At 42.1% G+C, this 172,353-nt stretch carries 133 protein-coding genes and 3 tRNA genes (1 of these 136 only partly in view); 74 read left to right on the forward strand and 62 right to left on the reverse strand.

Annotated elements, in window-relative coordinates:
• A protein-coding gene (locus H6541_08255; protein MCB9015771.1) for a thioredoxin domain-containing protein crosses the window boundary here: on the reverse strand, nt 1–1,194 show its 5' portion. It extends 813 nt beyond the left edge of the window; the window shows 1,194 of its 2,007 coding nt (coding positions 1–1,194); the start codon lies at nt 1,192–1,194; its stop codon lies beyond the left edge, outside the window.
• Nucleotides 1,195–1,398: 204 nt separating this feature from the next.
• The gene (locus H6541_08260; protein MCB9015772.1) at nt 1,399–1,971 is read right to left on the reverse strand and encodes an aminodeoxychorismate/anthranilate synthase component II; all 573 of its coding nucleotides are present in this window, start codon (nt 1,969–1,971) and stop codon (nt 1,399–1,401) included.
• Between the two features lie 152 nt (nt 1,972–2,123).
• Here H6541_08260 and H6541_08265 point away from each other — a divergent pair, with 152 nt between their 5' ends.
• The 9 genes from H6541_08265 (at nt 2,124) to H6541_08305 (ending at nt 10,000) form a co-directional block, all read left to right on the forward strand.
• The gene (locus tag H6541_08265; protein ID MCB9015773.1) at nt 2,124–3,101 is read left to right on the forward strand and encodes an aminodeoxychorismate synthase component I; all 978 of its coding nucleotides are present in this window, start codon (nt 2,124–2,126) and stop codon (nt 3,099–3,101) included.
• The gene (locus H6541_08270; GenBank protein ID MCB9015774.1) at nt 3,094–3,684 is read left to right on the forward strand and encodes an aminotransferase class IV; all 591 of its coding nucleotides are present in this window, start codon (nt 3,094–3,096) and stop codon (nt 3,682–3,684) included. Before H6541_08265 ends, H6541_08270 begins: the two co-directional genes overlap by 8 nt.
• 423 nt (nt 3,685–4,107) lie before the next feature.
• Nucleotides 4,108–4,317, forward strand: coding sequence for an acylphosphatase (locus H6541_08275; GenBank protein ID MCB9015775.1), 210 nt, complete (start codon nt 4,108–4,110; stop codon nt 4,315–4,317).
• A 275-nt stretch (nt 4,318–4,592) separates the two neighbouring features.
• The gene (locus H6541_08280) at nt 4,593–5,006 is read left to right on the forward strand and encodes a 6-carboxytetrahydropterin synthase (protein MCB9015776.1); all 414 of its coding nucleotides are present in this window, start codon (nt 4,593–4,595) and stop codon (nt 5,004–5,006) included.
• 57 nt (nt 5,007–5,063) lie between these two features.
• Nucleotides 5,064–5,681, forward strand: coding sequence for a GTP cyclohydrolase I FolE (folE, locus tag H6541_08285; protein MCB9015777.1), 618 nt, complete (start codon nt 5,064–5,066; stop codon nt 5,679–5,681).
• A gap of 123 nt (nt 5,682–5,804) precedes the next feature.
• Nucleotides 5,805–6,659, forward strand: coding sequence for a GNAT family N-acetyltransferase (locus H6541_08290; protein ID MCB9015778.1), 855 nt, complete (start codon nt 5,805–5,807; stop codon nt 6,657–6,659).
• 68 nt (nt 6,660–6,727) lie between these two features.
• Nucleotides 6,728–7,381 (forward strand): HD domain-containing protein, encoded by a 654-nt coding sequence (locus H6541_08295; GenBank protein ID MCB9015779.1) that lies wholly within the window; start codon nt 6,728–6,730, stop codon nt 7,379–7,381.
• A 161-nt stretch (nt 7,382–7,542) separates the two neighbouring features.
• The gene (nadE, locus tag H6541_08300) at nt 7,543–8,523 is read left to right on the forward strand and encodes an NAD(+) synthase (GenBank protein MCB9015780.1); all 981 of its coding nucleotides are present in this window, start codon (nt 7,543–7,545) and stop codon (nt 8,521–8,523) included.
• Nucleotides 8,524–8,536: 13 nt separating this feature from the next.
• Nucleotides 8,537–10,000 carry an AMP-binding protein gene (locus H6541_08305; protein MCB9015781.1) on the forward strand — a complete coding sequence of 488 codons (1,464 nt, stop codon included), beginning with the start codon at nt 8,537–8,539 and terminating at the stop codon, nt 9,998–10,000.
• A gap of 14 nt (nt 10,001–10,014) precedes the next feature.
• Here the strand turns inward: H6541_08305 and H6541_08310 are convergent, their stop codons facing one another.
• Together H6541_08310 and H6541_08315 are read right to left on the reverse strand one after the other, a co-directional pair.
• Nucleotides 10,015–10,950, reverse strand: a complete 936-nt coding sequence (locus tag H6541_08310; GenBank protein MCB9015782.1) for a hypothetical protein — start codon at nt 10,948–10,950, stop codon at nt 10,015–10,017.
• Nucleotides 10,951–10,963: 13 nt separating this feature from the next.
• Nucleotides 10,964–12,403: an MBOAT family protein gene (locus H6541_08315; protein ID MCB9015783.1), complete on the reverse strand. Its 1,440-nt coding sequence runs from the start codon at nt 12,401–12,403 to the stop codon at nt 10,964–10,966.
• Nucleotides 12,404–12,542: 139 nt separating this feature from the next.
• Between H6541_08315 and H6541_08320 the strand changes: the two genes are divergently transcribed.
• The 4 genes from H6541_08320 to fabD all read left to right on the forward strand — a co-directional run bounded on the left by H6541_08320 (nt 12,543) and on the right by fabD (nt 16,579).
• Nucleotides 12,543–13,325: a hypothetical protein gene (locus tag H6541_08320; protein MCB9015784.1), complete on the forward strand. Its 783-nt coding sequence runs from the start codon at nt 12,543–12,545 to the stop codon at nt 13,323–13,325.
• A 38-nt stretch (nt 13,326–13,363) separates the two neighbouring features.
• Nucleotides 13,364–13,615 carry an acyl carrier protein gene (locus H6541_08325; GenBank protein MCB9015785.1) on the forward strand — a complete coding sequence of 84 codons (252 nt, stop codon included), beginning with the start codon at nt 13,364–13,366 and terminating at the stop codon, nt 13,613–13,615.
• 13 nt (nt 13,616–13,628) lie between these two features.
• On the forward strand, nt 13,629–15,605 hold the full coding sequence (asnB, locus tag H6541_08330; protein ID MCB9015786.1) for an asparagine synthase (glutamine-hydrolyzing): 1,977 nt from the start codon (nt 13,629–13,631) through the stop codon (nt 15,603–15,605).
• 98 nt (nt 15,606–15,703) lie between these two features.
• Nucleotides 15,704–16,579, forward strand: coding sequence for an ACP S-malonyltransferase (gene fabD, locus H6541_08335; GenBank protein ID MCB9015787.1), 876 nt, complete (start codon nt 15,704–15,706; stop codon nt 16,577–16,579).
• A gap of 58 nt (nt 16,580–16,637) precedes the next feature.
• On the opposite strand, the gene H6541_08340 is transcribed toward fabD, so the two are convergent.
• From H6541_08340 to H6541_08350, 3 genes are all read right to left on the reverse strand, one after another.
• Entirely contained in the window at nt 16,638–16,847 is a 210-nt protein-coding gene (locus H6541_08340) for a TOBE domain-containing protein (GenBank protein MCB9015788.1), read from the reverse strand.
• A 146-nt stretch (nt 16,848–16,993) separates the two neighbouring features.
• Nucleotides 16,994–17,611, reverse strand: coding sequence for a response regulator transcription factor (locus tag H6541_08345; protein ID MCB9015789.1), 618 nt, complete (start codon nt 17,609–17,611; stop codon nt 16,994–16,996).
• Nucleotides 17,612–17,620: 9 nt separating this feature from the next.
• Entirely contained in the window at nt 17,621–19,519 is a 1,899-nt protein-coding gene (locus H6541_08350) for a sensor histidine kinase (protein ID MCB9015790.1), read from the reverse strand.
• 189 nt (nt 19,520–19,708) lie between these two features.
• Between H6541_08350 and H6541_08355 the strand changes: the two genes are divergently transcribed.
• Nucleotides 19,709–21,154 carry a DUF5018 domain-containing protein gene (locus tag H6541_08355; GenBank protein MCB9015791.1) on the forward strand — a complete coding sequence of 482 codons (1,446 nt, stop codon included), beginning with the start codon at nt 19,709–19,711 and terminating at the stop codon, nt 21,152–21,154.
• 368 nt (nt 21,155–21,522) lie between these two features.
• On the opposite strand, the gene rfbB is transcribed toward H6541_08355, so the two are convergent.
• The 4 genes from rfbB to H6541_08375 form a co-directional block, all read right to left on the reverse strand.
• On the reverse strand, nt 21,523–22,578 hold the full coding sequence (gene rfbB, locus H6541_08360; GenBank protein MCB9015792.1) for a dTDP-glucose 4,6-dehydratase: 1,056 nt from the start codon (nt 22,576–22,578) through the stop codon (nt 21,523–21,525).
• 33 nt (nt 22,579–22,611) lie between these two features.
• The gene (gene galE / locus H6541_08365) at nt 22,612–23,628 is read right to left on the reverse strand and encodes a UDP-glucose 4-epimerase GalE (GenBank protein ID MCB9015793.1); all 1,017 of its coding nucleotides are present in this window, start codon (nt 23,626–23,628) and stop codon (nt 22,612–22,614) included.
• 18 nt (nt 23,629–23,646) lie between these two features.
• A complete protein-coding gene (locus H6541_08370; GenBank protein ID MCB9015794.1) occupies nt 23,647–24,228 on the reverse strand; it encodes an N-acetyltransferase in 582 nt (193 codons plus the stop codon).
• A gap of 175 nt (nt 24,229–24,403) precedes the next feature.
• Nucleotides 24,404–25,534 carry a DegT/DnrJ/EryC1/StrS family aminotransferase gene (locus tag H6541_08375; protein MCB9015795.1) on the reverse strand — a complete coding sequence of 377 codons (1,131 nt, stop codon included), beginning with the start codon at nt 25,532–25,534 and terminating at the stop codon, nt 24,404–24,406.
• Nucleotides 25,535–25,842: 308 nt separating this feature from the next.
• On the opposite strand from H6541_08375, the gene H6541_08380 reads away from it, so the two are divergent.
• Both H6541_08380 and H6541_08385 read left to right on the forward strand, forming a co-directional pair.
• Nucleotides 25,843–26,601 carry a hypothetical protein gene (locus tag H6541_08380; protein ID MCB9015796.1) on the forward strand — a complete coding sequence of 253 codons (759 nt, stop codon included), beginning with the start codon at nt 25,843–25,845 and terminating at the stop codon, nt 26,599–26,601.
• A 47-nt stretch (nt 26,602–26,648) separates the two neighbouring features.
• Nucleotides 26,649–27,923 (forward strand): 3-deoxy-D-manno-octulosonic acid transferase, encoded by a 1,275-nt coding sequence (locus H6541_08385; GenBank protein MCB9015797.1) that lies wholly within the window; start codon nt 26,649–26,651, stop codon nt 27,921–27,923.
• A gap of 31 nt (nt 27,924–27,954) precedes the next feature.
• On the opposite strand, the gene H6541_08390 is transcribed toward H6541_08385, so the two are convergent.
• Together H6541_08390 and H6541_08395 are read right to left on the reverse strand one after the other, a co-directional pair.
• Nucleotides 27,955–28,830, reverse strand: coding sequence for a hypothetical protein (locus H6541_08390; GenBank protein ID MCB9015798.1), 876 nt, complete (start codon nt 28,828–28,830; stop codon nt 27,955–27,957).
• Between the two features lie 24 nt (nt 28,831–28,854).
• Nucleotides 28,855–29,694: a hypothetical protein gene (locus tag H6541_08395; protein MCB9015799.1), complete on the reverse strand. Its 840-nt coding sequence runs from the start codon at nt 29,692–29,694 to the stop codon at nt 28,855–28,857.
• 94 nt (nt 29,695–29,788) lie between these two features.
• Here H6541_08395 and pdxA point away from each other — a divergent pair, with 94 nt between their 5' ends.
• The 4 genes from pdxA to H6541_08415 all read left to right on the forward strand — a co-directional run bounded on the left by pdxA (nt 29,789) and on the right by H6541_08415 (nt 36,019).
• Complete coding sequence (pdxA, locus tag H6541_08400) at nt 29,789–30,859, forward strand: 4-hydroxythreonine-4-phosphate dehydrogenase PdxA (GenBank protein ID MCB9015800.1); 1,071 nt, start codon at nt 29,789–29,791, stop codon at nt 30,857–30,859.
• A 15-nt stretch (nt 30,860–30,874) separates the two neighbouring features.
• Nucleotides 30,875–33,358, forward strand: coding sequence for a bifunctional UDP-N-acetylmuramoyl-tripeptide:D-alanyl-D-alanine ligase/alanine racemase (locus H6541_08405; protein MCB9015801.1), 2,484 nt, complete (start codon nt 30,875–30,877; stop codon nt 33,356–33,358).
• Between the two features lie 91 nt (nt 33,359–33,449).
• Nucleotides 33,450–34,199 carry a glycosyltransferase family 2 protein gene (locus tag H6541_08410; GenBank protein MCB9015802.1) on the forward strand — a complete coding sequence of 250 codons (750 nt, stop codon included), beginning with the start codon at nt 33,450–33,452 and terminating at the stop codon, nt 34,197–34,199.
• A gap of 14 nt (nt 34,200–34,213) precedes the next feature.
• Nucleotides 34,214–36,019, forward strand: a complete 1,806-nt coding sequence (locus tag H6541_08415; GenBank protein ID MCB9015803.1) for a hypothetical protein — start codon at nt 34,214–34,216, stop codon at nt 36,017–36,019.
• A gap of 172 nt (nt 36,020–36,191) precedes the next feature.
• Here H6541_08415 and H6541_08420 read toward each other — a convergent pair whose 3' ends face one another.
• From H6541_08420 to H6541_08485, 14 genes are all read right to left on the reverse strand, one after another.
• Complete coding sequence (locus tag H6541_08420; protein MCB9015804.1) at nt 36,192–37,625, reverse strand: glycosyltransferase; 1,434 nt, start codon at nt 37,623–37,625, stop codon at nt 36,192–36,194.
• A 4-nt stretch (nt 37,626–37,629) separates the two neighbouring features.
• Entirely contained in the window at nt 37,630–39,729 is a 2,100-nt protein-coding gene (locus tag H6541_08425; protein MCB9015805.1) for a hypothetical protein, read from the reverse strand.
• A 136-nt stretch (nt 39,730–39,865) separates the two neighbouring features.
• Complete coding sequence (mgrA, locus tag H6541_08430; protein ID MCB9015806.1) at nt 39,866–40,858, reverse strand: L-glyceraldehyde 3-phosphate reductase; 993 nt, start codon at nt 40,856–40,858, stop codon at nt 39,866–39,868.
• Nucleotides 40,859–40,974: 116 nt separating this feature from the next.
• The gene (locus H6541_08435; protein MCB9015807.1) at nt 40,975–41,952 is read right to left on the reverse strand and encodes an NAD-dependent epimerase/dehydratase family protein; all 978 of its coding nucleotides are present in this window, start codon (nt 41,950–41,952) and stop codon (nt 40,975–40,977) included.
• The gene (locus tag H6541_08440) at nt 41,945–42,889 is read right to left on the reverse strand and encodes a flippase-like domain-containing protein (GenBank protein MCB9015808.1); all 945 of its coding nucleotides are present in this window, start codon (nt 42,887–42,889) and stop codon (nt 41,945–41,947) included. The genes H6541_08435 and H6541_08440 overlap by 8 nt, the downstream gene beginning before the upstream one ends.
• 8 nt (nt 42,890–42,897) lie before the next feature.
• Nucleotides 42,898–44,187, reverse strand: coding sequence for a Coenzyme F420 hydrogenase/dehydrogenase, beta subunit C-terminal domain (locus H6541_08445; GenBank protein ID MCB9015809.1), 1,290 nt, complete (start codon nt 44,185–44,187; stop codon nt 42,898–42,900).
• A gap of 16 nt (nt 44,188–44,203) precedes the next feature.
• On the reverse strand, nt 44,204–44,929 hold the full coding sequence (locus tag H6541_08450; protein ID MCB9015810.1) for a class I SAM-dependent methyltransferase: 726 nt from the start codon (nt 44,927–44,929) through the stop codon (nt 44,204–44,206).
• Between the two features lie 2 nt (nt 44,930–44,931).
• Entirely contained in the window at nt 44,932–45,801 is an 870-nt protein-coding gene (locus H6541_08455; protein MCB9015811.1) for a glycosyltransferase family 2 protein, read from the reverse strand.
• 168 nt (nt 45,802–45,969) lie between these two features.
• A complete protein-coding gene (locus H6541_08460; GenBank protein MCB9015812.1) occupies nt 45,970–46,362 on the reverse strand; it encodes an HIT family protein in 393 nt (130 codons plus the stop codon).
• A gap of 17 nt (nt 46,363–46,379) precedes the next feature.
• Nucleotides 46,380–46,841 carry a transcription elongation factor GreA gene (greA, locus tag H6541_08465; GenBank protein ID MCB9015813.1) on the reverse strand — a complete coding sequence of 154 codons (462 nt, stop codon included), beginning with the start codon at nt 46,839–46,841 and terminating at the stop codon, nt 46,380–46,382.
• Nucleotides 46,842–46,954: 113 nt separating this feature from the next.
• Entirely contained in the window at nt 46,955–48,013 is a 1,059-nt protein-coding gene (locus H6541_08470; protein ID MCB9015814.1) for a PorV/PorQ family protein, read from the reverse strand.
• A gap of 49 nt (nt 48,014–48,062) precedes the next feature.
• Nucleotides 48,063–52,343 carry a T9SS type A sorting domain-containing protein gene (locus H6541_08475; protein MCB9015815.1) on the reverse strand — a complete coding sequence of 1,427 codons (4,281 nt, stop codon included), beginning with the start codon at nt 52,341–52,343 and terminating at the stop codon, nt 48,063–48,065.
• A 62-nt stretch (nt 52,344–52,405) separates the two neighbouring features.
• On the reverse strand, nt 52,406–56,116 hold the full coding sequence (locus tag H6541_08480; GenBank protein ID MCB9015816.1) for a carboxypeptidase-like regulatory domain-containing protein: 3,711 nt from the start codon (nt 56,114–56,116) through the stop codon (nt 52,406–52,408).
• A gap of 128 nt (nt 56,117–56,244) precedes the next feature.
• Nucleotides 56,245–56,736: a hypothetical protein gene (locus H6541_08485; GenBank protein MCB9015817.1), complete on the reverse strand. Its 492-nt coding sequence runs from the start codon at nt 56,734–56,736 to the stop codon at nt 56,245–56,247.
• A 287-nt stretch (nt 56,737–57,023) separates the two neighbouring features.
• Here H6541_08485 and H6541_08490 point away from each other — a divergent pair, with 287 nt between their 5' ends.
• A complete protein-coding gene (locus H6541_08490; protein MCB9015818.1) occupies nt 57,024–57,449 on the forward strand; it encodes a hypothetical protein in 426 nt (141 codons plus the stop codon).
• An 80-nt stretch (nt 57,450–57,529) separates the two neighbouring features.
• Here the strand turns inward: H6541_08490 and H6541_08495 are convergent, their stop codons facing one another.
• Entirely contained in the window at nt 57,530–58,951 is a 1,422-nt protein-coding gene (locus tag H6541_08495) for an adenosylhomocysteinase (protein MCB9015819.1), read from the reverse strand.
• A gap of 177 nt (nt 58,952–59,128) precedes the next feature.
• Between H6541_08495 and H6541_08500 the strand changes: the two genes are divergently transcribed.
• Together H6541_08500 and H6541_08505 are read left to right on the forward strand one after the other, a co-directional pair.
• Nucleotides 59,129–59,863: a geranylgeranylglyceryl/heptaprenylglyceryl phosphate synthase gene (locus H6541_08500; protein MCB9015820.1), complete on the forward strand. Its 735-nt coding sequence runs from the start codon at nt 59,129–59,131 to the stop codon at nt 59,861–59,863.
• 26 nt (nt 59,864–59,889) lie between these two features.
• Nucleotides 59,890–62,028, forward strand: coding sequence for a S9 family peptidase (locus H6541_08505; protein MCB9015821.1), 2,139 nt, complete (start codon nt 59,890–59,892; stop codon nt 62,026–62,028).
• Between the two features lie 90 nt (nt 62,029–62,118).
• On the opposite strand, the gene meaB is transcribed toward H6541_08505, so the two are convergent.
• Nucleotides 62,119–63,222: a methylmalonyl Co-A mutase-associated GTPase MeaB gene (gene meaB / locus H6541_08510; GenBank protein MCB9015822.1), complete on the reverse strand. Its 1,104-nt coding sequence runs from the start codon at nt 63,220–63,222 to the stop codon at nt 62,119–62,121.
• A gap of 311 nt (nt 63,223–63,533) precedes the next feature.
• On the opposite strand from meaB, the gene H6541_08515 reads away from it, so the two are divergent.
• The 6 genes from H6541_08515 to H6541_08540 all read left to right on the forward strand — a co-directional run bounded on the left by H6541_08515 (nt 63,534) and on the right by H6541_08540 (nt 67,109).
• Nucleotides 63,534–64,661 carry a Re/Si-specific NAD(P)(+) transhydrogenase subunit alpha gene (locus H6541_08515; protein ID MCB9015823.1) on the forward strand — a complete coding sequence of 376 codons (1,128 nt, stop codon included), beginning with the start codon at nt 63,534–63,536 and terminating at the stop codon, nt 64,659–64,661.
• Nucleotides 64,662–64,673: 12 nt separating this feature from the next.
• Nucleotides 64,674–64,979: an NAD(P) transhydrogenase subunit alpha gene (locus H6541_08520; protein MCB9015824.1), complete on the forward strand. Its 306-nt coding sequence runs from the start codon at nt 64,674–64,676 to the stop codon at nt 64,977–64,979.
• A 12-nt stretch (nt 64,980–64,991) separates the two neighbouring features.
• The gene (locus tag H6541_08525) at nt 64,992–66,467 is read left to right on the forward strand and encodes an NAD(P)(+) transhydrogenase (Re/Si-specific) subunit beta (GenBank protein MCB9015825.1); all 1,476 of its coding nucleotides are present in this window, start codon (nt 64,992–64,994) and stop codon (nt 66,465–66,467) included.
• 326 nt (nt 66,468–66,793) lie between these two features.
• Nucleotides 66,794–66,869: transfer RNA gene (locus H6541_08530), tRNA-Lys, on the forward strand.
• 48 nt (nt 66,870–66,917) lie between these two features.
• A tRNA-Pro gene (locus H6541_08535) sits at nt 66,918–66,991 on the forward strand.
• Nucleotides 66,992–67,036: 45 nt separating this feature from the next.
• Nucleotides 67,037–67,109: transfer RNA gene (locus tag H6541_08540), tRNA-Thr, on the forward strand.
• A gap of 60 nt (nt 67,110–67,169) precedes the next feature.
• Here H6541_08540 and H6541_08545 read toward each other — a convergent pair.
• Nucleotides 67,170–68,225: a TerC/Alx family metal homeostasis membrane protein gene (locus H6541_08545; GenBank protein MCB9015826.1), complete on the reverse strand. Its 1,056-nt coding sequence runs from the start codon at nt 68,223–68,225 to the stop codon at nt 67,170–67,172.
• A 214-nt stretch (nt 68,226–68,439) separates the two neighbouring features.
• Between H6541_08545 and H6541_08550 the strand changes: the two genes are divergently transcribed.
• Nucleotides 68,440–69,942: a glutamine synthetase gene (locus H6541_08550; protein ID MCB9015827.1), complete on the forward strand. Its 1,503-nt coding sequence runs from the start codon at nt 68,440–68,442 to the stop codon at nt 69,940–69,942.
• A gap of 74 nt (nt 69,943–70,016) precedes the next feature.
• Here the strand turns inward: H6541_08550 and H6541_08555 are convergent, their stop codons facing one another.
• A complete protein-coding gene (locus H6541_08555) occupies nt 70,017–71,126 on the reverse strand; it encodes a flippase-like domain-containing protein (GenBank protein ID MCB9015828.1) in 1,110 nt (369 codons plus the stop codon).
• 273 nt (nt 71,127–71,399) lie between these two features.
• On the opposite strand from H6541_08555, the gene H6541_08560 reads away from it, so the two are divergent.
• Nucleotides 71,400–71,807, forward strand: a complete 408-nt coding sequence (locus H6541_08560; GenBank protein ID MCB9015829.1) for an Hsp20/alpha crystallin family protein — start codon at nt 71,400–71,402, stop codon at nt 71,805–71,807.
• 104 nt (nt 71,808–71,911) lie between these two features.
• A complete protein-coding gene (locus H6541_08565) occupies nt 71,912–72,835 on the forward strand; it encodes a DMT family transporter (protein ID MCB9015830.1) in 924 nt (307 codons plus the stop codon).
• Here the strand turns inward: H6541_08565 and H6541_08570 are convergent.
• The 5 genes from H6541_08570 to H6541_08590 form a co-directional block, all read right to left on the reverse strand.
• Nucleotides 72,794–73,870, reverse strand: coding sequence for a phosphatidylserine/phosphatidylglycerophosphate/cardiolipin synthase family protein (locus H6541_08570; GenBank protein MCB9015831.1), 1,077 nt, complete (start codon nt 73,868–73,870; stop codon nt 72,794–72,796). The genes H6541_08565 and H6541_08570 overlap by 42 nt on opposite strands.
• 235 nt (nt 73,871–74,105) lie before the next feature.
• Complete coding sequence (locus tag H6541_08575; GenBank protein MCB9015832.1) at nt 74,106–74,402, reverse strand: hypothetical protein; 297 nt, start codon at nt 74,400–74,402, stop codon at nt 74,106–74,108.
• A gap of 24 nt (nt 74,403–74,426) precedes the next feature.
• Nucleotides 74,427–74,672 carry a hypothetical protein gene (locus H6541_08580; GenBank protein ID MCB9015833.1) on the reverse strand — a complete coding sequence of 82 codons (246 nt, stop codon included), beginning with the start codon at nt 74,670–74,672 and terminating at the stop codon, nt 74,427–74,429.
• A gap of 171 nt (nt 74,673–74,843) precedes the next feature.
• Nucleotides 74,844–75,164, reverse strand: a complete 321-nt coding sequence (locus H6541_08585) for a hypothetical protein (protein MCB9015834.1) — start codon at nt 75,162–75,164, stop codon at nt 74,844–74,846.
• Nucleotides 75,165–75,433: 269 nt separating this feature from the next.
• Nucleotides 75,434–76,183, reverse strand: a complete 750-nt coding sequence (locus tag H6541_08590) for a response regulator transcription factor (GenBank protein ID MCB9015835.1) — start codon at nt 76,181–76,183, stop codon at nt 75,434–75,436.
• Nucleotides 76,184–76,530: 347 nt separating this feature from the next.
• Between H6541_08590 and H6541_08595 the strand changes: the two genes are divergently transcribed.
• Genes H6541_08595 through H6541_08610 form a run of 4 tightly spaced genes read left to right on the forward strand, consistent with a single transcriptional unit; the run spans nt 76,531 to nt 79,644 of the window.
• Nucleotides 76,531–77,403: a YicC family protein gene (locus H6541_08595; GenBank protein MCB9015836.1), complete on the forward strand. Its 873-nt coding sequence runs from the start codon at nt 76,531–76,533 to the stop codon at nt 77,401–77,403.
• Between the two features lie 6 nt (nt 77,404–77,409).
• The gene (gmk, locus tag H6541_08600; protein MCB9015837.1) at nt 77,410–77,988 is read left to right on the forward strand and encodes a guanylate kinase; all 579 of its coding nucleotides are present in this window, start codon (nt 77,410–77,412) and stop codon (nt 77,986–77,988) included.
• Nucleotides 77,989–78,002: 14 nt separating this feature from the next.
• Entirely contained in the window at nt 78,003–79,070 is a 1,068-nt protein-coding gene (locus tag H6541_08605; GenBank protein MCB9015838.1) for an adenylate/guanylate cyclase domain-containing protein, read from the forward strand.
• Nucleotides 79,039–79,644 (forward strand): nicotinate-nucleotide adenylyltransferase, encoded by a 606-nt coding sequence (locus H6541_08610; protein ID MCB9015839.1) that lies wholly within the window; start codon nt 79,039–79,041, stop codon nt 79,642–79,644. The genes H6541_08605 and H6541_08610 overlap by 32 nt, the downstream gene beginning before the upstream one ends.
• Before the next feature lie 84 nt (nt 79,645–79,728).
• Here H6541_08610 and H6541_08615 read toward each other — a convergent pair whose 3' ends face one another.
• The 3 genes from H6541_08615 to H6541_08625 form a co-directional block, all read right to left on the reverse strand.
• On the reverse strand, nt 79,729–80,526 hold the full coding sequence (locus H6541_08615) for an alpha/beta hydrolase (protein ID MCB9015840.1): 798 nt from the start codon (nt 80,524–80,526) through the stop codon (nt 79,729–79,731).
• 98 nt (nt 80,527–80,624) lie between these two features.
• Nucleotides 80,625–82,040 carry an aminopeptidase P family protein gene (locus H6541_08620; protein ID MCB9015841.1) on the reverse strand — a complete coding sequence of 472 codons (1,416 nt, stop codon included), beginning with the start codon at nt 82,038–82,040 and terminating at the stop codon, nt 80,625–80,627.
• Nucleotides 82,041–82,149: 109 nt separating this feature from the next.
• On the reverse strand, nt 82,150–83,439 hold the full coding sequence (locus tag H6541_08625) for an aminopeptidase P N-terminal domain-containing protein (GenBank protein ID MCB9015842.1): 1,290 nt from the start codon (nt 83,437–83,439) through the stop codon (nt 82,150–82,152).
• Nucleotides 83,440–83,616: 177 nt separating this feature from the next.
• Between H6541_08625 and H6541_08630 the strand changes: the two genes are divergently transcribed.
• The 9 genes from H6541_08630 to H6541_08670 all read left to right on the forward strand — a co-directional run bounded on the left by H6541_08630 (nt 83,617) and on the right by H6541_08670 (nt 98,324).
• Nucleotides 83,617–84,282: a succinate dehydrogenase cytochrome b subunit gene (locus H6541_08630; protein ID MCB9015843.1), complete on the forward strand. Its 666-nt coding sequence runs from the start codon at nt 83,617–83,619 to the stop codon at nt 84,280–84,282.
• 28 nt (nt 84,283–84,310) lie between these two features.
• The gene (locus H6541_08635) at nt 84,311–86,251 is read left to right on the forward strand and encodes a fumarate reductase/succinate dehydrogenase flavoprotein subunit (GenBank protein MCB9015844.1); all 1,941 of its coding nucleotides are present in this window, start codon (nt 84,311–84,313) and stop codon (nt 86,249–86,251) included.
• A gap of 13 nt (nt 86,252–86,264) precedes the next feature.
• Nucleotides 86,265–87,041, forward strand: coding sequence for a succinate dehydrogenase/fumarate reductase iron-sulfur subunit (locus H6541_08640; GenBank protein ID MCB9015845.1), 777 nt, complete (start codon nt 86,265–86,267; stop codon nt 87,039–87,041).
• A gap of 52 nt (nt 87,042–87,093) precedes the next feature.
• Nucleotides 87,094–91,122: a T9SS type A sorting domain-containing protein gene (locus H6541_08645; protein MCB9015846.1), complete on the forward strand. Its 4,029-nt coding sequence runs from the start codon at nt 87,094–87,096 to the stop codon at nt 91,120–91,122.
• A 53-nt stretch (nt 91,123–91,175) separates the two neighbouring features.
• On the forward strand, nt 91,176–92,309 hold the full coding sequence (locus tag H6541_08650) for a DNA polymerase III subunit delta (GenBank protein ID MCB9015847.1): 1,134 nt from the start codon (nt 91,176–91,178) through the stop codon (nt 92,307–92,309).
• A gap of 329 nt (nt 92,310–92,638) precedes the next feature.
• Entirely contained in the window at nt 92,639–93,634 is a 996-nt protein-coding gene (locus H6541_08655; GenBank protein ID MCB9015848.1) for a hypothetical protein, read from the forward strand.
• Nucleotides 93,635–93,756: 122 nt separating this feature from the next.
• On the forward strand, nt 93,757–94,257 hold the full coding sequence (locus tag H6541_08660; GenBank protein MCB9015849.1) for a gliding motility lipoprotein GldH: 501 nt from the start codon (nt 93,757–93,759) through the stop codon (nt 94,255–94,257).
• Between the two features lie 60 nt (nt 94,258–94,317).
• Complete coding sequence (locus H6541_08665; protein MCB9015850.1) at nt 94,318–96,672, forward strand: transglycosylase domain-containing protein; 2,355 nt, start codon at nt 94,318–94,320, stop codon at nt 96,670–96,672.
• Nucleotides 96,673–96,677: 5 nt separating this feature from the next.
• Nucleotides 96,678–98,324 (forward strand): hypothetical protein, encoded by a 1,647-nt coding sequence (locus tag H6541_08670; GenBank protein MCB9015851.1) that lies wholly within the window; start codon nt 96,678–96,680, stop codon nt 98,322–98,324.
• A gap of 66 nt (nt 98,325–98,390) precedes the next feature.
• Here the strand turns inward: H6541_08670 and H6541_08675 are convergent, their stop codons facing one another.
• Entirely contained in the window at nt 98,391–100,217 is a 1,827-nt protein-coding gene (locus H6541_08675; GenBank protein ID MCB9015852.1) for a hypothetical protein, read from the reverse strand.
• Between the two features lie 161 nt (nt 100,218–100,378).
• Here H6541_08675 and H6541_08680 point away from each other — a divergent pair, with 161 nt between their 5' ends.
• On the forward strand, nt 100,379–101,797 hold the full coding sequence (locus H6541_08680; GenBank protein ID MCB9015853.1) for an MBOAT family protein: 1,419 nt from the start codon (nt 100,379–100,381) through the stop codon (nt 101,795–101,797).
• A gap of 144 nt (nt 101,798–101,941) precedes the next feature.
• A complete protein-coding gene (locus H6541_08685; GenBank protein MCB9015854.1) occupies nt 101,942–103,039 on the forward strand; it encodes an alanine racemase in 1,098 nt (365 codons plus the stop codon).
• A 45-nt stretch (nt 103,040–103,084) separates the two neighbouring features.
• On the opposite strand, the gene H6541_08690 is transcribed toward H6541_08685, so the two are convergent.
• On the reverse strand, nt 103,085–104,986 hold the full coding sequence (locus H6541_08690; protein MCB9015855.1) for an amidophosphoribosyltransferase: 1,902 nt from the start codon (nt 104,984–104,986) through the stop codon (nt 103,085–103,087).
• Nucleotides 104,987–105,178: 192 nt separating this feature from the next.
• Here H6541_08690 and H6541_08695 point away from each other — a divergent pair, with 192 nt between their 5' ends.
• The 6 genes from H6541_08695 to H6541_08720 all read left to right on the forward strand — a co-directional run bounded on the left by H6541_08695 (nt 105,179) and on the right by H6541_08720 (nt 111,132).
• Nucleotides 105,179–105,628 carry a GNAT family N-acetyltransferase gene (locus H6541_08695; protein ID MCB9015856.1) on the forward strand — a complete coding sequence of 150 codons (450 nt, stop codon included), beginning with the start codon at nt 105,179–105,181 and terminating at the stop codon, nt 105,626–105,628.
• A 120-nt stretch (nt 105,629–105,748) separates the two neighbouring features.
• A complete protein-coding gene (locus H6541_08700) occupies nt 105,749–106,831 on the forward strand; it encodes a DUF4476 domain-containing protein (GenBank protein ID MCB9015857.1) in 1,083 nt (360 codons plus the stop codon).
• A 284-nt stretch (nt 106,832–107,115) separates the two neighbouring features.
• Nucleotides 107,116–108,291, forward strand: coding sequence for a metallophosphoesterase (locus tag H6541_08705; protein MCB9015858.1), 1,176 nt, complete (start codon nt 107,116–107,118; stop codon nt 108,289–108,291).
• A gap of 334 nt (nt 108,292–108,625) precedes the next feature.
• The gene (locus H6541_08710) at nt 108,626–110,227 is read left to right on the forward strand and encodes a YfcC family protein (GenBank protein ID MCB9015859.1); all 1,602 of its coding nucleotides are present in this window, start codon (nt 108,626–108,628) and stop codon (nt 110,225–110,227) included.
• Nucleotides 110,217–110,708, forward strand: coding sequence for a methylated-DNA--[protein]-cysteine S-methyltransferase (locus tag H6541_08715; protein ID MCB9015860.1), 492 nt, complete (start codon nt 110,217–110,219; stop codon nt 110,706–110,708). The genes H6541_08710 and H6541_08715 overlap by 11 nt, the downstream gene beginning before the upstream one ends.
• Nucleotides 110,709–110,865: 157 nt before the next feature.
• Nucleotides 110,866–111,132: a hypothetical protein gene (locus H6541_08720; GenBank protein MCB9015861.1), complete on the forward strand. Its 267-nt coding sequence runs from the start codon at nt 110,866–110,868 to the stop codon at nt 111,130–111,132.
• A gap of 10 nt (nt 111,133–111,142) precedes the next feature.
• Here the strand turns inward: H6541_08720 and H6541_08725 are convergent, their stop codons facing one another.
• Nucleotides 111,143–113,377 (reverse strand): tetratricopeptide repeat protein, encoded by a 2,235-nt coding sequence (locus tag H6541_08725; GenBank protein ID MCB9015862.1) that lies wholly within the window; start codon nt 113,375–113,377, stop codon nt 111,143–111,145.
• A gap of 162 nt (nt 113,378–113,539) precedes the next feature.
• On the opposite strand from H6541_08725, the gene H6541_08730 reads away from it, so the two are divergent.
• Nucleotides 113,540–116,020, forward strand: coding sequence for an ABC transporter permease (locus tag H6541_08730; GenBank protein ID MCB9015863.1), 2,481 nt, complete (start codon nt 113,540–113,542; stop codon nt 116,018–116,020).
• A gap of 72 nt (nt 116,021–116,092) precedes the next feature.
• Nucleotides 116,093–118,513 (forward strand): ABC transporter permease, encoded by a 2,421-nt coding sequence (locus tag H6541_08735; protein MCB9015864.1) that lies wholly within the window; start codon nt 116,093–116,095, stop codon nt 118,511–118,513.
• A gap of 118 nt (nt 118,514–118,631) precedes the next feature.
• Here the strand turns inward: H6541_08735 and H6541_08740 are convergent, their stop codons facing one another.
• The 3 genes from H6541_08740 to H6541_08750 all read right to left on the reverse strand — a co-directional run bounded on the left by H6541_08740 (nt 118,632) and on the right by H6541_08750 (nt 121,984).
• Nucleotides 118,632–119,645 carry a tRNA-dihydrouridine synthase gene (locus tag H6541_08740; protein MCB9015865.1) on the reverse strand — a complete coding sequence of 338 codons (1,014 nt, stop codon included), beginning with the start codon at nt 119,643–119,645 and terminating at the stop codon, nt 118,632–118,634.
• A gap of 76 nt (nt 119,646–119,721) precedes the next feature.
• Nucleotides 119,722–120,339 carry a hypothetical protein gene (locus tag H6541_08745; protein MCB9015866.1) on the reverse strand — a complete coding sequence of 206 codons (618 nt, stop codon included), beginning with the start codon at nt 120,337–120,339 and terminating at the stop codon, nt 119,722–119,724.
• Nucleotides 120,340–120,421: 82 nt separating this feature from the next.
• Entirely contained in the window at nt 120,422–121,984 is a 1,563-nt protein-coding gene (locus tag H6541_08750) for a T9SS type A sorting domain-containing protein (GenBank protein MCB9015867.1), read from the reverse strand.
• Between the two features lie 215 nt (nt 121,985–122,199).
• Between H6541_08750 and H6541_08755 the strand changes: the two genes are divergently transcribed.
• Nucleotides 122,200–123,423, forward strand: a complete 1,224-nt coding sequence (locus tag H6541_08755) for a dicarboxylate/amino acid:cation symporter (GenBank protein ID MCB9015868.1) — start codon at nt 122,200–122,202, stop codon at nt 123,421–123,423.
• A 4-nt stretch (nt 123,424–123,427) separates the two neighbouring features.
• On the opposite strand, the gene H6541_08760 is transcribed toward H6541_08755, so the two are convergent.
• Nucleotides 123,428–126,409, reverse strand: coding sequence for a histidine kinase (locus tag H6541_08760; GenBank protein ID MCB9015869.1), 2,982 nt, complete (start codon nt 126,407–126,409; stop codon nt 123,428–123,430).
• Between the two features lie 263 nt (nt 126,410–126,672).
• Between H6541_08760 and H6541_08765 the strand changes: the two genes are divergently transcribed.
• Nucleotides 126,673–127,716 (forward strand): 6-phosphofructokinase, encoded by a 1,044-nt coding sequence (locus H6541_08765; GenBank protein ID MCB9015870.1) that lies wholly within the window; start codon nt 126,673–126,675, stop codon nt 127,714–127,716.
• Nucleotides 127,717–127,756: 40 nt separating this feature from the next.
• Here H6541_08765 and H6541_08770 read toward each other — a convergent pair whose 3' ends face one another.
• On the reverse strand, nt 127,757–130,240 hold the full coding sequence (locus tag H6541_08770) for a TonB-dependent receptor (GenBank protein ID MCB9015871.1): 2,484 nt from the start codon (nt 130,238–130,240) through the stop codon (nt 127,757–127,759).
• 219 nt (nt 130,241–130,459) lie between these two features.
• Here H6541_08770 and H6541_08775 point away from each other — a divergent pair, with 219 nt between their 5' ends.
• From H6541_08775 to H6541_08795, 5 genes are all read left to right on the forward strand, one after another.
• Nucleotides 130,460–132,247 carry a M14 family metallopeptidase gene (locus tag H6541_08775; GenBank protein MCB9015872.1) on the forward strand — a complete coding sequence of 596 codons (1,788 nt, stop codon included), beginning with the start codon at nt 130,460–130,462 and terminating at the stop codon, nt 132,245–132,247.
• A 530-nt stretch (nt 132,248–132,777) separates the two neighbouring features.
• Nucleotides 132,778–134,115, forward strand: a complete 1,338-nt coding sequence (locus tag H6541_08780) for a sugar MFS transporter (protein ID MCB9015873.1) — start codon at nt 132,778–132,780, stop codon at nt 134,113–134,115.
• Between the two features lie 41 nt (nt 134,116–134,156).
• Nucleotides 134,157–136,577 carry a T9SS type A sorting domain-containing protein gene (locus H6541_08785; GenBank protein ID MCB9015874.1) on the forward strand — a complete coding sequence of 807 codons (2,421 nt, stop codon included), beginning with the start codon at nt 134,157–134,159 and terminating at the stop codon, nt 136,575–136,577.
• Between the two features lie 109 nt (nt 136,578–136,686).
• Nucleotides 136,687–139,716: a TonB-dependent receptor gene (locus H6541_08790; protein MCB9015875.1), complete on the forward strand. Its 3,030-nt coding sequence runs from the start codon at nt 136,687–136,689 to the stop codon at nt 139,714–139,716.
• Nucleotides 139,717–139,734: 18 nt separating this feature from the next.
• Nucleotides 139,735–141,177 (forward strand): RagB/SusD family nutrient uptake outer membrane protein, encoded by a 1,443-nt coding sequence (locus tag H6541_08795; protein ID MCB9015876.1) that lies wholly within the window; start codon nt 139,735–139,737, stop codon nt 141,175–141,177.
• A gap of 152 nt (nt 141,178–141,329) precedes the next feature.
• Here H6541_08795 and H6541_08800 read toward each other — a convergent pair whose 3' ends face one another.
• Nucleotides 141,330–142,115 carry a hypothetical protein gene (locus H6541_08800; GenBank protein MCB9015877.1) on the reverse strand — a complete coding sequence of 262 codons (786 nt, stop codon included), beginning with the start codon at nt 142,113–142,115 and terminating at the stop codon, nt 141,330–141,332.
• A gap of 316 nt (nt 142,116–142,431) precedes the next feature.
• On the opposite strand from H6541_08800, the gene H6541_08805 reads away from it, so the two are divergent.
• Nucleotides 142,432–144,021, forward strand: coding sequence for a T9SS type A sorting domain-containing protein (locus tag H6541_08805; protein MCB9015878.1), 1,590 nt, complete (start codon nt 142,432–142,434; stop codon nt 144,019–144,021).
• Between the two features lie 142 nt (nt 144,022–144,163).
• Entirely contained in the window at nt 144,164–145,138 is a 975-nt protein-coding gene (locus H6541_08810; GenBank protein MCB9015879.1) for a deoxyhypusine synthase family protein, read from the forward strand.
• Nucleotides 145,139–145,250: 112 nt separating this feature from the next.
• Here the strand turns inward: H6541_08810 and H6541_08815 are convergent, their stop codons facing one another.
• From H6541_08815 to H6541_08830, 4 genes are all read right to left on the reverse strand, one after another.
• On the reverse strand, nt 145,251–146,642 hold the full coding sequence (locus H6541_08815; protein ID MCB9015880.1) for an arginine decarboxylase: 1,392 nt from the start codon (nt 146,640–146,642) through the stop codon (nt 145,251–145,253).
• A gap of 685 nt (nt 146,643–147,327) precedes the next feature.
• Nucleotides 147,328–149,742 (reverse strand): ABC transporter permease, encoded by a 2,415-nt coding sequence (locus tag H6541_08820; GenBank protein MCB9015881.1) that lies wholly within the window; start codon nt 149,740–149,742, stop codon nt 147,328–147,330.
• 52 nt (nt 149,743–149,794) lie between these two features.
• Complete coding sequence (locus tag H6541_08825) at nt 149,795–150,490, reverse strand: ABC transporter ATP-binding protein (GenBank protein ID MCB9015882.1); 696 nt, start codon at nt 150,488–150,490, stop codon at nt 149,795–149,797.
• Between the two features lie 32 nt (nt 150,491–150,522).
• Nucleotides 150,523–151,776: an HlyD family efflux transporter periplasmic adaptor subunit gene (locus H6541_08830; GenBank protein ID MCB9015883.1), complete on the reverse strand. Its 1,254-nt coding sequence runs from the start codon at nt 151,774–151,776 to the stop codon at nt 150,523–150,525.
• 216 nt (nt 151,777–151,992) lie between these two features.
• Between H6541_08830 and H6541_08835 the strand changes: the two genes are divergently transcribed.
• The 4 genes from H6541_08835 to H6541_08850 are packed head-to-tail and all read left to right on the forward strand — an operon-like array spanning nt 151,993 to nt 156,401.
• Nucleotides 151,993–153,372: a sigma-54-dependent Fis family transcriptional regulator gene (locus H6541_08835; protein MCB9015884.1), complete on the forward strand. Its 1,380-nt coding sequence runs from the start codon at nt 151,993–151,995 to the stop codon at nt 153,370–153,372.
• On the forward strand, nt 153,362–154,717 hold the full coding sequence (locus H6541_08840; protein MCB9015885.1) for an ATP-binding protein: 1,356 nt from the start codon (nt 153,362–153,364) through the stop codon (nt 154,715–154,717). The genes H6541_08835 and H6541_08840 overlap by 11 nt, the downstream gene beginning before the upstream one ends.
• A 57-nt stretch (nt 154,718–154,774) precedes the next feature.
• Complete coding sequence (locus H6541_08845) at nt 154,775–155,380, forward strand: nitroreductase family protein (GenBank protein ID MCB9015886.1); 606 nt, start codon at nt 154,775–154,777, stop codon at nt 155,378–155,380.
• Between the two features lie 37 nt (nt 155,381–155,417).
• Nucleotides 155,418–156,401 (forward strand): M28 family peptidase, encoded by a 984-nt coding sequence (locus tag H6541_08850; protein MCB9015887.1) that lies wholly within the window; start codon nt 155,418–155,420, stop codon nt 156,399–156,401.
• A 70-nt stretch (nt 156,402–156,471) separates the two neighbouring features.
• Here H6541_08850 and H6541_08855 read toward each other — a convergent pair whose 3' ends face one another.
• From H6541_08855 to ssb (H6541_08875), 5 genes are all read right to left on the reverse strand, one after another.
• The gene (locus H6541_08855) at nt 156,472–157,896 is read right to left on the reverse strand and encodes a PhoH family protein (GenBank protein MCB9015888.1); all 1,425 of its coding nucleotides are present in this window, start codon (nt 157,894–157,896) and stop codon (nt 156,472–156,474) included.
• 330 nt (nt 157,897–158,226) lie between these two features.
• Entirely contained in the window at nt 158,227–158,751 is a 525-nt protein-coding gene (locus H6541_08860) for a lipocalin family protein (protein MCB9015889.1), read from the reverse strand.
• A gap of 298 nt (nt 158,752–159,049) precedes the next feature.
• Complete coding sequence (locus H6541_08865) at nt 159,050–159,394, reverse strand: single-stranded DNA-binding protein (protein ID MCB9015890.1); 345 nt, start codon at nt 159,392–159,394, stop codon at nt 159,050–159,052.
• Nucleotides 159,395–159,525: 131 nt separating this feature from the next.
• Nucleotides 159,526–159,876, reverse strand: coding sequence for a single-stranded DNA-binding protein (gene ssb, locus H6541_08870; protein ID MCB9015891.1), 351 nt, complete (start codon nt 159,874–159,876; stop codon nt 159,526–159,528).
• Between the two features lie 51 nt (nt 159,877–159,927).
• A complete protein-coding gene (ssb, locus tag H6541_08875; GenBank protein ID MCB9015892.1) occupies nt 159,928–160,272 on the reverse strand; it encodes a single-stranded DNA-binding protein in 345 nt (114 codons plus the stop codon).
• A gap of 756 nt (nt 160,273–161,028) precedes the next feature.
• Between ssb (H6541_08875) and H6541_08880 the strand changes: the two genes are divergently transcribed.
• From H6541_08880 to H6541_08905, 6 genes are all read left to right on the forward strand, one after another.
• Nucleotides 161,029–161,385 (forward strand): hypothetical protein, encoded by a 357-nt coding sequence (locus tag H6541_08880; protein MCB9015893.1) that lies wholly within the window; start codon nt 161,029–161,031, stop codon nt 161,383–161,385.
• A gap of 431 nt (nt 161,386–161,816) precedes the next feature.
• Nucleotides 161,817–162,221 (forward strand): acylphosphatase, encoded by a 405-nt coding sequence (locus tag H6541_08885; GenBank protein ID MCB9015894.1) that lies wholly within the window; start codon nt 161,817–161,819, stop codon nt 162,219–162,221.
• 614 nt (nt 162,222–162,835) lie between these two features.
• Entirely contained in the window at nt 162,836–163,213 is a 378-nt protein-coding gene (locus H6541_08890) for a RidA family protein (protein MCB9015895.1), read from the forward strand.
• Between the two features lie 74 nt (nt 163,214–163,287).
• On the forward strand, nt 163,288–165,450 hold the full coding sequence (locus H6541_08895; GenBank protein MCB9015896.1) for a S46 family peptidase: 2,163 nt from the start codon (nt 163,288–163,290) through the stop codon (nt 165,448–165,450).
• 87 nt (nt 165,451–165,537) lie between these two features.
• Complete coding sequence (locus H6541_08900) at nt 165,538–167,289, forward strand: T9SS type A sorting domain-containing protein (protein MCB9015897.1); 1,752 nt, start codon at nt 165,538–165,540, stop codon at nt 167,287–167,289.
• A gap of 314 nt (nt 167,290–167,603) precedes the next feature.
• The gene (locus H6541_08905; GenBank protein MCB9015898.1) at nt 167,604–169,904 is read left to right on the forward strand and encodes a cache domain-containing protein; all 2,301 of its coding nucleotides are present in this window, start codon (nt 167,604–167,606) and stop codon (nt 169,902–169,904) included.
• A 5-nt stretch (nt 169,905–169,909) separates the two neighbouring features.
• Here the strand turns inward: H6541_08905 and H6541_08910 are convergent, their stop codons facing one another.
• The 5 genes from H6541_08910 to H6541_08930 all read right to left on the reverse strand — a co-directional run.
• On the reverse strand, nt 169,910–170,101 hold the full coding sequence (locus tag H6541_08910; protein MCB9015899.1) for a hypothetical protein: 192 nt from the start codon (nt 170,099–170,101) through the stop codon (nt 169,910–169,912).
• Nucleotides 170,079–170,597, reverse strand: a complete 519-nt coding sequence (locus H6541_08915) for a hypothetical protein (protein ID MCB9015900.1) — start codon at nt 170,595–170,597, stop codon at nt 170,079–170,081. Before H6541_08915 ends, H6541_08910 begins: the two co-directional genes overlap by 23 nt.
• Nucleotides 170,598–170,915: 318 nt before the next feature.
• The gene (locus tag H6541_08920) at nt 170,916–171,410 is read right to left on the reverse strand and encodes a hypothetical protein (protein MCB9015901.1); all 495 of its coding nucleotides are present in this window, start codon (nt 171,408–171,410) and stop codon (nt 170,916–170,918) included.
• 138 nt (nt 171,411–171,548) lie between these two features.
• On the reverse strand, nt 171,549–171,953 hold the full coding sequence (locus H6541_08925; protein ID MCB9015902.1) for a hypothetical protein: 405 nt from the start codon (nt 171,951–171,953) through the stop codon (nt 171,549–171,551).
• A gap of 96 nt (nt 171,954–172,049) precedes the next feature.
• The coding region (locus H6541_08930) for a hypothetical protein (protein MCB9015903.1) at nt 172,050–172,353 on the reverse strand (304 nt) is incomplete at its 5' end.

Below are 172,353 nucleotides of genomic sequence, written 5' to 3' on the forward strand. Positions count from 1 at the left end.
TTGGTTACGCACTTTGAGCAAAGCAGATGACGACATAAGCACCAGTTGCCGGAGCTCTTCTTCTGAGAGGTGCTGCCTTGAAGCGAAAACAGCATCAGACAAAGGCCTGAGTGGTATACTCATCCCGTTCTCCCATTTACCTTCATTATCAATTCCCCAGTAATCAGCAATGAGCCCGGCATATTCAGGCAACACTTCTTCCATCTGCTTCCGGTTCCACAGATAAAACAAACCTTCCACGCCTTCACTATCGGCATCAACAGATGCATAAAACGCGCCCTGTTCAGCAGTAAGCTCGCGCAGAACAAAGTGAATGATACGTCCTGCAATATCCAGAAAAGACTTATCACCGGTAGCTTTGTAAGCATTGGCATACAGGCTGGTTAACTGTGCATTGTCATAGAGCATTTTTTCAAAATGAGGCACTTTCCATAAGGCATCGGTGCTATATCGGGCAAAGCCGCCTCCAATCTGATCAAAAATACCCCCCATAGCCATACGCAAAAGTGTGGTTTTTACCTGATGAATCGCTTCAGGTAAATGGCTGAGCCTGTGATAGTGCAATACAAACTGCCACACAACAGGCATGGGAAATTTGGGTGCACCAACCATTCCTCCCGTCTCAGTATCAAAACTAACAGAGAGCCTGTCATAAACTGATTTTAACAAGTCAGGTGAAAAAGGGCTTGTTTCCTGCGGCATTTCAACCAGACCTGCACCTGCAATTCCACGACAGAGGCGCTGAGCCTGACTCTCCAAATCAGCAAAACTATTTTGAAAAAAGCCATGAATTTGCTCAAGTAAATCAGACCATTGCTGAGGCCTGAAATATGTTCCGCCCCAAAATGGCCGTCCATCGGGAAGCGCAAAACAATTCAGCGGCCAGCCCCCGTTCCCATGCAACAGTTGCACTGCCGCCATGTACATCTGATCCACATCAGGACGTTCTTCACGGTCAACCTTAACACACACAAAATACCGGTTCATCAAATCAGCAATGGAGGGATTGCTGAAACTCTCATGTTCCATTACATGACACCAGTGACAAGCAGAATAGCCAATACTGATGAGCAAAGGCTTATTACCGGAGCGGGCAACCGCAAATGCTTCCTCGCCATAAGGAAACCAGTCAACCGGATTGTTGGCATGCTGAAGCAAATAAGGGCTTGATTCATTTATAAGTCGGTTAGGCATAGCTATCTGAAAAAGTTACGTTATCATAAACTGAAATACATCGGGAACAGGAACCAAAAGCTGACATTGCGCATGAATATTACCTATCAGCCTTTTCGTCCTCACCTACACTTCATGCTTGAAGTTGAAAACAAGTAAACAACACAAAAGGCTTTGTGTTTAAACAAAACAACAAGACTGGTTACAAAATTTAAAATCAGGCAATTACACTTTATCCAACCAATTACTCAGCATTTGGGCACCCCCAGGAGTCATAACCGATTCAGGATGAAACTGTACACCACAAATATCAAATTCGCGATGACGCAGGGCCATGATAACTCCCCGTCTATCGAAAGCAGTGGGCTGCAGACAGGCAGGCAGTGAGTTTGCATCAACAGCCCAGCTATGATAAAGACCTGCCTTAAAACCATGCTCCAAACCCTGAAACAAAACATCAATTGGTTCAGCAGGTTTAACATCAACAGCTTCGCCGTGCAGAATATCGCCCGGCTGATATAAGAAACCTCCAAAAGCCTCAGCAATAGCCTGCATACCAAGACAAACCCCGAGTATCCTTTTTTTGCCGGCATAATGCTTTATCAGCTTACTGGTTATGCCTGCTTCGGCAGGTAAACCCGGACCGGGCGAAATTACAAAAGCATCATATTCAGCGGCTTCATCCACCCCAATCCTGTCGTTCTGAATAACTGTCAAATGCTGGCTTCCGGCTTCATACAGCAATTGCCTGAGGTTGAAGGTAAACGAATCATAATTATCAAGAAGCAGTATTTTCATACAAAACAGGTTGATGAACCGATCAAGAATTGGGTTAAACGGCAATGTCAGATTCCGGACGTCGAAAAAAGAGCATACCGGCATGATGTAACGGGCTGCAAAGATAGCGTTCCTGTTTTTTGTAATTTCGCAGTTCAGTAAAAAACAGAAAAATGCAGTCAGCTTCTTCGGTATATGAAACAATGAACCACTACGGCGCCAAAGGAACTCCATTTCTGTTTATCATTGATTTTGACGAAATTTCCCCGATATTGCTTCCACTTTCGGAAGCCGGGAAAGCGGGCATTTTTTACAATATCAGAGGGATAAGCAACTCAACAAAAGAGATTAAAAGGCCTTTGCCCCCTGTTGAGTTTGAAAAATATCCGGTAAACTTCAGCACTTACTTAAAAGCTTTTAACCAGGCAATGGCCGGATTACAGTTCGGAAACTCTTACCTGCTTAACCTTACTTTTCAAACCCCCATCCGCATCAACCGCGGCCTCACCGACATTTATCATGAGAGCCATGCACCTTATAAACTTCTTTTCAGAGATGAATTTACCGTATTCTCACCTGAAAGTTTTGTACGCATGGAGGGAAACACCATCAGCAGTTTTCCGATGAAGGGCACAATAGATGCTTCGTTACCCGAGGCAGCCCGCCAATTGCTGTCAGATGCCAAAGAAATGGCAGAACACCACACAATTGTAGACCTGATTCGCAACGATTTGAGCATGATATCCCGGGAAGTAAGAGTCAGGCGTTTCAGATACCTGGAAGAAATACAAACCAACCAAAAACGACTTTTACAGGCAAGTTCTGAAATTTACGGGAAATTACCGCACAACTGGCAATCTGATATTGGCAGCCTCATGCAAGCCCTGCTGCCCGCTGGTTCCATTTCAGGAGCCCCCAAAAAGAAAACCGTTGAAATAATACATCAGGCCGAGACCGGCCATCGCGGATATTACACAGGAGTATTCGGTATATTTGACGGCAGCTGCCTCGATTCAGGCGTCATGATTCGCTATATTGAACAGCAAAATGGGCAAATTTACTTTCGCAGCGGCGGAGGTATTACCATAAACAGCAAAGCCGAAAGTGAATATCAGGAAATGATTGACAAAGTATATGTCCCTTTTGTTTGAAACAATTAGCATTCGCAACGGAGTTGCTGAAAATCTTGACTGGCATCAGCAAAGACTGGAAGCCTCATGGCAAAAACTAAGCGGGAAAAGAAGCTGCATTCTCCTGGCCAACGAGCTTTCCATCCCTGCCCATGCCATGACAGGACATTTCCGATGCAGGGTTGACTACAGTGAAAAAATCACGAAAACAGAGTTCAGCCCTTACCGGGTAAAGGAAATTAATCACCTGAAGCTGATTGATGACAATCAGATAGATTATTCGCTCAAATTCTCTGACAGAACCCGGTTAAATCATCTGTTCTCACTACGCCAAGGAGCCGACGACATTCTCATTGTCAAACATGGCAAAATTACCGAAACATCCTTTGCCAACATAATTTTCTGGGACGGAAAAGCATGGTTTACCCCGTCAACACCCTTGCTTGCCGGCACCTGCAGGGCACGAATGCTTGATCAGGGGTTGATCTCTGAAGCCGATATATCACCTGCCGATTTATCTCAGTTCACAGCCTTCAAACTAATCAATGCCCTTCGGTGTGCAGACGAAATCGCTGCAAGCAAAACAGAAAATATCAGCAAATAAAAAGCATTTATCAGGCCCTGGCCTCTTTACACCTTCACCCCTATTGCACGCACCCAAAAAAACACATACAATTTTTTACATAATATCACTTTGGATATAAATTAATTATTCCATTTTATTTTAATTTAAATTCAAAACACATCCGACAATTTAATACTTTTACCAGCCATAACAACATCTGGCAATATGCCAAAACCAATAATCATCATGACTAAAAACCATGAAAGCACAGTTTGCAGAAGGAATATAGCCAGTAAACAAACAACCTAAAGATTTAAACTACAACCATTGCATTCATATTATTTCGAATAACTTCAGATTAGCCTTACAAAATAAACTATCATTATAAAAATTATGGCAATAAAAGCAGTAGAGATTCAGCTATGAGGGCATCTGCACAGAACCGGTTTCAGGTTTTTTACAATGCAAAAAGCATCAGAAGTCAAGGTAAGAGGATTTGTAAAATACAATTCCGATCACAGCATCATGATACATGCTGAAGGAGAAGAGCCCAATTTGAACACTTTTTTAGAATGGTGCAGAAAAGGACTTCCCTCATGCAAAGTAACATCTATGAGCATATCAGAAGCATCAACCGGGAATTACCAAAAGTTTGACATCCTGGAAAATTAACCTGAGTGCCAGTACAATTGAAATGCCCATCCTGAATCAGCATAGATTGCCGGCTCAGGCAACTGTGATTTGCTCCGTTATCAGCAAAACCCGCACCTCTCTATTTAAAATATTTATCAAAATGCGCCATTATTTTATAAAAAGATGACATTACGGGAACAATTGCCCCCGAACGATGTTTAATATTTAAATGCAAATGTTAAACAAATAAAAAAAACTCAACCCGGCTTTTCCAAACAGAATAAAGTTTAACTTTGATCAAGAATATCAGTTATATGATTTATATTACCCGAAAGGAACACTTTAATGCAGCTCACCGGCTGTACAGGTCAGACTTCAGCGACGAAAAGAACCTTGAAGTATTTGGCAAATGCTCAAACCCAAACTGGCACGGTCATAACTATGAATTGTTTGTTACTGTTAAGGGAAACGTTGACCCTGAAACCGGCTTCTTAATCAATTTAAAGGAATTGAGCAGAATAATCAACGAGTTGGTTGTCAATAAGCTTGACCATAAAAATGTAAATCTGGAAGTTGACTTTATGGCAGGCAAACTGGCCTCATCAGAAAATCTGGCCATTGCCATCTGGGAACAGCTGGAAGCGCCGGTTGCAGCTGCAGGAGCCTTGCTTCATTGCGTAAAGCTCTTCGAAACTGAACGAAACTTTGTGGAGTACTACGGAAACTAACAAAAGAACAACGACATGAGTAGTGAAATTGTAAAAGACATGATCATCGAAAACATGATGGATGATTATCAGATAAAAGACGGATACCAAAAGCGGGATTTATATAATGTGAAAACCATTAAAAAACTGGCGACACATTATCATGAAATTCTGAAGCTTATTGGCGAAGATCCTAACCGTGAAGGCTTGGAAAAAACACCTGAGCGTGTGGCCAAAGCCATGCAGTTTCTTACACACGGTTATGATTTAAAACCGGAAGAAATACTAAAATCGGCCATGTTTAAAGAAGACTACCGTCAAATGGTATTGGTGAAAGACATTGAAGTATACTCGATGTGCGAGCACCACATGATACCTTTTTTTGGAAGAGCCCATGTAGCTTATATTCCGAATGGCCATATTGTGGGACTGAGCAAGATTCCACGGGTTGTTGACGCCTTTGCACGAAGGCTTCAGGTACAGGAACGGCTGACAACCCAGATTAAAGAATGCATTCAGAACACCTTAAAACCTCTTGGTGTAGCAGTGGTTATTGAAGCACAGCACATGTGCATGAGCATGCGTGGCATTCAAAAGCAAAATTCGGTAACCACTACCTCTGATTTTACAGGGGCGTTTCTGGTTGACAAAACCCGGGCTGAGTTCATTCACCTGATTGGCTCAAAGCTTCACTGAAAACAGCCATGAGCTTTAAAAACAGCAGGATGTCGCTTCACATTCTGCTGTTTTTTATTTAAAATGAAACTGCTATTTTTGAGGTGCAATTGAAAGCAAACCACTTACTCAAAACAACAGCTCATGGAAATAAAAAATCTGGCAAATTTACCCACAGACATCATTTACGGCGCATTCAGCAAGGCATTTTTCGACTACAGCGCCATCTCACTCAACTTTGCATCATTCACTCAACTGATTGAGCGCAGAGGGTTCTGTCCTGAATTATCCTTTGGGGCATTTGCCGACGGAGAATTGGTAAGCTTTACCCTGAACGGAACCGGACTTTACCAGGGCGTAAAAACAGCCTACGACACCGGAACCGGCACTGTTCCTGACTTCAGAGGGCAAGGTCTTGCCCGCCGCATTTTCCTGGAATCAAAACCTGCCCTGAAAGCAGCAGGCATCAACCAATATCTGCTTGAGGTATTACAAGATAATTTCAAGGCGGTTCCCTTATACCGCAGCATGGGCTTTGAAACCATCAGAGAATTCCAATATTTCAGCACAAAAGCCGATTCGGTAAAACCCAATCCAGGCCCCAAAGCTCAATCTTTTATACTCAAAAGCAGCTTAATACCCGACCCTGACACATTGACTCCTTTCCATGACTTTCACCCTTCATGGCAAAACAGTTTTGAATCAATCAGCAGAAGACCGCAGGATTTCAGGTTCATCGGAGCATACCATCACGAACAGCTTGCAGGCTATGGAATATCAGACCCTTCAACCGGCGACATTACACAACTTGCCGTTGACAAAAACTTTCGCCGCCAGGGCATTGCAACCGCCATTCTGAAAGAGCTTCTGCTGATCAACAACTTTGAAACCATAAAAATTATCAACACTGTAAAAGATTGCACATCCATCAACGGATTTCTGCAACACCTGGGACTCAGTCCGGCCGGAAGCCAGTTTGAAATGATTTGTAAACTCTGAATATCAGAATACCCCCTTTTAACAACACACCATTTAACTGATTAAGCACCAATCAACTAAAGCCCATAATGAACAAGGCAGCCATCATTCAGCAAACTTCCGATTTTGTACAACAAACGCTTCATGGAGCCGAGGGCGGTCATGACTGGTGGCATATTTACAGGGTATGGAAAACAGCCCGGCAAATCGCTGCTTCAGAAAACGTCGACACATTGACTGTTGAACTTGGCGCACTCTTGCATGATATTGCTGATTCAAAATTTCACAATGGCGATGAAACTATAGGACCGCGCATGGCCGGAAACTTCCTGACCTCCATAGGCATTCCGGCCGAAACGATTATTCACGTACAAAAAATGATTGAAAACATTTCATTTAAGGGAGGTAAAGAGCAACAACATTTTAAATCGGCCGAACTTGACGTAGTGCAGGACGCCGACCGCCTTGATGCGCTGGGAGCCATTGGCATTGCCCGCACATTCAACTATGGTGGCCATAAAAACCGGGAGATTTATAACCCTGAAATAAAACCCGACATGAACATGAGTAAGGAAGCATACAAAAACAGTACAGCTCCTTCCATTAATCATTTTTACGAAAAGCTGTTGCTGCTAAAAGACCTGATGAACACAGAAACAGGCAAAAAGATGGCGCAACAAAGGCATGATTTTATGATACTTTACCTCGACACTTTTTACAAAGAATGGGAAGGTCAGCAATAACTTCCGTCATCATATATTAAGCTGCATCACACTAATTATCCATCCGGATTCAGGCTGAAATAAAAAACAAACCACCTGTTAAACTTCAGGACTGGTTTTGTAGCTATTTGCAACACAATTTATTATATTTGTTATAACACAAATATTTTCTTATATATCGCATGGAAAAAATGCCATTTTCGAAAGATATACTTCAAATCAACGACATTGAAGCAACCATCAGCCACTTGTGTGCATTGATGAGAGAGGAAATATATTACAACAATAAGCGAAGAGGCGCTGTATTGGGGCTTAGCGGAGGCATTGACTCATCGGTAACACTGGCATTGGCCGTAAGAGCCATTAGTCCGGAACATGTTTTGGGCATTATGATGCCCGAAAAAGACTCGAATCCTGAAAGCTGCATTCTTGCCGAAAAACTTGCCGGGCAATTGGGCGTTGAAACCGCAACCGAAGAAATAACGGCCGCACTGGAAGGCTTTCACTGCTACCAGAGACGAGATGAGGCCATAAAAAAAATATTTCCTGAGTTTAATCCGGCAACCGATAAATCCAAAATTGGCATCAACCAATCAGGGCTTAATCAAAACCTGCCCCCTGTTTTTTCCCTTACTGTAATAAAAAAATCAGGGGAACAGCAGCATAAAATCATTCCGCTTAATGAATACCTTCAGATTGTAGCCGCATCAAATTTCAAGCAGCGGAGCAGAATGGCGATGTTGTATTACTACGCCGAAAAAATGCACTACAGCGTGCTGGGGACAGCCAATAAACATGAAATTGCACAGGGCTTTTTTGTAAAATATGGCGATGGCGCTGCTGACATGTATCCACTGGCGGCTCTTTATAAAACGCAGGTATACCAACTTGCCCGCCAGCTTGGAATTCCCCGGGAAATTATCGACCGCACTCCCACCACCGACACTTACAGCGCCGAACAAACGCAGGAAGAATTTTTTTACCAGCTTCCTTTTGAAGAAATGGATTTACTGTGGTATGGTTTTGAAAACGACTATTCACCAACAGAAGTAGGATTAATTCTTGAAAAAACGCCTGAAGAAGTCGCATCGGTTTACAAAAACTTTGCCCGAAAGAAACGAACAACCGGATACCTGAGGGCTTACCCGGCCTATTTCTCATAAAAATAACACACCAATGAATGCCTTTGATTATTTTTTCGAATTATCGGGGAATTCAAACCATGATGCAGTGGTTGGCAAAGAGCGTGTTTCATACAAAACATTAAGATACAACGCATTAACAACCGCCCTGCAACTAAACCACATGCATGGAGAAAACAACTATATTCTCCTCATAAGCGACAACTCCGTTTTTTTCATCACCATCTACCTGGCTATTCTAAAATCAGGCAACATTTGCGTTCCACTAAACCCGGCCATTGAACCTGAAAATTTCAGGAAAGTTCAAATCAAAACAGGCGCTTCCATAGCCTTTGTCAGCCAACGATATGCATCAAAATTCTCAGGTTTGGACCTGATTATTTACAACAACCCAATACCCGAAATAAGATCGGAAAGGCAAAAACATAAAACCAGCGATGACACAAAACATATTTTTGACGAAAACCGCACAGCAGAAATAATCTTTACATCCGGCTCAACGGGCGAACAAAAGGGAGTAATCATCACACATAAAAACATTATAGCCAACACTCACTCCATACTCGAATACCTCAAACTTGACAAAACCGACACAATAGAAGTGGTCATGCCATTTTTTTATTGCTACGGACTTTCGTTGATGCACACTCATTTGCGGGTTGGAGGCTCGATGCACCTGAACAACCATTTTATTTTCCTGGGAGGTGTAATTGATGATTTAAACAAATACAATTGCACAGGTTTTGCAGGCGTGCCCAGCCATTTTCAGATACTTTTGCGCAAAACAAAAGAATTTAAGAAAACTGCATTTCCTTCGCTCAGATATGTAACCCAGGCTGGCGGGAAACTGCATACAGCTTTTATTAAGGAGTTTACAACAGCCTTTCCTGATATTAATTTCTACGTAATGTATGGCCAGACTGAAGCTACGGCAAGGTTATCATATCTTCCGCCAGGTGAAATTCAACGTAAATCAGGCTCCATAGGGCGTGGCATTCCGGGAGTAGAGCTCAAAGTGGTGAACGAAAACGGCATAGCAGTAACCCCCGGTGAAACAGGAGAGATAATGGCCAAAGGCGACAATATCATGATTGGCTACTTAAATGACAATGAAGCAACTAAAGCCACCTTAAGAGACGGATGGCTGCATACCGGCGACCTGGCCACTGTCGACGAGGATGGGTATATCTATTTACAATCAAGAACCCGCGAAATTATCAAAGTCAGAGGCATCAGGGTTAGCCCCAAAGAAATAGAAGCCGTCATTGTAAACTACCCTGGCGTGATAGATTGCACCGTGTATGCCGACAGCAGCGAAACCGAAGGGGAATCCATCTCGGCCATTGTTTATGTAAACGACTCCGAAATAAACCAGTTCAGTGCAGACAAAATCAGGCAACATTGCGCCCAAAGCCTCGCATCATATAAAGTGCCGCAAAAAATCACCTTTACAGCACAACTCATGTTTAATTCATCCGGCAAAAAATCGAAATACTGAAAACACGGCCCAGCTTACTGCAAAACACAATTGCTCCACACTTCAATAGTAAGTGAATCCATCACGGCTTTTTTAGGATGGAAATAGTCGAAAAAATTCAACCGTGAATTTTTCAGCGGGGATTCACTATCAAGATCAATGGTATGGCCCAACGCCTTGATGTCGCTTTTAAACTGCGCTCTTTCCTCGTCGAGTCCAACTTTTTCCAGATAATTATCCACCTCAACGTACACGGGAAGTATAATAAAATTAAGCTCTATTCCCTGTTTATCACAGTATTGACTTACTTTCCGAAATTCTTCAACAAAATTATCAGGATAGGAATAAGAATCAAAAAAGAGATGAAGTCTGGAGCGGGACAACTCCTCCATTTTATTTTCAGGCAGAAACTCGTATGATTTCGAAATCAACTGAGGATTGCGTGTAACAGCCCAGGCAACATTATAAAATGCATCCACATAAATTTCTTTTGTCGTAAAATAAAGGTAAGGGTATTTCATGAATTTGTCGGCCGCACAGAATAAATTATAGGAACGCTGTGTGTTAAAATTCATAAAAGATACCTGAAACCACGCTTTTTTCAAATCAGTTTGCGCAGCCGCAAACCAGAACAGATCAAACATGGTATTGTAACTCGCCCCGGGAACACACAAATTGCTGTAAGTTTCGCCAGTAATATCAGCGATTAAATCAGTCCGGATATCTTTTCCCTGTGAATCGCCAATAATAATACAGGGCAGAGGCTGCCGTTTGTAGCAGATCATTTTCCATAGCAAATTTCCTCTCGGGCTGCTTTCATCGCAACGTTGAATTACCTTGTACTTATCGCTATCATTCACCACATGAAAGGCGTTTACAAAATTATATGGGTCGATAAGCAAAACAAGCAATGGAAAAACCATAACCGGCAATCCGAACAGCACGATTTTCAGCAAATAGTTTTTCATCATTTCAACTTAGAGCTTAAAATTTCAGATAAATAAATGTATCGCCGGCCGAACTATAAAAGAAAATAAAAGCTAACATGATATAATAGCCAGCCCATCTTACCAAACGGGGCATCCGTTGAAAAAGCCAGCCGGTGTCTGCCCCGTTTTCCTGATACAATTCAAACACAAACAGGATTAAATAAAAACACACCGCCATATAAACCCGCGCAGGCAGCTCTATCAATACCGTGCTTAATTGAGAAAGGTCAGGCAAGACAAACAAGTGACTGATAAAATACCATGCATCACTCATATTGCGGGCGTTAAAGAACACCAATGTAAAGCAAAAAAACAGGAAAGTATAAATCCGGCTCAGCAACACAACCAGTTGCGGGTTAAATTTTTGAGCAAACATAACTCGTTTACGTTTGGAGGCAAACTCAGCACTGATGGCCACACCCTGCAACAACCCGAGCACCACAAATGTCCAGTTGGCGCCATGCCATACACCAATAATAAAAAAGGTGAGAAAAATTCCTGCAACATTGGCCACATTCCCCAACCGGCGGTACTGAATAATAAAAGGCAGAAATACAAAATCGTTACACCATGAAGAGAGGGAGATGTGCCAGCGGCGCCAGAACTCTGAAACACTGCACGCAAGAAACGGCCTGTTGAAATTATCAGTCAGTTTGATTCCAAAAATCCGCGCCATGCCGAGCGCCATATCGGTATATCCCGAAAAATCGCAATACAAATGAATCGCCTGAATTATAAAAACAAACACAAACGCGCCTTGCGGAAATGTGTTAATATGATCATAAGCAGCCACTACCGGGCCAGCCAGATTGTTTGCAATCACAACTTTTTTAAACATCCCCAGGAGAAACAACCGCAAACCTTTTGAAATTTCATCGGGAACAAACGTAGTTTTTTTGTTAAGTTGAGGAAAAAATCGCTGGGACCGTTCAATAGGGCCTGAGATAAACTTTGGAAAAAAAATCAGATAATTGGCAAAATGTATAAAATTGTGCTCAGCAAGACCAGCCGCCCTGTTGATTCTTACAAGGTAACCAATCACCTGAAATGTGTAATATGAAATGCCGACAGGAAGCAGCACATTCAGATGAGGAAAGCTCAGTCCGGCATTAAATCCGCCAAAAAGTGAATTTAAATTATCGGCCAAAAATCCATAATATTTAAAAAAAACGAGCAGCCCGGCATTGGCCATGACCGAAAGCCTGAAGATTAAAAGCCGGTAAGGCGAATGCAACTTTTTTTCCAGAAATATGCCAAGAATATAATTCAGGATAGTGAAAATCAGCGTAAAAATCACTAACTTTGAGGATATGGCAGCAATAAAAACTACGCTGAATAAAAATATCACTAGTTGTTTATAGCGCTCTGCCACACTATAAAAAGCTACAGAAGAGGCTGTAAGAAAAACCAGAAAATGAAATGAGTTAAATAACACAGGTTCAATTTAAGAATTAAACACAATTATTTCAAACTTTATTTCAACTGTTTTGTCAACCAGAACAAATATAGCTTTATTATTTGCTATTGCACTCATTTCAATGGCATTTTTATCGCCGGGATGTAAAAATCAGGGCATTTCGCCCGCTGTATCTGACACCTGCAAGATTATATTTCTGCATCACAGCACAGGCAACATCATCTGGAAAGGCAGGCAAACCATCATGACAAAATTCAAACATCTGTTTGGCTTTGACGATGCCGTTCCTCAATGGTTTCATGAATATAACAAAGCCCACAACACCCTTTACCAGATATCAGCGCAAAATTTCCCCAAAGCATCGCCTTACGGATGGAATAATTACCCCTATGACTATTACAACATTTGGGTTAAGCATGCCGGCAATAAAGATTTTAAGAATGAACCCACACTTGAAACACTCGCCAGCAAATACAATCTCATCATATTTAAACACTGCTTTCCGGTTGGAAACATCGCAGCAGGCCCCGATACTGCTGATATCGAATCGCCTATAAAAACACTGGCCAATTACAAAGCGCAATATCTGGCATTGAGGAAAAAAATGCTCGAATTTCCGGAAACAAAATTTCTTTTATGGACGCCTCCCGCACTGGTTGAGGCACAAACAACATCAGATGAAGCCCGCCGAACACGCGAATTTACAAACTGGATAATCAATGAATGGGATCTCGAAAACGACAACATCTACCTATGGGATTTTTACACCCTTGAAACAGAAGGCGGACTTTATCTGAAACCGGCATATGCAACAGGCATCAACGATTCACATCCGGGCAGTGCATTTGCAGAAACGGCATCTGCTCTCTTTTGCAAAAGGATTGTTGACATTATAGAAACCAACGGCCGGCATACCAGTCTGACCGGCCAAACCCCATAACGCCAGGCTCTTATTGTAACATCAAATCACAAAGAAACATGATAACCCTTGCTGAAGTAAAAGAAAGCCTGAGGACCTTTATTGCTGAAACATCACTTTACCCTCCCGAAAAGGTTAAATACGAAACCCTCATTTTTGAGGAAGGTATTTTTGATTCACTGGGATTCCTGGCTCTGATAAACTTCATTGAAGAGCGATTTAAAATTAAAGCATCTGATGCTGAATTGCTTGAATCGAACTTTGAATCTATTGATGCTATGGCAGGATTTATCAGCAGTAAACTTAACTAAACCAAGCCATTCCATGTGCGGCATCGCAGGTATTTTCAATAATGAATCGGGAGAGCACACGCCTGCCGAGCAGCAACTCATCTCAATGCTGGCTGCCATTCGCCACAGGGGGCCGGATGAAAGCGGAATTTATCTGAATCAAAAAATCGGACTGGGCCATGTACGCCTGAGCATCATTGACATATTTTCAGGGCAACAGCCCATGGCCGCAAATAACGGTCAATACAGGATAGTATATAACGGGGAACTTTTCAACTTCCCCGAAATCAGACATAAACTCGAAAAACTCGGAATTCAGTTTACAACACAATCTGACACCGAAGTTGTTTTGAAAGCCTATATCCAGTGGGGGCCCTCTTGCTTACAGCAATTTAACGGCCAGTTTTCTATCGCCATTTGGGACAACAAAAAATCTGAACTTTTTCTGGCACGCGACAGGCTTGGAATCAGACCTTTGTTTTACACTCAAACAAGCAGTAACTTCATTTTTTGCTCTGAGATAAAAGGCATTTTTCAGCTGCCTTATGTAGACAGGAAAATCAATCACAAGGCTTTAGCTCAGATTTTTACCTTCTGGACCACCATTACGCCTTATACTCCTTTTGAGCAGATTTTTGAATTACCACCCGGCCATTTTATGACAATTAACAACAAGGGCACTTCCCAGCACAGGTACTGGAATCTGCCTTTTACGCAAAAGAAATCCGACAGCTCAATACCTTTTGAAACAGCCAGCGAAGAGCTTCTCAGACTTTTAAAAGATTCGGTCAAAATCAGGCTCAGAGCCGATGTGGAAGTTGCCGCATATTTGAGTGGCGGACTTGATTCAAGCATAACCACAGCACTTATTCACGAACTAAGTCCGGCCATGTTGCACACTTTCTCCATAGGTTTTAAAGAGGCTGAGTTCGATGAAACCAATTATCAACAGGAAGTTGCCTCATTTTTCAACACTCAGCACACTTTAAACACCTGCACTTCAGCTGAAATTGGCGAAAACTTTCCTCACACCATCAGGCATGCTGAATTTCCAATTTTGCGAACAGGACCCACCCCATTGTATCTTCTGTCAAAAAGCGTCAGGCAACATAACATCAAAGTGGTTATTACCGGTGAAGGCGCTGACGAGATACTGGCCGGATATAACATCTTTAAAGAAGATAAAATCAGACGTTTTTGGGCACGGAACCCTCAATCTGACATCAGGCCATTATTACTGGGAAGGCTTTATCATTATTTACCCGCACTAAAAGAAGCCCGACCGGCCTTTCTTAAAATGTTTTTCGGCTTCAGGCTGAATGAAACTGATAACCCATACTACTCCCATTTAATCCGGTGGCACAATACCTCAAGAATACAGCACTATTTTGCTTCACACATCGTCAACCAACTTGAAAAGTATGAGCCTGTTGACGAAATAGCACAGAACATGGCGGAAAACTTCACCCATCTGAGTGATTTGGGCAAATCACAATATCTTGAATCCTCCATTTTCATGTCGGGTTACCTGCTTTCGTCGCAGGGAGATCGCATGTCAATGGCCAATTCAGTAGAAGGCCGTTATCCTTTTCTTGACCACCGGCTGATTGAATATGCAGCCACACTCCCCGACAATTACAAGCTTAACTGTTTAACCGAAAAATTTATCCTTAAAAAGATGATGAAGCAAAAAATCCCTGATTCGGTGCTCAATCGCCGCAAACAGGCATACCGGGCTCCGGTTTCACCATGTTTTACCTCCCGGCCCACACCGGAATACATCAGTGAAATGTTGAATTCAACATCAATCAACAATTTCGGGTATTTCGACCCGGCCAAAACCTCGCAGCTCATCAATAAAATATGCAAATGTAAAAACGCGACAGAAGTTGAAAATATGGCATTATCCGGCATCATCTCCACCCAGCTGTTACATCATTTCTTTATTACAAACAACATACTGGTTTCGCCCGACGTCCGCCCGGCTAATCTGACGGTTACCATCGAATAAATCACCAAACCACTGTATTGCAGCCCATTAAGCCCATGCAAAAGCATTAAATGTATTTTGTACCTTTGCCGCTTCATCATAAACGAAAACTAAAAAGCATGAAAGCATACGTATTCCCCGGACAGGGCGCCCAGTTTGTGGGTATGGGAAAAGACCTATATGACAGCAATGCATTAGCAAAAGAACTATTTGAAAAAGCTAATGATATTCTAGGTTTCCGGATTACCGATTTGATGTTTGCAGGCACCGACGAAGATCTTCGCCAGACAAGGGTTACTCAACCTGCTATTTTTCTGCACTCAGTAATACTGGCCAAAACCCTGGGAGAAGATTTCAAACCTGACATGACAGCCGGCCACTCACTTGGTGAATTTTCAGCACTTGTTGCTGCAGGCGCCCTTTCTTTTGAAGACGGGCTTAAACTGGTGTATGCCAGAGCCATGGCTATGCAAAAAGCCTGTGAGGCCGAACCTTCAACCATGGCAGCTATTCTGGGACTTGACGATGCAAAAGTTGAAGAAGTACTTGCCGGTATTGACGATGTAGTAGTACCTGCAAATTACAACAGCCCCGGCCAATTGGTAATAAGCGGTTCGATGAAAGGTATTGAAACTGCCTGCGAATTGCTGAAAGCAGCCGGTGCCAAAAGAGCACTTCCCTTAAAAGTGGGCGGCGCTTTTCACTCTCCCTTAATGGAGCCCGCAAGAGTTGAACTTGCTGCAGCCATCAATGCCACTAACTTTAGCGCGCCAATATGCCCTGTTTACCAAAATGTTACCGGAAAACCTGTAACTGACCCTGCTCAAATTCGCGAGAATCTTGTAGCCCAGCTCACAGCGCCTGTACGCTGGACACAAAGCGTTCAAAACATGGTAGCTGACGGTGGAAACTTATTTGTTGAAGTTGGCCCCGGAACAGTACTTCAGGGCCTGGTTAAAAAAATTGCCCCGGGCACTGAAGCTATCAGCGCCTGATTTACAAGCTCATAAAACAAAAAAAGCCGGTACATTTACCGGCTTTTTTTGTCTAATTCTATTGCTTTCCAATCATCACTTCGGTAGACTTGATAATGGCAAAAACTTCATCGCCCACCTTTAAATTAAGGTCTTCGATGCTATCCATTGTAATTACCGAGCTCAATAAATTATCATTTCCTATATCGAGGGTAAGCTTGGCTGTAACAATACCCGGCTTAATTTCGCGGATAATGCCTTTAATCTGATTGCGTGCACTAATTTTCATGATTATTTCTTTTATCAACGAAAATTTAACACCTAAGAAATCAGAAAGTTCATTCATGCATGAGAAGTTGCTGATTCACTATTTTGCCAACAAATAAATGCTGATGTGGAGATAAAACAACGATTACTTTTGCCATGATAACCGGCTTATACCAACATTCTTTCCATGGCTATTTTAACCAGCATGGCTGTATTGCGGGCGCCCAGCTTGCAGAGCAGATTTTTACGATAGCTGTTCACAGTTTCCACGCCCAGAAACATACGTTCAGCAATTTCGGGATTGGTGTAACCATCTACAATAAGCCTGAGTAATTCGGTTTCGCGATTGGTAAGCCAAACCTGTGATTCTCCACGCCGGTTCATCATTATATCAATCTCTTCGCACAGAAACACCTGATTTTTATATACGGTTTCAATACTCATCAATATTTCATCGGGCATGGCATTTTTAATTACATAACCCGAAGCTCCATTGGCCATCATACGTTTCACCACAGAATAATCAGTATAACTGGTAAGCGCAACAATTTTCAATTCAGGAAACAGGGCTTTTATCTCTTTGCACAGGTCTAACCCGTTGGCATCAGGCAGGTTAATATCGAGAAGCAAAACATCGGGTGAGCAGCGGCCAATGACAGCAAATACATCGCGGCCAGTATAGGCTACATCACAAACAATAGCTACCTGCGACTCATCAATGAGTTTGCGCAAGCCCTCTACAACCATTTTGTGGTCGTCAACTATAACAACTTTAATTTGCTTCATAATGCCATCTTATACCATAAAACTCACACTTACTTCAGTTCCCTTACCCGGCGCAGATACAATGTCCACGGTTCCTCTGAACATTTCGGCCCGGTTTCGGATATTAGTCAGCCCGTTTCCCGTTCCTGCAATTTCAGGATTAAAACCTTTGCCATTATCCTGAACTGTTAGGGTTACAGAATCACGCTGCTGCACCAACTGTACATTAATCACATCAGCTGACGAGTGTTTCAGGGCATTGTTTACCAATTCATGAATGGTGCGGTAAATCATGACTTCAAGCCGGGGTTCCAGCCTGCTTTCCTCGCCAAAGAAATGAAATTTCAGATGGGGAACATGGCTACAAAAATCATTAAGGGCAACCTTAAGCCCGTATCGCGACAGCGATTCCGGCATCATGTTATGAGCAACACGCCTGAGCTCCTGCATTGATTCATCCAGCAAACTTACCACCCTGTTAAATTTAAGCACATCATCTCCATCAAGCATCACCCCGTTTTTTACATCAAACAGATTAAGTTTTACAGCCGATAACATTCCCCCCAGCCCATCGTGCAAATCGCGGGCCAGTCGGCTCCGCTCAGCCGTTTCGCCATCAAGCACCGATTGTGTGGCAATAGTTAGCTTTTCCTGCTCAAGATGTTTCACCTTCTGCTCAGCCAGTAAACGGCGTTGCTTTATACTTTTTTGCCGTAGCATCAGCAACAAAATTACAATCAGAAAAACCAAACTGCCTGACAAAATAGCAATCCATTGCAATTTCTGCCTGTTTTTCAGATTGTTGATAAGGAGTTCTTTCTTTTCACTCTCATATTTAACTTCCATTTCCGATATTTTATCCCTGAACTCCACCTCCTGTGCTTCATTTTTTAGCTTTACATAGGCTGCATAAAACTTTAGCGCATTCTTTTTGTCGCCGGCATGAATGCTTAAGGTAGTAAGCAAATCGTAATGATAAATCATGTCTGATTTATTTGAAGTATCTGCAAGTGCATATGCTTCATAAGCCACTTCACGGGCTTTTGCGAAGTTACTGTGCTTCATATAATAATCAGCAAGTAAGCGCAGGGCTTCCGCTTTAAGGTAGTCGTTACTGGTTTGGATGCTTATTTCATAAGCTTCCTGAGCATATTTCAATGCTACAGCATCATCGTTCATTCCCAGGGCAGCACTTCCGGCACGCACCAGGCAAGCTCCGGTAAAAAACGGGTCTTTCAATTGCCTGAAAACATCAACAGCCTCTTTGCCATAAATAAAAGCATCGCCATATTGCTTGCGCGACGAAAAGCTCAGGCAAAGGTTGATGAGACTGATTCCTCTCGACCGGTCAACCGGAAGCCGGTACTGAATTTCAAGCGCCTTTTTCATGTATTCATCATGCTTGTTGTTATTGCCCATTTCATTATAAATGGCACCCATATTGGCCAGCGTCTGTGCAATCCTGAAATCATCCTTTCGCTCCGTATAATAATCAAGCACTTTCTGGAGCTTTGCCAAAGCCTCCTCAAACCTGAAGGTGAGCCTGCAGGCCGTACTTATATTACATAACTGATTCATGGTGGCATCTGTATTCCCTGCTTCTGTGTATTTTTTATAAGACTCGGTAAAATAATAACCGGCACTATCAGCCATCCCTCTTGACAAATACAAAGAGCCAAGATTTGCATATGCACCACCTTCCCAGTTTTTGTTTTTTGATTTTTTGCCAAAGTCGAGCTGTTGCATGGCTACTTTATATGCTTTCTGCTGATCATTACTTTCATAATAATCATACAGGTTATTATACACCTTGAACTTAGCTTCTCCTCTTTTCAGTTTAATCTCCTTCTGCAGAGAATCTGCATAATTGTCTGAAAAAACATTAACCGGGAATAAAAGAAAAAAGCAAATCCCAAACAGTCCAGTCATCCACCTGACACTTATCATAAGGTACAAAAATTAATTAAACCCAAACTTTTATCATGTGAGCTTTTCAACAAATAGATTTCATGCAAATGTATTAATCAATTGATTCAATCAAAAACCCCCAAAAGGGGGTATTTTACCTTAGCAGGCTGCTTTAGTTTTGCCGCAGTTTCAACTCAAAAAAAACAAACCATGAAAAAATTATCTGCAATCATCGCCATGTTCATTACAGTGATCATGTTTACAACTTCCTGCACGAAAGAAGACGACAAACCTACCCTGAGCAGCGAAAAACAAATCTCAGGCATTGTATTCAATCAATTTACTCCAGCGGTGGTAGCAAGTATAGACCAGAATAACAAAACCGCCACTGCAAGCATTCCTGCAAACAGCAATATTACAGCTCTTGTTCCTACCATTACAGTTTCAAACGGCGCAACCATCAACCCGGCTTCAGGCACAGTGGTAGATTTTACATTGCCGGTAATATTTACCGTAACAGCTGAGGATGGCAGCACCACCGCATATACGGTTAGTGTTACCCTTGAAGGAGGAGGAATGGGCTCGGAAACCCTTAGCGGCGGAATGTCGGCAAACCGCACGCTTGTCAACCGAAACGATGGAATTGACTATATTATTGACGGATATTTTTACATAGAAGGCAATGCTCTGCTAACAATAGAGCCAGGCGTTAAAATAGCATTTACCAGTGTAAACAGCGGCATTAGTGTTGGTGAAAATGCCGGACTCAAAATGGCGGGAACAGCTCAAAATCCCATCGTACTCACCGGCCCTGTTAACAATCAGAACAAAGGTTCATGGGACGGGGTAAGTATATATTCAGCCCGCAGCGATAATCAATTTGAATATGTGCAGTTCATCAATGGCGGCAGCAACAGTGATTGGGCTGTAGTGGTTCTTTATTACAATGCAAAACTTAAAATGAACCATTGCATGATGGATGGTTCCCTGGGCAGTGGAGTCATGACCACAGACTTATCGCAAAAAATCACCAGTTTTGACAACAACACTATCAAAAATTGTGACAAATATCCGCTGGTAATCTCAGACCTGGCTCAATGCAGTGTTTTGAATGAAACAACCCAACTCACCCTTAATTCCAAACCTGTGGTTTGGGTAAACGGCCTGAACATGACAGAAGATTTCACATTGAATAAAACCACGGTACCCTATGCCTTTGAGAATAGTTTTTACCTGGAAAATAACCTGACCATTGGCAAAGGGGTGCAATTGCTATTCAGTGCCGACTGCTGGATAAATGTAATAAATTCAGGCAGAATTCAGGTGAATGGAACCGCTGCAGAGCCAGTGCTTTTCTCAAAACTAAACGCCAGTGCCTCTAACTGGGAAGGGCTATACATCTCCAACGATAAAGACAACACCCTTAATTATTGTACCATTGAATATGCTGGCTCAAACAGTTCATTTAAATGCAATATCGTACTTGAATATAGCTCCAAACTAATCATGAGCAATGTAACAATTGACAATTCGAGATATTACGGAATAGGGCTTCACGACGACAGCATGATAACACATACCAATGTTACTTTCTCGGGCAACCCTTCAGGTAACGTTTACAATTTTGACACAGACGAAGTAAGCAGTGGGTTATAGTGTGTGGTTTCCTTATCCGTGAAGGAACAGTTACACGGAAACTAACCGGACAACGGCTTTACAGCCTGTTTCCGGTTTTTTTATTAGCCAATATTCACCTTAGTTCACACAGATGAAACCCGATTTTTACCGATATACAAGGCAGCCTGTAGTTTAACACCTTTGAAAACACAACAATCCACTGAAGAACAATTTAAACCAAGGGTTCATCTGATAAAAAAGGCACTGAAATGCTGAAAAAAAAGATCATGACTCAATTCTGAAAAACAGAAACAACCATTGAAACCTGCATAAACAAATAAGGCAGGGTTTTGAGCCCTCCCTTATTTGTTTACAATAATTGATAATGAGAAAGATAAAAGCAGGCATTAACTCCTGTTCTCATACTGATCCTCATAATATTTCTGGTAGTCGCCTGATGTAATATTGTTCATCCATGATTCATTGGCCAGATACCAATCAACAGTAGCTTCAAAACCTTCAGTAAATTTAATGGAGGGCTCCCACCCCAGTTCATTTTTAATCTTGGTGGCATCAATGGCATAACGCAGGTCGTGACCGGCGCGGTCCTTTACGTAAGTAATCAGTTTGGCCGATTCTCCTTCGGCCCGGCCCAGTTTGCGATCCATAATTTCACAAAGCTTCTGAATGAGTTTAATATTCTGCCACTCATTATTTCCGCCAATGTTATAGGTTTCACCTTCAACTCCCTGATGAAAAATCAGATCAATTGCTTTGGCATGATCCTCCACGTAAAGCCAGTCGCGTACATTTTCGCCCTTACCATAAACCGGAAGAGGTTTATTATTTCGGATATTGTTAATAAACAGCGGCACCAGCTTTTCGGGAAACTGGAAAGGCCCGTAATTATTTGAGCAATTAGACAGCACTACCGGCAGGTGATAAGTATGAAAATAGGCTCTTACCAGATGATCGCTGCTTGCTTTGCTGGCCGAGTAGGGACTCCTGGGATCGTAAGGTGTGGTCTCCTGAAACTTGCCTTCATCACCCAATGAGCCATACACTTCATCGGTTGAAATATGATAAAAGCGCTTATCCGCCAGGCTGTCTTTCCATATTGCCCGGGCTGCATTCAGCAGGTTAACCGTACCCACAATATTCGTCATAATAAACTCCATCGGATTGGAGATTGACCTGTCGACATGCGATTCAGCTGCCAGATGAATCACACCTTCAAAGCGATATTTTTCAAACAATTGCATAATCCAGCCACCATCGGTAATATCACCTTTTTCGAAAGTATAATTAGGCGATTTTTCGATATCAGTCAGGTTTGCCAGATTACCGGCATAGGTCAACTTATCAAGATTCACAATTTTGTAATCAGGATATTTATGGACAAATAATCTTACGACATGCGAGCCAATAAAGCCTGCGCCACCGGTTATCAGGATGGTTTTCATAGGGTTAGCTTCTGATGATGAATATATTGATTGTTATTTACTTGCGAGTTTTTGCTCCCATTTCCAGGCAGAGCTCATCATTTCGTCGAGGCTTTTAAGTGCTTTCCAGCCAAGTTCGGCATTGGCAAAAGAGGTGTCGGCCCACACCTGTTCCACATCACCCGGCCTGCGACCGACTATTTTATAATTCAGCTTCACACCACTTACTTTTTCGAATGAATGAATCACTTCAAGTACGCTGAATCCGTTACCTGTTCCCAGATTAAAAATTTCAAAATCCGATTTACCTTTCAGGCTAATCATCCGGTTGACTGCCACCACATGAGCTTTAGCCAAATCAACCACATGAATATAATCGCGAACAGCGGTGCCATCAGGTGTATTATAATCAGAACCAAAAACACTAAGCGACTGCCGCAATCCAATTGCTGTTTGCGTAATAAACGGAACCAGGTTATTGGGAACGCCAAGCGGCAGTTCACCAATCAGGGCCGACTCATGGGCCCCTATCGGGTTGAAATAACGTAAAGCAATGGTTTTCAAGTCATATGCATCGATCGCAAAACGAATTATCTGCTCCGACATTTGTTTGGTATTGCCATAAGGCGACCAGGCCTCCTTCACGGGTGATGTTTCCTTTACAGGAAGTTCATCTGGCTGACCATAAACCGTGCAGGAAGAAGAAAAAACCAGATTTTTCAATCCGTTATCTTTCATGCCCTGCAAAATATTTATGAGAGAGTCGATATTATTGCGATAATATTTGAGCGGCTCAGCCATTGATTCTCCGACCGCTTTATAGGCTGCAAAATGAATAATCCCATCCAAATCAGTATGAGATTTAAAAAATGCGGCAGTTTGTTCGCGATCAACCAGGTCGAACTGATGAAACTCAGGTTTAACACCTGTAATTTCGGCAATCCGGTCAACCACATCGGCCTGTGAATTTGACAAATTATCGATAATCACAACTTCAAAACCCTGGTTCTGCAGTTCAACAACTGTATGAGAGCCAATGTATCCTGTACCTCCGGTAACTAAAATCTTCATAAAAAAAAGAGTTTACGCTTATAATAAAACTTTTCTGACACTGCCTCCTGAAAGGCTGTATCTCTGATGACTTTCCGGGCAAACAGCAATTCCCGACTCATCGAAATTCAGGCGGTGACCATATTCGCTCATCCAGCCAACCTGTCGGGCCGGATTTCCCAGCACAAGCGCATAGGCAGGTACTGTACGGGTTACCACGGCTCCTGCCCCGATAAAAGCAAATTCACCTATATCGTGTCCACAAACAATGGTAGCATTCGCGCCAATTGAAGCACCACGCCTGACAATTGTCTGAGCATATTGTCCTCGGCGCACTACGGCGCTCCTCGGATTTGTAACATTGGTAAAGACCATGGATGGTCCTAAAAAAACGTCATCTTCACAAATAACGCCGGTGTAGATGGAAACATTGTTCTGAACTTTAACATTATTGCCCAAAACAACACCCGGCGACACTACCACATTTTGCCCCAAATTACAGTTTTCACCTATTTTACAATTATTCATAATATGAGAAAAATGCCAGATTTTTGTGCCATTGCCTATTTCGCAACCCTCATCAATAAAGGCAGTTTCGTGCCTGAAAAAATTATTTTCCATGTTAAATATTTAATACGGGAGAACTTAGCTATTTTGAAAAACTACAAACCAGTGCCAAGGAAAACAGCCTGAAGCCCGGTTTATTAATGGTCAAATATAGCATTATGTCACCTGCCAGCAATAAAAAAGAGGCCGAAAATGATTCCGGCCTCTTAAAAATATGACAATCATTAAACTATGCGTTTACAAACTCAAGTACAGAAGAAGTGATATGAGCCAGTTGTTCTTCATCGAGTTCGGTATGCATCGGCAATGAAATAACAGTGCGGCATAAATGTTCAGTTACAGGAAAATCGCCTTCCCTGTACCTTGGATCGAGATAAGCTTTCTGCATATGCAAAGGAACCGGATAATAAATCATAGCCGGAACATCTTTTTTTGAAAGGAATTCCTGCAGGGCATTGCGGTCAATTCCTTCGGTTACCAGTGTGTACTGGTGAAAAACATGAGTTGACTTAGCAAATCTTTCAGGGGTTTTCAGTTTGGGATTATTGGCAAAAGCCTTATCGTAAAAAGCAGCAGCACGGTTGCGGGCTTCGGCATATTCGTCGAGACGAGCCAGCTTAACTTTAAGAATAGCAGCCTGAATGCTGTCGAGGCGGCTGTTTACACCAATATAATCATGGTAATACCTTACTGTCATTCCATGATTTACCACAACACGCAACTGTTTTGCCAACTCATCATCATTGGTAAAAATAGCGCCACCATCACCATAGCAGCCCAGGTTCTTACTCGGGAAAAACGAAGTGCATCCCACATGACCAATGGTACCGGCTTTTTTGCGCGTGCCATCGGCAAAAATATAGTCAGCTCCGATAGCCTGACAAGTATCTTCAATCACAAACAGATTAAACTCTCTGGCAATTTCAAGCATCGCATCCATATCGGCACACTGGCCAAAAAGATGAACAGGAACAATGGCTTTGGTTTTGGGTGTAATGGCCTTGCGAACCGATTCAGGATCAATATTAAAGGTTCCGGGATCAACATCCACTACCACAGGGGTAAAACCCAAAAGAGCAATGACTTCGGCAGTTGCAATAAAAGTAAAATTGGTTGTAATCACCTCGTCTCCAGGCTTAATACCTAAAGCCATCATAGCCACCTGAAGTGCATCAGTACCGTTGGCACATGGAATCACATGTTTTACACCAAGGTATGCTTCCAGGTCTTCCTGAAATGATTTTACAGCCGGGCCGTTGATAAAAGCGGTCGAATTGATAACATCGCTGATTGCCTGATCAATTTCAGGCTTGATTTTTTCATATTGACCCTTTAGGTCAACCATTGCAATTTTGTTCATTTACAACAATTTTTAATGCAACTAATTGATTTATTGTATATTTACAGAATCTCTTGTTTTTTAATTAACAATAGAAATTCAGGTGCGCAAAGATACAATTAATCGTTTGGGATGTATAACTTATTGTTTGCAACAAAAAAAATATCTGGCTCTGGCCGGCTTCATTCTTAAAAATTCAGAAAATGAGTGACTGTTCGTCAGTGATTATTCTTCATTCCATAATATATTTATCTTTGCTGTAATAAAAAGGAAGCCCAATTCACTACTTCCCTTTTAGTATTACACCCGGCTTCCCGAAACTACATCCTATGAAAATCAGAATCAGCTTTCTCATTTTACTACTGCTTCCTTTTACTGCACTTAAAGCCCAAAAGAGCTTAAAAGACTCTGTAATTTTCACTAACCTGATATCGGCCAACTATGCCCTGCAATTTCCCGGAAACGATTTGGCCGACCGCTACGGAATGAACTCACAGGTTGGCCTTGGTTACATGATAAAAACGCGCCATAACTGGCTTTTGGGAGTAGAAACCGGGTTTATGTTTGGCAACCAGATTAACGATAAGGAAAACATTCTGAAAAACATTGAAACAGAAGACGGCAATATCATTGATATGGAGGGCATTTATGCTGATTACCGTTTCAATGAGCGTGGATTTGCTGCCTTGCTAAAACTGGGAAAAGTAATACCAGCCTGGGGGCCCAACAAAAACAGCGGCATTATGCTTACGCTGGGCGGAGGATATCTGCAACACAAAATTTACATTGAGCATAAGGAAAAAACAGCGCCTCAAATCACCGGCGACTACCTGAAAGGGTATGATGAACTAAAACGCGGATTTGCAACCAATCTTTTTCTGGGCTATCTTTACTTAGGCAACAGACAAAAAGTAAACTTTTTTGCCGGGTTAGATATTACATTGGCGTTTACATCACATGTAAGACCTTACTCTTTTGCTGAAATGAAATATAATTCAGGCAATTTTACCGATTTGCTGACTGGTATAAAAGTTGGATGGATAATACCTGTATACAAACGGGCACCTAAGGAATTTTACTATTATTAATATGCTGAATTTAGTATTTTGGTTTATACACAATCAAAATTAAGAGTATGAGGCTTATTTACAGCTCCGGCATTCTTTTTTATTATCTATTTCTGAGAATTGCCGGAATCTTCAGTGCCAAAGCCAGGGCATGGCATTATGGCCGTAAAGAGATGTTTGACAAACTTGAACATACATTTCTAACACATTATGCCTCTGAAAGTCCATCCCCGGTTGTGTGGTTTCACTGTGCTTCTCTTGGCGAATTTGAGCAGGGACGCCCTGTAATGGAAGCTTTTCGCCATCAATTTCCGGGTTACACCATTTTACTTACTTTTTTTTCGCCGTCGGGATACAACTATCGCAAAAATTACAACGGAGCCGACCACGTTTTTTACCTCCCTATCGATACAATTTTTAACGCCAGACGTTTTGTAAGTATTACCAGACCCTGTTTTGCCGTTTTCGTAAAATATGAATTCTGGTTCAATTACCTGAACGAGCTTTTTAAAAACAAGATTCCAGTATATACTATTTCAGCTATTTTCAGGCCCAATCAACATTTTTTCAAATGGTACGGCGGATGGTTCAGAACCCATTTACGCAAAATCAACAGAATATTTGTTCAGGATGTTGAATCAGCTGAACTACTTGAAATGATTGATGTCAGTAACATAAGCATAAGCGGAGACACCCGTTTCGATCAGGTTATTTCGGTGAAAGCTCAGCAACGGCCCTTCCCGCTTATCGATAAATTTGCCTGTGACAAACATGTTATTGTAGCCGGCAGCACCTGGCCGCCCGATGAAGAGCTCATTTTATCGCTGTATGCAAAAACCGGTAATAAAGTAAAGTTTATCATTGCTCCCCACGAAATTAATCCACATCATTTAGGTGAACTTCTTAAAAAGCTGGGCGATAAAGCCATTCTTTACAGTCAGGCTCCCGGAACCGATTTAAGTAAAATAAATTTTCTTATCATTGATTCTATTGGCATGCTTTCGCAACTTTACAGATATGCAAGCATTGCCTATATCGGAGGGGGCTTTGGCGCTGGAATTCACAACACACTTGAAGCTGCAGCCTATGGCGTGCCGGTTTTCTTTGGCCCCAACTATCATCGTTTCAGAGAAGCACGCGAGATGATTGAGACAGGAGTTGCCTTTAGTGTGGAGGATTCGGCCCGGTTTACGCCAGAAGTCATCTCACTATTATCTGACAATGAGCGACTTAAAAGCCTCGCCAGTCAGGCAGGACAATATGTTGCCAAAAGAACCGGAGCAACCCGAATTATTATGGAAGTCATTGAGCACCATATTGCAACCGGTGTCATCCAGGAATAGCCATCTTCTACTCTTTTAACGGCTTTTTTTATCACACATCCTGAATGGGCAGCAAAATCCTTTGAGCCCCGGAGGGATCATCGAGTCTGAAAACAACTAAAGCAAGCTCAGGCCCATCGTGTGCAGCCGAGTATGAATGCGTTCGCCCCGTTTGCTCCTGCCACGAACCAGTAAGCCTGGCCGATTCATGCACATGACCATGCATGGTTATGTAAGGTTGCTTTTCCGCAATAAAACGCTGAATGGCAATGCTTCCTATGTGCACATCAAGCGGAACATGCTCAAATTTCTGATTGTCAAGTGACGCCCTGTCCATACAGGATTTATACGGAGGCGAGTGAAACAGAAAAACAGCTTTTTCCATAGAAATATTTTCAGTCAGATGTTTAAGATCTAACTGAATGGTAGCATATTCCGGATCATAATCAGGTTCAATGGTTCTGAATCCTTCTGTTGGCGGAACACATCCGGGGTCTACATAACGCGAAACATCATATTTTTCCCAGTCTTTCAGTAAAAAAGGCGTAGGAGGCACAAACGGATAGCCAAAAATAAAATAAGGACCAAACTTAAACACCTTATTATTCAAGCATTTCCACAACTCTTTCTCTTCTCCAACCGCAAATTTCTGTTCTTCACTCCTGTGATCATCGTTACCCAAAATCAGAAACACTTCGGGATAATTGCACCCCAACTGTTTGCGCAAACGCGAAAATCCGGGAATAAGATAATCTTCAACGAAATCGCCTTTCAATTGACCTTTTTGCCAGTCAGATTTACGGATGTGAGGAAGTAAATCACCTCCCAAAAACACAAACGAAGGTTTTTTTTGCAATATCTCTCTCAGTAATACTTCATACCGGCCGGTTTTTCCATGAAGGTCGGAAACAAAAAAACTGGTTGTCATAGGCTAGTTGAATTGCACATATATTTATCGCAACAATCGGGCTGCGTCAGTCACAGCGCCAATCATGACGGCAAAGCTGGTTTTGTCAGAAATATCCTGATCGGTTATCAGGTGAAGATCTATCAGCCCGTCGGTTTGATATCCTGTTCGCTGGCTGTTTTCCTCTGCCAAACAAAGGCTCCACCCTTCCATCCATGATTTGAGGCAGCACAACTGCTGTTCATCGGCATGGTGATGCACAAGCAAATCAATATCGCTCGAAGGCCCTGCACAGGCATTTTTTGTACTGCCAATCAGGTAAATAGCTTTAATTCCAAACCTGTTGAAATCGATAAGATGGCTGATGCGTTCGGCCATCCGGAATCTCCACTTCCAATGTTGATCAGAGTCTGACTGAGACAAAACCTGGCCGTTACCATCCTTGCTTTGATATTCCAAACCAGTATCAAGCATATGAAGGGAATTCCTCAGCCGCTGATGAAAAATGTAATTACCCACTCTTTCTGCAATGGTATTGAGCAGCTTTTGTTCTTCAGGCAGAAACTGACTTTCGTTGAATTCATGAATCAGCTGCAAATAAACAACTCTTATTTCGCCACAGATATTATTATCAATAACAATATCAGCACATTGCATCCAGCTTGTTTCGCGAAAATCATCACTTTGCCAGCTACGGCCTTCGAATTTTACTTCAATTTCGCAAATAGTTGAGTGTTGCCATCCGGAGGGCATCAGTTCAATCAGGCGGCTAAAAAGCTCGTCAGTAGACAGATGCAGGCCCTGTAGCAGTTCTTCAAGCCTGTAAAGTGTATTAAGCTCTTTTTCCCGCTCTTTAAGCCGCTGAAGTACGATATGATCAATCATAGGACGATATTATTCAATGCAGGGTTGAAATAAGCAGAAGAACTGCATGGCTAAATTAGCAAAATCTTATCTTTGCCAATAAATAAATGTAAGAATGAATAAACCAGCCGAAAATGAAAGCCGCCCGATTGTGGGTATTACACAGGGTGATATCAACAGCATCAGTTACGAAATCATTATCAAAGCCTTTGCCGATAACCGTATTTTCGAGATGTTAACTCCGATAATTTACGGCTCGTCAAAAATTGCCTCATACCATCGCAAAACATTAAATATCAGCGACTTTAACTTCAATCTAATAAAAAAAGCCGACTCTGCTAACCCTAAACGGGCGAACATCATCAACATCAACGAGCAGGAAGTAAAAATCGATCTTGGCAAATCGACCAGCACTGCAGGCGAACTTTCATTACAAGCGCTAGAAGCAGCTACTGATGATTTGAAGAAAGGACTGATTGATGTGCTTGTTACTGCGCCAATCAACAAAAAAAACATTCAGTCGAAAGACTTTCACTTTCCTGGCCATACCGAATACCTGGCCAATAAGTTTGGCAACCCTGATTATCTGATGCTCATGGTCAGCCACAATCTGCGTATTGGCGTGGTCACCGGTCACCTTCCCCTTCGCGATGTTCCGGCACAGATTACGGAAGATTTGCTGATAAGGAAAATGAAAATCTTAAACACATCGCTGATTCAGGACTTTGGCATACGCAGCCCGCGAATTGCCATTCTGGGCCTGAACCCTCATGCAGGTGACGATGGATTACTGGGTAAAGAAGAAACAGAAACCATCAAACCAGCTATCAGCAAAGCCAATGAAATGGGGATGAAAGTTTTTGGGCCCTTCCCGGCCGATGGATTTTTCGGGTCTTCCACATTTGCTCAGTTTGACGGGGTTTTGGCCATGTATCATGATCAGGGGATGTTACCGTTTAAATCGCTGGCCTTTGAGTCTGGTGTAAATTTCACTGCCGGACTGCCTATAATCAGAACTTCACCTGCTCACGGCACTGCTTACGAAATTGCCGGAAAAGATCTCGCTTCACCCGATTCGATGAGAGCAGCTCTTTACCTGGCCTGCGACATTTACTACAACAGAAAAGCTTATGAAGAAATGACAGCCAATCCGTTAAGACTCAGCAAGCAGGAAACAGAAAAATAACTTAATAAAATTCAGATGTTTGCTCAAGGATACTCCCCTGCTGAAATTGCCGAAATGGCCAATGGCAAACTTGTGGGAAATCCCGGCCAGCTTAAAATCAGCGTTTTGCTGACCGATAGCCGTAAGCTGGCTTCGCCGATTCAAACGCTGTTTTTTGCCATTAAAACATCAAGAGGCGACGGGCATAATTACATACCCGAATTGTATAATAAGGGTGTTAGGTATTTTTGTGTCAGCCAACTGCCTCAAACACAGCCTGCCGAGGCCTGCTTTATTCTTGTTAAAAACACCCTTGAATCGCTTCAGCAACTGGCAGCTGCCCACCGGGAGCATTTCTCCTGTCCGGTAATCGGCATCACGGGAAGCAATGGCAAAACCATTATTAAAGAATGGCTGTGGCAACTTTTGTCGCCTGAAAAAACAATTGTCAGAAGCCCCAAAAGCTATAATTCGCAAATAGGCGTTCCGCTTTCAGTGTGGCAGATGAACCCGCTGCACAATCTGGCAGTTTTTGAAGCCGGGATTTCGCAAACCGGAGAGATGGAGCAGTTGAAGAACATCATCAAGCCTGATATCGGAATTTTCACCAATATCGGGCAAGCCCACGACCAGTTCTTTCATTCGCAGGAACAAAAAACCAACGAAAAGCTCAAACTGTTTGAGAATGTCAAACATCTGATTTATTGTATTGACGATCAGCTTATTCATAAAAGCATCATATCTTCAGGATTTACAGCCGACCGGCTTTTTTCCTGGGGCAGGAATGAGCAGGCTAGCCTTCGGATTATCAGCACTTTCACAGGTAAAACAAGTAGCAAAATCACTTCTCTTTACCAAGGACACGAAAGCACCATAACTATCCCCTTTACGGATGAGGCTTCAATTGAAAATGCCTGCCATTGCTGGGCCACCATGCTCTTGATGGGTTACGGGCCCGACGTAACTGCAAGCCGCATGTTACGATTACAGGCGGTTGCCATGCGCCTTGAAATGAAAGAAGGAATAAACGGATGCGCCGTTATCAATGACACCTACAGCTCCGACCCTGAATCACTGGCCATTGCCCTTGACTTCCTGGTTCAGCAAAGCCAGTATGCCAAACGCACGGTTATCCTGAGCGATCTGCTACAGGGCAAAACCGGCCACGAAGCTACACTGTATCAATCCATTGCCCGTCTGCTACATGACAAAGGCATTACCCGGCTTATTGCCATAGGAAGCACCATGAAGCAATATCAGACATTTTTTACAATACCCACTGAGTTTCATCCGGATACCGAACATTTTCTTGAGCAATTCAGGTCAGAACAATTCCAAAACGAAAGCATACTGCTGAAAGGCGCGCGCATTTTCGGATTTGAAAGAATCAATGAGGTATTACAACAAAAATCTCACGAAACAGTCCTTGAAGTAAATCTCAACGCACTGGTCCACAACCTGAACTATTACCGGTCGCTGCTGAATCCCGGAACAAAACTAATGGCAATGGTCAAGGCTTTTTCATATGGCAGCGGAGGTTATGAAATAGCCAACACGTTAGAATTTCACCGCGCTGATTATCTTGCAGTGGCCTATGCCGATGAAGGAGTAGAGCTACGCAAAGCCGGAATCAGCCTTCCGGTTATGGTGATGAACCCTGAAGACAGCGGCATGGAAGCCATTCTCCGGCACAGCCTTGAACCCGAGATTTATAATTTCAGAACGCTTCACATGCTTGAAAAAGCCATACATTCTTATAATTTTTCCAGCAATCAGCCTGTTTTTATACATCTGAAACTCGACACAGGCATGCATCGCCTGGGCTTTGAAGCCAAAGATATTGACACCCTGATTCACAAAATAAAAGCCATACCACAGATTGCCATCCGTTCGGTATTTTCGCATCTGGTAGGGAGCGACGATCCTTTGTCAGACCAATTTACCAGATTTCAGATTGAAACTTTCAGCCAAATGGCTGATAAACTTAAAACAGCGTACCCTGAAGGTTTTTTAAGACACATTCTTAACTCAGCCGGAATAAGCCGTTTCCCTGAGGCTCAGTTTGAAATGGTAAGACTTGGAATTTCCCTTTATGGCATTGCGGCCAATCAGGATGAGCAGCAGCAACTTGAAACCGTTACAAGTCTGAAAACAAGCATTTCACAAATAAAAACTATCCGGACCGGCGATTCAGTCGGATACAACCGGGCCTGGATTGCGCAAAAAGAAACCACCATAGCCACCATTCCCATTGGCTATGCCGATGGCCTGAGCCGAAGACTAAGCAACGGTCGCGGCCGGATGATGGTAAACGGCAAACTGGTATCTGTAGTAGGCAACATTTGTATGGACATGACCATGCTCGACATAAGCGGGGTGCAAGCCTCAGAGGGTGACGAAGTCATCGTATTCGGCAACGAATATCCGATTTCGCACATGGCTGCGGCCATGGAAACTATTCCTTATGAAATACTTACCGGAATATCAAGAAGAGTAAAAAGGGTTTATTTTCAGGAATAACAAACCGGATAATAATATATAATTGCCCCCAATATTTTTATATTCTCACAGAAACCCTAAATTTGTCGAATAATTTGATCATCAACCTGCTATGCCAAAGTTATCTATTGTCATTCCTGCCTACAACGAAGCAGCCACCATTCACCTGATACTCAACAAAATAATTGACGTTCGCTTTAACTACGAAATAAATTACGAGATTATTGTTGTTAACGATTGCTCGAAAGACGGAACAGCCGAAGCTCTGGAAAATTATCGCAAGGCACATCCCGGCCTGGAAATGCTGATTCACAACCAGCCGGTTAATCAAGGAAAAGGAGCGGCCATTCATAAAGGTATCGATTTGGCAACCGGCGATTTCATTATTGTGCAGGATGCTGATCTGGAGTACGATCCGGCCGATTATAACACCCTGCTAAAGCCAATGATGGACGGTGTAGCCGATGTAGTTTACGGCTCACGGTTTATGGGCATGGGCCCCCACAGAATCCTGTTCTTTTGGCACTCTATTGGCAACCAGTTCCTTACATTTCTTTCCAATATGTTTACCAACCTGAATCTTACGGACATGGAAACATGTTATAAAATGTTCAGGGCTGAAGTCATTAAAAGTCTGCGACTTACAGAACCCCGGTTCGGTTTTGAACCAGAAGTCACAGCCCGTATATCGCGCATTCCCCGCATCCGTATTTATGAAGTAGGCATTTCATACTACGGACGCACCTATGAAGATGGCAAAAAAATCGGTGCAAAAGATGGATTCAGAGCCATTTACTGCATCATCAAATACAATATTTTCGACAGAAAAGTATATAAAAAGCCTTGCCTGAATAAACCATAAAGTTTCAGAGCCATATGCCAGGAAAAGCCCGTTTGTCACTCACTGCTTTGCTTATTCTTGCTGCAGCCATTGTTATCGTACGTGCAACAGAAATGCCCTACAGGGCATTATCATGGGATGTTTTTGGCTATTACCTTTACCTGCCGGCAAACTTCATTTATCACGACCCCGGACTGACCAAGGCAGAGTGGCTTGATGGCATCATGAAAACCTATGAACCTTCATCAACCTTGTATCAATTGGTGCCCGGCATGGATGGAAGCAGGGTCATAAAATACACTTCAGGTCTGGCGCTGGTTTATGCCCCTTTTTTCTTTGTTGCCCATTGGCTGGCACCATTACTGGGTTATCCGGCTGACGGCTTTTCGCTGCCATACCAGCTGATATTGAGCCTGGGAGGTATAATTTGGGCGATACTGGGACTTTTCATTCTCAGAAAATTGCTTTTACGACTATTTGATGACAAAACCACCGCTATCACCCTGTTGCTTATTGCAGCGGGGACCAACTATTTTCAACTTACGGCCCTTGACGGCACATTGCTTTCACACAATTTCCTGTTTACGCTGTATGCCTTGCTGTTTCTCTACACCATAAGCTGGCACGAAAGGCCATCCTACATTAAGGCTTTCATGCTGGGGCTTACCTGTGGCTTAATTACTCTTATCCGCCCTTCCGAAATTATTTGTGTATTGATACCTTTATTTTGGAAAGCCGGTTCATGGCAACAATTTGTTTTCAGGTTCAAGATAATAAAAATCAACCTGTTCTATGTACTGGTTTATCTGGTTCCGGCAATATTGATTGGGTTTATTCAACTTTATTATTGGAAAAACGTTAGCGGGAGTTGGTTCTTTTATTCCTACAATAATCCAGGCGAAGGATTTCGGTTCTTCCCTCCGTATATTGTTGAATTCCTGTTTAGTTTTCGCAAAGGCTGGTTTATTTATACACCTCTTATACTTTTCGCTTTTGCAGGTTTTTATTATCTGTTTAAGCGCCACAAAGCCTGGTTTCCGGCCATCTTTATTTTTGTACTGCTCGATTTATGGATTGTTTCATCATGGAGTTGCTGGTGGTATGCCGGCGGAAGCTTTAGTGCACGGGCCATGCTTCCAGCCTACGTTTTGCTGGCTGTACCCCTTGCCTCTTTGGTTGAAGTAACAATGGAACGAAGCTGGAAATGGATTGCAGCTGCCATTGCAGTATTCACTGTTATACTTAACCTGTTTCAAACCTGGCAATTTGAAACAGGTATCATTGACAAAGAACGGATGACCCGGGATTACTATTGGGCAGTCTTTGGGAAAACTGCTATTGACCACGAAAAGCTTGATCCGCTTTTATTGGTTGAGCGGAGCACTGAAACCAGAGAGGCTCCTGCTGATATTAGCCGGTACCACATGCGCCGAATCTTTTCAACGCCTTCACAATCAGCCAATGACACCGCAAAGGCCATGCAGCTGTGTGGCAACAATTCTTTTTTAAGCGGCCCTGACTTGGCTTACCACCTGATTACTACCCAGGATCATGCATGGATTCACGCTCAGACAGAGTATTTTATTCCCGATACATTTGATGGAGACGCCCCCTTGCTGGTTGCCAGTTTCCATCATCAAAAACAGGCATATAAGTACCGGGGCGAAGCCCTGAAGGTGGATACCGCCTCACGTGGCCAATGGAACTCCTTTGATTTTTGGTACCTGACGCCTGAGGTACGAACCCTGGAGGATAACCTTAAAGTATATATCTGGAACCGCACACCATCCACTATTTACATCAAAAATTTTTCGGTGGAAGTATGGGAAATTAAAAAATAAGACCATGCCAATTTATATATGCCCAAATGACAGGTTTAGCATAAGCATGAGTAATTTCTCAAGCCACATTTAGTTCAGGACAGTCGGCTGTTTTGGCAGTTCACCCTGGAATGGATGTTTAAGAACCAATGGTGGAATGATTTGCATTATTTTATCATTCAGAGTTCCTCTTTTACTTCACAAACTTTATCTTATTCATGGCGTACACCACCATTTTCAGCAACAGCCAACCATGTTTAAAACGGGAAATATTGGTATCGCCATACTTTCGGGCACGATAACGGATAGGCACTTCCACCAGCTTGAGGTTGAGTTTCGACGAGCCAAAGATCAGATCAAAGTCACCGAATGGGTCAAAATTACCAAAGTAAGCCCGGTTGGCCGCAAGTTTCCTGTAATTTTCGGCACTCAACACCTTGGTACCACAAAGCGTATCCTTAATCCTTTGACCCAGCAACCACGAAAACATCACCGAAAAAAACTTGTTCCCCATAATATTAAGGGCACGCATAGCTTCATCCTCCATGGGGTAAACCAGTCGGGTACCGTTGATGTATTCACCCTTTCCTGTGGCAATGGCATCGTAAAACTTGGGCAAATCTTCAGGTGGCACGGTAAGGTCGGCATCCAGTATCATCAGAATATCGCCCGAAGCATGATCATAGCCCTTGCGAACCGCATCGCCCTTCCCTTTCCCGTCCTGCACCAGATACTTTAAATCCCGTTTGTTCTTATACACTTCGCACACCCGTTTTATTTCTTCCAGGGTATCATCAGTGGAATTACCTTCCACAAAAATAATCTCGGTGTGTTTGCCCATTTCAGGAACCCGCAATACGGCATCCTCAATGTTGCCTTTTTCATTCCTTGCCGGGATAATTACGCTTACGCTGAAGTCCTTGTTGTTGTGTTCACGCACCTGCGGCAGCCGTGCAATAATAAAACCGGTAAGACAAAGATTGTTAAAAAGAGGAAGGTAGGCGATGTATTTATTAAAAAACCATGAAACCACCGGAATATTCAATGGAAGCAGGAACCTTCTTCCTGACTTAACAACGTCAAATCCTTCCAGATCAAGTAAATTTATCAAATCACCACGGCCAAGCCAATTTAAACGGCGGTGCGGCATCTTTAATCCGGCTTTTTGAGCAAGCCACAGAAATGGCTCCCACAAAAAGCTATGATAGGAAATGATTATTCGCGTTCCGGGATGCACCACTTTTTTCAGTTCACTAAAAGCAGTCTGAATATCTTCAAGATAACCAAGTGTATCGGAAATAATAATGTAATCAAACGTTTCACTGAGGTTCATTTGCTCAGCATCCATCACTTGAAAACTGAGGTGAGGATATTTTTCACGGGCAACACGAATCATGCCGGGTGCAAAATCAATACCCATACCGTATGACGGTTTAACAGCATTGAGCAAATATCCGGTGCCACACCCCAATTCCAGTACTTTTGAGCCTTCAGGTATGCTAAAGCTGAAAAAATTAACCAGGTTTTTATAATAATATTTACTTCTGCGAATATAGCGTTCCCGCTTTTCAGCGATTCGCTCCATGGATTCAATCACCCTGGTTTTGTTTTCCGATAACGGCCTCATCCAATCAATTTAAAGTTAAAGGACCACAATAAACTGCCATTCTGAAATCATCAAAATAAGCTGTTTCATGTCCATTATTATAAGAATACACTTTAATTTCTTTTCCATCCATTTCCAGGGGAACTTCAAAATTCAGCCTTAACAGGCTCCAACCATCGGCCAGAGATTTTACAGGCTTACCTGAGGTTTCATAAAATTGCGCTGAACTTTGCCCGGAAGCAATTATTCTGGCAATGTCACTGTTTCCTGAAACTTTTACACTTATATCGATCTTATCACCCACATGAAAAACAGAGGGCTTTACAGCAAAGGCATAAGGATTGGTTTCGTCAGTTTTTATACTCCATTTTCCTGAAAAAGCCTTTTCAGAAGTTTTTTCCCCAATAACAGCCATTTCCTGACAAGGATTTGATTTAAGAAGGCTCTCCGGCACATCCTCCGCATTACAAAACAAAAGTTTATACCGGCCGGCTTCACCGTTAGCATTTATCTCAACCGGAGCCCAGAGTTCATTATAGCCATCACTAAAAAATGGCCGGAACTCCCAACCCGGAATAGTCAGCTTTAAAAACTCCTTATTGAATACGGCGCTTCCAGCCATACCTGAATAGATAATTTTGCCCTGATATTTCATGAACAAAGAGTCTATCATCACAGGGCCATTTCCCCAATGTGAAATACCTCCTTCAAAACTACTCACCACATAACAATCAGGATACAGACGCTGCAAATCTGTTACATAGCGCCTGATACTGTATGCATTTCCAAAATAAAGTCCTACAATGGGCGAAGCTCCGGGATTGGCAAAAATTACAGCTGTGGAGTCAGCTGAACCCACAGCCATTTGATATGCATTTTCCCAAAGCTGGTTTCTTTGGGTTGTATAAATTGCTTTCTTTCGTGCAATTCCATAAGGAATTACAGCCACTACCAAAACCAAAGTAACAAAACCAGTTGCCAAAAATTTAAACGTTTTCTGATGCAAAAACGACATGATTAAATACAAAATAATCACAACATTAACGGCAACAATACTTTCATAAGGAAGCAAATAAGACTCTTTAGGCTGCTTGGCAACGAGCAGATACCCAATGGCCTGAGCAATTATAACAGCGGCCAGCAACCTGGCTGCTCTGGCATCAGGACAACTCTTTTTTACAAGCCGTATTACCGGGAAGGTCAACAAAACCAGGATACTGACACCAAAGATGGCTGCCAGCACAGGACTTACTTTAAACAGATTGAATAACGCATCAGGATATCTGGACCAATCAATAACGCCTGTACTACCTGCTCCATACTGACCAGTGTGAATAAAAAGCTTGTATATCCAGTATAACATATTGGGATACAACCTGACAATAGGCAAAGTAAAAACAACAAATGCGATGCAACTGACCAGAATATACCATAACTTGCCTTTAAGGGTATTCAATAAGACAAAAGGAATAATCAAAAGAGGAGCGAATAATATTTTGGAAGCCATGCCAAATCCGCTGATAACCCCAAAAAGGATAATAAACTTTTTAGGATGCTTTTCGCCTTGCTGAAAATACCAAATTAATGACACTGAAGCTAAAGCAAAAGCAGCGATCATCTGCATCACTTCCTGCGTAACACGCGTAAATCCATTAAAAAGCACAAAGCCTGAAATAAACGGTGTAAGCTGCAAAATGAATGCGAACCCAATATTTTTTGTTCGTCGGTAAAGAAAAAAAGCCAACAAAAAAAGAGCAAATGAACCAATAACTGATGTTGCTACATTTAATATCCTTAAATAATGCTCAGGCTCAGCCATCACTGCATTGGTAAGATTTTCGCCACGTGGGTCAAACATCCAGGCCACCTTCAACACTATACCACCAGTAATCTGCATGGTAGTTCCGGGATGATCGATATGTCCGATTTGCCTGAATTCTACAACATTCAATGCATTGAACAAGTAAGCATATTCAGGATCATATCCTCCGCCATACCATGTTTTGTCACGCGATTTGATAGTATCGAGCGAGGTTAAAAAGAGAATTAGCGGAATAACAAGCAGAGAAGCAAAAACAGTAAGATTCAGAAAATACTTTCCAGTTGTTCCGGATGATTTAAGCATACCCGTGTCACGTTTGAATGAGCCAAAGATACAAATAAGTCGGTCTTGACCGTAAAGGAAATTTTCTCCGGCATTGATAAAGTCTATTGTCCACCTGAATTTTCAGAGCAATAGATGTATGTCAAACATGAAGAGGCTATGCAGTGAGTATATCTTCAATCTGTTTCAATTCATCAGCTGTAAAGGAAATATTTTTAAGTGCAGCCAAACTATCGTCAATTTGAGGAATACTGCTGGCGCCCACCAGGACCGAAGTAATCCTGTTATCTTTCAGCAACCAGGCCAATGCCATCTGGGCAAGTTTCTGACCGCGGGTCAATGCAAGTTCATTGAGCTTTTTGATTTTCGATATTTTTTCAGGCGTAATCTGACTTGTTTGAAGAAAACCATGTTCTTTAGCAGCGCGGGAATTTTCAGGAATTCCATTCAGGTAACGGTCGGTTAACAAACCCTGGGCAAGCGGAGAATAAGGAATACAGCCCATCCCTTCGTCTTCCAGTACGTCGAGCAAACCATCTTCCACCCAACGATCGAGCATGGAATACCGGGGTTGGTGAATCAGACACCGCACCCCCATACTTTTGAGAATTTCAACAGCCTGGCGTGTTTGCAATGCAGAATAATTTGAAAGCCCCACATAAAGTGCTTTCCCCTGTCTCACTATCTGTTCCAGTGCGCCCATGGTTTCATCGAGCGGAGTTTCGGGGTCGGGGCGGTGTGAGTAAAAAATATCTACATAATCCAGCCCCAGCCTTCTCAGGCTTTGATCGCAACTTGCAATAAGGTGTTTTCGCGAGCCCATTTCGCCATAGGGGCCCGGCCACATATTATATCCGGCCTTGGTTGATATAACAAGCTCATCGCGATACCGGCCCAAATCAGTATGCAACACCTGACGCAGCGTTTCTTCGGCTGAGCCCGGAGGAGGGCCATAATTATTGGCTAAATCAAAATGGGTAATTCCCTTGTCGAATGCATGAAGCAACATGCTGCGGCTTATCTGAAAAATGTCTACACCTCCGAAATTGTGCCACAATCCCAATGAAATTGCCGGCAATTTCAATCCGCTGTTTCCGCAACGATTGTATTGCATTGTAGCATATCGGTTTTCTGCTGCTGAGCCTGTCATAATTTAACTTTTAGGAATGATAAAATTACGAAATACAACAGGCAAGAATCAAGCAAATTTCAGATTAATCAGATGGTAAAGAAGATATATCTGTGCGTTCAGCTATAAAAGCTGCATTAATCAACTTTAATGACCGATTCCCCACGCGGAGCCAGATAGAAATTCCAGTTGGTCTGAATGACATCCAATGATTCATCCAGCGCTTTAACCAAAGGCGTGGGTTGATAATTCAGGTCGCTCACCAACATTGAAGTATCTAATCTTGAGTTCTGTAAAATACCTTTTACATGCTCCGCTGTAAAGAGCGGCACTTTCTGCACTTTTGAAAAAAACCATCCGAGCATTGATGCCACAAAAGCCGGAACAAAAATAAAAACCCTCCTTTTCCCATAATGCTTCAATATTAAACGAATAAAATCGCGGAAAGGCAAAACCGTATCCCCGGCAATCTGGTAAACTTTTCTACGGGATTTGTCAGATTGAACCGACGCAACAATGGCGCGGGCAAAATCCTTTACATAAACTGGATGTTGCGTTTCTTTTCCGTTTCCAATGAGCGGAACAAAAAACGGAAATCTGAACACATTTTTCAGCACGCGGTTCAGCCCGAGACTTTCGGGGCCCATAATCATGGCTGGTATAAAAACAGTGTAGTCAAGTTCAGATTCAACAAGCAATTCCTGTCCTTTTAATTTGGTAACTCCATAAGGGCCCTTTATCTCCTTCATCACCACCACACTGCTGATTTGCACAAATCGTTTAATTTGATGCAGGCGGGCAAAATCCATCATATGCTGAACGCCATGGGCGTTAACCCTCAGATTGGCGTCATAATCAGCGCTTCCGAGCAATGCTGCAACATTTACAACCGCCAAAATTTGCTTTCCTTTCACAAGCTTCTCTAACTGGCTGTTTTCAGTCACAGGTAATGAAATGTCGGTTTCGACATACATTACATCAGGATGTTCAACTACCACAGAGGCATAGTGCTTAAAACGGCAGGCTATTACCCCAATACCCTGACGTAAAAATTCGCGAACCACATAAGAGCCCAAATATCCGTTGGCTCCGGTAACAACAACAAAATCAGTCATATGAATACTTTTTAGTTTTCAGCAACAGAACCTGACCAGCAACCAGAGCTAACAGTCCGCCGCCAATCTGCGCCACAAGCAACATTAAAAATGAGAAAGTGAGAATGATATTTTGGGTGGCAATGGATTTAAAAACATAAAGAAAAACCAGTTCTCTGGTCCCCAGCCCCATGATGGTAACAGGCAGCATATTTAACAGCCCTGAAACGGCTACGGCGCCAGTAACCCAGATAAAACCAGCATCAACACCTGCCGATTTACTTAAAAAATAGCATGAAACAAAATAGCTGACATTGGAAGCAAAACTCAATAAAATAATAAGAAAGGTGGTATTTCTGTGGTATGCAATTCCACGGGCAGTGAGGTCATCCCATTTTCCGGGAAGCTTTTTGAGTAAAGCAAGCATCAATCCAATAGCTTTTGAAGAGGTAAGAATAAGCATTGAAATCAGGACTACAGCTGTTCCCCCAATAGTAATCAGCCAGCCATAAGCCGGAGAAACCTCCAGATAATAACCGGCAAGTACAGATAGTCCGGCCAATGCAACAAAAATGCCTATATCAATTCCCCTTTCAGCCAGCACTCTGATTCCGGCATTAAAAACATTCTGCTTTCCGGTTTCATGGCCAGCTTTTATCACTTCCCCCATCCTGGCAGGTGTCACAATACCAATGGCATAGCTTTCAAAAAAGCGGCCAAAGCTAAGCGCTTTGTATTTCCATTCCGGCCTTCCATTGTTCATTAAATGCCATCTGATAGCTTTAAACAACAACACCAGTATTTGAAAAATCACTCCAATCAGCAGGAAATTCAGATTGGCATTCAGGATAGATTTAGAAATTTCCTTTAAATCAACACGAAGCAATATAATCACGAAAAGTGCTATGCCTAAAAACCGGACAAACTGAAAAATCCACTTTTTTTTAAATTTGCTCATGAGGGCGTTTACTGAAGATCCTGTCTTTTAATCTTATGCGTTGACTTTTTCCAGATTTTGCGGCTATGTTCAAACAATTTACCAATAAAGGAGGGTGAAAACTGCTCAACCAGCCAGCGTGCCGGCGCTGTACCGAGTGTCAGAAATAATGCATCAATCATTATCTCCATAAAATAGCGGGTAAATGTAAAATCGCTGAGCGTGTATCCATAATCAGGCACAGGCAAACCCAGCATCTTCCGGAATCTGATACGAATAAAAGTGCCGCGCTTTTTCAAATCGTATCCATGAGAGTGCATGGTAATTGCTTCATCTATACTAATCGGGGTCAAGGCTATAAGACCTTCCTTTTCCATCTGAAGCAGGATTTCCTTGCCTGTATCATTCCTTGAAATGACCATTGAAAAACCTTTTCCACGCTCTTCGTAAACAGGAGCCCAGGCATCACCACCAGAAATGTCGGTAAACTCGTTGCTGAGGTCGGTACACAAAAGGCTGTTTTTCAGAATATGAAACGGTATCAGATAATTGGCATGAAACTTTGGCAGCTCAACAGCACGGCCATCAGTCATCTCTACCCGCATATTACCCGGCCATTCACCATAACGGAAATACAATTTGCTGATATTAGTGTAATCCTTAATCTTGTATGATTTCAGAAAACTCCTTACTGATGAAAAGTGGAGGGTATTTCCATAAAACGGGCCAAAAATATATTTGATATTCGCCACAGCGCTGTCGCCGGCAAATTGAAGTTTTCGAATGCTCTGAATTTGCCCGGGCAACCCGACATAAGCAAGCTTTCCTTTGAATGCAGCTATTTCAGGTAATATCTCATTTACCGAAGTGATGATATACTTGCTTTGAGCAGCTTCCAGAATTTCGTCAGGCGTAGTTGCTATAAAGGATTGTGCCAGCCAGGGCTTTTCTTTGGACATGCCGGTTACAACGGCACCATCTATCCAGCCCCGGTTCAGCATCCAGATGAGAATTGCTGAGATCATACCCCCGCTAGCCCCGGTTTTCCGAATAGTTTCATCAGTTGAATGCGCAATAAAAATCCCGTTGTAAGGTCCCGTGTAAGTATGAAAAGAGGGCGTTTCAGGATAAAATTGCTTCCTGTATTCAGGAAAGTTAAACACTTTACCGGCGCAGGCATTTAATAAGCGTGCTGACATCTCCTCGTCAGGCTCCTGTTTAACCACAGGCCTGAAATCACCTTCCCTGTCGATAAAGACAATTTTACCTTCTGATAATCCCACACAACTGCCGCAACGGTTGCACAGGTCAGACTTCATTATACTTTTTAGTATATCAATACTTCGTGCAGACATAGAATTGTCGTATTCCAAATTCAGAAATAAATGTCCCCTGCAGCTTTTCCATCAGCTTCTCAGCGGCATTTCGCAACACTTTCGGGCCAACCGGGAGTAGCACTGTTCCTTTGTGCAAAATCAACTTCCATCCGGTTTCTTTGAACAGGGCCTTTACCTCACGCGAAGGTAAAAAACGATGAGGGCCTTCGCCATGCCCTCCAAATAAAAAGGTAAAAACCTGATAAGGTATTTCGCTGGTTGCAGGCGGACAACTAAGCACCAATCGCGCATCAGGCGTGGATACGCGATAAAGTTCATTAAGAAAAGCAACGGGGTCTGCCACATGTTCAAGTGTTTCGAGGCAAATAATCCTCGTAAACTGGTTTGAATAAAAAGGCAGATTGCTATATGTACTCAATTTAACCTGTTGAATATCTGGCTGTAACTTACTTGCAACATCCATCAAGCCTGAAGATATTTCGGCATTCACAATACTTACGCCGGGCTGGTGTTTTAAAACATGGGCATTCGCCTCGCCATCGCGCGAAGTAATGTTGAGTATGGTTGAATCGGGTTGAAGATCAAGATGAAGCACCGTTTCGTAGAAGCGCTGATCATGCGTGTCTTTTACTTTATTGTTTTCCTGAACATAAATATTTGCTACACGATCCCAATGCGCTTCCACATCACTGTCGCTCCAGCTATTTTTCTTCAGTTTTTTCATGATTAGCCTTTTTTCCTGTTGAGAATGGCAATCTGATCGGCCAATAAGCCAAAAAAGAACATAAACATCCCCAATGTAATCAGAATCATGCCTGTATTCGGAAACCTTCCAAAGAAAAAATATCCGTTAACGCCCCAAACTAAACCACCAAAAGTAAAAAGCAAACTGGCGGGGAAAAAGACTTTTAAAGGATTAAACAACATAATAATTCTGAAAAGCAAAAGGAATGTTTTAGATCCATCTTTGATAAACCTTACATTGCTGCTTCGGCCTACCCGTTCAACAACATTAATGGGAAATGTCCCAATGCTGTATCCCTCTTTCAGAAATGAAAGCGTAGAGGTGGTTGAGAAAGAAAAACCATTAGGCATCAGGTGTAAAAGATTAAGAATTAAATCCCGTTGAAATCCTCTCATGCCTGAGTTGTAATCGGGCAATTTCTGGTCAACCAGCATTTCACCTGTTTTCCTGATAATCCACTTCCCGCTTTTACGGCTGCTCACCTGATGCGATGTGCTATCACGTTCACCAATCACCATGTCATAATCGGCAAGCATATTGTAAACGATATCAATATAAGACGGGTCGTGCTGCCCGTCGGAATCGAGCATAATTACTTTATTACAGAGGGCTTTACGAATACCGGTTTTTAGTGCAGCTCCATAACCTTTATTGGTTCCGTGCAGAATGAGTCGAACCGGATATTGTTTAACTATTTCAGCAGTGCGATCATTAGAACCATCATCAACCACGATGATTTCATATTTTTGATGAAGATTGTTTGAAATCATTTTCTGCAATAACGGACCAATGCCGGTTTCTTCGTTGTAAGCAGGAATAATGATGGTGGCAAGCTGTTGCGAATTCTCCATTGATTCAATTAATAAGGGCAGGCGTTAATTATTACAACTTTGGGCAAAAGTAGCATTTTTCGGGCTATTATAAGGTCTAAATTGCACCAAATGGCTTCTTACAGCTTCATTTAAATAAAAAGCCGGAAGATAATTCAATATCTTCCGGCTTCATCCTATTAACCCATATTATATTTTTTCAGCGATAGCATCAGCAATCTTCTGAAGTCTTTCAGGACTTAGCTTGAGTTTTTCCCTGCTAAAATCAATATCATAAATCGTATTGATTGGAATAAGGTGAATATGGGCATGAGCGACTTCAAGCCCTATAACAGCAATACCCACTTTTGAGCAGGGAATAACAGCTTTAATCGCGTGCGCTACTTTTTTTGCAAAAACGAAGAAGGCTTCATACAGTGGGTCTTCGATGTCGAAAATATAATCAATTTCCTTTTTAGGAATAACCAGAGTATGCCCTTCAGCCAGCGGGCTGATATCGAGAAAAGCTAAAAAGTTATCATCTTCAGCAATCTTATAAGCAGGAATTTCACCACTTACAATCCTTGAAAATATACTTGCCATAGCAATGATTTTAAAATTTAACGCAATATTTCTACTATTTCAAACGTCATTTTTCCAGCAGGCACCTGAATATCAACACTATCGCCAACGGTTTTACCCAGAAGACCTTTTGCAATAGGTGAATTTACAGAAATTTTACCACTTTTCAAATCGGCTTCATTTTCAGGAACCAGAGAATAAGTCATTGTGGCATTATTCTTTGTATTTTTTATTTTTACAGTTGACAGAATAAGCACCTTGCTGCTATCAAGCTTTGACTCGTCAATAATCCGTGCATTACGGATAGTTTCCTGAAGTTTTGAAATTTTCAGTTCAAGCATTCCTTGTGCATTTTTTGCAGCATCATACTCCGCATTTTCCGACAAATCACCTTTGTCGCGCGCTTCAGCAATTTGCTGTGAAATTGAGGGGCGCTCCACACTAATCAACTGCTCGAGTTCAGCTTTTAATTTATTAAGCCCTTCTGTTGTGTAATACATAATACATAAACTTTAAGTGTTCGCTTATAGATAATAAGAAGAAAAGACCCTTTGAACAAGGGTCCTTTCAAAAAATAATTCAGGGCTGATTAACCTGCCAGCAAAAAAGAAAACTAGAGGTTAATGCGTGCTCCTATACTGTGTGTTCCGTTAAATGGATCAGTTGCTCTGTAAGAATAATCAATAGCAATTGAAGAACCTTTTTCCTTGTCAATAGGCACGGCTACTGTAAAACCTGCACTTGGGCCAGTAAAGGCAGTAGTACGTTCAGTTTTACTTGTAATTCCTTCTTCATAGCTATAACCACCTCTGAGCATCAGATAAGATTTGAGTTCATATTCGGCACCAAAAACAAACTGGTCCTTGGTAAATGAATTTGAAACAAAACTGCCGGCCAGCGTTAAGCGATGCATCTCAGAAATTTTGAAATCATACGAAGCACCCATAGCTAATTGTGTTGGCAACTCAAAGTCAGCTGAACGCTGTTCAAGTGTAAAATAGCTCTCCTGTCCTGGTAACAGACTACGGATAGATAAACCATCTCCGCTGAATCTCATGGTTGGGCCCACATTGCGTAGGGTGATACCAAACCTCACATTATCACGAGGACCGGTTACGTACTGAATACCAGCATCCAGTGCAATTCCCTGAGCGCTTACATCAGAGATAACCTCAGAAACTATCTTGATATTAATACCTCCGTAAATGCTGCTCGAAAACGCTTTGGCATAAGAAATATTAATATTCATGTAGTTGGGAGAAAAATTTCCGATACCACCATCAGGTAAATCCTCAGTAGTAATAGGAATATCACCGAATTTCATCGACATAATACCCAAACCAATCACTCCGGTTTCGCCAACTTTTTGTGTAAGTCCGAAAGTATTGAGACTAATCTCACTTCCTTCCAGCCAGCGGGTATGCGAAAAAATCATTTCTGTTCCTTTAGTATGCGCTGTTCCGGCAACATTCCCAAACAGTCCTTCGAGTCCTTTAACAGCAGCAATGTTTACGCCACCCCATCCTGAGCTGCGTGCCCAGGGATTGATAAGTAACTCTGATGCACCTGCCTGACCTGTTCTGTCCTTGTTACCGGCAGTCAGATGATTGAAAGGAACAAACAAAACTCCGGTCAATAATAAGGCAGCGAAGTATTTAAAGATCTTGTTCATAAGCAATATTTTGAATGTTTTAATTTTTTCAGATTCTTTACTTCAGGCATCAAAAAGCATTAAGGTCAATCGGACGTAATGAGCCGAACCATTTAACAATTTTTTCGCCAACGCCATCTGCTTTAACATGAATCAGGTAAACACCACCTGCAATAGGAATTCCGGCATAATTCTTCAAATCCCATTCAATGGATGTTCCCACTTCATCTTTAGTAAACTGACGGATTACAGAGCCATTGGTAGAATAAATGGTTACCGTACATTTCTGAGGAAGGTTGGTAATTTTAACCCTGTTATCCAACTGATTGGTTTCATAAGTTGAATATGCATAGTAAGGATTAGGAACTACTGTAATCAAATCTAACTCAGTTTTAGCTTTTTCGATATTATTATTCGTTGTAGCCACATTTTTGGTAGAAAATGCATACATCGGGTAGTTTCTGTTCTCATTGTCATTAGCCATCATAGTGCTATCGTGCGTTGAGCTATAGAAGCGTTTGTATGGTTTAGAGATACGAATACTTACTTTAGCGTCATTAGATAACCACTCCTGACCAGCAACCTTTATAGGAATACTTACCCACATGGCACTTGAATATACAAGCGCACGTTGTGTTCCACCTCCAAGGCTAACAGGGATACTATTGCGCAATGTTTTACCAGCATCATATGCAGGAATATTGGCAATTGCAATGGATTTTCCTTCGGTATGAGCAAATACATATACGTAATGCATACCTCCGAGAACCAAATCTGACGGTGTGTTGAAAGTACTGCTCGGGTTGAAAATCATATCGCGGCCATTTTCGCCAACCAGCCATGAATTTTCACCAAATACCATATTCAAACGTTCACCTGTTTCGAGATTGATAGCATATCCGGGGAACCAACCCATACCAGTTTCGGCAATATAGTTAGGATCCTCAGGGTTGGTACTTACACCACTACCCACAGGGGCTGGATTACCATCTTTATCAACCGATTGCCCGGCTCTGATGTTAAATCTGTCAACTCCACCCTCAGCCAGGGTTCTGTCGGCGCACATTTCAATTACAGGACAACGGGTCCACTTGCTCTTATCAGCAGTATACACCACATCCACACTGGCAACATCGGTAAAGCTCGAAGCCACTTTTGAAATATTTCTGAAAGCAGGTCCATAAGCTGCATCCTGTTCAGAAGAAGCTGTCATAATATAAGGCGCCCATGTAGCAGAAACCACTTTTTCGTAGTTACTGTTCGGGTCAAACGGTTTAGCTGGCATACTGTAGTCATTGTTTGCCGGGTTGGCAATATCAGTTACTACACCTGACCTAATCCAGTTTAATGAAGGTACCCCGTCAATATCAGGAACATTGGTTATCCAGATTCTTGAACTGTCAGCAAATGTAAAATCAGAAGTCAGTACACCATTGTTTTCAGTAATGATTTCATAAATGGCAGCATCATCAGCATTAATACCTACTTTATAAGGACCTGGATCTAAAGGCTGTCCAATGGTGATAGCCAAACCAAGCTCGGTAAGCAGTTGCTCATTTTTATAAGAGATGGTAGTATCAGATTTATAAACCACGTTATTGGTCTGATCAATCAGTCTCCAGTGAGCTTTATAGTTGATGGTACTATCAGCACCAATTAGCTGATAATAAGGCACCAGTGAATCAAAAGCGATAACATACTCAGCATCTTTCACACTTAAAGGATCAATAATACGGATATCTATAGGTCCTTTTCCCTGTTTGTATTTAGGATGATAAGCAATAGGATAATCTGCACTACCAAGCTGGTTCAATGAATCAACCGGGCTTTTTGACATAATTTCATTGACGGTTTCGTCAGAAAGTTCCAATACATTTCCACCATTACCCTGGCCCTGGAGGCGAGTAATTTCAACGCCATCACCAAAATCAGCATTAGCAGCAGTAGTACCCACAACTTTATGAGGAATACCAGGATATACTTTGATATTCTTGCGACCAGCAAGGTAAACCTTCTTCTGTCCGCCAAGACCAATAATACCTTCTTCCTGAGAACCCGGGTCAGCGCTGTATTTCATATACTCGTTCTGACCATAGGCAATAGCCAGGTAGTAATATTGTTTGTGGTTAATAAGACTTTGTCCGGTAAATGCATCTTCTGTCAAACGGAATGTATGCGAAACACCTAAATCAGCACCGTTTACTTCCTCAACAGGAACGTTTGCATTCAAGGCCTGATCAAAGTTGTGATTTACCAATTGTTTTACGCCGTTTTTAACGTCGCACTGATAAACCAGGCGGGCCAGTTTCTGATCATGTATGTCAGCCACAGAAACGCTGGCATCTTTCAGCTGGAACACCTGATAACCTTCAAAACGGTAATATGGGTCAAAGTCATATCCGGTGCTATTGGCAACAGCCAGAATAGCTGGATCTAACTCTTTATAACTTTCGTTAAAGTTATTTCCGGCATCGTTGGTCTTTTTGTTTTTAATAAAGAAAATAATTTCTTTATCAAGTTCTCTTAACACGAGGTCAGGAGCGTTAGGACCACTAACTACAGCAAAGCAGTTGTCGAAAAGTAACTGACATTTATCATCAACCACCTGCAAAAGTTTAACTGAAGCCCATGGGCCACCTGATGCAGCACGTGCCCAGGGAATACCAACCGTAATATAGTTAACAGCTCCTGGTTCAAGAACGAAAGGACCAGCTGACTGCATAAAACGGCGGTCACCTTCTTTGTTCAGTGCAGCTTCTTCTGTCCAGTATTTCTGACCAGCAGGAGGAAGCCCACCAGTACCCCAATCGCAAACATCAGTATCGCCCGGGAACATGAAATCACATTCAGGACCATAAGCACCGGTAGAAACGTGACCGTTACCACCATAAAGCATTTTGGTATTATCAAGCCAGATACCTTTCAGGTAATTGTAATACTGAGGAGCATATTTGGGGTCCTGCATATATGGGCCGGGAGCATCAGAATTATTGTGATATACAAAACGACGCATACCAAAACGTTCATCATCCACAATACCGTTACCGAAGTTTACACCATTTATCGCTTCGGAGCGAACGATAAAGTTTCCACTCTGGATATTTCCTTCATTACCATACTCCATGTTCATGGTTGATCCATTCAGACCAACAATGCTACAATCGCCGTTAAAGCTGGGGCCTAATAAACCATCTCCTTTAAAAGAAGGATTATCTGAACCATCGGGATCCATATAAGGTCCCTGGAAGAAGTCAACACCAATTGCAGGGGGCTGATCGCCATATGCCCAGAACTGACCATCACCATCCTTAGGTTTTCCGTTGTATGAATATCCTAATCCACGGTCAACATCACAACCTACATAGTCATCAGTCGCAAAGCCAAGGTCAGTATCAACCCACTGGCTGAAGTAAGTACCTGTTAAACGATAAGTAGAACGGTTGATAATTTCATAACTGTAAAAAGTCATGTTGTTGATTTCATCATTGGTAGCAAAACCAAATGCCTGAGCGCGGATTTCGAGTCCGATAGGAGTACCCTGGGTTTCAGTATGGATATTTCCTTTATCATTAAACACCCACCATAATGTAGCATCACCCTTAATAACCTGGTCGGCCAATAAACCACCTTTAACAATTCCTTCTTCACCTTCTTTGGTTTGAACACTTGAATGGCAAAGTTCGTTAGAGATGTCATAATAAGGATAATCACCTAGTTCAGGATCATAATCACCATTACCATCGCGGTCAAAGAAAGGAGCCAGATAATAACTTTGTTTCTTGGTTATATCACCATGAGCTGGCCATTCAAGAATTGACTGCGGAATCTGATAACCCGGATAAGCTGCTTTATTGTCCCACCATGCAAGGTATTGATCAATTTCAGTTCTGGTAATCGGGAACAGTTTATCATATTCAGCACAGGTTTCTTCACCAATAGCTGCAGTACCATCAATAGTGATAGGGCCTGGCCAGAAATCATTTCCCGAACCGGGGCTACCTGCATTTGGACCCTGACGGAATTTCAATGCTGCAAGTTTCAGCTGATCATTAACGTCAATTCCTCCAATCCAGAGAGCAGCTGAAAACATAGATGTCTTGCGCGATCCTTTAGGAATTTCATACTGGGCAACTTCAAAGTCCCACCACATATCACCACCAGTGTTGATACGGGTACGAACATTGTTTACTTCAAGATATTTAAAGCCAGCACCTGGCAAACAGCCAGCTGCAGTAGCTTTTATCGTTGCTTCAGATTTATTGACTGCTCCCTTATAGTAATCGGCATAGCCGGGGATAGACAGTAAAATACCGAGCAAAACGACCAATGGTATGCGGAGTATATTTTTCATAGTTTAATTGTTTTCTTTGGTATCGTTTCAGTAACGTGAACTCAATCAGGACAAGGTTAGAATTAGAAATTAAGAACTACACCAAGTCTTATCTGCCGCGGCGAACTATAGTTGCCCGGGCTGTTTACACGAATGCTGTATAAATCACGGAAAGCCTGAGGATCGAGCTGAGTATTAATCAGGTTCTGATATTCAGCAGCTGCCAGATATCCGTCATCGTCAGCGTTACCTGTTGCACTATAAACACTCAGGATGTTTTGAGCATCAAAAATGTTGAGCACCTGTACATAAATATTCAGGTAAGAAGAGCGTTTTTCACTCCACTGAATGTTGATGTCTTTATCAATACGGCCATCAACCCTGAATTGCCATGGCAAACGCGAACCATTGATAGATCCTTCAATAATGCCTGATTGTCCGATAGGAACAATTTTACTTGAACGTGTATACGGAGTTCCTGAACCACCAAAGATGGTAAAGTTAACACCGGTGTTTTTCAACAGCTGGGTAGTTTTAATAACTTCAGCACCAGCAGCATCTGTTTTCTTACGTCTGATAACCGGTCCATTGTATTCCTTACCTTCTGCAAAACGGTAGTCCAACATAATATTGAGTGCATGACGACGGTCGAAACTCAATGGGAAAAGGGTACGTAAATTCGGCTGACCAGTCTGGATAAGTCCTTTGGCAAACTCAGGATTTGATCCGGTACCGTTAGCAAACTGCAAAGTGTAACTGGCTCTCACCCTGGCATTGCTTGTACGACGCAGGTCATAAGTTACAGTTAAACCTTTTACAGTTGAAAAGTCGATGTTATTATATGAATAATAAGTCTTAGGATAAGCAGCTGTATAACGGAAAGCCTGAATCTGATCCCTGATTTCGCGATAGTAAGCTGATAATGTAAGGGACGAGCTACCTGAAAGTCTCTGCTGGAAACCAAGCTCATAGTCGATGGTTTTCTCAGGTTTCAGATTTGGATTGCTGATATCGGGGCTTCCTGTTAATGGGAGGAAGTAATAATCAAGCGGGTTCATACGAAGTGCGTAGGTTGGTCTTTGAGTCAAAACATCGTAATGAGCAAAGAACAAGGCCTCATCAGAAATCGGGAATGAGAAAGAAATACGCGGCATTACAGAAACCTGAGGTTCGTAATCGCTGAAGGCTTTTGAAGTAACAGTTACATTGTTTCTGTCCTGAAGATAAGGAATAACACCATTACCAGCGTCAAGTGCAATTGAAGGGTCGGTTACAACCAATCCATCGGCATTGTACCAGGTATCACCATTGCGATAACCCATAATGGTAGTTGGTGTGCGCAGATTGTCAACATAAACTGTATAGTCGCTACCCATATTTTGGGGGTGGCTTCCCAGGTCATTCACTTCACCCACTGTTTTGGCAGGATAAAGTGTATAAGGATCGGTTAAAACCTGCTGGTTGGCATCAAAACGGTCAACCCTGACCCCAACGTTAAAGATAAGATCATCAAAAGCAAATTTATCCTGAATATAACCAGCCATATATATAGGTGTAAACGGCGCAATTTCGCGGGTGTACATACCATTCTCGTCGCGTTTTGTAAAGAAATCATCAAAACTTGGGCTGTCTTTTGATTTAATTCTCTCGCCTGTATAGGTATATCCACTATATGTAGCCAGGTAATTACCATTGTCAAACAGTTCGTCCGGGCTAAACATATCAATTGACAAAGCATCGCTTAAAGCTACATTGTGAAGTTTACCTTCAGCATCATAATAATTCATGGTGTAGCTATTGATGTCGTATGAATCCACATCAATCCAGTCGGTACCATCAACAGGTAAGCCCATTTTTTGGCGGAGACTGATATCAAAATAGCGCTGAGATAAAGCATCATACTTACGATCGTAATAAATCGTATCAAGAAATACGCCATCCAGTTCTACAAATTTAGGATTCATCACGTCCAGCTGCTCAATATGAGCATTGGTTAAACCACGCATCAGACTCCATAAACCACTTGGAGCGTATCCATAATAACGGTCAACACGCTGTTCATAAATAGCACCAAACTGCAGGGCATGGTTTCCAATGTCGGCAGAAGCATTAATATTAATTGAATACTGCTCATTATCTGTCACTCTATAAGCAATTCCATCAATACTTTGATTAGCTCCGGGGCTTCCCATGTAACCATAAACAGAATTGGCACTCATTCCATTAAGCAAACCACCTCCTGATATAATATTGTTGAGGTTATTGTGGTAAAATGATTGCGGATACAATTCATAATACTGACGGGTATAATTAGCTGTAATTTCATTAACAGTACCCTGGGTAAAAGCTACAAGCGTATCCTGGAAACCATTGTGAATAAAAGCAGTTCTACCCGACACAGTGTCAAGTCCATACTCGTATGACTTAATTTTTGAAGTTTCAAATTTACCAAGGTAACCATAGTTAAACAGATTATCCTTATGGTTCGGATCCTGAATAGTCTGATTAAATTTGGTATAGTCGGCCTGGATGGAATAATATACATTTTTAACCAACGACTTGCTGTCTTTAGCTGTTGGAAAACGCTGAGTAAATCTGGCAAAAATCCTCCAGGTATTTTCCTTTAACTGGTAATTTTTATCATAATTGAACATAGAATTGGCAAAATTAAATCGATTGCCATCACTGTAATTAATAGAACCACCAACAGAGAGGTTGATACTTGGCCCGGTTTTGATGTCAATTTTACCGGAAGCATTAATATCAAGGCTATTTGTATTTGGGGTAGCTTTTACGTATTCCAGATCACTTTTACGAATAAAGTTGCTGTTATAATAGGTACCAAATCCTGTACCGGATAAACGCAAAGGATTTTTCTCCAGTTCTCTGAGCACATCATCTTTTACTTTATAAATTCCGGTAGCAGTTGGTCTGCTATCCTGGTTATAAGTTACTTCACCAGCAACAAAATAGCCAAGAATTGAATTTACTTTTTCATGGTTTTCATTTCTGCTCCAGAGCAGCGGGCCCTGCATATTGAGGCCGGCTCTGTTATAGCCAAAAGCGTCAAGATACTGAGAAGTTTGCAATTCAATTCCGGCACCAAATTCGCGGCTTGGGCCCTTGGTTGTAACGTTGATAATACCACCGGTAGCATCGCCATACTGAGCAGGTACCCCTGAAAGGATAACTGAAACCTGTTCAATAGCTGATTCAGGCAAGGATGAAGAACCGCGAACCCTGATACCGTCAATATACATAACGGTTCCGTCAGAACGCTGACCACGGACACTACCACGCTCACCATCGGCCGAGAACACACCTCCCACAGTGGTTGCAATAGCGTTGGCCGAGCGGTTAGGCATTTTGGCAATTTCCTCAGAGGTCATAGTAGCACCTACTGAAGTTTTATCCTTGTCAATCAAGGGGACTTTATAATCGACAACCTCAAAGGTTTCAATTTCGATCATAGTCGATTCCATTTCAACATTTGAGAATGAAATCTGGTCCGATTTAATAACTACACCTCTGATCAATACCGGTTTGTAACCGACATATGATGCTTTAAGGTCATACTTTCCAGGAACGATCGGTTTGATGGTGTAGTTTCCGTCGAAGTCCGAAGTAGTACCGCCGGCTTGCGTACCTCCCAGTTCCACGATAATATTCACAAATGGAACGGGTTCCTTTGTGGTTTTATCGATCACCTTACCCTTGAGGGTTCCTGACTGAGAAAATACCGACAGGCTTGCTGTTAGCACCAACCCAATAGTTAGCAGTAGATTTCTGATCATACCATTCAAATTTTATGTTAGATGTTATTTGTGTGTCGTGTACCCAGTAAAAAGTGGGTAAAGGTACTAATAAAATAATTTAAGCTCCAAAACTTTTTAGAGCTTGACTGAACAAAAATAAAAAAACCTCAGATATACCGTGGATTAAGGATCTCAGCGTAAATAACCGCTTTCCTGATATCGAAATCTTCAATTAAATCATGTCTGCTTTCTTCCTCAACTGCCAGCAATTGATTTTGGCTAACACGCTCGGCAAGCTCGCCCAAATCACGGCTGGCATACTTATTCTCAAAATAGGAAGGAGATACTTCGTCCACAATTTCATCCAGTGATTCATAAGCTGCTTGCGAACTATAAGCTTCATAAGAAGGCGCATATTCAGGTTCTGAAATCTCACTTTTTATATCTTCATAAGAGGGAGAAGGCTGCTGTGTGGCAGGCATTTGCATCTCTCCCATTAGTATTTCTTCAAGTATTGTGCGTGCATGAGGCTTTTCTGCCTGAGGCTCCCCCGACGGGGATTCACGCATTGCCCGCTTTTTATCCTGCTTCTGCTTATTGGAATAAAGCGAATAGGCAACCCAGATAATACCTATAATAATGTATAAAAAATCATCCATAGCCCGGCAATTATTAATTCAGTTTGTAAAGATATAAAATATTGCCTTCACTAAACAAATTTGAAAAAGTAATGCACAACTTGCTGCCTATCGCCGCCAATCAGTTTCCGACAGGTTTTTGCAAAAATGACACCTTATTAATACAGGTTTATCTGAAAGCAAAATTTTTATTTGAAACTCCCTTATCTTTGCATGAGGCTGAAATGTTTTTTATTCAGCTCTTGAATCCGGCGCTTCGAAAAATATTATTTCGTGTTTTTCGTTTAGCTCTATGTAATCAGATAACGATGAAAAAAAAATCAATTGGCGGGCTGTTTGCCCTCATTATATTCTCAGTTTTTTTAAATGCCTGCGATAAAGAAGATGAGCAAACGCAAATTCCCTACGTTTATGTAAATTTTGCTGTTTACCCAAATACATTGGACTTTATCCCTGATGGTGGCTGGTCATATTTTTCAGGCGGTTATAAAGGGTTGATTATTTATCGCCCCCTGCATGATGAATTTCTGGCTTTTGAACGGGCCTGCCCATACGATCCTTTAAACGACAGTGCCCTTATTGTGGTTGAGTCTTCTGGAATTATCGCTTCTGATGCTCATTGCGGCTCCCGCTTTTTACTTACCGATGGCTCTCCGTTTGAAGGGCCTGCTTCCGTTGGTTTAAAACAATACCGTACCCGATATGACGGTTATACTTTAACCGTATCTAACTGATCATACATTTAACAAACAAAAAAACCCCGGGAACACACCCGGGGTTAAAGTTAGATTTCCAGCTTATTTAAGCTGACAGATTAATATCTGTAATGTTCTGGTTTAAATGGCCCTTCTTTTGACACCCCCAGATAAGCAGCCTGCTCATCGGTTAGTGTTGTTAGTTTTACACCGATTTGTTCAAGATGTAATCTGGCTACTTCTTCATCGAGGTATTTTGGCAATCTGTACACTCCGACTTCGTAGTTATTTTTCCACAAATCGAGTTGAGCAAGTGTTTGATTTGAAAACGAATTGCTCATAACAAATGAAGGATGCCCGGTTGCACAACCCAGGTTCACCAAGCGTCCTTCGGCAAGAAGGAAAATGGCATTTCCTGAATCAAAAACATATTTATCAACCTGAGGTTTAATGTTAATACGGGTAATGCCGGCAGTTGTGTTAAGTTTATCGACCTGTATTTCATTGTCGAAATGCCCGATATTGCAAACAATACTCTGATCCTTCATCCGCATCATATGCTCAAGGGTAATTACATCGCGGTTGCCGGTAGTCGTCACATAAATATTACCTTCCTTCAGCGCTTCTTCAATGGTAGTAACTTCAAAGCCTTCCATGGCAGCCTGTAAAGCACAAATGGGGTCAATTTCGGTAACGATAACCCTGGCGCCGTATGAACGCATGGAACGCGCACTGCCTTTTCCAACATCACCAAACCCTAAAACAACCACTACTTTACCGGCAATCATTACATCAGTAGCTCTTTTAATACCATCGGCCAACGATTCATGGCAACCATACAGGTTGTCAAATTTTGACTTAGTAACTGAGTCATTAACATTGATCGCAGGAATCAACAACTGACCTGATTCCATCATCTGGTAAAGTCTGTGAACGCCTGTAGTGGTTTCTTCTGAAACGCCCTTTAGTTCGCTAATCACCCTGTGCCAACGGGTATTGTCTTCAATATATGTGTCGCGAAGGGTTTTAAAAATAACTTCCTCTTCGGCATTTGAGCCTTTTGTTTCAAGCAGTTTAGGATTATTTTCTGCAGCATACCCCTTATGAACCAACAAGGTAGCATCTCCTCCATCGTCAACTATAAGGTTTGGGCCTTTCCCGCCCGGAAATGATAATGCCTGCAATGTGCACCACCAGTATTCTTCAAGAGTTTCACCTTTCCAGGCAAAAACAGGAATACCACTTTCGGCAATAGCAGCCGCTGCATGATCCTGTGTTGAGAAGATGTTGCAACTGGCCCAGCGAACATCTGCGCCAAGCTCGGCCAGTGTCTCAATCAAAACAGCTGTTTGAATGGTCATATGCAACGAACCCGTAATTCTGGCACCTTTCAGAGGCTTTTCATGGCTGTATTTTTTGCGGATGGACATCAGTCCGGGCATTTCCTTTTCAGCAATTTCAATTTCTTTTCTGCCAAAAGCGGCAAGGCTTATATCTTTTACTTTATAAGGAAGCACCTCAGTTATTGCATCTTTCATCATAAATTTTTCATTTTTTTCGGGCTGCAAAGGTACACATAGTTTTTATTCAATCATATTAAAGCACACATTCTTATTTTATGTTGTTGAATGAATGCCCTTTAGAAAAGTACCCTGACAGATGTAGCTACCAAAACAGATTATATGTATCATTGCAAAGCAATTTCCAATAAAAAGAAGATGGATGTTTATAAATTGATTCAGGACAAAAAAGCACAAGGCAAAAAACAGCTTGCCGTACTGATTGACCCTGATAAAACTAACGATAAAACAATTGCAAGAATTGCCGAATTGTCAGCAGAAAGTGGTGTTGATTATTTTTTTGTAGGAGGAAGCCTGCTGATTAACAATCAACTGGAAGAATGTATCAAGGTGTTGAAGCAATCGGGCGACATTCCGGTTATTCTTTTCCCGGGCAACACTCTTCAAATGAGCTGGAAAGCCGATGCTATCCTGTTTCTCTCCCTCATCTCGGGCCGTAATGCTGAAATGCTGATTGGCAGGCATGTTATATCAGCTCCATATTTAAAACTAAGCCCGCTGGAAGTTATTTCAACCGGATATATGCTCATTGAAAGTGGCAAACCTACTGCTGTTTCGTATATGAGCAACTCCAGCCCTATTCCTCACGACAAGGATGATATCGCTATCTGCACTGCAATGGCTGGAGAAATGCTCGGCATGAAACTCATTTTTATGGATGCCGGAAGTGGTGCTGTTAACCCGGTTTCGGTTGAAATGATAAGCCATGTCAAAAGCAGTATTGACATCCCTCTTATTATTGGCGGTGGCATCAGAACTCCACAACAGGCTTCCGATGCAGCAAAGGCAGGAGCTGACGTGCTGGTAATAGGAAACCTGATTGAAAAATCACCCGAACTTATCCCCGAATTGGTAAAAGCAATTCAACAATAAACTGCATATTTCTCAATCTTTATCATATGAACTCTTTCAAAAAAACGAGCCTGTTTCTGCTCTTACTGCTTATTTCAGGCATATCGTTCGGACAACAAAATATGTTGGTGCCCGAAGATATCATGTCAAACCGGAAGTTATACCCATCAGGGCTTCAAAACATTCAATGGCGCGATAACACCGGATTTTACACCTGGCAAACCAGCAACTGCATCCTTCAGGGGAGCACTGGCACAACGCTTACAGACACTTTGCTGAAGCTTTCTGACCTGAATCAAAAGATGAAAGAATTGCTGCAACCAGAGCTCAAACGTATGCCATATATTTCTTGGAATAGCAGCGAAACTTTTTCCTTTTCAACCGGCAGTGCATGGTTTGACTATCATTTTTCAAACCAGACACTCAACCTTTTCAATAAAACAGACGAAGAGGCCGAAAATGCTGACATGGCGCCGCAAACACGATTTATTGCCTATACCATAAAAAACAACCTGTTTGTTTCAGACGGCAAATCGCAGTTTGCTGTTACCACAGACCAAAACCCGGGTATCGTAAACGGACAATCGGTGCACCGCAACGAATTTGGCATCAGCAAAGGCACTTTCTGGTCGCCCCGCGGAAATCTCCTGGCGTTTTATCGCATGGACGAAACGATGGTGACCGATTATCCACTGGTTGATGTTACCGAACGCGTGGCTAAAGTCAATCATATCAAATACCCGATGGCAGGAATGACCAGCCATCAGGTTACTGTTGGGATTTTCAATCCGGCAAACAAACAAACTGTTTTTGTAAAAACTGGAACACCTGCTGAACAATATCTGACAAATATTGCCTGGAGCCCCGACGAAAAAAGCCTGTTTATAGCCGTACTCAATCGCGACCAGAACCATATGTGGCTTAACGAATACGATGTAAATTCCGGCAATTTCTTACGCACCTTGTTTGAAGAACAAAACGATCGTTATGTAGAACCGCTTCATCCCATGGTTTTTGTTCCCGGAAACGACAACCAGTTTATTTGGCAGAGCCAGCGCGACGGTTATAATCATTTGTACCTGTACAACAAAAACGGCCAGCTTATCAAACAACTTACCACAGGCCTATGGGTTGTAACTGATTTTGCCGGATTCGATGAAGAGGCAAAGGGAATTTTTTATACATCAACTGCTACAAGCCCTTTAGAAAACCAACTTTATTATTTAAACCTGAAGTCCGGAAAAACCAGCCGGCTCACCACTCAAAAGGGCGTACACTTCCCCGTCATCAGGAAAGACGGTAAATTTTTCATCAGCAGATTCAGCAACCCCGAAACAGCTTCCCGCACAATTCTGGCTTCACTCAACGGCAAAACAAACAAAACAATTCACGAAGATGTAAATCCGCTAACAGATTACAAACTTGGCGAGACAACTGTATTTACAATCAAATCAGACGATAACACAGACCTTTACTGCAGGCTGATAAAACCTGCTGATTTTGACCCGGCCAAAAAATACCCTGTGATAGTTTATGTATACGGAGGGCCTCATGCCCAGCTGGTTACCGGCGATTGGCTTAACGGCGCCAATCTATACATGCACTACCTTGCCGAAAAAGGATACATTGTGTTCACGCTCGACAACCGGGGCTCATCTAACCGGGGTTTTGAATTTGAAAGTGTAATTCACCGGAATCTTGGCGTTGCCGAAATGGCCGACCAGATGAAAGGAGTGGAATACCTGAAATCGCTTCCTTATGTTGACGCTTCACGGATGGCCGTTGACGGATGGAGCTACGGTGGCTTTATGGCCATTACCTTAAAGCTTAATCACCCTGAAATTTTTAAAGTTGCAACAGCAGGCGGACCCGTTATTGACTGGAAATATTATGAAGTCATGTATGGTGAAAGATACATGGATACCCCGGAACAAAATCCGGAAGGATATGAACATGCTTCATTGCTCAACCAGGTTGACAAACTGCAAGGCAAACTGCTGATTATTCACGGTGCCCAGGACAATACCGTAGTGTGGCAAAACAGTCAGCAATTTCTTATCAGGTGTATTGAAAAACAAAAGCAGGTCGATTATTTTGTTTATCCCACTCATGAGCACAATGTCAGGGGCATTGACCGTGCACACTTATTCAGAAAATTATCAGAATACTACGATTTAAATTTATAAAACACTAATTTTCAAAACAAAAGCATTCGAATCTTAAAAAAAAGGGCACTTGAATGTGTCCTTTTTTTTATGACTGATAATGCAATATTCCTATCTCTTAAAATACAAATCAAGCAGTTGTCCTGCGGCCTGATAGGGACTGATTTCGCCCTTTAGCAGCTGAGCTTCCTTTTCCAGTAAAACCGGCTTTATAAGAGTTGCATTATAAAAGTTATCGTGCAACTGCCTGTCGATAAATTCAATCATGATCTGACGCGCCTGCATTTGCCTTTTATGTTCAAAAAAATGATTGGCATTGGTAAAAGAAAGATAAGCCTCAATGGTTTCCCAAACTTCTGAGATACCTTCGCCTGTAACGGCTGAACAGGTTAAAGCCGGGGGAGACCAGCCCGACTCAGGAAGCGGAAAGAGATGGAGTGCATTTTTTATTTGCGTGCAGGCGATGGCTGCCTTAGTTTTATTATCACCATCTGCCTTGTTAATCGCGATAGCATCAGCCATTTCCATAATCCCCCTTTTAATACCCTGCAATTCATCACCGGCACCTGAAATCATCAGCAGTAAAAAGAAATCAACCATAGAATGCACGGCAGTTTCTGACTGACCCACGCCCACAGTTTCGACAAAAATAACATCAAAACCAGCGGCTTCACAAAGAATAATGGTTTCACGTGTTTTCCGGGCCACGCCACCCAAAGAGCCCGCCGATGGAGAAGGCCTGATAAAGGCATTGGGGTCAGTTGACAAATCCTCCATACGTGTTTTATCGCCAAGTATACTACCCTTCGATCGGCTGCTGCTCGGATCAATGGCCAGCACGGCCAGCTTATGCCCTCCGGCAGTAAGATGCTTGCCTAAAGATTCAATAAAAGTACTCTTACCTGCGCCAGGTACGCCTGTAATACCCAATCGGACTGATTTTCCGGCATAAGGCAAACATTTGAGAATAAGCTCCTGCGCAATTGCCTGATGTTCAGGCAAAGAGCTCTCAATTAGAGTAATAGCCTTACTAAAAACAGTGCGGTTAAACTGTAAAATACCTTCCAGATATTCATCAACTGTGAGAAGCCTCTTATGACTTTTTCGAAAATTCGACATCGCCTGTTCATTGAGCGACGATGGCTGCTCCACCCCTTCCTGAACCCTTAAGGCTGAGGGCTTTAAATCCTGACTTTCCTTATCCTTTAAATTCATTTCGGTAACTTTGTGCAAAATTATCAATAATTTCCGGCCGAAAATATATAATCTCATCAAACAAGCGTTGAAAAGCATTGTTTATGGATTAGTCAACCAAAAACGGCCAAAGGCTTTCTCTGTTTTGAATTACCTGAATTTGCTTTTCAGAACCACCATCCACTCCGATAAAAAACCCGGGATCATTGCTTTGTATGCCTTTTACAAGGTCAATAACAACCTTTGTTACAAAGCAACAAAACACTCCATCATAAATCTGCCTGAAAAAGTTTTATATTTACACAAATCTAAATCCCCAAAAACCTACTGTTATGACAATAGGAATTCTTAAAGAAATGCCTGGTGAAAACCGGGTTGTCATGCTCCCTGAAAGTGTAGCCACTCTGGTAAAAATGAATGTTACCGTATTGGTTGAATCGGGGGCTGGTATTTCGGCTTTTGCATCCGACAAAGAATATGAAGATGCCGGAGCGCGCATTGAAACAAAAGCCAAAGTTATTAACGAAGCCCAGCTGATTCTGAAAATCCAGCCACCTTCAGCAGTTGAAACAGGCATGATGAAAGAAGGACAGGTTGTTATGGCTGCCCTGAATCCTTATTTCAACGGCGATTTGCTGCACGAACTGGCTTCAAAAAAAATTACCAGTTTTAGCATGGATGTGGTACCGCGTACTACCCGGGCACAGGCCATGGATATTCTGTCGTCGATGGCAACAGTGGCAGGTTATAAGGCTGTACTTACAGCTGCCAATACCCTGCCAAAATTCTTTCCGATGTTTATGACCGCAGCAGGAACCATCAAGCCGGCCAATATGCTGATTTTGGGCGCAGGAGTCGCTGGTTTGCAAGCAATTGCCACCTCACGAAAACTAGGAGCAGTTGTCTATGTTTTTGATGTCAGAGCCGCTGTTAAGGAAGAAGTTGTTGGACTGGGCGGCAAGTTTGTTGATGTTGAAGGTGCTACTGATGACAAATCAGCCGGGGGCTATGCAGTTGAACAAACCGACGAATTCAAACAACGGCAGGCAAAAGCCATTCACGATCAAGCGGTTAAATCAGATGTAATCATTTGCACTGCTCAAATTCCTGGCCGGCAAGCACCTCTGCTGATAAAAAAAGAAACCGTGGAAGCCATGAAACCAGGTTCTGTAATCATAGATTTAGCAGCTTCAACCGGTGGCAACTGCGAGTTGACCAAAAATGATGAAACAATTGTACACAATGGCATCAAAATTATTGGAAACTCACAACTTCCTACCGATATGCCAACAGATGCCAGCCGAATGTATGGCAAGAACATGATCAATTTCCTTAAGCTTATTATTACCAAAGAAGGAGACATGAACCTTAACTGGGAAGATGACATTGTAAAAGGCACTGCAGTTACCCACAATGGCGAAATTGTTCATGAGCGAATCAAATCAGTTATCACTAAATAAATCAATATACAGATGGAAGAAGTTCTGAAATTTTTTCTGGAATACAAGGATCTGATTTTTATCATCACCCTCTCGGTATTCCTTGGAATAGAAGTAATATCCCATGTTCCTGCTGTGCTTCATACACCGCTGATGTCGGGGAGTAATGCCATTCATGGTGTTGTAATCATTGGTGCCATTATCGTAATGGGACATGCCGAAAACACCCTTTCCCTCATCCTGGGCTTTTTGGCAGTTGTGCTTGGCACTCTCAATGTTGTGGGAGGATTTGTAGTGACAGACAGGATGCTGGAAATGTTTAAGAAAAAGAAAAAATAAGGAGGCTGAACGATGGAAACTATTTCAAAAATAATTGAATTCAGCTACGAAATTTCGGTTCTCGAAATCTCTTACCTTGTTGCTTCGGTTTTATTTATTCTTGGACTTAAAAAACTAAGTCACCCTCTTACTGCCCGAAGCGGAAACCTGTGGGCTGCAGCCGGAATGGCTGCCGCAATTCTGTTTACCATTCTTTTTCACAAAACCACCATTACTCATCCCGACGGAACAACTGTGGTAAAAAGCATTGGCAATATCCCCTGGATTCTGGCAGCACTCGCCATTGGCTCATTTATTGGCTGGTATGCATCTGTAAAAGTCAAAATGACCGCCATGCCCCAAATGGTTTCCATCTTTAACGGTATGGGAGGTGCTTGTGCTGCGCTTATTTCCATGATGGAATTTCCGGGAATGCAAAACGAACTTGCAGCAGCTGGCGATGCACACATGTTTACCGGCGAAGCCATTGCAATTCTGCTTGGATTGATGATAGGAAGTGTTTCTTTTGCAGGAAGTATGATAGCATTTCTTAAACTTGATGGTCGTCTGGGCGATATTAAAAATCCGGTTCTGCGCATCGTAAATCTGACTTTTCTTGCCCTCCTGCTTATTGCACTGGTAGTTATTATGCTTATGCAACCTGTTGCAGGCAACAACTGGCCTATTTATCTGTTTGCAGTTGCCGCTCTTATTTACGGGGTTACATTTGTCATGCCGATTGGCGGAGCCGATATGCCGGTGGTTATCTCATTGCTCAACTCTTTTACAGGTGTTGCAGCAGCTATGGGAGGATTTCTTTATGGCAATACAGCCATGCTCACCGGAGGTATTCTGGTTGGTTCGTCTGGTACAATCCTCACCATTCTCATGTGTAATGCCATGAACCGCTCTTTGCTCAATGTCATCATTGGTGCCTTTGGAGTGAGTGCAGCAGGTGGCCCCGACGACGGAGACAAAACGGTAAAGGAGGTTTCGCTCAGCGATGCCGCTGTTCTGTTGAGTTACTCACAAAAAGTTTACATCGTTCCCGGTTATGGTCTGGCAGTGGCTCAGGCCCAGCATTTGTGCCACGAACTCGACACTTTGCTGGCAGGCAAAGGAGTGGAAGTTAAATATGCCATTCATCCGGTAGCCGGCCGTATGCCAGGCCATATGAATGTACTGCTGGCTGAAGCAGATGTGCCTTATGAAAAACTGGTTGAAATGGAAGACGCCAACAACGAAATGGCCAATACGGACGTTGTTATCGTCATCGGTGCCAACGATGTTGTAAACCCGGCTGCCGAAGACGACCCTTCAAGCCCCATTTACGGCATGCCTATTATTAAGGCACAGGAAGCCAGAAATATTATTGTGATGAAACGTAGTATGGCTGCAGGTTATGCGGCCATCCCCAACAACCTCTTTTATCACCCGAAAAACAGAATGCTTTTTGGTGACGCAAAAGCTACATTGCAAAAGCTTATTGCAGAGATTAAAAGCCTCTGAGGCTTCGTTTAAAACCAACCATCAAAGCCGGCGGATGAATGTTATCGCCGGCTTTTTTTGCAGGCATATATTCCCATTAAAATAACAAATACCAGCAAATCATCCATCAGGGCCGCCTATTCAAAGCTACTGAACCACAAAAAAAAACAGAATACAAATGACGTTTTTGCAAAAAACAGGACAGCAAAGCCACAGCTTTGTCATTCAGGCAATTATCTGACAAAGAAAATCTCATGCTCAAAAGTTTTTTTCAGGAAATCAAAATACTGGGTTAAATCTTTTTCAAATAAAAAAAGAATAGTACATTTGCAGCCCTGTAACAAAATCTCTCCGTAGCTCAGTTGGTAGAGCAAATGACTCTTAATCATTGGGTCCCAGGTTCGAATCCTGGCGGGGAGACCAAGCGGTTGTTTCGTTCCGCAACCGGCTTAAAATGAAAATTGAAAAACTCGGGATGTAGCGCAGCCCGGTAGCGCGCTTCGTTCGGGACGAAGAGGCCGGAGGTTCGAATCCTCTCATCCCGACTTCAATTAAAAAGCCTGCTTGTTTCATTCCAGGCAGGCTTTTTTGCCACTTTAGCTCAGTTGGTAGAGCAGCGCATTCGTAATGCGCGGGTCGGGGGTTCGAGTCCCCTGAGTGGCTCAGATGCCGGCATTGGCCGGCTTTTTTTTGCCCCCAAAACTCAAAACCCTGAAATAACTGTCAGACTCCCCTCTTTTCAGGAATCAAAAGTGAAGCCACTATACTTACTCCCAGAACAAATAAAATAAAATAAAGCGAATGCGCTGTGGTAAATCCAATTTCTTTGAGCCAATGCGCAATAAGCATCTTTACCCCAATAAATGCAAGTAAAAAGGCCAAACCAATTTTAAGATAACGGAAAAAGTCAATCACATTTGCCAGAATAAAAAACAATGCCCTGAGGCCCAGAATAGCAAAAATATTGGAGAAAAAGACAATATACGGGTCTCTGGTAACTGAAAAAATTGCCGGAATAGAGTCAACAGCAAAAATCAAATCACTGAATTCAATTACCATCAACACTATAAGTAAAGGAGTTAAATACCGCTTCCCGTCTTTAACAATAAAAAAATGATGCCGCACAAAAGTGGGGTAAACCGGAAAGTGCCTGGACGCAAATTTCACCACCGGGTGATGAGCAACGTCAATTTTTTCATCCTCATTGCGGGTAATAAACATCTTTACTCCTGTATATATCAACAAAATACCAAAAAGATACAACACCCATTCAAAACGGATAATAATAGCAGAAGCTGAAAATATAAATGCAAACCGGAGCACAATCGCAGCCAAAATTCCCCAAAAAAGAACACGGCGGTAATAACGTGGCTCTACACCAAAGGCATAAAATACCATGATCATCACAAAAATATTGTCAACCGATAAAGCCTTTTCGATAAGATAGCCAGTCAGGAATTCGAGTGCAAGATTATGATTGTAAACCCTTACCGCCTGGTCGTAGTCAAGACCTTCAATATTTACCGGATGTCCATAAGTGGTAATAAGCCCCTGTATATCCCTCAGTGAAGCATCGCCACCCAAATGAATCCACACACCATGAAATAGCAGCAAAACATAAAATCCCAGCGAAACACCAACCCAAATAAATGTGTAAAGCAGAGCCTCTTTAAAAGGAACCACATGGTTACGCCTGTCAAACACCCCAAGATCAAGCATTAATATCCCTGCTATTATCACAATAAACAAGGAAAAGAAGAGCAATTCGTTGGCGTTCATTTCATCTGAGAGTCTAAAACATCACAAAAGTAATCAAAGCGGGCCGATTGATAACTTCGATGCAGCAGTATAATTGCAGTAAAATCTTAAGATTTTGAATACTATGCACTATCAATGAAAATCTTTCTAATTTTGAGCACTTTTTAGACACTCAACCGACATTAAACCATAAATGCCCGTTTTGAAAATTACAGGCAAAAAAAATGACATTACAATGACTAACTTTACCGAAATGAACCCCAACCCGCTGGTTCAATACCTGAACAAACCGGCAGCAGAATTTACCAAATCCGACATTGTTAAATATATCGAAGACCATAACATTGAGATGGTTAATTTCAGGTACACCGGAGGTGACGGACGGCTGAAAACGCTCAATTTTGTTATCAGTTCAAGAGAACATCTTAACAGTGTGCTTACCACAGGCGAAAGGGTTGACGGCTCAAGCCTCTTCCCATTTATACAGGCAGGGTCAAGCGATCTTTATGTTGTGCCCCGCTACCGCACAGCCTTTGTAAATCCCTTTGCCGAAGTCCCTTCGTTAGACTTCCTTTGCTCCTATTATAACAAAGATGGCGAACCACTTGAAAGTTCACCTGAATACATCTTGCGAAAAGCACATAAAGCCTTAAAAGACCAAACCGGCCTTACTTTCCATGTAATGGGCGAACTCGAATACTACATCATCAGTGAAGAAGAAGATTTATTCAGGGCTGTTGACCAGAAGGGATATCATGAATCGATGCCTTTTGCCAAATGGGAACAACTGCGCATTGAGGCGATGTCCGCCATGGCCAAAGCCGGATGCCTGATCAAATATGGCCATTCAGAAGTGGGCAATTTTATACAGGATGGAAAACTTTATGAGCAGAACGAAATTGAGTTTATGCCCACCAACCTGGAAGAAGCCGCCGACCAGCTGGTGATTGCCAAATGGATATTGCGGTCACTCGCCTACAAATATGGCGTACTGGTAACCTTTGCCCCGAAAATCACCGTTGGCAAAGCCGGAAGTGGCTTGCACATTCATACAAAACTGGTAAAAGACGGCAAAAACCAAATGATTGATAAGGGCAAACTTAGTGAAACGGCCCGCAAAGCCATAGCCGGTTACCTCGAACTGGCACCCTCACTTACAGCATTTGGCAATACAAATCCAACCTCTTATTTCAGGCTTGTTCCGCATCAGGAAGCACCCACCAATATTTGCTGGGGCGATCGCAACAGAAGTGTACTTGTAAGAGTACCTTTGGGATGGACCGGTGAAAACAAGATGATATACCATGCCAATCCACTTGAAAAACCTGAAAATGAAGACTTCTCGCAGCTTCAGACAGTAGAATTCCGTTGCCCGGATGGATCTGCCGATATTTATCTGCTACTTGCCGGACTTACAGTAGCTGCCCGCTATGGCCTTGAACTTGAAAATGCACTTGAAATCGCAGATAAAACCTACGTTGATGTGAATATATTTGACGAAAATCACAAAGATCGGTTAAATGAACTGAATAAATTACCGGTATCATGTTGGGAATCGGCTGATATGCTTGAAAAACAAGCCGAAATCTACAAACAGTATGGCGTTTTCTCCCAGGCAGTTATTGATGGAATTGCACGCAAACTGCGCAGCTTTCAAGATGAAAACCTTCGTCAGGAGGTGCATTGCAACAAGGAAAAAATAATTGGCCTTGTCAATGACCACTTCCACTGCGGATAATTAGTCCGAGAAATTCAGAATCCTTCATAGCCTGTTGAAACAAAGTGAATTGACACCACTTGATGCAAACATCCCTATGAAGGATTTTTCTTTGTCTTTCCTTTGAAACGAATCAGTTTTCTGCCAAGAAAAACCCTTCTGAGCCAGAAAGGCAAAACCAGTGCGCCTATTATCAGATAAGGATAATATGTGATAAGACGCCACGAAAAAGCAACCAGTGTGGTAAGATCTCCAGCCGGCCCTGCAATGTATTCGCGAAGAAAAACGGGGAAGAAATATTCTGCGATACCACTTCCTCCCGGTGTGGGACTTACCAGCATAATTACCCACATCATAAGCTGGCGTGCATAAATCAACAAATTCTCTGAAACGCCCATCACACCAGTAAACCCCATTATCAGGAAATTAACCACCCAAAACCTGGCCGTCCAGGAGAAAAAAGTTGAGCCAAAAGCTTTCAGCCAAAACATGACAGACTTCCCCTTTAACTCAGAAGACGCCGCAATTAACTGATTACCTGTTTCTTCAGCCGCATTTTGGAAACGATGCAGCACCTTTAGGGTGGTAGCTTTTATCAATAACCATTTTACACCCGAAGGATGAAAAAATACGCCATAACTCAGAAGCAATGTTAAAAAAGCAATAATGATGTAGCCCGCTAAAAAAACGCCCATCGGCCCAACCTCGAAACCCAACAGATGAAAGGATGAACCAACCACAGACAACCTTTCAAAGCCTGCAATAGCAAAAACCAACGGCACCATCAGAATGTAAAACAGTTCATCAAGCAGGGCAGTAACCATAACAATGGCTGCTGAGCGCCCCGTGCCCAACTTTTCTTTGCTTAAAATAAAAATAGCTATGGCTGACCCGCCCACTACCGAAGGCGTAACACTGGACGCAAATTCCCATAAAAAAATCACATCAAAAGACTTTCGCCAGCTTAAAGCTTTATCTGTCAGCAATCTGATGCGATACATATACGCCAAATCCCTGACAGTCACCAGCAAAAGAGCTGTAACAAAATAAGAAACAGAATACCAGGTAATCTGAATAGAGTTGAGGGCACTGTGCGAAACATCATTGTATATCATGTAGCCAATAACGGCCAATCCGATAATCACCGGAATGATTACCCGGTGAAAAGCAAAAATATTAAGAATCTTTCGCTGATGACTTGCCATATTTTCTATCAGAAACCAAATGCCACTTTCCAGTCAATGAACAGTTCTACCGAACCTAAGTTTCAAACAAACCGTCACATTTTTACTTAAGCTAAAGTAGTATTATTAACCCACAATTTAAGACTTGCGCCATATTGTCATTATAAAAATAGCCATAATGCCATTTTGTCCGCTTTTCAACCCTGAAATAACAAATTTTTGCATTGGCATTAAACTTGAAAAGAGGAGAACAATAAAATTAAAACAAAAACTAAAAAAAAGGAGAACCATATTATGACACTCGTTCGTTTTAACCAACAACCTGCATTAGCAGATGTAATTGACCAGATATTCTATAACCAGAACCGTCAGACATCAGGCTGTGGCACACCAGTTAACATTTACAAAACAGACGATTCCTTTGTAATCGAACTGGCTGTTCCCGGATATTCCAAGGAAGAAATCTCTATCAACCTGGAGCAGCAGACACTGAAAATATCAGCCGAAGCCAAACAGCGCGACATTAAGGACGACAAATTTTTACGCCGTGAATTTGGTTTTAATGGCATTAACCGCAGTTTTGTTTTGCCAAAAACCATTGACACTGAAACCATTAGTGCTGACTTCCGCGACGGAATTCTTAAAATAAACCTGCTCATAAAACAGGAAACCCTGATTAAGAAAGAGATTAGCATCTCTTAATCAACGAATTAAACAATAAAGAATGCCGCAGAAAACCTTTTCTGCGGCTTTCTTATTTTATGCTGAAAATTCATGACATTTGCGCCGGATTATTCACATTTTTCATGATCAAAGAAACCACTCTGGCACATTTGGGCCTTTTCACCTCGGGCCTGCTATTTGGCGCGAGCTATTGGATTGCCAAAGGGCTCATGCCTGATTTTATGCAACCCATGCAAATTATTTTCTGCAGAGGACTTGTAGCTCTGGCACTTTTCTGGCTGGTTTCACTTTTTCAAAAACCCACAATTATTCAGCCTAAAGACCACGCAATGCTTGCCATATGCGGACTTTTGGGCATTACCATCAATCAGGCCTTCTTTTTTTGGGGCTTAAGCTACACAAGCCCGGTTGACACCTCACTGATTCATTCGGCAAGCCCCGCCATGGTTATGCTTTTTTCCGCCATCATTGCCAAAGAGCGGCCCGGCATCTCAGGCATCGGAGGGATAGCGCTAGGTGCATTAGGCTCCGTAATTTTGATTTATCAGGGCAAAAATGCTACCGGCGGAAACAACCACCTGCTTGGCAACTCCCTGATATTTATCAACATTATGGCTTACAGCCTGTATCTTGTATTGGTAAAGCCATTGATGACAAGGTATAATGCTGTAGCGGTAATGAAATGGTCATTTGCCTATGGATTTCTGTTTATGCTCCCTTTTTGCTATAAATCTGCATACACCATACAATGGGCACAATTAACGGCAAATGCCTGGTTTGCCATTACCTACATTGTAATTGGCACCACTTTTATCGCTTATTTGCTAACCACTTTTTCTTTAAAATCGCTCAGTGCAGGAGTAGCCGGATACTATATTTACATGCAACCGGTTATTGCAGCGGCAATGGGCATACTCATTTACGGTGAAACCATTTCGGCGAGCAAAATTCTGGCAGCAATTCTGGTTTTTGCCGGCATTTTTATGATAAACAAACGGCTGTCATTAAAACAGATGCCTGAAAGGAATAAGCAGCCATCCAAATAACTTTTGAATTAAAGGCCTGCGCAACCATGACTCCATATTAAATCCTTCGCAATTGAGCATGGTTTCGTCCAAATGTGCTTTTATCAGATGCTGAATTCTTGGGTCGGTTCCAACCAGCACAATCTCATGCTGATACCTGAAACTTCTGTAATCGAAATTTGCCGAACCAATAGCAAAAACCTGATTATCAATAAGCAAGCATTTTGCGTGCAGATTACCCGGGGTATAAAAGTGCAGCTTGATTCCATTTTTGTAGTAAAAACCCATATACTTATCCCTTAAGAAATCAACCAACCTCACATCCGAGTGTAATGGCATAATCACCTTAACATTTACCCCCCGGCGGGCAGCGAGCATCATTTGTCTCCTCAATTTAAAACCCGGGAGAAAGTAAGGAGTTTCAATAATAACCTCATGTTTGGCTTTTTGAATCAGGCTTTCGTAGCGCCTTTTCACCTGCTGCCTGTATATTGAAGGCAAATCCTGAAGAATTTCAAACCCTTTAAAATGTATGGCCCTGCGGTACGAAAACTTATTGAAAATATACTTTCTGTAAAGCTTAAAACTGTTCAGAAATGACTTTCTGAATAAGGACGAAATAGTTCCTTCAAGCCTTAACATGGATTCGCGCCATTTCAATGAATAACCTGTTATATTGGCTGAGCCCAGATAAGTAATTCTATCATCTACAATCAATAATTTGCGATGATTCCGCCGGTGATTGCGTGTAAAAAAATCGACAAAAAATTTTATCTTGGCAAAATAACGAACCTCTCCTCCATTGCTGGTTACAGGCAAGAAAAACGTATTTGAAGGAGGCGTACCCCATGAATCGAGCAACACTTTTACCTGAACGCCCTGCCGGCATTTTTCAGCAAGCAAATCCCTGAACTTCTCTCCGTTTTTATCATAAGCAAACTTATATGTTTCCAGATAAACAAACTTTTCAGCTGAAGCTATATCCTCAAGCATTGCTTTGTAAATTAAAGCAGGATCCGTAAAAAGCCGGGCTTTCTCAACAGCGTCGTAATTCATAAAAATGGAGTCAAACCTAATTAATGACAAAAATATTAAATCCCTTCACCTCTTTTACTTCTCATCACAAGAAATATCAAGCCAGCAAAACTCCGGCTTTGCGCGCATTTGTCATGAACAGTAAAAACAACAGGAGAAAAACCAGACAGAGAGTAACCAACTTTCATCTATTGGCACAACTATCAGGCTAAATGTAAAGAATCAATAGTCAAAAAAATCTGCTGAAAACAAGAAATCAGCCCAAAACGAGCTGCTTGATTTTGTCGGCATTCTTCATAGAAAGACCTTTGCAAAATATCTGACTTCGCGAATAGGATTTGATAAAAACAGATGCCCCGACTCCAATCTTCTTCACTTCAACATTTACAACATTCCTGAGTGGAATAGAGATATACCTTATGGGCGAAAACGGATTTTTCTTTTGCTTAATCGTTATATAAGTATCGTCAATCTCGATAATATCGGAACTCAGCAACGAGCCGCCATGAATAAAATCAGCACTAAATTTATAGAATCTTGAAGGTGACATCATCTTATTAAAACATAAAATTAACAATTAGTTATACAAACCCTGAACAGAAGTTTCCATTACATCCACCTGAATTCTCCTGCAAAAACATTTCTCATGCATTTCAACGATCTTAGTCAATTCTTCGACATTGTATGCCTTCAAAATATTATATGACTCTCTTAAACTCAGGCACGAAGCATTCAGCCTGAAAGGACAAGTAGCATTTCTCTTGCCTGCCGGACATTGCCTGACCAGGCCAAGCGCTTTAACAACTAAATAATTTCTTTCCATAACAGCTGAATCTTTTCACAGGCAGACATCTTAAACCATCAACACCCCAAAAACAACCATATTTACCTGATGTATCACATTTCAGTTCATAACTATCTGCCTGCGTGCATTTATATTTTGCAATAAGCATTTTGACATTTTTTTAACCTTTTTTCAAACCGGCCGAAAACATTAAACCAGGGTAATTCCCTGATAAATCATAATACCTCCTTTTAGCGGGAGATGTAAAGATGTTAGCAAACTGATACTCCCCTGAAAATTATAAAGAACGCCCGCATTAAACCCTGACATTGGTTTGTTTTTAAAAGTAAGTGCACCGTATTGCGTTGTCAGTTCTGCCTTGTTATAAACGACAGTACCAGCAGCAAAGCTCCACTTGGTATTCTTATAGAATTCAGCATATGCTCTTTGCCCCTGAGAAAATGACATTTTCAGGAGACAAATGCTGAACAACAGGCTCAGCAATGCAATTTTTAAAGAAACCCTTATCATGTGAGGTAATTCATATTTGAATGCCCTTCATAACTATGTTAACCAATAACAGACACATTTTTTCAGCCGTATACTGTGGGAAAGCCCCCCAAGAAGCATTGCTTCTCTCAATACTTTTTGCTTTCCTATATTTCCTGCCTATTAATTATTTCTGAACACTGCAATATTATACAAATAAAAAGCATAAAAGGGGGAAGATTATCCAGCGTACCCACTTTTTTATCCAGCGTATATAAAATTGCCAAAAAACGTAGGAAAAATGAAAATTCCTATAAGCTTTTTAGCAGCTTCATCAACTCTTCGCGCCGGCGATGCGAAACCGGAATTTCACTGCCATCGCTTAGAATACAGACAGAGTCTTCCTTCTTAAATTTCCTTAAAAATTTTAGATTTATTATATGAGAGTGATGAAGCCGGAAAAAATTACGCTCTTCCAGAAAATCCACAAATTCTTTAATAGACTTTGAGATCATAATTTTCTCATTGTCTTCCATATAAAACGCTGTATAATTCCTGTCCGATTCACATCTTACAATTTTCTCTACATCAACAACATGAATGGTATCAGCTGTTTTCAGGACAATTTTTCCAATTTCAGGCTGCACTGGCCGCATATAGTCTTCCAGAAGCTTTTTCAGCCTAACGTTAAGATTTTCATTGTCAATTGTTTTCGAAGCTTTTTCTATTGACTCTTTAAGCTCAGTCGGATCTATAGGTTTGGTCAAATAATCTATTGCATTGTATTTAAATGCTTTAATTGCATATTCTTCGTAAGCGGTAATAAATATAAGGTGAAATGAAACAGGCATAGTTTTGCGCAACAAATCAAAACCTGTACCATCAGGCATTTTTATATCGAGCAGCACCAAATCAGGTTCAAATTCCTGAATGGCTGCAATACCGGAATTCACGCTGTCGCCTTCGGCCACAACCTCTACCCCCGAACAGTACAATTTTAAAATTTCGCGAATCATTTCGCGCGATTTCGATTCATCGTCTATAACTACCACTCTTATCATATCCGTATTTTAATTTTTTAGTTAACAAATTTATGAAAATACAATCAAATAATAAATATATCAGCAAAATAATAAAAAGTAATAAACAACAAAACAAAGCCGGATTTTTGTTTAACTGTTAATTTACCGGCCTCTTTCACAGGTCAAAAACAGTCATCGGAATTGCATTTTTTGTAAAAAATCATTAAATTGCAATAAAAATCTGACACCTGCTTGATGAACTGTCAACAGAAATAAACTTTCAGCAATCCGGCCTTTCAGGATATTTTGGATGGCTGCTATCATTAGTAAAAAGCATATGGGGCTGATTACGTTAATAAATGTACATTTGTTAAAAATTTCAGAATATGCTTAAATCAATGACAGGCTTTGGCAAAGGCACAGCCGAAATAGAGGGAAAAACCATCAATATTGAGATTAGAACACTCAATAGCAAGCAGTTTGATCTTAATCTCAGAATCCCTGCACTTCTCCGTGAGCGCGAATCAGAAATCAGAACACTACTGGCCAGATCGATTGAAAGAGGTAAAGTTGAGGTAAACGCAGGCATAGACTATACCGGAAGCGAGTTGCCGGCTTCTATCAATAAACCACTGGCCAAAGCATACTACAACGAGCTAAAAGCATTGGCCCACGAGTTGGATGCGCCTGCCACTGACATTTTTTCAATTGTAATGAAACTACCGGATGTTACGCGGCAACTGCAGGAACAAACCTCTGATGAAGACTGGAAAAAAATAATTTCAGCCTTTGAAAATGCCTTGCATCAACTTGATGAATTCAGAGCGCACGAAGGCAACCTGCTTGAAAAAGACTTCGCTGCCAGAATAAATACCATTATGCAGCTATTGTCGCAGATTGAACCATTTGAAGCTGCACGAAACGCGCAATTGCGTGAAAAACTCAGAAACGGATTTGCTGAATTTGCAGACAACAACACTTTTGACAACAACCGTTTTGAGCAGGAAATGATTTATTACCTCGAGAAACTTGATATTACTGAAGAAAAAGTAAGACTTACCAAGCACTGTCATTATTTTACCGATACCCTGAAAGAAAAAGAAGCCAATGGGCGGAAACTTAATTTTGTTTCTCAGGAAATTGGCAGAGAGATTAACACCATCGGTTCAAAAGCAAATGATGCCGGAATTCAAAAAATTGTGGTACAGATGAAAGACGAGCTTGAAAAAATTAAAGAACAACTTGCCAATATTCTATAACACCTGATGAACAAAGAAACTGACAAAAAACTCATCATTGTATCTGCCCCTTCAGGTGCAGGCAAAACTACCATTGTCAAACATCTTTTAACCTGCATACCTGAGCTGGGATTCTCAGTATCGGCCACCAGCCGGGCAATAAGAGCCGGAGAAACTCATGGCATTGATTACTTTTTTATATCAGCACGGGAGTTCAGGCAACGCATTGATGAAGGCGACTTACTTGAATGGGAAGAAGTATACCCGGGAAGTTTTTACGGCACCCTGAAATCAGAAGTATTCAGACTGATGAAAGAAGGAAAACATGTCATTTTTGACGTTGACGTAGTTGGCGGCCTCAACATTAAGAAGGCATTTGGCAATGATGCTCTTTCGGTTTTCGTAAGCCCTCCTTCGGTTGCCGAACTTGAAAACCGCCTGAAAAACAGGAATACCGACTCTCCTGAAACAATCAGCAAAAGAATTGCCAAAGCAAGATGGGAACTTGAATTTGCACCCAAATTCGATTACATATTAATTAACAACGACTTAGAAACAGCAAAAGCCGAAATACTGGAGAAAGTCCTGAATTTTATCAACAATTAAACCGAGCAGCAAAAGTGAACAAATCAGAGGTAGCATTGATGTTTTCCGATATCCGCGGATATTCACGACTACTCGAGCTTGACGAGGAGGAAGCGCTTGAATTGCTGGCTATTCACGACAGAATCTCGCATGAAGTCATTCACGAATACAATGGCCATCTTGTTAAAAGAATAGACGATTCTGTGCTTGCATCATTTGTTTCGGCCAACGACGCTTACCTGTGTGCCATTGATTTCCTGGAAAGGCTGAAGCAACAGAATGAGAACAAGGACAAACCCCGCCGATTACTGGTAAGCATAGGCCTGCACAAAGGCGAAGTTGAAATTCGCAACAATGCCATTCTGGGCGAACAGGTAAACATTGTGGCGCGCCTGCAAGCAATGGCTGAACCCGGAAGCATTTGCCTTTCCGACACCATCTATGAATCTATCAGCCGGTTTATTGACATCAAGGCCGTTGAATACCGCGATATTGAAATTGAAAATCTTCCCGGTAGCCATAACGTCTACAAAACACTATCGATTTACCGCGACGAGTTTAAAACCGAACCACCGGTTGCGCCCCAGGTATCCGATTTCAGATACCGCATCCTTGAAATTGAACAGCTAAGCGGAAACGGAAATTCGTTTATCTCAACAGCGCTTTCAGCACTGACAATTCTTTCAATTATGCTGCTGTTTATTGCCGCTGTGCAAGCCAATCAAACCGGCAGTAGCTTTCACCATCTTATACGCTCATGGTTTTTATCGCCGGTTACCTATACCGCAATTATTCCCGCTTCATTTTTTATTGCCCTGCTGTACGCCCGCCGGAAAACACGTGCCGTTTTTGACGATATACGTGATGTGGATCGCATTTTATCCTACATCATGTCGCAAATTGGTTACCGGCACCCTGTCCATTCCAAAGGCTTTATGCTTTTCAGACCTCAGGCCGGCAATTATTTTATACTGGGCATGCGTAAGTTCAGAGCCAGGGTTGATGGCAATACCATTATTTTGCAAGGGCCTTATCTTTATATGTCGCGGCTTATCAAGATGCTGAAATACTATGAACAAACCGGAAAAACAGACAAATTCTAAACGCACCGGACTCTTTTTTGGTTCATTCAACCCTATTCACAACGGGCATCTTTGTATTGCCGAATACATGATTGAATATGGAGGATTGAAAGAGGTTTGGTTTGTTTTGTCGCCGCACAATCCTTTGAAAGATAAAACTTCCCTGTTGTCAGATTATGCCAGGCTGGAAATGGTACAAGCCGCCATTTCTGACGACAGCAGATTCAGAGTCAGCGATATTGAATTTCACATGCCCCGGCCCAGCTACACCATTGATACGCTGACCCGTCTTACCGAGAAATACCCCGACAAGGAATTTGTGTTAATAGCCGGCACAGATGTTCTTCCTACTTTTCACAAATGGAAAAACTATGAACAGCTGCTCGGGTTATACAGTTTTATGATTTATCCTCGCGAAACCGGTATGGACCATGCATTACTTAATCATCCTGCGATTACCTTGGTGAATGCGCCTAAAATTGACATTTCATCAAGCTTTATCCGGAAAACGCTTTTGGCAGGAAAACAGGCCCGTTACTTTATGCCCGACAGTGTGTACAGGCTTATAGATAAGTACGGATACTATCTGAGATAAGAAAGAAATGCTGAATATATGGGCAACATCAGCCAATCGTTGCTGAAACTCTATAATTACTGCACCGGTGGCAGTCAGCTTATATCAAAGTAAATTTCGCCTGAAAAAATCACGGATTACAGGCAAAGCCACCTCCGGAGCTTCAAGAAATCCCATGTGGCCTACCTTATCAAGCAAAAGAATTTCAGCATGTGAGGGCAACATAGCCTGCGCCAGAATTTTATTATAGGGCATACGACTATCCTGCTTGCCCACTACAAACAGAAAGGGTATAGCTGAAGACATCAGCAAATCGAGGCCACCTTTACGCTCGCGCATACCTTCAAGTGCTGCCACAATACCTTTTGCCGAGATTGAGCCGGCACGATTTTGCAAAACCCCGATAGCTTCCGACAATTTTTCACGGTTTTCTTCAGCAAACAAATCGGGAATAAAATGATAGATAAAATTTGACCTGTTAAGGTTCACAATATCAATGGTTCTGCGCCGGTTTTCTTTGGTTTTATCATCATCAGGAGCGGCATGGGAATGAAACAGCACCAGACCTTTGACTCTTTCCGGGTACCGGGAAGCCAATTCGAGCGAAACATATCCACCCATTGAATGACCGGCTATAGCAAATTCCACTATTCCCAGATGATCGGCCACTGCCATTATGCTTTCAGCCATCATTTCCATAGTATGTACATCACCAGCCACACCACTGCGGCCATGCCCAGGCAGGTCAATCACCAGCACGCTGAAATCTTTTTCAAGCATTGTAGCGAAATCGTCCCAGATTTCAGAAGATTCAAGAAAACCATGCACCAATATAACCCATGGTCCTTTACCAGCAGTGCGGTAATATACAGGTGTATTTTTGTAAGAAATGGATGTTGTCATAAAACCTGAAAATAAACACTTAAACCATGATATAAAAAAGGCAGGAGGTTTATAAATGATAGTTTTTAAAAACCTCCCAACCTGTATATACCGAGGAATTAAAGACCAACAAAGTCTTCAGTTTCTCTGGACATTAAAAGCTCGATATCCTCCACAGTTTTGGGAATAGGCTTGCCCAATACCCTGAAACCTTTTTCGGTGACCAGAACATCATCTTCAATGCGAATACCGCCAAAGTCTTTATAGGATTCTACCTTTTCGTAATTGATAAATTCAGTAAATTTTCCTTCAGCCTTCCATTGGTCGATCAAAGCCGGAATAAAATAAATGCCCGGCTCAACAGTAAGCACAAACCCGGGCTGCAGGCGACGGCCAAACCGGAGAAAAGCGGTTCCAAACTGGTCTGAACGTTTAACTTCATCATCGTATCCCACAAAATTTTCGCCAACGCCCTCAAGGTCGTGCACGTCCATTCCCAGCATATGTCCAAGTCCGTGAGGGAAAAACATGGCATGCGCTCCCTGCTTTACGGCTTCATCCACATCGCCTTTCATCAGACCGGCATCTTTGAGGCCCTGTGCAATAACACGGGCTGCCAACAAATGAATTTCGCGATATGTTACTCCGGGTTTGATGGCTGCAATGGCATCGGTATTGGCTTTAAGCACAATTTCATATATCTCTTTCTGCCGGGGGCTGAACTTCCCTCCTACCGGCACAGTACGGGTAATATCGCTGCAATAGAGGGTTTCCTCTGATTCACAACCTGAATCAACCACCATCATGCGGCCTGCCTGCAGGGTATTGCCATGGTTGTGATTGTGCAGGGTCTGGCCATCCATACTTAATATCACCGGAAACGAAACCGGCCCGGCATTGGCAAGCGCAATACCTTCAATCGTTCCTGCAATTTGCTGTTCAACCACACCGGGATGAGCCATTTTCATGGCAGTTGTATGCATCAGATAAGCTACATCCACCATTTTTTCAATTTCTTTTACTTCTTCGTCTGATTTTATGCAACGTAGCTTAACCACCCCTTTAATCAACTCTTCTGAAGCGGCAGCTTTCAGTCCGGCAGGAGCGATTCCGAGCAGGTCGGCAAGTAAGATTTTGGTTTCGCCGCGATAAGGAGGCAAAAAATGCACTTTACGTCCCTGAGCAACGGCTTCCTTTACAAAAACAGCAAGTTGTGCAAAAGGAGCAGTATGATTGATTCCGGCCAGTTTACCCCGGTCGGCCATTGATGGCTGAGGTCCCATCCAGATAATATCATCCATATCAACATCGTTGCCAAAAAGGATGTCTTTTCCGTTCTCCAGATCAATGATTCCGGCGAGGTCAGGCTGATTTATGCCGAAAAAATAGCTGAATGCGCTGTCCTGTCTGAAGTGATAGGTATTGGCAGGATAATTGAAAGCTGCTTCAGTATTTCCGGGAAACAGAATGATTCCGCTTTTGACTTCAGCGCGCAACGCATTGCGGCGGCCGGTATAGGTTTCAGGTTTGAACATATAATTTGATTTTGAGATTTTACAAAAAGTATCAGATTGCAGAAAAACGACATGATGTGTATCTGCAAAATTAACAATTCAGACAAACAGGCGATCTTTAAACAACAGTTTATCTGTTACTCATCAGTGCTTCAATTTCATCTGCTTCAACAGGAATATGAGCCATCAGATCAACCGGCTCATCATCAACGAGAATATCATTTTCAAGTCTTATACCAAAGCCTTCTTCAGGAATATAAATAGCAGGTTCACAGCTAAGCACCATACCTTTGGCCAGTATATGCTGGCGCGAACCCACATCATGCACATCAAGCCCCATAAAATGAGATGTACCATGCATATAATATTTGAAAAACAGCGGATTTGCAGGGTCTTGACTTTCAACATCTTCTAGCGTAAATAACCCAAGACCAATCAGCTCCTTTTCAACAATTTTACATACTTCGGCATGATATTTATCAATGGTTGTGCCGGGCACCAGCATACGTGAAGCTTTGCGCAGTATCCTGAGTACTGCATCGTAAACCTGCCGCTGTCGGGGTGTGAATTTTCCGTTTACCGGAATGGTGCGGGTACAATCCCCGGCATAATTGGCATACTCAGCGCCAAAATCAATCAGCAGTAAATCGCCGGCACCACACTCTTTGTCATTATTATTGTAGTGCAATATACAATTATCAACACCTGAAGCTACGATGGGAGGGTAAGCATGCCCACTGGCGCCATTTCTGATAAATTCATGCACAATTTCAGCCTCAACTTCATATTCCATCACCCCTGGCTTCACAAATTTCAGCACTCTGCCGAAAGCCAGTCCGGTTATATCGCAAGCCTTGCTAATGAGTTTAATTTCTTCCGCTTCCTTTACCATTCTTAGTTCAGTAAGCAGAGGTGCCAGCCGTTCGTAATTGTGGAGCGGATAATCATTGTGGAGCTTTTGCATAAACCGAAGATCGCGCGATGGCACTTCAGTTGTAAATCTGGGATTTTCGTTCTGGTTAAGGTAAACCACATGTGCCCTGGCCATTAAATCCCTGAAAATTCCGTCAAAATCATCGAGCCATTTAACAGTTTGAACACCTGAAACCCTGGCTGCTTCTTCAAGCGTATATTTATGACCATACCAGGTAACCATTTGATCACTGGTTTTTACCGTAAAAATGATCTCACGCATAGCTTCAACCGGATGATTGGGCGACAAAGTAAGAATGCACTTCTCCTGGTCAAGTCCTGTAAGATAAAATAAATCACTGTTTTGCCTGAAGGGGAAACACTGGTCGCCATTACGCGGCATTTCGTCGTTGGAGTGTATTACTGCAAGAGCATTGGGCTTAAGTTGCTTTTCGAGTTTGTGACGGTTGCGGACAAACAGCTCCGCAGAAACAGGTTGATAACGCATGGATTCTAATTTAGAATGATTTTATACTTACTTTTACGTTGCTGATGGAGTGTTAATCATTATTTTTGCCACTTCTAAGAAGAAAAAAAACAAGCCAGCAAGCAAAGGCAAATTTAACATTAATCAACTGTTTCCCTGTTAAATTAACGAATTTTTTAACAATAACCTGCATTTCATATGGCATTTACGTACTCATCAGTTACCAAAAAGGTAATCATGGCGCTGGCGGGATTATTCCTGATCAGTTTCCTGGTTGTTCACCTGAGTATTAACCTCCTGCTTCTGTTCGACAGTTCGCGAGAATCATTCAACCTGGCGGCCCATTTTATGGCGACCAATCCGGTAGTTCAAACCATGCAGTATGTGCTGTTTGGTGGATTTATTCTCCACATACTGGTGGGCATTATCCTGCAGATTCAAAACTGGATGGCTCGTCCTACCAGGTACAAAGTTGAAGGATTTTCACAAACCTCCTTCTTTTCAAAATTCATGATTCACACGGGTGCCGTTATTCTGGCATTTCTGGTTATTCACCTGATAAACTTCTTTTTCAAAGCCAAGTTTGGTGAGATGCCCGAAGTAATGATAAATGGCGAAATGTTTGAAGACATGGGCCTGCTGGTCATTGAAAAATTTAAAGATCTTCCTCTTGTATTAATGTATGTTGTCTGGCTGCTGTTCCTTGGATTCCACCTTGACCATGCTTTTCACTCAGCACTTCAGTCGCTCGGATTAAACCACAGCAAGTACACACCGGTTGCATTCGGGTTAAGCCGGGCACTGGCGATTCTCATTGCCGGTGGTTTCATTCTGATTCCAATCATCCTGTACATTAATCAATGATTTACTGAATTTCAAGCAACAAACTGTTATGGCAGAATTTAATTCAAAGATACCCAAAGGTTCACTATCAGAAAAGTGGACAGACTATAAGGCTCACACCAACCTGGTGAACCCTTCAAACAAACGCCGGCTCGAAATTATCGTAGTTGGAACCGGACTGGCAGGAGCATCGGCAGCAGCCAGTCTTGCTGAGCTTGGTTTTAAAGTAAAAAATTACTGTTACCAGGACAGCCCTCGCCGCGCGCATAGCATTGCAGCTCAGGGAGGCATCAACGCAGCCAAAAACTACCAGAACGACGGCGACAGTGTTTACCGTTTGTTTTACGATACCATTAAAGGAGGCGACTACCGCGCCCGCGAAGCCAATGTGCATCGCCTGGCCGAAGTCAGCAACAGTATTATTGACCAGTGTGTTGCCCAGGGCGTTCCCTTTGCCCGTGAGTACGGCGGTTTGCTCGACAACCGATCATTCGGTGGCGCACAGGTTTCGCGCACATTTTATGCCCGCGGCCAAACGGGACAGCAATTGCTTTTAGGAGCATACAGCGCCCTTAGCCGTCAGGTAAAAAAAGGCAATGTTGAGCTTTATTCACGCCACGAAATGCTTGATGTAGTTGTGGTGGAAGGCCGTGCACGCGGTATTATTGTTCGCAATATGATTACCGGCGAAATTGAACGTCACGCGGCACATGCAGTTGTACTGGCAACTGGCGGTTACGGCAATGTCTTCTTCCTTTCAACCAATGCCATGGGCTCCAACGCTACAGCAGTATGGAAAGCTCACAAACGCGGAGCGTTTTTCGGAAACCCCTGCTTTACGCAGATTCATCCGACCTGCATTCCTGTTCACGGCGATTTTCAGTCCAAACTTACCCTGATGAGCGAAAGTTTGAGAAACGATGGCCGCATTTGGGTTCCCAAGAAGAAAGAAGACGCTGAAAAAATCAGACAGGGCAAATTACTGCCTACTCAAATAGCCGAAGAAGATCGCGATTATTATCTCGAACGCCGTTATCCGGCCTTTGGCAACCTGGTACCACGCGATGTGGCTTCCCGGGCAGCCAAGGAAAGATGTGATGCCGGTTTTGGCGTAGGTGAAACCGGACTTGCTGTTTACCTCGATTTCAGTGACGCTATCAAACGTCTGGGGCAAAATGTAATAGAAGCCCGCTATGGCAATCTGTTTCAGATGTACGAAAAGATTGTGGACGAAAACCCCTACAAAACACCCATGATGATTTATCCGGCGGTGCATTACACCATGGGAGGTCTTTGGGTTGATTATGAGCTGATGACAACCGTTCCCGGATTGTTTGCTGTTGGAGAAGCCAATTTCAGCGACCACGGCGCTAACCGTCTGGGCGCTTCAGCGCTGATGCAGGGATTGGCTGACGGCTATTTTGTACTGCCTTATACCATTCAAAACTACCTGGCTGACCAAATCAGGGTGCCTAAATTTTCACCTGATTTACCTGAGTTTAAACAAACTGAAAAAGAAGCAACCGACCGTCTCAACCGCCTGATGAATGTAAAAGGCAAACAGACTGTTGACAGCTTCCACAAACGCCTGGGCCACATTATGTGGGAAAACGTTGGAATGGCCAGAAATGAAGCCGGACTGAAGAAAGCAATTGTTGAAATTGCCAAACTGCGCGAAGAATTCTGGAAAGATGTGAAAATTCCGGGAGGAATGAACGAAATCAACCCTGAACTTGAAAAAGCAGGACGGGTTGCCGACTTCCTTGAACTGGGCGAGCTGATGGCACGCGATGCGCTGAACCGCAAAGAATCATGCGGCGGCCATTTCCGTGAAGAATATCAGACCCCTGAAGGCGAAGCGATGAGAAATGACGAAGAATTCATGTATGCTGCCGCATGGGAGTATACTGGTGAAAGTTCAGAGCCAAAGCTCAACAAAGAACCGCTCGTTTATGAGTTTGTGGAAGTAAAACAGAGGAATTACAAGTAAAAAACCGCTGAACATGAATTTAACACTCAAAATATGGCGTCAGAAAGACGCCAAAAGCAAGGGAAAGTTTGTTACTTATCAAGTGAACAACATCTCAACCAACAGCTCTTTCCTTGAAATGATGGATGTGCTCAACGAGTCATTGGTTTTAAAAGGCGAAGACCCTGTTGCATTTGACCATGACTGCCGCGAAGGTATTTGCGGAGCCTGCAGCATGTATATCAACGGACATCCGCACGGCCCCGATAAAGCTGTAACAACCTGCCAGCTGCACATGCGCAAATTCAAGGACGGCGAAACCATTGTTATTGAGCCATGGCGGGCCAGACCATTTCCGGTATTAAAAGACCTGATTGTTGATCGTACTGCTTTTGATAAAATTATCCAGGCTGGCGGTTATGTTTCGGTTAATACAGGCGGTGTGCCCGATGCCAATGCCATTCCTGTTCCTAAAGTTGATGCCGACCTTTCGATGGATGCCGCTGCATGCATTGGTTGTGGCGCCTGTGTTGCCAGTTGCAAAAATGCTTCTGCCATGCTGTTTGTTTCAGCCAAAGTTTCGCAATTTGCTTTGCTTCCTCAGGGAAAAGTAGAAGCTTACGAACGCGTTCAGGCAATGGTTGCCGAAATGGACAGGCTCGGATTTGGAAATTGCACCAATACCGGTGCCTGCGAAGCCGAATGCCCCAAAGAAATCTCCATCAGCAATATTGCACGAATGAACCGCGAATTTCTTTCAGCTAAAATATGTGCTCCGGCTATTAAAGAGCAAAAAGGTGGTGGAATATAGCGATTAAACATATGGCTTAAACAATCATTTTCATTAGAATCTGGTTTCTGATATGAGAAAATGCATCATCACACTGCTCACCGTGTTTTACACAGTGGGCAGTTTTTGTCAGGTAAATGTTCCAAATGAAGGAACCAAACCCATCTTCCACAAAGGAAGTATGGAACGGACAGCTCTCCCGGGTTTTCAGTTTCCTGATTATCCACCGCTGAGCCTGCCTGAAAGATGCCGAAGCATTGAGCTTCCGCCAGTTGTTGACAATTCATCGCAACCCTACCTCCGGCCTGTTTTTTCCCAGCAGGGAGCCAGCTGCGGGCAGTCAGCATCAGTAGGTTACAACTTTTGCTACGAAATAAACCGACTGCGCAATCTCCCGTCAGACACGGGCACCAACCTTTATCCCGACCATTTCGTTTACAACTTTATGAATGCCACAACACCATACTATGGAATGGGGGTAAGCTATTTTCACACGTTTGATATTTTGTATGATGCCGGAAATCCGAATGAAAATCTTTACGGCCCTATCGAACTGGATGACACTTACTACTGGATGAATGGCTATGACGGATATCTGCAGGCCATGCACAACCGCATTTCAGGAGTAAGTTCCATACATGCAGGCACACCCGAAGGATTGCTTATTTTAAAACACTGGCTGCACAACCACCTCAACGGGTCAGCAGTAGGCGGTGTAGCCAATTATTACGCGGGAATGTCTGATTTACACCAATTAGCCCCGGGAACACCCGAACAATACAAATTTGTACAAATTGAGTTTCAGGAAGATGCTTCTCATGCACTTACTATTGTTGGCTATAACGACTCCATCCGTTTTGACGTAAATGGCGACGGCATGTACACCAATCATATTGATATAACCGGTGATGGCATTGTAGACATGCAGGATTGGGAAATAGGCGGATTAAAATTTGTGAATTCCTACGGAAACTACTGGGCTAATGAAGGGTTTTGTTACATGCTTTACAGAACTCTGGCTTTAAAATACGGGCAGGGCGGTATCTGGAACAACTCAACCCATGTACTTCACGCCGACACTGCTTATCGCCCACTGCTAACCATCAAAGCCACTCTTCAGCACAACAAAAGAGGTCAAATCAGGCTTTTGGCAGGAATCAGTTCCGACACAACACGCCTGTACCCCGAACACACCCTTGAATACTCCATATTCAATTACCAGGGCGGCGACAATTACATGGCGGGTAACAAACTACCTTCCGGTAAAACACTGGAATTCGGGCTGGACATCACTCCCTTGCTGAGCTATATGAAGCAGGGCTCATCGTGCCGTATTTTTTTGATTACCGACGAGCAAGACCCCAATAACACAGGAAACGGCGCATTGCTGAACTATTCTGTCATCAACTATCAAAACAATCAGACCACAACATTTACAAGCAATGACACACCTCTTTCAATCGTAAATAATGGCCGGACCATTGCATCAGTAGTTTGCACTTCGGCTGAAGAACCTGTGACAATTAGGCCTCAAGGGCCTGTGATTGTAAATCCTGAAACACCATCCGCTGTTCAGTTTACAGCTTCCGGAGGACATCCGCCCTACCAGTGGCAGCTGAAACATATTTATTATGAAAAAGACAGCATTGCGGCTTACACATTGCCTTCAGGCGTGATTCAGACACCCACCAATCCAACACTGGGATATGCGGCCATTCCTCTGCCCTTCAGTTTCCCTTTTTACGGAAAGACTTACGATACGCTGTATATGCACGTAAACGGCTACCTGATGTTTGAGCGGCAGGACATGCCCTATTATTACCTTTTGTTCGACAAGTTGTATCTGCGCCAGCTGCAGGCCATTGCCGGATACATGAATAAGGACATGGGGCTGAACACATCAGAGGATTACATTTCAGTAACATCTTCAACTGAAAAAGTCATATTCAACTGGAGAATTTCTGCATCAGAAGGCAATGGATTTTCCACATTTTCAACAACCATTACGCCTGAAGGTGAAATTACTTTTCATTATGGCACAGCCATTGCCGAACCCTCACTGGCACCGGTTATAGGCATCAGCAATGGCACGCGGACTGAAACCCTGTACAGCCAGTTTTCAGAAAGGATGCCAAACGAAGGGCAGATTATTCAGTTTTCACCTTCGCACCTGCCGGCAGGCATGGAACTGAGTGAATCAGGATTGTTGCAAATTCCGGCAGGTAACGGTTTATTGGCTGATGTTGTAACCATAACAGCTACAGATTCAAAACGACTGCAGGCAGGTGAAAACATTCTTATTACCACTGGCCCTGAAGTTGAAATCAGGCTGACCGACAGCACAGCAGTTTTATCGCCCGGAGCGATGGTTCCGCTTTCTGTAAACATCAAAAATCACAGTCAGGCAAATATTGACAATCTATTATTTAATTTAACAGCTGCGTCAGCCAACACGGCTGTTGCTGGTCACGAAGTTGAGGTAGCCCTTTTGCCTGCCGGAGCCGAAACAACAATTAACAATGTTTTTAGCCTGATAATTCCTGACACCATCAGTTGTACTCAGCTCCTTCGATTGCAGGGTCAGTTGAAAAACAACACTTTTTCGCTGCTCAAATTTGTTGACTTTCATGCAGCTGTACCTGAAATTGTTGTCTCACCGCCATGTATTCGCGATAGTGCCAACCTCATTGCCGATCCGGGCGAAGAAGTAAAAATTTGTTTCAACATCTATAACTATGGCTATGCATCAGCCGGTAACCTTTCAGCCAAAATCAACATCAGCGATCCTTATGCAGCCATCAACGGTGCGACCACCATTGAAACAGGCGAGCTAAAGAGCTTCTCTTGTGTAACGGCTTCCTACACTTTAACCGTGAGCGATGCAGCTCCCAATGGACATGTATTAACAGGAACACTTGATGTTTATCAAGAAAACAACCTTGTCAAAACTGAAGCATTCAGCATTACGCTGGGAGAAGTTTCCATGCTGGTAGTTGATTTGGATAAAAATCATAACTCTGCTGTACACATGGTTGCGGCATTAAACGCCCTGAACCTGACACCAGATTTGACCGAAACAATTGATACAAGCATCCTGAATTACGATCTGGCCTTCCTTTCACTCGGTTTTTTTACGCAAAATCACACCCTTACTGTTGGTGAAGACAGCCTGATGGTTCAATTTTTAAACCAGGGCGGAAACCTGTACCTCGAGGGAGGTGCATTTTTCAAACAGGATCCGCCTACTTTACTGCGCTCGCGTTTGAGGGTGCAGGGGTCAAATCTGGCCTGGTCAAAACCGGCCGATACGCTTCAGGGCCTGGCCGGAACACCCGCTGAAGGATTTCAGATAGAATATCTGGGCGACTGGAAACGAGGCGAAAACCTCATTGCACTCGAACCGGCTGTGCCATGGTTCAGAGACAAAAATTCAGGACTTGACTTTGTAGTTGCACTTGACTCGGGCTATTATCATGCATTATCTTCTACCATTGAATTTGGCGGCACTTTTATGTTCGACAGTCCCGGAAGGCCTCAACTGATGGAGCGCTATCTGCAATTCCTTCAATTTAACACCCATCCACTTTCGGCTACTTTCAGGCCCGAAGCCACCAATATTTGCAGCGGGGCCAGTATCGGCTTTGAAGCAGTTTATACCGGCAATCCAACAAGTTTCCAGTGGACCTTTGAAGGGGGCTCTCCTGAAAGCTGGGATGGGCCTTCACCCCGGATTCAATATCAAAATCCGGGCGTATATGCAGTAAGTTTAACCGTTCAGAACGAAACATCAACCAACACATTTACCCTCGACAAACTGATTACAGTTGACCATTGCATTGGCATTGAAGAAGTTTTGCACAACAGGTTCAGGCTTTACCCCAACCCGGCATCCGACAACATCTGCCTTGAATTTATGACTGAAAAACCACAAACAGCAGAAATAAGCATACTTGACCTGCAGGGCAGAACAATATTTAGCACGCAGGCCTTAGCCCGTGTACAAAAAACGACACTTCCGGTAAAACAGTTACATCCGGGCATGTATGTGGTAAAAATTGACGGCGGAAACTGGTCGGGAACTTCAAAACTAATCATACAATAAGAAGTCTGGAGTGAAAACCACTAAATTAGCAGCAAAAAAGAGCAGGACAAAGCATGAAATTCAGTGATATAACAGGGCAGGAATCTATTAAAAACAGGCTAAGACGCTCAGTCAGAGACAACAGGGTAAGCCATGCACAACTATTTCTGGGTCCCGAAGGTTCAGGAAAACTGGCCATGGCATTGGCGTATGCACAGTATATCAATTGCACACAACGCACAGATGAGGATTCGTGTGGGGTGTGCAATGCCTGTATGAAATACGAAAAAATGATTCATCCTGATTTGCACTTTATTTATCCGATTGCTAAAACCAAAGAAATTGATGAAAAGCCTCTCAGCAAGCGTTTCATACATCACTGGCGGACACTGGTAACAGGTCAGAAAGCCATTTTTGGACTTGCCGACTGGTATCAGCAAATTGGGCTTGAAAACAAACAGGGCATTATCAATACTGAAGATTGCAATGAAATCATCAAAACACTCAGCTACAAATCCTACGAATCAGAATACAAGGTGATGATTATCTGGATGGTTGAGAAGCTTTATCATGCTGCCGCCCCCCGAATCCTGAAGATTCTGGAAGAACCACCCGAAAAAACGCTTTTTCTACTCATTGCCGAGCAACAGGATTTGATACTGCCCACTATTTTATCGCGCACCCAACTGGTAAAATTTAACCGGCTGAGTGATGACGAACTCACACAAGCCCTGGTTTCATTAAAAAAATGCACACCCGAAGAAGCCGGACAGGTTAAATACCTGGCTTCCGGTAACCTGAATGCCGCGCTTAAAATACTGGAAACCGGTGAAACAGATCAGGTTTATTTTGAGATTTTCAGAAAATGGATGCGCATGTGTTTTAAAAACGACATCAGGGAAATCTACAAATTTACTGCTGATTTTACGGGCCTTGGCCGTGAAAAACAAAAAAGCCTGCTGTCATACGGGCTCAAAGTCACCAGGTATTGCCTGCTCAACAGGTTTGGTGCTTATCACCATGTAAAAGCTGAAGGTGAAGAATTGAAATTTATCCGCGATTTCACCCCTTTTATCAACCAGGCCAATGCAGCTATCCTTGAAGAAGCCTTCAACAAAGCCATTTATCATATAGAAAGAAACGGGAGTGCCGCCATCATTTATATGGACATGTCGCTGCAGCTTACCAAATGGCTCAAAATGAAATAAATAGAAATGCATACAAAGCACGTTTCAATCAAAGAAAAAATTTTAGTAACGGCTAACGGGCATGTAAACCGAAATACGTAAATAAAGCCGGATGATCGAAAAAAATTGTAAATTTGCCAGAATCAGCGGACACGCTTTTTAGCTATTGATTTTCAACATACTACATTCCTTTTCATAAAAACTGACAGGGAATCTGCTTAAAAAAAACCGAAATGGAAGAAGCCGACAAAATATCTCCCGAAAAAAATCATTTTATCACCCGTGGTTGTTGTCAGCAACCCAGCCTGATTCATAAAAACGATCATATTTACCATCATGGCTGCAGTAAAATGGACACTTTCGACTGGTTGAAATTCACTCCACAGCCCGAAGGACACATTCCATTTGACTGTGTGGAGGTTCGTTTTAAAAACAACCGGAAAGATTTTTTCAAAACAACAACCGAACATGATTTGCATGTAGGCGATATTGTGGCAGTTGAAGCCAACCCCGGCCACGATATTGGCATCGTTTCACTGGCAGGTGAAATTGTGCGCTATCAGATGAAAAAGAAAAACGTTGATCCCAAACGTGAAGACATCCGCAAAATATATCGCAAAGCCAGGCTGAGCGACATTGAAAAATGGGTGACTGCAGTTGAAAAAGAGGATGCCACCCTGTTTAAATCGCGTGAGATAGCTGCAAGGCTTAATCTGAAAATGAAACTGAACGATGTTGAATATCAGGGAGACGACACCAAAGCTATTTTCTTTTACACCGCCGATGAACGTGTTGACTTCAGGGATCTGATTAAAATGCTTGCCGAAGAGTTTAAAATCAGAATAGAGATGCGGCAGATTGGAGCACGGCAGGAAGCCTCGCGCCTGGGAGGGATAGGTACCTGCGGACGTGAACTTTGCTGTGCAACCTGGCTCAACAACTTCAACACTGTAAGTACCAACGCAGCCCGCATTCAGCAGCTTTCGCTCAATCCGCAAAAGCTCGCCGGCCAATGTGGCAAACTTAAATGCTGTTTAAACTATGAATTTTCTGCTTATACAGATGCACTGAGAAACTTTCCGCCGGAAGACACCGTGCTGAATACCAAAAAAGGTGACGCATTCCCTCAAAAAACAGATGTCTTCGCCGGAATCATCTGGTACGCCTACAAATCAGACCCCAACAACATGATGCCTATACCGGTGGATCAGGTAAAAGCTATCATTGCTAAAAACAAAAAAGGGCAACCGATTGAAAAACTGGAAGATTTTGCCAGAAAAATCGAAAAGAAAACTGAATATGAAAATGCTGTCGGTCAGGATGATCTGCGCAGGTTTGACAAATAATCTGTTAACCTTCCTCCTAACAGCCTGTCGCAACAATCAGTTTTTTTTTACAAGCTTCAGTTCACGCAGTCAACAAAATGAATCCCTGCAAAATAGAAGTGCATTTGCAACGTTTAAAACATATGATAATCAAATCAGGTAACCGGGGCTTTCGCCGGATATTCATTTTATCAGCAATAACCTTATTGCTGCTTACTATTGCATGCGACCCTGCAAAGTTTTATGATGAAAGTATCAGCCTGCCCAACGACAAATGGCCTGAGGACAAATCGATGTCGTTCAAAATCAACATTGAAGACACCATTAGCTCGTACCGGTTTTTCCTCAACATCAGAAACAGCACCTCTTATCAATACAACAATATTTTCTTTTTTCTGACAACCGAATTTCCGGGTGGCGGCATGTCGCGCGATACGATTGAGTGCAAGCTATCGGCTAAAAACGGTGAATGGCTGGGTAAGGGTAACGGGCGTTACCGCGACAACCGCATATTCATCAGAGAAAACATCCGTTTCCCGCTTAAAGGCATTTACACTTTAAAGCTCAATCAGGCCATGCGTGAAAGCACACTTGAAGGCATTTCAGAGGCGGGTGTAAGGCTTGAGAAACAGACAGCAGAATAAGATAACTTCAGAAACAACAAAGCAGATAATTTTCGACTGAGAACAATAAAGAATATTGCTATGGCCAAAAAGCAAAAAGATAACTCACCCAATGTATACACCTGGCGAAAACGATTATGGATTGCATGGCTTTCGGTATTCGTTTTTGTTGTACTGCTATTCTCTGCCATGTCGGCAGGGCTGCTGGGTTTTATGCCATCGTTTGAGGAACTTGAAAACCCTAAAAGCAATCTGGCATCAGAAGTAATATCGGCCGATCAGGAGTTGCTGGGCAAATACTACATTGAAAACCGCTCAAATATTCATTATTCCGACCTGTCGCCCAACCTGGTAAATGCCATTATTGCCACCGAAGATTCGCGCTACGAAAAACATTCAGGCATCGATGTCAAAGCACTCTTCAGGGTAACTTTCGGACTGGTAACCGGAAGCAACAAAGGCGGGGGCAGCACCATTACCCAACAGCTGGCCAAAAACCTTTTTCCCCGAAAAGCAAACCGTACTTTTATTGAAACCGTGTTTATCAAGCTAAAGGAATGGATTACAGCCATTAAGCTTGAGCGCAACTATACCAAAGAGGAAATTATGGCCATGTATTTCAACACTGTTGATTTTGGCAGCAACTCGTTTGGCATCAAATCAGCCGCAAAAACATTCTTCAATAAAAGTCCGAAAGACCTGTCGATTGAGGAATCGGCTATGCTGGTGGGCATGCTTAAAGCACCAACATGGTTTAATCCGGCACGAAACCCCGAAAGAGCGATGAAACGCCGCGAAGTGGTGCTGCATCAGATGCAGAAATACGATTATCTGACAGAAGAACAATATGATTCGCTCAGGGTATTGCCACTCGACATGTCCAAATTCCGCGTTCAGGATCATACTTCCGGCGAAGCAACCTATTTCAGAGAGTATTTGCGGCAGATTATGTCGGCCAAAGAGCCCAAACGCAAAAACTACTTCGATAAAAGTGTATTTACTGAAGATTCACTGCAATGGGTAAACAATCCGCTTTACGGCTGGATTGAGAAAAACCCCAAGCCCGACGGCACTAACTACAATCTTTACAAAGACGGGCTTAAAATATTTACTACCATCAATTCACACATGCAGGTTTATGCCGAAGAGGCTATTGCCGAACACCTTGGCAACGATCTGCAGCCGGCCTTTTATAATCATTGGAAAAACCGCGAAGAAGCTCCTTTTGACTTCCCTAAATCATCTGTCAAAGCAGAAGCATTCAAACTGATGACGGCTTCCATGAAACGTTCAGAGCGTTACCGCAAGCTTAAGGCTGCCGACGTATCAGACGATTCTATCAGACTGTCGTTCAGCACAAAAGTGCCCATGAAAGTATTTACCTGGCAGGGCGAACGCGACACCATTATGACTCCATGGGATTCAATACGTTACTATAAATTCTTTTTGCAGGCCGGCCTGATGTCGGTTGAACCGCAAACCGGATTTGTAAGAGCTTATGTTGGCGGTATCAATTACAGTCATTTTCAGTTTGACCATGTTAAAATGGCCAAAAGACAAGTTGGCTCAACCTTTAAACCTTTTGTATACACTTTAGCTATGCAGGAGGGCGACTTTTCGCCCTGCACCAAAATAGCCAACATTCAATACAGCATAGACCTGCCCGAAGGAGGTAAATGGGAGCCAAGAAATTCGAACGATTTCAAAAAAGGCGAAATGGTAACCCTCAAAGAAGCCCTTGCCAACTCTATTAACTGGATTTCAGCTTTTCTTATTAAAAGATATTCGCCTATGGCTGTGATTAAAATTGCCCGAAAAATGGGCGTTACCAGCCATATTGACGCAGTACCGTCAATTTCATTAGGAACACCTGACCTGACGCTTTACGAAATGACAGGTGCCATGAATACATTTGCGGCCAAAGGTGTATACATCGAACCTCTTTTTGTGACCCGCATCGAAGATAAAAACGGCAATGTGATTGCGCGCTTTATGCCCCGGCAGGAAGAAGCGATGAGTGAAGAAACCGCTTTTCTGATGCTTCAGCTGATGAAAGGGGTGGTTGAAAGCGGAACCGGTGTCAGACTCAGATATAAGTATGGGCTCAACAACCCGATTGCAGGCAAAACCGGTACAACCCAAAATAACAGTGACGGATGGTTTATGGGACTTACCCCCGACCTGGTGACCGGCGTTTGGGTGGGAGGCGAAGATCGCAGCATTCACTTTCGCAGCATTACCCTGGGACAGGGCGCCAATATGGCTTTGCCAATTTGGGCTCTATACATGAAAAAAATATATGCCGACCCCAAACTTTCAATCTCGCAAGGCGATTTCGAACACCCTTCAAATCCGCTCTCGGTTGAAATTGATTGCAGCAAGTACGAAGCCATTCAAAGAAAATCAGACAACAAATACAACTCAGGCGACTTTTAAAACCTATGGAAAACAGCCCCCTAAAACCGTTGAATGATCTGCAGGACAAGGCACAACCTGTGCAAAACAGAAAGCACAAGCTAAGCCGCAATATTTCTCTTATCACCCTCTTTATTGTATTTACTTCATATTGTATTTATAATTTCAACAATAAAGACTGGAACAATGAACGTAGAATTATACAGGACGATGTACAAAACTATTACGTTTATATTCCTGCTGCGGTTATTTATCACGACATTAATCTTGAAAAAGTACACCGGCAGCTTCCCGAAAATATCCGGCAAAAACTATGGCTGGTCAGGTCAAAGGAAACCGGCCTGTTGTTCTCAAAAATGACCATGGGACTGGCCATCATACAAGCTCCATTTATCGCCATTACACATTACCTCATTGTTCCACTTACCGATTATCCGGCCGACGGATACTCTCCTCCTTACAAAATTACGCTGCTTTTCTGCTCCTTGCTTTTCCTGTTTATCGGGCTGTGGTATATGCGTAAAATACTTTTAACACATTACCATGAAAGCATTGTTGCTTTCCTTTTACTTATTGTAGGCCTGGGAACCAATTTAACCTGGTATGTAACCACTGAGCCTGCCATGTCGCACGTGTACAGTTTTGCCCTGATTATAGTTTTCTATTACAGGTTGCAATACTGGCTTAAAAAGCCCGAAATATTGAATACCATACTTCTGGGATTTCTTTTTGGGCTTATTGTACTTATCAGGCCTACCAATATAATCGTAGGAGCACTTTTTCTTGCATCAGAGAAACCACTGCAGCGGATAAAATATATTGCCAGCCACTATCAGCATCTATTGTTGATGATAGCCGCTTATATGCTGATATGGGCACCCCAGCTGGCCTTTTGGAAATTTTCCACCGGCCACTGGTTTATGTATACTTATGGCGACGAAGGCTTCTTTTTCAACAATCCGCAGGTACTTAGCAGCTTGTTCAGCTACCGAAAAGGCTGGCTTATTTACACTCCACTGATGGCCCTCACTTTTATCGGGCTGCCATTCCTCTGGAAAAAAAACAGGGAAATTTTCTGGCAGGTGTCAGCCTTACTGGTTTTGCTTACCTATGTCAATGCATCGTGGTGGTGCTGGTGGTTTGGAGGCAGTTTCGGACTAAGAGCCTATATTGATGGATACGGCTTGTTTGCACTGGCAATCGGAGCTTTTTTACAGGCCATTTTTAATGTAAAGTCCAAAATTGCAAGCTTTTTGTTTCCAGCAGTTTTCATATTTTTCATTGGAGTCAACTTACTTCAAACCTGGCAGTATAGAATTGGAATGATTCATTATGACTCCAACACCAAAACAACATTTTGGATGCATTATCTCAAAACCCGTTTTCAGCCAGATTACTATGAAAAACTGGTCAAACCTGACATCAAATCGAGTAAAAAAGGACATTATTTCTCAAAAAATGAAGTTACTGAAACTGTCCGCAAACAAATATTACATAAAGAGAGTATAAAAAGAGAAATTGGCATTAGTTATCTAAAAGATCGCATTTTAAGCAACAAGCATGTACTTGAGGAGATAAAAACAGAAGCTGAAAGGCTTCAGATACCTGTTGACACGTTGATAACAAAACGTGCAACAGCTGAATATGATTTGCATTTGGCCAGGCAGCAATAAATATCTTTTATTCAGCTGCATTTTAAACAATAAACACAATCACTAACAATAAAAGAGCCTAATTACCTAATCAAGGGTATAAGAATCAACATGTAAATTGTCAACCCATACAACTCCACTTCCTTCATACCAAACATAACACTGTATAATTTCCTCTTTAGTAAAAACCTCAGGGGTCATGTAATCAAATGACAAGCGATTCCATTTCCCTGATTGAAATGGGATCTGAGCCGATTTAAATGAAAACGCCCGGTACTTCAAATTTCCACCATCGGGAGTAGCGGTATTGACAACAAGTCTTAGCTTTTCTTTCACATCATCATTGAATCCATATACCCACACACTGGCTCTTAAATAGAAATAATACACAGATGAAATATGCTTATATGGTATCTTAATCCCAGGAGAGAAAGGCACATTTTTACTCATTTTAAACATTCCAATCCCTCTATATGGCTGGGGCGTTAAAGAATCTTTTTCAACCTTTGAATCCTCAAAAGAGAGATCTAATAACACTTTCCTTTTCAACCCAGTTTTGAAAATTATAGAATCTCTGCTGGTGGCAGAACGTTCCACTAATAACAAGCTGCGATCCTCTTCAGAGACTTTATTTTTCCCTATCATTTTGAGAAAATAGGCTTTTGTCATTCTGGAACCATCTATAACACCAGTTCTCACTTGCCAGGCCTGATGGATATTAAGAATAAAGAAAGGCAACAGTACAAAGAAAGCAATAATTTTAAATACCTTCCGACTCTTTGCTAGTGCATCAGCAAAACATCCTAATGGTAGAATTAAAAACGCATAAGACTGTATAAATGCCCTCCACCCATAACTCACCAGACTAGTAAAACTTGCAATAAGATAAATATTCACAAATAAGAAAATCACAATTGGCCAAAAAAAATCTCGATGGGTTTTCCAGCAATAATACAAACCTACAAATGCAAGAATGCTCAGTGGAGAATAAATAAACCATCCTTTTCGGAAGCCTATCAATACATATGCAAACCTGGGATTCATTAGATTTAAAGTTGATCCAGCATCATTATATACATTTAAAAAATATTCGCCTGCGTATGATTTATAGTATAAGAATTGAGGTACAAGAAAAAGAAAGGCGATAACTATTGCAATAAGAACCTGCCATTTCTTATTCCACAACAGGATAAATTTAGACTTCAAGCTTTCAATACTAACTATTCCCCAAAATGCTGGTATAGCAGCCGCAATAACTTCCGATGGCCGAACTGACATTATTAATCCCATAGAGATTGCAATAGCAAATATGTAACGCCATTCATATTTTTCGTGCCATTTGACGGTAAACCAAACTAAAAATGTGTAAAGTGTGTACAAATAAACATGTGGCACATCATTTCCCAATGTGCTAAAAAAGAACAGATTTGTACCGACAAACATCAATAGAAGAGTAATTGCTGTTACCTTATCATTGAAAAAATGCAGCAGAATTTTTCTCGACATAATCAATCCTAAAATAGCAAACATGGCACCATACAAAATGAGAGCCCATTGGTAAGGCGCTGAAAACCCGTCGGGAGTAAAATTTCCTATTAATGCAACAAAATGGCCAACGAAAAAAGCAGGTAACCAAAGCATAGACATCCCCCTGAAAAACCTGATGATAACCCCTCCCTTTGGTGACTTCATCAATTGAAAATAGGTCGGAGTACTCTTATACTTTTCATTTATCTCCTTGTACCACTCTCTTTCCAAACCTGGATCATGATAAATGAACGAAGCTGGCAAAAAAAGATAGTAGCCAAAGTTATCATAACTGATAAAATTCGTTTGTGGGAATTTAAACTTTGACCCAATAAAAATCAACGAAATAAATATCAGAACAAAAAATGAATATTTTCCAGGTTTCATAGCCAAATAAAAGGTTCAAAATGCGAAGGTATTCAAAAAATTCGAACACATAAAATTCAAATAAATCTTACAGGCAAATGCTTTACAGATCATATACCTTTCAGAATAATCTCATTACATTTGCACTAAAATAAAGTCCATCAAAAGGTAAAATTAATTTTATGGTATTCAGCAGCAGCCTGTTTCTCCTGTATTTCCTTCCGGTTTTTTTATTGCTCTATTATATTTCGCCTAACAAAATGAAAAACTATGTGGCCTTATTGGCCAGTGTTGTTTTTTATGCATGGGGCGCACCAACTTTTATTTTTATTGTACTGGGCTCTATTATTGCTGATTTTTATGCAGTAAAGCTGATGCATACATCGGAGGGACGTACTAAAAAATACCTGGTATCATTCTCTATCGCACTCAATATAGGCATGTTACTTTATTTTAAGTATGCCAATTTCTTTGTCGACAACCTGAATGCCATTATGGTGAGCACTGGAGGGAAACCCGTAGAATGGGTGAAGGTAGCACTGCCTATTGGTATTTCATTTTTCAGTTTTCAAAAAATGACTTATGCAGTAGATGTATACCGCAAAGTACATGCCCCGCTAAAAAAAATAACCGATTTTGCCCTGTATATCCTTATGTTTCCGCAGTTGATTGCAGGGCCTATCGTGAGGTTCAATGAAATTGCCGACCAACTGGAAGACCGCCGTTATAATGAAACTGCCGACAACCGACTTACAGGTTTCTTTAGATTTGCGCTGGGCCTTGGCAAAAAGGTACTGATAGCCAATGTGCTGGGCGAATATGCCGATAGCGTTTTTGCACTTAACCCGGCTGATATGTCAACGGCTACTGCATGGATGGGTGTATTGGCCTATGCTTTCCAGATTTACTATGACTTTGCCGGATACTCAGACATGGCTATAGGATTAGGGCGTATGATTGGTTTTGATTTCCTTGAGAACTTTAACAATCCTTATATCTCACAAAATATAAGTGAATTCTGGCGCCGCTGGCATATCTCATTAGGGCGCTGGATGCTCGATTACCTGTATATTCCCCTTGGTGGCAACCGCGTGTCTGTCGGCCGATTGTACTTTAACCTTTGGCTGGTATTTATCATTTCAGGCTTTTGGCACGGCGCAGCATGGAACTTTGTTGCCTGGGGTGCCTTTCACGGCTTTTTTTTGATTGCTGACAGGTTGTTTCTGCTCAAAGTGTATAAAACCATTGGCAAATATCCGTCTATCTTTATCACTTTTATCATTACCCTGGTAGGCTGGGTACTTTTCAGGGCCGAATCGCTTCAATACGCACTTGATTTTACTGAACGCATGTTTAGTTTTACTGCTGGTCCAGCAGTTTATATCAGCAACAAGGTATGGACAATCCTGATTACTGGGGCATTCTTCAGTTTTTGGGCAGGTTTCGGAAAAATTGAACAATGGCAGGAAAAAGTCTTTTCGAAAAAACAAAGTTTGCGAACATTGGTTTTCATGACTTTAGCCTCTGCCATATTTTTTATCATTAGTCTGGCAGCCATTACTTCTTCAGGCTTTAATCCTTTTATTTATTTCAGGTTTTAGATTTCAGTGAAATTTACAAATCGCTCAACAGCAAAACAAACACTAAAATTTAATCCATTGAAAATGAATAAGAATATCAGCAATAAACCCTTTACTAGCACAATCCTTACAACTGCCTAAAAACGCTACAAATAATTTCTGCCGATGTCCGCATTATTCAACATAAAACAATTCAACACACCGGCATTACTTGTTGATGAACAGATTTGCCGGAACAATATCAGCCAAATGAGCGGTAAAGCCCGCTCACATGGCATCATTTTCAGACCGCATTTTAAGACACATCAATCAATAGAAGTCGGCCATTGGTTTTACGAAGAAGGTGTTAGGCAGATAACAGTATCATCGGTAAATATGGCCAGGTTTTTTGCTGATGCAGGCTGGAAAGATATTACCCTTGCCTTTCCTGTGAATGTCCGCGAATTAGCAGGTATAAGCCAGCTTACAGCCAAAATCAGGCTCAATGTATTGTTCGATATGGCCGAACAGGCCAAAGCAATGACAGAAACACTGACAAGCGAAACCGGTTTCTTTATAAAAATTGATACAGGTTACCACCGTTCGGGGGTTCATCCGGCCAACGAGGAAAGCATTGAAAAAATACTCAGAGCTTCAACAGGATCATCGTTAACTTTTCGGGGATTTCTTACACATGCCGGACACACCTATCACGCCGGCAGCAAACAGGAGATATTGCATATTCACGAGCAATCCATTCAGAACTTATCAGAATTAAAACATAAATACGCAAGCAGATACCAGGGAATCATCAGTTCTGCCGGCGATACTCCTTCATGCAGTCTGGCAACTGATTTCAACGATTTGGATGAGATGCGGCCGGGAAATTTTGTATTTTACGACCTGATGCAGCTGCAATTGGGAAGCTGTAATTTTGAACAGATTGCAGCGGCAGTTATTTGCCCTGTCGTTTCAGTTTACCCTCAACGCAATGAAGCATTGATACTTGGCGGAGGCGTGCACCTTTCAAAGGAGTCGTTGGTTTTGCCCGGTAACAAGAAGGTGTTTGGGCTGGTTGTGCCGTTTATTGATGGCAAATGGCAACAACCCGAAGGCGATGATTACCTGGTATCCCTCTCGCAGGAACATGGAATTTTCGCCACACAAAGCCTATGGGCAAAAAAGCTGAAACCAGGCAACCTGGTAGCTGTTATTCCGGTACATTCGTGCCTTGCAGCCAATCTTCTCAGAAAAACAAACAACGCATATAGCATGTGGCCATAGCTTATAAAAAGGAAGCTTCACACTGACCAGCCAGTGTCTGCCTGATTAATAAGCCCTTTCATTGCGTCCCTCAATGTAGTTGATAAAGGACTTATTCACAACCTTATTTCCACCAGGTGTTGGGTAATTGCCTGTAAAATACCAATCGCCTGTATGGCCGGGAATGGCTTCATGCAAATCTTCAATGGTTTGATATACAACCTGCACCTGTGCTTTGCAGCCTGCCGGAGTAACAAGGGCTGAAATTTTGGCAGAAATCTGTTCCGCCGTAAACGGGCGATAAATATCCTTCACATAATTCACCACCTCTTCTTTGGGCAACATTTCCTGCGCCTTACACCTGGCGTAAACCTCATTGATAATGTGCGTCTGTTTTGTGTCTTTCAGCAGTTCAATAGCTGCATTGAAAGCCACGAAATCGCCCAGTTTGGTCATATCAATACCATAGCAGTCGGGATAACGAATCTGAGGAGCAGAGGAAGCAACCACAATTTTTACCGGTCCCAGGCGATCGAGAATGCGGATAATACTCTTGCGCAGTGTTGTTCCCCTTACAATGGAATCATCAAGCACAACCAGATTATCCTGCCCGTCCTGCACAACTCCGTAGGTAACATCATACACATGAGCGACCAAATCATCACGGGCATTATCCTGCGTTATAAAAGTACGCAGTTTAATATCTTTAACAGCCACTTTTTCAACCCGCGGTTTAAGCTTCATAATTTCATCAATCTTAGCCGGGGTAAGTATCTGGGCATCTTTCAGCAACAAATCCTTTTTAATTCCATCGCAAAAATTCCCCAGCTCTTCAACCAGGCCGTAAAATGCCACTGCCGCTGTGTTGGGGATATAGGAGAAAACGGAGTGATGAAGATCGTGATTCACAGCTTTAAGAATGGCCGGTGTGAGCATTTTACCAAGTTTTTTCCGTTCCTGATAAATATCCACATCAGTACCCCTGCTGAAATATATGCGCTCAAACGAGCAGGCCTGCCTTGTGCGGGGCTCCAGTACCGGAATAATTCCGGCGGTGCCGTCGCGGCGTATCACCAGCGCATGACCGGGCTCAATCTCTTTCACCTGGCTATGGTGAACATTTAAGGCTGTTTGTATAACCGGCCTTTCAGAAGCCGCTACAATGACTTCGTCATTCTGAAAATAAAAAGCGGGCCTGATACCTGAGGGATCGCGCATTACAAACGCATCGCCATGCCCGAACATACCGGCAATGGCATAACCGCCATCCCAGTTGATGGAAGCTTTTCGCAAAATATCCTGCACATCGAGTTCAGCAGCTATTCTGGCAGTAATATTGCGCTTGCTGAATCCTTCATTCTTAAACCGGGCATACAGGCGCTCATTCTCTTCATCGAGGAAATGACCAATTTTTTCAAGAATAGTAATGGTATCAGAAGTTTCAACCGGATATTGGCCCAGGTCAATCAGCTTTTCGAAAAGCTCATCAACATTGGTCATATTAAAATTACCAGCTAGCACCAGATTACGTGTCATCCAGTTGTTAGCCCGAATGACCGGATGCAGGTTTTGAATTACATTTTTGCCAAAAGTGCCATAACGCAAATGCCCCATAAAGAGTTCGGCTGCAAAACCAGCATGATGTTTCAGGTATTGCAAATCTTTGAGCCGTTCGGGATGATCGCCCGTAAGTTCATTGATTTCAGAATATGCCGCTTTAAAAACATCGCCGATGGGCGTATTGGAATTGGAACGGTGACGATTGATGTATTTACTTCCAGGCTTTGGATCGAGCTTGATACACGCAATACCGGCGCCATCCTGACCACGGTTGTGCTGCTTTTCCATTAATAAATGAAGCTTATTGAGAGCCCAGGTTGAAGTACCATATTTATTCAGATAGTATTCAAGTGGTTTCAGCAACCTAACCATTGCAATTCCGCACTCATGTTTGATCTGCTCGCTCATGCTGTGTATATTGTAGTTATTCTTTTATATTTGCCGGAGTAATGCCGGGAACATCCCTTTAAGAAGGTGCAAAAATAAACATTTATAGAGCCCTTTTGTAAAGGAATAGTTAGCTTATTGTAAATTATACATTTCAACTTGAAAATTACACAGTTGATTCACAATTCATTAAACAAAAACTTCATAACCACTATGGTAAATATAAGAATGGCAGTGCCAGAAGATATTGAATTTATTGCGCAAAGCCAGTTAAGTATGGCGATGGAAACTGAGCAATTACAACTTGATTCACCCACAGTAGCAGCAGGTGTTAAAGCTGTGCTGACCAATGCCGACCGCGGATTTTATATCATAGCCACGCTCAATCATGAGCCCGCCGGCTGCCTGATGATTACTCCAGAGTGGAGCGACTGGCGCAATGCATGGGTATGGTGGATTCAGTCTGTTTTTGTAAAGCCCGATATGCGTCAGGCCGGCGTTTTTGGCTCGATGTACAGCTTTATTAAAGAACAGGTAATGCAAAGAAATGATGTTGCCGGCATCAGATTGTATGTGGACAATACAAATCAGCGCGCCCGCGGTGTTTATGCAAGGGTAGGCATGAGCGACCAGCATTACCGCACTTTTGAATGGATGAAATAAGACATCATTGATCAGTCACTTCAAAAAACTGTATACTGTTTGCTTATCAACATGATAAAAATGCCTGTTTAACTGACTTTTACAATTAAACGGTGAAAACTGACAGAAAAAAAACGCCCTATGAAAACATCTCTCATCACACTGCTCATTGTCTTTTCAGCATTTTTTACCAATGCACAACGACCGCATCATTGCGATGTTCCTATAGCTGACCATATTTTCAGGCAGAAGTATAAATCAATAAGCATGCAACCCACCGAAGAGCGCAAACTACAGGTTGCCAAAGCTATTGCGGTAAACAACTGTCTTTCGGTTGAACAGGTTAAGTCAATGGCATCCTTGTTTATCGATGATTTTAACCGCCTCGAACTGGCCAAAACAGCCTGGCTCAGTGTGGTGGACAAAGAAAACTTTTATTTTGTGTACGATGAGTTTGCCTATTTTTCAACCGTTTTTATGCTGCATGATTATGTGAAAAGCATGGAAGAACATCCCCATGACTACATTCCGCCCTATGAACCTCCTGTAAGCATGAATTTCCCGGCATTTGACTACCCGGGATATGAAGGATATCATGGCCCATCAAACTGCAACTACCCAATACGCGAAGACGAATTTATCAGACTTGCCATGCAGGTTAAGGCCAACAACTCAGAAGGCAGCCGCATGTTATTGCTTACGCAAATTACAGGCAACAATTGCCTGAGTGTTAGCCAGGCAATGAAATTCGCTTCACTGCTGGTTTCAGAAGCCAATCGGCTTGAATTCTTCAAGGCTGCCATTTACTCCATTTTCGACCTCAACAATTTACCATACGGAACTCAGCTTTTTGTATACAGCGCTCATAAAGCCGCCTACAACAACCTGATTAGCAACCCAATGCCAGCACCTGGCCCAGAAAATCCGCCCTGCATTGTTCATCCCGACGAGTTCGGACAAATAAAGGAATCGATAAGCAAAGAAAGCTTCAACACCACCCGTTTAACCCTGGCCAAACAGATCATCCGCAGTAAAAAATGTTTCAGTGTATTTCAGGTAACCGAAATGGTTAAACTGATTTCATTCGAAGATACAAGACTTGAACTTGCCAAATTTGCGTACGATTTTACCACCGACCGCGAAAACTACTACAAAGTGGCTGATGCTTTTTCGTTCAGCAGAACCAAAGAAGAGCTGATGAAGTTTCTGGAATCGAAACGCTAGGCCGACTTTTAGTTCCCACACCTTCATCATATCTTTTGAAAAAGAAAGTATGCAAACCCTTCCGCTTTATGGCTAAGCGGGAGGGTTTGCAGCTATTTTTCAACGGGCATCAGAATAAAAATCATAAAACCCTCTGAAAAAAAATACCGACGCACAAACCTGACAAACCAATAGTCAGGCAGGCCACTGCTTCTGTCTACTTAAAATCCGCTGTCTGACTTTTGCCACCGCCCGGTTTAACAAAATCAATTTTAATCTGTTTAGTTTGCACTTAAAACAAGCCTATGAAAAACTACCAGTTTTTGATTTTTTTCTCCATTGTACTTATCCTATACAGTTCCATCAATTATTACATACTCCACCGTAGTATGCAGGCATTGCCCCCTGCATCAGGCCTGAAGCCCTGGTTCAGATGGTTATTTATAGCGGTGGCATCTTCGTATGTTTTAGGGAGGATAGTTGAGCGCATACAGCTATCTGCCTTCAGCGATTTGCTCATGTGGGTAGGCTCCTTCTGGCTGGCAGCCATGTTTTATTTCTTTCTGGCAGTTGTATTTATCGATTTCATCAGGCTTACCCATCATTTTACAGGAATACTTCCCGAAACATGGCTTACTCCCAAAGCCGCAACCAATACACTAGGCATCACCATGATTGTGGTCTTTACGGTTATCATTGTCGGTTATTTCAACGCCGTTAACCCCCGCTTACATAAATTAACACTTGATGTTGATAAATCTGCCAATGGGATGAAAGAACTTCATATCGCTATGGCCTCCGACATTCATATGGGCACCATTATAGGTCCTCGACGCATGGAAAAGCTGGTAAATCGCATCAATCAACTAAAACCTGATATTGTTTTATTTGCCGGAGATGTCGTAGACGAAGACCTGGCACCTGTCATCAGACAGAATCTGGGCGAAGCACTCAGGCGACTAAAAGCACCTTTGGGCATTTACGGCATAACCGGAAATCATGAATATATTGGCGGAGCCAATGCTGCTGTGGCTTATCTTGAAGCACATGGTGTAACCATGCTGCGCGACAGTGTGCTTAAAATCGCCAATGCCTTTTACCTGGCAGGCCGTGAAGATCGCGATAAAACCCGTTTTAGCGGGGAACCCCGCATGACAGTTGACAGTCTTCTGAGCACGGTTGACAACTCGCTTCCGGTGATTTTACTTGATCACCAGCCCTTTAACCTCGACAAAGCTGCCGACGCCGGCGTTGATCTGCAACTTTCAGGACACACCCATCATGGTCAGCTGTGGCCGCTCAACTACCTGACTTCTGCCATTTACGAAGTCAGCATGGGCTATCTTAAAAAAGGCAAAACCCACATTTATGTTTCGCCTGGCTTTGGAGGATGGGGACCACCTGTACGCACAGGCAACCGTCCTGAAGTAGTTGACATCACCCTGCGATTCAGGGAGAGCACTCAATCAGCCACAAAATAATCTATCAAACAGTTTTGGCAGGCAGCAGCGAAAAACATTCATCAAATAAACATCAGCACAACTGCATGAATGACCTCTGAATGCGTAATTGTGTAAATGGCATTTTCCGGAAATCCAACAAAATAAATTATTTACATTTCTGATTTACTGCACATTATGCCACCACTTACATAATGGAAAACAATAATCACCATTGATTATTCTAAACAATAAATCAAAATTACCATCAGCCATACAAATAGCGAAAGAAGCTGTTTTTTCCTCTCCATCATGTAAAAGCATGAATTAATTTTTCTGATTTTCTATCTTTGCTCAGTCCCTAACTCATTTGAAAATGGCATCAGGCAGAAAATTCCCCCACACCTACGTTATTATCTTCTATTTAATAGTTATTTCGGCTGCTCTCACCTGGATTGTGCCCGGAGGAAAATTCGAACGTGTAATGGTTGAAGTTAACGGCACACAACGGGAAGTGATTGCCGATAATTCATTCCGGTACATTGAAAGCCAGCCTCAGACATGGCAGATATTTTCGGCTCTTTTCGATGGATTTGTGGACAAAGCTGATATCATTGTTTTTATCCTGATGATTGGCGGAGCTTTCTGGATTATGAACAACAGCAAATCCATAGATGTTGGCATCATGTCATTTCTGAAAAAAGCCCGTAAACTTGAACGGGTTGATTTTATCAGAAAGCTGGGTGTTGACAATATCATCATAACGCTTATAATGCTCTTATTCAGCATTTTTGGCGCCACTTTTGGCATGAGCGAAGAAACCATAGCCTTTGTTATCATTTTTGTGCCTTTGGCCATCAGCATGGGTTACGACAGCATTGTGGGGCTTAACATGTGTTTTGTGGCAGCTGCTCTGGGGTTTGCCGGAGCCCTGCTCAACCCTTTTACCATTGGTATCGCTCAGGGACTTTCGCACCTGCCTTTGTTCTCAGGTATTGAATACCGGTTTTTCTGCTGGATTGTGATTAATCTTGTAGGCATTTCATTTGTGCTCCGCTATATGCACAAAATCAGAAAAAACCCTGAAAAATCTCCGGTATATGAAGAAGATGCCTACTGGAGAGCCCGTCATGAAGAATCATCAGAAGAAATTGCGTATTACACACCAAAATCGGCCTGGGTAGCCTGGATATTTTTATCTGCTGCATTTGTATATTATGCCTTTATCCTTCCCTCAACTACCCTAACCGTTGGCAATGCTTCAGTAAACTGGCCCGTATTCCCCGTTTTAGCCGGATTATTTATCGTTACCGGATGGGTTGCCTTGCGCAAATCGGTTCACTTCTTTGTTTTAAATCTGCTGATGTTTACCATTTTTCTGCTAATTGCCGGTGTAATGGGTTATAACTGGTATGTGATGGAAATTGCCACCCTGTTTATGGCGCTTGGTCTTTTTTCCGGCATTTCCATGAACTATTCGCCCAATACCATCACCAGGCTTTTTATTGAGGGAGTAAAAGACATCACCTCTGCTGCAATGGTGGTAGGACTGGCAGGAGGCATTATCATTATTCTGAACAACGGCCTGGTTATTGACACCCTGTTACACAACATCAGCGGTGCAATGGCCGATATGGGCAATATAGCTACTGTGGGCACCATGTATGTAATGCAAACAGCCATCAACATTTTTATTCCATCAGGGTCAGCCAAAGCTGCACTCACCATGCCCATTATGTCGCAATTCTCCGATTTAATCGGACTATCACGTCAGGCCACTGTTATGGCTTTTCAGTTTGGCGATGGATTTACCAATATGATTACACCAACTTCAGGCGTTCTTATCGGCGCTTTAGGCGTTGCCCGGATACCATACAACAAATGGCTCAAATGGGTAACTCCGTTTATGATCATCCTGGTTATTCTCGGATTTCTATTGCTCATACCAACAGTAACCATGCAACTAAATGGATTCTGACCAAAAGCTGTTGCAAACCGCATACATAAACGTTCAATTGGGAACAATCAAGCTTACAGCAGAAGAGAATGCTGTAACAGGCTTGTATTTTTGCGAATTGCATCAGCCGGAAACAATCCCTCCGCTACTGGCAAATGCGGCCCAACAAATTAAATCCTATTTTGCCGGCCAACTAAAAGTATTTCACATCCCGCTTAAGCTTTATGGCACACCTTTTCAGCGGTCAGTCTGGCAGTTATTGATGGATATTCCCTATGGGACAACCACTACTTACGGCCAATTGTCTGACAAACTTGGCTTGAAAAACGGAGCGCGTGCTGTAGGGCTGGCCAATGGTGCCAACCCTGTCTCTATCATTGTGCCTTGTCACAGGGTAATTGGCGGTAATGGCAAACTTACCGGATACGCAGGCGGATTGTGGCGCAAAGAATGGCTTCTGAAACATGAATGTTCAGAAATCAAAGAAGGCCTGTTTTTATAGCCCCCATTACAGGCAGTGTTCGCTGCCGGACAGTTATACCAAATACAGCTGAACAAACCAGCTAAAACACCTTTTACCAAACCGGTAACCACTCATAATGTGCACATTACAAACTATGGCATAAAAATGGGATACAGTTCAAATAAACACCCAAAACATGAAAGAAGTCGTTATTCTTATCCCTGACGTTGAAGCAGAACAGAACGTTGAAATTGAAGTGCGCATCAATGGCCGTTCCAAAACAATGCAATACCGGGTTGAGCTGGTCAACTGGGAAGGCACAGCACCTTCGCCTGAAGAAAAATTTACGGTACTCAAACACCGGATTGATGCTTATGACAAGGACTGGGAACTTGTTGAAATAGGCGCACCCGACAAGGAGAACATCCCTCTTGTCTTTAGAAAAAAGCCTGCCATACTTTAGCTAAACTGAATCAGGCTTCAGCTTTCAAAATAACCCTCAGATAATCGAGCATCAAAGGCAACTCTGATGGATTGACACCATTTGTCAGAAGCAATTTGCGATCGGCCACAAAACCACGCAGAAATGCTGAAAGATTACCATTTCTGAGCTGAACACTCTCTTTATAATACTCCACCGCTTGTTGCCGTTGATTCAGACAAAGGGCCACATGTCCTGCATTCATGAAATCATATGCATTAGGCTCCATTTCAAGCAGTTGATTATAATAAGACTGTGCATCTTCTACCCTTCCCAGGGCAAAAAGGCACCAGGCGACCGGACGCATGGCTTTTGCCGAACCCGGCTCATCAAAATCAATGGCATAAAAGTATTCCAGGGCTTTATCAAACTGCTCCATGTTAAGATAACAAGTCCCGATGGCTGCTTTTGTTCTCAGGTTACCGGGCTCAAGCATTGACAATTCAAGGTATGCATTCAGCGCTTCATTTGAATCAGACTTTTTAAGGTAACATTGCGCAATTTTCCCCAGCAGCCATTTACGGTTGGTATCAAACAGATCGGCCCTACGGTACATGGAAATGGCCTCATCGTAGCTGCCGAGTTGCTGCAGGCAATATCCTGATTTTTCGAATAGTTCTGCACTGCTTTCACCCTGACTGGCCAAATGATGATACACAGCAAGAGCCTCTTCGAAATGCGAATTATCGAAATAAAAGTCTGCAATTAATTTATAACTGACTGAATCAGTAACAACTTCCTGAAAAACCACCGTATTGTGCACATCAAGCGGAAGCTGAAAAATATCGCCGGTTTCATATCTTAAACGATGAAGCTTAAAAAACCTGTACAAGTCCTGGATGTACTGAATGATGATTCGTTTTTTTCTTAGTTGCGGATCACTCAGCTCCTCGCCCATTAACTCTTCAAACTGCTCAATTTCAGCCCCAAACATCTGAGCCATCATTTCCTTTTGCGCCACAGGCAGATTTGCAATATTAAGCACAAACGAAAACTTATCGGAATTACACATATAGGGTGAATTTTCGACTCCGCGAATCAATACATTGCCAAAAGCTGCATCTTCCTTGCGAAGTGCATTTACAATCGCGTAATGTTGCGGATAAAAAGGCATAAACCAGTGGTGTATGTCATTGAAAAAGTCAAATGATTTGAGCATAGAGAAGGCACTGAGAAATACATCAGCCCCCTCCATCTGCATATTGGTCAGCTCTTCCAGTTTGCGTGTAAGGTCAGGCTGAGAATCAAAATACTTCTCCCATTCAGGATTTTTATCAGACTCTTCATCAGCAAGCAACAGCTTGTCAAGATTCAGCTTTTCGCTCAAATCCTGGTTAAACTTAACAATATCAGGAATGATTTCCTCTCTGAACTTTCGGGTAATTCTATCAGTATCTTTTGCTCTTATTAACTGGATAATGATACCAACTGCATCATTTGCCCAGCCCTCCTCAAAACTTAATGACTGCAAGCCGGCTTGTAAGCCGGGATAAAGTTTCAACCGGTTTTCGTACAAACTCATAACCAGCAAAACACCAACCAGGGCCCGCTGGCTAAGCTGCGGATCGTCCATTCGGTACAACGAGAGGAGGATTTCAACCTTTCTGACATCAAAACACCTGATTAATCCAAGCGTTAAAGCACTGATCATCATGGCTTTTTCGTACCAGGGTAACGAGCTGCTACCAAACAGCCTGCTGACTATTTCGGCATCGTTCTGCGAAAATTTATCGGTAAGCCAAAGCTGGTGAAAAACGCGCAGAATTACCTGCCGGTGTTTAACCGCCTGAGCACTTTCCGACTCATCGTCAAATAAAACCGTATTCAGCAACATATCATTCAACTCATTGTCAAACGACAAGCCAAGCAGGCTGTCAGCCATATCTTCCTTATCTCTTCGCATCTGAAGCTCCAGATCATGTTTCAGCCCTGCCAGACGAAATCCTGGTTGCATCAGCAAACCTGCCTTCACGAGGTCGGTCAGCTCATAAGCCGAAACCAGCGTTTGATTATATATTTGACTCTGACTTGGATCTTCAACACCTTTAACCGTATAACTCAACATATTACTGTAAGTAAACCTGATATTGTCAAGTTGTTCAGCATAGTCGGTAATGTCTTTATCTGATATAACAGAGGAGATCTTATCCAAAGCATCGATAAGCCGTCGTTGCTTTAAAAGCTCGCACACCCTGTTGTACCATTCATTTATTTCAGCAATCTTCATTTCTGTATATTTCACAGGTTTAAGATAGTCAAAAATCATGCAGAATAAAAAAAACTGACACATTTTCCGCCTCGCCCCTGTTCAATATTGTACACCGCTGCATCCGAAAGTGTACAACTATTCAAACAAGCGCACCAAATAATTGTGTATAATATTGACAACGTGCCACTTACAAAACGTGGCATGATTCATGAAAACAATGCAAATGATAACCAGTTGTGCACTATGTCATTAATTCAGAATTATCTTAAAACAGCAGTAAGAAATCTGGTCAGACTCAGGATTCATTCGATTATCAATATTTCGGGTCTGGCTATCGGGTTATCGTGTTTCTTCATTATCATGCTTTATGTGGATGATGAAACGAAATTTGACCAACACCACAGCAAGTCGGAAAGAATATACAGAATGGTCAGCACCTCCGATTTTGAAGGAGTGGCTGAACGTTCGTCAAGTTGCCCGGCCCCGCTGGGCCCTACAATCGCACAGGAGTATCCCTATATCATTGACAAAATGACAAGGGTTTTCAACGATTGGTCATCGGAGTTTTATATTGAATACAAAGACAAAGGCTATCGCGAAAAACGCCTTTTCTTTGTTGATTCAACATTTGCTGATATTTTTGATATTGAACTCATTAACGGAAACCGCAATGAGGCACTTTCCACTCCTTATACAGCCCTGATAACTGCTTCCACAGCCAAAAGGTACTTTGGAAACGCAAACCCGGTGGGAAAAGTGATAAAACTGGAAGGAAAAACAAATATTACCATAACAGGTGTAATAGCCGACACTCCTTCTCAATCCCACTTTACCTATGATTTTTTGGTTTCCATGTCAACTTTGCGTATGCTTTGGGGAGGGCATATGCCATCAACATGGGTATACAATCCATTCTGGACTTACATTTTGTTAAAACCTGGAGCAGACATCCGCACGCTTGAAGAAAAGCTGCCCGCCTTTACAAGTAAATATTTTTACGATGCTGAAAAAGATCACATTACACTCACGGTTCAGCCTTTAACAAAAATCCACCTGAGTTCGGCCCTTGATTATGAAATTGAGCCTAACGGCAAATTAAGCTATGTAAGAATACTTACAGCCGTTGCCTTTTTTATTCTGATGATTGCCATTATCAATTACATTAACCTTTCAACAGCCTTTGCCGACCGCCGCTCGCGCGAAACAGCCATCAGAAAAGTATCAGGAGCCACTTACAGGCAACTGTTTTTACAATACCTGGGCGAATCATTATTGCTAACCCTGATAGCGCTCACGCTTTCACTTGCAATCATCGAACTGTTGCTTCCTGCGTTTAATTCTTTTGCCGGCAAAAACATCCTGTCTTCTTCGGTTTACAAAGGTGATTTTCTTTTAAAAATACTATTTACATGGTTAATAACCAGTCTTTTATCGGGCATATATCCGGCATTCTTTTTATCCCGCTATAAACCTGTTGGCATTCTGAAAGGGAGAAACGGCAATCATTCCATTAATCCAACGGGTCGTAAAATAATGGTTGTGCTTCAGTTTAGCTTGTCAATCATGCTGATTACAGCCTCAATGATGGCTTTCGATCAACTCAATTTTCTGCGCAACGCCAGTCTGGGGTTTGAAAAAGAAAACATTATTTTCATTCCGGTAAACCGCTCACCTGTTGTAAAGCAATATGAAGCATTCAAGAGCGAGTTAATGAACCAACCGGGAATCAAAGGTGTAACAGCTGTAGATTACATTATCGGCACCGACCATAACAATCATGAATTCAGGCCTGAAGGCTATCCGGCTGACAAATGGCAATTCTATCCGGCACTGGTAGTACGTGACGATTTTGTAAACGTATTTAACATTAAAATAGTTGCCGGCCGCGACTACTTTAAAAAAAGCAAAACCGATCCTATGGAATCCATCCTTATCAATGAAGCCATGGTAAACCATATGGGATGGAAATCAAACCAGGACGCTATCGGAAAGAAATTCAATTCAAGAATTGGCAATGAGAAGGTAGTTGGTGTTTTCAAAAATTTTCATGCCAGCTCGCTTCACAGCAAAGCCGGCCCTCTGGTCATCAATATTAAGGAAGACCCAAGAGAAATTGATGCATTTACCAACTTTGTGGCAGTAAAGCTAACAGCCGGCAACCAGCAGGAAATTATATCAAAAATTAACGAAATCTGGAAAAGTTATGCTCCGGGAAGGCCTTTTGAATATACATTTCTTAATACAGAGCTGAACAAACTTTACCGCGAAGAGGAATACCTGGGTAAATCGGCGGCTATACTTTCAATATTGACAATATTGATTGCAGCCATGGGGCTTTTTGGACTTGTTTACTATATGGCCGCACAGCGCACCCGTGAAATAGGCATCCGCAAGGTTCTGGGAGCCAACACCTACAGTTTGGTAAAATTACTGATTTCAGGATACATACGCCTGATTGCCATAAGCAATCTTATTGCCTGGCCGGCCACCTATCTGGTTATAAACTACTGGTTCAGCTCCTTCGCCTATCATACAAGCCTAAACTGGTGGTACTTCATTTACTCGGGGCTCATCTCCTTTATCCTGTCGGCAGGCATTGCCGGCATCAGGGCCTACCATGTTTCAGGCATCAATCCGGCAGTAACACTTAAATACGAGTAACAAAAACACAGCAAAACTAAACAATACAGCATATTCACCAGGTATTTTCATCAACCTACGAAACATTAAGCCATGATAAGTAACTATTTAAGAAGTGCCATCAGAAACTTCAACCGCAACAAATTCTATTCAGTCATCAACATACTTGGTTTGTCGCTCGGACTTACTGCAACCATTTTCATACTTCTCTACATCAAGGATGAATTGGGGTATGATAAACATTTTGCTCAATACGACAGAATATACAGGCTTGAAGGTGACTTTACGATAAATGACAAACACGACCGCTTTGCCGTTAGCTCGTCAGCTTTAGCTCCTGCCCTGAAAATTGAATTTCCGGAGATTGAGTCCTTTTGCAGATTTGCACAAAATGACAACGCCATCATCAAATACAACGAAAAGGAGTTTTATGAAAAAAAGGTGCTGTTTGCCGACTCCACAGCGCCTTCCATGTTCTCGTTAAAGTTTACAGAAGGTAACCCCTTAAACTCATTGAACGAACCCTTCGAACTTATCATGAGTGAAAGTACAGCCAAAAAATATTTCGGAACCGAACCGGCTTATGGCAAATCAGTAAAAACAGGCAACGGCAATAGCTTTAAAGTGTCAGGCGTTTTTGAGGATTTGCCTGACAATACCCATTTGAAATTTGACATATTGATGTCGGCAAACACGCTTGCCAGTTTATTTGGACGCGAGCGATTCAACAGTCTGGAGCCAATGGCTTTCTGGAATGTGAGCATGTATAGCTATATTAAATTGAAGCCCAACAGTAACATTGCAGATATTGAAGCAAAATTCCCAGACGTTTACAATAAATACATGAAATCGATTGGCGATCAAATCAACGCCTCTTTTTCGCTGCTCACCACCCGCCTTGATAAAATTCATCACACATCAAAACTTGCAGCAGACCAGCCCGTAGGCAATATGGCCTACATATGGGTTTTTGGCGCTGTTGCCGTCCTCATTTTATTGCTGGCTTCCATCAACTATATGAATCTGGCAACAGCCAGGGCTGCAACAAGAGCAAAAGAAGTCGGACTTCGCAAGGTGGTTGGAGCAAACAGATTACAGCTTGGCACACAATTTCTGAGCGAAAGCATGATCCTTTCAATTGCAGCATTATTGATTTCGCTGGCACTTATCCAGTTGTTACTGCCGGCATTTAACGACCTTTCAGGTAAAAATCTATCATTCAGCCTGTTTACAAACATTGGCATATTTGCAGGTATACTGGGCATTTCGTTATTAACAGGGCTGCTTTCTGGCATTTACCCGGCTGTTGTATTGTCATCATACCAGCCCGCCATGGTTTTGAAAGGAAAACTTAAAAATGGCAGTAAAAGCACCTGGATGCGTAAAGTACTGGTTACCTTCCAGTTAATTATATCCGTTACTATGATTACCGGAACACTGGTCATATACAATCAGCTGGGATTTATGCGCGATGCCGATTTGGGGTTTGACAAAGAGAACTTAATGGTTGTAGACATACAGGACACAACTTTCAGAAAAAGAGTAGATGAGTTTAAAGAAGAGTTATTGCGCAACCCCAACATTTTAGCGGCCAGTTCATCGCTTGGCGTTCCGGGCGACGGAATCAGCATTCAGGTAATGCGGGTTGAAAAAGAAAACAAGATGCAGGAATATGCGTTAAACCTGATACCTTGTGACTATGACTTCCCCAACTTGCTTCGCCTCACATTTGTAAATGGCCGCAGTTTTGACCGTGAAATGGGTACCGATAAGCTTGAAGCAGCCATCATCAACGAAGCGGCGGCCACTGCGATGGGCTGGGGCAAAAATGCCATCGGCAAAAAAATTCATTTCGGTTTTGAACTTGATGGAAGCGGCGGTCGTATGCTTAAAGTGATTGGAGTTGTAAAAGACTTTAATTATGTTTCGCTGCACAACAAAGTTGAACCTCTGGTGATGTTTATCCCGAACTTCCCGGCCAATACACTCTCCATCAGACTAAAACCAGGATACACCGAAAGCACCATAGATTTTATTCGCGACAAGTGGAATCTTTTTGGCGCAAACAGGCCATTTGACTATCGTTTTTTGAGCAAAGACTTTGAAAAACAATATATGGCTGAATCAAAACTGGGAAAAGTTTTCTCCACATTTGCCGGGCTTTCAATATTTATTGCATTGCTGGGCTTACTCGGGCTCTCCTCGTTTATTGCCATGCAGCGCTCAAAAGAAATCGGCATTCGAAAAGTTCTGGGCTCCTCTGTAAGTAAAATTGTGTTCATGCTTTACAAGGAATCTATTCTGCTTGTCATGATAGCCTGCGTGATTGCCATTCCTGTTTCAGCCTATTTTCTCAAAGACTGGTTGCAAAACTTTGCCTATCACGTGGATATTACATGGCTAACGTATGCAATTGCCGTTTTATCATCATTGCTCGTCGCCCTTATATCGGTTAGTTTTCATTCTATCAAAGCTGCAACGTCTAATCCTGTTAATGCGATTAAATATGAGTAAAACAATTTCTCAATGAAAATGAAGATAAAATAATAAGCCTCGTTTTTTAAACCACTTAAGGTTCGTTTACAAACCACCTGCGGAATGTAGACGAACCTTTTATTTTTGACAGTCACAATTAGCCGGCAGCATGTTCAGCTAAAAATAAATCAACCAATTTAATTGCTTCTGATGGCTGATTTGCAAGCATAAGAGAAGCTCTTAATCCAACAGCACCAGCAAATCCATGCACATAAATTTTAAAAAAACGTTTCATGATGCTAAAATTGCGGCTGCTTTGCCAGGTGACGGAGAACAGCTGAATATGTTTTTTCAGCACAAGCAATCTATCAACTGCTCCCGGTTCGGCATTGTTTTTAGCAAAGAGCCAGGGATTTGCAAAAATCCCCCGTCCAATCATGGCTCCATCGGCACCTGAATTTTCTACCAAACGGCTGGCTTGCTCTAAACTTGCCACATCACCGTTTCCCAGAAGTTTCACCTGTGGATTAAGGCTGTTTCTGACCCGGGCTGCGATGGCAATCTGCTCCCACTCTGCCGGATATAACGATTGCATTTTTTGAGTTCGTCCGTGCAAAGTAATGGCAGAAACCCTGCTTTGCAGCAAATGAGCCATCCACTTCTCTGTTTGGTGGGTTTTAACTCCGGTGCGGGTTTTTACACTTACCGGCAAAGCAGTAGATTCAGCTGTTGCATTGATAATTTCAATGGCCAGCGCCGGTTGATCTATCAAAGCGGAACAGGCACCCTGTTTTACAACCTTATCAACCGGGCAGCCCATATTGATGTCGATTCCGTCAAAATCAAATGCAGTAGAAAGGTATTTTCCGGCTTCGTAAAATTTTTGAGGGTCTGTTCCCCAAAGCTGAGCAATAAGCCTGACATTTCGCTCCTTCAACAGTTTACGTTCAGAGTCATTCACAAACAACCTGTGCAACACAGCCTGCCTGCCCACCGGATGGCACAAACCGTCAACAGAGGTAAACTCAGTAAACAGGAGGTGAAGGTTTTCAGGCGCCGAAAGTGACAGTACAATTTCGCGAAAGACAGTATCGGTAACATCTTCCATGGGCGCAAGAGCCCAAACACTCCCCTTCAGATCCCTCCAGAAGTTGTTGGCATAAGTACTCATTTATCCGGAATTTGACCGGCTAAACGTTTACACACTGATAAAGTTCAATTGAATGAAACGAAAGGAGCAAGGAAAATCAGGAAAACTTATAAATCCTGCGCTGTTGTTTAAAATATTTCAACCCTTCATCATTGGCAATTCCCCTGATAAAATTCTCAAACATCACTTCAAAAAGCATGGGGAACGAAAACTTATCAGGAGGAAAGAAAATAGGATTATGAAGATCAATTAAGCGGCTAATATAGAGCCTGGCAAGTAATTCGATGCTTAAATCCTGCCGGTACATTCCCTGCCTGATACCTTTTTCAATATTGATTTTTATTTTATTAAAGATAAATTCAATCCGCTGCTCAATATGACTCTGATAAATTTCAGGATAAATATCCTCCAGATCTGTTGTTACGGAAGGGGTGAGATCCTGGAATCTTCCGTTCATTTCCTGACTCACAATCATCAGGATGTCAATGGCATTCACATCTTCAAAGTTATGCTCATCAAAAATAGATTTGAAGGATTCACGTTCAAATTCGAGCACTTTCTCAACCAGCTCTTCGTCGCTTGAAACGTATTGCCTAAGCTCTTCAGGAGTAATCTTCAGACTATTACAAATAGTTTCAACATTCAGGCTTCTGACCCCTACTTTAAAGGATAGCTCCCTTACTCCAATTAGGATAGTGCGAAATTTCTCGTCCATTCAAATAAAGTTAAATTACAACCTGATTTAGAGGCGCGAAAATACAAAAAAAATCATCCTGTCAATCGCAAGTTATCAGAGCCTAAAGGGGGGCATAAACGATTCGTTTTACAGTTTCGTTGTTATCAATACAAAGCCTGAAGTAATAAACCCCGGCTTTCAGCATCAACGATTCAGCGTTAAACTCCCTGATGTATTTCCCCGGCCCAATCCATTCATGGTCGATTATGTTTAAGACCTGACGCCCTACAATATCATATACGGCTAATGTTACCTGAGATTGATGGTGAACTTTAAATGAAATTGTTGTATTTCCTGCAAAAGGATTAGGGAAAGCACTGGCGTTTTCAGCTTGTTGAACAATGGGCACATCAGGCTTTAATAAAAGCGGATTTACGATGGCTGTCATAATACTGAGCTGATTCTGGTGTAGACGGGTCCATATTGGCCTTATCACATTGTTATGTGCTGAAACATTGGTATAATCACCAAAAAAAACCGATGGCACAGGTACAAAGGGAGAATCACTCACTTTAAAGTTTTCAAAAGTAAGGCCTCCATCATCAGACACAGCCATAAAAACATCGGTATTGTTATCGTTATAATTCCGTCTGTCGTAAAAAACAAACCAGAGATTTCCGTTGGTTTGATCAATGGTCATCCAGCAAAAAAACTGTTGCTTACCCGGCAGATCATCATTTACCCTGACGGGAGCTGTCCAGGTATAACCACCATCTGTTGACTTAACAAGCCATATATCGGTATCTGTCAAACCGTTACGCTGGTCAGACCAATTAATATAAATAGTACCTCTGTTTGGCCCGTTACTTAAATCGCAGCAGGTAACCGGAAGTCCATTGGCCCTTGAAATACCGGCAATGTCATAATCCCACCCGCCAGGAATTTCGCTTACAAAAATATCGTGCGAAAGCCAGGTTTGTCCGCCATCTGTTGATTTATCAAAGACGAGCCCGTCAGGGCCAGCCCAGGCAACATAAATTTGCCCTTCGGGGCCAATAGCGGGCACAGCACCTTCTACAGTATTATCGCTGTCAATACAATCACCGGCCTTCTCATTTAAGCGAACGGGCTCAGTCCAGGTTAATCCCAAATCTGAAGATTTAGAGAACAGAATCAAACTGGAATCAGAGGAGGCGGCACTTCCATAAGAGTCAAACTGCGTCCATGTTACCATCAGCGTATTGGTAGCAGCATCAAGCACCACCCACTCTTTATCCTGAGCTTTTGTACCATTAAGGCCAATTCCCGCACCATCGTTCCATGTTAAACCATTGTTATCAGTGCGCTGACAAACAATCCGATCAATCCACGACCCAACAGGAGGATTGGAAAGATGAAAGTAGTAAAAATTGCCGAGCGTATCAACTACTATACATGGATCGCCCCATACTCCATGAGCAGACGAAGTCAAACGATTTTCGCTCCAGGTATATCCTCCATCCGAAGAAAAGTAAAAATTATCGAGATTGGCTCCGGCCATCATCTGGCTGGTATTGGCCGGATTAATGACGATTGAAGGCTCATTGGGATTTCGCATAGTTCCAATTACAACATTCTGATGCTGTGCCTTGACCATTGACACAGCAAACGAAGCCATAAACACCATTATCAATACTTTATTCATACCACATTTCTTTAAACAGGCGAAAAAATCAAATAACACCTTCCGTTTCTAAAAAAAACCAGTCTTACTAAATCAACAATCCTGGCAGTAAATAATCTCTAAAAATAAGAAATATCCATTACAGACCAGCAGATTGATAATTGCGCTGGTATGCGTATGTTTGCAAAAGGAGTGAAATCAGCAGCAAAAATTAAAAATAAAAACGACAAACTGGCATGAAGAAAATTGAAATGCACTGGCAAATATTAATTGCACTCGCAGCCGGCACCCTTTTCGGACTTTATTTCCATCCACAGGTCATATGGATAAGCTGGGTTGGCACATTGTTTCTTTCGCTGCTCAAAATGGTTATCATCCCCCTGGTGCTTACTTCAATCATAACAGGAGTATCAGGCATTGGCAGTGCTGAAAGCCTGGGAAGGCTGGGACTTAAAACCATTTCATTTTATATCTTCACCAGTCTGCTTGCTATTTTACTGGGATTATCGCTGGTAAATCTTATTGAGCCCGGCCTTGGCGCCGACTTATCACTGGCCGAAAAGGTGAGTAACATACCAGCTACCGAGCAATCAATAGGCCAGTTGTTATTGGCCTCAATTCCTGAAAACATCTTTAAATCGTTGAGTGAGGGCAACATGCTTCCTATCATTTTCTTTGCCATTGTTTTTGGATTTTTTATCAATACGGTATCAGAGAAACATCAGCAAGCGCTCAACAACTTTTTCACTGCCACCTACGAAGTTATGATGAAAATAACTTTAACGGTTATTAAACTTACGCCATTGGGTGTATTTGCAATAATAGCAACAGTAACATCCAGATATGCCGGTGACGGATATGCCTTAGGGCAAGTATTTTCGAGAATGGGAATATTTATGCTGACAGTTATTTTAGCTTTATTTTTACATACTTTCCTCACACTTCATCTGACATTGTGGGGCATTGGCCGTATAAATCCTTTCAGGCATTTTAAAAACATGTCGACACCCTTACTTACTGCATTCTCAACATCTTCATCAAGCGCCACCCTTCCCTTAACAATGGAAGCGGTTGAAACTAAAGACGGGGTTTCAAACAAAATAGCCAGTTTTACAATCCCCCTGGGAGCGACCATCAACATGAATGGAACGGCTCTTTATGAATGCATTGCAGTTCTCTTTATTGCCCAGGCTTATGGCATTGAGCTAAATATGGGCCAGCAAATAATTGTTGTTTTAACAGCCTTACTGGCGGCCATTGGTTCAGCAGGCATTCCCATGGCAGGACTGGTAATGATGACTATTGTGCTGAAAGCAGTAGGGCTGCCATTGGAAGGCATCGGATTAATTCTGGCAGTTGACCGCTTGCTCGACATGTTTCGCACGGCGGTGAATGTATATGGTGACACCTGTGCCGCAGCCATTATTGCAAAATCGGAAGGCGAAAAATTGAAATTATAAATAGCTAAGACATAATGGGCAGATTGATAATCACCCTTGTGCCCGAAGCTTGCCCGTTTGCGTCAAATAAATCGATAATCTGCGATTTCATATCCAGCCCATAAAGGTTATTAAGCAGTTTTAACCTTGACTCTACCAAGGAAATGCCTAAAGATTTCTCATCTCGTTTAGCAGCGGGCTTTGAGGCCTGAGCCTGAGCTCTTCCGACCCCATTATCTTCAACTACACAGGTAATCTGATTCTTTTCTTTTGACAGATGAATCACAATACGTCCACCACCTTTTAAACCCATAATACCATGCCAGATTGCATTTTCGACAAAAGGCTGAATAAGAAATGGCGGAATATAGCTGGCCAAAGTATCAATTGAGTCATCAACATTCAAATGATATTCAAATTTCTGCTGAAATCTAAGTGACTCCAGTTCGAGGTAAAGAGAAAGTGAGGATATTTCGTCACCAATAGGGACGGCCTGTTTTTGCGAGCTGTTCAGTATCAATCGCATAAGTCTTGCAAACTTAGAAAGATATTGGGAAGAGGCCAGCCGATCGTTTTTGATAATAAAAGATTGAATTGAATTCAGTGTATTGAAAACAAAATGAGGGTCCATTTGCTTTCCGAGGGCTTGTTGCCTGTACCAGTTAATATCATTCCTGAGCTCATGTTCTTTGCGTATTTGTTTAACCCTGTTGATGTAATAAAGGTAAACTATCAGTATAACTGTAAGGGCCGAAAGTGAGATAAACCACCATGTTCTCCAGAAGGGAGGTAAAATAGTAAAGCTAAACTTGGCAGGAGCTGCACTTTGCAGACCATCAGCATTGATAGCCATCACTTCAAAAGTATAATCACCGGGTGGAAGAAAAGCATATTCAACCTCATTGTTATTCGTAACCACCCAATTGTCATTTAGGCCAACCAGACGATACTTGAAAATAACATTGTCGGCATCACGAAATGAAATACCAACAAACTCCAACGTAATAAAATTCCGGTCATAATTAAGTTTAAGTCCAGACTTCACAAGGGTATCAACATTCAACACATTAACTGAGTTAATATAAACCGGAGGGGGTTGGGTAACTGGTTTATAATTTTTATAGTTAAAAACTGTGAGGCCCAGATTAGTAGCAATATAAACATTATCATCATCACAAGCAATCTGATTGATTTCATTTGAAATCAACCCATGTAACTTGGTAAAAGAGTTAATCTTAAAGCCCTTGCTACCAATATCGGCAAGTTCCAGACAGTTCAGCCCTTTATTTGTAGCAACCCATAAACAACCATTATTGCATACCATAGAGGAAATTGAGTTACTTAAAAGCCCTTGTTGCTGGGTGAGTTGAAGAATGGAGCTAGCTAAATCATACAAAATCAGGCCAGAACCCTTTGTTCCAATCAATAATTGCTTAGTTTTTTCATCATACAGTAAATCGGTAACTCTACTCCCTAAAAGGGGATTAAGAGCCTTTAGATTAATAATACCTTTCTTATCCTTTTTATAAACTCCATTGGTTGCACCTAAAAAAAGTGTACTGTCATTAATCTCAAGTATAGATTCAACCCTTAACCCAATACTATCATAGGATAAAGAGTTATAAATAACATTTCCATTTAAAAATTTACTATAGCTGTTTGATTCCCCAATCCACAATCCATCATCATTTGAGCCTGATATAGTTTTTAAACTAAATATAAAACGAGACTTCCCCGACAAACTATTCTGTTGAATTTTGGAATCAGCGAATTTATTTTCATACTTCTTGATTGAATGCAGATCATGAACATTATACAAATACTCATTTGTACCCACCCATAATCCCTGCTTATTTTCAAATAAGGCCTGAATCAAATCATTCTTTGTATCAGAGACTTTTAAGTTAGAGATGCTTTTCCCTTTGATGATATTAATAAACTCATCGTTTGTTCCTGCAATAACTTTTCCGCTTGACAATAACACCTTACTTACCTTATCTGAAGTCAAACCATTCAGTTTGGTATACGAATAAAAACTACCTGAAGGCAAATAATAAACGCCCTCAGCTAAAGTTGAGAACCACATTCCTCCTTCCAGATCCTCATAAATTGAAGAAACGGAAACACCATTTAAATATTGAAAAACAGGAGTGCTTAAATCTTGACCACTTTTATAACAAATTGCACCATTTTTATCCGTAGCAATCCAAATATTATTATGTCTATCAGGGAATACGCCAAAAATTCTATAGTCAACAAACTTAGGATAAGGTTTCAAACTATCATTAAAAACTACAAAAAAATCATTTTGTGAAAAAACAAGTTGATGTTCTCCAATCAATGTTGCCATTAACTGCCGATGTGAATATGTTCTTTCAATATTTTTAAAAAAGTACCGGGACACCCTTTTGTCATTATGTATTGTAATTCTGTACAAATCCATAATCTCCCCTTGAGAAACAAGCACCCTGCCATCCTCAATAAAAAGATGGGCCGCAGTTGATTCTGCCCCTTTCGGATGGAGCCTTTTTAAATTCCCCTGATTATCGATCATTATTAAACCTTCCTGTAATAGTCCGATTTTTATACTTCCGTCTCTACTAACAACAAAGGATGACTTAACAGGTACAGCAAATCCTCCAACCCCTGCTTCAAGGCTCCTGTTGAATCGGTAATTAACTATAGAATCATTCTCAAAATAAGACAACTGACAAGGAAAAGAAACAAACCATACCCGACCCTTAAAGTCTTCATAAACTTCAAATACGGTATTTTCTGCCAACCCATCCTGCTTGTCAAAATTCTTAAAATGCCGGCCATCATATCTGCATACACCCATATTGGTTGCAATCCAAACATACCCTTTTGAATCCTGAAACACATGGTAAATTTCGTTACTGGGGAGGCCTTCATCAACCGTATAATGCCTGAATACAGGCTGCTGGGCATAGGATGCCGGGAAAATCAGACTTATTAATAATATGATCGGGGCTAAAAGCCTTTTCATTCATTTATTCCTTTAATAGATCGTTCAAATTTAATACAATTTAACCTCCCTTACTTCTCTTTTTATTTATCAATCATCGCTTTTTATGTCAAACATAAGATACTGCATCTTTTGTTTTGCGTTTTCTTCTTTTTAACATGATTAACCTTTTATCAAACAAAGCTGCAAAAATCCTGAATTCATTTTTATTATATCTCAACTTTTAACACTATCTTAGTGTGACAAAAACACAAACTTCATTTTATTCATTATCAATTTCTTACATGGCTAAATCTAAAAATATTAATAAAAGAATTGGCATTCTGACCGCTGGAGGTGACTGCCCTGGAATAAACGCTGCCATAAGAAGTGTAGGAAAAACAGCCATTTCTGATTATGGAATGGAGATTTTAGGAATATCTTCAGGCTTCCTTGGATTAATTGAAAAAGACTTTTCTATTCTTGACGAAAATCATTTATCCGGTATTCTGACTCTTGGAGGAACCATCCTGGGCACCTCCAGAGAAAAACCTTACAAAAAAAATGAAACAGCCAATGGCAAATCAGAAAAGCCCAAGCTTATTAAAAAGCATTACCATGAAATGAACCTTGACGGCCTGGTTTGCATTGGCGGTAACGGAACGATGCGAACAGCGGCCCTGCTTGCTGAAGAAGGCCTGAATATCATTGGCCTTCCTAAAACCATTGATAATGACGTTTGGGGAACAGATGTCACCTTCGGGTTTGATTCTGCCGTTTGGATTGCCACTGACGCCATAGATAGGCTGCACACAACTGCCAACTCACATAAACGCATCATGGTTATTGAACTGATGGGTCACCATGCCGGATGGCTGGCACTGTACTCCGGCATTGCCGGCGGTGGTGACGTTATCCTTATTCCTGAAATTGATTACAAAGAGGAGGTAGTGGCCAAATATCTGCTTAAAAGAGCCATGAATAAAAAATCATATTCCATTGTGGTTGTAGCAGAAGGAATCAACAAACCTAAAGGAATTTCTGCCGCACATCATGTTTCTCAGTTTATTCAAAAATATACCGGACTCGAAACACGTGAAACTATCCTTGGTTATATTCAACGCGGAGGAAGCCCCTCGCCCATGGATCGCATCCTGGCAACCCGCTATGGAGCACATGCTGTTGAACTGATGGCTTCCGGTAATTTTGGACAAATGGTGGCTTCCATTAATGGTAAGATTACCTCTGTTCCCCTTAAAGATGTAGGCAACAAACTCAATATTGTACCACAGGATCACCCGCTGATCAAAAAATCACGAAAAATGGGAATCTCTTTTGGCGACAAATAACAATGATTACAGCATTTGCAAGCCTGGCTGGCAAAATCACTTAAAAATCTTCCATATCAGATTCGACCTGCCCATTGCGCTCTCTCTCTTTTTGCCGGTTATAATTGTTGATGCGATAACTAAATCCCAAATAGCCAACCCGGCTTTCCATTTTGCGGTTATTTGTGATAAAAAACCCATCACCGGTTGTTTCAGAATTAAACCTTCTGGTATCAAACACATCACTCACCCTTAAGCTTAAAGATGCTTTCCCTTTCAAAAAGTCATACCTGAATGCCACATCTGCAAAATACACCTCTGCATCCCTGTCCTGAGCTTCAACCTCGGGTGATTCATAGTTTCCGGCTACCATCAATGAACCATTCTTCATCAGATTGAATGTCATATTGATTTTGGCTGTCCACATATTGCCTCTTACCGTTTCAAGACCTGTAACTTCACTCCCCTTTATTACATTCCTGAATATCGAAACATTGGCATTGGCTTTAAACCATTTTGCAAACTCCCTGTTTCCTATAAATTCCATTCCGTATGCTGTTCCACTGGTCAGATTCCTGTATGTGGTAGAGGTCACACCACTCTCTTCCAACGAAACTATTCTATCAATAATGCCCGTTGTATGCCGATAAAAAGCCGTTGCATTCAACGAATTCTTACCCCAGAAATTTGACCACCCAAGTTCATAGGAGTTGATAAATTCAGGATCTAATTTTGGATTGCCAAACCTGATATTCAATGAATCAGAGTAATCAACAAAAGGATTCAGCTGCCTGTTTGAAGGCCTTGATACCCTGCGGCTGTAACTGAGCAAAAATTGCTGCTTTACACTTGATTCATAAACCAGGTGAACAGACGGGTATAAGCTCATATATGACTGATCAAACTTTTCATTGGTTAAGGTGAGTTCCGAATTTGATATCAGCTGCTCTAGCCTGACTCCTGCCTGATATTTTAATTTTTTGTATGATGATGAATAAATCCCATAAACAGCATGTATCTGTTCCAGGTAATCAAAATAATTATTTGCCAGCGGATTCAGTATCCATTTATCTGTTTCATAATCATAGTCTTCCAGGTAATTTCGCATGCTAAGGTCTTTAACAGTGCTCTTGAATCCCGTTTCAACACGACCGCCATTTCCAACAGGTGTTGAATAGTTAGACTGTAACATATACATCAAATTCGTATTGTTCGAGCCGGAGTTCTGAAGTGTAGGATATAGCTGCGCTTCATCAGAAAAAAATTCCGTTTGCTCAATTTTCTGACTCCCACTCATGCTGTTGTCATTGATCATAAAATCAGCGGTCAATTCCCTGCCTTTGGTTGAAAAAGTTCTTTTATACGAAGCATTATAACTATATGACTGTATACTGCGATCTGATGAGCTATAACGGTTAAATTTTCTGACAAGAACATCATCGGCATTAAATGAACGCGACAAAATATCACCCTTATTACCAAAATCCATATCTCTGTATTGAAATGAAAGGGTAAGTGTGTTATAGTTGTCAATTAAAAAATCAACGCCTGTATTCAGATTCTGCATATTTCTGTTATTTGTCATCTCCTGATTCTGAAGCAATACAGAAGAAACACCCTCATAAGTTGTTGTGCGATTGGATTCTCCGGATGAATTAAACCTGCCAAACCGGGCATCATAACCTGCAAACAAATTAAATTTTGACTGTCTGAGGTTAAAATTCAGGGAGCCATTGTATCTATCGCCTGTACCAGCTGTGGCCGAAACCAGCCCATTCAGCCCCTGAAGGCTTTTTTTCTTTAACACAATATTGATAATTCCTGAAGTACCTTCCGGATCATATCTTACCGAAGGATTGGTAATTACTTCAATTGATTCGATTGAACTTGCCGGAATCTGCTGAAGCAGGTCACCACTGCTGATTTCTGCCAATCCCGAGGGCTTGCCATCAACAAGAATAGTAACATTACTGCTTCCCCTAAGGCTCACATTTCCATCAACATCTACTTTTACTGATGGTATATTTTGCATCACTTCAACAGCAGAGCCTCCAATTGAAGCAATGCTCTTGTCAACATTGATAATCTTTTTATCCAGATTGTTTACCATCATTTCCTTTTCAGCCGTAATTTCAACACCCGAAAGCCCTGTCGCTTTATTTTTCAAAGGAACAATACCAAGATTAATCTCCGGATTGTCAGGCCTTATCATAACATCTTTAATCATTTTGGTCTCATAACCCATAAACTGAATTCTGACCAAATACTTCCCGGTTTTCAGCTGTTCAACTTTGAAATTCCCCTTTGAATCGCTGATTGTACCACCTGCAATTGAAGAATCCCTCGGGCTGATGAGGGCAATACTTCCATATTCAATGGCATAACCGGAAGCTTCGTCAACCAGCTTACCTTTGAGTATGCCGATTGCAGGCCTTTCGCCTCCACCGCCGCCTCTGCCCTGTCCGTTTTGTGCCAGAACTTCTGACACACTTAATAGCGCCACAATAAGCAAGAATAACGAGTAAGATGTAATTTTTAATTTCATCGGGTAATTGATTAGGGTTGGCAAAAATACCATAAATACATGAAGCTTTCTGAGTTTAACAATTTTCTACGCAGGATAATCATTCGACACCTTCATTCGACACCATCTTGCTGATTTTCTTTTGCTGTTAGTTGTAATTTTTATCCATTTCATGCAGTAAGCAAAGAATGTCTATCAATTATCTTAATTTTGTCATGTAAATACTCTTAAACCATAGTCATGAGAAACACGCTTACCATATTCCTTCTATTGTTCAATCTCATACTGAACGCTCAGAACTGGGACACTGATTACGAAAAATCTGATTTTAAAAAGACGCCAACGTATGCCGAAACTATAGATTATTGCCAGCGCCTGGCCGATGCTTCTCCCTTAGCCAGCATGGTCAACCTGGGCTTAAGTCCCCAGGGAAATGCAATTCCCATGATGATAATTGACCGCGATGGATTAAAAACTCCAGAAGCCATAAGAGCCAAAGGACGCATTGTTGTGTTGGTACAGGCATGCATTCACCCTGGCGAACCCGAGGGAAAAGACGCCATGCTACTGCTAATAAGAGACTTAATCATCCACCGCAAGCAAAAAGAGTTGCTTGAAAAAGCAAGCATCCTTTTTATTCCAATTTTTAATGTGGACGGGCACGAGAGATTTGGCCCCTATAACCGAATAAACCAAAACGGGCCCGAAGAAATGGGCTGGCGCACCAATGCCCTGAATCTTAACCTGAACCGCGACTTTCTGAAAGCCGAATCGCCCGAAATGCAGCACTGGCTTAAAATGTACACACAATGGCTTCCCGAATTCTTTATCGACATACACACTTCAGATGGGGCCGATTACCAATACCCTCTTACTTACAGCATTGAAATTTCAGGCAATCTTGATTCAGGCTTAACCCGCTGGCTCAACAATATATATGAACCCCGTATTACAGGCAAGATGAAAGAGGCTGGATACCCGATATTTCCTTATGTCCAGTTCAGAAAATGGCATGACCCCAGAAGCGGACTTCGCACAGGACCTGCCCCATCAATGATTTCGCAAGGTTACGCTGCCGTGCAGAATCGCCCTGCACTGCTGATTGAAACCCATATGCTTAAAAACTATAAAACACGCGTTGATGCTACATACCAAATGTTAACGCATTCACTGTTCATTTTAAACCATCAGGCCGAAACATTGAAAACCCTGATTGACATGGCCGACAAATCAACTGCATCGCCAAACTTCAGAACACAAAAATACCCCTTGTGCATCAAAACCAGCCAAACAGACAGCACAATGGTACAGTTTGAAGGCTTCGAATACAAAAATGTAAAGAGCGACCTCACCGGAGGCGACTGGTTTATATATGACAACACCAGGCCAGTAACCATGACTCTACCGTTTTTCAACAAAACATACGTTGAAACTGAAACTCAACTTCCTGAAGCATACCTTATTCCTGCTGAATGGGCTTCTTTAGCCGGAAAACTTAAACTTCACGGCATCAAAATGAATCAGTTAACCGAATCTGCCGAATTAAATATCAACTCATATAAATTTCACGACTGTTCTTTCAGCCCCGAACCAAACGAAGGTCACCAGAAAGTCAATGCAAAATATGACGAAATTGTTGAAACACGCAAATTCCCTAAAGGCTCTTTCGTAATACTTACCAATCAACGAACAGCTAAAGTAATAGCTGCAGCACTTGAGCCGGCGTCACCTGGCTCATTTTTCGAGTGGGGTTATTTCAACACGATTCTTGAACAAAAAGAATACAGCGAAACCTATGTTATGGAAACCATGGCGCGTGAAATGCTAAACACAGATGCCAACCTCAAAAAAGAGTTTGAAACCAGAATGAAAGACCCCGATTTTGCAGGCAGCCAATGGAATATTCTTAACTGGTTTTACAGCAAAACACCTTACTGGGACAACAAATTCAACATTTACCCTGTAGGCAGGGTTTTCGAAAAAGCTTCTGTCACTTACCTGAAAAATATTTCGGTTCCTGTTGAATAATCAGTCATCTGCTGTTTTCATATTTTAAAATGAAATTTCAAAGACACTGACAGCGTCTGTTAAGCAGTACGCTATACGAAATATTTAAGTCAACTACTTTTTGCTGGCCTGTATTTTCATGCCCGGCAATTCTTTATCTTTATGCAGTAATTGTCATACCACACAAGCTCACAAGCAATTACAAAAATTGCTATTACTTGCCTTAATACAAGCCCAAACAAAGTTGAAAAATTTTAACTGGCAGCTTGCAAAAATTGAAAACATCATTTACTTTTACGCCTTTGCACTTAGTGTCGCAATTACACAAACATAGTGTAATTATGACACAACTCTTCAGCCAAAAATCACGTTGATGAGGAAGGGTGATTTTATAAGATTGATTGCAACAAACAACATGCAATAGATTTAAAAAACAGCCTTGGCAAATACACTGAGAGTTACAGAAAATTCATAAATTTGATATTACGGCTAAAACAGCAAAACGATAAAATATCCCTAAATCAACAGACTTAACCCCAAAAAGCAACCAAATGGACAAACAGGACAACAGTTTTAAAGTAGGAATGTCGGTTATCGGCTCCATATTTTTCATCTTTGGCTTTGCCACAACCTTTATTATCACACTGAGTGCTAAAGTAAAAGACATCTTCGCCCTCAGCGAATTTGAAGCTCAGATGTTGAATTTTGCATTTTTCATCACCTACGCTCTAATCTCAATCCCCATTGGGCTTTACATTAAAAAAATCGGCTATAAAAGGGCTTTGGTAATTGGCTTATTACTTATGGCTGCTGGAGGTTTTCTGTTCTTCCCTTCATCCAGTATCCCATCATTCCCCTTATTTTTAGTTTCTACCTTTATTCTTGCTGCAGGTGTAGTATTTCTGCAAACAGCAGCCAACCCTTATGTAACAGCTTTAGGGCCTGCAGATACCGCTTCAAGCCGTCTGAATCTGACTCAAGCCTTAAACTCTATTGCAACCATGCTGGCACCATGGATTATTGCTGTATTTATTTTTAAAAGTGTAGGAGAACTTTTACCGGTTGAGAAAGCACAAACTGTACAATTGCCCTTCATCATCATGAGCGTTTTGATTGTGATTATTGCTGTCATGATCATGTTTATTAAGTTACCTGAAATATCACAACAATCCACAGAGAAGAAAAGTGTATGGAAATACCCCCATGTTTTACTGGGCGCACTTGCTATATTCTTTTATGTTGGCGCTGAAGTGGGTAATGGCGGAATGATTATCAATTATCTTAAATCAACCAATGGAATGGATCCGGAAACTGCTTCAAAGTATGCAGCCATCTATTGGGGAGGAGCCATGGTTGGCCGTTTCTTTGGCTCATTCATGTTCTCCGGAATTAGCATGTCCAAAAAAATCACCTATGCTCTTCCTGTTTTGCTGCTAGCATTCGTTTCAGGCTCTTTTGTAACCGACTGGAGCTGGAGTATTGGCGGAATTTTCCTTGGCATTGCAGTGATTAATTTTCTAATCATGCAAATTGGCACAGGTAAAGCTGCCCGTACACTGGCTGTTTTTGCCCTGGTTGCTGCCGCACTTGACCTCATTACAAGCTTTGGAACAGGAACAATAGCATTATGGACACTTGTTTCCATCGGTTTATTCAATTCAATTATGTTCCCGAACATCTTTACGCTTGCCGTTAAAGACCTTGACAACGGAGAGCTCAGCACTGCATCAGGCATTATCAACACCCTTATTTTTGGTGGCGCCATCATTCCTCCAATCATGGGCGGTGTTGCCGACAGCTTTGGCTACACCTGGGCCTTTATTGTTCCTGCACTTTGTTACCTCTACATCTTCTTCTATGCTGTTAAAGGAAGTCAGATAAGAAGGTAATACCTTCATCGATTTTCAATTCACAAGTTGATTTACACAAAATGAATCAAAACCGGAAACATATTTTTCTCGCAGTTATTCTTTTCTTTGGTCTGGCCATGAATGGTGGTTTACATGGCCAGACCTACCTTTATTTTCAGGACAGCCCTTCATCTGACTACTACGACTTTAGTTGGATGGAGTTAACGGCTCCAAGCGAACTTGAACGCAAAGGTGATGACCTGAGAAAATTTCCGGTAGAGAGCAGTACTCCTGCAATGCAGGGAACTAACAGCCTCCGGTTAAAATGGCGCTCAGTTATTGGTGGTGACTGGGTTGCCATTGCGGCAGGCGAAAGCTGGGAGGCACATAACCTCCTGCAAACCGACACCTTGTCCTTCTGGCTGCGTTCAGTTGAAGGCTTAAGTGCAACCAATTTGCCTAAAATCTTTTTGGAAGACATTCATAATGTCAAAACCACCAAACACAACTTTTCAACCTGGAGTCCTTCCTCTTTAGCCGCCGGCAACTGGGTTAGAATAGCAATCCCCATGTCTCAGTTCCTCAATGCGGGAGATCCGGTTGATTTCTCAGTAATAAAAACCATCGGCTTTGCACAAAACACCACCGACAACTTTCAACACACTTTGTTTGTGGATGATATGCGTGTATTTAAAGGCAATGGAACCTCACCACCTGCTTCTCAGCCAACCGGGCTTACGGCTAAAGGCTACGACAGCCACATGGAATTGAACTGGTTGCAAAATCCGGAAACTGACATCAATGGATATCAGATACAACGTTCTACTGACGGTGGGAATAATTACACCACCCTTGGTATCGTTAACAAAAATACATTGTATTATATTGACTGGGTTCGAAACCTGGGCACAGAAGTACAGGTCTCTTACCGTATTTCTGCACTCAATGCAGCCAATCAGCCGTCCATACCTTCGGTTCCGGCAACTGCCACAACCAGCATCTATTCTGATGAACAATTGCTCGACATGGTACAGGAATACACTTTCAGGTATTTTTATGACTACGCCCACCCTGCTTCCGGAATGGCCCGGGAAAGAATGGGCTCTGGCGATGTCGTTACTTCCGGCGGATCGGGTTTTGGCATCATGGCATTGATCACAGGAATAGAACGGGGTTTTATAACAAGACAGGCAGGCATAACCCGCATGCAAAAAATCCTGTCTTTTCTTGAAAATGCCGACCGTTTTCATGGCGTATGGCCTCACTGGATGAACGGCAACACCGGCCAGGTTATCCCTTTTAGCACAAAAGACAATGGCGGCGACCTGGTTGAAACCGGATTCCTTATTCAGGGTCTCCTGGCCGCTCGTCAGTATTTCAACCTCGAAACACCTGAAGAACAAAACATCTACAGCAGAATTACCTCACTATGGGAATCCGTTGAATGGGACTGGTACACCCGCAACAATTCAGGTGCTTTATACTGGCATTGGTCACCCAATTATGCTTGGGATATGAACATGCCAATAAGAGGATGGAATGAAGCCGCTATCATTTACATGCTCGCCATTGCCTCTCCAACACACCCGATTCCTGCCAGTTATTGGAACAATGGTTGGGCGGGCACCTCCTATTATATCAACGGACGAACATTTTATGGATATAAACTGGATGTTGGATGGGATCGCGGAGGCCCGCTGTTTTTTGCGCACTATTCATTTCTTGGATTCGACCCAAGACATAAAAAAGACAGTTTTACCAATTACTTTATTCTGAATAAAAACCACACACTTATACACAGAGCATACTGTATAGACAATCCTCTGAACTTTGCAGGATACGGATATAACTGCTGGGGATTAACCGCCAGCGACGATCCTGACGGATACATGGCACATGAACCATCGGGCAACCGCGATAATGGCACCATCACCCCTACTGCCGCACTTTCATCTATGCCTTACACCCCTGCGGAATCTATGGATGCTCTTAAACATTTTTACAGACAACTGGGCCAACACACCTGGGGGTATTACGGATTTTACGACGCGTTCAACCAAAGCCGAAACTGGTGGGCCACTTCTTACCTTGCCATCGATCAGGGCCCCATTATCGTTATGATTGAAAATCAAAGATCTCAGCTAATCTGGAACAACTTTATGGCCAATCCTGAAATAAATCCAATGCTGGAGGCCATAGGGTTTACCTACGACCCCAACAGTACACCAGAGACTGAGAATCTTTCGGAAGCTATCTTATATCCTAACCCTGCATCGGGCAATGGAACCAACCTCGTGCTCGACCTTAAAAAAACAGGCACTGTCAAGTTCAGCATTTTCGATATTGCCGGACGTTTGGTTTCTGAAATCCAATTCAATGCAACTTCCGCAGGACTAACAACCATACCTATTGAAACAACAACTCTTAAACCTGGTATTTATACCCTGAAATTTACCAATCAAGCTGACAGGCAAGAAGCTTTACCACTTGTCATTCAATAAAAACAATTGATAAAAAAGGGCACAATCGCCTCTGGATTTTTACCCGGTATATAATCATAATTACGAAACACAAACCAAGCATAATAAACCAATACCAAACCAACAAACAATGAAAAAAGCGACACATTTACTCATCCTTCTTTTCCTGTTGGGGATTATACCTGGAGCTATGGCTCAGCAGGTTAAAGTTACAGGAAAAATCACAAGCGTCAGCACAGGCGAAACCCTTCCGGGAGTTACTGTTGTTGTAAAAGGAACTACTTCAGGTACGGCAACCGATATTGACGGGAACTATAGCCTTGAAGTACCAACCACTGCAACACTGGTTATCAGCTTTATAGGAATGGAAACGCAGGAAATTCCAGTGCAGGGGCGCTCAGTCATCAACGTTTCTATGACATCTGCTGCCAGTATGCTCGACGAAGTTGTGGTGGTTGGATACGGTTCAGCCAAACGAATGGACCTCACCGGCTCTATTGCGACTGTAAAAGCCAAAGATCTTGCATATCAGGCAGTCTCCAACCCTGCTCAGGCCCTGCAGGGGAAAGTAGCCGGAGTTCAGGTGACCAATAGCGGATCTCCGGGTAGCTCACCGGTTATCCGTATCCGCGGACTCGGCTCTGTTTCATCTAGTTCAGCTCCGCTTTATGTTGTGGACGGAGTGCTTACCAATGATATCAGCTATCTGGGAACCAACGATATTGAAAATATCACTTTTCTCAAAGATGCATCCTCTTCTGCCATTTACGGCGTAAGAGCTGCCAATGGTGTAATTCTCGTTACCACCAAACGCAGCCAAAGCCGCGAAGCCAAAATCTCGTATTCAGGATATGTTGGCTTCCAAAGCGTTGTGAATAAGTTAGACCTCACCACCGGGTCGCAGTACATTGATTTAATCAATGAAAAAAACCTGTATCAGGCCCAGGCTTCAGGCAATGGTGAAACTTTTGTACCCGAAGATCCTGCCAATTACCCTGATGCCACCGATTGGTATGACGAAGTGCTCCGGTCAAAAGCCTTCACACAAAGTCACGACATCAGCGTGATGGGTGGTTCGGCAAAAAGCACCTATACATTTGGAGCTGCATGGTTTCAACAGGAAGGACTCGTCAAAGGCCACGATTACGATCGCATCAACCTGAGAGCCTCCCTCGAATCTGAAGTTAAGAAAAATCTGAAAGTTGGTTATTCAGCTAACTTAAGCAGTTATAAATTTAAAGATGTGCCAGGCGTATTCAACAATGCATACGTGGCTCCTCCTGTATTCCCGGCAAAAATTAACGACACTACTTTCAGTCCGCTTGGACTGGGTAACTTTGCCAACCCTGCTGCTCAACTCGAGTACTTTAACAGCCGATCCAATGGCATCAGATTTATCGGAAGTGCTTTTGCTGAACTCATGATCATCAAAGACCTCAAGCTGAAATCATCATATGGCATGGACTATGGCTCAAACCGCAACAGGAGCTATTCACCCGCATATGTTGTTTCTACCACTCAGTTTGACACTCTAAGAACCTTAAGCCGCTCAATGGGATACTCTGTTGATGGCTATTTTGACAACACGTTAACTTATGACAAAACTTTTGGCAAACATAAATTAACTGCTATGGCCGGAATGTCAGCTCAGGAATACAGATACCTGGGAATGAATGGCAGCAGGCAGGGTGTTGAAGACTTCGGTGAACACTCATTGTACCTCGGACTTGGCGACCAAACCACGTCATCTGTCAGCGATGGAGGTTCAAAAGTAACTTCACTCTCCTACTTCGGCCGGGCAACTTATAACTTTATGGATAAATACCTGTTTACAGGAACTTTACGTTACGACGGAAGCTCTGTTTTCCCTAAAGATGAACGTTATGATATATTCCCGTCTGTTGGCTTCGGTTGGGTTATTTCCAACGAAGACTTTATGAAGAACCAGGATATTTTTGATTTTCTCAAATTCAGGGCCAGCTATGGCATAACCGGAAACAACAGAGTTCCTGCCAATATTTACACTTTAACCATTCAAAAAGGGGGAACTCTTTCTACTGCCTTTGGTGAAGGTGGCAATATTGTAATTGCTGAAGGGGCTAATCTGACCAGCGCCGTGCCTCCAACCCTCAAATGGGAAAAAGTAAAAGAATACGATTTGGCTTTTGAAGGACTTGCAGTTGATAATAAACTTTCATTCGAACTTGATTATTATCACCGTACTACTGTGGATGGAATTTTCCCTACCACACTTTCAGCTACAGCCGGAACTTCAGGCAGTTACCTGCAGAATAATGGCGACTTCCTCAATAGTGGTATCGAAATCACCCTTGGCTGGACCAACGAAATCGGCGACCTTAAGTACTCGGTAAACGCCAATTACACGTATAACAAAAACGAAGTTAAAGATCTGCTCGAAGGCACACTTGGACTTTATGGCGGCAATCTGCCAGTTGGAGGCTTCTTTTCAACATATACAGTTGTCGGGCAACCTATTGGAACTTATTACGGACGTAATGTAATAGGCATTTTCCAGAACCAGGAGGAAATTGACAATTATGCTTTCGAAGGAACTCCTATTCAACCCAATGCCAAACCGGGTGATTTCAAATTTGAAGATGTTGACAACAATGGTATAATTGATGCCAAAGATCGCGTATTCCTGGGCAGTGCATTACCCACTTATATGATTGGATTCAACACCACAATTGAATACAAAGGAATTGACTTCAGCATTGATCTTTACGCACAGGGTGGCAATAAGATATACAATGCCAAACGCGCTCAAAGACTTGGCAACGAAAACTATGATCTCGATTTCTATGAAAACCGCTGGCATGGTGAAGGAACTTCAAACAGCTATCCTTCAGCTGACCTCACCGGTGAAAACATGAACCCAAATTCATGGTATATTGAAGATGGCAGTTTTATCAGAATCAGAAATATTCAGATAGGCTATACCATTCCTGTAAAAGTAGCTACAACTCTTGGAGTCAGAAGTGTGCGCTTCTATGCCAACACATCCAATCCTTTTACCTTTTTCAAATACAATGGCTTTACACCCGAAATTGCCAGTAGCTCAGCCACTTCGCAAGGCATTGATCTAAATGTCTATCCAATGTCAGCTACCTATAATTTTGGTGTTAATGTTAATTTTTAATCAGTAAAACCTACAATCATGAAAGCAAACAAATGGATATATATGCTGCTGATCTTTGCCCTATTTTCATTCAGCTCTTGCAAAGATTACCTTGAGTTCCCTCCCGAGGGCACAATCCCTGCTGAAGGTTTTTTCGAAACCCAGGAACATGCCGAACAATCTGTCAACTCCATCTATGCTCATCTGCGCGGATGGGAAATGGTTTCGTTCGCCTATATCATCATGCAGGAAGTAACCTCTGACAATTCACAGAAAGGAAGTGTTACCGGAGATGCCTCTTTTATTAATGATTATGACAATTTCACCTTCACACCCAGCCAGTTTGTTATAAAAGATTACTGGGCAGGACGTTACAGAGGCATTAATCTATGCAATCAGTCCATTACGAATATTCCGGCTATCACCATGGATGAGGGTTTAAAATCAAGGCTCATTGCTGAAGCAAAATTCCTGAGAGCGCTCATTTATTTTGATCTTGTTCGTGCCTATGGCGACATCCCAACACCTACCCAGGTGCCGGTTGGTCCTGAAATAAATTTCAGAACACCCAAAGATCAGGTTTACAGCCTTATTGAGTCTGACCTGCTCGATGCCATCAGCGTTTTGCCAGACAGCTATGACAATGCCAATAAAGGCAGGGCCACATCAGGTGCTGCAAAAGGCTTACTTTCTAAAGTTTATCTTTACATGGAAAGATACGCTGATGCCGAAAGACTGGCTGGCGAAGTCATCAGTTCAGGCAAATACGCTCTGCTTCCTGACTTTTATGATGTTTTCAGAGTACCTGCCGAAAATGGCCCGGAGTCATTATTTGAAATTCAGGCGCAACAGGTTGAAGGAAACGACGGAGTTTCATTTTGCCAGCATGCTGAAGTTCAATCGGTTCGTGGACAATGGGGCTGGGGTTTCAACATTCCGACCGACGATTTGGCTGCTGCCTTTGACGCCGCTGGTGACACAGAACGAAAAGCTGCTACCATTCTTTACAAAGGCGATGTTACTCCTGACGGTGACTTTATTATCGGAGTAAATGCATTAGAAGGCGTTTCAACACCACGTTACAACGCAAAAGCCTACTTCCCGTCCAGCCAGCAGCTTGTTGGCCCTTATGGTTCAGGCCAGAATATCAGAGTTTTAAGGTATTCTGAAATCCTTCTTATTCAGGCTGAAGCCAGAATCAGACAAGGAAACTCCAGTGGCGCAGCTGCTCCGCTCAATGAAGTTCGTTCGCGTGCCGGACTTGCAGCCATCAACTCCCCTACGCTGGACGATATTTTAAAAGAACGCCGTCTTGAGTTGGCCATGGAAGGTGACAGATTTTTTGACCTGGTTAGAACCGGACAGGCAGCATCAGTGCTGGCTTCAAAAGGTTTTACTGCTGGTAAAAACGAACTTTTCCCCATTCCTCAGGAGCTTATTGACTTATCAGAAGGAAATCTGACACAAAATCAGGGATACTAGAAATGCCTGAAGAACAATAATCAATTTACTGATTTTGACCAAAATAAAAAAGGGGTGCGTTGGCACCCCTTTTTTATTTTAATATTAAAACCCCATTCCTCCGGAATCATTTAACAACAAAAGCAGATCAACTCATCGCAAAAAACCTGCATCTACTTCGTTGCGGCATCTTCGGGCAAATCAACAACAAACTTATATCCATCATTCTGATAAAACCACAAAGCCACATCACCATATTTATATTTCGATTTGGCATCTTTCGATTGTCTCAAAAGAGATTTTGTTGTCATCATCCGGCGAATGGTCCGCTCATCGCGATTAAAACCCACACTAAAAGCCGTTGCATAAAATCTCAGCTTGTCTTCTTCCGATTTCCATTGAATATGTGCATACCTCTTATCCATCAATTTAATAAACATAACCAGATAGCGAAGTTGCCATTCCTGGGAATCAAGTCGCTTAGCTCTGTCGCCCCGGGCTTTGGCAGTATTGGTCACATTAAATTTGTATGCTGTGATTTTTTGTCGCATAGCGCTGCGTTCAACCAGTTCAGCAAAAGAAGGTTTCATTTGGAACCGGCCAATAGTATAATGCGAATATTTTCTTCCTGATTGAACGTAGAGCATTCTGGCGGCTCCGGTTTCAAGCACATCTCTTATGGCTGAGTATTTGACGAGCTCAGGAAAAACAACACCATAAGCAAAAGCCGGCTGAATTTTCACCAGTTGCAAAGTATCGGCCATCCAATTATTCTTCTTCAGAAAATCTACAGCATCAAAATACTTGTTGCCTAACTCATTTGACAAATCAATGCCATCGCCGGATATCTGGCTAAAGGCAGTGCCAGAATTAAAAGTAAAAAAAACAACCCATACAATAAAAAGAAGGCATGGTCTTGTAATTCCCACAAAAAAGTGTCGGCCCGGCTTTCTCATCATAAAATAAACACTGATTTAATCAACTATATATCAGCAATTTCACAAACACCATTTGCTGCTTGGCACACCAAACGGCCTGAACTCAATGCATCCCGAAAGATAATACTTTTAGCATCATCCCCATACCAAAAGTAAGACCGCAAAAAAGAAGCAACAAATCACTTAAAAGAGGGCCTGCCACCCCTTGAAATTTAATGTTAAAAAGTTTAAAAAACTGGTATTTTTCCAGTAATTTCCATTCTGAAAATAAACTTTCAAAAAAAAAATAAACTATATTTGTAACTAACAAACTATTACTAACCAAAACCCTTCAATTATGAGAAAAATTACTTTAATCCTAATGATGATGTTCACTTTAACAGGCTTTACGATGGCTCAAATCGTGGAAGACTTTGAATGCATCAAGATGAACATTTTCTCTGCCGGAGCCAATGGCTCATTAACAGTTGTCCCTAATCCGGATCAATCCGGAATCAATACCAGTGCTTATGTTACAAAAATGGTACGTGGTCTTGACGGCGACCCTTGGGCAGGATGGTATGCAACATTACCAGCACCAATTGACGTAACTGCCAACAAATATGTGCATGTAAAAATCTGGAAACCCCGCATCAGCCCTGTTGTTTTCAAGTATGAAGGTGCTGTAAACTCGGGAGACGTTTACTCAATGAACCCGCAAACTCAAGTAAACCAGTGGGAAGAACTCGTTTTTGACATGAGCGTTGTAACCGGCGACTATGTAAAAATCGTTCTTATCCCTGATTTTATTGATCCTGTTGGCCTTACAGAAGACATCACGCTTTATTTCGATGACTTGTATGCCAATAACGATCCGGCTGTTGGAAGTGCTCCGGTTCAGGGTATCGAAGATTATGAAACCATTCCGTTAAATTATATGCTGGGTGGCGCAGAAGATCTGAGTACCATGACTCTGATTCCAAATCCTGACAAGTCAGGCGTAAACCTGAGTGACTATGTTATTCAGTTCCACCGCGATAAAGACGGTGTTCCCTGGGGTGGATTCTGGTCAACATTGCCTACACCTGTTGATGTTACAACCAACAAATATGTTCACGTAAAAGTATGGAAACCCCGCGTTAGCCCTGTGAAATTCAAATTAGAAGGCGGCGAAGCCGGAACCCTCGAACTTGCTTCTACAAATGCTCAGGCAACCACCGGCGCATGGGAAGACTTTGTCTTTGATTTCAGCGACAAAACCGGAACATACCCAACGATTGCCTTTATGCCTGACTTTGAAGATCCTTTGACATTAACCGAGGACATTGAAATTTATTTCGACGACATCCTTATTAATGACGATCCAAACCCAATTACACCTCCGGTACAGGTTATCAATGTTGACATGTCGGAATCAGGATTGGCTGAAGGACAGCAGGTATTTATTTCCGGCGCTCTTGGTGGAATTTATGGAACATGGAATGAACCAGGCACCAACGAGAACAATGAAATGCTTGACCCTGACGGAGATAAAATCTACAGCATTTCTCTGGCTTTACCTGACGGCGTTATCGCTTTCAAATTTTTCATGGGCACAGGCTGGGGCAGTGGCGACCCTGCTCCGGGCGGAGACCGCACTTACACAGTGGCAGGAAGCTTCAACCTAACCTACAAATGGGGTGTTGACGGATTACTTGGAATTTCAAATCCTTTGATTGGTAAAGTTCAAATGTATCCGAACCCTGTTAATAACCAACTTATTGTAACAGCTACCGCTGATGTAAAAAGTGTAACCATCACTTCTATGCTTGGCCAGACTGTTGGAACCTATGCTATTTCAGAAGGCAACAACACCATCAGCACCAGCGAAATGAGCAGTGGCGTTTACTTCGTTACCTACACCGGTAAAGACGGAAGCCAGCTGACACAGAAATTGGTGAAGAACTAATTCTTTCGTGAATCATTCAATAAAAAAGCTCCCTATCCGGGAGCTTTTTTATTGAATAGCACTTTCCCTTTTACTTACACTCATTCCGCTATATCCTTGCCCGTTTTTCAAAAAAACCTATCTTTGCAAAAAAAACAAAACCATGAACAGAGGACCTGTTTCACAATTTATAGAGCACCACTACAGGCATTTTAATTCTGCAACTGTGGTAGATGCTGCCAAAGCTTACGAAACTCACCTTGCAGAAGGTGGTAAAATGATGATAACACTGGCTGGCGCCATGAGCACCGCCGAACTGGGCATCTCTCTGGCCGAAATGATCAGACAGGATAAAGTTCAGATAATCAGCTGCACAGGCGCTAACCTGGAAGAAGACATTATGAATATGGTGGCTCATTCCCACTACAAACGGGTGCCAAACTACCGCGACCTTACGCCAGAGCAGGAATACGAGTTGCTGGAGAAAGGCCTCAACCGGGTAACCGACACCTGCATTCCTGAAGAAGAAGCATTCCGCAAGATTCAGCATCATATCGAAAAAATATGGAAAGATGCCCAGGCAAAAGGCGAACGCTTTTTCCCGCATGAATACATGTATAAACTGCTTCTGAGCAAAGTCATGGAAAATGACTATGAAATTGACCCTAAGCACTCCTGGATGCTGGCCGCAGCTGAAAAAAACCTGCCTATTATTGTTCCGGGCTGGGAAGACAGCACTATGGGTAACATTTTCGCATCTTATTGCATTAAAGGCGAATTGAACCCGTCAACCATGAAAACAGGTATCGAATACATGATTTATCTCTCGGAATGGTACCGCAACAACTCATCGGGCAAAGGCGTTGGGTTTTTCCAGATTGGCGGTGGTATTGCCGGCGATTTTCCGATTTGCGTGGTACCAATGATGTATCAGGATCTTGAATGGCATGACGTTCCTTTCTGGTCATATTTCTGCCAGATTAGTGATTCAACCACTTCCTATGGCTCATATTCAGGAGCTGTTCCAAACGAAAAAATTACCTGGGGAAAACTTGACATTGACACGCCCAAATATATTATTGAAAGCGATGCTACCATTGTCGCCCCGCTGATTTTTGCCTGGCTGCTTAAATGGTAAACCATAGTACTTCACATAAAAAAAACCGCTGACTGGCGGTTTTTTTTATGCATAATGGCTAATTTTCAACTGATTGCCACACCGGCCATCTGTAAAAAAAAGTAAAAACAGTTTAATACCCGAGTATACGAAGCATCGATTTATGGGTTTGCTCTTTGGCAAACAGCTTGGTTGTGTACTCACCTTCTTCGTCAAGATCAATAATAATATGCTTGGGCGCAGGAATCAAACAATGCTGAATACCACCATAACCCCCGATAGACTCCTGATAGGCGCCGGTGTGGAATAATCCGATATACAGCGGCTCCTCATTATCAATTTTTGGAAGGAAAATGGCGTTGGCATGCGCCTCAGCATTATAGTAATCCTCACTATCACACGTTAATCCACCTAAAAACACCCTCTCATATTCCGAATCCCACTTATTAATCCCCAGCAAAATAAACCGCTGATTCAACGCCCACGTATCGGGAAGGGTTGTCATAAACGATGAATCAATCATATCCCATAACTCTCTGTCATTCTGCTGCTTTTGATTGATAATTGAATAAAGGGTGGCTCCACTTTCGCCAACCGTATAAGAACCGAATTCTGTAAAAATATGCGGTTCGCGGGTATTGTTACGATCACATATCATTTTTATCTGAGCAATAATCTCCTCGGCCATGTATTCGTAATCGTAATCAAAAGAGAGTGAATTTTTAATTGGGAAACCGCCACCTATATTCAGTGAATCAAGTTCAGGGCAAATTTGCTTTAGCTGACAATAAAGGTTTACGCATTTTGAAAGCTCATTCCAGTAATAAGCTGAGTCTTTAATCCCGGTATTGATGAAGAAATGCAGCATTTTAAGCTGAAACTTGGGATTATTTTTAATTTTCTCTTCGTAGTAAGGAATAATATCGTTGTATCTGATACCCAACCTCGACGTATAAAATTCAAATTTGGGTTCCTCCTCAGAGGCAATCCGGATTCCCAACTTACATTTTCGGGTTATATTTTTATCAAGCTGATCCAACTCAAGCTTATTATCAATAATGGGAATGGTGTTTTCAAAGCCTTCATTTATCAGATTGCTGATATTTTCAATGTATTGCGGACGTTTAAACCCGTTACAAATAATATAATTATCCTTACTTATAAGACCTTGCTCAAATAAAGTCTCTAAAAGGAATATATCAAAAGCCGATGAAGTCTCGAGGTGTACATCATTTTTCAACACTTCTTCAAGCACAAATGAAAAATGTGAACTTTTAGTACAATAACAATAGTTATAATCGCCACGATAGTCAGCCTTGGCAATGGCCACATTAAACATCTTCTTAGCCCGCTGAATCTGTTGACTTATCTTTGGAAGATAGCTGATTTTCAATGGCGTGCCATACTGTTTAATGATGTCCATTAAGGGTATATTATGAAAATAAAGTTCATTATCTTCTACCCGAAACTCATCCTGAGGAAAATCGAAAGTCTGTTCTATCAGATCAATGTACTTGTTCTTCATTCGCTTATTTTATGATTTAACTGAAAACGAATGCAAAGATAATTTAATTTTTATTTCATTCAGAATCCACATGTAAACAATCTCCGGTTTATACAAATACAACCATACTATTCAATCCACAAAACCTGCTTTTCTAACTTCCAAAAGTCAAGAAAAATTCTTTAATGCTGTTTTTCAACTATTTACAATATTTACAATGAAAATATCTTTAATTTTATCTTCATATTATAGCCTTCCGGCTTACGCGGATAAACTTATAATTCTCAATCCAGTCAAGTTACTTTACAATTATCAAATTAAATCTTCAGCATTTTTAAACCAGCTCCTTCTCTGCCAACCTAACCCAACGGCATACTTTAAATCGCACAACAGGACTTTAGGCTGAGCATAGACTTGAATTTTCTGGAGGCCAACTTTGAATAATTGTGTTATCAACAACGGATACTGACAATTTAAAACCCGGGTTAACAATGGCCGGACACCTCTACTACTCAGCCGGCATATAATAATTCAACGAAACAATTGGCAATATAAAGCACATGAACTTATCTCTTCAACTGACTCCGGCCTCAAAAAATAAGCACCTGCTCCCCCTAAACAAGGGCAGCAGGTTTAGTTGCGCTCTGACAATCAGCATCCAATATGCAGCCTTTTGCGAACGAATACAAGCAGCACACAGATGAGTTTACTCATATTTGAGCGATTCGACCGGATTGGCACGTGCAGCCTTTAAGGCTTTAAATACAATGGTGAGAAAAGAAAAAGCAACAATAATAAGGAGCGTGAGTAACATCTGAACAAATCCGATTTCAATACGATAGGCAAATTTACTCAATTGCTCCTGCAACAGATAATAGCTCAATGGCATAGCAATGGCAACAGCAATACTAACCAGAATCAGATACTCGCGCACAAGACGGAGGGCAATATCCCATGCCTGCCCGCCCAATACACGCTTGATACCTATAATACGGGTTTTTTGTTCAATCATAAGTGAAGTGAGCCCAAACAAACCAAGGCAAGAAAGAATCACCGAAATAAACGTAAAGTAAAGAAACAACGAAAATACAGTATTCTCATTTTTAAAGCGCCCCTCAATCAATTTACTCGACAACAAAGGCTGAAAAGGTTCTGCAGGCATAACAGACTTCCACTTTTGCTCAACAAAGTCCAGCACATTTTCCTGATCTGAAGCCCTGAAATACTTGATAACAACGCCTCTGAAAAGATCAGGCGCAAAAACATACGCAGCAGGCTCAATCAAACTCCGAAGAGAGTAATAATGATAATCGCGCAGAACACCCACAACCTTTGGCCGTTGAGTAGTATCAGCCCCATTCACATATTTAAAGGTTTTTCCTATTGGATTCGACCAGCCCAGTTTTCGCACGGCGGCTTCGTTCAGAATAACAGCACTGCCTATGTCTGATTGAATAAGATGACTAAAATTGCGACCATCAACAATATCAATACCCATTGCCGGAAAGAAAAGATCATCTACAAAGCCAAATCTGACAGTAAGTCGTGTATCGGCAGAATCGCCAACTATTACAGGTCCCTGACTGCCACTTACCCCGTTAATATAGGAACAACCCGCAACAGTCTGAATTAAAGGATTTTTTGAAAGCTCATCTTTGATAATACTGAGTTTTGAAACCGACTCTTTTTCTCCGAATGGCACATAAATAACATTCTCATATGAAATTCCCAGTTTTTTAGACTTCATAAACCTGACCTGTGCATTCAAAACAAGGATAGAGAAAATAAGCCCTGCAGAAATTATAAATTGGAAGATCACCAGGCCTTTGCTCAGAAAACCGGCGCCACTACCTTTCATATTCACACTACCTTTTAATACACGTGCAGGCTGGTAGTGCGACAGATAAAAGGCAGGATATGCTCCTGAAGCCAGACTTATCAATACTAAAATTGCCAGTAATCCCACATTGAAAATAGGATTTCCGATAAAGTCTATATAAAATGAGGCGCCCAGAAGTTCATTTAAAACCGGCAATGAAAGTTCAACCAGGCCAATAGCCAGTATCAGCGAAAGCAGTGTAATAATAAATGACTCGCTGATAAACTGATATATCAAGCTCATTCTGTCGGCTCCCAACACCTTGCGAATTCCAACTTCTCTGGCTCTTTTAACCGATCTGGCAATGGAAATATTAATAAAATTAACGCAGGCAATGATGAGAATTAAAATGGCAATTACAATAAAAATCAAAACCAGATTGCCATCTCCTGCAGAGGTAACATTTTGAAATTTAACATGCTGAGATTTAAGATAAACATCCTTAACAGGCTGAAGATACATTTCAAAGTTATGCCAGCCATTGCCGGTTGAGAAAATGTGTTTTTCAAGAAAATCTGCAAATCCGGCTTCGACCGGGGCCTGCGATTCAGGTTTATCCAGCTGGACATACGTAACCAATGAATTAGATCCCCAGTCCTTTAACCATGAAAAATCTTCCAGCCCATCCAGGGTTGAGGATGATACCAGAATATCGAAAAAGAAATGCGTATTCTGTGGTTGATCTTTCATAACCCCCGAAACCCTGAAACCTCGATTGCCCATTATCAGCACTTTGCCGGGTGCGTTGGCCGGAGAGCCAAAATATCTGGCAGCAGCCTTTTCTGACATCAACACAGAGCGGGGATTGGAGAGCACCGTTTCAGGGTTTCCGCTCACAAGCTCAATTTCAAAGAGACGAATAACTGAAGGGTCGGCATAATACATATCCTTCTCTCTGAAATTTTTCTCCCCAAATCTGACAATAGGAATATCAAAACCGGGAATAAACCTGACCACTCCTGTTACCTGAGGAAAATCGGCAAGCAGGCTTTCGGCAAGTGGGCCCATTGTAATGGCAACGTGCTGTTCGCCAACGCCGGGCTCATTCTGCAATTCAACCACCCTGAAAAGGCGATCAACATTTTTCAGATGTTTATCGAAGCTTAATTCATGCTGAACATAAAGCGCAATCAACACAAAAGAAGCTATTCCGACCGAGAGGCCTATGAGATTTATAAATGTATAATGTTTTTGCCTTACCAGACTACGAAAGGCAGTTGTCAGATAATTATAAATCATCACGAACCTGAATTAGAGACTAACCGTAATAAATAACATCTCAAAGCTGAAAGCATTAGAGCGATTGCGCTATTCCACTTCTTATATTCTCGTTGATAATCTGACCATCAAACAACCGGATAATCCGCTGAGCATATTCAGCATCGCGCTGCGAGTGTGTTACCATAATAATGGTAGTTCCGCCCTGGTTTAGTGATGCAAGCAAATTCATCACCTCTTCACCATGTGCTGAATCAAGGTTACCGGTAGGCTCATCAGCAAGAATCAGATGAGGAGTTGCCACTACGGCGCGGGCCACAGCAACTCTTTGTTGCTGACCTCCGGATAACTGCAGCGGGAAGTGTTTTCTGCGATGGGCAATCTGCATCTGTTCAAGAGCTGATTCAACCCTTTTTTTGCGATCAGCAGCATTAAGCCCAAGGTAAATCAGGGGCAATTCCACATTTTCATAAACATTCAGTTCATCAATCAGATTAAAGTTTTGAAAAACAAACCCTATGTTTTGCTTGCGTGTATTGGCTCTTTGTTTTTCAGACAAACCAGAGACCTCCTTACCCAGAAAAACATAATCGCCATTGGTTGGATTGTCAAGCAATCCGAGAATATTCAGCAAAGTTGATTTGCCACAACCCGAAGGCCCCATAATGGCTACAAATTCACCCTTTTTAATTTCAAAGGAAACCTTGTTTAAAGCAGTGGTCTCAACTTCGTCAGTTCTAAAAATTTTGGTAAGATTTACGGTTTTTATCATGTCGGAAAGGATTAAAAATGTGAAACGTTCAATTATTTTTTGAAAACCAGTTTTTCTTTATCACCAAAGGAATCATAAGAAGATACAATAACCTTTTCACCATCGGTTAATCCTTCAAGAACCTCATAAAAGCTGGTATTCTGCCTGCCTATTTTTATATTTCTGCGGGTTGCAAATTTGCCTGAAGCATCAACAACATAAATCCAGTTGCCACCAGTTTCCTGGAAAAAACCGCCCCGCTTCACAATCAAAGCATCATTGGAACCGGAAAACTGCACACGCAACTGGACCGTTTGGCCGCGTTTGATATCTGACGGCTCATCCCCGTCAAACAACAAATCAACCTGAAAAGAGCCATTGGTTACATCTGTATAAATTTTGCTAATCTCAAGTTGATATAATTTTCCACCAAGGTCAAACTCAGCCTTTTGGCCTGTAAAAACCCTTGAAATATATCGTTCATCAATGTTTGCTCTGAGTTTAAAACCATCCATCATATCAATCTGCCCCAGATGCTCTCCGGCTGATTTGGTTTCACCTATTTCCACAATAAAGGATGACAACTTCCCATCAGTTGGTGATTTTATTGTCATGTTATCCATATTGCGCTTCAACAGCGAAAGGTTGTTGTTCATGCGCTCCATAGATGAGCTAATCTGCGCCCCCTGCGCAACACCCGCTATAGAATCAAGTTTTCTTAAACGCAATGTAATCTCAAGCTGCTTCAATGAATAATTATAATCCCTTTGGGCATCTTCATATTCCTTCAATGAAATCAGTTTATCCTGATAAAACTGCTCTTTTCGTCTAAAGTCAGTTTTAACCTTATCGATTTCATAATTCAACTGAGCAATCTCCTTTTGCCGGGTAAATCGCAGTTGCTCAAGACTGATACGGGTGTTAGCCAGATTATTGATAGCATCATACATTCTGGTCTCCTGGTCCATATAGCTCAGTTCCATATTAGCATTGGCCAGCTTAAGAATCGGATCCCCTTTTTTCAATATGGCTCCATCTTCAACAAATACCTCTTCTACAATTCCACCCTGAACGGCGTCAATATAAACGGTATTACGGGGAAATACAACGCCATCTACAGGAATAAACTCCTGAAATTTACTTTTTTCAACTGTAGCAATTGACAGCTGCTTCTCATCAACATATAAACGGCTTCTGGTATCCCTGAAAAGAAACATCCAGGCCAATAAAATCAGAAAAACAAGTCCGGCAGCAAGAGCTGCAATCCGACCGGTTGTCCAACGCTTTTTTTCAATTATTCTGTCCATATGATAGTTTGAATATTTTACGATGAGTCGTTAGCCAATATTGTGCCACAAATAGTAATGCACTGTTTCACAAACCATTATCTCTTTTTACAAAAATTTAACATATTTCATCTGTTCAAAGCCGTTCTTTTACTTGTTCGTTTTCGAACAATCTATGTATATTAGCGGATCAAATATAGATCATGCCCTTATTATTTAAGGCTAAAAAACAATTCTATGAGTAAAATTGAGGCCAGGATATTAATTGTTGACGACGACCAGGATGTTTTGCTTGCGGCAAAGTTATTTCTTAAACAACATTTCACCATTGTTCACACCGAAAAGGATCCTGAAAACATTCCTTCCTTATTAAAGAATGACAGTTACGATCTGATTCTGCTCGACATGAACTTTTCGCGCGATGCCACCAGCGGAAAAGAAGGATTTCACTGGCTCAACAAGATTATTGAGATTGACCCCATGGCTGTCGTCATATTTATTACCGGTTATGGCGACATAGAGTTGGCCGTACAAGGCATTAAAGAAGGTGCAACCAACTTCATATTGAAACCATGGGACAACAAGAAACTGCTGGGAACCATTACAGCCAATCTTAAAGTCCGCCATTCAAAAGAAGAAATAGAAGATCTGCGCTCAAAACAAAAAGTACTGATAGCCAATCAGGACCAGGCCTATGGCAACCTCATCGGACAGTCAGAAGCCATGCGTAAAGTTTTGATGACAGTTGACAAAGTGGCCAAAACCGAAGCCAATGTGCTGATTCTGGGCGAAAACGGAACCGGCAAAGAACTGATAGCCAGAGCAATTCATCGCGCTTCAGCCCGAAAAGACGAAGTGTTTATCAGTGTTGACTTAGGCGCTATCAGCGAAACTTTGTTCGAAAGTGAACTTTTCGGTTTCAAGAAAGGAGCATTTACCGACGCCAAAGAAGACAGAGCCGGGCGATTTGAAGCAGCCAACCGTGGCACCATCTTTCTCGACGAAATCGGGAACCTTTCATTTGCCTTACAATCTAAACTTTTAAGTGTAATTCAAAACCGCAAAGTAGTCAGACTGGGCACCAATCGTGAAATCCCCATTGATGTACGCCTGATTTGCGCCACCAATATGCCATTGTATCAAATGGTGAATGAAAACAAATTCAGACAGGATTTGCTATACCGAATCAATACCGTTGAAATACACTTACCGCCATTGCGCGAACGTTTTGACGACATTCCTCTTTTAGTTGATCATTTTCTGACGATCTACTGCAAGAAATACAAAATGCCGCTGAAAAGAATAAATCCGACAACCATCAGACGGCTCGAAAAACACACCTGGCCCGGAAATATCAGAGAACTTCAGCACGCAGTTGAAAGGGCTGTAATTATGAGTGAAAGCAACGTACTGATGCCGCACGATTTTTTTCTTTCGCAGGTTGAAGAAAACGGGCAGAATGATAGTATCGAAGAAGTTACCAATCTTGAAGAAAGAGAGAAATTGCTTATCAGACGTGTGGTTGACAAACATGGCGGTAACATAAGCAAGGCTGCCAAAGAACTGGGACTAACCCGCGCTTCACTCTACCGTAGAATTGAAAAACATGGGCTTTAAAAACTTCAGGTTCTGGATTATTATCAGGGTACTGCTGATAACGGCAAATCTTCTTTTGCTGGTTATACTGGCGTCACGCCCCCAACATGAAATCACTGCATTTATCATCGGTTTTTTCGCCCTGGTTCAAATCATTGCCCTGATTCGTTTTATTGAGCGCACCAACAGAAAACTCACCCAGTTTTTAGAAAGCATTCGTCACTCCGATTTCACTTCCTCATTCAGCGACCGTGGACTTGGCAGAAGCTTCGAGGGCCTCAACAGAGCCTTTAATGAAGTAATCAAGGAATTCAAAAAAAACCGGGCCGAAAAGGAAGAGCACTACAACTACCTGCTCACTGTGGTTCAGCATGTAAGCATCGGGATTGTTGCTTATCGCAAAGACGGCAAGGTTGATATCTTCAACAACTCCATTAAAAGGCTGCTAAAAATCAACAATCTGAAAGACATTGCCGAACTGGCTGAACTAAAACCAGAATTACCGGGCATTTTACTCAGCATGAAAGCCGGCGACAGGCAGTTGATTAAGCTGGTTGTTGACGATGAGCTGTTGCAACTTTCTGTTTATGCAACAGAGTTCAGGATGAGGGGCGAAGAGTTTCTGCTGGTCACTTTTCAGAATATCAGTTCTGAGTTGGAAGAAAAAGAAATTGACTCATGGCAGAAACTCATCAGGGTGCTTACGCATGAAATCATGAATTCGATTACCCCTATCTCTTCTTTGGCCTCAACGGTACAAGACATTCTTTTTGAAGATTCAGACGGCATCATCAAACTCAGGGAACTTGACGAAGATGACACCGAAAGTGTTGAACAAGGACTCTCGACCATCCAAAACAGAAGTCAGGGACTGCTTACTTTTGTGGAAACTTACCGCAACCTCACCCGTATTCCCAGGCCTAATTTCAGGTATTTTGAAGTAAAGGAGCTCTTCGACAGGGCGCATATCCTGCTTAAACCTAAAATGGACAAGTACAATATTTTTTGTCAAACCAGGGTTTTCCCCGATGACTTAAAGATTACAGCCGATCCCGATTTAATAGACCAGGTGGTTATTAACCTGATACTTAACGCCATTGACGCTGTAAAAGAGAGTCAGAATGCACAAATCAGCATCACTGCCGCCTCCAATGCCAACGGTCGCGTTACCATTGATTTTTCCGACAACGGACACGGTATAAAGCCTGATGTAATGGATAAGATTTTTATGCCATTCTTCACATCTAAGAAAGAAGGCTCAGGAATAGGATTAAGTTTATCACGCCAAATTATGCATTTGCACAAGGGAACCATCACTGTTAAGTCAAAACCCGGCGAAGGAGCTGTTTTCACACTTGTATTCTGAATTCATCCTGAATAAACACCTTATCCTTTTATTTGTTATTAACACTAAAAACACTCTATGCATATAAAAACAGCCTCCACTGAACACCCCATTCATGACATTCTGCGCGACAGATGGTCGCCCCGTGCATTCAACGGTCAAACTATTGAAAATAAACAACTTCTAAGCTTATTTGAAGCTGCAAGATGGACTCCGTCAGCTTCAAACATCCAGCCATGGTCATTTATTATTGGCAAAAAAGGAGATGACACCTACAATAAAATTAACCAAACCCTGGTTGAGTTCAATCAGTTATGGGCCACCACTGCTCCAGTGCTGATGTTGGCAATTGCGCAAACCACCAATTCAAAAAAGCAGCCCAACATATCAGCCTTATACGATCTCGGACAATCGGTGGCCTCTCTTACTTTTCAAGCGGGTGCACTCGGCCTGTACGTTCACCAGATGGGCGGATTCAACACCTCTGAAGCTGCCAGACTTTTTGAAATTCCCGAAGATTACACAGTTGCAACTGCTATTGCCATTGGACATCTGGGCGATCCTGCAATGCTGCATGAAAACCTTCAAAAAATGGAAACAGCTCCCCGACAGCGACGTCAAGCCAATGAATTCGTCTTTGGTGCAAAATTCGGCCAGCCTTCTGAAATTTTTAATCAGCAATAAAAAAAGTAAAATGAATCTTCATAAAATAACAGTTGCAATCACAACTGTATGTATTATCCTGTTTACCAGCAGCTGTGGCGACAGAAAAAAAACGCCTGCTGTTTCGGGGGCCGAAAAGGCAAGTGAAACCAGCAATGTTTTTGTTCCGGAATTTAATGCTGATTCAGCTTATGCTTATATTGAGCGTCAGCTGGAATTTGGCCCCAGAGTTCCCAATACAGCTGCGCACAGAGCCTGTGCACAATGGCTTGAAAGCTCTTTCAAAAGATTTACACCGGATGTGATTGTTCAAAAGGCAAAACTCAGGGCTTTTGACGGAACAATACTGGATGCCAGTAACATTATTGCACAATTCAACCCTGATCAGCCTTCAAGGGTACTTTTATGTGCCCATTGGGATTCGCGCCCCTGGGCTGATCATGACCCTGATCCTGCTAACCACAAAAAACCTGTGCCTGCTGCCAATGACGGAGCCAGCGGAGTGGGTGTGCTACTCGAAATTGCACGCCAGATGAGTCAGCACAATCCGGGAATTGGTGTCGACATTGTTTTATTCGATGCCGAAGACTATGGCGAACCACAGGAATTACAGGGCCAGCATGAAGACTCCTGGGGGCTGGGCTCACAGTATTGGTCAAAAAACCCGCATATCCCCGGATACATGGCCAGGTATGGCATACTGCTGGATATGGTTGGCGCCGAAGGAGCTACCTTTACCATGGAAGGCACCTCTATGTATTTTGCACCCGATGTGATGCGCAGGGTTTGGAATATTGCCCACCGGCTTGGTTATGACACCTATTTCTCAACCAAAAAAACCGGCGCTATTACCGATGACCATTTGTATGTGAATGACATTTTAAGAATCCCGACCATAGACATTATTGACTACGACCAGGACAGAGAGAAAGGATTTTTCAAATACTGGCATACTGTTCATGATGACATGAGCAATATCAGTAAAGAAACACTCAAAGCTGTGGGTCACACAGTTATAACGGCGGTTTACGAGACTAAATAACTAAAAATAAATCATTAAAAAAGGGCACATTGCAGTGCCCTTTTTTAATGATTGCAATTTCGCCCCCTGGCTACAACAGTTCATTGGCCAGATTGGCAAGTTCAGAGCGCTCCCCTTTCTCCAGTCTGACATGCGCATAAATGGAGCGGTGTTTGATTTTATCAATCAGATAGGAAAGGCCGTTACTTTGTGCATCAAGATAAGGTGTATCAATCTGATAGATATCTCCTGTAAAAATAATCTTGGTATTTTGACCTGCGCGGGTAATAATGGTTTTAATCTCGTGTGGAGTGAGGTTCTGAGCCTCATCAACAATAAAGCAAACATTGGAAATACTGCGCCCCCTGATATAAGCAAGAGGCTGAATAACAATTTTTTCACTCTCAAGTGAATCTGTAATATTCTTATATTCCTTGTCCTTTTCGCTAAACTGGCTTTGAATAAACTTCAGATTATCATACAAAGGCTCCATATAGGGATTGATCTTCGATTTGATATCGCCGGGTAAAAAGCCCAGATCTTTGTTACTTAACGGCACGATGGGCCTGGCCAGAAAAACCTGCTTAAAGTTACGCTTCTGGTCAAGGGCAGCAGCCAATGCAAGCAGGGTTTTCCCTGTACCGGCCACCCCCTGCAGGGTTACCAGTTTAACGTCGGGATTCAGAATTGCATGGAGCGCAAAAACCTGCTCGGCATTGCGCGGAGTAATTCTGAAAGCCGACCTCTTTTCAATGCGTTCAATATTATTGGTTACAGAATTGAAAAATGCAAGCGCCGAAGTACTCGTATTTCTGAGAATATAATAATGATTGGGCGTTGGATTTTTAACGCCAACATCGCGGGGCGAACAATACCCCTGCTGATAAAGCTTGTCAATAACCTTGCCCGGCAAGTTTACAATCGTTGAAATACCAGTATAGAGCCCTTCAACATCTTTGACTTTTCCAGTAAGAAAGTCTTCAGCAGTGATATTGAGCGACTTGGCCTTTAATCTGAGGTTAATATCCTTACTTACCAGAATCACTTTCCGTTCAGCATTTTCCTGAGAGAGTGCCAGGGCTGCATTTAAAATCCGGTGATCGGGCTTGTTATCATCAAAAATCAACCTGGCATCCAGCGCACTCCGTTCATTCATCACCACTTTAAATCTTCCGCCTTTTGAGTTCACCAGGGGAATCCAATCGGTAAGCGTATTGTTCTCAGATAATGCATCAATAATCCTGATAAACTCGCGGGCCTCAAAGTTTTTGGTATCATTTCCCTTTTTGAAATTATCCAGCTCTTCAAGCACAGTAATCGGGATTGCAACATCATTATCCTCAAAGTTATTGATTGAATCATGATTATAAAGGATAACCGACGTGTCAAGAACAAAAATCTTTTTTGGGCCCCTGCTTTTCACCGCCCGAACCTTTCTTGTAACCGCTGTTTCGGGCGGGAGGCTTGCCAACAGAAATTCTTTATCATCATCCGCACTGCGGCCCACCGTTTCCATTGTTTGCCCCTCTTCAGCAAAAGCCGGATTGAAATCGTCAACTGGAGGGAGTGTCTTTTTACTTTTTCGCAAACCTGACAGACCGTTTGCTGAAGCAGGCTGTGTGGGCGCTGTCTTTGTACCTCTTTTCTTCTTCAGTACCGGCTCCACTGGTTCTGAGACATCCTGCAGTGCAGCCTTTTCAATGCTTAAAGGAAACTCTGTTTTACCATTAAGCTGAGCTGTTGTTGGTTTTTTAGATGTAAGCTTTCCGCTTGTTCTGCCTTTTCCGGCTTTCTCATCTGTAAGTTTCTTTTTAGCCATAAGTACGAAGTTTTCAGTTAATGCCTCTTAACCACAAGGCTGGGGTGTTTTTAACAGCCTTTCGGTGTTGTACCCCTCTTGCCTGAGGGACTGCACAATAGATTCGAACAACTCCGAATCCATCACAGGTGTCCGGCTCAGTATCCACAGATAATCTTTACCCGGGGAGGAAACAACAGCCCATTGATAATCCCTGTCGAGTCTTACAATCCAGTAATCGCCTTTAAAAGGCCAGAAAAACTGAACTTTCAGTTTGGTATTGTTGCTTCCCTTTACCACAAAAGCTTTGCCTTTAACACCGGATTCACTTTTATTAAAACCACCTTTCCGGCATTTGTTTTCCACCCTGACATACCCATCCTGAGTCAGTGTATACTCAGCAGTAGTGCAATAACATCCGCGCTGAAATCTGGCCGGATAAGAGGCAATATCATACCACAAGCCGGCATATCTGTTCAGGTCAACCGAGCCGACAGAGGTAGGCGTATTATCCTGGGCTTTGCAACCAAACAGCAAACCTGCAACCATAACAAACATGAGTTTCTGTTTCATTTTTTTTAACTATCTGTAAATTTAATTAAAAACAGCCCCTTTTCTGTGAAGTTGAGAAAATATTAAGTAACAAAATAACAGCCTTATATCCATTTGGTTTTCTGAATATTAAGCTTTTTTATCAACAATTTGCAAGAAACCCAATTGCAGGTCAGGCATATTTTCCAATACTCATTAAAAACACGAGTCAAAACAGATTTAAGCTGCCATAAAAAGCCTTTTATGATTTAGTTTTCCCTAAAAGAGAGCATAAAAAAAGGGCCGGTTACCCGACCCTTGAATCACGCCTTCGAAAGATTCAACTTTTAGCCTTGCCGCCCATCATGAGCAGCTCATTTACCCATATTTCAGTCATATTATGAGTTTTTCCGTCTTTGTCATCCCAAGTACGGTAGGTAAGCTTACCTTCAATGGCTATTTCCTTGCCTTTGCTCAGGTACTTCTCGCAGGTATCGGCCAGCTTCCCCCACACAACAAGCTGATGCCATTGGGTTTGTTTAACTTTTTCACCGTTTTTCCCTGTGTATTCATCATTGGTTGCCAACGAGAAACGCGCTACTTTTTTACCACTGTCAAGGGTTTTTACTTCAGGATCAACACCCAGATGACCAATTAACTGCACACGATTTCTTAAGGAGTTCATGATTTTAAATTTTAAAGTTGTGAATATAATTTTTGAATAGTTTAATTTGAGGCCAACACAGGATATTATGATTTGGTTACCACTGAATTAGCCGGATTATTTTTGAATACAGGACATGAATCAGCGTGCAACTATATTCCTGCAGCACTTTTATCGCTCATCATGAGGATATCATTTACATTGATTTCAGTCACAAAGCGCCTGTTGTTGTCCTTATCAGTAAAAACGCGGTAACCAAGCTTTCCTTCCACTGCGATTTCCTTGCCTTTTGTAAGATACTTTTCACAAACATCAACAAGTCCACCCCACACTACCAGGCTATGCCATTGGGTGTCTTTTACCTTTTCGCCTGCTTTATTATAATACTCATCGGTGGTAGCCAGACTGAAGGTGGCCAGTTTTTTATTTTTATCGAAAGTTCTGATGATGGGATCGGCTCCCAGCCTGCCAATGAGTTGTACTGTATTTGTCAGCCTATTCATGATGATAATTTTTAAATTGAACGGTTTGATTTTTTAGATTTTTATTACCGCTTATCCGGCCTGACGTCCGCTTATCATCAGCAAATCATTCACGGTAATTTCGGTAATCAGTCTGCTATTGCCTTCGCTGTCAGTAAATGCGCGGTATGCAATACGACCTTCTACGGCTATTTCGCGGCCTTTCTGTAAATATTTACCACATATTTCGGCCAGTTTTCCCCAAACCACCAGTTGATGCCATTGGGTACGAATGGCTTTTTCCCCTTTATTTCCAACTGCACGCTCGCTGGTTGCCAGCGACAAACGGGCCATTACGCTTCCGTTTTCAAAAGTTTTTACTTCCGGATCTGCGCCCAGATGCCCAATTAATTGTACACGATTGTTTAATGCTTTCATTTTTTTAAGTTTTGCGCCCGTCTTTGGGCCTGTTCAACATTTAACTAACTACACTTTGCCAATCCTTACTGTTTGTGATTGAACGATGAAGCAAAACTACTTCAGGCTGATAACCCGATTCGGTTATTAGTCATTTACATTCGAATGTAGTCGTTTGTAAACGTTTAAAATTGGCTAAAATCATCACAACCCACACCTTACAGACTGATTTACTGACCTTTATAAAATTCAGCAAAAAATGTAAATTTCAAAGCCATGAAAATATTTTTTAACCTAACGGGTCAATATTGCCATTTTTAGCCTATTTTTGATAGACTGAAATACAAGGTTTTGAATCTTCAATCAATTCTCAGTTTTCTGCAAGAAAATAAACTCACTTTTTAAAAATTACACCCCATGGCAAAAGGAAGAGATGTTCAAAAAGAGGCCAAGAAAGAGCCCACCAAAACCCTGAAAGAGAAGCGGTTGGAAAAGAAAGAAAAGAAAGCTAAAAATTAAGCAAGCTCAAAAAAAGGCATCGTTCTGTTTTACCGGAATAAGTTAAGCCTGTCAGCTCATCCAGCCGGCAGGCTTTGTTTTATATATTTTAACCATTTCGTTTAAAATTTTTCCGCTATTAAATCGGATAAAAAACACAATCTGTCATGAACAAAATTGTACACTCAAATAAACAATTGCAGTCCATTCATATTTTTTTATGTTTTTTTCAGTATCTTCGTTTAAACTATAATATAAATACAAATAAGCTATACTGTTATGCAAAAAACATGTCTCGATTGCGGCGAACCTATTGTGGGGCGCGCCGATAAAAAATTTTGCAGTGATCAATGCCGCAATAATTACAACAATCGCATCAACAGCGACACCAGCGCAATGGTACGAAACATCAACAACGCCCTGAGAAAAAACCGCAGAATTCTATCTGAACTTAATCCATCCGACAAAGTCACTGTTCATAAAGAGAAACTTTCAAACCTCGGGTTTAACTTTAATTATATCACCCATCTCTATACGACCCAAAAAGGAAGCACCTACCGCTTTGTATATGAATATGGTTACTTGCCGCTCGAAAACGATTTTTATATGCTGGTGGTAAGAGACAGAAAACCCTGATGCACCCCGCGACTCAATAACAGACGGTGCATATGCAACACAGCATACTGCCTTGCTCTCTCTCCGACAGATAAAGGAACACAGCAAGCAACAGATTTATGTGAAAATAATTATCGCCCACCGCTAATAAACACTTTTACCGGAAAACATATTCAGACATATAAAAAACATAATACCATTCTGCATCAATATTTTAGCATCACAAACAAGCCGAATACCCCAACGCACAAGCAAAGTATTATTATTTTACATCATCATGTAAATATATTTACTTTTATCGTATTACTTTATTCAATACCGACTATTAATTAAACAGGCAGGCAGGTAAAACAAAGAAAGCCTGACAGCTTCAAAATTGCATGAAAACATCATTTAATAACTCTTTTAAACTCCTTTAAACAGGCGCTTTGACAAGAATTAATATAACCGATATGAAAGCACTTAAAATAACAGTTAACGGAGATCTATACCGTAAAGGCTACCGCTATCAGGCCATTAAAAAAGCCAATGAGTTAAATTTATACGGTTTTATCCAGTATCTTAAAAATGGCGAAGGTGTTACCATTCATGCACAGGGTCAGGAAGAAAAGCTGCTTCAGTTTGTAGACTGGTGCAGACACGGTGCTCACCAGTGCAACATCACCTCTATCGGATCAGAAACAGCGCAATTAGGATATTTCAGAAATTTCTCCATCGCCACCAACGCTGAAAATTTGCCTAACATACAACTCAACAACCCGGTAAAAGCAAATTTGGCAGAAGCTTACGAAAATACGGCCGAACAAAAATCCAATATCAGGTCAGGCATTAAATGGCTCAGAACAGCCTTCTATTAAAAAACTTCAGGCGAACAGGCATCATTCAATAACACCTTATACACTACCTTCCCAAATACTGATATTTGGCTTTACGCGAGCCATGACAGTCAGTTCAACAAAATTTCCGAAATATTTAAGGTTACAGATTAACCCAGGCAGTTTCCGGCTCCCTTTTAAACCAACCTTACCTGCCATTCGGGCCCAATCGGCCAGGAATTCATCCGGTAGCACCTGAACATAGGCAGCGCTGCAAACACTCCAGGCGGCAGTTTAATTAACATTTTCCAGCAGGCATCAAATTAAAAGTCATTTCAGCCGCCATTTCAGTAAAAGAAAAGGGGGCAGGATAAAATTACGCTAAAGGCGAATGAAACATAATTATGTATGCGTTTATTTACAGCAGCAGCAACTATTGGAATAGCCTGCACTCAGCATAAAAATCTGCCATGCAAATATTATCATTTACCGGTTGGTTGCCTGCCGCAAACACCATTATAAACCTTCATTATACTCCCCGATGAATTCATCATCGCTCATTATAGTCCCAAACAGTAAAAAAACACTAATTTTGACCCAAATAGCTTTTACCTCGCAAATTCAAAATCAACATATACCTCAAACAACCTCAAACCATGAAAAAAGTAATTTACACTGATCATGCACCCAAAGCAATTGGCCCTTACAGCCAGGCCATTGAAATCAACGGAATGTTATTTATCTCAGGTCAGGTTCCCATTGACCCGGAAACCGGTAAAATAGTTGAAGGCGGCATCAAAGAACAAACAGAACAGGTAATGAAAAATATCGGGGCCATACTGAAAGCAGCCGGCTACGATTTTCAGGATGTCATTAAATCGACCTGTTTGCTGAGTGATATGGTAAATTTCACTGACATGAATGAGGTTTACGGCCGCTATTATACCGAAAACCCTCCCGCAAGAGCTGCTTACGGCGTGGTTCGCCTGCCACTCGGCGCCATGGTTGAAATTGAAACCATTGCAGCCAAATAACCAGTTACAGGTTACCTGTTTTTAATGTAAACTATTCGCATTCATGGCAGAATCCTGCCGGTAAACAACATTTTATGAGAAAACAAATCATCATACTCACCATCATTCTGTGCTCTTTCAGGATGGTTTTTGCAGGAGAAGGCATGTGGATTCCCATGTTGCTTGAACAGCTGAACGAACCCGAAATGAAAAGCATGGGTATGCGCATCAGCGCCGAAGACATATACAGCATCAACAAATCAAGCCTGAAAGACGCCATACTTTTATTTGGACGCGGCTGCACTGCTGAAATCGTTTCCGACCAAGGGCTTATTCTTACCAACCACCATTGCGGCTTCGGTCAGATTCAAAAGCACAGTTCACTGGAGCACGATTATCTCACCACAGGTTTTTGGGCCATGGACAAATCACAGGAATTACCCAATCCAGGCCTGAGCGTTACCCTACTTATCAGGATGGACGATGTAACCCTTCAAGTACTGGAAGGCGTAACACCTTCCATGTCAGAGAAAGAACGCGCTGCCATCATTAAAACCAACATGGGCAAGCTCGAAAAAAGCGCTGTTGAAGGCACAAGTTACAATGCACGTATCAAACCCTTTTACTATGGCAATGAGTATTATATGTTTATTACCCAAACATTTAACGACGTACGCCTGGTAGGTGCGCCCCCGTCAAACATCGGAAAATTTGGCGGAGACACCGACAACTGGATGTGGCCCAGACATACCGGCGACTTCTCTATGTTCAGGATTTATGTAAACAAAAACAACGAACCGGCAGATTATTCACCTGACAATGTCCCCTACAAGCCCAAAAGCCACCTTCCGGTTTCGCTCAAAGGCGTTGAAAAAAATGACTTTACCTTTGTTTTTGGCTATCCGGGCAGTACACAGGAATACCTCCCCTCGTATGCAATTGATATGATAACCGGAACAGAAAACCCGCCTGCCATCCGCCTGCGCGAGAAAAGACTTGGCATTTTTGATGGCTTTATGGAACAAAGCGACTTGATTAGAATACAATATGCTGATAAATATGCCGGTGTGGCCAATTACTGGAAAAAAATGATTGGTGAAAACCGCGGAATCAAAAAACTGGATGCCATTGAAAAGAAACAGGCTCTAGAAAGTCAGTTTATTGCCTGGGCCAATGCCGACGAAAACAGAGCCCGCAAATATGCCGCCTTATTGCCCGAATTTAAATCACTCTATGCCCGTCTGGCTCCGCTCTCTGAATCGCAGACATACCTTATTGAAGGAGGCCTTGGCATTGAAGCAATTCGTTACACCTACAACTTTAACCAACTGGCTGAATTGAGCAAGGACAAAAACACGCCGCCCGAAGATTTGGCAAAGTTATTGTCACAACTGCAAAACGGGGCAAAAGCCTTTTTCAAAAACTACCAGCAACAAATTGACAAACAAGTATTTGCCAGTTTGATGGCTGATTGGTTTCAGCATCAGAATGAATCAACACTTCCGGCCGAACTGGTAAAAAGCGCCATTGTATTTAACAATAACTTTGAGGCCTGGGCCGATGCCGTATACTCAAAAAGCATATTTACCGATGCCGGAAGACTGGATAAATTCCTGTCATCATACAAAGCCAAGAACTTTAAGAAGATTGAGGCAGACCCAATGTTTATCCTCACCAGGTCGGTATACAATCAATATTTCACCGCCATACTTCCCGAATCAGCCGCCATCAACAGCAAACTCGACAGCCTTCAGCGTATTTACATGCAGGGATTGATGGAGTTTCAGACAGGAAAGCGTTTTTACCCGGATGCAAATTCCACCTTAAGAGTAGCTTACGGCGTGGTAAATGATTACGATCCGCGCGACGCTGTGCATTATCGCTACTACACAACCCTTGAAGGCATCATGGAGAAAGAAGATCCTGCGATTTACGATTACGTGGTTGAGCCCCGGTTAAAACAGCTGTACGAACAAAAAGATTACGGACAGTATATGGCCAAAGACGGAACCATGCGCATTGCATTTACCGCCAGCAACCACACCACAGGAGGAAACTCGGGAAGCCCGGTATTGAATGCCGACGGACAGCTGGTGGGTATCAATTTCGACCGCAACTGGGAAGGAACCATGAGTGATTTAATGTACGACCCGGATCAATGTCGCAACATCAGCCTCGACATCCGTTATTGCCTGTTTATCATCGATAAATTTGCCGGAGCAGGCCACCTGGTAAAAGAAATGACACTTGTAAATTAACCCTGCCAACCCCGGATTCAGCTGTCGTACCCTTTTTATTTACGGCAGCTGAATCCGGGATTTTTGTCTTAAAAAAAACCGAAAACCATGGCACGCAACCTTATACTCGCCATACTGTTGATATTGAGCTCAGCCACCAATGCCCAGCAAACCTCTGTACATGCCGAACAATCTGCCTATTACAGAAGCCTGGGGCCAAAAACTGAAGCCCAGTACGATAGTATCAACCTGTTTTCGGGCAGATTAAAGGCAGAAAAAAACAAAGCACAATTAAAGAAACGTGTTTTTGGCTACCACCCTTACTGGATGGGCAGTTCGTGGCAAAATTACCGGTGGGATCTGCTCAGCGACCTGTGTTATTTCTCATACGACACCGACCCCGCTACCGGCAATGCCACATCCACCAATGGCTTTGAAACGGCCGAAGTAATTGATACCGCCCTGGCCCATGGCGTAAATGTTCACCTTTGTGTTACTTTATTTTCAGGCCACTCCACCTTCTTTGGAAATCCACAAGCACAACAAACACTTATCGGCAACCTCATTTCGCTGATAATCCAGCGCGGCATACAGGGAATAAACCTCGACTTCGAAGCAGTGCCCGCTTCGCAACAACAAGGCATTACTGATTTTATTCTGCAGCTTTCGGCGGCCATGCACACCAATGTACCCGGAGCCGAACTGAGCATAGCAGCACCTGCAGTTAACTGGAGCAATACTTTTAACCTGCCGGCCATTGCTCCGGCACTCGACCTGGTTATGATTATGGCTTATGATTATTATTGGGGAGGAAGCGATATTGCGGGACCTGTATCGGGCTACTGGCCGCTTACTTCCTCATTCAACTATGCAGTAAACCATTCGCTCAGCTATTATCAGTCGCAGGGCATTCCTAACGAAAAAATATTACTGGGGCTCCCCTATTATGGCCGTGAATGGCCCGTAACATCCAATACACTTCCGTCCAGCACAACGGGCTCAGGCACTGCTGTAACCTACCGCAATGTGCGCAGCAACAGCAGCGGATATTACACCCCAAACAATCTCTATTGGGACTATCGCAGCTACAACCCTTACTACAGCTATTTTAACAACAACTGGCACCAGTGCTTTTTCGACGACACAAGAAGCCTGGGCGCCAAATACGATATGGTTAACCGCCGAAACACCGGCGGTATTGGCATATGGGCTTTGGGTTACGACAACGGTTATGCTGATTTATGGAATCTGATTGCCGATAAATTTACAGAAGCACAATCAGCCCCCTGTCTGGATACACTTTATGACAGTGGTGGCCCCTGGTGGAACTACGGCGACAGTGAAAGCTACACCGAAACCATCCAAACGGCATGGCCGGGCCCTCTCAGTCTTCATTTTGAGCAGTTAAACCTGGAAACAGGTTTTGACTCGCTGTGGATTTACGATGGCCTGAACACCACCGATGCACTGATTGCAGCCCTTTCAGGAAACGAAACGCCCCCCAGTCTTACTACAACCGGCAACGCGTTTACCATCAGATTTGAAAGCGATGGCGCAACAGCCCGTGCAGGCTATGCATTGGTGTGGAGTTGCCCCACAGCATCCGTTGCAGAACCGGAATCGAACAAAATCAGCCTGTTTCCCAATCCGGCAAGCGACGCCATCCACATTGAGTTTAACAGTCTGCAACCCAATACGTCCATCAGGCTGTTGAGCTGCGATGGACGTTTGATCAAAGAAACAGCTGCCAGCAATCAAAAATCTGTCTGCTTCGATATCAGCAACATTCACCCCGGCTTGTATCTGATCATGGTGTCAAACCCGCAGACCAGATCAATCAGAAAAATAATGATTGAATAACACACAACATTTCCTTCCAAAAATTCAAAAAACCAAGGTGACTTTTAAAGATTATTGTAATTAAAAAGAAGACCTTACGTATTTTGCAGCATCCACATTTCAGGAGAGTCGCATGAAAAAACTGCTGCACTTTTGGCCGAATCCGGGTATTGCATTTTTAAAGATTAGCCATGTAAAAAAATTTCTGAACAGAGAACTCTACACTCAGGAAATTACACACACTACCTGAATAATAAATACAAAAAAACAGCATAAATCAAGTCATGTTCAGCAAGCTCAAACAAAAAAAGAGAACAATACCGCTATCTGTATTGATGAAACGATACAGTGTAGGATTTACCCTGTTTGCCATTCTGAGCATGGCCGTAGCCTATACATGGCTTGAAATCAACGAATTTAAAATCCATTCTGCCGAGTTGCGCGAGAACTTTATGAAAACACATAAAGACATGGTGCGTAACGAAACCCGCAAGGTTATTGACTATATCCAATACACCCGCCTTTTTATTGAAGACAATATGAAGGCAGATTTAAAGCACAGAACCAATCAGGCATGGGAAATTGCCAACAATATATACAAAAACAACCAGCATTCATATTCCAATGCTCAACTTAAAAAGCTCATTAAAGATGCACTCAGGCCCATCCGGTTCAACGAAGGGCGGGGCTATTTCTTTATTGTTTCCATGGATGGTACTGAAGAAATGTTTCCGGTAGCACCTCAGTATGAAGGACTGAACCTGTTGAGCCTCAAAGACGCCCGCGGCAATTTTGTAATAAGAGATGAAATTGAAGTAATTAAAAAATCAAAAGAGGGCTTTGTAAAAGACTATTGGACCAAACCCGGCTCAGACAGCACCATGGTCTACCCCAAAACTTCTTTTATCAAGTTCTTTGAACCGCTCAACTGGTACATTGGCTGTGGAGAGTATATCGACAACAAAGAGAACGACGCCCGGGAGGAAGTAAAAAAGAAAATCAGCGCCACTACTTTCGGTAAAGACGGTTATGTATTTGTTGATTCATATTCAGGACATGCTGTGGTTATCAATTCCCCAAATTTTAAATCAGGCGATTATGTGGGTGATTTAACCGACCCCACCGGAAAAAAGATTCTTGAAGAGCAACGTAAAATAGCACAGCAACCCGGCGGCGGATTTGTTGATTACTACTGGCCCAAACCCAACTCCAGTGAAATTGCTCCTAAAACATCATTCGTTCAGGCCATTGATGAATGGCAATGGGTGGTGGGCGCCGGCATTTATCTTGATGAGATAGAAAACATGATTACGGCAGAACAAAAAAAACTGTATACCCGGGTAACCAATCAGATTCTGCTGGGACTTACTTTACTGATAGTTATTTTCAGTATTATTTACCTCATTGCGCTTCGTCTTTCAGCCAGATTAGGAAACGACTTCAGGAACTTCACAGAAGATTTAACTGCCGCAGTTTCAACGGGTAAAACTCTTGATAAAAATAACTATTCCACTGCCGACCTTCAGCTGGTCAGCGACAGCATCAATCAAATCATTATCGACAAATCAAAAACCGAAAAAACACTGATTGAAAGCGAAGCCCGGCACCGGACAATTTTTGAAAATGTACCCGTGATGATTGCCTTGCTGACGCCCGAAAGAGACTACAAAATGGGCAACCGGCAGCTCGAAAAGGTGTTCAAATTTTATGAATCAGACGTTATCTCAAAGGAAAAGATAGTACAACTGCTAACCAGCGATCCGGTAAATGAGCATTTCATGGAATTGTTTTCCTTTAGTGATGGTATTTTCCGTGAGATAGAAATTAAAACCAGCGCAGGCATCAGACGTCACCACTGGGCACATTTTAAAACATCTGCCGGTGAAATTATTATGGTTGGCTATGACATCACCGAAATGCGCCATACCCAACTTGAGTTGAAAGCACTGAACGACATGAAAGACAAGTTCTTTTCGATTATTGCGCACGACCTGCGCGGGCCCATCGGATCTTTTACCGCTTTTCTTGAATTACTGACAGATAAAACCCAACAACAATCGGCAGCAGACACTGAATTGCACCTCAATTTGCTTAAAAACAATTCAAAATCCATCCTTTTCCTTTTAGACAACCTGCTCTACTGGGCCAGATCACAACGTGGCGCCCTGCCATTCGAACCCTCAGCCCAGGATATAAATTATTTGATTAACAACAATATTGCGCTTTTCAGCTCCTCGGCCGAAGAAAAGCAAATCAAACTCTCTACCCTTATTCCTGAAGGGTTACTTGCCAGAGTTGACCCTCATATGTTCAACACCATTCTGCGCAACCTCATCAACAATGCATTAAAATACACCTCGGCAGGGGGCGTGGTTGCCATTATGGCCAAAGCCAATCATGCGTGGATAAAAGTTTCGGTAACCGACAATGGCACAGGCATGACCGAAGAAACCCTTAAGAAACTGATGAATCCCGGAATAAAACCGGTAAGCATAAAAGGAACCAAAGGAGAAAAAGGTTCAGGACTGGGTTTGGTATTATGTCATGAATTTATTGAAAAGCACGGAAGCCACCTTACCATTGAAAGCGCCCCGGGAAAAGGAAGCTCATTCAGTTTTATGGTTCCACTAGCCTGATATTATTACCTGAGCTCCTGAACATCAAACTCACCGCGGCCTTGTAGAAGCCGCAGAAATAAAGTCAGAATAAAAACATATCCTGTGGCGAATGGCCACTGCCTCAGCTGTGGTATTCTCCCTACCACCGTTCCACCACCGCTATGGGCAGCATTTATTCCAACATTTGCAGGCTCACCTCCAGGTTGGTCGTTCAACCAATGGTTTAATTGGTGGTTTTATTTTTACGAGTTCAGAAATAATTTCATCAATCTGCCTGCTTCTCCATCCATTGCGACTATTCAACTTAATCACATGTTTGCCATTTTGATAAAGCCTCAATGAAAACCCTCCCATGATAAGATTGTCATTTTTGTTTTTAAACGACATCTCATCAAAACCAATCGTGATTCTCCTTTTAATTAAATAATATAGCCAATATTCAGCTTTAACATTTCTGTTTTCATTATCAATAACCACTGAATCAACAGCAGTATGATTTCCCAATAGTTTCATTGAATAAAACAGGAGAAGATCAAGACAAATGAGTTTATACCCTGATTCTGTGAAATTCAAAAAATCGCTAAATTCAATCCCCTTGTTAACACCTATGAAGTTACCCAATAACAAAGCAAGTAAAAACAAAATGCAATGAATAACTGTTTCAAGCCATCTCGGAACATTTATTATTGGATTTGCTAAGTATTTTTTCATTACTACAAGATGTATCGGATTATTTTTAAATATAAATGCATGATCTATCTATAATCCAGCCCCAGCTCATCCTGAAACACCTCACCCTGCCCTCTCCTCAAGAGCCTTTCCCGGGAATTCGGGAAGAGGGTGAAGTTTGTGGTAGTTTGTGAGATTGTTCTCATACTGGTTTAATTGGCTGAACAAATTTAATAAAATTGTAGAACCAGGCTCCCTCTCTTTGAGAGCCTGTCCCGACTATTCGGGAAGAGGGCGGGGGGTGAGGTAAAACCGGAAGGTCGCTATTGTTAAATCTGTTGAAGCTCTATACGTTTTGAATCAAACTATGCTATTAAGATTAACACCCTTTTTAATTGCAACAATTATTGCCTTTATCTCCTTAAAGTCATTAACCTTCCAATTTCTTGTCATTCTTTGCTTGCATATACACTTCCCATTTGAATAAATTCGAAGTTCAAATATTGATTCGCGATAAAAAAGATGATCAACTATTTTAACATCAATATTTTCAATTTTAATCTCTTCATTTTTTATTAGTTTGTCAAATTTATACAATTCAAGATTAACTGTTTTATCCTCTTCAGAAATTGTTAATGAGCCAAGATAATAAATGTAATTGATGGGTATTCTGATGAATGAGAATGCTAATATAATATCAATTATTAATATTATTAGCCAATTTACATGCATAGGAATACTAAAAACATTCCAAAACACAAATGCGATGATAGCTAAAAATATACTAAAATCCCCAAAAGCTCTAAAAACAAAGTATTCAAATTCCGGGTTGTATGCGTGCATTTTTTTTTCCATAAAATATTGGTTTTCACTTATGGTCTTAAACAATTTAGAATAGGCTCATTTTCAACATACTGCTTATTAAATCATTTCCTCAAGCAGATAACTTGAAGTATCATTAGCTGGTTTTGTTTCATAATTTGCTCAATATTATCACCTATAATTAATCCAACTTTCAACTACTCTTTCTACAGTCTTAGGCGCCAAAGGATGAACTGGCTGCGAAGCTAGAGAATTAATATCTTCATTTTCAGTTGCATTACCGGAAGTTTTACTCGTTGAACAACTTTTTATATCATCATTTGATTTAGTAAATACTTTAATAGTTGCAGGGAGAATGTTTATTAGTGTAAAAGCCTGGCTCATTCCTTGCATTGTGCTTTTTATTGGAAACCCTAATCCAAATTCCGCACTACCTTGAGCAAGATCGCCAAGATTGACACCTCCTTCGAATGTACCTCCTGATGTTTTTGAAAAAGCTCCCATTACTACACCTGTGCCAGAAGATGGACATTTGTCAACTTTTTTCTGATCAAATTTATCAGGATGTAAATGCATAATAAGCTTTCCAAAATTCAGACCTGTAGATGTCGGCCCTAATACCCAGCCAGGAAGACCGCCAAAAACTGTTGTTAATGCTCCCCCGGCAATTCCTTAAACATCTTGTACAATATTGTTGTTTGCAAATTCCCCTAGTGTTTCTCCTGTAATTGCATTCTGCTCTGAGTTAAAAACATATAAATATGGCGGATCACCAACCCTCATCCCATCCGGGTCTACAAACCGCATAGGGTTATCCACGTAATAATTGTATGGTGACCACCTGCGGTATTTCTCCGCCATAGGATCAATGCTATGCCACCTCCCCAAAACCGCATCATACATCCTCGCCCCATAATCCAACCACCCCAGCCCCATTTCATCCTGCATCATTTTGCCGTTAAATTTGTATTCATTG

The organism is Lentimicrobiaceae bacterium (assembly GCA_020636745.1).
GTDB lineage: Bacteria > Bacteroidota > Bacteroidia > Bacteroidales > Lentimicrobiaceae > Lentimicrobium.

Bases quoted from the DNA above. Each gene is read 5' to 3' on its own strand.
- H6541_08345 (MCB9015789.1), bottom strand. From the start codon at position 17,611: ATGAAGCAAATTAAAGTTGTTATAGTTGACGACCACAAAATGGTTGTA.
- H6541_08575 (MCB9015832.1), bottom strand. From the start codon at position 74,402: ATGATGTCACCTTCAAGATTCTATAAATTTAGTGCTGATTTTATTCAT.
- H6541_08420 (MCB9015804.1), bottom strand. From the start codon at position 37,625: ATGAGGCCGTTATCGGAAAACAAAACCAGGGTGATTGAATCCATGGAG.
- mgrA (MCB9015806.1), bottom strand. From the start codon at position 40,858: ATGACAGGCTCAGCAGCAGAAAACCGATATGCTACAATGCAATACAAT.
- H6541_08630 (MCB9015843.1), top strand. From the start codon at position 83,617: ATGGCATTTACGTACTCATCAGTTACCAAAAAGGTAATCATGGCGCTG.
- H6541_08895 (MCB9015896.1), top strand. From the start codon at position 163,288: ATGAGAAAACAAATCATCATACTCACCATCATTCTGTGCTCTTTCAGG.
- ssb (MCB9015892.1), bottom strand. From the start codon at position 160,272: ATGAAAGCATTAAACAATCGTGTACAATTAATTGGGCATCTGGGCGCA.
- ssb (MCB9015891.1), bottom strand. From the start codon at position 159,876: ATGAATAGGCTGACAAATACAGTACAACTCATTGGCAGGCTGGGAGCC.
- H6541_08650 (MCB9015847.1), top strand. From the start codon at position 91,176: ATGAAATTCAGTGATATAACAGGGCAGGAATCTATTAAAAACAGGCTA.
- H6541_08780 (MCB9015873.1), top strand. From the start codon at position 132,778: ATGGACAAACAGGACAACAGTTTTAAAGTAGGAATGTCGGTTATCGGC.
- H6541_08755 (MCB9015868.1), top strand. From the start codon at position 122,200: ATGAAGAAAATTGAAATGCACTGGCAAATATTAATTGCACTCGCAGCC.
- folE (MCB9015777.1), top strand. From the start codon at position 5,064: ATGGATGATTATCAGATAAAAGACGGATACCAAAAGCGGGATTTATAT.
- H6541_08925 (MCB9015902.1), bottom strand. From the start codon at position 171,953: ATGCATTTACATCCTGATAAATTTGATCAGAAAAAAGTTGACAAATGT.
- greA (MCB9015813.1), bottom strand. From the start codon at position 46,841: ATGTATTACACAACAGAAGGGCTTAATAAATTAAAAGCTGAACTCGAG.
- H6541_08865 (MCB9015890.1), bottom strand. From the start codon at position 159,394: ATGAACTCCTTAAGAAATCGTGTGCAGTTAATTGGTCATCTGGGTGTT.
- H6541_08585 (MCB9015834.1), bottom strand. From the start codon at position 75,164: ATGATAAGGGTTTCTTTAAAAATTGCATTGCTGAGCCTGTTGTTCAGC.
- H6541_08380 (MCB9015796.1), top strand. From the start codon at position 25,843: ATGAAAATCAGAATCAGCTTTCTCATTTTACTACTGCTTCCTTTTACT.
- H6541_08710 (MCB9015859.1), top strand. From the start codon at position 108,626: ATGGCATCAGGCAGAAAATTCCCCCACACCTACGTTATTATCTTCTAT.
- H6541_08405 (MCB9015801.1), top strand. From the start codon at position 30,875: ATGTTTGCTCAAGGATACTCCCCTGCTGAAATTGCCGAAATGGCCAAT.
- rfbB (MCB9015792.1), bottom strand. From the start codon at position 22,578: ATGAAAACCATCCTGATAACCGGTGGCGCAGGCTTTATTGGCTCGCAT.
- H6541_08885 (MCB9015894.1), top strand. From the start codon at position 161,817: ATGAAAGCACTTAAAATAACAGTTAACGGAGATCTATACCGTAAAGGC.
- H6541_08845 (MCB9015886.1), top strand. From the start codon at position 154,775: ATGCATATAAAAACAGCCTCCACTGAACACCCCATTCATGACATTCTG.
- H6541_08520 (MCB9015824.1), top strand. From the start codon at position 64,674: ATGGAAGAAGTTCTGAAATTTTTTCTGGAATACAAGGATCTGATTTTT.
- H6541_08660 (MCB9015849.1), top strand. From the start codon at position 93,757: ATGATAATCAAATCAGGTAACCGGGGCTTTCGCCGGATATTCATTTTA.
- H6541_08350 (MCB9015790.1), bottom strand. From the start codon at position 19,519: ATGACTGGACTGTTTGGGATTTGCTTTTTTCTTTTATTCCCGGTTAAT.
- H6541_08455 (MCB9015811.1), bottom strand. From the start codon at position 45,801: ATGGAGAATTCGCAACAGCTTGCCACCATCATTATTCCTGCTTACAAC.
- H6541_08425 (MCB9015805.1), bottom strand. From the start codon at position 39,729: ATGCTTAAATCATCCGGAACAACTGGAAAGTATTTTCTGAATCTTACT.
- H6541_08840 (MCB9015885.1), top strand. From the start codon at position 153,362: ATGGGCTTTAAAAACTTCAGGTTCTGGATTATTATCAGGGTACTGCTG.
- H6541_08670 (MCB9015851.1), top strand. From the start codon at position 96,678: ATGGAAAACAGCCCCCTAAAACCGTTGAATGATCTGCAGGACAAGGCA.
- H6541_08775 (MCB9015872.1), top strand. From the start codon at position 130,460: ATGAGAAACACGCTTACCATATTCCTTCTATTGTTCAATCTCATACTG.
- H6541_08525 (MCB9015825.1), top strand. From the start codon at position 64,992: ATGGAAACTATTTCAAAAATAATTGAATTCAGCTACGAAATTTCGGTT.
- H6541_08900 (MCB9015897.1), top strand. From the start codon at position 165,538: ATGGCACGCAACCTTATACTCGCCATACTGTTGATATTGAGCTCAGCC.
- H6541_08490 (MCB9015818.1), top strand. From the start codon at position 57,024: ATGAAAAAAAAATCAATTGGCGGGCTGTTTGCCCTCATTATATTCTCA.
- H6541_08450 (MCB9015810.1), bottom strand. From the start codon at position 44,929: ATGAAAAAACTGAAGAAAAATAGCTGGAGCGACAGTGATGTGGAAGCG.
- H6541_08805 (MCB9015878.1), top strand. From the start codon at position 142,432: ATGAGAAAAATTACTTTAATCCTAATGATGATGTTCACTTTAACAGGC.
- H6541_08655 (MCB9015848.1), top strand. From the start codon at position 92,639: ATGGACACTTTCGACTGGTTGAAATTCACTCCACAGCCCGAAGGACAC.
- H6541_08760 (MCB9015869.1), bottom strand. From the start codon at position 126,409: ATGAAAAGGCTTTTAGCCCCGATCATATTATTAATAAGTCTGATTTTC.
- H6541_08675 (MCB9015852.1), bottom strand. From the start codon at position 100,217: ATGAAACCTGGAAAATATTCATTTTTTGTTCTGATATTTATTTCGTTG.
- H6541_08735 (MCB9015864.1), top strand. From the start codon at position 116,093: ATGATAAGTAACTATTTAAGAAGTGCCATCAGAAACTTCAACCGCAAC.
- H6541_08505 (MCB9015821.1), top strand. From the start codon at position 59,890: ATGAACTCTTTCAAAAAAACGAGCCTGTTTCTGCTCTTACTGCTTATT.
- H6541_08725 (MCB9015862.1), bottom strand. From the start codon at position 113,377: ATGAAGATTGCTGAAATAAATGAATGGTACAACAGGGTGTGCGAGCTT.
- H6541_08825 (MCB9015882.1), bottom strand. From the start codon at position 150,490: ATGATAAAAACCGTAAATCTTACCAAAATTTTTAGAACTGACGAAGTT.
- H6541_08545 (MCB9015826.1), bottom strand. From the start codon at position 68,225: ATGAACGCCAACGAATTGCTCTTCTTTTCCTTGTTTATTGTGATAATA.
- H6541_08395 (MCB9015799.1), bottom strand. From the start codon at position 29,694: ATGATTGATCATATCGTACTTCAGCGGCTTAAAGAGCGGGAAAAAGAG.
- H6541_08475 (MCB9015815.1), bottom strand. From the start codon at position 52,343: ATGAAAAATATACTCCGCATACCATTGGTCGTTTTGCTCGGTATTTTA.
- H6541_08790 (MCB9015875.1), top strand. From the start codon at position 136,687: ATGAAAAAAGCGACACATTTACTCATCCTTCTTTTCCTGTTGGGGATT.
- H6541_08645 (MCB9015846.1), top strand. From the start codon at position 87,094: ATGAGAAAATGCATCATCACACTGCTCACCGTGTTTTACACAGTGGGC.
- H6541_08665 (MCB9015850.1), top strand. From the start codon at position 94,318: ATGGCCAAAAAGCAAAAAGATAACTCACCCAATGTATACACCTGGCGA.
- H6541_08280 (MCB9015776.1), top strand. From the start codon at position 4,593: ATGATTTATATTACCCGAAAGGAACACTTTAATGCAGCTCACCGGCTG.
- H6541_08815 (MCB9015880.1), bottom strand. From the start codon at position 146,642: ATGAAGAACAAGTACATTGATCTGATAGAACAGACTTTCGATTTTCCT.
- H6541_08415 (MCB9015803.1), top strand. From the start codon at position 34,214: ATGCCAGGAAAAGCCCGTTTGTCACTCACTGCTTTGCTTATTCTTGCT.
- fabD (MCB9015787.1), top strand. From the start codon at position 15,704: ATGAAAGCATACGTATTCCCCGGACAGGGCGCCCAGTTTGTGGGTATG.
- H6541_08905 (MCB9015898.1), top strand. From the start codon at position 167,604: ATGAAACGATACAGTGTAGGATTTACCCTGTTTGCCATTCTGAGCATG.
- H6541_08560 (MCB9015829.1), top strand. From the start codon at position 71,400: ATGACACTCGTTCGTTTTAACCAACAACCTGCATTAGCAGATGTAATT.
- H6541_08295 (MCB9015779.1), top strand. From the start codon at position 6,728: ATGAACAAGGCAGCCATCATTCAGCAAACTTCCGATTTTGTACAACAA.
- H6541_08480 (MCB9015816.1), bottom strand. From the start codon at position 56,116: ATGATCAGAAATCTACTGCTAACTATTGGGTTGGTGCTAACAGCAAGC.
- H6541_08915 (MCB9015900.1), bottom strand. From the start codon at position 170,597: ATGAAAAAATACTTAGCAAATCCAATAATAAATGTTCCGAGATGGCTT.
- H6541_08785 (MCB9015874.1), top strand. From the start codon at position 134,157: ATGAATCAAAACCGGAAACATATTTTTCTCGCAGTTATTCTTTTCTTT.
- H6541_08485 (MCB9015817.1), bottom strand. From the start codon at position 56,736: ATGGATGATTTTTTATACATTATTATAGGTATTATCTGGGTTGCCTAT.
- H6541_08310 (MCB9015782.1), bottom strand. From the start codon at position 10,950: ATGATGAAAAACTATTTGCTGAAAATCGTGCTGTTCGGATTGCCGGTT.
- H6541_08740 (MCB9015865.1), bottom strand. From the start codon at position 119,645: ATGAGTACTTATGCCAACAACTTCTGGAGGGATCTGAAGGGGAGTGTT.
- H6541_08680 (MCB9015853.1), top strand. From the start codon at position 100,379: ATGGTATTCAGCAGCAGCCTGTTTCTCCTGTATTTCCTTCCGGTTTTT.
- H6541_08385 (MCB9015797.1), top strand. From the start codon at position 26,649: ATGAGGCTTATTTACAGCTCCGGCATTCTTTTTTATTATCTATTTCTG.
- H6541_08305 (MCB9015781.1), top strand. From the start codon at position 8,537: ATGAATGCCTTTGATTATTTTTTCGAATTATCGGGGAATTCAAACCAT.
- H6541_08375 (MCB9015795.1), bottom strand. From the start codon at position 25,534: ATGAACAAAATTGCAATGGTTGACCTAAAGGGTCAATATGAAAAAATC.
- H6541_08290 (MCB9015778.1), top strand. From the start codon at position 5,805: ATGGAAATAAAAAATCTGGCAAATTTACCCACAGACATCATTTACGGC.
- H6541_08260 (MCB9015772.1), bottom strand. From the start codon at position 1,971: ATGAAAATACTGCTTCTTGATAATTATGATTCGTTTACCTTCAACCTC.
- H6541_08610 (MCB9015839.1), top strand. From the start codon at position 79,039: ATGAACAAACCGGAAAAACAGACAAATTCTAAACGCACCGGACTCTTT.
- galE (MCB9015793.1), bottom strand. From the start codon at position 23,628: ATGAAGATTTTAGTTACCGGAGGTACAGGATACATTGGCTCTCATACA.
- H6541_08750 (MCB9015867.1), bottom strand. From the start codon at position 121,984: ATGAATAAAGTATTGATAATGGTGTTTATGGCTTCGTTTGCTGTGTCA.
- H6541_08555 (MCB9015828.1), bottom strand. From the start codon at position 71,126: ATGGCAAGTCATCAGCGAAAGATTCTTAATATTTTTGCTTTTCACCGG.
- H6541_08580 (MCB9015833.1), bottom strand. From the start codon at position 74,672: ATGGAAAGAAATTATTTAGTTGTTAAAGCGCTTGGCCTGGTCAGGCAA.
- asnB (MCB9015786.1), top strand. From the start codon at position 13,629: ATGTGCGGCATCGCAGGTATTTTCAATAATGAATCGGGAGAGCACACG.
- H6541_08795 (MCB9015876.1), top strand. From the start codon at position 139,735: ATGAAAGCAAACAAATGGATATATATGCTGCTGATCTTTGCCCTATTT.
- H6541_08495 (MCB9015819.1), bottom strand. From the start codon at position 58,951: ATGATGAAAGATGCAATAACTGAGGTGCTTCCTTATAAAGTAAAAGAT.
- H6541_08435 (MCB9015807.1), bottom strand. From the start codon at position 41,952: ATGACTGATTTTGTTGTTGTTACCGGAGCCAACGGATATTTGGGCTCT.
- H6541_08620 (MCB9015841.1), bottom strand. From the start codon at position 82,040: ATGTTCAAACCTGAAACCTATACCGGCCGCCGCAATGCGTTGCGCGCT.
- H6541_08325 (MCB9015785.1), top strand. From the start codon at position 13,364: ATGATAACCCTTGCTGAAGTAAAAGAAAGCCTGAGGACCTTTATTGCT.
- H6541_08625 (MCB9015842.1), bottom strand. From the start codon at position 83,439: ATGCGTTATCAACCTGTTTCTGCGGAGCTGTTTGTCCGCAACCGTCAC.
- H6541_08810 (MCB9015879.1), top strand. From the start codon at position 144,164: ATGAACAGAGGACCTGTTTCACAATTTATAGAGCACCACTACAGGCAT.
- H6541_08890 (MCB9015895.1), top strand. From the start codon at position 162,836: ATGAAAAAAGTAATTTACACTGATCATGCACCCAAAGCAATTGGCCCT.
- H6541_08550 (MCB9015827.1), top strand. From the start codon at position 68,440: ATGACTAACTTTACCGAAATGAACCCCAACCCGCTGGTTCAATACCTG.
- H6541_08370 (MCB9015794.1), bottom strand. From the start codon at position 24,228: ATGGAAAATAATTTTTTCAGGCACGAAACTGCCTTTATTGATGAGGGT.
- H6541_08745 (MCB9015866.1), bottom strand. From the start codon at position 120,339: ATGGACGAGAAATTTCGCACTATCCTAATTGGAGTAAGGGAGCTATCC.
- H6541_08590 (MCB9015835.1), bottom strand. From the start codon at position 76,183: ATGATAAGAGTGGTAGTTATAGACGATGAATCGAAATCGCGCGAAATG.
- H6541_08595 (MCB9015836.1), top strand. From the start codon at position 76,531: ATGCTTAAATCAATGACAGGCTTTGGCAAAGGCACAGCCGAAATAGAG.
- H6541_08770 (MCB9015871.1), bottom strand. From the start codon at position 130,240: ATGAAATTAAAAATTACATCTTACTCGTTATTCTTGCTTATTGTGGCG.
- H6541_08615 (MCB9015840.1), bottom strand. From the start codon at position 80,526: ATGACAACATCCATTTCTTACAAAAATACACCTGTATATTACCGCACT.
- meaB (MCB9015822.1), bottom strand. From the start codon at position 63,222: ATGAATTTAAAGGATAAGGAAAGTCAGGATTTAAAGCCCTCAGCCTTA.
- pdxA (MCB9015800.1), top strand. From the start codon at position 29,789: ATGAATAAACCAGCCGAAAATGAAAGCCGCCCGATTGTGGGTATTACA.
- H6541_08460 (MCB9015812.1), bottom strand. From the start codon at position 46,362: ATGGCAAGTATATTTTCAAGGATTGTAAGTGGTGAAATTCCTGCTTAT.
- nadE (MCB9015780.1), top strand. From the start codon at position 7,543: ATGGAAAAAATGCCATTTTCGAAAGATATACTTCAAATCAACGACATT.
- H6541_08640 (MCB9015845.1), top strand. From the start codon at position 86,265: ATGAATTTAACACTCAAAATATGGCGTCAGAAAGACGCCAAAAGCAAG.
- H6541_08855 (MCB9015888.1), bottom strand. From the start codon at position 157,896: ATGGAAACGGTGGGCCGCAGTGCGGATGATGATAAAGAATTTCTGTTG.
- H6541_08830 (MCB9015883.1), bottom strand. From the start codon at position 151,776: ATGGACAGAATAATTGAAAAAAAGCGTTGGACAACCGGTCGGATTGCA.
- H6541_08880 (MCB9015893.1), top strand. From the start codon at position 161,029: ATGCAAAAAACATGTCTCGATTGCGGCGAACCTATTGTGGGGCGCGCC.
- H6541_08340 (MCB9015788.1), bottom strand. From the start codon at position 16,847: ATGAAAATTAGTGCACGCAATCAGATTAAAGGCATTATCCGCGAAATT.
- H6541_08835 (MCB9015884.1), top strand. From the start codon at position 151,993: ATGAGTAAAATTGAGGCCAGGATATTAATTGTTGACGACGACCAGGAT.
- H6541_08515 (MCB9015823.1), top strand. From the start codon at position 63,534: ATGACAATAGGAATTCTTAAAGAAATGCCTGGTGAAAACCGGGTTGTC.
- H6541_08685 (MCB9015854.1), top strand. From the start codon at position 101,942: ATGTCCGCATTATTCAACATAAAACAATTCAACACACCGGCATTACTT.
- H6541_08800 (MCB9015877.1), bottom strand. From the start codon at position 142,115: ATGATGAGAAAGCCGGGCCGACACTTTTTTGTGGGAATTACAAGACCA.
- H6541_08390 (MCB9015798.1), bottom strand. From the start codon at position 28,830: ATGACAACCAGTTTTTTTGTTTCCGACCTTCATGGAAAAACCGGCCGG.
- H6541_08700 (MCB9015857.1), top strand. From the start codon at position 105,749: ATGAAAACATCTCTCATCACACTGCTCATTGTCTTTTCAGCATTTTTT.
- H6541_08765 (MCB9015870.1), top strand. From the start codon at position 126,673: ATGGCTAAATCTAAAAATATTAATAAAAGAATTGGCATTCTGACCGCT.
- H6541_08275 (MCB9015775.1), top strand. From the start codon at position 4,108: ATGCAAAAAGCATCAGAAGTCAAGGTAAGAGGATTTGTAAAATACAAT.
- H6541_08410 (MCB9015802.1), top strand. From the start codon at position 33,450: ATGCCAAAGTTATCTATTGTCATTCCTGCCTACAACGAAGCAGCCACC.
- H6541_08720 (MCB9015861.1), top strand. From the start codon at position 110,866: ATGAAAGAAGTCGTTATTCTTATCCCTGACGTTGAAGCAGAACAGAAC.
- H6541_08470 (MCB9015814.1), bottom strand. From the start codon at position 48,013: ATGAACAAGATCTTTAAATACTTCGCTGCCTTATTATTGACCGGAGTT.
- H6541_08265 (MCB9015773.1), top strand. From the start codon at position 2,124: ATGCAGTCAGCTTCTTCGGTATATGAAACAATGAACCACTACGGCGCC.
- H6541_08920 (MCB9015901.1), bottom strand. From the start codon at position 171,410: ATGGAAAAAAAAATGCACGCATACAACCCGGAATTTGAATACTTTGTT.
- H6541_08500 (MCB9015820.1), top strand. From the start codon at position 59,129: ATGGATGTTTATAAATTGATTCAGGACAAAAAAGCACAAGGCAAAAAA.
- H6541_08690 (MCB9015855.1), bottom strand. From the start codon at position 104,986: ATGAGCGAGCAGATCAAACATGAGTGCGGAATTGCAATGGTTAGGTTG.
- gmk (MCB9015837.1), top strand. From the start codon at position 77,410: ATGAACAAAGAAACTGACAAAAAACTCATCATTGTATCTGCCCCTTCA.
- H6541_08635 (MCB9015844.1), top strand. From the start codon at position 84,311: ATGGCAGAATTTAATTCAAAGATACCCAAAGGTTCACTATCAGAAAAG.
- H6541_08715 (MCB9015860.1), top strand. From the start codon at position 110,217: ATGGATTCTGACCAAAAGCTGTTGCAAACCGCATACATAAACGTTCAA.
- H6541_08565 (MCB9015830.1), top strand. From the start codon at position 71,912: ATGATCAAAGAAACCACTCTGGCACATTTGGGCCTTTTCACCTCGGGC.
- H6541_08440 (MCB9015808.1), bottom strand. From the start codon at position 42,889: ATGAGCAAATTTAAAAAAAAGTGGATTTTTCAGTTTGTCCGGTTTTTA.
- H6541_08355 (MCB9015791.1), top strand. From the start codon at position 19,709: ATGAAAAAATTATCTGCAATCATCGCCATGTTCATTACAGTGATCATG.
- H6541_08445 (MCB9015809.1), bottom strand. From the start codon at position 44,187: ATGAAGTCTGACCTGTGCAACCGTTGCGGCAGTTGTGTGGGATTATCA.
- H6541_08695 (MCB9015856.1), top strand. From the start codon at position 105,179: ATGGTAAATATAAGAATGGCAGTGCCAGAAGATATTGAATTTATTGCG.
- H6541_08705 (MCB9015858.1), top strand. From the start codon at position 107,116: ATGAAAAACTACCAGTTTTTGATTTTTTTCTCCATTGTACTTATCCTA.
- H6541_08860 (MCB9015889.1), bottom strand. From the start codon at position 158,751: ATGAAACAGAAACTCATGTTTGTTATGGTTGCAGGTTTGCTGTTTGGT.
- H6541_08570 (MCB9015831.1), bottom strand. From the start codon at position 73,870: ATGAATTACGACGCTGTTGAGAAAGCCCGGCTTTTTACGGATCCTGCT.